The organism is Oxalicibacterium flavum (genome assembly GCF_014635065.1).
In the GTDB taxonomy this organism is placed as follows: Bacteria; Pseudomonadota; Gammaproteobacteria; order Burkholderiales; family Burkholderiaceae_D; genus Oxalicibacterium; species Oxalicibacterium flavum.
Map to the genome: position 1 here is coordinate 515,108 of NZ_BMCG01000002.1, position 221,878 is coordinate 736,985.

Here is a 221,878-nt window from a genome sequence, read left to right on the forward strand (position 1 = left end):
CGTCAGCCATGACGCCCCCCGTTCAGATATGCGGTTCGCATGTGTACATCCTGTCGCATACGAACTTACTTGTTGCGGGACTGCTTGATGTGATCCTCGAGCTCGACGAACGATGGACGTTCGGTCGAGAACAGGACCTTGCGGCCGAATTCGACCGCAAGCGCCGGCGCATAACCGTTCAGGCTCGCCAGCAACGTGACCTTCACGCACTGGAACACCTTCGACGATTCGTGCAGCTTCTGCTCGAGCACGCTCGAGATCGGCGAAACGAAACCATAGGCCAACAGGATGCCGAGGAAGGTACCGACCAGCGCGTTGGCGATCAGGATGCCGAGTTCGGACGGCGGCAGGCCGACCGATGCCATCGTATGCACCACGCCCATCACCGCCGCCACGATGCCGAATGCCGGCAGGCCGTCGCCGACCTTGCCGATGACATGCACCGGAATCTCGCCCTCGGTATGGTGGGTCTCGATCTCGTTGTCCATCAGGTTCTCGATCTGGAATGCATCCATGTTGCCGGACACCATGAGCCGCAGATAGTCGGTCATGAATTCGGTCAGATGATGATCGGCCAGCACGGCCGCGTATTTCGAGAAGATCGGGCTTTCCTCCGGATCCTCGACATCGCCTTCGATCGACATCAAGCCTTCCTTGCGCACCTTGCTCAGAATCTCGAACAGCAGGGTCATCAGCTCCATGTACAACGCCTTGTTGTACTTCGAACCCTTGAGCGCAGTCGGAAGTGCCTTGAGAGTGGCCTTGATGGCCTTGCCGTTATTGCCAACGAAGAAAGCGCCGGTCGCCGCGCCGCCGATCATCAGCAGTTCGACCGGCTGAAACAGCGAATGCAGATGCCCGCCAGCCAATGCGAAACCGCCAAACACGGAACCCAGGACAACGATATAACCGATGATGACTAACAAGCGACGGCTCCGCTAGAGTGAGTTGATTTGCCATTATTGCCGCAATGATTGCCTGCACGCAACTCGAGGAGCCGGTAAAACGGATCAGCGATGGGCAGGCCAAGGGGCGCCATACCCATTCAACGGCCGGGATGAGGGGAACTTGATGCTTGAAAGCAAACCGGCCGGCAATAAATTTCACATTCTCCAGCCGTAGAGGGCTGGACCGCCCTCCGCCGGCCGGATCACGATCTCGGCCGGTGCGTCCGGTACGGGGAATTCGTGGCTGAGCAACAGCGTGCCCGGTGCCATTTCGGCACGCGCCTTTTGCCACAGCGCCGGCATCGCCGCCGGCGACAGATAGGCGAAGATTACATCGTACTGACCAAAGTCCAACCGTTGGTAATCGCCTCGCTCGAAGCGGACGCCCGTGCCCGACAGGCGGCTGCGCACCCTGCTGATGAGCCAGGGCAGCGGCGCAATCTCGATTCCGATGAATGTTCCCTTGCGATTCTGGCGCGCCAGATAAAGCGGCAACCCGCCCAGCCCGCTGCCGATGTCGATGAATCGCACCTCGCCCACTTGCGGCAGCAGTTGCTCGACCGCCTGCCAGGCAGGAAGACCGGATGGATAAAAAGGAACCCGGGTCCGAAAGGTGCTCCAGTAAAGCAGCAGCAGGATCAGAAACGCGCCCAGAAAAAGCGGCGGCGGCAGATGCAAACCCAGCAGCAGGACCAGTGCAATGGGAAAGAAGAACTGAATGGCCTGCCACCACGCCTCCTGCCGGAAACAGCGCGAGGCGATCGTCGCGATTGCGCCCTGCAATGCCGCTGCGGCCATCACATGCAATGCGACGCCGAACAGAGCGTCGAGCGCGACGACCAGGATCAGGGTGACAACGAAGGAAAGGACTTGCAGAACAAGCGCCAGCAATGCTGGCGCTCTATGGAAGGATGGGGCGGAACTTGGTTTTGCGCGGCGGCGCCGTTTTCTTTTCACGCAGCAATCCGAAGGATGAAACCCGGATCAGGCCACCATCAGCGAGTTGTCCTGTTTGGCACGCTTGGTTTTACCGGCACGGGACGGCATGTGGCACAGACCGCAGGTGTAGTTCGCATTCAAGTCGAGACGATGCACGACGAAGTGGCCGCCGCATTCCGCGCAGCAGGCCGTCGCCAGCATTTTACTCTCGAAAAAGCGCACCAGGGTCCAGGCACGGGTCAGCGACAGGACCGGTTCGCCATCTGTACCGGGTTCGACCTGTTCGAGATAGAGGCGGTAAGCCTTCATCACGGCCTGGATGCCGGAAATCTGTGCATGTTCGACAAGATACTTGTGGATGCCGATGAACAGCGAGGAATGGATGTTCGGCTGCCAGGTGATGAACCAGTCGGTCGAGAACGGCAGCATGCCCTTGGGCGGCGAGACGCCACGCAATTCCTTGTACAGCTTCAGCAACCGCTCGCGCGACAGCGACGTCTCCGATTCCAGCAGTTGCAGGCGTGCACCCAGGTTGATCAGTTCGATCGCCAGCTGGATTTCCTGCGATTCCGCCACCACGCTTTTCTTGGCCATGTGTTGCTCCGCCCGATGAAATGAGGAATACGATCAGGCGATCTGCTCGACGGCCTGGCCTGCCATCAGGATGGCGGCATGCGACTGCGCCAGCGAGCGGTCCTTGCTGTAGTTGGTCAGCATGCCGAGGATGGCGCCATCGTCGAAGCGGAAGCGTGCCAGCATCATGTTGGTGCCAGCCAGTTTGAGGATCTGGGCATTGTTCATGCCCGCGATCAGGTCGGCGATTTCATTGCTGATACCGAGTCGGAACACCGCGGTTGCCTTGTCGGCACGAATCATCTGTTGCGCCAGCATCAGGTAACCCAGGTTGGCGTCGCGAATTTCAGCAATGATATCGTTGTTGGTCATGATCGATCCCTCGTCGTGAATGTTCAGCAGCGCAAATGTGTTCGCCGGTGGAATGCATTCTGACGGGGCGTTCGATCAGCAGAAATTGGCTCCCTTCTGTTTTTTCATACAGTAGAGACGACAAAAAGCCGGTAGGCGTTTGTCTTACAAACGTCAACCAGCACTCTGCATGCCCCGATCAAAATCAGGACAAGAACCGCTTGGATAATGGACCTGCGCGTTTTACCGCAGCAGATGTTCATGCGCGAAAACGCATGAAAAAACTGGATTTTGTGTGAGCACCAGCCGCTTTTCTGTTCAAAAAATCGGGGCACTTGCGGAACAAAATGCTTCTTTTCCGCCACATCCAGTTCTTCTAACGGCAGGGTTTTCCGGAACTTTAGGGTTCCACGAAAATATTTTTTCGATTTTTTGGGAAAACCTGACAACCGTATTGAGCTTATCGGCACCAGAAATGCGAACTTTAGGGTGATGCCAAAAAAATTTTCGACACCTCGCTTTTGGCCTAAGATAGACGGGCACGCCGGAGCCTTCCCGGCCTGTACCGGTCGCAGATGGACCGAGCCACATATAAAAATAACAATACAAACCCGATCGCCACCGCTGGTGGCGAGACAATCACCCAAAGGAGACTGCAATGGATCTAGTAGAGAAATTCGATGCGAAGGGGAAAACGGGTACCGGCTACCATGTCGAGGTCTATCAGGACGATGAAAATCCGCCGCTGGCCCGGCACTACAAGCTCAATGACGGCCGGCTGCTGGAGCCGTTGTCCGATGCGAAATTCAGGATCGTGCAAACCGGAGAGAAGATCTACCGCCTGTAGCGACAGTCCAAAAACAAAAGCCCGCGGCATGCGGGCTTTTTTCATGCATTCAGAAATGCTCGGCAAGGATGCGGTTGAATGCCTCTTCGGCGCTGAGGCCGGTCTTCATCAACTGCGTGATTTCCTGCGAATAAGCCTTGATCTCTTCCGGCAATGTCGCGCTGTGCTCCTTGAAATAGGCATATTTGAGCGCGTCGATGTTCTCCTCCATCTTGCGCGCCGCCGTAACCGGCTTTCCGGCAGCACTGCGCACACTGCTCTTGCGCACCGTACGCGCGGCACCCGCTGCATGCGTGCCGGCATGAGCGATCAGGTTCCTGACCTGCTCCAGCGACAAAATCCTGGTCGCATTCACGTCCGAAAACGCCTCTTCTTCCGTACGCAGAAGATGATGCCGGGAATCGAACGCCATCTTCTTTTCAAAGGCGTTGATGACCTGGTACTCCGGCTCCGCACCGGTTCCGTTCAGGGCAAACCGGACGCGGTCGCCGTATGACTCCATCCTGCCTGCCACTTCCTTCAGATACTCCGGCGTCAATGATGCGATCTCGCCGTTCCAACGCTTGCTTCGTTTGATATTCAACTGCTCTGCCTTCAATAAAATGTACCGGATGGGACATCGATCACGCCCATCAATGAAAAAAGCCCTTGATTCTCATCAAGGGCTTTTTGATTCTTTTGGCGGAGACGGAGGGATTCGAACCCTCGATACAGGTTTAAGCCCATATGCTTCCTTAGCAGGGAAGTGCCTTCGACCACTCGGCCACGTCTCCACACCTGCACAGCACGCGCTACCGCTGTTGCAAGGGTCCAGCATGATAACTTTTCACGCCTGCCCGGTCAACCGGAGCAAGCGCGCAAAGATCATTTAATTGCTCTTTTCCAGATCGAAAGTCTTGTGCAGCGCGCGCACCGCGAGCTCCATGTACTTCTCGTCGATCAGGACCGAGATCTTGATTTCGGAAGTCGAGATCATCTGGATGTTGATGCCCTCTTCCGACAGCGTGCGGAACATCTGCGATGCGATGCCAACGTGGCTGCGCATGCCGACGCCAACCACCGAGACCTTGGACACCTTGGTGTCGCCCTGGATGCTGGCGGCGCCGATGTGGTTCTTCACGCTGGCGTCCAGCACGTCGATCGCCTTGGCGTAATCGCCGCGCGGTACGGTGAAGGTGAAGTCCGTCTTGCCGTCGACCGACTGGTTCTGGATGATCATGTCGACTTCGATGTTGGCGTCTGCGACCGGGCCCAGGATCTGATACGCGATGCCCGGACGGTCCGGCACGCCGAGCACGGTGATCTTGGCTTCGTCGCGATTGAATGCGATGCCGGTGATGGCGGCTTGTTCCATGTTGGTATCTTCCTCAAACGAAATCAGGGTGCCGGATTTTGCTTCCTCTTCCAGCGGAATCATGGGATCGGTCAGCGACGACAGCACGCGCGTCGGCATGCGGTAGTTGCCGGCGAACTCAACCGAACGGATCTGCAGGACCTTGGAGCCCAGCGAAGCCATTTCGAGCATTTCCTCGAAGGTCACGGTATTGAGGCGGCGCGCTTCGGTCACGACGCGCGGGTCGGTCGTATAGACGCCATCGACATCGGTGTAGATCAGGCATTCCTGCGCCTTCATGGCGGCGGCCACGGCGACGGCAGAGGTATCGGAACCGCCGCGTCCCAGCGTGGTGACATTACCTTCATCATCCACACCCTGGAAACCGGTGATGATGACGACGCGCCCGGCGTCGAGGTCCTTGCGCACCTTGGCGTCGTCGATCGACTGGATGCGCGCCTTGGTGTGCGCCGAATCGGTCTTGATGGCGACCTGCCAGCCCGCATACGACACCGCCTGCTTGCCGATCGCCTGTAGCGCCATCGACAGCAGTGCCACCGATACCTGCTCACCGGTTGAGGCCAGCATGTCGAGCTCGCGCGGATCGGGTTGCGGCATGACTTCCTTGGCAAGTCCGATCAGGCGATTGGTCTCGCCGGACATGGCGGAAGGCACCACGATGACCTGGTAGCCGGCGTCGTGCCATTTGGCCACGCGGCGCGCGACGTTACGGATGCGCTCGGTGGAGCCCATCGACGTACCGCCGTATTTGTGAACGATTAAAGGCATAGGGGGAATTGGGCCGCTGAAAGGGAAAAGCGTGAAAAATCAACCCTCGACTTTACAGCCTGCGGGCCATAATGACAAGTCCGACAAGGCTTTGCGGCTTGCCGTCACGCTGTCGGGCGCCGGTCTGGCCTTATTGACCAGACAGCGGTGCTGCCTCGAATTCCCAGCGAAAACACAAACGCCTGCCCTCGCCTGGCGCAAGCGCATGGCAATCCATGCCGATCCCCGCCGCATACAATAATTGCCGGCCTGCAAATACCAGCGGCAGACGCGGCCGTTCCCATGCCGGCACGTCGCAATGCTGATAATGCGCCTTCAGATTGCGTGTCGGCCTGTTCCATGCCGGCTTCAGGCGCTCGCCACCGCGCCGCAGCGCAAGCGTCAACTCCTGCGCGCCCAGCCAGTCGGCATCCATCCCTTCGTCCGCCTCTTCCACATGCAGCACGCCACCGAATGTCGGAAACGGCAATTTCGCCTCTCCTTGCCAGCGAAACATCTGCGGCTCGAGCAACAGAGAAGCCGGATCGAGACGGCGTGTCATGAAGACACGTTGACGATGACGATGGATTTCACAGTCGGCATGCGTGACGCACAACTGTGCATCGTCCTTGGCCTCGAACAGTTGCGTGCGCATCTCGTCCAGCCACGCCGTCGAAGGCATGCGCACGCCGCGCGATCCGAACCAGTAGCGCAGCATGTTGTCGATGCGATCACGGCTGAAGCCGGCCAGCCGTCCGATATCGATGCTGTCGCCTTCCAGACAGTTGCCGAGGTCCTGGGAGGCAAGTTCGATCAGCAGCCGCTGCGCCGACTGCGCATGCTGTGCAGTTCGCGCAAAGCGCCGCTGGAACCCGGGAAAATCGTGCGCCAAAGCGGGCATGACATGGTGACGCAAGGCATTGCGCGCATAGCGCGGGTCCGCATTCGATTCGTCCTCCACATGCGCAATTCCTTCCTGTGCCGCCCATGCTGCCAACATGTCGCGCGAGACATCGAGCAGAGGACGGCCCATCCACAGGGAAGAATCTCCAAGCAGATCGGCAGCCTGGTTGGCGCGATCCATGCCGGACAGCCCGGCCACGCCCGAACCGCGCAGCAGTTGCAGCAGCACGGTCTCGGCCTGATCATCCTGGTGATGCGCCGTCAGCAGCATAGACACGCCATGCATGCGGCACATGTCGCCGAGCGCCGCATAGCGCAAGGTGCGCGCCGCCTCCTCGATGCCGTTGCGCGCATCCGCCAGAGAGACCTGTCGCGCATCGAAAACCACACCGAGGCTCGCACACTGTTCACGGCAATGCGCAAGCCATGCATCCGCGTGCGGGCTCAAGCCGTGGTGGACATGGAAGGCATGCAGCGTCAGGCCGTGGCGCTGCGCATGCGCGTGCGCCAGGTGCAGCAGCACGGCGGAGTCGAGTCCGCCGCTGAAGGCGACCGCGATGCGGCGCGTATCGAGATCGGGGGCGGAAAGAGAAACGCGCGTCCGGATTTCTCCCAACGCGCGTTCGTATTCCTCTGGAAGAGAAGAATTCACATCATTCCGCGGCGTTGAGTTCCTTGAACTTGCCATAGGCCATGATCTTCTCGTGGCGTGCCGCCAGCAGGTCCTTGGTCTTGACGCCCTGGAACTGGCGCAGTGTATCGGCCAGCGCGCGCTTGAGCAGCGCCGCCATCTGCTGCGGATCGCGATGCGCGCCGCCGAGCGGCTCGTTGACGATCTTGTCGATCAGGCCCATCGCCTTCAGGCGATGCGCGGTCAGGCCCAGCGCCTCGGCCGCGTCGGACGCCCGCTCGGCGGATTTCCACAGGATCGATGCACAGCCTTCGGGCGAGATCACCGAATAGGTCGAGTATTGCAACATCAGCACCGCGTCGCCGACCGCAATCGCCAGCGCGCCGCCGGAGCCGCCTTCGCCGATGATGGTGGCGATCAGCGGCACCTTTAGTTCCGCCATCACGTACAGATTGTGGCCGATCGCTTCCGACTGGCCGCGCTCTTCGGCATCGATGCCCGGGAACGCGCCCGGCGTATCGACGAAGGTGAAGATCGGCAAACCAAACTTCTCGGCCAGCTTCATCAGGCGCATCGCCTTGCGATAGCCTTCCGGCTTGGGCATGCCGAAGTTGCGCATGCTGCGCTCCTTGGTGTCGCGGCCCTTCTGATGGCCGATCACCATGCAGGGCTGGCCATTGAAGCGCGCAAGACCACCGACAATGGACAGGTCGTCGGCATAGGTGCGGTCGCCGTGCAGTTCGTGGAAATCGGTGAAGATCTCGTTCACGTAATCCATCGTGTAGGGACGCTGCGGATGACGCGCGATCTGCGACACCTGCCACGGCGTGAGCTTGGCGTAGATGTCCTTGGTCAGTTGCTGGCTTTTCTTGGACAGGCGCTCGATCTCTTCCGAGATATCGACGGCGGAATCGTCCTGGACGAAGCGCAGTTCCTCGATCTTGGAATCGAGTTCTGCAATCGGCTGTTCAAAGCCGAGGAAAGTGGTTTTACTCATCGTGCCTCCATCTGATTCGACACGAAGCGGCAGTCATTCGTATCGTGCATGCGTTCAATAGGAAACCGGCACCGGCTCCAGGCTGCGCCAGAGATACCAGGTCGCGACCGTGCGGTAAGGTTCCCAATTGGCGGCCACTTCGCGCGCATCGCTGCGCGAAACCGGCTCGCCTGAAAAATAGTTGCGGCTGATGCCCGCCAGCAGACCCACGTCGTCCAGCGGCAATATATTCGGTCGGAGCAGATTAAATATCAAAAACATCTCCGCTGTCCAGCGCCCGATGCCGCGTATCTGCACCAGCTCGGCGATGACGGCTTCGTCATCCATCTCGGCCCACTTGTCACATTGAACACGTTTTGCCTTGAAATGGTCGGCCAGGTCGAGGATGTATTCGGTCTTGCGCTTGGACAGGCCGCAGCCGGCCAGCTTGTCGCCGGCCCGGATGACCTGCACCGGCGTGCACTTGGGACAGACTTCGAGGAACTTGCGCCAGACGCTGTCGGCCGCCTTGACCGAAATCTGCTGCCCGATGATCGAGCGCGCCAGCGTCGAGAACGGCTCGCCGCGACTGGCCAGGTGCAGATCGCCGAACTGCGGGATCAGCTTGCGCATGATGCGGTCGCGCTTCATGAGCTCGGCCTTGGCCTCTTCCCAGTACGGGGGAAGGATGCGCACTTCGTCAGCGGTCATTGCCTTTGCCATGCAGCTACGCCCTTCGCCATTCGGTCACGCCACCCGGCTTGTCCTCGAGAATGATGCCCTGCTCCAGCAGCTCGGCGCGGATGCGGTCGGCTTGCGCGAAGTCCTTCGCCTGCTTGGCCTGCGTGCGCGCTTCGATGCGGCCCAGCACCATGGCTTCGATGCCGTCGGCTTCCTGGCCCGGAGCGCCGGCATGCAGGAACTGCTGCGGCGTGCGCTGCAGGAGGCCCACTATACCAGCGAGTCCGGCCAGCTGGCGCGCCAGCGCAGGCGACTTGGTCTTGTTGACCTCGTTGGTCAGTTCGAACAGCACGGCGACCGCCAGCGGCGTGTTGAAATCGTCGTTCATCGCCTCGGCAAAGCGCAGCGCATGCGCTTCCTGCATGTCGAGCGCGGCGCCGTCCGGCTGCACGTCCTTGAGCGCGGTGTACATGCGCGTCAGCGCGTTGCGCGCATCGTCGAGATGCGCATCGGAATAGTTGAGCTGGCTGCGGTAGTGCGCGCGCAGGATGAAGAAGCGCACGACCTCCGGGTCGTATTTCTCGAGTACTTCGCGGATCGTGAAGAAGTTGCCGAGCGACTTGGACATCTTTTCGTTATCGACGCGCACGAAGCCGTTGTGCATCCAGTAATTGACGAAGGCGTGGCCGTGCGCGCCTTCGGACTGCGCGATCTCGTTTTCGTGGTGAGGGAACTGCAGGTCGGCACCGCCGCCGTGGATGTCGAACTGCTCGCCGAGCAGATCGCAGGCCATGGCCGAGCATTCGATGTGCCAGCCGGGGCGACCGCTGCCCCACTTCGACTGCCACTTCACTTCGTCGGGCTCTGATTCCTTGGACGCCTTCCACAACACGAAGTCCAGCGGATCGCGCTTGCCGGTATTGACATCGACACGCTCGCCGGCGCGCAGGTCGTCGAGCGACTTGCCCGACAGCTTGCCGTAACCGGCAAAGTCGCGCACCGAATAGTTCACGTCGCCATCGGCCGCCTTGTAGGCCAGCCCGTTCTTCTCAAGCGCTTCGATCAGGCCCAGCATCTGCGGCACGTAGGCAGTCGCGCGCGGCTCATGATCGGGCTTGCAGACGCCGAGCGCGGCCGCATCCTCATCCATCGCATCGATGAAGCGCTGCGTCAGCTGCGAAATCGATTCGCCGTTCTCCGCCGCACGCTTGATGATCTTGTCGTCGATGTCGGTGATGTTGCGCACGTAGGTAACCTCGTAACCCGAGGTGCGCAGCCAGCGCTGCACCAGGTCGAACACCACCATCACGCGCGCATGACCGATATGGCAATAGTCATAGACCGTCATGCCGCAGACGTACATGCGGACCTTGCCCGGCTCAATAGGAACGAACGGCTGCTTCTCGCGTGCCAGCGTATTGAAAATCTTCAGGGAACTCATGAATGATGGTGATCGGTGTCGGCGGCTTGTATGTCACGACGCTGGCGCACATTGCCCCATCGCACAAGGCATATGCATGGCGGCAGACAGACCGGAGACGTGCTCATGCTCTTTTGATAAAATGCCCGTTTTCGCGGCAGTATAGCATTGATGAACGATGCTTCCGCCGCCCTTGATCGGCAGAAACTTGCCGGCCGTCAAAGGGACGCGATGATAAGTCAGCGGGGCGCATCGCGCAAGCTGACTTGGTTCTGCAGTCGTCATCTCGATGAGCCATTCTTCCACCCTCAAAGGAATTCAGCGCATGATCGTTTCTCGCCGCCGCATGTTGTCTCTGCTGTCAGCCCTTTCCGTTTCCACCCTGTTTTCCATCGCGCATGCCGGCGACCTGCCGCAGGTCACGCTCAAAACCAGCATGGGCGACATCGTGCTGGAACTCGATCGCGAGAAAGCTCCCGCGACCGTCGGCAATTTCCTTCAATATGTCAGGGATGGTCAATACAACGGCACCATTTTTCACCGCGTGATTCCCGGCTTCATGATCCAGGGCGGCGGCTTTGATCGCAACATGCAGGAAAAGAAAACGCGCGCCCCCATCCGCAATGAAGCCAACAACGGGCTGCGCAACGACATCTACACCGTCGCCATGGCACGCCGTGCCGATCCGCATTCGGCCACCGCACAGTTCTTCATCAACACCCAGAACAATTCCGCGCTCAACTATCCGGGTTCGGACGGCTGGGGCTATACGGTATTCGGCAAGGTCGTGCAGGGCACGGATGTCGTCGAACGCATCAAGAACGTCAGCACGGGCAATCTCGGTCCGCATCGCGACGTGCCGACCTCGCCCGTCCTCATCGAATCCGCTACCATCACACATGGAAGCGCACGGTAAACGTGCCACGCAGTGAAACCAGTTTCGCCCTCCACCATCATCTAGAACAAGGAATATCATGGCAGTCATCCTCACCACCAACCACGGCAACATCACCATCGAACTCGATGCGGACAAGGCACCGAAGACCGTCGAGAACTTCCTCGCCTACGTCAATGCCGGCCACTACGCCGGCACGATCTTCCACCGCGTGATCGACGGCTTCATGATCCAGGGCGGCGGCTTCGAACCCGGTATGAAGCAGAAAGCCACGCGCGAACCGATCGAGAACGAGGCCAAGAACGGTCTCAAGAACGAGACCTACACCATCGCCATGGCACGTACCGCAGCACCGCACTCGGCGTCGTCGCAATTCTTCATCAACGTCAACGACAACGGCTTCCTCGACTATCCGGGCCAGGACGGCTGGGGCTACTGCGTGTTCGGCAAGGTAACCGAAGGCACCGACGTGGTCGACAAGATCAGGTCCGTCAAGACCTCGCGCAGCGGCATGTTCGCTGACGTGCCGGTGGAAGATGTGATCATCGAAAAGGCCGAAGTGGTCTGATTTCCGCCACGCTTTCCTGACCTGCCTCCATGATCGCCCCCCTTCCCCGCGACCGCGAGCAGCAACAGGCGCAGCCCGAACAGGCTGCGCTTTTTGTTTCGGACCTGCATCTGCAGCCCGAGATGCCGCAGACTGCGCAAGCCTTCTTCGGTTTCCTGCAGGACCATGCCCACCGTGCCGAACAGCTCTATCTGCTCGGCGACATCTTCGAGGCATGGGCCGGCGACGACGACGTGGTCGATGCCTTTCATGCGCGCGTGGTGCAGGCGCTGCGCGCGGTGGCGCAAGGCGGCACGCAGCTCTTCTGGATGGCTGGCAATCGTGACTTCCTGGTCGGAGAAGGATTCGCGCAGGCGGTCGGGCTGACGCTGCTGCCCGACCCGTTCGTCACCACCATCGCCGGTCGCTTGCTGGTGCTCACGCACGGCGATGCCTGGTGCACCGACGACGAAGCCTACATGCAATTCCGCGCGCAGGTACGCTCACCCGAATGGCAGGCCGCCTTCCTGGCCTTGCCACTGGAACGGCGCAAGCAGATCGTCGAGGAATTGCGCGCAGGCAGCCGCGCAGCGCAGAAGAACAAGTCGTACGACATCATGGACGTCAACGACGACGCGATTGCGGCGCTGTTCGCACGCAGCGCCGCGCCTGTCATGATCCACGGCCACACGCACCGGCCCGCGCGCCATGCGCACGAAGTAGCCGGCGTGCAGCGCCAGCGCTACGTGCTTTCGGATTGGGATCTGGAAGGAAGCAGTCCGCGCGGGGACTGGCTGGCGATCACGGCGGATGGCGTCATCCGCCGCTACGGGCTCGATGGCAAGGAAATAGGCAACGGCGGCTGACGCTCGCCCTTCCCGTCTATCTTTCTATTCGAACTGCTCGCGGAACTGGCGAAACTGCTCCTTCAGTTCGGCCACCTCTTCCCGGAGCGTCGTGACTTCCGCTTCCAGCTGCGCGATGCGATCGTTGCGCGACACGCCGGCAGTACCGGCTTCCACAGCCGCTTCCTGCACCTGCTCCACGTCGCCCGACAGCAGATGCGTGTAGCGCGCCTCCTTGGTGCCGGGCGCACGCGGCAGGCGTGCCACCAGCGGCGGATACTTATCCATCAGGAACTGCAGACAGGATTCCACCTCGGTAATGGACGAGAACTCGTGGAGCCGTCCGCTGCGAGTACGAATCTCGCCGGCCGTCTGCGCACCGCGCAGCATCAGCACCGTCAACACCGCCAGCTTGTCCTGCTCGAGCAGCCACTTGATGCGCAGCCGATGCTCGTACTTCGCCACACGCGCGCCGGCCTGGCGCACCTCGGTCACGAATTTTTCCTGCATCAGGCGATCCAGCGTCTGCTGCACCTCGTCCTCGCTCAACGACATGACGGGATCGCGGCTGGAAAGCTGGTTGCAGCCATTGGTCAACGCATTGAGCGACATCGGATAGGCATCGGGCGTCAGCGCTTCCTTTTCGGCCAGCACCGCCAGCACGCGCAGTTCCTGCGCATCGAGCAGGTCCTGCCGATCTTCCTGCGGCTGCACCTGGCTGTTTTCTTCTTCCATCATTCTGCGTCCGGCGTCATTCGACCAGCTTGTTGAGCTGATCGGGATCGAACTTCTCGTTGGTCTTCAGGGTTTCGCAATCGATGCCGGCGCTGCGCAGCGCGGCGAGGATGCATTCGATCTGGTGTTCCTGCGTCGCCGCATTGTCGATCAGGCCGTGCAGCGCCTTGGACAATGGATCGTCGCCATTCGGCGTCACGCCGTAGGCGGCGAACATGCGGGCCGCCGCCTCGTCGCGCGCATTGTTTTGCTTGGCGATGATGCGCGCCGGATTGCCGACCGCGGTGGCGCCGGCCGGCACTTCCTTGACCACCACCGCATTCGAGCCGACCTTGGCGCCCTCGCCCACGGTGAACGCACCCAGCACCTGCGCACCGGCGCCGATGATGACGCCCTTGCCCAGCGTCGGATGCCGTTTGGCGCCCTTGCTCAGCGAGGTGCCGCCCAGCGTCACGCCCTGATAGATCGTGCAATCGTCGCCGACCTCGGCGGTTTCGCCGATCACCACGCCGAAACCGTGATCGATGAAGACGCGGCGGCCGATCTGCGCACCCGGATGAATCTCGATACCGGTCAGCCAGCGGCCGATGTGCGAGGTGAAGCGCCCGAGCCACTTGAAGCCACGCTGCCAGAACCAGTGCGCGCAACGATGCACCACGATCGCATGGAAGCCCGGATAACAGGTGACCACTTCCCATCCGCTGCGGGCGGCAGGGTCGCGCGTCATGATGTTATCGATGTCTTCTTGGATGCGGCTGAACATGGCTGAGGAATGCAAGATGGAACAAAACGCAATGGTAGCGTTTTATGGCCGTCTTTGCCCGCCAGAATCACGTGAATAAGGACTGCTGGCGACGGCAAAAGGCGTCACAGGCGGGCATCAAAGGCGTTGCCGGCGCGCCTCGTAAAGACAGACCCCCGATGCGACGGAGACATTCAGGCTTTCAACCGCACCGAACATCGGAATGCCGACCAGCACATCGCAGGTTTCGCGCGTCAGGCGACGCATGCCCTCGCCTTCCGAACCCATGACCAGCGCAGCAGGGCCACTGAAATCGGCGTCGTACAGACCTTTTTCAGCATCGTCGGTGGTGCCGATCAGCAGAATCTCGCGCTCCTTCAACTCGCGCAAGGTGCGAGCCAGGTTGGTGACCGTGATGTACGGCACGGTGTCCGCCGCACCGCTGGCGACCTTGGCAGCGGTGGCATTGAGGCCGACCGCGCGATCCTTGGGTGCGATCACCGCATGCGCGCCGGCACCGTCGGCCACCCGCAGGCAGGCGCCCAGATTGTGCGGATCGGTAATGCCATCCAGAATCAGCAGCAAAGGCGGACCTTCAATGGCATCGAGCAACTCGTCCAGATTCCGCGCCAGGGATAACTGGCTGGCCTTGGCGACGACGCCCTGATGGCGACGCGTGCCGACAATGCTGTCGAGACGCGCGGCGTCAACCGGAATGATGCGCACCCGGGCCGCTTCCGCCGCACGGATCATTTCTCTCATGCGCTGGTCATGACGGCCTGCATCGACATAGATTTCTTCCACGGACGAGGCCTCATGACGCAGACGCGCCGTCACGGCGTGGAAGCCGAAAATCATCTTGCTTTTCATTTGTTATCGCTTTTTCTTGCTCGAACGCGAGCGTGTGGCCGAAGCCCGTTGCTTGCGCGGCGCCGGCGCGGTGTGCTTGCCCTTTGTCGGAGCAGCCGCCTCGCCCTGCGCGGTCGTTTTTTTCTTGGCAGCCGCTTTCTTGCCGGCTACGCTGGAAGTCTTCTTCGCGGCAGTATCCCGCTTGCCTTCGGCCTTGCGCGCCTCGTTTTTCAGCAAGGTTCGAATGCCAGGTTCGTCAACCAGACGCAGATCGATCTTGCGTGCATCGAGATCGACACGGCTGACCTGCACCATCACGCGGTCGGTCAACTGGTAGCGGATGCCGGTGCGCTCTCCGCGCAGCTCATGGCGCGCGTCGTCGTACTTGAAGTGGTCTGCACCGAGTTCGGTCACATGCACCATGCCCTCGATATACAGCGCATCGAGCTGCACGAAAATACCGAACGGCGCCACGCTTGAAATCGTGCCACTGAACTCTTCACCGAGCTTGTCGCGGATGAAGTAGCACTTGAGCCAGGCCTCGACATCGCGCGAAGCTTCGTCTGCGCGTCGTTCGTTGGCCGAGCAATGCACACCGAGTGCTCCCCAGATCGCCAGTTCGCCTTCGGCCTTTTTCTTGCCTTCGGCCTTGTCCTGCGCATGTTTCTTGCGCGCAGCTGGCGACAGCATCGTATTGAGCGCGCTGGTGTCGATGCCCTTTGGCGTATAACGCTTGCCCTGCAACACGGCCTTGATGGCGCGATGCGTCAGCAGATCGGGATAACGGCGGATCGGGCTCGTGAAGTGTGCGTAGGCCTCGTACGACAAACCAAAGTGACCGATATTCTCCGGGCTATAGACTGCCTGCTGCATCGAGCGCAGCAGCATGGTCTGCAGCAGCGTGGCATCCGGACGATTCTTGATCTTGCCCATGAGTTCGGCATAGTCGGATGCGGCCGGCTTGTCGCCGCCACCCAGATTCAAGCCGACCTGCTTGAGGAAGGTGCGTACCTGGTTGAGCTTTTCTTCGGTCGGCAGCGCATGCACACGGTACAGGCCCGGATGCTTGTGACGCTCGAGCAGATCGGCGGCGCAGACGTTGGCTGCCAGCATGCATTCCTCGATCAGCTTGTGCGCCTCGTTGCGCGTGCGCGGCAGGATCTGCTCGATCTTGCCGACCTCGTTGCAGACGATGTAGGTCTCGGTGGTCTCGAAATCGATCGCACCGCGCGCATGACGCGCCTGCAGCAATGCCTGATAGACGCCGTAGAGGTTCAGTAGATGCGGCACCAGCGTCGGCTTGCGCGTCGCTTCGATGCCCTTGGTGTTGCCAAGGATGGCAGCCACTTCGGTATAAGTCAGGCGCGCTGCCGAATGGATCACGGCCGGATAGAACTGGTAGGCCTTGATCTCGCCCTTGGCGGTGATCACCGCATCGCAGACCAGCGTCAGACGATCGACGCCGGGGTTCAGCGAGCACAGGCCGTTGGACAGCTTTTCCGGCAGCATCGGGATCACGCGGCGCGGGAAATAGACCGAGGTGCTGCGTTCGATCGCATCGGTATCGAGCGGCTCGCCCGGCTTGACGTAATGGCTGACGTCGGCGATTGCGACGATCAGACGGAAGCCGGCGGCACGGCCGATCTTGCACGGTTCGCAATAGACGGCATCGTCGAAGTCGCGCGCATCCTCGCCATCGATGGTGACCAGCGGCACATCGCGCAGATCGACGCGGTCGCCCAGATCGGCGGCGCGCACTTCATTGGGCAGCCTGGCCGAAGCCTTCTTCGCCTCGTCGGAAAATTCGTGCGGCACGCCGTATTTGCGCACCGCGATTTCGATCTCCATGCCGGGATCGTCGATATCGCCAAGCACCTCGGCGATTCGTCCCACCGGCTGGCTGAAGCGCGATGGCTGCTCCGTCAGCTCGACACTGACAACCTGCCCTGCCTTGGCCTTGCCCGGCGAGCCGGCAAGAATGATGTCCTGGCCGATGCGCTTGTCTTCGGGCGCCACCACCCAGACGCCGTTCTCATTAAGAAGGCGACCGATGACATGCGTGTTGGCACGGCTAACGACCTCGACGATGGTACCTTCGGGGCGCCCGCGGCGATCGGTGCCGACGATGCGCACCTGCACGCGATCGCCATGCAGCACTTTCTGCATTTCCTTCTCGGGCAGGAAGATGTCGGAACTGGCATCATCGGGAATCAGGAATCCGTAGCCATCGCGATGACTGCTGACACGGCCTTCGACGAAGCTGGTGGAATGGGCAAGCTGGTAATTGCCGCCACGATCGGGCTTGATCTGCCCGTCACGCTCCATGGCGTTGAGGCGCCGCATGAGTCCGTCCATTTCGTCGGACGTGACGCCCAATGCTGCGGCAAGAGAGGACGCATCGTGCGAACCGGTCGCCGTGCGAAGAAGGCCGAGAATTTCCTCCCGGCTGGGAATTGTGTAGGAGTATTGGCTCAAAAGCTGTTTCTAATCATTGAATTGTTATTGGAACAAAGCGAGTGTAACGGAGCATGCCGATATTTGCAGCAAGACCTGTACCCGGCAAAATGATTGCAAAGAATGTTTGACATCCGCAATTTTTCCGCTATACTGCTCATCTTTCTGAAGCAAGGCCCACGTGGCGGAATTGGTAGACGCGCATGGTTCAGGTCCATGTGCCGCGAGGTGTGGGGGTTCGAGTCCCTCCGTGGGCACCAAACATTAAAAACCCGTTGATTCGTCAACGGGTTTTTTCTTTTCTGCCGTCGCTTTCACTTTCATTCTTCATCTGCGACGACATCATCACCCGCCACGTTTCAAATTCACCTGCGCCACGCAGGATACGTCACACTTGTGACGGCATCACGACAATCCCGTCTGTCCCTGCCCTTTCTTCATCCATGCGGCCAGTTGATGCGAACGGATACCGTCGTACTCTTCGAACGGCTGGTGTATCCATGGATTGCCCGCCAGGTAGTCAACATAGAAGTCGGGCTGGAATACCGAACAGGCCTTGTACCAGATGACGGCGGTCCTGATCTCGGTCACTTCCGGGAAGCGCGCTTCGAGATGCGCCTTCACATGCGCAAACGTGACGCCCGAATCGACCAGATCGTCGATCAGCAGCACACGTCCGGCGAGCGCGCCGGCGGTACTTGTGACGTGCGTGGCGATGTCGAGCTCGCCCTGCTGCGTGCCGGTTCCGGCTCGGTAGGAACTGGTCGAGAGGATCGCCAGCGGCACTTCGAAGATGCGCGAGAAGACGTCGCCCGGCCGCAGGCCGCCGCGCGCCAGGCACAGCACCTGATCGAATTTCCAGCCGGAGTCGTGAACCAGAAGCGCGAGCCGTTCGATCGCGCGGTGATAGTCATCCCATGTGACCCACAGATCACTGTCCGTCGATTCAGGCATGGGATGACTTTGCGGGAAATTACTTGAAGGGATGACGCAGCACGATCGTTTCTTCGCGATCGGGACCGGTCGAGATCATGTCGATCGGCACGCCGACCAGCTGCTCGATGCGATTGATGTAGGCGCGCGCATTGGCCGGCAGCACGTCCAGCGACTTGGCGCCAACCGTGCTGTCCTTCCAGCCCGGCATTTCCTCGTAGATCGGCTCGCAGGCGGCCGCATCCTCGGCACCGACCGGGAAGATGTCGACCTGCCTGCCATGCAGCTTGTAGCCGGTGCAGATGCGCAGCGATTCGAGACCGTCCAGCACGTCGAGCTTGGTGAAGCACATGCCGGTCACGCCGTTGATCTGCACCGAGCGGCGCAGCAGCGCGGCATCGAACCAGCCGCAGCGGCGTGCGCGTCCGGTCACCGTGCCGAACTCGTGGCCGACGGTGGCCAGGTGCTTGCCGATGCCGTCGTCGGTCGGCAGTTCCGACGGGAACGGGCCGGAACCGACGCGCGTCGTGTAAGCCTTGGTGATGCCGAGCACGTAGTGCAGCATGTCGGGACCGACGCCGGCGCCGGTCGCCGCGTTGCCCGCCACGCAGTTGCTCGACGTGACGTAGGGATAGGTACCGTGATCGACGTCGAGCAGGCTACCCTGCGCGCCTTCAAACAGCAGGTTGCCGCCCTGCGCATGCGCGGCGTACAGCGCGCTCGAGACGTCGCCCACCATCGGCTTCAGGCGCGGCACGTCGGCCAGCGCATCGTCGAGCGTCTTCTGGTAGTCGACCGGCTGCACCTTCAGGTAATGCGTCAGCACGAAGTTGTGGTAGTCGAGGTTCTCGAGCAGCTTCTCGGCGAAACGCTTTTCGTTGAGCAGATCGGCCACGCGGATCGCCCGACGCGCGACCTTGTCTTCATAGGCCGGGCCGATGCCCTTGCCGGTAGTGCCGATCTTGTTCTCGCCACGCGCCACTTCGCGCGCCACGTCGAGCGCGACGTGATACGGCAGGATGATCGGGCAGGCTTCGGAAATCTTGAGGCGCGACGGCACTTCGACGCCGATCGCCTGCAGCTTGTCGATCTCGCGCAGCAGGTCGGGCACCGACAGCACGACGCCGTTGCCGATGTAGCAGGCCACGCCTTCGCGCATGATGCCGGACGGGATCAGCTGCAGCGCGGTCTTGTGGCCGCCGATGACCAGCGTGTGGCCGGCATTGTGACCGCCCTGGAAGCGCACCACGCCCTGCGAGTGATCGGTCAGCCAATCGACGATCTTGCCCTTGCCTTCATCGCCCCACTGGGTACCGACCACGACGACGTTCTTTGCCTTGCTTTGTGTTGACATTGCTTAACCTACGTTCTTGATAATCCAGTTGTCACCTTCGAGCACGAGCGCGCGGTCGCACTCGAACTCGTCCTGATCGTTCTCGCTGCCCGGCAGGCTCTGGATCACGACCTCGCCGGCCTTGCGCAGGGCAGCGATTTGTTCCTTCAGTGCGCGGTCCTCGCCCCATGGCGCATGGATCGCGCATTTGCGCTCCGCGGTCGGCAGCAGACGCGCCAGTTCACGCAGATCGAGCGAGAAGCCCGTCGCCGGACGCGCGCGGCCGAAGGCCTCGCCGACGTGATCGTAGCGACCGCCACGCGCCACCGCGTTCGGCAGGCCGGGCACGTAGAGCGCGAACATCACGCCGCTTTCGTACTGGTAGCCGCCAAGATCGGCCAGATCGATCGTCACATCGGCCGTGCCGGCCAGGCCGACCAGCGTTTCGAGTTCGTCGAGCGCCTTGCCGATGCCGGCCAGCGGCGGCAGCACCTGGCGTGCGCGCGCAATGATTTCCACGTTGCCGTACAGCGAAGGCAGCGCCTGCAGCGCAGCGCGCGTCTGCGGTGCATAGTCCGCGGTCAGCGCCTGCAGTGCCGGCACGTCCTTGGCACGCAAGGCAGTATACAGGGCCGCTTCGTCGCGCTGCGCATCAGCGTCGCTGTCGAGCAACGCGCGCAGCACGCCGACGTGGCAAAGATCGATCCGCACCTGCGGGAAACCCGCGAGCGACAGCGATGCCAGCGCCAGCTCCTGGATTTCGGCATCGGCTTCGAGTCCGGCATGGCCGTAGATTTCGGCGCCGATCTGCAGCGGTTCGCGCGTGGCGTGCAGACCGTTGGGCCGCGTATGCAGCACGCTGCCCGCATAGCACAGACGCGTGATCGAGCTGCGATTGAGCAGGTGCGCATCGATGCGGGCGACCTGCGTCGTCATGTCGGCGCGCACACCCAGCGTGCGGCCGGACAGCTGGTCGATCAGCTTGAAGGTGCGCAGGTCCATGTCGTGACCGGCGCCGGCCAGCAGCGATTCGACATACTCGAGCATGGGCGGCATGACGAGCTCGTAGCCGTAGAGATGGAAATTATCGAGAATCGCGCGACGCAATTCCTCGATCTTGCGCGCTTCGGACGGCAGAACGTCGGCAATATTTTCAGGCAGTAGCCAGTTTGGCATGGCGAAAAACGATTGAAGAAAGACGGTTGAATCAGGAAAAACCGGTCGAAAAGGAAGAACGCAGCCGCGCCTCAAAAACAATTGAAGCAATTGCCCTCTTCAGGCAATCGCTTCAATGATTGCAAAACGATGGTGCTTGCCGTCAGCGGCTACCCGTCGCCGGATTCTTGAAATACTTGAAAAATTCGGAATTCGGATCGATCACCAGCATGTCGCTGCGCGTCTTGAAACTTTCGCGATACGCTTCCAGACTGCGATAGAACTTGTAGAACTCCGGGCTCTGGTTGAAGGCCTGTGCGTAGATCTGCGTTGCCTTGGCATCGCCCTCGCCGCGGATACGCTCGGCATCGCGATAGGCTTCGGCCAGGATCACGGTACGCTGGCGATCGGCATCGGCGCGGATCTTTTCCGATTCCGCGGCACCGGTCGAACGCAACTCGTTCGCCACGCGCGCGCGCTCGGACTTCATGCGCTCGAACACCGAGTCGTTGATCTGGTCGACGTAATCGACACGCTTCAGACGCACATCGACGATCTCGACGCCGATCTGCTTGGCTTCCTCGGTCACCTTGCGCTGGATGCCGTCCATCACCTTGCCGCGCTCACCGGAGATCACTTCGCGCACGGTACGCTTGGTGATTTCCTCGTTGAGCGAGGCCTTCACGATCTGCGCCATGCGGTTCTGCGCGCTGCGCTCGTCACCGCCGAAGCTGATGAAGTACAGGCGCGGATCGACGATGCGCCACTTGACGAAGGCATCGACCAGGATGTTCTTCTTTTCGGCCGTGATGAAGCGGTCGGCGTCCGGCGTGTCCAGCGTCAGGATGCGCTTGTCGAGGAACACCACGTTCTGGAACGGCGGCGGCAGCTTGAAATGCAGGCCGGGTTCGCTGATGACCTGCTTGACTTCACCCAGTGCGAAGACGATCGCGAAACGGCGCTGATCGACCACGAACAGCGTCGACGACAGAACCGCCAGCAGAATGCCGAGGGCAATCAGATAGGAAATGGCGCGGTTCATTATCTGACCTCCCGATCGCGTGCGCTGCGTTCGTCACGAACGCGAGACTCTTGCTGCAACTGACTCTCCAAAGAAGAAGTGCCGCTGTTCCTGACTGCCGACGAGGCGGCACCCGGCTGCTGCGTGGCGCTTGCGCCCGTAGTGCCCGGCGCGCCCACGGGCTGTTGCCCGCTCTGCGTGATCAATTTGTCCAGCGGCAGATAGATCAGGTTGTTACCGCTCTTGGTGTCGACCATGACCTTGGTCGTGCTGGCGAAAATGTTCTGCATGGTTTCCAGATACATGCGGTCGCGCGTGACGGCCGGCGCTTTTGCGTATTCGGTATAGACCTGCTTGAAGCGCGCCGCCTCACCTTCGGCGTTGGCGATCACGCTCTCGCGGTAGGCTTCCGATTCCTGCAGCAGACGCGAGGCGGTACCACGTGCACGCGGAATCACGTCGTTGGCATAGGCCTGGCCTTCGTTCTTCTGGCGTTCACGATCCTGTCCGGCCTTGACCGCATCGTCGAAGGAAGCCTGCACTTGCTCGGGCGGCTGCACCGCCTGCATGGTGACGTTGGTGATCTGCACGCCGGAACGATAGCGGTCGACGATCTGCTGCATCAACTGGCTGGTGTCGAAGGCGACCTTCTCGCGGCCTTCATAGAGCACGAAGTCCATCTTGCTGCGGCCGACCACCTCGCGGATCGCGGTTTCGGCGACCTGCTTGACCATCTCGTCCTGCTCGCGGTTGTTGAAGACCCAGTCCGATGCGTTCTTCAGGGTGTACTGCACGGCGAACTGGATGTCGATGATGTTCTCGTCCTCGGTCAGCATCAGCGATTCCTGCTGCTGCTTGTTGCGCACGTTGCCGCGATAACCGATCTCGACGGTACGTACCTGCGAGACGTTGACGATCTCGTGGCTCTGGATCGGGGTCGGCCAGCGCCAGTTGAAACCGGAAGGCGTCATGTGGCTGTATTTGCCGAAGGTCATGACGACGCCGGTCTGCCCTTCCTGCACGATGAAGAAACCGCTGACCAGCCACAGAAAGGCGACGATGCCGGCAATGACCGCCGCGCCGATGCCGGCGCCGCGCATGTCAGGCTTGAAGCCCGTGCCGCCGCCACCGCCGCCATCGTTGTTGTTATTGCCACCGCCATTGTTGCCGTTGCGGCCCTTGCGGTTGCCGAACAGTCCACCCAGGCGCTGGTTGAAGTCGCGCCACAGCTGATCGAGATCAGGCGGTCCATCGTTCGATGGCGGTTTGCGGCCATCCTGGTTTCTGTTGTTATTGTCCTGCGAACCGCGACCCCAGCCGGGATCGTTGAGCGAAAACTTCAAACCAAATCTCTTGAGTAGGGAAACGAGCATTGCGGTCCGGGCTGAAAAATTAAGGTTGGATTGCCAAGTAAATTCGTCAAACGTTCACATCGTCGGATGCGACAAACTTTGTATCTTCAAGGCCAGCGGCATGCTCTTTGGCACGTTCGGCTATCGCTTCTCGCAACAGATCCAATCCGCTTCCAGTCTGGGCACTGATAAAAACCCGTCGGATTTTATCATATTCATCACGCTCCAAAGCAGGTTCCAGACCGGCGGCATCAATCTTGTTCCAGACCAGAATCTGCGGAATATGATCGGCACCGATCTCCTGCAGCACCATGTTGACCTGCTCGATCTGTTCCATGCGCACTGGGCTGGCGCCGTCGACCACATGCAGCAGCAGATCGGCATGAATGGTCTCTTCCAGCGTGGCGCGGAAGGCCGCCACCAGTTGGTGCGGCAGTTCGCGGATGAAACCGACCGTATCCGAGATCACCACGTTGCCTGCCTCGCCCAGATAGATGCGGCGCGAGGTCGTATCCAGCGTGGCGAACAACTGGTCGGCAGCATAGCTGCGCGCCTTGGCCATGGCATTGAACAGCGTCGACTTGCCGGCATTGGTATAGCCGACCAGCGAAACCGAGAACACATGATTGCGGCCGCGTGCGCGACGCTGGGTCGCATGCTGCTTATGGAGTTTTTCCAGCCGTGCGCGCAGCGCCTTGACGCGCTCGCCGAGCAGACGACGATCGGTCTCGAGCTGCGTCTCGCCGGGGCCGCGCAGGCCGATACCGCCCTTCTGCCTTTCCAGGTGGGTCCAGCCGCGGATCAGGCGCGTCGACAGATGCTGCAGCTGCGCCAGTTCGACCTGCACCTTGCCCTCGTGGCTCTTGGCGCGCTGCGCAAAGATGTCGAGGATCAGGCTGGTGCGGTCGATCACGCGCACCTTCAGGTGACGTTCGAGGTTGCGCTGCTGCGCCGGCGACAAGGCATGATTGAAGATCACAAGTTCGATCTGCTGGTCGAAGACCGCATCGGCGATCTCCTCGGCCTTGCCGGAGCCGACGAACAGCGCGGCATCCGGACTTTGCCGCCGGCCGGTGATGGTCACCACCGGATCGGCGCCTGCGGAACGGGACAGAAGGGAAAGCTCTTCGAGACTGGCGGCAAAGTCGCCCTTGCCGAAATCGATACCAACCAGTACTGCACGCATCAGGGCAGTACCGGTGGCGGGTTGAGGCAGGATTTATTCAACGTCGGATTCAACATTCAGATTGACCGCGCGGGCCGGCACCACGGTCGAAATGGCATGTTTGTACACCATTTGGGTGACGGTATTGCGCAGCAGGACGACATATTGATCGAAGGATTCGATATGTCCCTGCAGTTTGATGCCGTTGACCAGATAGATCGAAACAGGAACGTGTTCCTTGCGAAGCGCGTTCAGGAATGGGTCTTGTAACAGTTGCCCTTTGTTGGTCATGACAGCTCCATGGTGTTGTTGTGATGTGGAGGACGAGACAGTTGCTTCTTTTCAAAAGTCCCGAATCGGAAATGTAATCGATTTCTCCCTTTTTCGCCAAACGGCCTTATTTTTCCGAGCGCGTGAAGGGATTCTTACCTGATCGCAATTCAATACGTAGTGGAGTCCCCACCAGGGAAAAAGTTTCGCGGAAATGCTTTTCCAGGAAACGCTTGTAGTTGGCGTCTATGCCTTCGAGCGCGTTGCCGTGGATGACGACCACCGGCGGGTTCATGCCGCCCTGGTGCGCATAGCGCATCTTGGGCCGGATCGAACCCTTGCGGCGCGGCTGCTGGTGCTCGACCGCCTCAATCAGGGCGCGCGTCAGCTTGGGTGTGGACAAATTGGCCATAGCCGCCGCGTAGGCCGCGTTGACCGATTTCATCATCGGACCGATGCCGCTGGCCTGCAGCGCCGAGACGAAATGGAACTTGGCGAACGACAGGAAGTTCAGCTTTCGCTCGATGTCCATCTTGATCGCCTCGCGGCGGTCGCGGTCGAGACCGTCCCACTTGTTGACGCCAACCACCAGCGCCCTGCCCGACTCCAGGATGAAGCCGGCGATGTGCGCATCCTGCTCGGAAATGTCCTGCTGCGCATCGAGCAGCAGCAGCACGACGTTGGCCTCGGAAATCGATTGCAGCGTCTTGACCACCGAGAATTTCTCGATCGCCTCGAACACCTTGCCGCGGCGTCGGATGCCGGCGGTATCGATCAGCGTATAGTGGCGGCCGTCACGCTCGAACGGAATCTCGATCGAGTCGCGCGTGGTGCCCGGCATATCGAAGGCGATCACGCGTTCTTCGCCGAGCAGCGTATTGATCAGCGTCGATTTGCCGACATTGGGGCGACCGACGATGGCGAGCTTGATGTGCTTGCCGGCGACTTCCGGTTCTTCCTCTTCGGACGGGCGCTGCGCGAAGGCGATGTCGAGCGCTTCCTCCACCAGGTCGGCCACGCCGTCGCCGTGGGCGGCCGAGATCACGTAAGGATCGCCCATGCCAAGTTCGTAGAAATCCGCCGTCACCGACGTGTATTTCATGCCCTCGGCCTTGTTGACCACCAGCATCACCTGACGACCAGACTTGCGCAGGAAGTCGGTGATCGTCTTGTCGTGCGGCGTCATGCCCTGCCGGCCATCGACGATGAAGATGACGACATCCGCCTCGGCCACCGCCTGCTTGGTCTGCTTGGCCATCTCGTGCATGATGCCTTCCTTGGCAACAGGCTCGAAACCGCCGGTATCGATGACCAGGAACGGACGTTCGCCGAGTCGGCCTTCGCCGTAGTGCCGGTCGCGGGTCAGGCCCGGCAGATCGGCCACCAACGCGTCACGCGACCGGGTGAGCCGGTTGAACAGCGTGGACTTGCCGACATTCGGTCGACCTACTAATGCAATAACCGGCTTCATGAAATAAATTTACTCGGCCGCGACAGCGACCACTGATCCTGATTGAGTTTGAAAAATGGCAAAACCGTCCGCCATCAGCGGACGCGCCACGATGGCACCGCCATCGGTCTTGATGCGTGCGCGCAGTTTGCCGTCTTCCTTCGAGAAGAAATGCACATAGCCTTCGAAGTCGCCGACCGCCACCGCATTACGGAACGAGACCGGTGTCGACAAACGACGGTTGGTCAATTGCGTGTTGCGCCAGGCGCTGGTGCCGCTCATGCGGGAAAATGCATTGAGGCCGCCGCGCTCGTCGGCGACATAGACATTGCTTTCGTCGACCGCCACGCCACCGTCGCTGGACAGCGCAGCCGCCCAGCGCGGCGAGCCGCTAACGGCATCGAAGCAGGCCACGCGTCCCTGATAGGCAACCGCGCACACTTCGCGGCCGGACACCACCGGCGTGCCGGAAATGTCGGCGATGCGTTCGAGTTCGGTCACGCCGCGCGGATCACCCACCGCAACCTCCCAGCGCGGCGCACCGTTGTTGAGCATCAGCGCCAGCAAGCGACCGCCGGCGAGGCCGACATAAGCCGTGGTATCGGCGATCGCAATGCCGGGCGCAGTACGCAGGCTCAGCGGCGGCGAAGTACGCTGCATGGTCCATTTGCGTTCGCCGGTATCGGCGTCATAGGCAGTCACGCGATTGTCCATGCCGCGGATCAGCACCAGACCGAGGCCGACCGCCGGTGCCGACAGTACTTCGCTGCCAGCCTGTGCCTTCCAGCGTTGCTTGCCTTCGGCGTCGTAGGCCAGAATGGTGCCCTTGTCGCCGACCACCACCACCACGTGACCATCGGTACCAACACCCGCGGTCAACCGCGAACCGGCATCGATGCGCCACACCGAGCGGCCGGTCGCCGCATCCAGCTTGGTGAGATTGCCATTCTCGGACGCCGCATAGACATGCTCGCCTGCCAGGGCCGGCGTAAAGACGTATTTCTCTGCCTTGCCAATCGATGCCGACCACAAGGTGCGAACGCTGGCATCCTGTTTGAGTTCAACCAGCGGCGCCGGCTGAGTGCGCGGATTGGGCTTCTTGGCGAAGGGATTGAGCGACGAACAACCGGTCAGCGCAAGCGCCACGCCGGCACAACACATCATTGACGTAAAACGCATCTTGTTTCCTCTCTGATCAGGCGGCATCGGCCGCCGGTGCGCCGCCGATGGCATCCAGCTTGATCTGGATCAGCTGACGGCCGGTACTGCGTGCGTCGGTTTTCTCGATGGCAGTCTGATAGGCTGCGCGCGCTTCTTCCAGCTTGTTTTGCGCAACCAGAATATCGCCCTTGCGATCGGCCACCACGCCGGCAAACTGTGCCGGGAATTTGCCATCCAATACCTTCAGGCCCTCGTCGTAGGCTTTCTCGTCGAGCAGAATGCCGGCCAGACGCACCTTGGCAATCGCCTGGTACTCATCGTCGCGCGCCTTGTCGGCGACCCATTGCAGATGGGTCTTGGCTACCTGGAAATCACCGGCATCGAAGGCTGCCTTGGCGGCCGCCAGTCCGCTCATCTGCGCATAGGCGGTACCGGAGAAGCGCGACTGCATATCCTCCGCTGCACGCTGAATCTGTTCCTTGTCCTTCGCCTGCACGGCACGCTGCAATTCCTCGTACAGCTGGGCCGCCTGCGCAGTTTGCCTGGTCTGGTAATAGGCCCAGCCCTTCCATGCGGCGAAGGCGCCGAGCGCGATGATCAATACCCAGGTGACGAGATTGCCGTACTGCTCCCACCAGGATTTGAGGCCGGCCAGTTGTTCCTGTTCTGCGTGATCGTATGCCATGTTGATCCAGTATTAATGATGATAGTGTACGTGTTCGTCGTGCGAATGATCGTGGCCGACGATCTGATCCACCAGATAGTCGGCGATCCCTTCGAACGGCACTTCCGCCTGGTTGCCGCCTGCATCGGCGCTGCGCAATTCCTTGACCACCGCCGCGCCCTTGGCGATCTCGTCCTCGGCGATGATGATGGCGTAGGCGGCGCCGCTGCCGTCGGCGCGCTTCATCTGCGACTTGAAGCTGCCGATACCGGCCGCCGAAGCGCAATGCAGGATGACGTCGAGCCCGGCGTCGCGCAGCCGTTCGGCCACCACCGAGGCCTGCAATTGCGCCTCCTCGCCCTGATGCACGAGATAGACGTCGCATTGATTGGGCGACAAAGCATCGCCATTGGCCTTCATCAGTTCCAGCAGACGCTCGACACCCATCGCAAAGCCGCAGGCCGGCGTCGGCTTGCCGCCGAACATCTCGATCAGCGGATCATAGCGGCCGCCGCCGCAGACCGTGCCCTGCGAACCAAGCTGGTCGGTCACCCACTCGAACACGGTGCGGTTGTAGTAATCCATGCCGCGCACCAGGCGCGGATTGATGGTGAACGGAATCGCATTGTGGCGCAGGATCTTCTGCACGCCCTCGAAGTGCGCGCGCGACTCGTCGCCCAGGTAGTCGAGCAGCTTGGGCGCCGCATTGACCAGATCCTGCATCGCCGGATTCTTGGTATCGAGGATGCGCAGCGGATTGCTGTGCAGGCGCTTCTTCGCTTCCGCATCCAGCAGTTCCTCGTTCTTCTCGAAGTAAGCGATCAGGTCGGCGCGATGACGGTTGCGCTCGTCGGCATTGCCGATCGAATTGAGTTCGAGCCGCACGTCCTTCAGGCCCAGATCGTCCCACAGACGCTGGCACATCATGATCAGCTCGGCGTCGATGTCAGGACCGGCAAAGCCGATTGCCTCGGCGCCGATCTGATGGAACTGGCGATAGCGGCCGCGCTGCGGACGCTCGTGGCGGAACATCGGACCCGCGTACCAGAGCCGCTTGGGGCCATCGTAGGTCAGATTGTGTTCGAGCGCGGCGCGCACCACGCCTGCCGTGCACTCGGGGCGCAGGGTCAACTCATCGCCGTTCATGGAATCGGTGAAGGAATACATTTCCTTCTCGACGATGTCGGTCACCTCGCCCAGCCCGCGCGCGAACAACGCGGTCGGCTCGACGATGGGCGTACGGATCTGCTGGAAGCCGTAACTCTTGAGCACCGTGTGCACGGTATTCTCGAACAGCTCCCACAGCGGCGCGTCGGCCGGCAGGATGTCGTTCATCCCTTTGACGCCGACGATCTTTTCGGTTTTCTTGTTCTCTGACATTGTTCTTCTGCTTTCACGAGCCGCACAGGCAGGCTCGGCATCGCCTTACGCGATGCTGTTTTCCCTGCCGTAATGGCTCTTTACATACTCCAGCACGATGGACTGGAAGTCTTCCGCGATGTTCTCGCCGCGCAGCGTGATGGTTTTCTCGCCGTCAACGAAGACCGGTGCCGCCGGCGATTCGCCGGTACCCGGCAGGCTGATGCCGATGTTGGCATGCTTGGATTCGCCAGGGCCGTTAACGATGCAGCCCATCACGGCCACGTTCATTTCCTCCACGCCCGGGTACTGCTTCTTCCAGACCGGCATCTGGTCGCGCAGATAGGTCTGGATGCGATCGGCCAGTTCCTGGAACACGGTCGAGGTGGTGCGGCCACAGCCGGGACATGCAATCACCATCGGCGTGAACTTGCGCAGCCCCATGGTCTGCAGGATTTCCTGCCCGACTACCACTTCCCTGGTGCGGTCGCCGCCGGGTTCGGGCGTCAGCGAGATGCGTATGGTATCGCCGATGCCTTCCTGCAGCAGCACCGACAGCGCGGCGGTCGAAGCGACGATGCCCTTGCTGCCCATGCCGGCCTCGGTCAGGCCCAGGTGCAGCGGATAGTCGCAGCGGCGTGCCAGTTCGCGATAGACGGCGATCAGGTCCTGCACGCCCGATACCTTGCACGACAAGATGATACGGTCGCCGGCCAGACCGACCTCTTCGGCACGCTGCGCGTTCTCGATGGCCGAGGTCACCAGCGCCTCGTACATCACCGCTTGCGCAGTCCACGGCACGGCACGCGCCGCGTTCTCGTCCATGATGCGCGCCAGCAGTTCCTGGTCGAGGCTGCCCCAGTTGACGCCGATGCGCACCGGCTTGTCGTAGCGGCAGGCGATCTCGATCATCTGCGCGAACTGCGAATCGCGCTTGGCGCCCTTGCCGACGTTACCCGGATTGATCCGGTATTTCGCCAGCGCTTGCGCGCAATCCGGATAGTCGGACAGCAGCTTGTGACCGTTGTAGTGGAAGTCGCCGACCAGCGGCACCGCCACGTCCATGCGCTCGAGCTGCTCGCGGATGTAGGGTACGGCGGCCGCCGCCTCCGGCGAATTGACGGTGATGCGCACCAGTTCGGAACCGGCACGCGCCAGTTCCTTGATCTGGATCGCGGTACCGACCGCGTCGGCGGTATCGGTATTGGTCATCGACTGCACGACGACCGGCGCATCGCCGCCGATGCGAACTTCACGGCCGGCGCAGCGAACGACGGCGGTGCGGCTGGCACGCCGCGACAGGGGGCCGGTGGCAATCGGGGAACAGGACATCGTTACTTCACATTCAATCTGGCGACATTGCTGGCGTTGCCGCTGATATCGAGCGGCTGGCCACGCAGGCTCAGGGTGACGCCAACGGCATTACCGATGACCAGCGAAAGCGGTCCCGGCACGTTGAACGACTCTGTCGTCCCCGCCTTGAACACGCGCGAGACGAACACACTATCGTCTGCACGCCGCATTTCGACCCAGGTATCTTCCTTGACCTGAAACACCAGCGGCTTTTCTCCCTCGGCAGCCGCTGTATTTTCCACTTGCGATGCCGGCGTTACCGACTCCACGACAGGCGAGGATGCCGCTACCGCATTCGCATCGGCTCCGGCATCTGCCTGCGCGGCCGCTGGCGAGGCTTCCGACGTCTCGTCAGCAAAAGTCTGCTCTGGCGGAACCGGTTCGGCAGCCGCCGCATCGTTCGGCAACTCCTTCGTCACACTGCCCTCTTCCGCTGTCGGCAGTGCCGGAACGGGAGAGAATGCCGGTACCCAGCCGGCACGTTGCGCGACGAAGAACAGAATGGCCAGCAGTACGACCACGACACCGACGATTACGGGCACGGACGGCCCGTTGCGCTTGCCGAAGGGAACGGCCGTCTCCGAAAAACTGGCTGTCAGCAGCGCACGTTCGGGCAACGCATTTGCCGAGTCGGCCGCCGGCTCAACCGCGGCCAGAATCGGTGCGGCATCGACGCGCAGCAGTTTTGCATACGCGCGGATAAAGCCGCGCACAATCGCCATGCCCGGCAAGGCAGCATGGTTGTCGGCTTCCAGGGCGTGGATCTGCCGTGGGGCCAGATTCAACTGACTGGCAACCAGTTCGATGCTCCAGCCACGCTCTTCGCGCAGGGCGGCAAGTTGCGCACCCGCGGAAACCCGCGGAGACTCGAATTGCTCCGATTGATTCGATGCCGGCTGCTCGTCGGCCTGGTGTTCGGCTGCTACTTCATCATTCATTGAAAGCTCCGCGCTGATAAGCGGCAAATTCTGCGGAATCGGGATAACGGCGCCCCAGTTGCGTGACCAGGCTGACTTCTGCTGCACGATCGCCAAGGCGGCGCTCTATCCTGATCGCAAGCCACAGGGCTTCGGCGCTCACGGCGTCTGAAGCGGTTATACGGCTGATGAAAAAACGGGCGTTGCGGTAATCGCCACGCTGATAATGGAGACGCGCCAGGCCAATTGCGGTAGCCGGATTCGACGGATCGAGACGAAATGCCTCGTTCAGATACTTTTCTGCCGCATCCAGTCGCTGCAACATGATGCTGCATGTACCGGCATTCGTCAGCGCTCTGGCCGGCGACCGATACATGCGATTGCGCAATGCCGTCTCGAAGTGCGCGATCGACTGCTCGGGCCGTCCATGCTGGCACAGGAACCAGCCGTAATTGTTACTCAGATCCGGGTCCTGCGGAGACAGCCGAAGGGCACGACCAAAATGTTCTTCCGCCAGGCGCGCATCGCCAAGATCCATGTAGATCAGCGCCGCCATGCTATGCGCATCGGCGAAACTGGGCGCAATCTGCAAAGCCTGCTTCACTTCATCAAGCGCAATCTGCAATTGCCCTTGCTGGTAATACTCGCCTGCCAGTTGCAGGCGGATGCCGGCACGTCGCTGGGCATCGGCATTGGCGGAATACTCGGTGTCAGGCGTCGGCCCCTGCGTACCGGCACAGGCGGACAACAGAACGGCGCACAGCAATCCGATGGCAAACCGAGGCAAGCGACGACTGTTTTTCATCAAGACGAAATCTCCACGATGCGTCCGAAATTGCTGCCGAACTTCTCCTGATAGTCGGCCATTTTCTTCATGCGTTCCTGTACCCGCGTGCGGTCCTTGACCTCTCCGGCCAATTGGCCGCAGGCTGCATCGATGTCGTCGCCGCGCGTCTTGCGCACGGTGGTGACAATGCCGGCATTCATCAATACCTGCGCGAACGCCTTGATACGCGGGTTCTGTGAACGAATCAACCCCGATTCCGGGAACGGATTGAAGGGGATCAGGTTGAATTTGCACGGCACGGGATTGCTGCCCTGCACCAGCGCCACCAGTTCGCGCGCATGCTGGTCGCTGTCGTTGACGCCGTCGAGCATGCAGTATTCGAAGGTGATGAAGTCGCGCGGCGCAAATTCCAGATAGCGCCGGCAGGCATCCATCAGTTCCACCAACGGATACTTTTTGTTCAGCGGCACCAAGCCGTCGCGCAACGGGTCGTTGGACGCGTGCAGCGAAACGGCCAGCGCCACCGCACAGTCCTGCGACAGGCGGTCGATCATCGGCACCACACCGCTGGTCGAAAGCGTCACGCGGCGGCGCGACAGGCCGTAGGCATTGTCGTCCAGCATCAGCTTGAGCGCGGTGACGGTCGGCTCGTAATTGAGCAGCGGTTCGCCCATGCCCATCATGACGACATTGGTGATCTGGCGCTCGCCCTTGGGACCCGGTTCGATTCCCTTGGTGCGACGCAGCTCGAATTCGGCCATCCACAACTGGCCGATGATCTCGCCCACGGTCAGGTTGCGATTGAAGCCCTGCTTGCCGGTCGAGCAGAAGCGGCAATTGACGGCGCAGCCCGCCTGCGTGGAGATGCATAGCGTGCCGCGGTTTTCTTCTGGGATATAGACGGTTTCGACCGCATTGCCCTGACCGACGTCAACCAGCCATTTGCGGGTGCCGTCGGCGGACGTGTGGTCGGAAATGATGGCCGGCGCCGCAATCACGGCGCGCGTCTTGAGCTTGTCGCGCAAGGACTTGGCCAGATCGGTCATGGCGTCGAAATCGCTGGCGCCGAACTGGTGTATCCAGCGCTGCAACTGCTTGGCACGAAACGGTTTCTCACCCAGCTCGCCGCAATAGGCGACAAGCTGTGCGGGATCGAGATCCAGCAGATTGGTGAGAGTCGTCATTGAAATCGGTTTTCCGTAAATTTGGGCGGACACGGCAACGCGTCCGCCACATGCGCCTTCGAGTTTATCGAAAGCGCGAACGATCAGCGAGAATAAACGTTCAGCGCCGGGAAGAAATAGGCGATTTCGGTCTTCGCGGTTTCTTCCGCATCGGAACCGTGCACGGCGTTGGCATCGATCGAATCGGCGAAATCGGCGCGGATCGTGCCTTTTTCAGCCTTCTTCGGATCGGTGGCGCCCATCAGGTCACGATGCTTGGCAATCGCGTTTTCGCCTTCGAGCACCTGGATGATGACAGGGCCAGAGACCATGAAATCGACGAGGTCCTTGAAGAACGGACGCGCAGCGTGAACGGCGTAGAAGCCTTCTGCTTCGGCACGCGACAGTTGAGCCATGCGGGCAGCCACGATTTTCAGGCCGGCATTCTCGAAACGGGTATAAATCTGGCCAATGACGTTCTTGGCTACGGCATCGGGTTTGATAATCGACAGGGTGCGTTCGATCGCCATCTGAAAAACTCCAATAAAAAGAAAGGGTTAAAACAAGTATCTGATATTTCGACTAACCTTTGATTCTACCACGAAAGCCCCTATACTTACGAGCAGAACGCTTGTGAGGATTTCGTTAAGAACCGTTATACTGGTACATGTGTCGAATATCCACATGGCAACGATTTTAACCTGGAGAAAGCATGAACAACCTACAACAGACCTATCAGCCGTCTGCTGAACTGGCGGTCGCACGCAACCGCGTCCTGCGCAATACCTACTGGCTACTGGCCATCTCCATGATCCCGACCGTTTTGGGTGCATGGCTGGGTGTGCAGTTCAATTTCTCGTTCTTCGCCGGCAGCCCGTTCATGGGCCTGGTGGTGTTCCTCGGCATCGCCTTCGGTTTCTTCTATGCAATCGAGAAGACGAAGAATTCCGGCCTGGGCGTTGCCCTGCTGCTCGGCTTTACCTTCTTCATGGGCCTGATGCTGTCGCGCCTGATCGGCCACGTCCTCGGCTACGCAAACGGCACCTCGCTGATCATGACGGCATTCGGCGGCACCGCGGCCATCCTTGGCATCATGGCTTCCGTCGCCACCGTCACCAAGCGTGACTTCTCGGGCCTCGGCAAGTTCCTGTTCATGGGCGTGGTCGTGATCCTGCTGGCGGCCGTCGCCAACATCTGGCTGCAACTGCCGGCACTGCAGCTGACGATCTCGGTAGCCGCGATCGGCATCTTCTCAGCCTTCATCCTGTACGACGTGCAGCGCATCATCAACGGCGGCGAAACCAACTACATCACCGCCACCCTGAGCCTGTACCTGAGCGTCTACAACATCTTCGCCAACCTGCTCTCGCTGCTGGGCATCTTCGGCGGCGATCGCGAATAACAGTTCTCGCCCAACGCAAAAAAGCCGACCATCTGGTCGGCTTTTTTTATTCGAACATCACGCGTCCCGCAGTTCGAACACCGCCATCGATTCCACGTGCGATGTATGCGGAAACATGTTGACGACTCCCGCGTTGCGCAGCGCATAACGCCCCTGGTTGACCAGGATGGCGGCATCGCGCGCAAGCGTCGATGGGCTGCATGACACATAGACAATCCGCCGTGGCAGCAGCGCCGGCTGCGACTGTCCCAGTTCCGCCAGTGCTTCGCAGACGGCTTGCGCGCCATCGCGCGGCGGATCGATGAGCATGCGGTCGAAGCGGCCCAGCTCGACGAAATCCTGCGCCTTGGCCTCGAACAGGTTACGGCAGTAAAAAGTGGTTCTGCCTTCCACACCGTTGGCACGCGCGTTTTCCAGCGCACGTTCAGTCAGGGTGGTGCTGCCCTCGATGCCGACCACTTCACGCGCCTGCGTGGCGATCGGCAAGGTGAAATTGCCCAGTCCGCAGAACAGGTCGGCGATGCGCTCGCCAGGCTGCGGGTCGAGCAGACGCAAGGCACGCGCCACCAGCACGCGGTTGATCTGGTGATTGACCTGCGTAAAGTCGGTCGGCTTGAACGGCATGCGAATGCCGAACTCCGGCAGCGTATAATGAAGCTCGCCAGTCACGGGGTAATACTGATACGCACTGTCCGGCCCGGCCGGCTGCAGCCACCAGTGAATGCCGTGCTCGTCGGCGAACGCCTTCAGGCGAATCTCGTCCTCGGCGGACAGCGGCGCCATGATGCGCAACACCATGGCCGTGATGCGCGTCTGCACGCCCTGCCCGATCGCCAGTTCGATCTGCGGCAACTGATCGACGATGGAGAGCGAGGCGATCAGTTCGCGCAGCGGCACCAGCATCGCCGAGACATGCGGCGGCAACACTTCGCAGGTTTTCATGTCGGTCACATAAATCGATTTGCGCTCGTGAAAACCGACCAGTACGCCGCCTTTCTTGGGCACGTTGCGCACCGAAATGCGGGCGCGATAACGATAGCCCCAGGTCGGACCGTGCACCGGCCGCAGCATGGTTTCCGCACGTACCTTGCCGATGTGCTTGAGATTGTCCTCGAGGATGCGCTGCTTCATTGCCACCTGCGCGCGCGCGTCGAGATGCTGCATCGAGCAACCGCCGCAGGTGCCGAAGTATTCGCAGCGTGGCTTCACGCGTTCCGACGACTCCCTGTACAGGGCTGTCATCCTGGCCGCTTCCCAATTGCTTTTCTTGCGATAGGAAGAGAAACCTACCCGCTCGCGCGGCAGTGCCCCTTCCACAAAGACGACCTTGCCCGTGCTGCCGTCTTCATTGGACAAGTGGCCGACGCCACGCGCTTCGGTGTCGAGCGATTCGATATCGAGTATGGTCTGCTGCATAAGAAAAGACCGGTCGCGGTATGCGCCGGTTGTCAAAAATCAGGATCGGGAAATCGCGGGAGACAGGATGATAGCAAACCCCATCCGTCTCCGCCGCCGCATTTGCGAATGGCAGCGACCTAGAAAAGCGAGTCCTTGCCGACGCCGGTACGCGTCAGCGAACGCTTGAGTTTGGCGAGCGCTTCCTGCTGGATCTGCCGGATACGTTCGCGCGTGACGCCCATTTCGACCGCCAGTTCTTCCAGCGTCGAAGGATCATCGTTGTCGAGCCCGAAACGGCGCGTGATCACGATGCGCTGCTTGTCAGACAACTGCTCGAGCCAGTCGCGTATCAGCGTCGCCATTTCGTGATGTTCCGCTACCGTGTCGGGATCGCTTGCATGCTCGTCCTGCAGCATGTCGAGCAGGCTCGACTGCGGATCGCCGTCGAGCGGCGCATCGAGCGATGCCGCATGCTCGGATAGTGCAAGAATATCCTGCACATCCTCGACGCTGCGGTCGATCAGGTGCGCGATTTCCTCGGCGGTCGCATCCTTGCCGTCATGGTGCTGCGCTTCCAGATGGAACTTGGCGCGCAAGGTCTGGTTCAGTTCGCGCACCACGTGTACCGGCAGGCGCACCGTGCGCGCCTGGTTCATGATCGCGCGTTCGATGCTCTGGCGTATCCACCACGTCGCATAGGTCGAGAAGCGAAAGCCGCGCTCGGGCTCGAACTTGTCGATCGCGCGCATCAGGCCGAGATTGCCCTCCTCGATCAGGTCGAGCAGCACCACGCCGCGGTTGATGTAATGCTTGGCGATCGACACCACCAGCCGCAGGTTGTGTTCAATCATCTTCTGACGACCGGCAAAGTCACCCTGCTTGGCAAGCGTGGCGTAATGCACTTCCTCGGCCACCGTCAGCAGCGGGCGCGAGCCGATCTGATTCAGATAATGCTGGGTGGCATCCGTCGAGAGTTCGGTCGACAGCACCTTCTTGAGTTCGTCGATGCCTGCCACTTCGACCGGCGCTGCCTGAATCTCGCTTACGGCATCTTCATTCTCCGCAGCGTCGTCATCCTCCGACGAGAACGACAGATCCTGCTCGAGGGAATCGGCATTGTCGTCATCGTCGGCATGGATGTCGCGGTTAGGTGGCATCAGCGTGCGGGCAGGAATTTGGAAGGATCGACAGGCTTGCCCTGTTGCCTGATCTCGAAATGCAGTTTGACGGAATCGGTGTCGGAATCACCCATTTCGGCGATTTTCTGGCCCTTGGTCACGGTCTGACCTTCCTTGACCGTGATGGTCTTGTTGTGCGCATAGGCCGACAGCAGCGTGCTGGTGTGCTTGACGATCACGAGGTTGCCGTAGCCGCGAATGCCGCTGCCGGCATACATGACCTTGCCCGAGCCGGCCGCCAGCACCGGTTGGCCGGACTTGCCGGCGATGTCGATGCCCTTTTTATTGTCGTCGAAACCGCTGACCAGGCGCCCTTCGGCCGGCCACATCCACGAAACGGCTTCCTCACCGCCCGCAGCACCAGCGGTATCGGATTTCTGCATCTCGCCGGCAGCGGCTTCCGAATAAGGACGCTTGTCTCCGTTCGGCGCCGTCTTGCTGCCGGGTGGCGCCGACAATGGACGGGTCTCCACGCCCGAAGGCGCCGCCACGCTGCCGATCTGCGCGCCGCCACGCGTGCCGGCGCCATCCGGCGGTGTCACACGCAATACCTGGCCGACCTTGATGTCGTTCGGATCGGTCAGATTGTTCCAGGTCACCAGCTCGCCATAACTCTGTCCGAAGTCGAGTGCGATGCGATACAGGGTATCGCCACGTTTGACGGTATAAGTGCCGTTGTCGTCGGTCTTCTTCACTACTGTCGGCGTGCCGACCGCGCGATCGCTGACCGGCGCCGGCGAGCGCGGCGCCGTGCTGCAGCCTGCAAGTACGCCGATGCTCAAGGCCAGAAATGCGAGTCTTGGTTTTGTCATTCTCATTGTGTTCAATAAATCCGTTGATGCCCGGCCGCCGGACCGCGTCTAGGAATGCGTTCCTGCACGCAGCGGCACGAAATGGCAGTCTTCCAGTGTCGAGCTGTTCCATTCGAACTTGCCGACACGCTCTATCAGTTGCAACACCTGACGGCGATCGCCCACCGGTGCGATCAGACGGCCTCCAATGGCCATCTGGTCGAGCAGCGCCTGAGGCACTTCCAGTCCGGCCGCGGCCAGAATGATGCCGTCGAAAGGCGCAACCTGCGGCAGACCAAGCATACCATCTCCATAGTGAAGGCGGATATTGGCCACCCGCATCGGCCGCAGATTGGTCTTGGCCAGTTCATGCAAACCCTTGATGCGTTCGATCGAATAGACCTCCTTGGCCACCAGCGACAGCACCGCCGCCTGGTAACCGCAGCCGGTTCCGATTTCCAGCACCCGATTGAGTGCGCCACCATTGTTATTGTTCCGCAGGATCTCGATCATGCGCGCCACGATGTAGGGCTGCGAGATGGTCTGGTGGTAGCCGATCGGCAGCGAGGCATCGATGTAGGCCTGGCTGCGCAATGCCGGTTCCATGAACAGATGGCGCGGCACCGCTTCCATCGCCGCCAGCACCTTGGCGTCCTTGACGCCCTGTTTCGCCACGCGCGCCACCATCGCCTTGCGCACGGCGTCCGACACCATCGGACTCGAACGCTCGCCCTGCACCGGCGCGGATGCCGGCGCGGCCGGCCGGGATGTCGTTTCGTGGCGCGACGGCGTTGCCGGACGCGGCTGCGTGCGAGCGGCATTCAGCGAGGCATTGAGCGTCGCCGTCTGCGGCGTCGCCACGCGCGACGCAGAAGAAGTCGGCGTTGCGCGTTGCGGCTGCTGCACGCCATTGCGCGCCGGCTTGCTCGACAGCGAGGACAGCGGCAGCGGGAAACGCTTGTTCTTGTCGGTCATGAAAGCGCCTTCTTCAGATCGGCCAGTTGCGCATTGTGCGTAAGATCGATCTGCAGCGGCGTGATCGAGACGTGGCCCTGCGCGGTCGCGTGAAAGTCCGTGCCCTCGCCGGCATCCTTTTCGCCGCCGCACGGGCCGATCCAGTAGATCTCGCGGCCGTGCGGGTCCTGCGCGCGGATCACCGCTTCGGACTGGTGGCGCTTGCCGAGCCGCGTGGCGACCGGCGGCTTCAGTTGCGCGTACGGCAGGTTCGGAATGTTCACGTTGACCAGGAAATGTTCGGGAAACAGTTCGAAGCGCCGTTCGACGATGTCGCGCGCCACGCGTGCGGCCGACGCCACTTCGGCCCAGCCCTTCTCCACCTGCGAGAACGCGATCGCCGGCAGGCCGAACAGATAGCCTTCGGTGGCAGCCGCCACGGTTCCCGAATAGAGCGTGTCGTCGCCCATGTTCTGTCCCTGGTTGATGCCGGAGACGATCAGGTCGGGCGCTTCGGTCATGATGCCGGTCAGCGCGATGTGCACGCAGTCGGACGGCGTGCCATTGATGAAATAGAAGCCGTTGGAAGCCTGGAACACCGAAAGCGGACGATCGAGCGTCAGCGAATTAGAACTGCCGGAGCGGTTGCTGTCGGGCGCCACCACGGTGATATCGGCAATCGGCGCCAGCGCATCGGCCAGCGCGATCAGGCCTGGCGCCAGGTAACCGTCGTCATTGCTGATAAGGATTTTCATGCCGAGGATTCTACCCGATGCGTGGTGCCTCGCGGCAAGCCAACGGTCACGCGATGCACGTGATACTAGCCGCTACCCTGCCGCGGCCAGCCGGTCGCGTGCAAGCTCGGCGAAGAATTCGCAGACTACCGCCAGCTCGCGCGTGCGCTTGAACGGCGGCAGGCTTTGCCAGATGCGGCGGCCGTAGGGCTTGGAGATCAGGCGCGGGTCGCAGATCATCAGCACACCGCGGTCGGTCTCGTCACGGATCAGGCGGCCCGCGCCCTGCTTGAGGTTGATGATGGCAGCCGGCAGCTGATGATGCATGAAGCCGTTCATGCCCTTCTTTTCGAGCGCTTCGATGCGCGCAGCCAGCACAGGATCGTCGGGCGGCGAGAACGGCAGCTTGTCGATGATGACCAGCGACAGCGCCTCGCCACGCACGTCGATGCCTTCCCAGAAACTCTGGCTGCCGACCAGCACGCCGTTGCCGGCGGCGCGGAAGCGATCCAACAGTTCGGTACGCCCGGCTTCGCCCTGCACCATCAGCGGGAACGGCAGCTTGTTGCGCTCGAATTCCTCGCGCAGGCGTTCGGCCACGCGGTTGACCGCGCGCAGCGTGGTGCACAGGAAGAAGGTACGACCGCCCGCCGCCTGGATCACCGGCAGCGCGGCATCGATGACGGCATCGGTATATTCGAAGGAATTCGGCTGCGGCAGCTTGTCCGGCACATAGAGAATGCCCTGGTTGCCATAGTCGAAGGGACTGGGCCAGGTTTGCGCCGGCTCGTCCCACAGCCCCATCTGCGCGCTGTAATGGGTGAAGTCGTTCTTCACCGCCAGCGTCGCCGAGGTGAAGATCCACGAGCGCGGCATGCCTTCGCGCTGCTTGTTGAAGATGGGCGCAATCGACAGCGGCGTGCGGTGCAACTGAAGCGAGGACGAGAACGCCTCCACCCACAGCACGCTTTCCTGGCCGATGATGACGTCGCCGGCCGGCTTGTTCCAGGCTTCCAGCCGCGCCGCCAGTTCCAGCGCACGCACGCGGCACTGCTCGATGGTGTCGGCGCGCTCGGCCTGGCGCTCGAGCACGGCGATCATGCCGTCGAGCTTTTCCTTGAGGACGTCCAGCGCCGGGAAGAACGGACTGGACGGTGCGATCTGTGCCACCGCCAGCCGCACCACGTCCTGCGGAAAAGTCAGCCGCAGGTCGCGCGCCGCCTTCTCCACCACCGTCACGGTGGCGGGCCAGTCGGCGCCGTCGCGCGCGTGCGCCAGCCCTTCGGCCAGCACATCGCGGCACAGTTCGAGCACCTGCGAGGTCGAGACCGTCTCGCCGAAGAACAGCGTGGCGGTTTCCGGCAACTGGTGCGCCTCGTCGAAGATCACGGTGTTGGCGGCCGGCAGCAGCTCGGCCACGCCGGTATCCTTCAATGCCACGTCGGCAAAGAACAGGTGGTGGTTGACCACCACCACATCGGCCTGCTGCGCTTCCTTGCGCGCCTTCATGACGAAGCAGTCCTGGTAGTACTGGCATTCGGCGCCCATGCAGGTGTCGCGCGTCGAGGTCACCAGGTTCCAGACCGAGGCGGTCTCCGGCACCAGCGACAGCTCGGCCTTGTCGCCGGTACTGGTGGTCTTCATGAAGCGCGAAATCTCGCGCAGGTAGCCGACGTCCTCGCGCGCGGTCAGGCGACCGTTCTGCTGGGTGCGTTCGAGGTGGAAGTGGCACAGGTAGTTGGCACGCCCTTTCAACAGCGCGACCGACACTGGTGCGCTCAAGGCACGCCGCACCGACGGGATGTCGCGCTGGAAAAGCTGGTCCTGCAGGTTCTTGGTGCCGGTCGAGACGATGACCTTGCCGCCCCACAGCAGCGCTGGCACCAGATAGGCGAAGGTCTTGCCGGTGCCGGTGCCGGCCTCGGCGATCAGGGTTTCGCGGTTGCCGATGGCGCGCGCGATCGCCTTGGCCATCTGGGTCTGCGCATGGCGCGGACGAAAGCCGCCGACGGCCTGCCCGAGCGGGCTGCCGGTGCCGAACAGGCGATCGATTTCCGCATCGTGATCGATCGGTTCGGGAATGGCGGAAGGCTCGGGAATCAAGACAGTCGGGGAAATTCGTTGGCGGTGATAAAAAGGAAAACCGAAGCAGACGTCATACCGCAGCGGGAAATGACGACATGGCGAATGGCGATCAGGCCGGAATGTCCGGCACCAGCTGCATCCTGAGCAGCATGATGTTGTCCTTGAGCTGGAGCTTGCGTTTCTTGAGGCGGCGCAGTTGCAGTTCGTCGTACGGACCGGCCTGGACCAGCGTAGTGATGACCATGTCCAGGTCCCGGTGCTCCACTTCCAGTTCGACGATCCGGCGCTGGATATCCTGTGATGAACTCATTTCATGAACGCATTCGCGAGAAAAACATGTAAGACCGCCTGTCGTAAAGATGCACGACAGTGCATCAATAGCCGGCAATTTCGACGAAAAAACGGAAATTGTTAAATTTCATGATTAAAATGCAACTTCTCGACAAAAACATTCTTACAATTGCTTGCAGCATGCCGCTGGCGCAGAATGCATAATCGCCGATCGACATTCGTGAACGCGTAGTTTAATCCACCAGCACGCATGAGCCAATACAAGATAGAAGCCGGTACCGGCCAGCACATCGGAGACAGGGACGAACAACAGGATCGCACGGCGCTGCTGACCGCGCCCAAGGCGCCCGGCTACCTGCTGGCCGTGGTGGCCGACGGCATGGGCGGCCGCTCGGGCGGCACGCTGGCGGCCGAGCAGGTGATCCATACCGCGCGTCAGGCGTTCGAACGGTTTTCTCCGCTGACCGATACCCCCGAGACCATCCTGCATGCCATCGCCAACGAGGCGGACACGGTCATACGCCTGTCCGCGCTTTCGTCCGAGAAGCAACCCCACAGCACCGTCGTCCTGCTGATCGTCACGCCGCAGGGACAGGCGATCTGGGGACATGCGGGAGATTCGCGGCTTTATCATTTCTCCGGCCCGAACTGCACCACGCGCACCAGGGATCACACGTATCAGGCGCATCTGGCGGCGCAGCATCCCGATGGCAAAGTGCCGGCCGTTGCCCCGGAACAGGCGCACATGCTGGTCAATTTCCTGGGCGGCAAGCCGATCGCGCCCGGCCTGACGATCGATCGGCGCGATGTGCTGCAGGCGGGGGATGCCTTCCTGCTCTGCACCGATGGCCTCTGGCAGTATTTCAAGGAAGCCGAACTGGGCGCGGCAATCGCGGCCCATTCGCCGCGCAAGGCCTGCGAAATGCTGATCGACAAGGCGCGCATGCGGGCAAACGGCAGCAGAGCCGATAACTGCACGCTCGCCATCATCAAGTTCACGCCTCCGGACCCCACGGTGCGGGAATACACGGCAAAGACCATGCGCCGCGCCGTCTGATGCCAGGATGATCATTTTCCATGTCTTGTCCGCATCACGTTATTTCAAGGAAACTCTTTTCGTTGCGAACCGGTCTCATCATCTTGAGCCGCAGCACGGCAGGCATGGCATCCGCTCTCCATATAGATTAAATTGAACCGCGCAGACGATCCGCACTGCGCCACAGACCGGCAAACAAAGTGGCCCTGAAAAATTCCTTTCTCCAGCGTTTCAATTTCGACAGCCTGCGCATCCGGCTGCTCGTGCTCGTGCTGCTGGCCATCATCCCGCCCGTGATTCTTACCGTCTATGGCGCCTGGAAGGAGCGCCAGCAGGCGATCTCGATGGCCGAGGACAATCTTCAGCAACTGACGCAGCTGGCCGCCACCAGCGAGGCGCGCCTGCTCGAAGGATCGCGGCAGCTGCTGAGCGTGCTATCCACCGTGCCGGAACTGCGCGGCAATCCGCGCACCTGCGAACGGTTCCTGGCCGGGGTGCAGAAACGCAACGAGGGCTACGTCAATTTCGGCCTCATCCAGTTGAACGGCGAGGTCACCTGCAGCGCCTACCCGCTGACGGAAAAGGTCAATCTCGCCAATCGGGATTATTTCCAGCGTACCGTGGCCGAAGGTCGTTTCGTTGCAGGCGATTATGTGTTCGGCAACCGTACCCGCAAGCACGTCATCAATCTCGGCTATCCGGTGCTTTCCGCCAAGGGCGAAGTGGCCGCCGTGCTGTTCGCCTCCATCGACCTCAGCTATCTGGACCGTTTCGTCAGCGATATCGCGCTGCCCGCGGGCGCGGTCCTGATCACGGCAGACAGCCGTGGCACCATCATCGCGCGGCGGCCCGAACCGGAAAAATGGATAGGCACGCGTACCGCCCCCTCGCTGTTCGACGTCATGATCAAGGTCGGCTTCGGCACCTCGGAACTGACGGATGCAGACGGCATCACGCGGCTCCACGCTTTCGCCCCGGTCGGCACTTCCGATATTTCCGGCTACAAGGTCAGTATCGGCATTCCGATGAGCGACATCGTGGCGCCCGCCAACCGCCTGCAGATGATGGAACTGGCAACCCTGGCGATCATTGCCCTGCTGGCGCTGGCAGCCGCCTGGTTCGTCGGCGACGTCATCATCCTGCGTCGGGTCAAGGCACTGGTGCGCACCGCCAACCAGATCGCGGCCGGCAACCTGCACGCGCGCACCGGCATCCGCCACGGCAAGGAAGAAATCAGCCAGCTCGCGCGCGCCTTCGACACCATGGTGATCTCGCTGCAGCAGAACGAGGCCGACCGCGCACAGTCGGCGGCGGTGCTGTTCATGGAAAAGGAACGCGCGCAGGTCACGCTGGAATCGATTGCCGACGCCGTCATCACCACCGACCGCCGCGGCCATATCGAATACATGAATCCGGTCGCGGAGCAGCTGACCGGCTGGACCAAGGCAGAAGCCGAAGGCCTGCCTTCGTCGGTGGTATTCCGCATCGTCAACGGCTTCACGCGCGAACCGGTCGCCAACCCGGTGGAAGCAGCGCTGGAGCTGCAGGACAGCGTGGAACTCAGCAAGGACACCGTGCTCTTGAGCCGCGACGGGCTCGAATATGCGGTGGAAGATTCGGCGGCACCGATCCGCGACCGCGACGGCCGTCTGACCGGCGTGGTGCTCGTATTCCACGACGTCACCGATTCGCGCAAGCTGGCGATCCAGTTGTCGCACCAGGCCGCGCACGATCCGCTGACCGGCCTCTTCAACCGCCGCGAATTCGAACGCCGGCTCGGCCTTGCCATCGAGGGACTGGCGCGGCAGTCGCGCCAGCATGCGCTGCTCTATCTCGATCTCGACCAGTTCAAGATCGTCAACGATACCTGCGGCCACAGCGCCGGCGACGAACTGCTGCGCCAGATCACGGCGCTGCTGCAACCGCTGGTGCGCGACAGCGATACGCTGGCGCGTCTCGGCGGCGACGAGTTCGGCGCCTTCCTCGAGAACTGCTCGCCGGAATCGGCCTCGCGCATCGCCGAGAAGCTGCGTCGCACCATCTGCGACTTCCAGTTCGTCTGGCAGGACAAGATCTTCCCGATCGGCGTCTCGATCGGTCTCGTCAACTTCAGCACCAACCAGTTGTCGCTGCCCGATCTGCTGAGCGCGGCCGATACCGCCTGCTACATGGCGAAGGATGCCGGCCGCAACCGCGTCCACATCTATCATCCGGAAGACCACCTGGTTTCGCGCGAGGGCGAGGTCAAGTGGAACGAGCGGATCCAGAAGGCATTCGAAAACGACCGTTTCCGCCTGCTGTCGCAGCGCATCGTCAATCTGCGTCCGGGCGGCGACGAGCATCTGTTCGACGAACTCTGCCTGTACCTCGAAGACGACAACGGCAAGCTGATCCCGCCGTCCGCCTTCATTCCGGCCGCCGAACGCTATCATTTCATGCCGACCATCGACCGCTGGATCGTGCGCAACGCCTTCGAGCGGCATGCAGCCACGCTGCATGCGGCGGGCGGCATCGGCCATCACCTGCTGATGATGCGCATCTCGGGCACCTCGCTGGACGACGAACACTTCCTCGATTTCATCCACACCCAGTTCGACGAATTCGATCTGCCCTACGAATCGATCTGCTTCGCGCTGGCGGAAACCACGGCCATCACCAACCTGACGCGTGCACTGGCGCTGATCGGTGCGCTCAAGCAGCGCGGCTGCCGCTTCGCGCTCGACGACTTCGGCAGCGGCATGTCGTCGTTCGCCTATCTGAAGCATCTGCACGTGGATTTCCTGAAGATCGACGGCAACTACATCAAGGGCATCACGACCGACCCGGTCGACTATGCCAAGGTCGAAGCCATCGAGCGCATTGCCACCGTGATGGGACTGAAGACCATCGCACAGAAGGTCGACGATCCGGAAACGCTGACCCAGTTGCAGCACATCGGCATCAGCTATGCACAGGGTGCAGTGATCGGTGCCGCCACCCTGTTCTATCCGCCTGTGGCAGCTAACAACGTCATCGACATCCCACAAGCAAAAACGGCCTGACGGCCGTTTTTTTTGGAACATCATGGCGCACCGAATGCGCCGCTGGTCATGCTTACTTGCGCGAGAACAGCACGCCGAGCACCAGACCGACACCCGCCGAAATCGCCACCGCGCGCCATGGATTCTGGTGCACGTAATCATCCGTGGTGGCTGCCACTTCCTTGGTGCGTGCCGCAGCCACGGTCGGAACCTCGCGCGCAGCTGCCAGTGCCGACTGGAACAGCTCGGCGCACTTGGTGCTGAGCTCGTTCGCCTTTTCCTCCGCTGCCGCCTGCGCATCGCGTGCGAGTGCCTTGGCATCCTTCTCAAGGTTCTTCACATCGTCCGCCAGGTCTTCGACTTTTGCATTCATCATTGACTCCTTTTCACAATAAATGACCGGACGCCCGCTTCTTTCGGAAGACAGGCGGCCGGTCTCACAAAACAACGATCAAAGCGAAGCGACGCGGCTGCGGTCACGCAGCTTCTTGACCACGTCGTGGTTTTGCAGCACGCCCTGGAACTGGCGTTCCACAACCGCCTTCACATCCAGCGGCAGCGGTTTTTCCAGCGCCTCGCGATAGCTGCGCACGGCCACATCCTCGCCGCGTTCGCATTCATTGAGAATGGCTTCGTCATCCTTGCCCATGATGGCCGACTTGATATCGACCCAGCGGCGATGCAGGGTGCCGCTGAGGCTGCCCTTGGTTTCCGGCGTACCGCCATGGGCGATGACCAGCCCCTTCAGTTCCTGCGCCGCTGCCGCACAACCGGCTGCCAGCGTCAGGAAAGGCTGCTTGAACTGACCGTCGCTGATATCTTCTGCACAAGTCTTGAAGCCCAGCTCGCCATCCTTGCAGGTTTCAATCAGGTCGTTGAGAGTGGAGATCACGTCTTCGTTTTTCATGTCGCTTCCTTTCGAGAGTTTGCCCGGTCCGCCTGCGCGGACTGGCAAAAGGTTCGTGGGGCCCGGCCGGAACAGAAGTACCCTGCCAGCAACGGATTTCTGAAGAAGCATGCGCATCGAAAGACACGCCAACAGTGAAAACCACTATGCTACAAAGCCCCTGCTGCCTCTGTTCGACAACACACATTCGGCCGCGCCAAAGGTTGCCTGCTGGGCACCACAGTTAAGGAAGATTTACATTCGCGCCCCGCGTAATATCATGCGTCACGGTACAATCGCGCAAGCCTCATTCATTTCCCAATGGAAACTTTCATACATCCCGCGTCACTACCGGCCTCGGCGCACCGGTAAGATTGATTTCCCCGTCCACGCCGCTTTTCTCCGACACCGCTTCCATGTTGACCGCGCATCATGATTTGCTTCTCGTGGCAATCTCCATTCTGGTTGCCTTTCTCGCCTCCTATACGGCGCTCGACATGGCTGCGCGCATCCACTCCACCACGCCCAGAGCAGCCATGCTCTGGCTGGCCGGTGGTTCGGTCGCGATGGGAATCGGTATCTGGTCCATGCATTTCGTCGGCATGCTGGCATTTCGCCTGCCGATTTCACTCGGCTACGACATCGGCCTCACCCTGCTGTCGCTGCTGATCGCCATCATTGCCTCCGCCTTTGCCCTGTGGCGTGTCAATCAGCCGCAGCTATCGTGGCGACAATTGGGCGCAAGCGCACTCCTGATGGGTTCCGGCATTGCCGCCATGCATTACACCGGCATGGCGGCAATGCGCATGACACCCGGCATCGAGTACGATCCCTTGCTCTTCGCCCTGTCGGTCCTGATCGCCGTCGCCGCTTCCGGTGCCGCCATCTGGATCGCCTTCAAACTGCGCAGGAATACGCCGCACGTGCTGATCACACGTATCGCCGCAGCGCTGGTCATGGGACTGGCCATCAGCGGCATGCACTACACCGGCATGCAAGCGGCGAGTTTTCCGATCGGCAGCATCTGCGGCGCGGCGACCGCCGGCGTTACGCCTGGCTGGCTGGCGCTGGTGGTGATCATCGTCACGCTCGCGGTGCTGGCGATCGCCCTGCTCACCTCGGTGCTCGATGCGCGGCTCGAGTCACAGACCAGCCTGCTGGCCCGTTCGCTGGCCGTCGCCAATCAGGAACTGGTGCAGCAGGCGCTGCAGGACAACCTGACCAAGCTGCCGAACCGCACCCTGCTCGAGGATCGACTCGACCAGATGCTGCACAAGGCCGTGCGCATGCAGACGCGCTTTGCACTGATGTTCATCGATCTCGACGGCTTCAAGGCCATCAACGACTCGCTCGGCCATCATGTCGGCGATCTGCTGCTGGTCGAGGTCGCGCAACGCATCAAGCACGACATCCGCGGCCAGGACACCGCAGCCCGGCTCGGCGGCGACGAGTTCGTGGTGCTGATCGAGGTACGCGATCCGGAAGACGCGGCAACCGTGGCCGACAAGCTCTGCAATGCCATCGGCGAACCCTTCCACATACAGAATCATCCGCTGACCGTGTCTGCCAGCATCGGCATCTCGATCTATCCCGAGGATGGACGTACCGCGCATGAGCTACTGGTCAATGCCGACGCCGCGATGTATCACACCAAGGGCAGCGGTCGCAATGGCTACCATTTCTTCGAAGCCTCGATGAATACCAATGCGCACAATCAGCTCCAATTGATTCAGGACCTGCGCCATGCGCTCAAGCACGGCGAATTCCGGCTCCATTACCAACCCAAGCATAACGCACCGGACAACAGCATCATCGGCGTCGAGGCGCTGCTGCGCTGGCAGCATCCGACACGCGGCCTGCTGGCCCCGGCCGACTTCATTGCGGTGGCGGAAAAGACCGGATTGATCGTCCCCATCGGCGACTGGGTGCTGGACGAGGCATGCCGGCAGATGCGCGAATGGCGCGACCAGGGCTACACCAACTGGAAGATGTCGGTCAATCTGTCCGCGGTGCAGTTCACCAACGGCCATCTGACCGATCACGTCGCAGCCACATTGAAGAAATACGAACTGCCGCCACAGAGCCTGATGCTGGAAGTGACGGAGTCAACCGCCATGCAGGACGTCGAGGCGAGCATGACGATCCTTACCGAACTGGCCGTGCTGGGTGTCGATATTTCGATCGACGACTTTGGCACCGGCTATTCGAGTCTGCTCTATCTGAAGCGCCTGCCCGCCTGCGAGCTCAAGATCGACCGCGGTTTCATCAAGAACCTCGCACAGAATGCCGACGATGCGTCGATCGTGTCGGCCATCGTGGCGCTTGGCCACTCACTGAACCTGAATATCGTGGCCGAAGGCGTGGAAACCGAAAAGCAGCAGGCGCTGCTCAAGTCCCTGGGTTGCGACACGCTGCAAGGCTATCTGCTGGGACGGCCGATGGAGCCTTCCCAACTCATGCGACAGATGAAGAACGCGGCATGGCTCCCTTCCGGAGCATGAACCTGTCTGGCGGCGCCAGCGCTCAACGCGCGCACACCATGTCATGCCCGGGAGCCGTACCTGCATGCCAGGACTCATGCAAGGCGATATAGATGCCGAAATCCGCGCGCTGCGCCTGGTGCGCAACATCGACCGCCACCGCTTCCGGAACGACCGGCGACCATGCCACGATGACGGCTACCGCAAACATGCACAACAACAGAACAGCCGCCCCTGCCAGATAAGCGGAACGCATTGCCTTCACAGCAACCTCCCTGTCCGGATTGTTCCTGATGAAATCCTACTCCGGCTGTCGGTGTGATCTGTGCGTTACGTCACCTAACTTTCCCGGACGAAAACAAAAAGGGACTTGCATGATGGCAAGTCCCTTCAGCAAACGATAGGCCGCGTCAGTGTTCGTCGGGCGCTTCCGGCTTGGTCTGCACGATGCTGACCGGACGTCCCTTGGCCCAGCGCCAGAAATAGACGCCGTAGCCCGACAGGCCATACAGCACGAACAGGCCGAACAATACCTTGGGCGGATCACTCGAGATCGCGACGAAAGCCAGCACGATCAGGAACACCGCGATGAACGGTACCGACTTGCGGTAGTTGATGTCCTTGAAGCTGTAGAACGGTACGTTGGTCACCATCGTCAACCCCGCGTAGAGCGTGATGATCCATGCCGGCACGCTGAGTTCGGGGCCGGCGTAGCCGAGGTCTTGCATGAGCCAGATGAAGCCCGCCACCAGCGCTGCGGCCGCCGGGCTAGGCAATCCCTGGAAATAGCGCTTGTCGACCACCTGGATGTTGGTGTTGAAGCGCGCAAGCCGCAAGGCGCCACCCGCACAATAGACGAAAGCGGCCAGCCAGCCCAGCTTGCCCAGATCATGCAGCGCCCATTCATAGACCACCAGCGCCGGCGCCGCACCGAACGAGACCATGTCGGCCAGGCTGTCGTACTGCGCGCCGAACTCGCTCTGCGTATTTGTCAGGCGCGCCACACGGCCATCGATCGCATCGAGCAGCATGGCCGCGAAGATCGCGATCGCGGCATTCTCGAACTGCTGGCCCATCGCCATCACGATCGCATAGAAGCCGCAGAACAGGCCGGCAGTGGTGAAGGCATTCGGCAGCAGGTAGATGCCGCGCCGGCGCGCGCGTGGCGGCAGAAGCGTTTCCTCCGCTTTGACCTCACGCACGACATGATTGGTGCGTGCGAGTTTGCCCAGAGGACGCGGCTTGACATGAGGAGAGGGTTTCTTCGCCTTGCGACGATTGAAGCTGGACATGCGAGTTCCGCTGAGAAGGTGGCGCGTTGAGGATGAAAATCAGGATGCGTAGTGTAGCAGACACTCTTCCAATCTCTTGCCTTTCGCAAACTCGCGCAGCACAACGCCAGCAAAAAGGGCACCGCCGTCCCATGACAGGCGATGCCCCTCCATATCCCGATGCCGCCCTGCCAGGACGGCATGTTTTTCTCAGCGGAAGCGCACCTTGCCAACCACGCGCATCGTCAACGTGGTTTCGCCAGGTTCGAAACTTGGCTCCTCGACCTGCGGCGCGCCATCGGCCACCATGGCCGCACGCATCATCTTGGGTGCGGCAGCTTCCTGCGCATAGTTGCCCGAACCTTCGAAGTCGACCGTATCGAGCACGGCATCAGCCGGGTTGCGGCCCATGGCGCGCGCAATGGCGACGATGCGCTCGTTCAGGTTGCGGTAGGTCGCTTCGATGCGCTGTGCATCGAGCTTGCGCGTGGTCTCATCGGTCAGGCCGAACTGCAGGCCGTTCAGCGCCAGCACACCCTGCGCAGCCGCCACCGTTTTCGGCAGGCCAGTCAGATTGGTGGTCTTCACGTCCAGATACTGGCCGACGCGCCAGCCGACGATCTGGCGCTGCTTGCTCGTGCTGCGCGGCTGAGGCTGTTCATCCGCATACACCGCATACGTGTAATAACCACGCGTGCTCAACACGGCATTCGGATCCTGCTTGCGCACGATATCCATGCCCTGCCTCATCTTCTGATTGACGCGGGACGCTGCTGCCGCCTTGTCCTTGTCCTGCTCCTCGATGGTCAGCGTCAGTACCGCCTGATCGTTCGCATGCTTGACTTCGCCATAGGCAGGCACGATCACCAGGGTACCGCTGGTCTGCACCGGTGCCGGCACCTGCGCAATGGCGGCGGCACCTGCGGTGGCGCACAACAGGCCGACGAATAGGGTTTTGAGTCGTGACATCGTGATCTCCGTAAGTATGATGATGATCGAAGGCGGCATCTGCCGCTGCGTGGATGAGACACGAATCGCAAGGGAATAGTTCTTTCCCGAAAGGAAAGACGGCTCCAGTTTAGTGCAAGCAAATGTAAAAACGAAAAGCCACGCAAGTGCGTGGCTTTTCGTCCGAGCGCTGTGTTCGCTTGCAAGCGAACACAGCATGATGCCCTACTGCTTTCGAAATGAATTAGTTCTTCGTTTGATCGACGAGTTTGTTCTTGGCGATCCAAGGCACGTGAGGACGATAAAAAAGCCACGCAAGTGCGTGGCTTTTCGTCCGAGCGCTGTGTTCGCTTGCAAGCGAACACAGCATGATGCCTTACCGTGATAAGGGATCAGTTCTTCGTTTGATCGACGAGTTTGTTCTTGGCGATCCAAGGCATCATCGCACGCAGCTTCGCACCCACTTCTTCGATCTGGTGTTCTGCGGTCAGACGACGGCGCGAGATCAGCGTCGGTGCGCCAGCCTTGTTTTCAAGGATGAAGCTCTTCGCGTATTCGCCGGTCTGGATGTCCTTCAGGCACTGACGCATCGCGTTCTTGGTGTCTTCGGTCACGACGCGCGGGCCGGTCACGTACTCGCCGTATTCGGCGTTGTTCGAGATCGAGTAGTTCATGTTGGCGATACCGCCTTCATAGATCAGGTCGACGATCAGCTTCAGTTCGTGCAGGCATTCGAAGTACGCCATTTCCGGTGCATAGCCGGCTTCCACCAGCGTTTCGAAACCGGCCTTGATCAGTTCGACGGCACCGCCGCACAGCACGGCCTGCTCGCCGAACAGGTCGGTTTCGGTTTCTTCACGGAAGTTGGTTTCGATGATACCGGCACGGCCGCCGCCGTTGGCCATCGCGTACGACAGCGCGATGTCGCGTGCAACACCCGATTTGTCTTGATAAACGGCGATCAGGTGCGGCACGCCGCCGCCTTGCGAGTAGGTACCGCGCACGGTGTGGCCCGGTGCCTTCGGTGCGATCATGATGACGTCGAGGTCGGCACGCGGCACGACCTGGCCGTAGTGGACATTGAAGCCGTGGGCGAAGGCCAGAACGGCGCCTTGCTTGGCGTTCGGCGCGACGTTTTCGTTGTAGACCTGCGCGATGTTTTCGTCCGGCAGCAGGATCATGATGACGTCGGCAGCCTTGACTGCGTCGTTGACTTCGGCAACCTTCAGACCGGCCTTGGCGACCTTGTCCCAGGAAGCGCCGCCCTTGCGCAGACCGACCGTCACGTTGACGCCGGAGTCGCTCAGGTTCTGTGCATGTGCGTGGCCTTGCGAACCGTACCCGATGATGGCAACGTTTTTACCTTTGATCAGCGACAGGTCACAGTCTTTATCGTAGAAAACTTTCATGATGTTCCTAATTGATGTGGATGTTGTTGGGTTGAATAGAACAGCTTAGATCTTGAGGATGCGTTCGCCGCGGCCGATGCCCGAACCGCCGGTACGCACGGTTTCGAGGATCGCGGTGCGGTCGATCGAATCGATGAAGGCATCGAGCTTGGACTTGTTGCCTGTCAGTTCGATGGTGTAGGTCTTGTCGGTGACGTCGACGATACGGCCGCGGAAGATATCGGTGGTGCGCTTGATTTCCTCGCGCTCCTTGCCGACGGCGCGGATCTTGATCAGCATCAGTTCGCGTTCGATGAACGCGCCCTCGGTCAGATCGACGACCTTCACGACCTCGATCAGGCGATTCAAGTGCTTGGTGATCTGTTCGATCACGTCGTCCGAACCGCTGGTGACGATGGTCATGCGCGACAGCGTGGCGTCCTCGGTCGGCGCCACCGTCAGCGTTTCGATGTTGTAGGCGCGTGCCGAGAACAGGCCGACCACGCGCGACAGTGCGCCCGCTTCGTTTTCAAGCAATACAGAAATGATGTGACGCATTACAGTTCCTCCGAGCCCAGCAGCATTTCGGTCAGGCCCTTGCCGGTCTTGACCATGGGCCAGACATTCTCGGTTTGATCCGTAATGATGTTCATGAATACCAGGCGATCCTTCATGTCGAACGCTTCTTTCAGCGCGCCGTCGAGATCGGCCGGCTTGTCGATGGTCATACCGACGTGGCCGTACGATTCGACCAGCTTGTCGAAGTCGGGCAGCGAATCCATGTACGACTCGGAATAGCGCGAACCGTACTCGAGCTGCTGCCACTGGCGCACCATGCCGAGGAAACGGTTGTTCAACAGGATGATCTTGGGCGTCAGGTGATACTGCTTGCAGGTGGCGAGTTCCTGGATGCACATCTGCACCGAGGCTTCGCCGGTGATGCAGGCAACCGTCGCATCCGGGTTGGCCATCTGCACGCCCATCGCGTACGGCAGGCCGACACCCATGGTGCCCAGGCCGCCGGAGTTGATCCAGCGGCGCGGCTTGTCGAACGGATAGTACTGCGCAGCCCACATCTGGTGCTGGCCGACATCGGAGGTGATGAAGGCATCGCCCTTGGTGACCTGCCAGACCTTTTCGATGACCGACTGCGGCTTGATGACCTCGGTCGACGGCGTGTATTTCAGGCACTCGCGCTTGCGCCATTCGTTGATCTGCTTCCACCAGTCGGACAGCGCGGCGCTGTTCGGCTTGGCTTCGGCGGCGTCGAGCTGTGCCAGCAGTTCCTGCAGCACTTCCTTGACGTTGCCGACGATCGGAATATCGACCTTGACGCGCTTGGAGATCGACGACGGATCGATGTCGATGTGGATGATCTTGCGCGGGTTCAGCGCGAAATGCTTGGGATTGCCGATCACACGGTCGTCGAAGCGCGCGCCGATGGCGATCATCACGTCCGAGTGCTGCATCGCCATGTTGGCTTCGTATGTGCCGTGCATGCCGGGCATACCGACGAACTTGTCGCTGGTGGCCTTGTAGGCGCCAAGACCCATCAGGGTATTGGTGCACGGATAGCCGAGCTTGTCGACCAGGCGATTGAGTTCTTCCGATGCGTTGGCGAGAATCACGCCGCCGCCGGTATAGATCATCGGACGCTCGGCCTGCAGCAGCAGTTGCACTGCCTTGCGAATCTGGCCCGAGTGGCCCTTGTCGACCGGCTTGTACGAGCGCATCTCGACTTCCTTCGGATAGGCGAAGGTCGTCTTGTGCATCGTGATGTCCTTCGGGATATCGATCAGCACCGGGCCGGGACGGCCGGTGGTGGCGATATAGAAGGCCTTCTTCATCGTCTCCGCCAGGTCCTTGACGTCCTTGACGAGGAAGTTGTGTTTGACGCATGGGCGCGTGATGCCCACGGTGTCGCACTCCTGGAACGCATCGAGGCCGATCGCGTGCGACGGCACCTGACCCGAGATGATGATCATCGGGATCGAATCCATGTAGGCGGTGGCAAGGCCGGTGATGGCGTTGGTCACGCCGGGACCCGAGGTCACGATGCAGACGCCGACCTTGTTCGAGCTGCGCGAATACGCGTCGGCGGCGTGGACGGCGGCCTGTTCGTGGCGCACCAGGATGTGCTGGAATTTGCTGTGGCTGAAGATGGCGTCGTAGATGTAGAGCACTGCGCCGCCGGGATAGCCGAACACGTGTTCGACACCTTCTTCCGCGAGACAGCGTACGACGATTTCCGCCCCGGTGATTTCTTCACCGATGGCGTTGTTGCTTGTTTCCGAGGTCATGCTTTAACGTCCTTTCAAGGTCCATTGGAAATTGATCGGATGCTCTCTCCTGGTGACACCGCAGCCGGTACCAGTGTTCGGATGTCCCTTTATTGTGCGGTCACGCCGATTCTTCACACATCTGTAGATGTGCTGCAAACCAGCGCTGGACGCGACTCGTTCGACCCGAGGTACTGGAACAGGTATTTGCGGAATCTCGCGCTTGTGGCGCGGGTTAGAGCAAACAGCTTTCAAAGTGAAGCGCATTTCCGACAACATTGCATGATGAGCAACACGCCGAAAACGAAGAGGCCTTCGCGATGGCGAAGGGAACGATACGTTACTGCGTTGCACCATCATGGTCAAGTCAAATCGCCGGAAAGCGGCGCAAATCGGGCGTTTTCGCACAAATCCACGCCACAAACGAGGCTTTTTTGCTAGGATGCGTGGCAACCACAGAACACCCCTATTCAACTCCACTACCCGTCCCCTTCCCACCTTCCCGGCAGCGCTGTTTCCTTGCACTGCACCGCAATGGCAACCGACAAAGAACTTTCCGATTTTCTTGAAGATGTGGAGCGTCGCGCCTTCAAGCAGGCGCTGTATGCGGTACGCAAGGAAGAGTCCGCGCTCGACGTGGTGCAGGACGCGATGATCAAGCTGGCCGAGAAATACGGTGACAAGCCGGCCGCCGAACTGCCGATGCTGTTCCAGCGCATCCTGCAGAACACGATTCGCGACCACTTCCGCCGCGAAAAGGTGCGCAGTTCGTGGATCAGCCTGTTCTCCGCCTTCGGCCGGCAGGACGAGCAGGAACACTTTGACGCCCTTGATATCATAGAAGCGCCGGAAGACAGCTACGGCGGCGAAAACGGACAGAACCGGCTGGAACGCAGCCAGATTCTTGCCATCATTGAAAGCGAAGTCCAGAATCTGCCGCCGCGTCAACGCGAAGCCTTCCTCATGCGTTACTGGCAGGACTTGAGCGTCACCGAGACCGCCGCCGTGATGGGATGTTCGGAAGGCAGCGTCAAGACGCATTGCTCACGTGCCACCCATGCCTTGGCCGCCGCCCTCAAGGTCAGAGGAATCACCCTATGAATGCAGAAAAAGAGCTCCGTACCGCCTATCGCCTGCGTCATGCACTGGATGAACGCAGCAACGACCTGCCGCCTGCCACGCGCGAGCGGCTGGCCGCCGCACGCCGCACCGCGCTGTCGCGCAGGAAGGCCGAAACCGAGGCCACGCAATATGCCATGCAGGCAGCCGGCATGCCACGCCTGCGCCTGCCCTCGATGGGCGACCCGCGCGCCTGGTTCGGCCGCCTCGGACTGGCCCTGCCGCTGGCAGCCCTGGTGTTCGGCCTGATCGGCATTTACCAGCACGAGCAGCGCCAGCAGATCATCGATACCGCCGAGCTCGACGCCGAGGTGCTGACCGACGAATTGCCGATCTCTGCCTGGCTCGATCATGGCTTCGAGGCTTTCGTGAGCCGCGAAGGGCAGGATTGATGACACAAGGCCTTGCCCAGCGCCCGGCCCGGCATCGCGTCGCCATCTGGCTGCGCGCCTGCCTGCTGTCGGCCGTGCTAGGCATGACAGGCATTGCGCCAATACCATCGGCGCTGGCGCAAACCGGCAAGAATGCCAAACCGGCCGCTGCCAGCAGTACCGACTGGAAGAAGCTGACACCTGTCCAGCGCCAGATACTGCAACCGTTGCAAAAGGATTGGCATCGCCTGGACACCTTCCGCCGCGAAAAGTGGCTGGAACTCGCCAACCGCTTTGCGACCATGAGTCCAGCCGACCAGGCCCGCATGCAGGAGCGCATGCGCGACTGGGCCGCACTCTCGCCCGAGCAACGCAAGCTGGCGCGCGAACACTACCAGCGCGTCAAGAAACTCAATGTCGAGAAGAACCGGCGGTGGGAGCAGTACCAGCAGTTGCCGGAAGAAAGAAAAAAGGAACTGGCCGACAGCGCCCCGACGAAGAAGCGCCTGACCAATCCGCCGCGCGCAAAGTCCTCGGCATCCAAGCCCGAGGCCCTGCCCCAGACGCCTGCGACACAGGCCGCGTCCGCCGTACCGCCGGCTGCCGGCGAAACGCCTGCCGTGACACCACCGCCGCAGCCGGATCTGCCGCAAGCCGAATCACTCCCTGTACAATCGTCGTCATCTTCGCCCTGAACCGCGACGCATGCGACCGACAACGACCGATCCTTCCATCCCCACCATCAAGCGCCGCCTGACCGTCATGCTGTACGAGGCGGTCCTGCTGTTCGGCGTGCTCGCGATCGCCGGCCTGCTGTTCTCCATTCTGTTCCAGCAGCGCCATGCGCTCTACCTGCGCCATGCGATGCAGATCTGGCTGCTGATCGTGGTCGGTGTCTATTTCGTCTGGTTCTGGACCCATAGCGGCCAGACGCTGCCGATGAAGACCTGGCGTCTGCGGCTGGTCACGGCCGATGGCCATGCGCTGCCGCTCAGGCAAGCCGTTGCACGTTACCTGCTGGCATGGCTGTGGTTCCTGCCGGGCCTGGCAATCGCGTGGGTGCTCGGCGCCAGAGGCTGGATGGCGGTCGCCATCATCGGTGCCAACATGGCGGCATGGATACTCTCGGCGCACCTGCATCCGAGCCGGCAGTTCCTGCACGACCGCATCGCCGGCACACGACTGATCCAGTTACCCAAAAACCCGCCCGTCGCGCAACCATAGCCGACGGCCACATCCGATTTTGCTCATGAACATCCAATCCATTTGCGTCTATTGCGGCTCCTCTTTCGGTAATCAGACCGTGTATGCAGAAGCGGCGCGCTCACTGGCCGGCGCGCTGGCCGCGCGTAACATCGGCCTCGTCTATGGCGGCGGCAACGTCGGCCTGATGGGCGTGATCGCCAATGAAATGCTGCGTCTCGGCGGCGAAGTCACGGGCGTCATCCCGCAGGCGCTGATGGACAAGGAAGTCGGCCACAAGGGACTCACGCACATTCATGTGGTCAAGGACATGCACGAGCGCAAGGCCATGATGGCGGCGCTGTCGGACGGCTTCATCGCGCTGCCCGGCGGCATCGGCACGCTGGAGGAACTGTTCGAGATGCTGACGTGGTCGCAGCTCGACTTTCACCAGAAGCCGATCGGCGTACTGAACGTGGAAGGGTTTTATGCGGGGTTGATCTGCTTTCTGCAGAACCTCGTCGATACCGGCTTCGTCAAGGCTGAGCAGGCCGCGCTGATGATGCACGAGGACAACGCAGACGCTCTGCTGCAACGCCTGCAGACCTGGGTGCCGCAGAAGAGCACCAAGCTGCGCGACGCCCTCGCCGCGCAGGCGCTGTTTCCCTGATCAGATTTGATGGACTCAGGCGTCCAGCGCCTGACGGAAGTCCTCGACCAGATCCCCGGTATCCTCGATGCCGACCGACACGCGGATCAGCGATTCGGCGATGCCCATGCTGGCGCGGCGCTCGGGTCCCATCTCGTAGAAGATCGTGTGCGCGACCGGGATCACCAGCGTGCGCGTGTCGCCAAGGTTGCTGGCCGATACGCCGAGCTGCAGGCGGTTCAGGTAATCGAAGCAGTCGATGCCCTCCTTCAGCTCGAAACTGAACAGACTGCCGAAGCTGCGGAACAGGCGCTTGCTCAGCGCATGCTGCGGATGCGAAGCCAGGCCCGGATAATGCACGGCCGCCACGCGCTCGTCGGCTTCCAGCATCTGCGAGATTGCCAGCGCGTTCGCGCATTCGCGCTCCATGCGCAACGCCATCGTTTCCGATCCGACCGCCAGATGATGCGCGGCCTCCGGCCCCAGCGAGGCGCCGAAATCGCGCAGCGCCTTGGCACGGATCTGCGCCATGCCCCAATTGGCAGCGGGATTCTTTTTGTACGTATCCAGGATGTTCGGGAAGGTCTTCCAGTCGAACTCGCCGGTATCGGTCAGTGCACCGCCCAGCGCATTGCCGTGGCCGCCGATCGACTTGGTCAGCGAATTGATGACGATGCCGGCGCCGACCGTCTTTGGCTTGAACAGGTAGGGCGAGGTCATCGTGTTGTCAACCACATACAGGATGCCGCGCTCGGCGCACAGCTTGCCGATGCGTTCGAGGTCGGCCACTTGCGTGCGCGGATTGGCGATGGTTTCGACGAACACGATCTTCGTCTGCGGCGTCAGCGCCGCTTCGACGTTGGCGACATCGGTCGCATCCACCATCGCCACATCGACACCCTGCAACGCCACCGTCTGCCACAGGCTGTTGGTATTGCCGAACAAAAAGGCCGACGACACCACATGGTCGCCGGCGCGCAGCAGCGCCTGCGCCAGCGCGCCGATGGCCGCCATGCCGGTGGCAAAGCAGATCGTCATCGTGCCTTCTTCCATGCGCGTGATCTTGTCCTCGAGCGCCGATACCGTCGGGTTGCCCTGGCGGCCGTAGCGGTAGCCGGGCTGGCGGCCCTGGAACACCGTCGCCAGATCGCGCGCGTCGTCGTAGCCGAACGCGACCGAGGTGTGAATCGGCTTGTGCAGCGAGCCGTGCTCGATGCCCTTCTGGCGGTCGCTGTGCAGCGTGGTGGTGGTGAAGCCGTATTTTTTCTTGTCGTTCATGGTGGTCCGTAAAAAAGAAAAAGCCTGATTGCACACAACGCCGTGCGCAATCAGGCCTCGAATCAGCAAGGCGTGATCAGTCGACTTGCGCCAGGTTCAGGTCCAGTTGCGAGCGGATGCTTTCCTCTGTCGACGATTTCGAATTATTACGCGCAAACTCGATACGGTCGAGATAGTCGCGCGTAATGTCGCCAGTCACATAGACGCCGTCGAAGCACGATGCCTCCAGGCTCTTCAGCGCCGGGTTCACGTCCGAGATCGAACGGCGCAGCGCCTCGATGTCCTGGTAGATCAGCGCATCTGCCGTGATCTCGCGGCAGACTTCCTCTTCGGTACGGCCGTAGGCGATCAGTTCGGCGCGCGTCGGCATGTCGATGCCATAGACGTTCGGATACTTGACCGGTGGCGCAGCCGAGGCAAAGATTACTTTCTTGGCGCCCGATTCGCGCGCCATCTGCACGATCTCGCGACTCGTCGTGCCGCGCACGATGGAATCGTCGACCAACAGCACGTTCTTGCCCTTGAACTCGGCGCTGATGGCGTTGAGCTTCTGACGCACCGATTTCTTGCGCGTGCCCTGTCCCGGCATGATGAAGGTACGACCGATGTAGCGGTTCTTGATGAAGCCTTCGCGGTACTCGATACCGAGCTTGTGCGCCAGTTCCATCGCAGCTGGGCGCGAGGAATCGGGGATCGGCATGACGACGTCGATGTCGCCAAGCGGAAACTCGCGCGCGATCTTCTCCGCCAGGTATTCGCCCATTTTCAAACGCGTCGCATAGACCGAGGCGCCGTCGATGACCGAATCCGGACGTGCGAAATAGACGTATTCGAAGGCGCACGGATTGAGCGAAGGATTCTCGGCGCACTGCTGGTTGTAGAGCTTGCCCTCGGTATCGATGAAGATCGCCTCGCCCGGCAGCACGTCGCGCAGGAAGCGGAAGCCCAGGCCCTCGAGCGCCACCGATTCGCTGGCGATCAGGTATTCGGTGCCCTTGTCGGTCTCGCTGAAGCCGATGCACAGCGGACGGATGCCAAACGGATCGCGGAACGCCAACAGGCCATGGCCGGCGATCTGCGCCGTCACCGCATAGGAACCGCGCACGCGCTTGTGCAGCACCGACACTGCCTTGAACAGCGCGGCCGGATCGAGCGAGTAGCCGGTGGTGGCCTGCTGGATTTCGTGCGCCAGCACGTTCAGCAGGACTTCCGAATCGGAGGTCGTATTGATGTGGCGGCGGTCGTTCTTGAACATCTCGATCTTGAGCTGTTCCCAGTTGGTCAGGTTGCCGTTGTGCGCGAGGATGATGCCGAACGGCGCATTGACGTAGAACGGCTGCGCTTCCTCTTCGCTGGACGAACCGGCAGTCGGATAGCGCACCTGGCCCACGCCCGAGGTGCCGGGCAGCGAACGCATGTTGCGAGTACGAAACACATCGCGCACCAGGCCGTTGGCCTTGTGCATGGCGAACGCATGGCCGCTGTCGGTGGCGATGCCGGCGGCATCCTGCCCGCGGTGCTGCAACAGCAGCAATGCATCGTAGATGAGTTGATTAACAGGGTTGTGGGAAACGACGCCGACAATGCCACACATGGTGGACTCCTCAACAAGAACAACAAATGGGTGCAGCCGAAACCGGCCGACTGCCTGAAACCTTACTGACCGAAACGGATGTGCTGCGTGAACTCACCCGGCAGGAACGGCATCACCGTCTGTGCCGCGGTTTCCGCCATCGGACTGAACAATGCATCCTTCCACAATGGCTGTTGCGGAATCTCGGTCATGCCGCACAGCAGCACGGCCGCCATCACGATCACCAGCCCGCGCGCCAGACCGAACAGGCCACCCAGGCCGCGGTCCGCCAGCGTCAGGCCGGCCGCCTTGATCACTGCATCCAGCGTCATCGACAACAATCCCATCAGGATGCGCACGCCGACGAACAGCGCCAGGAACGAAACGATCAGGCGCAAGGTATTGCCTTCGATCATCTGCGGCAGCCACGGCGCCAGCGTCTCGCCGTAGGCATTGGCGACGACGAAGGCGACGATCCAGCTCAGCAACGACAATATTTCCTTCACCAGCCCGCGCAGCGTGCTGATCAGCACCGAGCAGGCGAGCACGAACAGCACCAGATAATCGAAAACCGTCACGATCGATCAGCCGCATCCTGCCACTGCGCGCGCACACCGCATCAGTGCGCCGTCATGGTGCCGCTCAGGCCGATCGCACTCAGCTTGGCGCGCGCCTTTTCCGCTTCGGCTTCGTTGGCAAACGGTCCCACGCGCACGCGGATGCGATCGCCGGCAGCGGTCGATACCTTCTGTGTATACGATTTCAGGCCGGCTGCCTGCAATTTCTTCTGCAATTCATTGACCTTGTCCTGCGACGCAAGTGCCGCAACCTGCAGCGCAACCTTGCCGGAACCGGCCGGGGCGGCAGCCTGCGCCGGCGCGGCGGCGGGCTTGGCCGGCTTGTCGGCGGCCGGCGGCTTGCCTTCCAAGATGGCGCGCGCACGCGCGGCTTCAGCGGAGGTATCGGATTTGTCGATGGCAGGTGGCTGCGGCGGCTTGGGCGGTTCGACCTTGGCGACCGGCGGCGGTGCCGGTGGTGCGGCAGGAACAGGCGCCGGCGCCGGTGTTGCCGTCACGGCAGGGGTCTCGGATGCAGGCTTGGCGGCCGGCTTGGGCGGCTCCACCACTTCCTCGCCGTCGCCCAGCGAGGCGCGCGAATCGTCTGCGGATGCCGCGGGCTTGCTGTCGGCCCTGGCGGTGACCGGCGGCGTATCTTTGGAAGGAATCTGGATGCTGATGTCGTCGGACAGCGGCCTGGGCTCGGAATCGAGGATCATCGGCAGGCCGATCACGGCCGCCAGCACCAGAGCGACTGCGCCAACCAGGCGGCGACGCGCGCGTTTCTTTTCGGGCAGCACCGGATCGACGGGCTGGTCGCGCTTGCCCTTGCGTCTGCTGCGACCGGTTTGTTGTTCTTCATCAGCGCGGGAGTAAAAATCGCTGTCGCGTGCCGACGATTCCTGCCGGTCTTTACGAAAAAACGAGAACAAGCCCATATGATTCAGTGGTCAATTCGTTAATGATGCGCTGAATTGCGGAATTCCATGACACCGGCAACGGTGAGGAAGGATCCGAAAACCGCAATTCTATCATTCTCCCCCGCTCGGCTCAGGGCATTTGCAAAAGCGAGTGCGGGGCTGGCGAAGCTCTGCACGGTGTGTTCGGAGCCGGTTTCGGCCAGTGCGCTGTCGGCCGCCAGCAAGGCCGCCTTGAGTTCCTCGCCGCTGGCGGCGCGCGGCAGCGGCAGATCGGTCACGCACCAGTGGTCGATACGGCCCTTGAGATGCGCGATGACGCCCTCGATATCCTTGTCCTGCATGGCGCCGAACACTGCGTAGGTATAGGGATGAAAGCCCATGTTGTCGAGGTTCTGCGCCAGCGTGGCGGCCGCATGCGGATTGTGCGCGACGTCGAGGATCACGACCGGCCTGCCCGGCAGCACCTGGAAGCGCCCCGCCAGTTCGACCGTCGCCAGTCCGCTGCGCACATCCTGCGCGCTGACCGGCAGACGCAGGCGCAAGGCCTCGAGTGCGGCCAACACCGAGGAGGCATTGAGTAACTGGTTGGCGCCACGCAGCGCCGGATAACCGAGCGCATTGCGACGGTTGCCGCGGCCGCTGAAGTTCCACTGCTGCTTGTCGCCCGCATAGTTGAAGTCGCGTCCGAACAGCCACAGGTCGGCACCGATCTTTTCCGCGTGCTCGACCAGGGTGGCCGGCGGCACCGGGTCGCCGCAGATCGCGGTCCGGCCGGCGCGGAAGATGCCGGCCTTCTCGAAGGCGATCTTCTCGCGCGTGTCGCCCAGGTATTCGGTGTGATCGATATCGACGCTGGTGACGATCGCCACGTCGGCGTCGAGCACGTTGACCGCATCGAGCCGGCCGCCGAGGCCGACTTCGAAGATCACGGCGTCGAGGCCCGCGTCGGCAAACAGCTGCATTGCCGCCAGCGTGGTGAACTCGAAGTAGGACAGCGACACTGCGCCGCGTGCCTGCTCGATCTTGCCGAAGGCGTCGATCAGGCCTGCATCGTCCACCGGCTGGCCGTCGATGCGCATGCGTTCGTTGAACACCAGCAGGTGCGGCGAGGTATAAAGCCCGACACGGTAGCCGGCACGCAGCAGGATGGTTTCCAGCATGGCGCAGGTGGACCCCTTGCCATTGGTGCCGCCGACGATGATGACCGGGCACGAAAACGCCAGTCCCATCGCATCCTTTACCTGCTGCACGCGGGCAAGGCCCATGTCGATGGCCTTGGGATGCATGGCCTCGAGACGGGCCAGCCAGGCATCGAGAGTGACGGGAAGCGTATCCATGGATGAAGTCATGTGCGGGAAGCCGTATATGCGGGCCGGTCGGTCAAATAAAAAGCCCGAACCTGCGTGAGGTTCGGGCTTGTCTTTTCAGCCATGCGCTCAGGCCAGGACGTCTGCCGACTGGTTCTGCAACAAGGCCAGCAGGCGCGCCAGTTCCTCGCGCAGCTTGCGACGGTCGACGATCATGTCGACGGCGCCCTTCTGCACCAGGAATTCGGCGCGCTGGAAGCCTTCCGGCAGTTTTTCGCGCACCGTGTTCTCGATCACGCGCGGACCGGCAAAGCCGACCAGCGCCTTGGGTTCGGCAATGACGACGTCGCCGAGGAAGGCGAACGAGGCCGACACGCCGCCCATGGTCGGGTCGGTCAGCACCGAGATGAACGGGATTTTCTTTTCAGACAACTTGGTCAGCATGGCCGTGGTCTTGGCCATCTGCATCAGCGACAGCAGACCTTCCTGCATGCGCGCGCCGCCGGTGGCGGTAAAGCAGATGAACGGCACCTTCTGCTCAAGCGCGGTCTGGGCTGCGCGCGCAAAGCGTTCGCCGACTACCGAACCCATCGAGCCGCCCATGAATTCGAACTCGAAGCACGCCACCACCACCGGCAGGCTCATGATCGAGCCGCCCATGACGATCAGCGCGTCGGTCTCGCCGGTGGCTTCGAGCGCGGACTTCAGACGGTCCGGGTATTTCTTGCTGTCCTTGAACTTGAGCGTATCGACCGGCAGCACTTCCTGCGCGATGTCGTAGCGGCCGCCGGCGTCCAGCAGCGCGTCGAGACGGTCGCGCGCGCGGATGCGCATGTGGTGCGTGCACTTGGGGCAGACGTGGATGTTGGATTCCAGATCGGTACGGTACAGCACCGATTCGCATGACGGGCACTTGACCCACAGGCCTTCCGGTACCGACTTGCGCGGCGCGCTGTCGGAACGCTGGATGCGTGGGGGAAGGAGTTTTTCTAGCCAGCTCATCGCGACCTCTTTCAAATTTCGAGTTGCCGAATTGTACCGTTTGCACGGTCATTCGCAAAAAATGCGGTTCCTTGCGGAAAGAGCGGTATTTTACTGCTCCGCAAGGACATTGCCACCTTATTCGTCAAGCGCCTGGCGGATGCCGGCGATGAAGCTGCGCACCGCCTCGGTGGCGCGCTCGGGCGGCGTGTTCTCCAGCTCCTGGATGATGCGGCTGCCGATCACCACCGCGTCCGACACCGCCGCCACCGCCTTGGCGGTCGCCGCGTCGCGGATGCCGAAGCCAACGCCGATCGGCAGCTTGACGTGCTGGCGGATGGCGGCGATGCGCGCTGCCACTTCCTGCGTATCGATATGGGCGGCGCCGGTCACGCCCTTCAGCGAGACGTAATAGCTGAAGCCGCTGCCATGGGCCGCCACCTGCCTGATGCGCTCCTCGGTCGAGGTCGGCGCCAGCAGGAAGATCGGATCGATACCGACCGCCTTCAGCATGGCCGAGAATTCCTCGCATTCCTCGGGAGGATAATCGACCACGATGGTGCCATCGACGCCCGCTTCCTTTGCCGCCTGCACGAAGGCGGCCTGCCCCATGCGTTCGATCGGGTTGGCGTAGCCCATCAACACCACCGGCGTGGTCGCATCGGTCTTGCGGAACTCGCGCACGTAGCCGAGCACATCGCGCATGCCGACGTTGAACTTGAGCGCACGCTCGCAGGCGCGCTGGATCACCGGGCCTTCGGCCATCGGGTCGGAAAACGGCACACCCAGTTCGAGAATGTCCGCACCGCCGGCCACCAGCGCGTGCATGAGCGGCACTGTCAGTTCGGGCGACGGATCGCCGGCCGTGATGAAGGGGATGAGACCTTTTCGTTTTTGCGCCGCCAGAGCGGTCAGCGTGGAATGGATTCTGGACATGGGTTCCTGCAAATGATGCGAAATGGTGCTGCGGCAGTGCAAACGGTTCGCCGCTGTGGACAAGGAAATGGCGGCCCGACTGACGGCCGCCATTCTTCAATCGAACTTCAATCCCATGCGCTGGGCGACGGTATGCATATCCTTGTCGCCGCGCCCCGACAGGTTGGCCAGCACGATCTTGTCCTTCGACAGCGTGGCGACCAGCCTGGCCGCATAGGCCAGCGCATGGCTCGATTCCAGCGCCGGAATGATGCCTTCGGTATGGCAGCAGTCGTGGAAGGCCTGCAGCGCTTCCTCGTCGGTGACCGTCACATACTGCGCGCGTGCCGAATCCTTGAGCCATGCATGCTCGGGGCCCACGCCAGGATAGTCGAGGCCGGCGGAAATCGAATGCGTCTCGATGATCTGGCCGTTGGCGTCCTGCAGCAGATAGGTGCGGTTGCCGTGCAGCACGCCCGGCGAACCGGCCGTCAGCGAGGCCGAGTGCTTGCCGGTTTCCAGGCCTTCGCCGGCGGCTTCCACGCCGACCAGTTGCACGCCCTTCTCTTCGATATAGGGATAGAAGATGCCCATCGCGTTCGAACCGCCGCCGATGCAGGCGATCACGTAATCGGGCTGGCGGCCGGTCATTTCCGGCAGCTGTACCTTGCATTCGTCGCCGATCACGGACTGGAAGTCGCGCACCATCATCGGATACGGATGCGGCCCGGCCACCGTGCCGATGATGTAGAACGTATTCTCGACATTGGTGACCCAGTCGCGCATCGCTTCGTTGAGCGCGTCCTTGAGTGTCCTGGAACCGGACTCCACCGGCACCACCGTCGCGCCCAGCAGCTTCATGCGATAGACGTTCTGCGCCTGGCGCTTGACGTCCTCGCTCCCCATATAGACCACGCATTCGAGACCGAAGCGCGCGCAGATCGTCGCCGTCGCCACGCCATGCTGGCCGGCGCCGGTTTCGGCGATGATGCGCTTCTTGCCCATGCGGCGTGCCAGCAGCGCCTGGCCGATGACGTTGTTGATCTTGTGGGCACCCGTGTGATTCAGGTCCTCGCGCTTGAAATAGATCTGCGCGCCGCCCATCTTTTCCGACCAGCGCTTGGCATGATAGACGGGGCTCGGACGACCGACGAAATGCTTGAGGTCGTAGCGGAATTCCTCGAGGAAGGTCGGGTCCTTGCTGTAATGCGCGTAGGCCTTGTTGAGTTCGTCGAGCGCATGGCTCAGGGTCTCGGACACGAAGCTGCCGCCGTACTGGCCGAAATGCCCTTTCGCATCGGGAAAATGGTAAGGCGCCGTCTGCTGCACGGTAGTTTCCGTCACAGCCTGCCGCTCGGCGAAGTTGCCGAGCGCATTGATTTCTTTCATGCGTATTCTCTTTTGAAGTTAGTCCGGCTGCGCGGCGTCGGCCGCGCGCACTGCGCCGATGAAGGCGCGAATCTTTTCCGCATCCTTGATTCCCTTGGCCGCCTCGACGCCACTGCTGACATCGACCGCGTGGGGTCGGATACGGCGTACCGCCTCAGCCGCGTTTTGTGCGTTCAAGCCACCACTCAAAACGACCCGAGGCGCGATGCTTTCCGGAATGAGAGACCAATCGAAGACCTTTCCGCCGCCGCCATAGCCATCGACAAAGGCATCCAGCAACAGGCTGGAAAACAAGGGGCTGGCAGCGCGATATTGAGCCTCGTATTCTAGCAAATCGGCAGCGCTCATTTCCGCTTTTACACGCAGGGCGCGCATGAACGGCCGATTGACTGCCTGCGCGATGGCCGCGCACTCGGCAGCACGCTCGTCGCCATGAAATTGCAACAGGGAAACCGGCGCCTGCGCCAGCACCGCCCGCACCTCTTCCAGGCTTGCATTGACGAACAGGCCGGTGGTGGTGACAAAAGGCGGCAAGGCAGCGATCAGCCTGCCGGCATCCGCAGGCGCAATATAACGCGGGCTCTGTTGATAGAACACCAGGCCGATGGCATCCGCGCCAGCGGACACGGCTGCCTGCACGTCCTGTTCGCGCGTGAGGCCGCAGATCTTGATTCGGGTGCGATGCATTGTGAAGTCTTGTCTTCCGTCCTGAATGTCGTTGATGGTCAAATCGATGGCCACAAGGCATTGAACACCGGTGCCTGCGGCAGATTCCATTTGGGATCGTAATCGATTTTAGCCAGATACAAGCCGTCGGGCATGAAGGTCGGCGCCGCCAGGGCACGGTCCCCGGTTGCCAGCACCTTGCCGATCCAGGCCGGCGGCTGGTTACCCACGCCCACCACGATCAGCGAACCCAGGATGTTCCTGACCATGTGATGCAGAAAGGCATTGGCCTTCAGCGTGAACAGAAACAGGTCACCACGCTGCTCGATGGTGATCGCATGCATGGTCTTGACCGGAGAATTGGCCTGGCATTGCGATGAGCGGAATGCCGAAAAATCATGCTGCCCGATCAGGCAGGCTGCCGCATCCCGCATGCGCGCCAAATCCAGCGGGCGGAACACCCAGCCGGCACGCGCTGCCAACAGGGGCGAACGTACCGGATGGTTATAGAGAACGTATTGATATTGCCGCGCACTGGCGCTGAAACGTGCATGGAAATCCGCGTCGTGCTGCCTTGGCACTTCGGCCGCCCAGCGCACCGCGATCGATGGCGGCAGGAAGGTATTCACGCCGCGCACCCACGAGTTCATGTCGCGCGTCAGTGTCGTGTCGAAATGCACGACCTGCTCCAGCGCATGCACGCCGGTATCGGTACGGCCGGCGCACATGGTATCGACGTTCTGCAGCGTGAAGGACTTGAGCGCGGCTTCCAGCCTGTCCTGCACGGTCAGGCCGTCGGGCTGGGTCTGCCAGCCACGCCATGGCGCACCGTCGTACTGCACACCGAGCACGATGCGTTTCGAGTCATTGGTCATGAAGACGGAACATCCGATTGAAAGAAAACGGGCGCAAGCATAGCATTGCGCCCGTCTCGATGTGGAGGGAAGCGATCAGTCCAGCTTGCCCAGCAACTCGCTTGCCCTGGCCGACTGTTCGCCGTTGCCGCCCTTGAGGACTTCCTCGAGCAGTTCGCGCGCGCCTTCCTTGTCGCCAATCTCCTGGTATGCCAGCGCCAGATCGAGCTTGGTCGACATTTCGGCACTGCCCAGGTCGTCACCCTCGTCGAGTCCATCCAGCACCGGCAACTCACCGGAGGCCTTGGCGCCGTCCTGCGGGTCCAGTTCCAGCGAGATATCGGACAGATCGAAGTCCTGCGGCGAGGGCGTCGCGGCAGGCGCCGCTTGCTCGCCAGCAGATGGAAACTCGAGATCGAAGGATTCCGGCAGCAACACTTCCGGCGCCGCGGCACTTGGCTCGGCCTTGGCTGGCGCAGGAGGTTCGATCGTCGGCTCCGGCGAAGCAGCCGTATCGTCGGTTGCGGAGCCGGCAGATTGCGGCGCTTCAAGGAAATCGAAATTGATGGCGGTCACTTCCGGCGGCAAGCCCGGGTCCGTCACCGGCGCGCGCTGTTCCGGTGCCGGCTGGGTCTGGTCGCCAAAACCGTCGAGATCGAACTCGAGGTCGGCCACTTCCGGTGTCTTGTCCTCCACCCTTTCGGCGACAGGAGGCTCGACCTTCGACGTCGTCTCGGGCAGATCGGTCAGGTCGAAGTCCAGCGGCGCCTCGGCGCGGCTGCCCGTCCCCTCATCGGCGACATTGGTGTCGGCTTCCAGCGGCTGGGTCGGTGCAGTCAGTAATGCTGCCTTTTCCGCCAACTCGTCCGAAACCGCGCCGGATGCATACAACGGATTGGACGGATCCAGGGCCAGCCCCAGCGCCGCCGCCTGCTTCCATTCCTCGCCCTCGCCGCGCGTCATGCTGTAGAGCTCGGTGGCAAGGATTTCGAAGGAGCGTACGTCGTTGCGGCTGGAATAGATTTCCAGCAGCTTGACGCGCACCGCATGGCGATCCGGCTGATTGCGCAAGGCTTCCTTGAGGATTTCCTCGGCCTGCGCATCGCGGCCGTAGGCGATATAGACGTCGGCTTCGGCGATCGGATCGACTTCGTTGGTGTCGAGCTGGCTGGCCGACGGCACGAAATTGGAATTGAAGACGCTGTTGTTGGTGTCCACGCTCTGGCCGCCGGTGGAACCGAACAGCGAGTTTGACTTGAGGCTGGAATCGGTGATGATGCTGTCTTCGAACGATTTGGCCGGCTGCTTGCGGCGACGCGAGCTATAGATACCGAGCGCAGCAAGCAGCGCCAGCAATGCGGCCGCACCCGGCAGGAACATCGGATTGTTGCTGAGGTCCTCGAAGAAACCGGGCGGCTGTGCCACCGGTGCCGGCGGCTTGGGCTTCTTCTTGGCCGGCGGCGGGTTGTCTGTCGCGGCATTCTGCGCTGCCGGTGACTGGGCACCTGCAGCATCTGCCACCGGCGGCGTTCCTGCTGCCGGCGTTGCCGCCTCGGACGACGGCTCGGCCACAGGCGCGTCTGGCTGTGCGTCCGCTGCCGGTACCGCAGGCGCTGCGTTAGCCGGCGTCACTTCGGCCTGCCCCTGACGGGCAGCCAGATCCTGATTCTTGATTTCGAGCAGTTTCTGCAGGTCGTTGACGTTCTTTTCCAGCTCGCGCACGCGCGCATTGGCATCTGCCAGCGCCTTGTCGCGCGCGATCAACTCTTCCTCGCCAACACCTGCCGTCCTGCCGGCCGCGCCACCGGTCTGGCCGGTCGCACCGGAGTTGGAAAGCTGGAGCCGGTCCTGGGGCGCACCTGACGCCGACTCTTCCTGCACACGGGCAGTGATGCTGCCGCTGGCCGCCTGACGCCCGACCTCGGAAGGACGTGCTTCGGACGCCGCAGTGCGGGCCGCCAGCTTGTCGCGATAGGCGTTGAAGTCGGCCGCCTGCGCAACCACCACACCACGCGCTTCGGAGGTTTCGATAGTTTCGGCTTCGGTCGCCAGCGGGATCGACAGAATCTGCCCGGTACGCAGTCGATTCATGTTGCGATCGACGAAGGCGTCTGGATTGGCACGATACAGCGCGACCAGCATCTGGTCGAGCGATACGCCCGGTTCACGATAACGGTTGGCGATCTTGGCCAGCGTATCGCCCTTGCGCACGGCGTGCTCATCTCGCGATTTTGCCGACCCGGACTGCGGCGCCGGTGCCCGCGCCGGCACGGCTGCCGGAGCAGGCGCGGATCGCGGCTCCGCAGCCGGTGCATTGGCTGCCGAAGCAGATGCCGACACCGGTGCGGGGGACGATGCGGCGGCAGGTGGTGGTGGCAGCGAAACCTGGCTGTTGACGACAGGCGCGACCGCCGCCGGACGCGCGGAGCGCATTTCCGGCGGATCGAGCAGGAAGGTGTATTCGCGGACCAGACGGCCGGGCGTGCCGCCCAGTTCCAGCAGCATATCCACGAAGGGTTCATTGACCGGCTGGGTCGAGGTCACGCGTACCACCGGTCCGCCCGGACGCTGCTCGACTGCAAAACGCAACGACAGCAGGGTCGGATTGAGTTCGATATTGGCCTGCCGATAGGCTTCCGCCGGCGCCAGCCGCGGTGCCAGGTTACCCAGCTCATCCGGCGCTACCGAAGTCAGCTCGATCTCCGCGCGCAGCGGCTGTCCCAGCGACGACTGTACCGTCAACCGGCCGAGACCTGCGGCGTGAACGCTCGACAGCACGGCAACCGATAACAGCGCCGCGCTCAGCGTCTTTAACTTGAATGAGGAAGGGGAGCGGAAGTTCGTCCGTGTTTTCGACCGTATTTTGAATGACATGAAGAATATTCCGTTGGTCTGCGTCAAGAAATCGGGAGCCCGGTATCAACGCTCATTTATCGTTTTTGTAAGAACTTTCACCATAGCATTGCGGATTTTCCGGTGCAAGCGCAAGTATCCCGGCAAATAAATGTAAAACCCGCCGCTTACTCTCTGTCACAGAGTAAAACGGCGGGCAAAATGTTGCGCCACGACAACGCGGCGCCTGCACAGACTTATTTGGCCAGAATGATGCGCAGCATGCGACGCAAGGGTTCTGCGGCACCCCACAGCAGCTGGTCTCCGATCACGAAGGCCGAAACGTATTCCGGTCCCTGGTTGAGCTTGCGCACGCGGCCGACGCCGATGTCTAGACCGCCGGTGATGGCGGCCGGCGTCAGTTCCTTGACGGTGACGGCGCGCTCGTTCGGCACCCATTTGACCCACTGGTTGCCGGAACGGATGATGGATTCGACCTCGTCCAGCGGCACGTCCTTCTTCAGCTTGATCGTCAGCGCGAGGCTGTGGCAGCGCATGGCGCCGATGCGCACGCACAGGCCGTCGACCGGAATCGTCTGCGCGGTGCCGAGGATCTTGTTGACCTCGGCCTGACCCTTCCACTCTTCCTTCGACTGGCCGTTGTCGAGCTGCGCGTCGATCCACGGGATCAGGCCACCGGCCAGCGGCGCGCCGAAGAATTCGGTCGGCACGTCCTGACGGATCGCCTGCGCCACCTTGCGGTCGATGTCGAGGATCGCCGACGACGGTGTCGCCAGTTCACTCGCCACCGCGCCATGCACCACGCCCATGCCGGCCAGCAGCTCGCGCATGTGGTTGGCACCGCCGCCGGAGGCAGCCTGGTAGGTCATCGAGCTGACCCAGTCAACCAGGCCTTCGCGGAACAGGCCGCCGACGCCCATCAGCAGGATGGAGTTGGTGCAATTGCCGCCGATGTAGTTCTTGACGCCCTTGCCCAGCGCATCTTCGATGACGTTGAGGTTGACCGGATCGAGCACGATGACGGCATCGTCCTTCATGCGCAGCGTCGAAGCCGCATCGATCCAGTAACCGTCCCAGCCCGCCGCGCGCAGCTTGGGGAAAATCTCGGTGGTGTAGTCGCCGCCCTGGCAGGTGATGATGATCTCGCACTTCTTCAGTGCCTCGATGTCGTTGGCATCCTGCAGCGTGGTTTCGTTCTTCGCCAGTGCCGGGGCCTTGCCGCCCTTGTTCGAGGTCGAGAAGAATACCGGTTCGATATGGTCGAAATCGCCCTCTTCCTGCATGCGCTGCATGAGGACCGAACCGACCATCCCACGCCAACCTACGAGACCAACTAGCTTCATCATCATTTCCCTTGTAACGGACGGCGAACAACGCCGCCCTGTTAATCGAATGCCTGCCGCAGGGTTACCGCGCGAGCTGGATCAGGCCAGTGCCTTGAGAACGGCATCGCCCATCTGCGTGGTACCGACCTTGGTGGTGCCGGCTTCATAGATGTCCGGCGTGCGCAGGCCCTGCTTGAGCACGGCCTTGACGGCCGCTTCCACGCGGTCGGCCTGCTCCGCCTTGTTCAGCGAGTAGCGCAGCATCATCGCCAGCGACAGGATCTGCGCCAGCGGGTTGGCCATGTCCTTGCCGGCGATGTCGGGCGCCGAACCGTGCGACGGTTCGTACAGGCCCTGGTTCTTGGCGTTCAGCGAAGCCGACGGCAGCATGCCGATCGAGCCGGTCAGCATGGCGGCCGCGTCAGACAGGATATCGCCGAACATGTTGCCGGTCACGACCACGTCGAATTTCTTCGGTGCGCGCACCAGCTGCATGGCGGCGTTGTCGACGTACATGTGGTCGAGTTCGACGTCCGGGTATTCCTTGTGCACGTCGGTCACGATGTCGCGCCAGAACTGGAAGGTTTCCAGCACGTTGGCCTTGTCGACGCTGGTCAGGCGCTTGGACCGCTTCTGCGCCGCCTGGAAGGCGACGTGGGCGATGCGGCGGATTTCCGGTTCTGCATAGCGCATGGTGTCGAAGCCTTCGCGCTCGCCCTTGAAGGCGCCGTCCGGGCATTCGCGCACGCCGCGCGGCTGGCCGAAATAAATGTCGCCCGTCAGTTCGCGCACGATCATGATGTCGAGGCCGGAAACGATTTCCGGCTTCAGCGACGAGGCGCCGGCCAGTTCCGGATACAGGATCGCCGGACGGAAGTTGGCGAACAGCGACAGGTGCTTGCGCAGGCCGAGGATCGCCTGTTCCGGACGCAGCGAACGCTCCAGATTGTCGTACTTGAAATCGCCGACCGCGCCGAACAGGATGGCGTCTGCTTCCTTGGCAACCTTCAGCGTGGATTCCGGCAGCGGATGGCCGTGCGCGGCATAGGCGGCGCCGCCGACCGGCACGGTTTCGGTTTCGAATTTTTCGCCAAGGGCGTTCATCACCTTGACTGCCTGGTTCATGATTTCAGGACCGATGCCGTCGCCGGGAAGGATTGCGATTTTCATGTGGATGATTTCAGAAAGTTAAAAATAAGTCGGTGCGCAGGTGCCATCGGGATCAGATCGTGTTCGACAGCCACGGCTGCGTCGCCAGATGGCGTTCCTCGAAAGCACGAATCTTGTCGGCCTTCTGCAGCGTCAGGCCGATGTCGTCGAGGCCGTTGAGCATGCAGTACTTGCGGAAGGCATCGATCTCGAACGGATAGTTGGTGCCGCCGTCGGTGGTGCCGACGAGCTGCTTGTCGAGGTCGATCACGAGGCGGAAGCCCGGGAACGCCTTGACCTCGTCGAACAGGTGATCGATCTGCGATTCGCCGAGCACGATCGGCAGCAGGCCGTTCTTGTAGCAGTTGTTGAAGAAGATGTCGGCGAAGCTCGGCGCGAGGATCGCGCGGAAACCGTACTGGCTCAGTGCCCACGGCGCATGTTCGCGCGACGAACCGCAACCGAAGTTCTTGCGCGTCAGCAGGATGGAGGCACCCTGGTAGCGCGGCTGGTTCAGCACGAAATCCGGGTTCAGCGGCCGGTTTGAATTGTCCTGGCCGGGCTGGCCGACGTCGAGATAGCGCCATTCGTCGAACAGGTTGGGACCGAAGCCCGTGCGCTTGATCGATTTCAGGAACTGCTTGGGAATGATGGCGTCGGTATCGACGTTGGCGCGATCCAGCGGCGCCACCAGGCCATCGAGAAGAGTAAATTTTTCCATGCTATCCAACTCAACTAATATGACGCCGCGACCAACCGCGAACGCCGGTCATGCGCCGGGCATCGGCGCACAGCGGGCAATCTCATTTGCCCTGGATTTTTTCGCCGGCGCGTTCGACGTCCTTGCCGAAACCATTCACCGTATTGCAAGCGGCCAGCAGCCACGCGGAAGCGATCAACAAAACCACGACTTTTTTCATCTTTTTCTCCCCGGTTCGAGATTTACAACTTGCGCACGTCGACGAAATGGCCTTCGATGCCGGCGGCAGCCGCCATCGCCGGGCTCACCAGGTGCGTGCGTCCGCCCGCACCCTGCCGTCCCTCGAAGTTGCGGTTGGAAGTCGAGGCGCAGCGCTCGCCCGGTTCCAGACGGTCGGCGTTCATCGCCAGACACATCGAGCAGCCCGGTTCGCGCCATTCGAAGCCGGCATCCTTGAAGATGCGGTCGAGACCTTCGCGCTCGGCCTGTTCCTTCACGAGGCCCGAGCCCGGCACCACCATCGCCAGCTTGACGTTGGAGGCGCGATGCTTGCCGCGCACCACGGCCGCGGCCGCGCGCAAATCCTCGATGCGCGAGTTGGTGCAGGAACCGATGAACACCTTGTCGATGCGGATATCCTCGATCGGCGTGTTCGGCTTCAGGCCCATGTAGACCAGCGCCTTTTCCATGCCGTCGCGCTTGACCGGGTCCTTTTCCCTGTCCGGATCGGGCACGCGGCCGTCGACCGGCACCACCATTTCCGGCGAAGTGCCCCAGGTGACCTGCGGCTTGATCTCGGCCGCGTCCAGCGTCACCACCATGTCGAACCTGGCGCCCGGATCGGAATGCAGCGTGCGCCAGTAGGCAACCGCGCGATCCCAGTGCGGACCGACCGGCGAGAACGGACGGTTCTTGACGTAGTTGATCGTGGTGTCGTCGACTGCCACCATGCCGGCGCGCGCACCGGCCTCGATCGCCATGTTGCAGATCGTCATGCGGCCTTCCATCGACAACCCGCGGATCGCCGAGCCGGCGAACTCGATTGCGTAGCCGGTACCGCCAGCAGTGCCGATCTTGCCGATCACGGCCAGCACGATGTCCTTGGCGGTCACGCCGGCCGGCAGCACGCCGTCGACCTGCACCAGCATGGCCTTGGATTTCTTCTGCAGCAGCGTCTGCGTCGCCAGCACGTGCTCGACCTCGGAGGTGCCGATGCCGTGCGCCAGCGCGGCGAATGCGCCGTGCGTCGAAGTATGCGAATCGCCGCAGACCACCGTCATGCCCGGCAGCGTGGCGCCCTGCTCGGGGCCGATCACGTGCACGATGCCCTGGCGCTTGTCGCGCATGTTGAAGTAAGTCAGGCCGAAGGTGTTCGCGTTCTGGTCGAGCGTCTCGACCTGCAGGCGCGAGGTCGGGTCGGCGATGCCTTCGGTACGGTCGGTGGTCGGCACGTTGTGGTCGGCCACCATCAGGTTGGCGGACACGCGCCACGGCTGGCGGCCGGCCAGCTTCAGGCCCTCGAATGCCTGCGGACTGGTCACCTCGTGCAGCAGGTGGCGGTCGATATAGAGGACGGTCGTGCCGTCGTCGCCGGTTTCGACGACATGCGACTGCCAGAGTTTGTCGTAGAGCGTTTGAGCCATGATTCGCGTGAAAATGAAGTCTAGTGACGATCTCGGGAAAACCGTCTGGAAAGCTCTCGATTATGCCATATTTGCGATAGGGTTATCTGCGGCAACCCCGACGCGGCAAGTGATTCGACAGGATCAAGATGGGGACGATCCGCCTGTCATCAACGGAAAAGCGGGCCGAAGCCCGCTTTCCTGCGCATGCCAAGCGTTTCAACGCCGGGCCTGTTTATACAACGGCATGACTCTTTCCGAATACACGGTCAGGTCGCGGATACGATCCTGGCTGCTCGGGTGGGTCGACAGCAGCTTGGGCGGTTCGCTGCCGCCGGCCTGCCCCATTTTCTGCCACAGCGTGATGGCGGCGCGCGGATCGTAGCCGGCGCGGGCCGCGAGTTCCACGCCGATGCGGTCGGCTTCGGTTTCATGGCCGCGCGAGTTGGGCAATCCCATCAGCCCCATGTACGCATACTGCGCGCCCTGCTGTCCGAGGTCGCCCACGCCAAAGATGGCCGAGCCGATCGAGATCAGGCTACCCGCAACCGCCTGCTCGGATGCGCGCTCGCGCGCATGCTCGCGCAGTGCATGGGCGATCTCGTGGCCGATCACGGCCGCCAGTTCATCGTCGGTCACCTTCAACTTTTCGATCAGACCGGTATAGACCGCGATCTTGCCGCCCGGCATGCACCAGGCATTGACCTCATTCGAAGTCAGGACATTGACTTCCCATTTCCAGTTGCGCGCGTCCGGACGAAACACACCGGTCTGTGCAATCAGCCGGTCCGAGATGGTGCGCACGCGGCGTACCTGCGCGGCGTTGACGTTCAGTGCATTCTTTTTCTGCTGCTCTGCCAGCAGTTCCGAATACTGCTTGGTGGCAGCCTGGTCGAGTTCCTGTGCCGATACCATCATGCGCTGCTGGCGGTCGATGCCAACGGCGCCACCCTGAGTGGTCTGCACGGTTTCGCAGGCGGTAACGAGCAAGGCGGCTGCCACCACCAGCGGCGGGACAAGGCGTGAACGCAGGGATCGCTTCATTTTTCTCCTCCGAATGAATGACGAATGGGACGCGCCCGCCGCTTCAGGGACGGGCTGCGGGAATGCGCGGCGTGGAGACCGAGACGTCGCCGCATTGCGCGCGATGACGCAGAGCATGATCCATCAGCACCAGCGCCAGCATCGCCTCGGCGATCGGCGTGGCGCGGATGCCGACGCAGGGATCGTGGCGGCCGTGGGTCTCGACCAGGACCGGATCGCCGCTCCTGTCGATCGAATGGCGCGGCGTGCGGATGCTGGAAGTCGGCTTGATCGCGATCGATGCCGTGATGTTCTGTCCGGTCGAGATGCCGCCGAGCACGCCGCCGGCATGGTTGCTGGCAAAACCTTCGGGCGTGAGTTCGTCGCCGTGCTCGGTGCCCTTCTGCGCCACCGAGGCGAAGCCGGCGCCGATCTCGACGCCCTTGACGGCGTTGATGCCCATCAGCGCGTAGGCGATGTCGGCATCGAGCTTGTCGTAGATCGGCTCACCGAGTCCGACCGGCACGTTCTCGGCCACCACCTCGATGCGTGCGCCGCAGGAATCGCCCTGCTTGCGCAGTTCGTCCATGTAGTCCTCGAGCTGCGGGATCATGCTGGCGTTGGCCGCGAAGAACGGATTCTGCGTCACGTGCGCCCAGTCCTCGAACGGCACCACCAGTTCGCCGAGCTGGCTCATGTAGCCGCGGAAGGTAGTGCCGTACTGCTGATGCAGCCATTTCTTGGCAACCGCCGCCGCGCCAACCACCGGCGCCGTCAGGCGGGCCGACGAGCGGCCGCCACCGCGCGGATCGCGGATGCCGTACTTGTGCCAGTAGGTGTAGTCGGCATGGCCGGGACGGAAGGTCTCGACGATGTTGCCGTAATCCTTGCTGCGCTGGTCCTGGTTGCGGATCAGCAACGCAATCGGCGTGCCCGTGGTTTTTCCTTCGTAGACGCCGGACAGGATCTCGACCGTATCGGGCTCCTGGCGCTGCGTCACGTGGCGCGAGGTACCCGGCTTGCGGCGGTCCAGATCGAGCTGGATGTCGGCCTCCGACAACGACATTCCCGGCGGACAGCCATCGATCACGCAGCCGATCGCGGGGCCGTGCGACTCGCCGAAAGTGGTAACGGTAAAGAGGGTGCCAAACGTGTTGCCGGACATGGGAGCGTTTTCGTGAACCAATAAAGCGCACATTCTACCGTGGACGCAAAACCCACAGTTACATAAAAAACGTTGCCTCACGCCAAATCGGTGGGCACACTACCGAATCGAAATCAGATAACCATCCCGGGAGAGTTCGCAACAATGCGCCATTCGCACAGCCTCAATCCACGCGAATCGGTACTTCCTCCCGCAGGCCCCTCTCCTTTCACCGCCGGCAAACCAGTCTGGCAAGTGATGATCGTCGGCAAGGATGCCGGCTTCCATACTGCCGTGAGCTTTGCGCTGGCCCGCCTCGACATGCGGGAACAGCCGCTCGACTTTCTGCACGTGCGCTCCTTCGCGCAGGCACAGGCCATGTGGGCCGACGTGCCGAAGCTCGCCATGCTCGTGCTGGACGACTGCTCGCTGCCACGCCAGGAAAGCATGCAGTTGCTGCACGCATTGCGCAATGCCGCGCATCTGCAGGACACGCGCATCGTCGTGCGCAGCGAGCATGACAAGCACGCGCCGGCCTATCGCACCTTCGGCGCATTCGACATCAGCGCCTGCCTGCCCGGCGAAGAGATCGACCGTCAGGCCTGCATGCATGCCTTTTCCGACGCCCTGCGCGCCTATGGTCAGCTCGACGCCATCCGGGCCGGCAACCGCGGTCTCGACAAGATCCTGCACGCGAACCGCGAGCTGACCGCATTGACCACGATCGAGGAATTCGCGCCGGAAGTGCTGCGCCAGCTGACCGACCTGCTGCAACTGCCCGAGGATGGCCTGATCTGCATCCGAGAAACCCTGCACGACCGCCGAACCGAATCGTTCGTGGTGGCAGCCACCGGCAACTACAAAGCGTTGATCAATCATCCGGTCTCGACGCTGGATACCGGCGTGCAGGCCATCATCGAACAGGCCATGGAGGCACGGCACAGAGTGCAGGCGCACGGTCTTGCCGCCCTCTACTTTGCAGGGGAAGGCGCACGCTGCCTGGTGGTGCTGATCCGCGTCGAACGTGCACTCGACGATGTCGAAACGCGACTGCTGGACGTCTTCGCCAGCATCGTGTCGATCGGCTTGACCAATATCCTGCTGGTGACGCGCCTGCACAATTCGGCCTATTACGATTCGCTGACCAAACTGCCCAACCGTGTACGGCTGAAGGACATTCTCGACGACACACTCGAAGAAACCGCCTCTGCACCGGCAACCCTGGCCCTGATCGATATCGATCACTTCGCCGAAACCAACGATGCGCTCGGCCATCGCTTCGGCGACTACCTGCTGCTTGCCATCGCCACGCGCCTGCAATCGCACCTGGGCCATCACCTGGTCGTCGCACGCATCGGCGGCGACACCTTCGGCGTACTCGGCGACGAGCAGCAGGTCACGCCGGAAGCCATTCTCGCGCAGTTCGAACGGCCGTTCGCCATCGACTCCCATCAGGTGCAGATTTCGGCCACCGTCGGCCTGCTGCGCCTGGCCGAGCATGCGGGCAGCGGTGCCGAAGCGCTCAAGAATGCGCATATCGCGCTCAAGCGCGCCAAATCACGCCAGCGTGCCGGCCATCTGTATTTTTCGCGCAGCATGGACGTCGATATCCGCGAACGCGTCAACATGATGCATGCGTTGCGCCGAACCTTCGAAGAAAACCGGCTGTTCGTCGTCTATCAGCCGCAGATCGACATGGTCACGCGCGAACCGGTCGGCGCCGAAGCCCTGCTGCGCTGGCGCGGCGACGACGGCGCGATGATCTCCCCCGAGCGCTTCATCCCGATTGCTGAATATTCAGGCCTGATCGTCGAACTCGGCGAATGGGTGCTGCGGCAAGCCTGCCTGCAAACGGTACGATTGCGCGAGCATGGCTTCGCCGACTTCATGATTGCGGTCAACGTCTCGCAGGTGCAATTGCGTCACCCGCAGTTTCTCGCCATGCTCAAACGCACGCTGGCCGAATCGCAGGCAGTGGCGCACTGCATCGAACTCGAAATCACCGAATCGATGGCCATGGACGATCCCGAGGCGCTGACGCACCTGCTCGACCAGATCACGGCGACCGGCGTCAGCATCGCCATCGACGATTTCGGCACCGGCTTTTCTTCGCTCAGCCATCTGCAGAAACTCAATGTCGATCGCCTCAAGATCGATCGCGCCTTCGTCGCCGAAATCACGGAATCGGCACGCGGCAGCAGCATTGCCGAAGCCATCATCCAGCTCGGCCGCAACCTCGACCTCGATGTGATTGCAGAAGGAGTGGAAAACGAACGCCAGGCCATGGTCCTGTCGGAACTCGGCTGCAGCTGCGCACAGGGCTATCTGTTCGCGCAGCCGCTGACGTCCGAGAAGCTGGAAGAATGGCTGCGGCTGAACAGCCGGAAAGAAGGCGGACGCCCTCTTTCCTAGGCTTCATTCCGGCGCAACAGCCACTGTCGAAAACGCTGCATGAACTCCGGCATCGCCACGAATATCGCGGCGCCCACCACGGCATTGAGCACGGCTGTCACCATGAACAACTGCGGAATGCTCAATCCCAGATTGAGCAGCAGCATCGCCAGCAGCGCCGCCGCCACCATGAACAATGCATTGAGAATGTTCATGCCGGCGATGGTGCGCGACAGGTGCGTGGGATCGCAGCGCGTCTGCACCAGTGCGAACAGCGGCACGATGTAAATCCCGCCGAACACGCCGATCATCAGGCAATCGAACAGAATGCGCAGACTGCCTGCCTGCCCCAGATAGGCGGCGATATCCACGGTGCCAGTGGCCACATAGCCGCCGCTGGCGAGATAAAGATCGAAGCAGAACACCGTCAGGCCGATCGTTCCCAGCGGCACCAGGCCGATCTCGACACGATGATTGGACAGACGTTCGCACAACAGCGAACCGGTACCCACGCCCAGCGAAAACACCGTCAGCAGCAGCACGAAGATGCTGTGATCTCCTTGCAAGTATTCCTTGGCGTACAGCGGGAATTGCGCAAGCAGGATCGCGCCGTAGAACCAGAACCACGAATTGGCCAGCATGGCAATGAAGACCGGGCGGTTGCGGTACGAGAAGCGCAGGTTGGCGACCGTTTCCGACGCGATGTTCCAGTTGATTTTCAGCTCCGGCGCCGGCGGCGGCGAATCCGGCATCGCGCGTGCGAACAGCCAGCCGGCCACCGCGATCGCGATCGTGCCGACCGCCACGTACTCGATACCCCACGGCCGCTGCGACACCAGCACCGCACCCAGCACTTCGCCGAGCAGGATGCCGACGAAAGTGCCCATCTCGACCAGTCCGTTGCCGCCAACCAGTTCGTGCGGTGCCAGCTTCTGCGGCAGGTAGGCATATTTGACCGGACCGAACAGCGTGGAATGCAGCCCCATGCCGGCCACCGCCGCAATCAGCAGCCACAGGCTATGCGTCATCCAGCCAATCGCGGCCACACCCATGATGGCGATCTCGAGCAGTTTGACGTAGCGCGTCAGGCGCGACTTTTCGAACTTGTCGGCAAGCTGCCCGGACAGTGCCGAGAACAGCACGAAGGGTAGGATGAACAGACCCGGAATCAGGTTGTTCAACAGGCCACGATCCATGGTGGTCCAGCTCAGGGCATCGAAGGTCAGCGCCGTCAGCAGTGCGGTCTTGAAGACGTTGTCGTTGAAGGCACCAAGGAACTGAGCGCAAAAGAAGGGAGCGAAGCGGCGTTGCGCGAGCAGCGCGAATTGACTTGTTTTGCGCATGAGTGGGCTTGTGAAAACGGGCTTGTGAAACGGGGCTTTCGAAAAGGCGCAGCAGGACGCAGGATAGCCCGCCGGTTGATGACAACCGGATTGTAAAGGATGCGGCGATGCGCTTGCCTCGTCTGACAAGACCGCCCGCCGTCATGCGGCGGCGGGCGAACAGAGGTCAGCGTTCCTCTTCCGCTTCGACCGGCGAATCCTGGATGTAGGACTTCAACATGCGGTTCTCGAAACTCTGCGCCTCGAACACCGCCTTCGCCACGTCATAGAACGACATCACGCCCATCAGCGAACCATCGCGCTCGTCGCGTACCGGCACATAACGCGCATGCTGTTCGAGCATCAGGCGCCGCACGTCGTTGAGGTCGGTATCGGGCGAAACCACGATCGGCTTGTCGTTCATGTGGTTGCGCACGCTTTCACCGCCAAGTGCACCGCCGTTTTCATGCAGCGTAGAGATCACTTCGCGGAAGGTCAGCATGCCGATCAGCCTGCCGCCCTCCATCACGACAAGGGAACCGATGTCCTTTTCCGCCATGGTGTTGACAGCATCGAGGATCGGGCTGTCTGGCGTCACGGTGAAGAGAATGTTTCCTTTTACCTTGAGTATTTCGGATACCTTCATGGGACTGTCCTCGCACGTTATGGTTATACTTCGGACACTTGCACTCTAATCCCGCGTTCGCGAAAAAGCCATCTTTCGCTCTCGTCTCCTTTGCATTTCGAAAAACGCCACGCATGGCGGCAGACGAAATGTCTCGCGCAACGGCCGGGATGAAGCTATGACAATTTTTCCCACAAATAAATCCTGAGCCGACAACCGTTGCCGCCACGCAATCCCGCGATCAGTAACTGGCGCTGATCGCGCAGGTTTCGCCCCGCTGCTCGAGTCGTAGGAAATAGCTTTCCAGCGTTTCTCCCAGGCCCTCCTCGACCGCCGTTTCCACCTCGCGCGCCAGCACTTCGTTGCCGGCCGCATTGAAGACGAACAGACGATAGACATCGGCCAGCGTCAGGTAGCGCGGATTGGCCAGCAGGACCCAGCTGTCCAGCCCGTCCGTGATGCGCTTGCCGAACTGCATGCGGCGCGGCGCCTCGGACTTGATGCGGCCGACCCAGCCGGCTTCCAGCATCTGCTGCAGCAGGGTTTCCGACTCGTCGAAGCCGAGACGCGTGCGCTCGCGCATCATGCGCGCATCGACCACCGCCGTATTCGGCGAACGGCGTGCGTCGTGCAACACCTGCAGCAACGCCATCGCGTCCACGAAAGCACTGCCCGGTTGCGGCACGTGCCACCAGCGCTCGTACTTGACGATCGGCAGCGCCGCCGCCACCACCGCGCCACCGAGCGTGATCAGCCAGCCGAGATAGATCCACAGCAGGAAGATCGGAAACGCGGCGACCGCGCCATACACCACGGTATAGGTCGGCACCTTGAGGATGAAGATGGCAAACAGGCGCTTGACGACCTCGAACGCCAGCGCAGCGAGCAGACCGCCGGCCAGCGCATCGCGCCATTCGACCACCTTGTTGGGCACCACGATGTAGAGCGAGGTAAACGCCACCGTGGTCAGCAACACGGAGATGGAGGTAAAGAAGACGGCACCGATGAACGGCACGTTGCGCACCACGCCGTTGGTCATGGTGAACAGATAGGAGGTCAGCGTGATCGAGGCGCCGATCAGCAGCGGCCCGAGCGTGACGATGGCCCAATAGACGACGATGCGCTGCGCGATCGGCCGCTTGGTCTTGACGCGCCAGATCAGGTTGAAGACGCGGTCTATCATCAGCATCATCGCCACCGCGGTGACGATCAATGCCACCGCGCCGAGTGCCGACAGGCGCGTCGCCTTGCTCGAAAACTGCGTGAGGTAGCCGAGGATGGTGTTGGCGATGCCCTTGGGCATCAGGTTCTGCACGAAGTACGCTTCCAGCGAGGCACGGAAGGTATTGAACAGCGGGAAGGTGGTGAAGATCGCGAACGCGATCGTCAGTACCGGCACCAGCGCCAGCACGGTCGTAAAGGTCAGGCTGCCGGCCACCTGCGGCAATTGCTCTTCTGCCAAACGGCGGCCGGCGAAACGGAACAGGTCGCGCACCTGCGGCCAGGTCAGTTCGCGGAAGAAGGTAAAACGGGGAAGCTTCATGCTGCGCATCTCTTGTGCTTGTAAGGTTGTGCATCCGCGCGTCGATGCAGGCGGATCAGGCATCCGGGCCAATGCCGACGGCGCCGTGTCGATGGTCCGATTCGGACCGTCTGATTGTCAATAAAGCACCCTATAATAACAAGCATGAGTGCCTCTACCCTCCCCGTTCTCGTCCTCTACTATTCGCGCCATGGCGCCACCCGCAAGCTGGCCGAACTGATCGGCCAGGGCATCGACAGCGTCGCGGGCTGCGAAGCGCGCCTGCGCACCGTGCCCGCGGTATCGACCGTGGCGGAAGCCGTCGAACCCGAGGTGCCGGCCAGCGGTGCGCCGTACGTCGAACTGCAGGACCTCGAGGAATGCGCGGCGCTCGCACTCGGTTCGCCCACGCGCTTCGGCAACATGGCCGCGCCGATGAAATACTTCTGGGACGGCACCACCTCGCAATGGCTGGCCGGCGCCCTCAACGGCAAACCCGCCTGCGTCTTCACCTCCACCGGCAGCCTGCACGGCGGCCAGGAAACCACGCTGCTGTCGATGATGCTGCCGCTGCTGCATCACGGCATGCTGCTGCTCGGCGTGCCCTACACGCAGGCCGAACTGATGACCACCACCACCGGCGGCACGCCCTACGGCGCCTCGCACTGGTCCGGCGTCGATGGCCGGCAGGCCATCTCCGCCGATACGCGCGCGCTCGCCATCGCACTTGGCCGCCGCCTGGCGGAAACCGCCGTGCGTCTGCAATCACGGACGTGAACCCACGCCGCCAGACCGCCCTGCAGCGCGGCGCGCTTGCCAGCCTGGTGGCGCTGATCGTGCTCGGCATCGCCTGGGAAACCGTGCTGGCGCCGGTGCGGCCCGGCGTATTCTGGCCGGCAGTCAAGGTGCTGCCATTGCTGTTGCCGTTGCGCGGCGTTTGGCGCCGCGACATTTACACCATGCAGTGGTCTTCGATGCTGATCCTGCTGTATTTCATGGAAGGCATCGTGCGCGGCTGGAGCGATAGCGGCCTGTCGGCCTGGCTCGGCTGGCTGGAAGCGGCGCTGGTCACCATCTTCTTCATCTGCATCGTCAGTTATCTGCGCCCATACAAGCAGGCGGCCAGGGCGCGCGCAACCGGGAAATCCGGCCAATGAGCGCCTTTCTCGATGCCTGCAGGCAGGTCGTTGGCGCACAATACTTGCTGACCGATGCCGATGCGCTGGCGCCCTATCTGGTGGAACGGCGCGGCAACCTCAGCGGCAAGGCATGCGCGGTGGCCCGGCCCGGATCAAGCGCCGAAGTCGCGCAACTGGTACGGCTTTGCCACCAATATCGCGTCCCCGTGGTACCGCAAGGCGGCAACACCGGCCTCGTGCTCGGCAGCATTCCGGACGACAGCGGCACCGCGCTGCTGCTCTCACTGCGCCGGCTGAATCGCATTCGCGATATCGATACCGTCAACGACACCATCACCGTGGATGCCGGCTGCATCCTCGAACACGTGCAACAGGCTGCCGCCGATGCCGACCGGCTGTTTCCGCTGTCGCTGGCGGCCGAAGGCAGTTGCACCATCGGCGGCAATCTGTCGTCCAACGCCGGTGGCACCGCGGTCCTGCGCTACGGCAATGCGCGCGAACTGTGCCTGGGACTGGAAGTGGTGACGCCGCAGGGCGAACTCTGGGACGGGCTGCGCGGACTGCGCAAGGACAATACCGGCTACGACTTGCGCGATCTCTACATCGGTGCCGAAGGCACGCTCGGCATCATCACCGGCGCCGTGCTGAAACTCCACCCGCGCCCGCGTGCCGTGCGCACCGCGCTGCTGGCACTGCCCACGCCCGACCATGCATTGCAACTGTTGACGCTGACAAGACGGCATTGCGGCGCCGCCCTGACAGGTTTCGAGCTGATGTCAGCCTTTTGCATGGAACTGGTGCACAGGCATTTCCCCGACATGCAGTCTCCGTTCGCCATGCCCCATGCCCAGTATGCGCTGCTGGAACTGTACGACCACGAATCGGAACAGCATGCGACGGCACTGCTCGAAACACTCATCGGTACCGCACTCGACGAGCAAACCGTTGCCGATGCCGTGGTCGCCACCTCGCTCGCCCAGTCCGCCGCGCTATGGCAATGGCGCGAATGCATACCGCTGGCACAGGCCGCCGAAGGCAGAAACATCAAGCACGATATTTCTCTGCCCATTTCGCGCATCGCCGATTTCATCCGCGTTACCGACGAAGCCCTGCAACAGGCATTTCCGGGAGTGCGCCTGGTGACCTTCGGTCATCTGGGCGACGGCAACCTGCACTACAACGTGGCGCCGCCTGCCGACGCCGGCGCCGATTTCTTCATGCACCAGGCGGCGATCAACCGCATCGTGCACGACAACGTGCATGCTTTCGACGGATCGATTTCGGCCGAGCACGGTATCGGCGCATTGAAGCGCGAGGAATTGCTGCGCTATAAATCGCCGCTCGAACTGCAACTCATGTCCCGCATCAAGCAGGCACTCGATCCGCTCAATCTCATGAATCCGGGCAAGCTGCTGTAAGGCATCGGCCAAACCGGGCAAGTCCGCGCGAAAATTTCATTCGCCTGAATTTGACCCATGTCAAATTGCCGTCACATCAGTTCGCTACCATGCACGCATGCTCTTGCACGAGCCGTTCTGGCACCACGACAAATGCCACTACCGGCGCTGGCGGTCGGGAAACATACCAGCACCAGATACAGCGGCCTTCGGGTCTGCAACGATCCTGCAAAAATGCTATAACAACGGCTGTCCGGCGAACCCGCGGTTCGCCGACCTTCTTTGATCAACGCACTTTTTCATGGAGGCAGTATGAAAATCAGTGAAGAATTCAAAGTCAAAAACGCCAACGGCGAGACCGCCACCCTGCAGAACATCGTGGCTGGCAAAACCTACCTCGATTACGGCTACACCACGCTACCGACCGGCTTCGTCGGCTACCGCATCAAGGACACCAACGGCACCGCCGAAAAACAGGGCGACGGAAGCTTCAAGCTGAACATGAACAGCGCCGAATTCGGACTGCACCCGTTGCGCGCCGAAGGCGACAAGGGTCACCAGGCAGGCGACAACGCAATCTATACCCGCGTCTAACCTGTAAGGCAGGCGCGTACATTGCGGGCGCCTGCCCGTCATCAACCTATCCCGTCCGCACTTCTTCTTTTACACCTCGCGTTCGCGAACCATCTTTCTCGCATCGCTGCGCTGCTTCATTTGCCATTGTTTCCACATGGAAACAAAATCTGACGCAAAACGGATTCGGCGATATTTATTTGCAAAAGTTAACATCGTTTAGATTTGTCCAACCGCTTTCCCAGCCGCATTTCCCCCGCTATCCTTCGATAGATGCGAGAATCGCGCCACCTTCATGCTCTGCAACTCTTTCAGTCCACCAAGGTTCATGCAGTGAAAAGTCTGTCTTTCGGTATCGCACTTTCTCTCGTCTTCTGCTTTCCCGCCATCGCACAACCTGCGGATGGCAATTTGCGTGTGGCGCCGGAGGGCGTCTGGTACACCGTATCGCGCGATGAAACCCTCTCTTCCATTTCGCGCAAGTTCACCGGCGATATCCGGCATTGGCGCACTATCGGCAACACCAACCGGATCGAGAACGAAAAGAAAATTCCGGTCGGGCGCATCGTTCTTATCCCGGCAGCGCTGCTGACACCGGTCTCGGCCTTCGCGCGCATTACCAGCTTCTTTGGCGATATCGCGATTCACGATCGCGAGGGCAAGCCGATCGAAGCCAGGATAGACACCCTGCTCAAGGAGGGCGACACGCTCGCCACCATGGCCAGGAGCTTCATTTCGCTGGTACTGGAAGACGGCAGTCAGATCACGGTGCCGCCCGACAGCATGCTGAACCTGCGCATGCTGCGCGCCACGCAATATCTGAACAGTCCGCGCACCCGCCTGTTCCTTGAAAAAGGACGCGTCGAATCCAGCGTCACGCCTTTCACCAGACCGGACAGCCGCTTTGAAGTGCTGAGCCCGATGGCGGTCTCCGGCGTGCGTGGCACGCGCTTCCGCGTGCAGTACAGGGAACAGCGCACGCTCAACGAGGTCATCGAAGGCAAGGTTGCTGTACAGCCGGGCAAAACCGTACGCAAGGACGGCGCGCAACTGGTTGCCGCCGGCTTCGGCACCATCGTCGAGAACGGACGCACCGCCAAACCGGTTCACCTGCTGCCCGCACCCGCAGCAGGCGACGGTTATGCGCGCCAGGAGCGGCTTCCGATCCGCTTTCAGCTGTCGCAGGCGGAAGCGTCGGCCTTCCATGCGCGCGTCTCGACCGATGCGCAAGGCACGAACAACATTGCCGAAACCGATATCACGGCTACCGAGGGTGCCGCCGTCGCACGCTTCGCCGACCTGCCCGACGGACACTACTTCCTCCACGCGCATGCCATCGACCGCCATGGCCTGGGCGGCATCGTGCAGACCTTGCCGTTCGAAGTCGCGGCACGGCCATTCCCGCCGTTCCTGCTGGCACCCGGCAACCGCTTCCAGGGCAGCGGCAACGCCGACCTGATCGCGGTAACCATGCAATGGTCGCTATCGAGCAACGTCACCCGCTACCGCCTGCAGGTGGCGCAGGACGCCAGCTTCGCACAACCGGAAGTCGATCAGACCGTGGATGCCGGCGAACACGACGGCCGCGCCACCGTGTCGCTGCCCCCGGGCATGCACTACTGGCGCGTGGCCGCCATCGATACGCGAAGCGGCCGCCAGGGCCCCTTCAGCGACGCCCGCGAGGTGAATGTCATGCAGGGCATGGCTGCACCGGCCGCCACGCTCGGCGAAAAGGATATCCACTTCACATGGACCAGCACCGCAGCCGGACAGCGCTTCACGTTCCAGCTCGCAGGCGATGCCGCGTTCTCGCAACCGCTGCATGAAGCGGACACCACCGCACCGGAAGCCACACTGCCGCGTCCCCAGCCCGGCACCTACCATGCCCGCGTTCGCAGCATCGATGCCGACGGCTTCATCGGCCCCTACTCTCCGCCGCAAAGGTTCGTGGTGCCACTGGTCTGGCAGAGCGGATACGGCCTTCCTGTGCAATCGCAGGAGCAGCCGCTCGGCACCGACTTCTGATGACGATGCCGTCCTGCCCATCCACGCATGCCGATCTCCTTCTCGCGCCGTAAGAACTCCTCTCCCCTCAAGTCGGAGTGGCGCATCTTTCTGCTGCTGATGCTGGCATGCGCGGCCGTGCTCGGCTATGTCAACGGCCTCGGCCAGTCGGACCGCTTCATTTACGACACACTGATCAAGAGCATGGAACGGCCGGCCGACGACCGCATCGTGATCGTCGCCATCGACAAGGACAGCATTGCCGGACTCGGCCGCTGGCCATGGAACCGCACGATCCACGCCAGGCTGCTCGACATCCTCACGCAAGGCAAGGCCAGGGCGGTCGGCATCGACATCATCTTTGCCGAACCCGACCTCGTCTCGGGCAGCGACACGCTGCTGGCACAGGCCATCAGCAGGAATCGGCATACCGTGCTGCCGGTCCTGATCGAGCGCACCACCACCGGCCTGCAGCCGACCCTGCCGCTGCCGCAACTCATGGATGCCGCGCATGCCGTCGGCCACACGCACTTCGGGTTCGATGCGGATGGCGTGGTACGCAGCGTGCTGCTGAGCGAAACGCTGGACGACGCTTCCTGGCCGCAATTCGCGCTCGCCGTCTATCAGGCAGGCATGGCGTCGCCCGTCTCCGCAAGCGGCGCAAGAGCGCGGGTCGGCGCGCGCGAACGCATCGCCTTCGCCGGACCGCCGGGCCACTTCCATACGGTGTCCTACATCGACGTGTTGACGGGCAGGATTGCGCCCTCCTTCTTCGAAGGCAAGTACGTACTGGTAGGCGCCAACGCTTCCGGCATTGCCACCATGTTCCCGACGCCAGTGACGACCACCAGCCATGTCATGTCCGGCGCCGAGATCAATGCCAATATCCTGGCCGGAATGCTGGAGGAGCACGGCATCCATGAAGCGCGGCCATGGCTCAACGCCCTGTTCACCGTTCTCTTTACCTGCCTTGCCCTGTTCGCCTGCCTGTATCTGTCGCCGTTCAGCGCGTTGGGCGCGACCTTTCTGCTGCTGGCGGCCGTCGGCGCCTCCACCTATGCCCTGCTGTCGGCCGAGATCTGGTTGCCGCCGGCGGCAGCGGCATTGATGGTAATCGCCGTCTATCCGCTCTGGAACTGGCGGCGGCTGGAGGCCACGATCTTCTATCTGAGTGAGGAACTGGCACGCCTCAACCGCGAAACCACCATCGTGCTGCGTCACGAAGCGCCGGCACCGACCACGCACGACGCCGATTTTCTCGATCGCCAGATCGCCGCCATGCGCGTGGCCGCCGACCGTTCGCGCGACATCCACCAGTTCATCAGCGACAGCCTCAACAACATGCCCGACGCAACGCTGGTGCTGTCACAGTCCGGCGAGCTGCTGATGTGCAACCGCGTGGCAGAAATTTATCTGGCAAGCATCGGCATCGAAGGCAACCGGACGCCATCGCTGGCCGCGATCTTTTCCCGCCTCGAACCGCTGCCGCGCAGTCTCGTGCACGGCGCCGCCTGGCACGAAGCCTTGCTGCACGAGTCGGCGACGCACACGACGGAAATCGAAACCCGCGATGCCGACGGCCGCGAGTTCCTGCTCAAATCCACCGCTTCCCGCACCACCGACGGCGCCATGCTGGGCTGGATCGTGTCGCTGATCGACGTCACCACGCTGCGCGCGGCCGAGCGGCGGCGCGAGGAAAGCCTGAACTTCATCTCGCACGATCTGCGCGTGCCGCAATCGTCCATCCTCGCACTGATCCAGCTGCAGAAGAATCCGGCTACCGCCTTCGGCATGCCTGAATTCCTTGCGCGCATCGAGAAATCGGTGGAGTCCACCCTGCATCTGGCGGAGAGCTTCGTCCACCTCGCCAAGGCCGAGTCTCCGGCCTACCAGTTGCAGGACTCCGACTTCTGCTCGATGCTGGCCGAAGCGGCGGATACCATGTGGGCCTTCGCGCACAGCCGCTCGGTCGAAGTCGTCATCGATGCCCCGACGGAACATCTGTGGCTCACGGCCGACCGTTCCCTGATGATTCGCGCCATCGGCAATCTGCTGTCCAACGCCATCAAGTTCAGCCCCGAAGGCGAACGCGTCCATTGCCGTGTCCAAGCCGATTCCGGCATCAATGGCCCCTGCGTGCGATGCAGCATCCGCGACCATGGTCCCGGTATTCCGGCTGCCAAGCAGACCTTGATCTTCTCGCCGTTCCTGCGCGCCGACGATCAGGGGCAGGACGGCATCGGACTCGGACTCGCATTCGTGAAAATGGTGGTCGAACGACACGGCGGCACGATCGAGGTGGACAGCACGGTCGGCACGGGCAGCACCTTCACCATCGTGCTGCCGTGCGCCATCGAGGAAGAACAGGACAGGTCATTGATAGAAAAACAGGAAGGAAGCAATCCATGAACATCGCCTCGCTGGAAGACGATCCGATCGAGTCCAGGCTGATTCATCAGGTCGTGACCAATGCCGGTCATACCTGCGCCACCTATCACACCGGCGCCGCCTTGCTGGAAGCGTTGCGCCAGCCGCAGCACGCGTGCGACATGCTGATCCTCGACTGGCATCTGCCGGACATGACCGGCAAGGAAGTCATCGAATGGGTGCGCGCCAACCTGGGCGACAGCATCATCGTCATGTTCCTCACCAATCGCGTGCTGGAAGAAAACATCGTGGCCGGGCTGATGGCAGGCGCCGACGACTACATGACCAAGCCGATCCGCGAGGCCGAGCTGTCGGCGCGCATCCACGCCCTGTCCAAGCGCATCCGGCGTCCCCTCAATGGCGGAACCCCGGCGCCGGCAGCCGCTTCCAATGTGCTGGAAGCCGGCGTCTACAGTTTCGATCTGTTCCGCAAGGGCGTGACCGTGCGCGGCGTGCCGGTCGATCTCAAACCCAAGGAATTCGACATCGCGGTGCTGTTCTTCCAGAACATCGGTCAGTTGATCTCGCGCGAACACATCATGGAAAGCATCTGGGGGCGCGAACTGGTCATGACTTCGCGCACGCTCGACACCCACATGTCGCAAGTCCGCACCAAGCTGCAGCTCAAGCCGGACAACAACGTGCGCTTGACCACGCTCTACACGATCGGATACCGGCTCGACATGTTCTGACACGGCACGCGCATACCGCGAACGGCCTGCCATGCGCATGTACCGAAGCGCGCACCGGCCGGCATGCTGAACTTCATGCATGGCAGCCGGTCTGTATGGAACGGTGGCATCCGCCATCCAACCAACGCAGGGAGGCACCATGATTGCGCACCATCCATCATTGCAGGCCGGCACCCATCCGATGTCTTCAGGCAGGACCTGGCAACTGCACAAGGCTCCCGTTCCGCAGCCGGTGGAAGATCCGCTGCCCGACGAACAGCCGGTACCGCAGGACGAACCGGTTCCTTCTCCTCATCCCGAAATTCCGGCCGCCGGATCGCACGCGCGTCCCGACAGGAGGCAATGACATGGACCGACAGCAATCGTGGAGCACCGAGATCTACCGCGACATGGAAGTGCATGTCACCACGCTCGAAAAGCAGGATCATCCCGGCCTGTGGGATTACACGATCCGCATCTGCGAACCCGGCGCCGATGCCGGCAGCGCCAGCGAACTGATCGCGCGCTCGGGCGACGATGCCGACTACGACAAGTCCGATGCAGCGCTGGCCGCCGGTTTCGCCAAGGGCTATGCGATGGTCGATACGTTGCGACAGCAGGATTGAGCAGCACAACAGTCGTTGCCACCGGTTCGATTGAAACAGCGAGGCAAACCCGGCATAATGCAGGGCCTCGCCCGCAAGGCGACACATCATTTCCGTTCTGCCCATAGCTCAGTTGGATAGAGCATCAGCCTTCTAAGCTGAGGGTCGCAGGTTCGACTCCTGCTGGGCAGGCCACCCCTTTTCCGTTCCGCCCCGAGATTACTTGCGCACGTGATGCGACATGCGCATGTCCACCGCCATCGCTCGTCATGAAAAAGGGCCACTGACGTGGCCCTCCCTGACATCCGCTTTCGGCAGCCATGGCGGCCGCCGAGACGCAAGGCATTGCACCTCACGCCATGGCTGGCTCCGCGCCCTCCTTCTCACGTTCTTCGTTCTTGCGACGGCGACGCGCCATGAAACCGAACACGCCAAGACCCGCCAGCATCATGGCGTAGGTTTCCGGTTCCGGAACCGCCGAGATCGAAAGCGTGCCGCTGTAGGCAGCCGCCATCGCCGAACCCACGGCAAGCGCAGGTCCGGCAATACCGAATACCTTGATCACCAGCGGCCCTTCGAGGAACGACACCGTCGTGAAGCCGTACTGGCCGCCGCCCTGATTGCCGAAGCTGAACGGTACGCCATTCAGGGTCGCCGAGGTGAACTCGATATCGTCATAGGCATTGAGACTCGTCGTGATCAGACTGCCCAATGCCCAGCCGCTGACGGCAGGCGTAAACGTGAAGGTGTCTTCAAAAGCACCAGCCACGGACTGCGTGCCTCCGAAGACACCCGAGTACGTTCCGTTCGGGGAAGGCGAACCCAGATCGACATCGTAATTTGCCGCATACGCCCCGACACACGAGACGGCCAGCACGCCAGCCAAAATCATTTCTTTCATTTTCATGTTGAACTCTCTAAAAGTTTGAATAAGAAAGACAGAACTGCCTGCCCTTGTCGCTTTGCAACCCGCGCCAGCTCTTGGTTTGCACATTTTTCAGGTGTGAGAAGCGCAAGCTGGCACGTCATCGATCATAAATAAAAATATTATCTTTTTAATATCAAAATATTAACATTTAACATATTTAACTACAATATTTACAGAAAAAATACAATCTCAAATAATTAATTTTTAGAAATATTTCCTTGCATAATTGATAACTTTTTTATTCTCGATTTTTAACACTTCCACCTCCTTAAAGGCCTGTAAAAACGGCAGACAATGAAAAAACGCCGCACTGCACGAAGGCACTGCGGCGCTGCATGAACTGAAGAAAAAATAAAATCAGGCGCGCTTATAGACATCGTCGAAACGCACGATGTCATCCTCTCCCAGATACGCGCCCGATTGCACCTCGATCAGGTGCAGCGGCACCATGCCCGGGTTCTCGAGACGGTGCGTGACGCCGATCGGAATGTAAATGGACTCGTTCTCGGTCAGCAGCTTCTCGACATCGCCGTTGGTGATGCGGGCAGTGCCGGTCACCACCACCCAGTGCTCGGCGCGATGGTGATGCATCTGCAGCGACAGTTTCTGCCCCGGATTGACGGTGATGCGCTTGACCTGGAAACGGTCGCCGCCATCGATGGATTCATAGCAGCCCCATGGCCGGTAGACGCGCGAATGATTCAGATGTTCGCTGCGCTCGCTGCCCTTCAGATGCTCGACCACGTTCTTGACGCGCTGCACCTGATCCTTGTGCGTGATCAGCACCGCGTCCTTGGTCTCGACCACCACCACATCGTCGAGGCCGAGCACCGCCACGAAACGACTCTCGGCACGGATCAACGAACCGCTGACATCTTCCGCATACACGTCGCCGCGAATCACGTTGCCGTTTTCGTCCGCGTCCTGCACCGCCGCCAGCGCCGACCACGAACCGACATCGCTCCAGCCGATATCGGCCAGCACCACGACTGCATGGTCGGTATGCTCCATCACGGCGTAATCGATCGAGTCCGAAGGGCAGCCTGCGTACGAAAGCTCGTGCAGGCGGCAGAAGGTCATGTCCTTGTAGGCTTCGGCGATCGCCTTTTCGCAGCAGGCGGCGATTTCCGGACGCAGCCTGCGCAACTCTTCCAGATAGGCCGCTGCCGTGAAGACGAAGATGCCGCTGTTCCACGAATACTCGCCGCTATCGACGAATTGCCGCGCCGTCTCCAGATCCGGCTTCTCGACGAAGCGATCGACCTTGAATGCCCGATCCGAATCGGCTGCCACCTTGCCCCTGCGAATGTAACCGTAACCGGTTTCGGGACCGGTAGGCACGATGCCGAAAGTCACCAGCGATCCCTGCGCTGCCGCTTGCGTGGCGATCCGCACAGCCTGCTCGAAGGATGCGCCATCCGCGATCACATGATCGGCCGGCAGCACCAGCATGACGGCATCCGGCGCAATGCCTTGCAGATAGGCCGCAGCCACGCCGACTGCCGGCGCGGTATTGCGTCCCTCTGGTTCGAGCAGGATGGCGGTCGGCGTCACGCCGATCTGCCGCAACTGTTCGGCCACCATGAATCGATGATCGTTGCCGCAGACGATCAGCGGCGGCATGACCTCGCTCCATTCGTTCACGCGCAGCACGGTTTCCTGCAACATGGTATTGGCGCCGACCAGCGGCAGCAGCTGCTTGGGCAAGGCGGAACGCGACAAGGGCCACAGGCGCGTGCCTGAACCGCCGGAAAGAATGACGGGATAGATTTTCATCTGGAACCTGCACTTTCTATAATGTGACATGAATATTCGGTACCGGCCGTCCGCGGCATCGCGCACGCGGTAACGGCGCACACGCCATGTCTGCGCATGGCATGCCGTGGCGCGCTCAAGCGCCCTCTCCCTGCCGATATCGATGGCAGAGCATGAAGAACACGAAGATATCGACGGTGTAGCGTCGCAGCAGCCGACGCGGCTCCAGCGCCAGCCGGTACAGCCACTCCATGCGCAGCCTGCGTACCAGCTTCGGTGCGCGCGGCTTGTTGCCGGCCCAGAAGTCGAACAGCGCACCGACGCCGGCTACCAGTCCCGCCTGCAGGCGGTCGCGGTTGGCGAGTATCCATTGCTCCTGCAAGGGATTGCCGAGCGCGACCAGCACCACGTCGGGCTGCGCCGCATTGATGCGGTCGACCAGCGCCGGATCCTGCATGCCGGCATAGCCGTCGCAGATACCGACCACCTGCTGCCCGAGACGGTTGCGCACATGCTCTTCCGCCCCGACCAGCGCCGTTGGCGTGCCGCCGATCAGGAACACGCGCAACGGATGCGGCGCACGACCGAACAGGTAGGGCGTGAAATCGGTGCCGTTCAGGTTGTCGGGGAAGCGCTGCCCATGCACCAGCCGCGCTGCCAGTTCCAGTCCGATGCCGTCGTTGGCGATGACGACACCCGGATCGTGCATGCGCGCCAGCCAGGGACGGCACTTGACGATGAAGTTGGTGTTGGCGAAGAACAGCGTGCGTGCCTGACCGTTCTGCAGCGCAGCCAGCAGTTCGGCAGCCAGCATGTCCGCCGTCGTCGCCCGTACCGGAAACCCGGCAATCGTCAACGTCTCGTGCATGGTCATGGCAATATCCTCCGTGGCGTCATCCGCGCGTCACCGTCGGCCGATCGCCACATACTCGATACCGCGCTCGCGCATGTGGCTGGTGTTGTAGAGATTGCGGCCGTCGAACACCAGTGGCGTCTTCAGCGACGACTTCATGAGGTTGAAGTTGGGTGTGCGGAATTCCTTCCACTCGGTGACGATCACCAGCGCATCCGCACCTTCGAGCGCGGCGGCCGCGGTCTTGGCATACGTCAGACGCGGGTCGTCACCGAAGATGCGCTGCGCTTCCGCCATCGCGACCGGATCGTAGGCCACCACGCTGGCGCCGGCCTGCCACAGGCCTTCGATCAGGACCCGGCTCGACGCCGCGCGCATGTCGTCGGTATTCGGCTTGAACGCCAGTCCCCACAGTGCGAACTTGCGGCCGCTCAGGTCCTTGCCGAAGCGCGCCGTGATCTTGTCGAGCAGGACCTTCTTCTGCGCCTCGTTGGCCGATTCCACCGCCTGCAGCACCTGCAGTTGCAAACCGCTCTCGTTGGCGGTACGGATCAGCGCCTGCACGTCCTTCGGAAAACACGAGCCACCATAGCCGCAACCGGCATACAGAAAGTCATAGCCGATGCGCGTATCGGAACCGATGCCGCGCCGCACTTCCTCGATGTCGGCACCGACCTTGTCGGCCAGATTCGCAAGTTCGTTCATGAACGAGATGCGCGTGGCGAGCATGGAGTTGGCCGCGTACTTGGTCAGCTCGGCCGAGCGCACATCCATCACCATGATGCGGTCGTGATTGCGCGTGAACTGCGCGTAGAGTTCGCGCAACACCGAAGTCGCGCGCGCATCGTCGGCGCCGATCACGATGCGGTCGGGCCGCATGAAGTCCTCCACCGCCGCGCCTTCCTTCAGGAATTCCGGGTTCGACACCACCGAGAATTCGAGGTCGAGCCCACGGCTGGAAAGCTCGTCGCGTACCGCCGCGCGCACCTTGTCTGCGGTACCGACCGGCACCGTCGACTTGTCGACGATGACCTTGTATTCGTTCATGTGGCGGCCGATGTTGCGCGCCGAAGCCAGCACGTACTGCAGATCGGCCGAGCCGTCCTCGTCGGGCGGCGTGCCGACCGCGATGAACTGCACGACGCCGAATTCCACGCTCTCGGCGACGTCGGTCGTGAAGCGCAGACGATCGGCCGCCACGTTGCGCCTGACCATGTCGAGCAGGCCCGGCTCGTGGATCGGCATGCCGCCGTCCTTCAGGATCGCAATCTTGCGTTCGTCCAGATCGAGACACAGCACTTCATGGCCCATTTCGGCCAGGCAGGTTCCCGTAACGAGGCCGACATAGCCGGTACCGATGACAGTTATCTTCATTGCTTACACTTTCGATAATTATTGAATTGACAACACTTCAGAGGAACACGTTTGAAAATGGTTCCGCACCATGTAAAAAATTTCAGGTGGATTCAGGCAACCTGGCTGTAGGCAAAGGCAGCGGCTTCCGTACGGCGCGCTTCCCCCGGCAATTGCGTATCCGCGTAATCCTGCGGTGCCAGCAGGCGGTCGACCACCTGCGACCATTCGAGCGGCGTGCGGAAAGTCTGGCGCGGCGCGGCCATGGCGGCGCGCATGGCGGCGGCGATCGAGTCGGCATCGTCCGGCGTGTAGCCGAAACGCGAACGGTAGTCACCGACGATGCCGCTCGGGCATACCGCCGGCAGCCCGAAGAAGTCGTACTGCATGAGCTTGAGCGAGGTGTCAGCCAGATAGGTCGGCAGCCCCGCCGCGCGATACGGCGCGAGGCCGATGGTCGCGTGCTTGATGTAGGGCAGCGTGGTCTTGTGCGGCATCTCGTCATGGACGTGCACGTTGTCGCCATAGCCGTCGTGGCGTCCGGTGCCGGAACCGATGATGTGGAAGGTCACTTCCGGGAACAGGCGCGAGGCGATCGCGAAGAAACCGGGATCGAACAGCATGGAGCCGACCGACACCGCGTGGATGCCCTCGCCGTACGGCGACGGATCGGCATGCTCGGCAATCGAGAAGTCGAAACCCTGCGGCACCACGTAGCGGTTGTCCGAACGCGGCATGCCATCGGCCATGAAACGCGACTTCAGGCACAGCGCATCCATCTGCGGTGCGATGCGGTCGAAGGTGCGCTTGACGTAGGAGGCGACGTTGATCGTCTCCAGGTCATCCGAGGCGACGTAAATGGTGCGCGCGGCCGGATTCAGTTCGCGCACCAGCTCGAAGAACACCGGCGCGATGCCGCTTTCGAACACCACCGTGTCGGCTTCGCGTATCCATTCCACCAGCACCGGGCTGGGCCGGCCCACGTAGCGCCGGAACAGGAAGGATTCGAGCGGCTGGAACATCTCCTTGCGCATGTTGAACGGATGGATCAGCGTCTTCCACAGATAGCATTCGACACCCTCGTGCATCTCCTTGCGGTTGGCGAGCGAGCCGATCGACTTGCGCGGGTCCGACTTGAGATCAGACAGCAGGCTGTACTGGCACGAGAAGAAGCGCGTCGGCCCGCGCCTTGCCAGTTCTCCGGCAATGAAGTGCAAGCCGGCCTTGCGGCGACTGCGATAGTCATGCGCCGAAATCACCAGGTAGCTCATGATATTTTCCTTTCCCAACGACTGTCACGGATACGAGCGGCGCAAGATCAGACGTGCGGCGAAGCTTGCTGCCAGTGCGCGATACTCGCGCGCCATCACGAAATACAGCAGCAATGCATAGGACAGCGCGCCGATACCGATCAACAGTGTCAGCCGCAGCACCACCGGCAGGTCCTGCATCAGCGTAGCCGCGAACACCACCACCACCGCCATGAATGCCGACGCCACCAGCGCCGGCAGGATATTGAAGAAGTACTGCCGCCAGCCGACCGAGATCAGCGTGATGGCGCACCAGACCGAGACCGGGAACAGCAACAGCGCACGCAAGGAAAATGCCAGCGCGGTGGCGACCAGGCCGAAGCGCGTGAAGGCGACGAACGCACCGATATTGGTCACCGCGTACAGCAGCGCCAGGCGCGTCTGCCATTGCGGCTTGTTCTTCACCAGCATGATGCTCTGGTTGTAATAGCCGATCGAGGTCAGGAAGCCGATGATGGTGATGATCTGCATCACCGGCACCGACGGCAGCCACTTCTCGCCGAGCAACAGCAGCACCACATCGCGCGACAGGATGGCGAGGCCGACGAACAGCGGCGCCGTCACCATCGCCGTCAACGCGGTCGAGTGCAGGAAGGTCGCGCGCAACTGCTCGTCGTCGTCCTGCAGGCGCGAGAACGCCGGCAACGACACGCGCATCAGCGCGGTCGAGATCACGATGTTGAGCGTGTTGGTGATGCGCTTGCCGGTCGCATAGAAACCGGAAGCCGCCGCCCCCAGGTAATAGGTGACGAAGAAGATGTCGCTGTTCTGGTTGGCGAAGTTGGTGGCGGCGGTGGTTGCCACATACTTGCCATAGCGCACGATCTCGCGGAACGCGGTGCCTGAAAATCGCAGCGACGGCGTCCAGCCGGCCAGCGACCACAACAGGACGAATTCGCACAGCGACGTCACGACCTGCTGCGCGATCAGGCTTTCGACGCCGTAGCCGTTGAACGCCATGCCGATGCCGACCGCGCCGCCGGCCACCACCGAGACGAAGGAGCGGATCGCCAGCGGACGGAAGTTCATCTGGTGCGTCAGGCGCGCCTCGTGGATGCGCGCCAGCCCGCTGCACAGGATCATGAAGCTCACGCCGCGCACCACCTGCGACAGGCCCGGCGCATCCAGCCATTGCTCGAGCCACGGTGCCAGCACGAACAGGATGCCGAAGGCCGGCAGCGACAGGCCGAGGCAGGTCCAGATACCGGTGCTGTAGTCCTCGTCGGTCGGCGCCTTCAGGCGCACGATGGCGGTCGCGATGCTGTCGAAGGCAATCGCCTTGAAACCCTGCACGATCAGGATCGCGGTCGCCAGCAGGCCGAACAGCGACGGCGCAAGCATGCGCGCCAGCACGATGAAGACCACCAGCGTGATCATCTGCCGCGCGAAATTGTCGATCAGCGACCACATGGTGCCGCGGTAGATCGCCTTCCTGACGGTGCCGGCTTCCATCAGCGCAATGCCTCTTCCCACAGATCAAGCGGAAACGCCGCCAGCAGGCGCTGCGCGTCGAACACGGGCGGCGGCATGCCGCCCATCTCAAGCGCTTCCTCGATGCTGGACGCGGCCTCGATCGCGCCGCGTCCGGTACCCATCACGTAGTCGTTGTACTTGAAGATGTTTTCCTCGGGCGACAGGCGCAGGTAGCGCGCCGGAATGCCGTAGGCTTCGGCGATGATCAGGCCGTGCAGCGAACTGGCGATCACCATCTCGCCGCGCAGGATCTCGGCGATGCAACGGTTCCATGCATCGAGCGGCGAGACGATGTGCGCGATGCCCTTCTCACGCGCGATCTCCAGGTCGTGCAGGTTCGGCACGAACACGTAAGGCGATTGCGGATCGCGCGCGAAGCGGTCCGGGAACAGCGTCGGCATCAGCAGCGCCGGATCGCCATAGACCTCGGGCACGACGATGCCGCGCTGCTGCAGAAAGTCGCGCGTCAGCGGGCCGCGCACGGCGCGCACGTCGAGCGTCTCGAAGCGGTGTTCGGTGGCGGCGATCTTGCCATTCACGCCCGAGCCCCACACCACGTCGCCGCTCTGCGCGAAATGCAGGACCGAGCCGATCGCGAACAGCGTGTGCGCAGCGGCCGTCTCTTCTTCGAGCAGGTGCTGGTACGCGGCCAGAATCCTGGTCACGACCACGCGCGACAGGTGATCGCCGAAATTGAGGCGGCCACCCGACGGCGTCCAGTAAAACAGCTCCACGCGCGGAAACGCGCCCTGCCCACGCTCGTCGCCGGCGCCATTGGTCAGCCGATTCAGGATATTCATCAAACCCATGTTCTGATCCGGAACGGGGCATGCCCGTATCCGGCCTGTGCTGTATTACCAAACGAAATCATTGCGTGAGACCAAGCCGCTCGAATGTCATCGCCACATGCGAATGAACGGATTGATCGGAGAAGTGCCCCTGCGTCACCGCCACGTCCGACGCGCTGATGTCGAACCGATGCTGCCGCATATGCATGACAAGGTCATGAAAATCGCCAGCCGCCACCACCATGTTGTCGTTGACGGTCTCGCGGAACCACGCGATGAAAGGCGTTTCGATGGCGAACACCGGCACGCCGAGCGAAATCGAATAGATGATGCTGCCGCTGACGATCATGTCGTCGTCGGCATGGCAGATCACCATGCCGGCCGACCGCACGATGAGTTCGCGCGCGAGCTCGTCGGAAATGAATTCGGCGATCAGCGTCACGTTGGGACCGGCCAGCGACTGCAGACGTTGCAGATAATCGGGATCGGGACAGGAGCCGCAAACCACCACGTGCATGTCGGGCGGCAGGATCTCGAGCAGCCGGTCGATGTTCTTGTACGACAGCAGTCGGCCGAAGATCACGAAATAGCGCGACGGCAACCGCAGTTGCGCCACCGATGCCGCTACCGCGTCGTCGACTTCGTACAGGGGATGCGGCACGTAGAACCGGTTGTCTTCCGCCAGATGGCCCGAATGCACCCAGCACAGGTCGAAGCACTTCTCATAGAGTGCGATGATGCGCCCCGCGAGGTCGCGGCTCTTGCCGACGGCGCTGTGCGGATAGACGTTGTGCCGCACGAAGATCGTGCGGCGCGAGATGACGTTGTAGATCGCGATGCGCACGAACTCCTTGACCACGCCGAACGGACTGATGCGGCCGGTACGCGCATTGACGAAATTGTTGTCCGACCAGTTCAGGATCAGGATGTCGAAGCGACGCTGGACGATGCTGCCCAGAATGCGCTTGAGCGGCGGCGCTTCGGCAATGTCACCGAAACCGGAGAGGATCTTCTTGAAATTGTCTGTATAACGATTACCGTCGTTCTCGAAAGGAAAATACGCAATACGCAGGTTTTTCTTCAGGGGCTGCATCTTCATCACCATCTGGCAGGCTGATTGCCGTGAACTTTATGACAACATTCACGGCAAACTCGTTCACACCACGTCACTGAAAATATTTCTTGAGCACCGCCGCCTGCGGCTTGTCCACGCCGTCGCGCGGCTGAATGCTCATCGGATAATTGGCGGCCCACCACGCGCCTGCCGCCCAGTAGGTCCAGCCGCGCCACACGGTCGTGTCCGCCATTTGGGCCAGCATGGCATCCAGTGCCGCCAGGCAAGATTCGGAGCCCGGCGTGCCGAATTCGCCCAGGAACAGCTTCTGTCCATTCTGCTTCGCCCAGTCGGTCACGTTGGCGAAGATGCGGCCGAGACGATCGGGCTCCACGCATTCGGTGCCGGTTCCCGAATAGCCGGGATCGGCGTACTGGTGTGCCTCCAGCCAGGTACGTCCGAGCGGATCGGTGAGCGCGGCGAACTCCCGGCCGTTGGATGTGCCGCCCTGGTCCTTGGTCCATTCGTGCGCGCCGCTCCAGCGTCCGCCGGCGACCAGGATCACGTTCTGCGCACCGGCTGCGCGCAATGCCTGCACGGTCTGGCGCGCAACAGGCGCCCACTGCGCGATGCTGATCTTGGCCGGCTCGTTCATCAGGCCGAAGATGGCCTGCTGCGGATCGGGAAAGGCCGCCGCCAGCCGCTTCCACAGATCGACGAAGGCCGTTGCCGGCACCTCCGCCGAACCGATGGTCTTGCCGCGATAGGTGCCGTAGTTGTGCACGTCGAGAATCACGCACAGGCCGCGCGCGGCGGCCTGCTTGACCGTCTTGTCGATCTGCGCGAGTTCGGCCGTGCTGAGTTCGCCGTTCAACTCCGGCTGCACGCGCTCCCACAGAAACGGCAAGCGGATCGTGTTGCCTCCAAGCTGCTTCACGTAATCGAGATCGGCGTTGCGCGGATACATGTAATCCTTGTTGAGCGTGCCCGGCAACTTGGAGCTGTTGAATTCGGCGCCCGCCAGATTCACGCCCTTCAACTGCCCGGTCGCCAAGCACTGGGCAGCCGCGCTGCCCGCCAACGCGAACAGCAGCATGCCTGCCATCCATCCGAACAGGGCAACGCCACCTCGCCTGTCACCACTTGCAGCCGGGAACATCTGTTTCATTTCTTCTCCTTGTTAAACGAATTGCACGGCGATCACTTGCGCTAATGACGAACGATGTCGTCCGACAGGCGAATTCGCCGGTACCCGACGATCAGGTTCTTCAAGCCGCGTACGCGCCAGGCAACGATCCGCAAGTGATGCTGCCAGCGCGAACGGTCCGACCCATGTTCGATATCGCTGCCGTACCGCGTCTGCACCGTGCCGCGCACCAGATCGAACTTCGACTGCACGCACAGCGCCGGCACCGACTGGAAGACGCGGTGCCGTCTGGCGGCTGCCGACGAGCGCTTGTCGAACAGGAAGAAATCGACCGGGCTGTGACTCTTCACAGGCTCGACCAGCAACAGCCTGGCTGCGTCGCGCGTGATCGCGTAGGCACCGGCGCCCCAGCTTTCCGAGCGCACGCCGTACAGGCTGATCGGCAACACCGAAAGACTCTCCTTCATGTCCAGCAGGACCCGATGCCGGGTTCCCTCGAAACGCACGATGTCGAAATGGCCGAGGTGCTTGCCAAGATTCGTCAACACCATCGGCAAGCTGCTGCTGATATGCACATCGTCCTCGAACACCACGCCGAATCCGGCACTGTCTTCCGCAATCCGGTTCCAGGCCTGGAAATGGCTGCGAAAGCAACCGATCGCGCCAGGCAGCCAACCATTGGCACGTGCCCGCAGCCGGGCAAACTCCATGCGCTCTTCCACGCTCATCGCCCTGCCGTCAACCGCATCGATGCGTTCGAACGGCAGACCCAGTTCGTCGAGCTTGCTGCGCATCGCCGCCAGCCGGTCGGTTGCACGCGCCAGATTGATCACATAAATCCTGAAATCCATGTCCTTCTCCCCGGCCCATGACCTGTATGGGCAACAGCGCTTCGACCAGATGCCTATCTCACCGCACTACCTTCGCCTGCCAGCTTTCTGTAAATATCCACATAGCGGTCGGCGATATGCCGCCAGCTGTACTGCGCCGCAAAGCACTGCGCCGATTCGCGCCGCTGCGTGAAGGCTGCGGTGCCGCCGTCGTGCAGCGCCAGAATGCCCGCCACCTGTGCCGCGACATCGTCCCGGCCGATCAGCATGCCCAGGCCGGATTTCTCCACCAGGTTGCGAAACGGCGGAATATCGCTGAGCAGCGGCGTCAGTCCCGCGCTCATCGCCTCGATCGGCGCAATGCCGAAACCTTCGTGGCGCGACAGGCAGATGTAATAGCCGGCCTGACCGATCAGACCGGCAAGCTCCTGTTCCGACGGGTTCTCGACGATCGTCACGCGCCCTTCCAGACCGGCGCTACGCACCCGCTCCTGCAGTTCGTCGCGCGTATGGTCGTATTCGCGGCCGGCGACGATGAGCCGCCACTCGGGCCGTGCGTTCGCCAGTTCCCTGAACAGCGCAATCGTTTCCAGCAACCCCTTGTTGACCGACCAGCGGCCGAAATAGATCATGGTCGGCGTCGGCGTGCGCGCGGCGCGATCGGCGTACTTCTCCACGTTCACGCCGTTCTCGATCACCGCCAGCCGCGGCGCATGCATGATGTGCGCGAATATCTCGCCGTCGTTCTCGCTGGTCCCCACCACGCGGTCGTAGGCCAGGGAAGTGCTGCGCGTGACGGTGTTGAAATAGACGCGCTTCAGACGCGAGGCAAAGGCCGTGTGAAAGAAGCCGCCATGGGTGGAAGCCACCAGCGGCTTGCGATGCAGCGGCTTGGTCAGCGCCAGATAGTCGTAGAAGAAATCGACGCCATGCACGTGCACCACGTCGGCATCGCGCACGTGCCGCAACACGCCCGGCGCCAGCGGATAACGCGAGGAACCGCTGTACGGCAGACGCGTCACGCGTATGCCCTGCACCTCGTCCTCGGCCGGCAGGACCTGGTCCGAATTGCGGAACAGCCGGTCGAGCGTGACGATGCGCGGGCGATGTCCATGCTGCAGCAATTGATGGCGCGCGATGTTCTGCACCACATCCTCCATGCCGCCGACCGAAGGATGATACTGACGCACCAGATGAACGACCTTAAGAGACATGACTTGCCTTTCTGTTTGCAGACTGCGGTGCCGGCGTATCGGCAAAGCCGCGCGCAACCGCAGGTTTTTCGCGCAGCGCGCAGCAGCCGATCAGGAACCACAGCACGCCGGCGGTCTTGAGCGCCATCAGCGAGGTGCCGCTGATGGCGAGGATCAGCGACATGTAGAGCGCCGCGTAGGCGCGGAAACGGATGCCCTGCTCGTCCTTCATGCGGATCATCCAGAAACCGATCCACAACGCCACGAAGAAAGGCAGGCCGAAACGCGTGAGCAGCACCGCGTAGCCCATGTCGCCGAAGCCGAGGTTGTAGCCTTTGAGTCCCATCAGCTCGCCGATGCCGAATTCGCTGAGCACCACACCCGTGATGCGCAGCCGGCCCAGCATGTTGTCGCCGTGATAGTCGGGCAGAAAGAGCGCGATGCCGATCAGCATCAGCACACAGACCAGCGGCAGGAACATCAGCAGGTAATGCATGCGCCCGCGAAACGCCAGACGCATCAGGATCAGGCACGAGATCGTCATCAGGCCGTAGCGCGAATCGGCCAGCGTGATCATGAGCATGGCGGCGCCGACGAAGAACAGCATCCAGCGCCATTCGGTCTTCTCCTTGGACAATCCCCATGCCGCCGTGATGACGGCGAAGTTGCCGAGCGAAACCGGTTCCAGAAAGATCGACGATACGCGGTGCGCGCCCAGAAGCCCCGGCAGGATGGTACGGCCTATGCCCTCGGGCCGCATGCTGTTCAATGCGAGCGTGTTGTCCTTGATCCAGTTGGTGCCGCGCAGGCCGCCCTGGCTTACGTAATACGAAAAGACGTTGAAGACGCGCGAATAGTATTCGACGAAGAACATCTCGAAGAAGCCGAACAGCAGCACGACGCCGATCAGGATGCGCAGAAAACGGTCGGCCGTGCGCACGTCGCCGACCGAACGGCCAAGCCAGTAGAACAGCAGCACGATCAGCAGATCGCGAAAACCCTTGGCATCAAGCGAGCCGCGCAGCAAGGCAAGCAAAAGAAGATACGCGGCACACAAACTCAGGATGGCGACCACGTCGAGCTGCAGCCGTCGCGCCAGCACCAGCAGGCAGCCGAGGTACAGCACGAACTCGGCGGCGCCGACCATCGCTGTACGCACTGCGAACACGTGCGTGTGCACCAGGCACAGCGCCATCTGGTACAGCGCCGCGCCGAACAGGATCCACAAGCCGAACAGCCGCCAGCCGTGCTCCTGGCGCGCGGCCTGCTGTGCAGTGGGACGCGGTGTGTAGCCCGGATGCGCCCAGCCATTGGCGGCCGGCGGAAAGAACAGCGAATCGTGACGCGCCATTACGCCTGCCCTCCGGCTTCGGTTCGGCCCGCCAGCCGCACGCGCTGCTCGGGCGTAAGCGCGTCGAACAAGGCATCGACGAAGCCATTCTGCAGGCGATAGGCGCCCTGCACATCGTTCTGTATCGAAGACACGCGGAAGATCAGTCCGTCCGGGATCGTGCCGTTGAGTCCGTAGGCGAGCTGTGCCAGCTTGCGGCGCAAGCCGGGCAGCGTCGCCTTGTCGCCAACCGTGACCCAGTAGGTCAGCGGTTCATGACGCATACCGTTGATGGCGACCAGTCGCCGCACCGGGATCACGCCATGCACGGTCTGCAGTGCATCGACGTGGTTGTCGTGCAGCGAGAAGCCCTGTGCCGCATAGCAGATCTCGGGGCGGTGCGCCTGCGTGGATTCGCCTCCCTGGTCGCTGCCGTAGGCGATCGACAGCATGATGCGTTCGCCATTGCGGTTGACATAGATGCGCGACAGCGTGGTCGCATAGATGCGGCGCAGCGCGGCCTCGGTCTGCGGATTGACCACCGCCGACGCCAGCGCGCGGTCCTCGTGCCAGTCGCCGAAGGAGGTCGGCACCAGTGCATCCAGATCGACCGCCGGCCGCTGTGCGGCCAGCATGTCGGTCGGCGTCACGAAGGGAATCGCACCGGCGGTCGAGACCATGATCGCGCCCAGCGCGAGGCCGAACAGCATGGTGCGACGCGTCTGGTCAGGCAGCGGCATCGGCATGGCGTCGCCCCTCCCGATATCTGACCCACATCTGCAACAGCGCATCGACGCCGACGATCAGGATCAGTGCGCTGAAGAACAGCACCATGCCGGCAAAGCCGTGCAGGAAACCCTGGCCGGCCGCATCGCCGAAATGGTAGGTGATCAGGGTCAGCGTCATTACCCGGATCACGTTGGCGGTGAACGAGATCGGCACGATCAGCAAGGCCAGCGCAATGTTGCGGAAGGCCGAGGCATGCTGCACCACATTCAGATAGAACAGCCCGAGCGATTCCAGCGTCAGCAAGGTCTGCAGACCGGCGCAGGCATCGGCCACCAGCAACTGGTACTGCCCGATCTGCAGTACCACGCCGTCGCGCGCGATCGGGTAGCCGACGGCGAACAGCACGTGCTCGGTGACCCACGATACCGCGGTCTTCATCGGCATCGTCAGTTCGCTGACGATGATGCCGGGCAGCGGCAGCATGAACAGCATGAAGAAGAACGGAAACCACAGCACCTTCAGGCCGGCGAAGCCGCGCTTGAGCAGCACGATGCCGGCCAGCACCCAGATGAAGGAAGCGACCTCGACCACCGGGATCTGCTGCGAGCGGCCCAGCACATGAAACAACAGTCCGATCACGAATACCGGCCAGCCGGTCAGCGCCATGCGCGGCGGTGCCTTCTGCATCATCGCCGGCCATTTACGCCAGATCAGCCACAGCGACAAGGCCAGAATGATGGGGCCGTGCCCCTGCTCCTCGGTTCTCCACAATCCCTCGAACAATCCGATGAACATCGGCACGAACAGTGCGAGCAGACCGATGGCGATCGGCAGCCATTCCTGCACGTGCGGCTTCCACCGCATCGCCGCGTCGGAAGCCGGTCGCATGGTCCAGGCGCTCATCAGTCTTCCAGCAGGATCGAGCCGATCACATCCGCTCCGTAGCGGCCGAGCTGCTCGGCCGCTGCATTGATGTGCGCAATGCGCGTGCGGTTCTTGCGCGCCACCAGCAGCACGCCGCCCGCATGCGTGGCCACTGCCAGCGCATCGGCGCCGGTCGAGAACGCCGGCACTTCATACAGCACGACGTCGTAGCCGTGCTCGATATGCTGGTTGAAGCGCGCGAACGAGGAGCGGCTCAGCAGCTCCTGCGGATTGGGCGGCAGCGTGCCGGCCGACAACACGGACAGGTCGATGAACGGCGCAATCCTGCTGATCGCATCGAGCTCGGCGCGGTCGGCGAGGATGTCGGACAGCCCCTGGCCGGACGGCAGATTGAAAATGCGATGCTGCTGCGGCGAACGCAGGTTGGCGTCAACCAGCAGCGTCTTTTCGCCCAGCTGCGAGAACACCACGGCCAGGTTTGCGGCAAACATGCTGGCACCATCGTCTGGATTGATGCTGGCGATGGCAAGCGTCTTGCGACCGCTGCCGAACCAGCGCAGCATCAGCTGGCTACGCACGCCGCGCAGCATTTCGACCTGTGCATCGAACGGCCGGTAGGCAGCCACCAGTTCCGGCGAAAAGCCGCCCTGCCCGGGCCGCAGATACGGGTAGTCGAACTGGTGCGCAAGGACCTGCTCGATATCGGCTTCCGTGACCAGGCCCAGAGCCTGCGCCGCTTCGCCAAAACGCATGCCCTTCTCTTTCTGCATCAACAGAATGCGCTCGGCATCGGCTGCCGAGATTTTCCCCATGTCGAGCAGAATGCGGCCAATGTTCGAATCGGGCTTGCGTCCCTGGGGATTGTGAATGGCGACGGGATTGAATATCCGGTTCATGTGGACTCCATTTTCGATTCTGTATCAGCGCTGCGGCAGCAGCGGTGGCGTGAAGCCCAGACGCGGACGTTTCGGCCGGTCCTGCCGCAACACGCCGAGCACCGGCACATTGAGCGCTTCCACCAGATCGCGCGCGGAACGCACACGGCGGTCCATGATCTCGGCCACCACCGCCAATCCCAGTCCGAGCATGGCGCCAAAGAAGATTGCCAGCACCATCAGCAACTTGACGTTGGGCGAGCTCGGCGTCAGCGGCGTCACGGCTTCGTTGAGGATGGCGACGTCGGACTGCATGGAACGCGATTCCAGGCTGGTCTGAGTGTAGCGGTTGGATGCAGCCTCGTAGGCGCGCTGCGCAGCCTGCACTTCGTTGACCAGCAGCTTCAACTCGTCACGCGCGAGATTGAGCTCCATGACCTTCTTGCGCTGCTCGGCAAGCGCCGCCTCCAGATCGGCGGCGCGCTTCTTCTGGATGTCGGCATTGCCGCTGACACTGGACGAGGCCAGACCGATCTGCTGGTTCAGGCTCGCGCGCAGCTGATCGACTTCCGCCTTGGCCGACTGGTACTGCGGATGGTTGACGCTCAGACGCTGCCTGATCTCGGCGAACTTGGTTTCGGCCGCCGCCAGATTGCCGCGCAGCCCCTGGATCACGCCGTTGTTCATGATGTCGGGCGAGGCACCGGCATTGCGCTGCGCCTGTCCCTGGCGCGAGGATGCATCGATCAGCAGGCCCTGCACCGCCACCAGCTGGCTCGACAGTTCGTTCATGCGCGCCGTTTCCACATCGAGGCGGTTGTCGGCATCGTCGATATTGTGTTCCTGCTGATAGGCCGTCAGCTTGCGCTGGGCCGCCTCGAAGTTGTCGCGCAATGCCTTGAGCTGGGTATTGAGAAAACTCGACGCCTTTTGCGCCGGCGCCACCTTCAGCTCGACCGCCGCGGTCTGGTAGGCAGCGGCAAAGGCATTCGCCATGGTGGCCGCAAACTGTCCATCCGAAGCACTGAAGGAAATATTGATGACACCGCTGTCACGCGACGGCTCGACCGCCACATTGGACGACAGCAGGCCGGCCAGCCAGTCACGCAGCGAGCCCTGGCCGCCGGTGGCGTCCTGGAACTGCTGGCGCACGGTCGGGCTGTCGGCCATCTTGAGATCGTCGATCACCTTGAGCGCGACCGTCTTGCTCTTGATGATGTCAATCTGCGTGGCCATGTAGCCAGGCATCAGCTGCGACGGCAACGCCACCCCGGTGACCGGATCGGTGCCCTTGTAGTTGAGGACCAGCGAGGTGGTCGCGGTGTAGGTCCTGGGCAGCAGCAGGACGACCACCAGGGTCAGCGCCGTGATCGCCACCAGCGGCAGCAGGATCAGCTTGTAGCGGGCCCGCAGGATGAGCAGGAGCTGGGTCAGGTTCATGTTTGCCTCTCGATACGACTCTGTTTCATGCAGTTTTCCGACGGTGCGCCGTTCAGAAGAAGCTTTCCTTCACATAGATCACGTCGTTGACCTGCACGCGATCGTCCTGCTTGACTTCCATGATCTGCATCACGCCCTGCTCGTCGCGGCGCTTGACGCTGATACCGCGTTCGGTGCCGCGCGGGCTCAGGCCGCCACCGACCGACAGCGCCTGCAGCACATCCATGCCTTCTTCCAGACGATACGAACCCGGACGCTGCACTTCGCCATAGATATAGAAGCGCGGCGCGCGATCGACGTACACCACGTCGCCCGGCCGCAGCTCCGGATTGACGGCACCGTCGCCGCGCATGATGTCGGCGAGGTTGAAGCGTTCGCGCACGGTCTGGCCATCCTTGGTGCGCACCAGTGTCACGCGGTCGTCGGCATCGGGATTGAGGCCGCCGGCCATCGCCAGGATGTCGGTCAAACTGCGCTTGCCGTCAACCGGGATACGGCCTGGCTTGTTGACCTGCCCCAGCACCGACAACTGCTGGCTCTGCATCTGCGTGACGATCAGGTTGACGTGCGGCTGGCGGATGAAGCCGCCGCTCTCGAGCAGACCGGCGATCTTGCGCTCGGCCGCGTTCGGCGTCAGGCCGCCGACCTCGACATCGCCAACCAGCGGATACGAGATCACGCCCGCATCGTTGACACGCGTCTCCACCGCCAGATCGGGATTGCCATAGACCGAAATCTTCAGCACATCTCCAGGTCCGAGCTGCAGGTCATTGGCCGATGCCGGAATACCGGTCGCCAGCATTGCGAACGCATACAGGGTCATGAACAGTTTTTTCATTGCCTTCTTCCTTCCTTGCCAGTCATCATTTTCCGAGCCCGGTCACACCGTGCCCGACATCCTTCGCCTGATCGGCACCTGCCGCCTGCGGCATGGCTGCAGCTTTCTCCTTGCCGTCCTGCACCTGATCCAGCTGTTCCGAGCCGTTCAGGTATTCCACTTTCGACTCCGTGCGCAGGCGCGCAATCTCGGCCTCGCCCGCTTCGCGCGATTTCCGCAATTGCAGGTATTGCTCGATGCGCGGCCGTGCCATCGCCAGCGTCAGCGGACTGCTGCGCACGTCCTGCAGCACGGCGAGCTGACTCTGTTCACCCTGCCGGACCGTGAACGGTTTGCCGGTCGGGATCCTCTCCAGCATCTCCACCAGTTGCGGCGGCAGTTCCGCGCTGTTTCGGATCGCCTGCGCCGGCACATACTTGACGCCATGCGCATCCAGCCAGCGCTCGACCTCGTCCAGCGAACGTGCCGCTTCCATCTTCTGTATCAGCTCGACGCTCAGGTCGCGCGTGGCGATGGTCAGCTCACGCGTATCGAACAGCTTGCGCTGCGCGAACATGACCGGATTGTCTTCATAGAACTTCCCTATCTCCGCCTCGCTCGGTCGCGCCGGCTTGCCGATCTTCGCCTGCAGATAATGCTGCGCCAGAATCTGTTCCTTCGAACGCTCGATCGCCTGCAGTACACGCGGATCGCGATCAGCCTTTTCCTTCTTCGCCTGCTGCAGCAGCAACTGGCGCCCGATCAGTCCGTCCAGCACGTCCTTGCGCGACACGGGCTGCCCCGCTGGAATGCGTTCTAGCTCGGCATTCAACTGATGCACCGTGATGTCCTCGCCGTTGACGCGCGCCATCGATTGGCCGGCCGGCTTGCTGCCCTCCTTGTCGCCACCGCAAGCCACCAGCATCACGCTCATCGTCAGCACGCACATGTGCAGCGCACCGCGGTTTCCGGTCCAACTGTTTCGACTGTTTTTCATATATTTTTCACAACAATCAACACACCATTCATTACAACGGTAGAACTGCCCTCCGCCGCGCCACACCAACAATCGGGAAGAATCCTGGATGACTCCTAGTAAGCGTTGTCACGCTGCAGCGCGACCTTCACGGTGCGCACGATGATCCACAGATCGAGCAGCAGCGACCAGCGCCGCAGATAGTCGAGGTCATAGGCAATGCGCGCTTCCATCTTTTCCAGCGTCTCGGTCTCGCCCCGGAAACCGTTGACCTGCGCCCAGCCGGTGATGCCGGGCCGCACCTTGTGGCGCAGCATGTAGCCCTTGATCTGCTTGCGGTAGAGCTCGTTGTGCGCGACCGCATGCGGACGCGGACCGACGATGCTCATGCGTCCCTGCAGCACATTGATGAACTGCGGCAGCTCGTCGAGCGAACTGCGGCGCAGGAAGGCACCGATGCGCGTGACGCGCTTGTCGTTGCGCGTGGCCTGCGTGACCTGCGCGCCATCTTCCGCCACCGTCATCGAACGGAACTTGTAAACAATGATCTCTTCGCCATAGAGGCCGTAGCGGCGCTGCTTGAAGATCGCCGGCCCCGGCGAACCGAGCTTGACCGCGATCGCGATCGCCAGCATCACCGGCAGCAGCATGATCAGGATCAGCGTGCCGAGCACCACGTCGCTGACGCGCTTGACCATGTTGTTCATGCCGGTGAACGGTGTCTCGCAGATCGCCACCACCGGTACCCCGGCCACGCTGTCGAAGCGCGCCTGGATCAGGTCGAACACATACAGGTCGGGCAGGAAATAGATCGAGGCCGTGGTGTCCTGCAGTTCGTCGAGCAGCTTGCGGATGCGTGGCTGCGCCGACATCGGCTGGCTGATGAAGATGGTGCTGATGTTGTGCGCACGCGCATAGCCCGGCAGGTCGTTCATGCTGCCGAGCAGCGGAATCCTTGTTCCCTCGGGCTGGCGCGACAGGTCGCGGTCGTCGAAGAATCCCTCCACATGCATCAACAGCCCCGGATGCTCCTCGATGCGCTGTGCCAGCTTGAGCGCCACGTCGTTGACGCCGACGATCAGCACCGAACGCACCAATCCGCTCTTGCGCAGGCTGTAGCTGATGCGATGCGCAGCGATCTGACTGCCCACCAGCGCCACCGGCGTCAGTGCGAACCACAGTACCAGCGTTTCCATCGCGAACAGGCTGAAGAAACCCGTCAGGTAACCGAGCAACAATAGAAAGCCGATCACGATCATCCAGTTCAGCAGCGCCGCCTTGGTGAAATCCCAGAAGGTCGCATCGCGCGGCATGTGACGCTGTTCGCCGAAACCGAACAGCGTGGAGCTGATGAAGAAAGTGATGATGGCAAGCACCGCATGATTGCCGGTGATCTCGTCTCCGGTCGCCAGCGCCACCAGGTACAGCATGACGATGGCAACCACCGGTTCGATCAGGCGCATGCCCCATGAGCGGGCATGCATGTCGTTCGGTGTCTGAATATGGCTGAGCTTAGAATTCATAGCGGGTCGCAATCTGGAAGCCCTTGGTCCGGTACGTCGTGGCAGACGTCGCATCGGAATTCAGGCGCTGATCGTAAACAGACAGTCGAATGTTGAGTTGCCTCAACGGCAGATACGTCATCCCCAATGTGCTCTTGCGGTATCGATCCGATCGGTCGATCCGGTTGTAATCCCTGTCCTCCGACTGCAGCATGGCATCGAAGCCCATCTTGGCGGTCGCCTGCCAGTTGGCCTTGATGCTCGCACCGGTGTTGCGCGAGTAATTCGAGCTCAGGTCATCGGGCTCGCCGACGATCGCCTCGCGATCGTAGCGATAGATGCCGGAACCCAGTTCACGCCATGCCGCCAGCGTAAAGCTGGTCTTGCCGGTCGCCGCCCAGTTGGCCGTAAGGCGCGCATCGGGCCCGGTGAAATCGCGGCCCACCTGCGAATCGAAACGCCGTCGTGCCCAGCCGCCAAGGAACTGCAGATCGGTCTTGCCGGTCAGCCGCCACTTGACGTTGGCCTTGACCTCGTCCTGCGTGTAATCGCTGCCCAGGCCCGGCAACTGGTTCGGATAAGTCGCATCGCTGTGCCGCAGCACCAGGCCGATCCGGTTCTGGCTGCGCGCGATGTAATCGATGCCGACCTCGCTCGCGTCGATGCTCAAACGCGCCGAGGGAATATCTTCGTAATTCACGTCGTCGCGGCTCACGCCCGCCGTCACGCGCCACGCCGGATGGAAATGCCAGCCGCCGTTGGCGAACGAGCGGCGCTGCGTGCGCACGCTGCTCGGCAACGGCGTGCCGTCGGCCGCAACGTCGTTGAACGGCGTCAGCGTCTCGATGTAGCTGGTGCCCACGTTGCCGCTGAAGCGATTGCCCATGACCCAGTTCCAGTTCGCCAGCAGGCGACGCCCGTCGTTGTCGAAACGGCTGAAGTCGTCGTACCTGGTGTCGTTGAGCGAAGCATCCACACGCACGCGCTGACGGCTGATTTCCTTGTCGAATCGAATTCCCACTGTCGTCTTCCGCCAGGTATCTCCCGACCGCACGCCATCGTCCGGTTGGCGGGAAATGTTGTCGTCGTGATAGATGCCATAACCTACATACGGGGTGAACGTATCGCCCTCGGCCGCCAGCACCGGCTGCGCCGCGATCAGCAGACACACGCCGAGTTGCACCACACCGATCCGCAAGCGCACCGTTTCACCGCAACCCTTGCCGATCCCGTGCGAATGAAGCGCTGCGGCAATGCCAGCCTGCATAGGCATCACCCCCTCGGATTCGGAACGATTACTGTGACTTTTATGCAAGACAAACCTCTCCCAAAAATTATGTCCATACCTCTCGACTGCACGTCGGCGTATGGCGTTTTAGAAGATACCGGCAGATTTTAGTTCAAAAAAGACAATGAAAAAAAGACAATAATCTTGTCATGGGAATTCGTGGCAAAAAAGCGCCATTGCCTGCATTCATGCGGGTTTCCAGCCGGAACGAAAAATCCGGGATTACCTGATTGACGGAAAGAGAAGCGAGTAACGTGCCAGAACGGCAAGAAAAAACGAAGAGAAAGCAAAAAGGGACGTAAAGGCAAAACCTTTACGTCCCTTCGCATTTATTGGTCGGAGTACTAGGATTCGAACCTAGGACCCTCTGCTCCCAAAGCAGATGCGCTACCGGGCTGCGCTACACTCCGAAAAGAAAAAGATCATACCGCACCGGCGCACTGCGGTCAATATAAAAGAAGACGTTGTCACGTCTTTCAGGCAGCGACCTTGTCGGCGATACGGCGCGCCATCCGCTCGGCCACGGCAGCATCGGCTGCCTCCACCATCACGCGAATCAACGGCTCGGTACCCGAGGCACGCAACAGGACCCGGCCATTGTCGCCAAGCTCCCTTTCCACAGCCTCCTTCTCCGACTGCAAGGCCTGGTTGTTCTTCCAGTCGAAGCCCGGCTGCACGCGCACGTTGACCAGACTCTGCGGATACAGCGCGATATCTTCCGTCAGTTGCGCCAGCGTCGCGCCACTGCGCTTGAGTGCCGACAGTATCTGCAAGGCCGAGATGATACCGTCGCCGGTGGTGTGCTTGTCGAGGCACAGCATGTGGCCCGAGCCTTCGCCGCCGACCAGCCAGCCGCGCTCCTGCAGCGCTTCCAGCACATAGCGATCGCCGACGTTGGCCCGCACGAAACCGATACCCATCTTGCGGAAGGCGACTTCGAGCGCCATGTTGGTCATCAGCGTACCGACCGCGCCTTCCAGCGGACGCGTCTCCATGCGGTCGCGCACCATGATGTAGAGCAGCTCGTCGCCATTGAAGATGCGTCCCTTGGCGTCAACCACGATCAGGCGGTCTGCATCGCCGTCGAGCGCGATGCCGATGTCCGCCTTGTGCTGCTGCACTGCCTCGACCAGCGCCTGCGGCGCGGTGGCGCCGACCTTGTCGTTGATGTTGAAGCCGTTCGGCTTGTCGCCAATGGCGATCACTTCCGCCCCGAGTTCGTGGAACACGTGCGGCGCAATGTGGTAAGCGGCGCCGTGTGCGCAGTCAACGACCATTCTGGTACCGCGCAGATCGAGTTCGTTGGGAAAGGTGCTCTTGCAGAACTCGATGTAGCGTCCGCGCGCGTCGTCGAGACGCGTGGCGCGGCCCAGCCTCCTCGATTCCACGCAAGCCATCGGGACTTCGAGCGCGGCTTCGATCTCGAGCTCCACGGCGTCAGGCAGCTTGTTGCCGGATGCCGAGAAGAACTTGATACCGTTGTCTTCATATGGATTGTGCGAGGCAGAAATCACCACCCCGGCAGCGAGACGCAACGCGCGCGTCAGATAGGCGATCGCCGGCGTCGGCATCGGGCCGGCCAGCATGACATCTACACCAGCGGCTGAAAAACCCGCTTGCAGCGCCGCTTCCAGCATGTAACCCGAAATGCGCGTGTCCTTGCCGATCAGGACGACCGGCCGGCTACCCGGGATCTCCGCCTTCGCCAGCACCGTGCCGGCGGCATAGCCGAGCCGCATCACGAAATCCGGCGTGATCGGCGCTTCCCCTACTCGTCCTCGTACGCCATCGGTACCAAAATATTTACGTGCCATTTTCTGTTTTTTGCTTGTATGAAATGAATTCTTCGTGTGGATTGTCGGCCACTAGGCCAGCGCTTCCCAAACCTTCAGCGCATCGACGGTCGAGGCCACATCGTGCACACGCACGATGTGCGCTCCATGCGCAGCTGCCGCCAGCGCCGCTGCCACGCTGCCCGCCGCGCGCTGCTCGATCGGACGTCCGGTCAGCGTGCCGATCATGGTCTTGCGCGACACGCCTACCAGCAACGGCGTATCGAGCGCCTTCTGCATGTCGCCGATACACCCGAACAATGCCAGGTTATGCTCATGCGTCTTGCCGAAGCCGAAACCCGGATCGATGCACAGACGCTCGTCGGCAATGCCGGCCCGGCATGCCTGCGCAATGCGCCGTGCCAGAAAGGCCGTTACCTCCGCCACCACATCTGCATATACCGGATTCTGCTGCATGCTTTGCGGCTCGCCCTGCATGTGCATGATGCACAGCGCGCAATCGGAACCCGCAACCGCTTCCCACGCGCCCTCGCCGCGAAAGCCGTTGATGTCGTTGATCATGTCGGCACCGGCCGCGATCACCTCGCGCATCACCGCCGGCTTGTAGGTATCGATCGACAGCGGCACGCCAAGCTCGCGCAGTCCGAACACCAGCGGCATCACGCGATCGAGTTCTTCCTGCAGCGACAGCGGCTGCGATCCCGGTCGGCTCGACTCGCCGCCGATATCGATGAGATCCACGCCATCGGCGATCATCGCCTCGGCGTGCGTGAGCGCCGCATCAAGCGAATGATAGCGGCCGCCGTCCGAAAACGAATCCGGCGTCACATTGAGGATACCCATCACCAGCGGCCGCCGCCGCGTGAGCGGAAGACGAAAACGTCCGCATTGCAAATAAGTCTGCATGGATTCCCCTTTTTGGGAGCAGGCGCAAGACTGCGCGCCCCCCAAACAAAAAGGGCAAGGATTTCTCCTCACCCTCGTTACTGCCAGCCCGGTTGATCGGATCAGGCCGGTGCCGTTGCGTTCGGCGCCACGTCGTCGGATGGATTGCCCGGCGGCTGGTTCTTGACCGGCAGACCCGACTTCGGCGGACGCGGCTCGCGGCCTTCCATGATGTCGTTGATCTGATCGGAGTCGATGGTTTCCCAATCCAGCAGCGCCTTGGTCATCATCTCGACCTTGTCGCGGTTTTCCTCGAGCAGGCGGCGCGCCAGCGCGTACTGCGTGTCGAGGATGGTGCGGATTTCCTGGTCCACCTTCTGCTGCGTGGCTTCCGACACGGTCTTGGCGCCCATGCGGCCCATGTAGGTATCCTGATCGGTATCCTCATAGACCATGGTACCCAGCGTTTCCGACATGCCGTAGCGCGTCACCATCGCGCGTGCCAGCTTGGTCGCACGCTCGAAGTCATTGGAAGCGCCGGTCGACATCTGGTGCATGAAGATTTCCTCGGCAATGCGGCCGCCGAACAGGATGGAAATCTCTTCCAGCATCTTGTCCTTGTACATGTTGATGCGGTCATGTTCGGGCAGCTGCCAGGTCAGGCCCAATGCAAAACCGCGCGGCATGATCGTGACCTTGTGCACCGGATCGGCCTTGGGCAGCAGCTTGGCAACCACCGCATGACCCGACTCGTGGTAGGCCGTGTTGCGACGCTCTTCCTCGCGCATGACGGCCGACTTGCGTTCCGGTCCCATGACGATCTTGTCCTTGGCATCCTCGAAGTCCTGCATCTCGACCAGACGCTTGTTGCGGCGTGCCGCAAACAGCGCCGCCTCGTTGACGAGGTTGGCCAGATCGGCGCCCGAGAAGCCCGGGGTGCCGCGTGCCAGGATGTCGGCCTTGACGTCGCTGGAGATCGGGACCTTGCGCATGTGCACGTTCAGGATCTGTTCGCGGCCGCGGATGTCCGGCAGGCCGACAATGACCTGGCGGTCGAAACGGCCCGGGCGCAGCAGCGCCTTGTCGAGCACGTCGGCGCGGTTGGTCGCGGCGATCACGATGACGCCCGAGTTCGGCTCGAAACCGTCCATCTCGACCAGCATCTGGTTCAGGGTCTGTTCGCGCTCGTCGTTGCCACCGCCCATGCCGGCACCGCGATGACGGCCGACCGCATCGATCTCGTCGATGAAGATGATGCAGGGCGAATGCTTCTTGGCGTTTTCGAACATGTCGCGCACGCGCGATGCGCCGACGCCCACGAACATCTCGACGAAGTCGGAACCGGAGATCGTGAAGAACGGCACTTTTGCTTCGCCGGCGATGGCACGTGCCAGCAGGGTCTTACCGGTACCCGGCGGGCCGACCATCAACACGCCGCGCGGAATGCGACCGCCAAGTTTCTGGAAGCGCGTCGGATCGCGCAGGAATTCGACCAGTTCGCCAACTTCTTCCTTGGCTTCGTCGCAACCGGCGACGTCGGCAAAGGTCACGGCATTCTGCGTTTCATCCAGCATGCGCGCCTTGGACTTGCCGAACGAGAACGCCCCGCCCTTGCCACCGCCCTGCATCTGGCGCATGAAGAAGATCCAGACACCGATCAGCAGCAGCATCGGGAACCAGGAAATGAAGATCTGCGACAGGAAGGATTGTTCTTCCGGCTGCTTGACGTCGAACTTGACGCCGTTGTTCACGAGGTCGCCGATCAGGCCGCGATCCAGATAGGTGATCGCGGACTTGATCTTCTTGCCATCGGTGGTGGTCGCGACGATGACGCGGTCCTCGATGGTCGCCTCGCGGATGCGCTTGGCTTTGACTTCGTCCAGGAAATCGGAGTAAGGAATAGGCGTGGCGGAACCGGAAGCGGTGCGGCCGTCGAACTGCTTGAAGACGGTGAAAAGGACCATCCCGATGACCACCCAGATCGCGGCCTTGGAAAACATGTTATTCACTGAGACTCCTTGGACGCCAGCGCGCCTTTTTCTATGGATGTAAGACCGATTCTACCTGCAAAAACCCAGCCGTGCAGTATCCGGTATTGGGGTTAAAGTGCCGGAAACAAGGCCGAAATGGCCATCAAAGCGGATTTTTCAGCGTTTTGCCGAGCAAAAAGACTTCCGACGATTTATCGCGGCTGGCCTTGGGCTTTTTCTGCACCACGGTCTTGAATTCGGCACGAAATTTTTCCACCAGGTACTGGTATCCGGAACCGTTGAAACATTTGACCAATAACGCGCCCGAGGGCTTCATGTGGTGCTGGGCGAAATCCACTGCCAGATCGACAATATCCTGCACGCGCGCCGCGTCGGCCACCGCGATGCCCGACAGATTGGGCGCCATGTCCGACAGCACGATATCCGCCTTGCGTCCTTCCAGCACCGCTTCCAGCTTTTCCAGTACGTCCTGCTCGCGGAAGTCGCCGAGGATGAAATGGACGTCGGCAATCGGCTCCATCGGCAGCATGTCGAGGCCGATGATGGTGCCATTGATGCCGCCGCCTTCGGCCCCGGCCAGCTTGTTGCGCGCATATTGCGACCAGCTTCCCGGTGTGGCGCCCAGATCGACGATCACCTGCCCGGGACGGATCAGTTTTTCCTCCTCGTCGATTTCCTTGAGCTTGTAGACGGCACGCGCCCGGTAACCTTCCTTCTGCGCCTGCTTCACATAGGGATCGTTGATGTGGTCGTGCAACCAGCTTTTGTTCAATTTCTTCTTGGCCATTCGCGTAGAATACTGGTTTTAAATCATGCGGGACAGCACTACCGGCGCCTGCGCCGCTGCTTTCTCTTCCCGCCCATTCGTCATCATCATGTTCAAACTCACCGCGGCCGAACGCAGCACCCTGCGCGCCGAAGCCCACGCCCTCAATCCTGTCGTCATCGTCGGCGAAGCCGGTCTCACCGACGGCGTGCTCAAGGAAATCGATGCCAGCCTCAACGCCCACGGCCTGATCAAGGTACGCGTGTTCGGCGACGAGCGCGAGGAACGCCTCGCCATCTACGAAACGATCTGCGACAAGCTTGGTGCCGCACCCGTACAGCACATCGGCAAGCTGCTGGTGCTCTATCGTCCCAAGAAGGAAGCGGAAAAGACGCGCAGCGAAACGCGCGGCAAGGGCCTGCGCGAAGTCACCATCGTCAAACCCAGCCCCAGCGGCACCAAGCGCCCGACGGTCACCAAGGTCATGGTCAAGGGCAACGAGCGCGTCACCCAGGGCGGTTCGATCAAGCGCGCCAAACCGCGTCAGGGCAGCAAGAAGAAATCGGCGCTTGGACGTTAATGTTCACTCCAACCGTCAGGCACCTCACAGCCTGATGGACTGGAAGGCCAGCCGCAGTCAAAAAAACAAGGCGCGTACCAACGCGCCTTTTTAGTTTCCCGCCTGCGCGGATCGGCAACAGCTCTCGCTGCCGATCACCGCACCTTCACGATCAGCGCCACACCAAGCAGACTCTGCACGACATAGACTACCGTCGATGCGCCATGCAACAGGCCAAACTGCCGACGCAAGTCAGCGATCTGCACCGGATCCTGCAGACCGTGCAAAGCCTCGCGCAGCTCCGCCATGAAGGGTTGCAGACAGAAATAGCCAAGCACCGTGCACGCCATCATGGCAATCACCAGCCAGTGCAGCGGACGGCCATCGTCGGCAGCGAATGTACGCGTGCGCAACCGCTGCGTCAGTAACAGGAACACGCCACAGCCGATCGACAGCCACGCCATCACACGAAACAGGTTGCCGGCGATGCTGCCAGCCAGTTCGCGATCGCCGAGCGTGGAAAACAGCGTGGGCGCGACGATGAAACCGATCGTCCACAGCGCGCCGACCCACAGCGTGGCGACCAGGATGCGGCTGGCGCGCAGCATCAGATGTACTGCACCTTGAGCACTTCGTACTCGCGCAGGCCGGCCGGCGCCTCGACCGCGATCACGTCGCCCTCGTGCTTGCCGATCATGGCGCGTGCGATCGGCGAGGTCACGGACACCTTGTTCTCCTTCAGGTCGGCCTCGTCGATGCCGACGATCTGATAGGTGACCTTGTCGCCCGAATCGAGGTCTTCCAGTTCCACGGTGGAACCGAACACCACGCGGCCGTCCGCATCCAGCGACTTGGGATCGATGATCTGCGACGAACCGAGCTTGCCCTCGATATCGGCGATGCGGCCCTCGATGAAACTCTGACGTTCCTTGGCGGCATCGTACTCGGCGTTTTCAGACAGATCGCCCTGCGCGCGCGCTTCGGCGATCGCATTGATGACGGCCGGCCGGTCCTTGGATTTCAGTCGCTGCAATTCCTCTTTCAGGAGGTTCGCTCCGTGAAGCGTAATGGGTGTGCTCATGTTTTTCCGTCCATACAAGTGGAAAACCACAGAGGCCGCAGATGGCACCGGAAGACCCGATGCCGTCTGTGACCTCTGTGGTTGATTTATTGGGTTGTCGGCTTAGTGTAAGGTTTTATGCAGCCCTTGTAAATCATAGACATGCAACTCGTCGAGGTGCTCCATGCCTTCCACCGCCGCTTCCGCGCCGGCGATCGTGGTGAACGTCGTCACCCGCGCCGCCAGTGCCGAAGTACGGATCGTGCGCGAATCGACGACCGCGCTGCGCTTCTCTTCCACCGTGTTGATGACCAGCGCAATCTCGTTGTTCTTGATCATGTCGACGATGTGCGGACGGCCTTCGGCCACCTTGTTGACCGACTCCACCGCGATGCCGGCCGCCGCGATCGCAGCTGCCGTACCCTTGGTCGCCACCACCGAGAAACCACGCTCCACCAGGTCCTTGGCCACTTCCACCGCGCGTGGCTTGTCGCTGGCCTTCACGCTCAGGAACACCTTGCCCGAACGTGGCAGCTTGACGCTGGCGCCGAGCTGCGATTTGACGAAGGCTTCGCCGAAGGTCTTGCCCACCCCCATGACTTCGCCGGTCGATTTCATCTCCGGTCCGAGGATGGTATCGACGCCCGGGAACTTCACGAACGGGAACACGGCTTCCTTGACGCTGAAGTATTCGGGCACGACTTCGTTGACGATGCCCTGGCTGTCGAGCGACTGGCCGACCATGCAGCGTGCCGCAATCTTGGCCAGTTGCAGGCCGGTCGCCTTCGATACGTAAGGCACCGTGCGCGAGGCGCGCGGGTTCACTTCGAGCACATAGACCACATCCTGCAGCTTGCCGTCGATTTCCTGCTCCTGGATCGCGAACTGCACGTTCATCAAACCGACCACGTTCAGGCCCTTGGCCATCAGCGCGGTCTGGCGCTTGAGTTCGGCAATCGTTTCCGGCGACAGCGAATAGGGTGGCAGCGAGCAGGCCGAATCGCCCGAGTGCACGCCAGCCTGTTCGATGTGTTCCATCACGCCGCCGATGAAGACACGCTCGCCATCAGACAATGCATCGACGTCGCATTCGATCGCGTCATTCAGGAAGCGATCCAGCAGCACCGGCGAATCGTGCGAGACCTTGACTGCCTCGCGCATGTAGCGCTCGAGGTCGCGCTGTTCGTGCACGATTTCCATCGCGCGGCCACCCAGCACGTAGGAAGGACGTACCACCAGCGGATAGCCGATTTCCTGCGCCAGGCGCAGTGCGTCCTCCTCGGTGCGCGCGGTGCGATTCGGCGGCTGGCGCAGTTGCAGGTCGTTGAGCAGCTTCTGGAAACGCTCGCGATCTTCCGCCGCATCGATCATGTCGGGCGAAGTGCCGACGATCGGCACGCCGTTGGCTTCCAGATCGAGCGCCAGTTTCAGCGGCGTCTGGCCGCCGTACTGCACGATCACGCCGTATGGTTTTTCCTTGTCGACGATCTCGAGCACGTCTTCCAGCGTCAGCGGCTCGAAGTACAACCGGTCGGACGTGTCATAGTCAGTCGAGACGGTTTCCGGATTGCAGTTGACCATGATGGTCTCGTAACCGTCGTCGCGCATTGCCAGTGCCGCATGCACGCAGCAATAGTCGAACTCGATGCCCTGGCCGATGCGATTCGGACCGCCGCCGAGCACCATGATCTTCTTGCGGTCGGTCGGATTCGATTCGCACTCTTCCTCGTAGGTCGAGTACATGTAGGCGGTATTGGTCGCGAACTCGCCGGCACAGGTATCGACGCGCTTGTAGACCGGACGGATGTTCAGCGCGCGGCGCTTCTCGCGAACTTCCTTGTCGGTGGTCTTCAGCAATTTGGCCAAGCGACGATCCGCAAAGCCCTTCTGCTTGAGCTTGAACAGCACGTCCTTGTCGATGGCGGCCAGCGACTGCGTTTCCAGCCACAGTTCGATATCGACGATTTCCTTGATCTGCGCGAGGAACCACGGATCGATGTGCGTCAGGTTGTGCACTTCTTCCAGCGAGAAGCCTTGCGCGAAGGCGTCGCCCACGTACCAGATGCGTTCCGGGCCCGGCTCGCCGAGCTCTTCCTCGATGGTTTCGCGGTCGGTGGTCTTTTCGTTCATGCCATCGACGCCGACTTCGAGACCGCGCAGCGCCTTCTGGAAAGATTCCTGGAAGGTGCGGCCGATCGCCATCACCTCACCGACCGATTTCATCTGCGTCGTCAGGTGGCTGTCGGCCTGCGGGAATTTCTCGAAGGCGAAGCGCGGAATCTTGGTGACGACGTAGTCGATCGACGGTTCGAACGAGGCCGGCGTTGCGCCGCCCGTGATCTCGTTGCGCAGTTCGTCGAGCGTGAAGCCGACCGCCAGCTTTGCCGCGATCTTGGCGATCGGGAAGCCGGTCGCCTTCGATGCCAGCGCCGACGAACGCGACACGCGCGGGTTCATCTCGATGACGATCATGCGGCCGTCGGCCGGATTGATCGAGAACTGCACGTTGGAACCGCCGGTATCGACACCGATCTCGCGCAGCACCGCGATCGATGCGTTACGCATGATCTGGTATTCCTTGTCGGTCAGCGTCTGCGCCGGCGCGACGGTGATCGAGTCGCCGGTGTGCACGCCCATCGGATCGAGGTTCTCGATCGAGCAGACGATGATGCAGTTGTCGGCGCGGTCGCGTACGACTTCCATCTCGAATTCCTTCCAGCCGATCAGCGATTCCTCGATCAGCAGTTCGGAGGTCGGCGAGGCTTCCAGGCCGCGCTTGCAGATGGCTTCGAATTCCTCGGCGTTGTAGGCAATGCCGCCGCCGCTGCCGCCCATCGTGAACGACGGACGGATGATGACCGGGAAGCCGATCTCCTTCTGCACCGCCCACGATTCTTCCATCGTGTGCGATACGCCCGAGCGCGCCGAACCGAGACCGATCTTGGTCATCGCTTCCTTGAACTTGGAACGATCCTCGGCCTTGTCGATGGCTTCCGGCGTGGCACCGATCAGCTCGCACTTGTACTTGTCGAGCACGCCGTTGCGCCACAGGTCGAGCGCGCAGTTGAGCGCGGTCTGGCCGCCCATGGTCGGCAGGATCGCATCGGGCCGCTCGCGGTCGATGATGCGTTCCACCGCCTGCCAGGTGATCGGCTCGATGTAGGTCACGTCCGCCATTTCCGGATCGGTCATGATGGTCGCCGGGTTGCTGTTGACGAGGATGACCTTGTAGCCCTCTTCGCGCAGCGCCTTGCAGGCTTGCGCGCCGGAGTAGTCGAATTCGCACGCCTGGCCGATGACGATCGGGCCGGCGCCGATGATCAGGATGCTTTTGATGTCACTGCGTTTAGGCATTTTTGTTTTTCTCCATCATCGCCACGAAGCGATCGAACAAGGGGGCGATGTCATGCGGGCCGGGCGAGGCTTCCGGGTGACCCTGGAAGCAGAAGGCCGGCTTGTCGGTACGCTCGAAGCCCTGCAGCGAGCCGTCGAACAGCGACACGTGCGTGACGCGGCAGTTGGCGGGCAAGGTATCCGCATCGACCGCGAAGCCGTGGTTCTGCGAGGTGATCATCACCTTCTTGCTGTCGAGGTCCTGCACCGGGTGGTTGGCGCCATGGTGGCCGAATTTCATCTTGAGCGTCTTGGCGCCAGAGGCCAGCGCCATGATCTGGTGGCCGAGGCAGATGCCGAAGGTCGGAATGCCGCGCTCGATCAGTTCCTTGGCGGCTGCGATCGCATAGTCGCAGGGTGCCGGATCGCCGGGACCGTTGGCGAGGAAGATGCCGTCCGGATTCAGCGCCAGCGCCTCGGCCGCCGTGGCTTGCGCCGGCAGCACCGTGATCTTGCAGCCGCGCTCGGCGATCATGCGCAGGATGTTGAACTTGACGCCATAGTCGAAGGCGACCACGTGATACTTGGGCGTGATCTGCTTGCCGTAGCCCTTGCCGAGCGTCCATTCGGTTTCCGACCACTGGTACGGCTGCTTGACCGAGACCACCTTGGCCAGGTCCAGGCCGTTGAGGCCGCGGAACGACTTCGCCAGTTCCAGCGCCTTCTCCGGCGTGGCATCGGCGCCGGCCAGGATCGCGCCGTTCTGCGCGCCCTTCTCGCGCAGGATGCGCGTCAGCTTGCGGGTATCGATGCCGGCGATGCCGACCACGTTGCTGTCCTTCAGGTAATCGGACAGGCTCTGGGTCGAGCGGAAATTGGAAACCTGGATCGGCAGATCCTTGATGATCAGGCCGGCGGCATGGATGCGCACGGCTTCGACGTCTTCAGGGTTCACACCGGTGTTGCCGATGTGCGGATAGGTAAGCGTGACGATCTGGCTGTTGTAGCTGGGATCGGTGAGAATTTCCTGGTAACCGGTCATCGCCGTGTTGAACACGACTTCGCCGATCGTGTGGCCTTCGGCACCGATGGAAAATCCCATGAAGACCGACCCGTCTGCCAGCGCCAGGATGGCGGGAACTGTGTGGCCGTAAAAGAATGGCGGCAAGGGGTAACTCCTGAGGTTGTTACCGCCGTTGCGCGTGCCGGAAGCCCCGTCGAACCCCGCGCGCATTCTTGCGCGCCACATGCCCGAACACAAGCTTGATCAGGGTGTCGTACAGGTCTTTTCGAGACGATGGGAAGTGGGTATGCGCTACGGCGGAATAAAATTGGCTAAACCGACGAATTATAGCGCAATTCCCCTCCGACTGGCAACCGCAAACGGCGCCTGCGGAGGGGTTCAGAAGTGTTGATCAGACGCCGAGCGCTGCGATGCCGGCCTTGGCAATCTGTACATCCTCGACCGATTTGACGCCGGAAACGCCGACCGCGCCGACGCACACGCCATTGACCAGAATCGGCACGCCGCCTTCGAGCATGCCTTCCAGCGTGGGAGCCGTCATGAACGAGAAGCGGCCGCCGTTGATCATGTCTTCGTAGATTCTCGACTCGCGACGGCCCAGCGCAGCGGTCTTGGCCTTGGCCGGTGCGATATGCGAGGAAATCGGCGCCGCGCCATCCATGCGCTGCAGCCACAGCAAGTGTCCGCCATCGTCAACGACCGAGATCGTCACGTTCCACTTGTTCAACGTCGCCTCCGTCTCGGCCGCGGCCGCAATCTTCTTGACGTCTTCAAGCGTGAGAATTGGTTTTGTTTGCATGATGCCTCCTGTGAAAGATGCAGGCATTGTACGACAGGCAATCCACGCGGTCATCGTGCCGAGGCTGAATGTCTCCGAGCTTGAATACCTATTTCGCATTCTTCATGACCGCGAGCGCGTCCATATACCCGCACGCGAGACCATTTATTACGCCAGAAGCTTTGACACCAGCCCCATATTCCCTTACATTCGCTCGATCGCGAACGAACAAGAAGCAAAAGCAGATGGCTTTTTTTCAATCCTTTTCCCGCATCCGCCTTCCCGTACGCCCCGCCCTTCTTGCCGCCGTTATCGCAGCCAGCCTGTCCACGGCCGCCCCCGCATGGAGCGTGGATAAAGCCGCGCAAGACCCTCAGAAACACTCCAAACTGCAAACCCTGAGCCACCGCGCCTCCGAACTGGCGCTGTATGCCATGGGCATGCTCGGCATCGACTACAAGTACGGCGGCAACACGCCGGAAGAAGGACTCGACTGCAGCGGCCTGGTCAAGCTGATCTTCAAGGAAGCGTGGGACAAGGAACTGCCGCGCACCGCCAAGGAACTGAGCCGCGAAGGACAACGCATCGACAAATCCGAGCTGCAGCCGGGCGACCTCGTCTTCTTCAATACGCTGCGCCGCAGCTTCTCGCACGTCGGCATCTATCTCGGCGACCACAAGTTCATCCACGCACCTTCTTCCGGTAGCCAGGTTCGCATCGAAAGCATGGACGTCAACTACTGGAAGAAACGCTTTAACGGCGCACGCCGCATCAGCGAACCGTCGATCGACTGATCACGGCGGTCCACAAACACTCTCTTTAATTTCGGAAGCTCAGGCATCTGAGCGTTGAATCAACGCTCACGCATCGCCTTCAGCTTGCGCCGAATCTCCGCCATTTGCGCCGTCGCAGCCTGCTCCCCCGCCAGCACCGCCAGATTACGGCCGGCAAAGTCCGTTCCCTTCATCATCCCCAACGCCGGACGGATCACAATATCTGCGCCCTTCAGCTCATCACGGTTGATGCGCTGGCCCATGATGGCAAAGGTCTGCAGCAGCACATCAACCGAACTCGAGGCAAGCTGGCCTTCCGGCTCCACCGAGATGTTCACGGCGATCACGAAATCCGCCCCCATCTCGCGCGCAAAGCTGACCGGCACCGGCGCCACCAGTCCGCCATCGACATACAGGCGATCACCGATGCGCACCGGCTGGAACACGCCGGGCACCGATGAGGAAGCACGCACGGCCAGCCCGGTATTGCCGCGCCGGAAGACGATAGGCGCACCGCTGTTGAGATCGGTCGCCACCGCCGCAAACGGCATCTTCAAACGCTCGATCGGCTGGTTGCCGACCGCCTTGTTGACGTAGTTCTGCAGGGCATCGCCCTTGAGCACGCCGCTCGAGCGCGCAAAGAATGGCACCGACCAGTCGGAAATCGCCGCCTCGTCCATCGCCAGCGCCATCTTCTGCAGGGCGAAGCCATTATTGCCGGCCGCGTACAGCGCGCCCACCACGCTGCCGGCACTGGTACCAACCACCATGTCCGGCACGATGCCCTGCGCTTCCAGCGCCTTGATCACGCCAATATGCGCAAAGCCGCGCGCAGCACCGCCACCCAGCACCAGCGCCACCTTGACCGGCGCTGCAGCCTTCGGCTGATCTGGAACGGCAACCGGCGCCTCCGGCGCGAATGGGGAGAGAGATGCGCAACCGGCCAGGAACAATGGCAGAACGAGCTTTGCAAGAGATGCGATACGCATGGCAATCATCGGATTTGAAAAGAAAGCCGCAAGGTTACCCTCAACCGCAATCGCGTGCATGGAAAGCATTTTCCAATGTTGAGAACAATTCCCATTTAATGAAATCTCCTCTATACTTTAACGAATTCCTAACAACACACTTCGCCCATCTCAACAACCCAAGGAACGTCCGATGAAACAACGCCTTGTCCCTGCCCTTGTTGCCCTTACGCTCGCTGCGCCGCTCGCCTTTGCACAGGCCGAAGAAAAAGTGCTGAATCTCTACTCGGCACGCCATTACCAGACCGACGAACAACTCTATGGCGAATTCACCCGCCAGACCGGCATCAAGATCAACCGCATCGAAGCCAACGATGCCGCGCTGTTCGAACGACTGAAGAATGAAGGAAAGAACAGCCCGGCCGACGTCATCATCATGGTTGACGCTGCCCGCATCTGGCGCGCCGAGAACGACGGTTTCTTCCAGCCGGTCAAATCAGCGGTCCTCGACCAGCGGATTCCCGCCAACCTGCGCGGCAAGGACGAAGGCCAGGGTTCACCGTGGTACGGCTTTTCCAAACGTGCGCGCGTGATCGTCTATAACAAGGCGACGGTCAAGCCGGAAGACGTCGCCACCTACGAAGCGCTGGCTGATCCCAGGAACAAGGGCAAGGTCTGCACCCGCTCCGGTTCGCATCCCTACAACCTGTCGCTGGTCGGCTCGCTGATCGAGCGCAACGGCGAGAAGGCCGCCGAGGAATGGGCCAAGGGCATGGTCGCCAACTTTGCGCGCCCTCCTCGCGGCGGTGACACCGACCAGATCAAGGGTGTGGCAACCGGTGAATGCGGCGTCGCCATCACCAACTCCTACTACTATGTGCGCCTGCTGCGCTCCACCAAACCGGAAGAAGTCGAGCTGATGAAGAACGTCGGCTTCGTCTGGCCAAACGCCGCCACAACGGGCACGCACTTCAACATCGGTGGCGGTGGCGTGGCTGCCCATGCACCGCATCGCGAGAACGCCATCAAGTTCCTCGAATACCTGGCAAGCGATGAAGCCCAGCACTATTTCGCCGATGGCAACAACGAATGGCCGGTCGTCGCCAGCGTGCCGGCAAAGAATCCGACGCTGGATTCCCTCGGCACATACAAGATCGAGAACGTGTCGGTCGCTGCGATCGGCAAGAACCAGATTGCCGCACAGCGGATTCTGGATCGGGTCGGCTATAAATAATCCGTCCCGGGTTGATATGCAAAGAGCCGGCAGATGCCGGCTCTTTTAGTTTGATGTTACTGACGAATAGTCTTCGACACGCAAGAAACAAAGTCGCAATCCTTCTGCGGAATTTAGCAAAGTCTATTCGAGCTCCGTCAAGCATGACGTCAACGCCTCATCCCACGCCGGCAAAATGCCAAACGTGCGGATGAATTTTTCCGATGACAGGATGGAATTGGCCGGTCGCCTGGCAGGCAGCGGATAGTCTGCTGTTGTGATTGGAGTGACGACCGGCTTACTCGCCGCCATGCTCTTGTCAACGATGGCCTGCGCAAAACCACACCAGCTCGTTCGGCCCTGCGCAGTCAAATGGTAAAGCCCACCCTGCTCATGCCAACGATCCCGAGCCGGCTCGCCCGTCGAAGCCTGCAAAGCCTTGACGGCGGCCACAGTCGCCTGCGCTACCGTGCGCGCCCAGGTCGGTGTGCCAAACTGGTCGGCCACGATACGCAACTCCGTCCGATCATGTGCCAGCCGGCGCACCGTCTGCAGAAAATTCCGGCCATGCAGCCCATAGACCCAACTGGTACGCAAGATCAGATGTGGCACACCGCTGGCACGAATCGTCTCTTCACCCGCCAGTTTGCTGCGACCATAGGTATTGAGCGGATGCGTCTCATCTTCCTCGACATAGCCCCCCTGCTTATCGCCATCGAACACGTAGTCCGTCGAATAATGCACCAGCATCGCTCCGAGTCTGGCCGCCTCCTCCGCCATGATGGCCGGTGCTTCAGCGTTGATGCGCATCGCCAGCGCAACTTCTTTCTCCGCCAGATCGACCGCTGTATAGGCGGCCGGATTGATGATCAAGGCGGGACGAACAGTGCGTATCGTTGCGCGCACCTGATCGAGATCGGATAAGTCCATCCCGACACGCTCAAAGGAAACGACCTCGCCCATCGTTGGCAACAGACGCGCCAGCTCATGGCCGATCTGGCCTGTTTTTCCCGTAAGCAGGATCTTCAAGGGAATACTTCGGCCAGTGCCAACGGCACACCGCGCTGGTCTTTTGCGGAAAGAATGGGCGGGCCATCGAGCGGCCATTGGATGCCGATGGCAGGATCGTTCCAGGCAATGCAGCGCTCATGCTCGGGCGCATAGTAATCAGTGGTCTTGTAGAGCAGTTCGGCTGCAGCGCTGGTCACGACAAAGCCATGCGCAAAACCTTCGGGTATCCACATCTGCTTCTTGTTTCCTGCAGAAAGCACTGCTGCCACCCACTTTCCATAAGTTGGCGAGGAGCGGCGCAAATCCACTGCCACATCGAATACCTCACCGGAAACGACCCGGATCAGCTTGCCCTGCGGCTGCCTGATCTGATAGTGGAGACCGCGCAATACATTGCGTACCGAATGGGAATGATTGTCTTGAACAAACGAGATTTCTTTTTCAATGACTTCAGCAAACTGCGCTGCATTGAAGCTCTCGAAAAAGAATCCGCGTTCGTCACCAAATATCTGTGGCTCCATCAACAGCACGTCCGGAATTTCCATGGCCGTTGCACGCATCAAAACACCCTGTCCTTCAGGATGCGCATCAGGTAGTCGCCATAACCATTCTTCTTCAACGGTTGAGCAAGTCTCTCCAATTGGGCCGCATCGATATAGCCCTTGCGAAATGCCATCTCTTCGGGACACGCGACTTTCAAGCCTTGACGATTTTCTATGGTGGCAATGAACTGACCAGCTTCCAACAGCGATGCGTGCGTACCGGTATCGAGCCAGGCCATCCCACGTCCCATCACCGTCACATTCAACTGCCCGCGCTCCAGGTAATAACGATTGATATCCGTGATCTCCAACTCTCCGCGTGTCGAAGGACGGATCGATCCGGCAATATCGCAAACCTGGTTATCGTAAAAATACAGGCCAGTTACCGCATAGTTCGATTTCGGCTCGATTGGCTTTTCCTCGATGCTGATCGCACGCTGGTTGCCATCGAACTCGATAACGCCATATCGCTGCGGATCCTGCACGTGATAGGCAAATACCGTCGAACCTTGTTCCAGCTCGGAAGCCTGCGCCAGTTGCCGATCGAACGCATGTCCGTAATAGATGTTATCGCCCAATATCAGTGCGGAGGGATGGTCGCCAAGGAAATCGCGGCCAATGATGAACGCCTGCGCCAAGCCATCCGGAGATGGCTGCACCGCATAACGAATCTCGATCCCCCATTGACTGCCATCGCCGAGCAATTCATTGAACCGGGGGACATCCTGTGGCGTAGAAATCAGCAGAATCTCCCTTATACCCGCCATCATCAGCGTGGTCAGCGGATAGTAGATCATCGGCTTGTCATAGACAGGCAGCAATTGCTTGGAAATCGCCAGTGTCACGGGATAAAGCCGCGTGCCGTAACCGCCGGCGAGAATGATGCCTTTGCGAGCCATCGTATGTTCGGAAGAACTGTCCATCATGTCCCGCTCTGAAAAAAGCTTCGGTCACGCCACTTCATGTAGTCGCCAGACTGCACGTCATGTACCCAATCCTGATTGTCCAGGTACCATTGCACAGTCTTTGCGATTCCGCTTTCAAACGTTTCTACCGGCTGCCATCCGAGTTCGCGAGCAATCTTTCCCGCATTGATGGCATACCGACGATCATGTCCGGGACGATCGGTAACAAAGGCGATCTGCTCCCGATAGCTGCCATTCTTCTTTGGCACCAGTTTGTCCAGAATGTCGCAAATGACATGCGCGACCTCCAGGTTGGTTTTCTCGTTCCAGCCCCCAACGTTGTATATGCCCCCGGATGTGCCATTCCTCAGAACACATCGGATCGCCGCGCAATGATCCCTTACATGCAACCAGTCACGAACCTGCAAACCATCACCGTACAAGGGCATCGCCTCATTGCTCAATGCACGACAAATCATCAAGGGAATCAGTTTTTCGGGAAACTGGTACGGCCCATAGTTATTGGAACAGTGAACCGTCACAGTAGGCAAACCATAGGTCTGGTGATAACACCGCACAAGATGATCTGCAGCCGCCTTGGATGCGGAATAAGGGCTATTCGGCGCATAAGGACTTTGCTCGCTGAATGGCGGCGAGAACGGTGCGAGTGCCCCGTACACTTCATCGGTGGATACATGCAGAAAACGGAAGGCTTCCTTCTCCGCTACCGATAACGACAACCAATATTCCCTGGCAGCTTCCAGCAAAGTGAAAGTGCCGTTGATATTCGTTTTGATGAAATCAGCCGGCTCACTGATCGAACGATCAACATGGCTTTCTGCCGCGAAGTGAACGACTGCCAGCGGACGATACATCTCGAACAGGGATCGCATCTTCTGCATGTCACAGATGTCAGCATGCTCGAATACATGCCTTTTGTCCGCCTTCAGAGATGCGAGATTGTGCAGGTTACCGGCATATGTCAGCTTATCGACATTGACGACTGGCCGATCCTCGGCGGAGAGCCAGCTTGTGATGAAATTGGAGCCAATGAAACCGGCGCCCCCGGTAACCAGAATCATCCAACACCCTCAGAAAATGACCTGCACAAGTTTATCAGCAGGAAGCGATAACACTAAAAAGTCGAATCCTAGCGCGAACCAAAACCATTCAACATGATACGAACGGTCATCAATACAATGATCAGGTCCAGCGAGAAGGAACAGTTCTTGATGTAATAGAAATCGTGCTCGATCTTTACCTGCGTTTCATCGCTGCTGGCGGTGTAACCGTGTCTCACCTGCGCCCATCCGGTAATGCCCGGCTTCACAATATGGCGATAGCTATAGAACGGAATTTTCTCATCATATTCGGCAACAAAACTGGGCTGCTCCGGCCTTGGCCCGATCAAACTCATATCGCCTTTGAGAACATTGAGAAACTGCGGAAACTCGTCTATCCGCAGCTTGCGAATGATGCGTCCAACCCGGGTAATACGCAGATCGCTTTCTCCGGCAAACTGCTCAGGCGCGTTGCGATCGAAGCGCATACTGCGGAATTTATAGATCGTGAACGGCCGGTTTCCCTGACCAATCCTCGTCTGCGTATAAATGACAGGGCCGGGACTTTCCAGCTTGATAAGCACAGCGACTACCGCACCGACCACTACCGTAACAGGAAGCGTCAAAAGCACGATCCCGACATCCATGCAGCGCTTGATGACCTCGTAAAGCGGAGATGGGAGCAGTGACCCCATGTTGTTTTCCGACATACGATGAATCTTGACGCGCCCCGTCAACGATTCATAAATCTGTTTTGCGTCATAGACCGCCGTTCTGTTCAACGCGCACTGCGCCAGGAAACGCTGCGTGGGAATGTCGATATCCTCGAAATCGGCAACCACCCCGTCATAACGAATGCCGTTCAGGGAAAGCCCCGTCAAAGCATGGGAATCAACCACAGGTTGCGAAAGGACTTCGGCAGTGTATTTCCCACCGGGTATGACTGCCAGCTTAAGCCGCATGTGCTTGTAGGTAAGCAAATGCTGGCTATACATCCAGATCAAGGCACACGTGCTGCTGCTCAATAACAGATAACGAGAAACTGCCACATGGATCATGAATGTGGTCAGGGCAAACAGGCCATAAACGATCAGTATGGTCGGTGCGATAAATCCGGCCGCGCGCCCTCCCGGGTAGAGCGTCCGTATTTTTATGACCGCCAGGTGCGTGACCAGGTATGCGAGGCTCGTGACGATAAAAGCGGTTTTCTGACCGTCGTCGGGATGCCACAAAGCATTCCACGACCAGAACAAGAGATAAGGCAACACCACCGTGAGCACCCATCCTGCCAGAATCATGAAAAATCGCGACAGGAGTATCTGCTCATGCCAGCGATCGTGACGCCGTGGAAAAGAGAGATTCATTGGAGATAAAAAAATAATTGGCTGGCTTGTAATTAAGTGTTTGAATGTACCAAAGCGAGGGCGTTTCTAGGCCCGTCTCAAAATAAAATCGTGGAGCATATCCCAACAATTCAGCCGCTCCGGTAGTCAACCGCTCCAATTTAAGAACGACGCGCTCGCTATTTTCCAACCATTTCGTGATAAATCCTGCAATAGGAATCCGCCATTTTGTCGGCAGTAAAATGCTGCACATATCGATGGCGCGCAGCACGTCCCATTTCCGATGCCTTGTCCGGATTGTCCCAAAGAAAACGCATCGCATCCGAAAATGCCTTGCTGTCATCGGGAGGCGTCACAAGCCCTGTTTCCCCTTGGAGATTGATAAAAGTCGTGCCGGTACCAATTTCACAGGAAATCATTGGCTTGCCAAACATGGCTCCTTCCAGCAACGAAATACCAAACGCCTCAGAGCGTAGATTGGAAGGAAAGACGACGCCATAGCACAGCGTCAACAGGGCATTCTTGTCCGGATCGGGAAGCTCACCCAGGAAATATATATTCTGTAGATTCCACTGCTGTGCCAAGGCGCGTAGCCGGCTTTCTTCCGGGCCGCCACCGACAATGACAACCGGGCAGTCGTTTTCCCGCATTGCTGCCAATAGGACATCCAGCCCCTTGTAATATCGCAATACCCCGACAAACAGGAAAAATTTGGGAGGAAGCTTTGCTCTCCAGCTTGCCACGACATTTTCATCCGCCGGAATAGACATGGATTCGTCCAGGCCGATCGGAATGACGTCGGTCTTCTGCCTGTAATTTTGCAGGGTAGAACTCGATTCGAGATAATTGGGCGACGTCACGACAATGCGATCCACACTACGCAGAAAAGCCTTCTGCAATGGCGCATACAATTTCAACAGATTGCGCTGCCGGACAATGTCGGAATGATAGGTAACGACAGACGGCTTCTTGCACCCTGTCGCAAAATGAACGAGGTCCATGAATGGCCATGGATAGTGATAATGAATGACATCCACTGTTTCAGCCAAGGACCGGAAGGCTCCGCACACCTGCCATGAGAATCCGTTAGATGCGATCTGCATCCCGAGCTTTGCCTGATATACCTCATGATGCGGAAATGCGATTCGTCCCTTTGGATTGGCACTCAATGTCAGTACCTTTGTCTCCACTCCGAGAAATGAAGATTTTTCCGCAATCTGATAAATGACCTGCTCTATCCCGCCAAAGGTATCCGGGAAATAGGTTCGATAGAAATGTAATATGCGCATCGATCGTCTTGATTCTTGAAATCCGAGCGGAGTATCGAGGACACTCTTGATTACCTGTCACCCAGGTATCGGACAAGCTCTTTCTATATATTTTCTCGATTTCGGTGACGCCAAAGTCCGAGTCCGATACAGCAACCAAGCAGTCCTTCAGTCACGACCGTCATCCAGGCCACGCCTACCAGGCCATGCGAAGGAATCAACAATATATTGCCTGCTATGTTAATCACAGCCACAAATGATGCAGATATGGCCAGCCAACGCTCAATACCCAATGCCAGTGCAGCCTGAGTCAACACACCGTTTGGCAAAATGAAAAGTAATGCAACACCCAGGATAGCCAGAATATGATCAGCTCCCGCATAAGCATGTCCATACACCAGACTAATCAACGGCGTACTGCACACAAGAAGAAAAATCATGACTAACAAACCAACTACCTGTGCCCCGATCAAGGCAGGCAGCATGTTTTGCAACATTTGTTTGGGCGATCCGCTACTAAGACGAAATTTACGAAACAGTATCAAACCGACCGGGGAGGCAAGCAAAATCACCGCTTCGATCAGCCTGTAGGCAACGCCATACTTACCAACTTCAAATTTGGGCACATCCAGCCACTCCAGCAGCAGCATATCCGCCCGAAAGTAAAGAACCGTCGCCAAGTCGAGCCACACGAATGGTAAGGTAGCCGCATAAATGGAAGGAGGAATCTTCCACAAAGGGCGCGTGCGCAGATAGCGCATGATCAATAGCCCGAAAGCGGTCGCACCAATAAACTGGGCAAAGAAAATCTGCCAAGGCTTCTCCGCCCCCATCAAAATGACAGAGACTACGCACAAAGCAGTAAAAGTGCGGTTACCTATCTGCCACGAAGCATCTCGCACCATTCGCCCATCGCCTCTGAGGATCGACAAGCCAAATTGATTGGTCACGGACGCTGCAAAGAACCAGATGACAGCAACAATTGTCAATGCATGCTTGGGTAACACCAGCATGGCGATCAATGAAAATATGCTGGCAGCAATAATTACGTGCCCAAGCGCAGCTTGAGGCAGCAATGGCAGAAATTGGAGCAATGCAGGAGTAGGATGGGCCCGCTCTCTCTGCAACAACCGACAAAAGCCACCATCCAGCAGGATGGCGACAATAGCCCCTCCAGACAATGCAACCGAATAAACCCCGAACGACTCCGGCCCAAGAACCCGAGCGATCAAAATGCTTACCGTCAGGGAGATTATTCCGACAAAACCGACGGCGAGCCATTGTGCGCCCAGAAAACGGATGATCATAAAAGAAAGGAATGCGATATGAAGGTGCGTTGATTACGCAGCCTCTCGCGTCTTTTTATAGACGTCAAGCGTCATTGAGGCTGTTCGATCCCATGAATACGACAATGCGCGCTCTTGACCTTTCCTCTTGTAGCTATCGGCCAATTCTGGCTGCTCCAATATCAATTGCATCGCGGCGGCGATCTCACTAACGTCCAGAGGATTAATCAGCATGGCCGCGTCACCCGCCACCTCGGGAAGAGAAGTGGTATTGGAAGTAATAACGGGTGTTCCCGCCGCAAAAGCTTCTATTACAGGCAAACCGAACCCTTCGTATAGCGAAGGAAAAATCAAGGCCGTAGCGCCCTTCAACACTGCAAGCAAATCGTCATCCGGCAAATGCTTGAGCCACCGTAGAGAATTGCACGAAGACGAGGACGTCAACATTTCAACGACCTCCTCACATCGCCAGCCGGCCCGACCAACAACGACAAGCGGCACCTCATTACGGACCTCTTTGGACAAGGAACGATGTGCTTCAATTACCCGTGCAATATTCTTCCTCGGCTGCAGTGTTCCCACGACCAGAAAATAGTGTTGTGGCAAATCGTACCGCTTCAGCACTCCCCTCATAATCTCATCTTCGAGCGGCCGGAACCATCTCGCATCCACCCCAAGAGGAATTGCACTGATCTTCTGCGTATCAATGCCAAAATGTTGCGCAATCTCCTGTTTCGAATATTCGGAAATGGTAATGATATGAGATGCCCACTGCGCGGAGCGCTTCCATAAGGCATTCTTCATTTTGCGCAACTTGAGGGATACCCATTCCGGATGTGACAAGGGAATTGCATCCATGATGGATGCAATGACAGGAATCTCACCGTAGTTGGGGATAAGATGATCCGGGGCATGAATCAGGTCAACACACTCCTTCAGTTGCGCTGTTCCCGGAAAGGGAAGCCCGGATACAACCGATGCTGCTGCAAACGGGGCATATCGTCCAAATGTAGTCGGAGCACGTGAGCCGATAGGAAACTGCGACGGAGAATACCCGTAAGAGATGGGGAAAAGCTCAACAGCTGAGTCAGCCTCAAGCCTTTTCATCAACTCCCGGGTATAACTACCAATCCCATCGATCCCGCCCAGCGCCAGGCAACGCGCAAGCACGGTGACGCCAAAACCTACCCTCATCATTTTTCTTCTTTTCGCCCGGCTTGTTCCAGCATGTTTCTCAAAGTGACCTGTAACGGAAATGGCTCAAGCATCCCAATAGTGCGAAACAGCTTTTCAGGATCACCACACAATGTCTTGATCTCGTTACTCCGTACAAATTGCGGATTTATCTTGACTTCAAGATCATGCGTCGTCAATTCTCCCAGCATATCGATAACCGTGCGCAAGGTCACGGGCGCACCGCTACATATGTTATACACCGCTCCAGGTACGGCATCACGCAGCAACCTTAGATAGGCTTCACAAACAAATGCCACGTCATTGAATTCACGCTCGACGTCCAGATTCCCAAGTTCGACAATCTCTGCCCTCCTGGCAAAATGTGCAACTAGCTTGGGAATCACAAATGACTCCGCCTGCCCCGGCCCTGTGTAATTGAACGGTCTAACGAAGAACAAGGGCAACCTGTCCAGATAGGTGCGCGCCATGTATTCCATCGCCAGCTTGCTCATTGCATAGTGATTGACGGGCGCCGGAGCTTGGTCCTCGGCAATTGGCGAGTGTTCGGCATTCCCATACACATTCGCACTACTCGCCAGCAAAATGCTATCAGGCTTGTCTGACAAACCTGCCACGGCATCCAGCAAATTCAGCGTCCCAATGACATTCACATCATAAAAGGAGCGGACATCCGCATGACCGACAAAACTGATCGCCGCCAAATGCACTACCGCCTCGGGTCTAGCTGCATCGACTTCACTTTTCAACGCAGCCTTGTCCGTCAAATCTGAGGACAAAGAAATGATCCGATGGCCAGCCGCTTCCGCCGCTGCTATAAAATGACGTCCGGTGAATCCTGCAGCCCCTGTAACCAGAATTCTCAAAATGAGAAACCTTCCTCGTTACGACGCAGATCAGCCTCCACCATCATCTGGCAAAGCTGCTCCAGAGTTGTCTTCGGCTCCCAACCCAACTTGGCTTTTGCCTTGGCTGGATTGCCAATCAGAAGATCAACCTCTGCCGGGCGATAGAATTTCGGGTTGACCCGCATAACAGTCTTGCCCGTTGCAATATCCACAGCCGTCTCTTCTTCGGCCTTGCCTCTGAACTCGACAGCAATCCCCGCACCTTTAAAGGCCATCGTCACGAAATCGCGGACAGTTTCAGTCCGGTTAGTGGCCAGCACAAAAGTATCCGACTCATCCGCCTGCAAGATACGCCACATGCCCTCCACATAATCTTTCGCAAATCCCCAGTCACGCTTTGCATCGATATTGCCCAGTTCCAGACAGTCAAGCTTGCCCAATTTGATCTTGGCAACGGCGTCTGTAATCTTGCGCGTCACAAATTCGCGGCCACGCAATGGACTCTCATGATTGAACAAGATGCCGCTGGAGCCAAAAATGTCATAGCTTTCGCGGTAGTTGACAGTCATCCAATGCGCGTAAAGCTTCGCGACACCATAAGGGCTACGCGGGTAAAACGGCGTATCCTCGGCTTGCGGAATAGCTTGTACCTTTCCGAACATTTCGGATGTAGATGCTTGGTAATAGCGAACCTTGCGATTGACCAAACGAATCGCTTCCAGAAGATTGAGTGCACCAATGCCGGTGATTTGCGCTGTTGCATTAGGCTGTTCAAAGCTCACACCGACAAAACTCTGCGCGGCAAGATTGTAGATTTCGTCCGGCTGTACCTTCTGTACCAAAGCAATGTTTGCCCCCAAATCGGTAAGATCGTACTCCACCAAATGAAGGTCGGGATGATTCTGGATACCCAGCTCTTCGATCCGCCAGAAGTTGACTGAGCTGGTGCGGCGATATGTACCATGCACTACATAGCCTTTATCCAGCAAAAGTTGCGCAAGGTATGCTCCGTCCTGTCCGGAAATCCCCGTGATAATAGCTATCTTTTTCATTGTTTCATTATTTTCAAAAATCCAAATCAAAACGAAATATACCAAATCTTGCTATCAAGATAAAGCACTCCGATTCTTAATTCTCCCGCGATTAATAAGAAGTAGTTTTCCTGACTTTATATTTCAAAAAATCTCATTCAAGAATTATTCTAACTTTTCAAGCTCTGAAAATATTGAAAAACAACCTCAACGAAAGAAATCAAGTATTAATCCATCTGCCAGGTGGATGGAACGGAGCCAAGCCTGTTACTCCGCTTTTGCATCGAAAAGGTTTCCATGGAGTATAGGAAAGCAAAGAACAGCCATCTCTGTCATGAACAGCCATATTTAATCGATACACACCTGAATTCAAGTAAAAGGGGCCGATTTCACAGTGAAAAGGCTGCAAGGCATTTATTCCACCATCGCGATCGCTGCGATATTCAAATAATGCTCTGCCTGCATCATCAGTGATATTGATCGATACTATACATTCAGATGGCAGGGTGTGCGGCTGTACTTTTATTATCAATCCCTCCCCCATACCGATCACAGGAATTCCGTCTATCTCCGAGAAATGATTTGTAGTGATATTGAATGTCAAAGCATCTGCATTAAGTCCTTGCATCTTCTTTGGACCACTACTAACACCGCCTTCTTGATACAAATCTATTGCTTCCTGCACATCACCGTAATGTTTCATTTTACCGCTTTCCAAAACCATCCCCAGATTACAAAATCTTTTAATGTGAGCCAGGGAATGCGAAACAAATATTAATGCAGTATCTTCCAGATAATTAGAAATAAATTCATAACATTTCAAGCGAAAATCAAGATCTCCGACAGCCAGTGCCTCATCGATTATCAAAATATCAGGCTTGTTCATTGTTGAAACTGCAAATCCCAATCTCGCACGCATGCCTGAACTATAGTACTTTACAGGGGTGTGAATTGAGTCTTGCAGCTCTGCAAAATCAACTATTCTCTTTATTTCTCGTTGAAAATCACTTTCGCTAACCCCTTTTATACGGGCTCGTAATCTAGCATTTTGATAACCTGTCATCATCGGATGAAATCCACTGGTGAGCTCGATCATCTGATCCATTTTACCTGCAACGCTAACCCTGCCCTCTGTTGGCAAAGTAATTCCAGAAATGATTTTCATCAAGGTGGATTTGCCGGCTCCGTTTTTTCCCAACACTCCGAGCCGGTCTCCCCTTTTTAACGAAAAAGAAATATTGCGCAATGACCAAAATTCATTTTGCCTGAGTTTTTTTGGCTCACTGTCATTTGAAAAAATACCTCTAATAGAATCAGAAAATCCATACTTAAGAGAAAGAGCCAGATTTCTACAATACTTCTTGGATACGCCATCAACTTCCAAAAGGAGTTTTTCTGAAGACATTCAAAGCCTCTCCATCACCAATGGCATTACGATTCGATACCCTGCCATCATAATGACAGATAATATTAAAAGTACCACGCTCCATATAATGGCTGGAATTAAAAAATTCAGATCCCCTCCAAACATGAAGTCTCTGGCAGTTACCAATGTAGCTGCAAATGGATTACATACTTGAATCCAATATGCTACAGAATCGGGCGAGCTGGAGGCTTGATAAAAAACAGGGCTTCCTATAAGCAACACAAAGGAAATTGAAGAAATAAATTTGGAAATATCACTGTAAAAGCTGGAAGGTAGCGCCAGGACATATCCGATAGCACTTCCCGTGAATATCGCAAGCACCATAAAAAATACAGACAATATCCAAGACAATGTCGGTGGCACACCAAAAATTAAACTGACTCCAACAATCAGTACAATACGAACACCAAGATCCAGAAAAGAAAGAATAATTTGAGAAACAGCAAATATCTCCGGCTGTATTTTCATGTTTTTTAAGAAAGCACTGCCTTTTCTTAAATAATTCAGTTGGTTGGTTAATGCCTCAAACCAGACTTGATAAAGGCATATCCCAAAAAATGCGAAAACAACTGGGTTAACACCGTTTGTACCAATTTCGACACCATGCTGAGTAAGCGCACCTCTTACAAATATAAATGCAACCCCATATAAAGCAGGAGACAACAATACCCAGAAATATCCTGCTTTCGATCCTATATAACGCGCCTGAAAATCCCGCCATGCTAAAACCCAAGCAAGGGAAACTGTATGGGGAAACTCTCTCAAAGATAAAAAAAGTTCAGAACCAAATTTCATATATACTCACCAACTATTCCTTCAGGGCAGTGCTATTCTTCAAACCAACAACAATCGTATTTTTGCCCCCACTCATGGCTGCAAAAGATTTTTCTAAAGAATCGAGATGCTTTGCAAGCTCTCCTATACATTCCATCAATAGCAAATCTACATCTTGATTTCTTAAAGAAATTTTCTTTCTCTCACTTATTGAAATTTCCAAATCATGTATCTTGTTTTGCGAAGAGCCCAGTTCCTTTTTCAGCTCAATTAGATCAACTCGCAACATTTTCATTTCAGAAGAAATTTTGTTTAACTCGTCATTTATTTGACCAAGAGATTTAACCACTGAATTCGGCGTCAAGAAACTTCTGAAAGTTTCAATGAACTTACCTAAATAATTTTTCATATCTAAGCCTCATCTTTGAGCATATCGCGAACTCTTTTTAATTTATTTTCAATCCGCTTGGCTATTCCACCTCCCGTCAAAGATGAATTTTCATCCAGAAAGCGATCAAAATCTTTCGTATATATCGCTTCCAATCCACTCTTACTACAAAGATAAGCAAGTAATTCTTTGGGATACGGACGAATATGTGTCGGGTCTCGGTAGAAGGAACCTAACATCACGCGAAAATCCTTGGCGTTTGGAGTGACAATTATTGCCATTCCTCCTGGAGTCAGAACTTTTGCTATATTTGCCACAAGAAGTTCTGCGATTTCCCCATTCATATGTTCAATCAGATGCAAACAAGAAACCATATCGAATTGAACGTTTCTTTGAATCATTGCATCCAAAACCAATAATGCATCACCATGGAAAACTGAATGGCCTCTAACAGTGCTTTCTTTAGCCAAGCCTGGATCAAGTTCGATTCCATAACATTCAATTTTCTTGCGCTCCAGAACTTCTAGAAACGTTCCCCTTCCACTTGCAATATCTAACCAGGATCCTATGTGTTGTCTGGTTGTAGAAACCCACTGAATTATGTTATCCAATTCAGCCATACGACGAATATAAGTCGCTTCTTCTCCTCGAAAATAATCCTCGTATTGATGATAATCAGCACCTAACGGAGTTATATCTATTCTCCATTCTGACAATAGATCTTTAATCTCCATTTAAAACTCCTCAATAAAATTAGGAGACACTTTCCCAACAATCACTAAGACATTTAACAGAAATTTCTTGACTGTACTTTTGAAGAATATTTTCACGAGCACGAATCCCTAGATTTTCGGCAAAATGCGGATTTTTTATTATTTTTATAATCGCATCAATGAATCCCTCGGTATCCCCAGGTGGAACAAGTAATCCAGTTTGACCATGAGCAATGCTTTCGACAATTCCGCCCACCGCATAAGCTACGACAGGTTTTTTTGATATTCCAGCTTCCAACGGAACCCGGCCGAACGGCTCAGGCCATTTGTTAGGACAAGCAACTACTGTAGCTCTGGCATAAGCTCTATATAGCTCCTCTCTGGAAAGATATCCAGTAAACGCCACCCGGTCAGCATGTCCGGTCATAGCTAACGATCTTCTTAAGGATTTTTCTACATTATCACCACGCCCGGCTAACGTAATCTTAAAATCAGATAATTCTGCGCCCAGTTTTTCAAGCCATTTTATTATTTCCAATTGCCCTTTATTGGCATTAAGCATACCAACAATTAAAATTTCCGGAGGTGAAGCCTGATAAACAACTTGCCTTTCCGCCAAATCGTATTCACCTGCGGGATTTGGAACAAGACACATCTTGTCGGCAGGCACTATTTCTGCGACTTGCTGCTGCAAAAATCGACTGGTTACTATGACCTTATCTGCTTTTCGAAGTGCCGCTTGACGAAATTTTTTATCCTCAAATAACTGTCGTTTTACCAACTTTCTGCAACTATCTGATAATGATTGCGCACATTCAAAATTGCAGGTATTACATATCCTGCCATCTATGTTCATGGACTGCGATCGATCTATGCAGTAAAACCTGTTATCTCGCACTTGTGCGACCACGGGCACACCAAAATCTATTCTAGAAGCCAACAAAATGCTCCTAAAATTATCTGCGTGCACAAGCTGTGGATTAAAGGAGGAAGCTATTTTTTTTATGTTTACCAATGTCTCTTTAACATCAGATATTTCCTCGTCCATTATTGGTAAAAATCCGATTTTCCTCGACCGCTTGAGAGAAAGAGCCAATCTTAATTTGCGCAACCTCTTTAAAATCGAAGCATAATTAAAATCAGAAAATATATATTTTGCTCCATCCATGAGCAAATAAACGTGTCGAGAGGCAAAAAAATTTCGTCGCCTTTTTATACTATTGCTGCGAACAGTTGGCCACCTCGAAGAATATGGAACCTTGAAAACTTCAACTCCCTGATAATTAGTCTTTTCAACTTTTCCAAGTTGTTCATTTAGCGTAATTACCGCCACTTGATTATTTGCATCCACAATTTGCTTCAAGAGAATATGCAAACTTATTTCTGCCCCACCCTCTGCAAAAGGAGGATAGCGATCAGTAATTACCAGAATGCGCTTTCCTGAAATCATCCCCTCACCTTCCTAGCAACATTCTCTGAAATTGAATTCCAATTGAATTTGGAGTCTATTTGTGAGCGTGCTCTTTCTACCAATTCAATACTTAATGCATCGTCGCCAACCAACTTTAACACTTTGTCGGCAAGATCTTTTTCATCATTTGGATCACATAAAAATCCTGTATTTCCATTGGTGACGACATCAGTCATTCCTCCGCTTCTAGCGGCAATTACCGGAGCACCTGCGGCAGTACCTTCCAGAAGCACAATACCGAACCCCTCAACCGCTCCGTTTGGCAATTCTTTTGATGGCAACACTAAAACATCTATTGCCCGTAATACTTGCCATTTCGTTTCTTCGGATACTGCTCCCAGCCACGTTATTCTGGACGATACGCCGATTTCCTCTGACAAGCGCTGTAGCTTGATACGTTCTGGTCCATCGCCAAACACTACCAACTGGACATTAGGTGCATGCTTTAATGCTCGCACTAACAAATCGACATTTTTCGATGGGACTAAACGTCCCGCGAATCCTATTGTCCGGTCTGTTGACAAGCTGAGTTCAAGTCGTCTTTCTTCTCTTTCTTTTCTATCAAATACTGGACTTAATGCACACTCTCTAGAGTAATCATCTACGCTAATTCCACATCCGGAAATAGAAATTTGATCTGTCTTTTTTGGTTGCAGCGCTGTTACCAAATTTTTTGTATACCCACTTATGGCAAAAATATGATCTGATTTTCCAATGACATAGCGTGTTTTCGCAAGCAAAGATCCTCGCTTCCCCATGAAATAATCAAGAATACGCCGCTTCAATGAACGTTCGCCAACAATCAATGATCTTAATTCGTAACCGTAGAAAAAGGACGTCAATAAAATTTTTTTCCTAAAGCAGAAACTTGCAACCGCAGTCCCATAATAAAACGGATGCATCAACATGATGCAATCAAATTGTTTGCTTTTATGAATATCTTCCAGCAATGAAAAAATACGCGCCTCTTCTTCAGATGAATTCCAGCTAGCACGTTTTTTTACATTCGAACCTTGATCCACAATCAAATCGTATTCACAAGGGAAATCTGGTGGAATTGAGCTACCTTGTGGTCCTAATACCGCCACAGTACATCCTTGTCCAACCAGAGCATTTGCCAAATGATGAATCATTGTAGAAATACCACCAACACTCGGCAGAAAATCTACCGAGACAATTAAGATTCTATTATTTTTCACAAAATACCTATCTAATGATACGACCGATACGACTCAAAAAGCGCTACTATTTCCCCAATGAAAACCATTGTTTAAATAAGTTAACAGAAGGCTTTTTATAAACAAATACTGTAGAACCTGAAATCCCCAATACTTGCTCATATGGAATTCCATATTGCTCCAATTCATTCTTTGTCCCTAACATCTGAGGATCAAATTTTTGGCAGTGTTCACCAAAAATGCTATGAAGCAATTGTATAAAATCACATTTCCCAAAAATTCTCATATGATCTGCTTGGCCAAATCGACGAATCCTTTCTTCCAGGGCCAAATTCATATCGAGACATTCATCCGTGGATTCGGCCTCTCTAAAAGGAACACTAAAAATAAAATACCCTTCCGGCCTTAATATCCGCACATGCTCTTTGAGAACGGGCCCTACAGCGCATGGAATATGTTCCAATACGTGGTTATGCACTATCAGATCAAAACTGGCATCAGGAATTTTATACAGATCTGAACATAGATCTATTTTGTGCATTAAACCCAATGTGGCGTATCTTTTATTTTCTGGGTCAATATCACATGGATGATATTTATTAGCGTCCGATTTCGAGAAAAAGTCATACAATGCTTTTTCTGGGGCGACGTGCAATACACTTCCACCGCTTTTGGGGAGACCAAGATATTTCAATACCAAGAATTGAAACCTTGTTCTTTCCAAGCTTCGACACGAAACGCAAATCGCGTTAGGCCTTGAGTTATATTCCTTGAATTTTTTTCCACCACATATTGGACAGGTTGCGATGGAGCTATTTTTATTGAAACCAAACACTTCACCCTCCTTTGATTTTTACATCCTAAAAATATGTGGTGAAGCGTTCCGGCTAAAAATTTAGGGTTTCCCCATGTTTTCAGATTTCTGAACGTCCTATGGCACTCGCCCATAATTGTCTTGAAACCGCACAATGTCATCCTCTCCCAGATATTCGCCGCTCTGTACTTCAATCATGACAAGATCGAGTACGCCGGGATTCTCCAAACGATGCTTGTGCCCTGCGGGGATATAGGTTGATTCATTTTTGTTGACAAGCAGTTCACGCTCGCCATTGACGACCTTGGCCATACCGCTCACCACGATCCAATGCTCACTGCGGTGATGATGCATCTGCAGACTTAGACTCGCGCCTGGCTTCACCTCAATCCTTTTGATTTTGAAGTTATTACCTTCTTCCAAGACAGTATATGTCCCCCAAGGGCGATGTACCTTACGGTGATAATTAGCCGTGGCATGAGATTTAAGCTTAAGCTGCTTGACTACAGCCTTTACATCCTGCGCTCTGGACTGGTGCGCCACTAGTAGCGCATCCGGTGTATCAACAACCAGCAAATTATCGAGACCGATACCAGCGACAATACGAGACTCACTCTGAATATAGCAATTGTCCACATCGACCAGAAGCGTCTCGCCATTGATCCTATTCCCACGTGCATCGGGCTTGACCAGTTCAGCCAGTGCACTCCATGACCCGATGTCGCTCCAGTCAAAATCTGCCCCAATAACAGCCACCTTGGAGGAGCGCTCCATAACGGCATAGTCGATGGAAATATCGGGACTCAATGCAAAAATTTCTTCATTCAGCACGACTGGCGTAATTTCCGGATTACTTCCCTGCAGAGTTTGCTCTACAGACGTCAGCACTTCGGGGGCAAACTCACGCAACGCAGCGATCATGTTCCCTGCGGTAAAACAGAACATGCCTGAATTCCAGGTAAAACGGCCAGACGCGATATATTCCTTCGCCGTTTGCAAGTCGGGCTTTTCGACAAACCTGGCAACCTTATGCGCGTCGGTTTTACCGATTTTTTCGCCGCTCTCTATATAACCGTAGCCTGTTTCCGGTCTTACTGGCTCCACACCAAAAGTTACCAGCCAACCATTCCGTGCAAGTTCGGTAGCTGCTGCCACCGCTTTGGAAAACGTCTCTTGATTACCAATCAAATGGTCTGCTGGCAGAACCAGTAAAACAGTGTCTTCACCATATTTTCCTCCCGCATATCGAGCGGCAGCAGCAACAGCCGGAGCCGTATTTCGGCCAACAGGTTCAAGCAGATAGTCGTGGGCGACAGGAGTACCAGTCACCTGGTATTCATCACGAGTCAGAAAATAGTATTCCTTGTTTGTAACCGTTAGGACCCGTTCCACCCCGTCCAGCGAAGCTGCGCGTTGCAATGTCTTTTGCAACAGGGTGCCACCATCTGGCAGTTCAATAAATGGCTTGGGCAACGTCTCACGTGATACTGGCCATAAACGCGAACCAGCTCCGCCAGACATGATTACAGGAAGAAACATCCTCATTCCTTAAATAAATTGGGCAAACCGGGAATTGTAAATGCTTATGCATGGATACCCTCCCCATAAACATGGGAAATCTCTATGGATTAGTCATTTCCGAACAAATCCCGGGTATATATCTTGTCCTGAATATCCATCAGTTGCGCATCCAGCCGATTGGCCACAATCACATCCGCCTCTCGTTTGAATGCTTCCAGATCATTCACCACCCTGGAACGGAAAAATTCACTCTCCTCCAGGACAGGCTCATAAACGATCACCTCGATGCCTTTGGCCTTGATGCGCTTCATGATTCCCTGGATGCTCGAAGCTCGGAAATTGTCCGAGCCGGCCTTCATGATCAGGCGGTAGATACCAACGACCTTGGGATTTTTCCGCACGATGGATTCGGCAATGAAATCCTTGCGGGTGGTATTGGATTCCACGATGGCGTGCACAAGATTCTGCGGAACATCGCGGTAATTGGCGAGCAATTGCTTGGTGTCCTTGGGAAGGCAGTAGCCGCCATAGCCAAACGATGGATTGTTATAGTGGTTGCCGATTCGCGGATCCAGCGCCACACCCTCAATGATTTGGCGTGTATCGAGGCCATGCGTTGCTGCGTAGGTATCCAGCTCGTTGAAATAAGCCACGCGCATGGCAAGATAGGTATTAGAAAAAAGCTTGACGGCTTCAGCCTCGGTGGCGTCAGTAAACAGCACCTGGGCATCCTTTTTTACCGCGCCTTCGACCAACAAGTCTGCAAATACCCGCGCCCGCTCGGAGCGCTCGCCAATGATGATCCGTGAAGGGTAAAGGTTGTCATACAACGCCTTGCCTTCACGCAGGAATTCCGGCGAGAACATGACGTTCTCACAACCGGTCTTTTCCTTGATTCCGGCCGTGTATCCGACAGGGACCGTGGACTTGATCACCATGACCGCGCGTGGATTGATCTGCCGGACATCGGCGATGACGGATTCGACGGAACGAGTGTTGAAGTAATTGGTATCGGCGTCGTAGTCGGTAGGCGTGGCAATGACGACAAAATCGGCGCCTTCATAGGCTTCCTGCTTGTCCAGAGTCGCCGTCAGATCAAGCGCTCGGTTCTGCAGAAAATCTTCGATCTCGGCATCGATGATTGGTGATTTTCCACCATTGATTGTTGCAACCCGGTCGGGATTGATATCGATTGCAACCACTCGGTGATGCTGCGCCAACAGAACGGCGATGGACATCCCTACATAACCTGTGCCGGCAATGGCAATTTTCAATTTTTTGTCTCCGGCATGACGAGCTGAACTTTAAGCCTCTCCGCAACTGCACTCTTGCGAAAATAATGATTTCCATACGGAAATTATGGGCCATAACCATTTTGCCACACCATCATGCAATTTTGTTATCTATTACATTTTGTCACTTCAACGGTACCCGTCAGCAATCCTTGACAGCGGCCGCCACTACGACGTGGATGCAACAATAGTTTTAGCGCAACAGATGAGTCGAGTTGAAAATGGCAAGGAACGTACTACCCTTCCCCTCCTCCGACTCGATCTCCAGCACCGCCCCATGCCGCAACAGCACATGCTTGACGATGGCCAGGCCGAGGCCGGTGCCCTGGGTTTCGCGGGAGCGGCTTTTATCGACGCGGTAGAAGCGCTCGGTCAGGCGGGCGATGTGTTCGGCGCGGATGCCGATGCCGCTGTCCTTGACCGAGAACTGCGGCCCTTTCGCGGTCTGTTGCCACTGAATGTGGATGTGGCCGCCATCCGGCGTGTAGCGGATGGCGTTGGTGACGAGGTTGCCGAAGGCACTGCGCAACTCGTCGGTGTTGCCATCGATGTCGGGACCATCGATGTCGAGGGAAATCTTGTGGCGACCGCCGGAGAGCGCGTTGGCCTCCTGCAGCAGCTGTCCGAGCAGGTTGCGGATGTTGACCTGCTCGGTGCGCAGCGGATAGTCGATCGATTCCAGCCGCGTCAGGGTCAGCATGTCCTCGATCAGGTTCTGCATGCGCTGGCCCTGCTCGATCATCAGCTTGAGGTGCCCCATGCGCACCGATTGTTCGAGATCCGGCTGGGCTTGGGCGATTTCCAGGAAGCCGTTGATGACGGTCAGCGGCGTGCGCAACTCATGCGAGGCGTTGGCGATGAAATCGCGGCGCATCATGTCGATGCGCTCGGTCTCGGTCACATCGTGAGTGACCAGGATCTGGCGGCGATTCTCGAACGGGATAATCTGGACGATCAGCTTGCGATCCTTGACGTTGAGTGTCAGCGGCTGCTCATAGTGGCCGAGGATGATGTAGTCGATAAAGGCCGGATCGCGGATCAGATTGGTGACGCGCATGCCCTTGTCGCGCGTGTTGCTGAGTCCCAGGTGCTTTTCGGCAGCAGGATTGCACCATTCGAGGAACAGCACGTCGTCCATGATGGCGACGCCGTCCGGCAGCAGGCTCATGGCCTGGCGGAAACGGGTCAGCCATTCACTGAGTTCCTTGCGGTTGCGCTCGTCGTCGCGGCGCAGGCGATACAGGCGCGAGAAGACATCGGTCCATGCGCCCCAGCCATCGGGCAGTTTTTCGCTTTCGGGATGATCGAGCCAGCCGGAGAGCAGATACAGATAATTGAGCTGAACCAGCACCAGCGCCAGCAGGAACAGCAGGCCGGCCGCCAGCCCGGCGGTCAGGCCAAGGAAATAGCCGACCACTGCCGCCGCCGCCAGTACGATGACAAGCCGCAAGGCAGCAGGGATCCAGAACAGCAATTGGGGACTCATCGGCAGACCGGCTTATTTTTCGGAAAGCATATAGCCTACACTGCGCACGGTCTTGATCAGGGATTCCGCCTCTTTCAATGCCTTGCGCAAGCGCAGCACGTGGACGTCCACCGTGCGTTCCTCGATCACCACGTGGTCGCCCCATACCTTGTCGAGCAACTGATTGCGCGAGAACACGCGTTCCGGATGCGCGAGGAAGAACTTGAGCAGCTTGAATTCGGCATGGCCGATGTCGATCTTTTCGTTGTGCAGGCTGACCGTGCAGCTGATCGGATCGAGCGTTACCGCTCCCGCCGTCATCAGCGTCTGCGAATGCTCGGGCGTCTTGCGGCGCAGCAGCGCATTGATGCGCGCGGTCAGTTCGCGCGGCGAGAACGGCTTGGTGACGTAGTCGTCGGCGCCGTTGTCGAGGCCGGCGATCTTGTCTTCTTCCATGCTCTTGGCAGTCAGCATGATGATCGGCAGTTCGTTGAACTGGCGGTCGCCGCGGATGCGCGAAAGCAGGCGCAGACCGCTCTGGTCGGGCAGCATCCAGTCGAGCAGGATCAGTTGCGGCAGCCGCTGCTGCAGGAAATCCCAGGCTTCGCCGGCGGTCTGTGCCGCCACCACGTTCCAGCCAGCACCTTTCAGGGTAAATGTCACCAGTTCGACGATTGGGGCTTCGTCTTCGACGATCAGGATGGTCGGTTTGTCGGCGGTGGCCATGTTGTTGGTTCTATTCCTTCTCTTTACTTGGTTAACGAAGACGATGCTAAACGTAGAATGCATCCGCATTAGTCGCTTCTACTGTGCTGAAACCACCCAACTACGCATTTCCTTCGCCGTCATTCCCGCGTAGGCGGGAATCCAGCACGTATAACATTGCTCCGCTGTCAGTTTATTGCCTTGACATGCGTGATGCCTTAATTCCCTGGATTCCCGCCTACGCGGGAATGACGGAGAAAATAGTGCGGCGTAGTGGCAACAAATATGCTGAATGAAGGCGGGCGGCCGTCGCTTGAAGTGCGGAAAACGATCACACATTCGCCGCTCAGCATACCACCCCGCAGCATCCTACTCCGTCAGCTGCGCTGCCGCATAGTCGGTATGGCGAATATCCTTGCCTTCGACGATATAGATGACGTATTCGGCGATGTTCTTGGCATGGTCGCCGATGCGCTCGATCGCCTTCGCCACCCATAGCGTATCCAGCGCGCAGGAGATGGTGCGTGGATCCTCCATCATGAAGGTGATCAGGCTACGCATGACGGAGCGGAACTCGTGGTCGACCACGGCATCCTCCGCGATCAGGCGGACGGCTTGCTTGTCGTCGAGGCGTGCAAAGGCATCCAGTGCATCGTGCAGCATCTTGCTGGCACTGGCTGCCATCACACGGATGTTCTCGTAGTGGTTGATGGCGGTCAGGCCGCGTTCGCCGATGGCCTTGCCGGCACGCGCGATCTTGGTCGCCTCGTCGCCCACGCGCTCGAGGTCGGTGATGACCTTGATGGTCGCCATCACGGTACGCAGGTCGTTGGCGGCCGGCTGGCGCTTGACGATCAGGTGGCTACAGGCATCGTCGAGCGAGACCTCGAGATTGTTGACGTTCTCGTCGGCCTTGATGATCTGTTCGGCCTGGTTGACGTTGCCGGTACGGAAAGCGGTGATCGCATCCTGGAACTGGCTTTCGACGAGGCCGCCCATCAGCAGCACCTTGGAGCGGATCGTTTCCAGATCCATGTCGTACTGCTTGGAAGAGTGTTCGCCTGGCATGGTGATTCTCCTGAATATGCTGTGGTTGTCGCGATCAGCCGAAGCGGCCGGTGATGTAGTCCTGGGTATCCTTCTTGGCCGGGTTCATGAAGATCTGGTCGGTCTCGCCGAATTCGACGAGCTCGCCCAGGTACATATAGGCCGTGAAGTCCGAGCAGCGTGCCGCCTGCTGCATGTTATGAGTCACGATGGCGATCGTGTAGTCGCCCTTCAGCTCGCTGATCAGTTCCTCGATCTTGGCGGTCGAGATCGGATCGAGCGCCGAGGTCGGCTCGTCGAGCAGCAGCACGTCGGGCTTGACCGCCACGCCGCGCGCGATGCACAGGCGCTGCTGCTGGCCGCCGGACAGCGACAGGCCGCTCTTGTTGAGCTTGTCCTTGACCTCGGTCCACAGCGCGGCCTTGTTCAGCGCCCATTCGACGCGCTCGTCCATCTCGCCCTTGGGCAGGTTTTCATAGAGACGCACGCCGAAGGCGATGTTGTCGTAGACCGACATCGGGAATGGTGTCGGCTTCTGGAACACCATGCCGACCTTGGCGCGCAGCATGTTGACGTCCTGCCCCGGCTCGAGGATGTTGCTGCCGTGGTAAAGAATCTTGCCTTCGGCGCGCTGACCCGGATACAGGTCGTACATGCGGTTGAAGGTGCGCAGCAGCGTCGATTTGCCGCAACCCGACGGTCCGATGAAGGCCGTGACCTTCTTGTCGTGGATGTCGAGGTTGATGTTCTTCAGTCCCTGGAATCCACCGTAGTAGAAATTGAGGTTCTGGATCTGCAGCGTCTTCTTGTTGATCGTATCGATCGTGGATTGAGTGGTCATGGCTTACCCGAATCAGTGTTGGTTCTTTTGGTGGAACATCGCGCGCGACAGGATATTGAGCGCCAGCACGCTGAAGGTGATCAGCAGCGCCCCGCCCCATGCCAGCTCGCGCCAGTTGTCGTAGGGACTCATGGCGAACTGGTAGATCACTACCGGCAGGTTGGCCATCGGCGCGTTCATGTTGGTGCTGAAGAACTGGTTGTTGAGCGCGGTGAACAGCAGCGGCGCGGTTTCGCCCGAGATGCGCGCCACCGCCAGCAGCACGCCGGTGATGACGCCGGCCTTGACCGCGCGCAGGCGGACGAAGGTCGCCACGCGCCAGCGCGGCGCGCCGAGTGCGAACGCCGCCTCGCGCAGGCTGGTCGGCACCAGGCCGAGCATGTTGTCGGTAGTACGCACCACCACCGGAATCGCGATCAGCGAGATCGCGAAGCTGCCGGCCCAGCCCGAAAAATGCTGGACGTTGGCTACGTAGATCGCATAGATGAACAGGCCAATCACGATCGACGGCGCCGACAACATGATGTCGGTGACGAAGCGCGTCACCTTGGCGAACAGGCTGACCTCGCCGTACTCAGCCAGATAGACACCGGCCAGGATGCCGATCGGCGTGCTGATGAAGGTGGCGGCGCCGACCATCAGCAGGCTGCCGACGATGGCATTCATCAGACCACCGCCCTCGCTGCCCGGCGCCGGCGTGGTATGGGTGAAGATATCGAGGCCGATCGCGCCGATGCCCTTGACCACCAGCGTGAACAGAATCCAGCCGAGGAAGAACAGGCCCAGCACCATCGCCAGGAAAGACAGCGCGATACCCGCGCGGTGGATCATCAGACGCTTGCGGTAGACCGGATTGCCGGCCGCCGCCTGCATGACGTCATTGCTCATTTTCCGCCCTCCTTGTGGGCCATGCCAAGCAGCATCAGCTTGGCAGCCGACAGCACGACAAAAGTGATCAGGAACAGGATCAGACCAAGTGCGAACAGCGAGGACACGTGCAGCACGGTTTCGGCCTCGGCGAATTCGTTGGCCAGCGTCGAGGCGATACTGTTGCCGGCCGCGAACAGCGACCACGACAGCTTGTGCGCGTTGCCGATCACGAAGGTGATCGCCATCGTCTCGCCAAGCGCGCGGCCCAGACCCAGCATGACGCCGCCGACCACGCCGATGCGCGTGTAAGGCAGCACGATCTTGCGCACCACTTCCCACTTGGTGCAGCCCATCGCGTAGGCCGACTCCTTGAGGACCGGCGGCACGATCTCGAACACGTCGCGCATCACGGAGGCGATGAACGGGATGATCATGACAGCCAGGATGATGCCGGCCGCCAGGATGCCGATACCCATCTGCGGGCCGCGGAACAGTTCGCCGATCACCGGCAGCTGCCCCAGCGTCGAGGCCAGCGCCGGCTGGATGTAGTCGGAGAACAATGGCGCGAACACGAACAGGCCCCACATGCCGTAGATGATGCTGGGCACGCCGGCCAGCAGTTCGACGGCGGTGCCGAGCGGACGCTTGAGCCAGTTGGGGCAGATTTCGGTGAGGAACAATGCGATGCCGAAGCTGACCGGAAACGCGATCAGCAAGGCGAGAAACGAGGTCACCAGCGTGCCGACGATGGCGATCGCCGCACCGTACTGGTCGTTGACAGGATCCCATTCCACGCTGGTGAGGAAGGGCAACCCGAATTCCTTCAATGCCGGCCATGCGCCTATCATCAGCGAGGCGATGATGCCCAGCAAGACCAGCAGCACGGTCAATGCAAAAAGGAAGGTGACTTTGTGAAACAGGAAATCCTGCACCCGCTGGCGACGCATGGTGGCCATCAACGCCTTGCCGAAGGCGGCTTCTCTCTGGGCGGCGGCGTCATGCGTGATCATGGGTTCGGATAGGGAATTTGGATTGGCGCTCATGTTTTTCTATGCCCGAAGGGGCTGCCACGTTGTCGATGTCTGATTTGGCATCGTCACCGGGGCAACCCTTGCAACTTCATTCAAACAGCGAAGGATTCGCTATACACAAGAACCATTACCAGACGGCCTTGCCGGAAGCGTCCTTGACGTTGGCTTTCCATGCGTCCTGGACCAGCTTGACGACCGGCGCCGGCATTGCCACGTAGTCGAGTTCGGAAGCTGCCTCGCCGCCGTTCTTGTAAGCCCAGTCGAAGAACTTCAGGACTTCCTTGCCGCGCTCAGCCGAAGCCTGCTGCTTGTGAACCAGGATGAACGAAGCACCCGTGATCGGCCAGCTGGCCTTGCCCGGCTGGTTGGTCAGCACCACGCCCATGCCCGGAGCCTTGGCCCATTCGGCGCCGGCTGCGGCTGCCTTGAAGGACGCATCGTCAGGCTGCACGAACTCACCGGCGCTGTTCTTCAGCTGGGTGTGCGACATCTTGTTCTTCTTGGCATAGGCATACTCGACATAGCCGATCGAACCGCGGATACGCTGCACGTTGGCGGCCACGCCTTCGTTACCCTTGCCACCCACGCCGGTCGGCCATTTGACGGCGGTACCGGCACCCACGCCTTCCTTGAACTCAGGCACGGTCTTCGACAGGAAATCGGTCCACAGGAAGGTAGTGCCCGAACCATCCGAACGGTGGACCACGGTGATGTCCGAATCCGGCAGCTTGACGCCCGCGTTCAGCGCGGTGATCTGCGGATCGTTCCATTTGGTGATCTTGCCGAGGTAGATGGCAGCGATCACTTCCGGAGTGAATTTCAGTTGACCAGGCGCCACGCCGTCGAGGTTGACGATCGGCACCACGCCGCCCATGATGGCCGGGAACTGCAGCAGGCCTTCTGCTTCCAGGTCTTCCGCTTTCAGCGGCATGTCGGATGCGCCGAAATCGACGGTCTTGGCCTTGATCTGCTTGATGCCACCGCCCGAGCCGATCGACTGGTAGTTCAGACCGGTACCGGTGGAAGCCTTGTAGGTTTCAGCCCATTTGGAATAGATGGGGTATGGGAAAGTCGCACCGGCGCCGGTGATATCGGCGGCCATTGCGGACGACAGTGCCATGGCTGCGCTGGCGGCAACGAAGGCGGATTTGACAAGATGATTCAATCGCATGACTGCTCCTTAGAGTTGACTTACTGACTTTCGCTAACAAGACAGGGCGAACTCTAAATGTCGAATATGACAGGCATATGACTTGCCAAAAAACATGTCATAAAGTGGCGAATATGCAAAAAATCTGTCATCAAGTTGTCATACTTGCTCTCTAGACTCTGCGGAATCCCCCATGGCCAAAGTCAAGAAAATGCACAAGAAAGCTGTCGCTGCTGCCGTGCCGCAACCGGTCCCGCCGAAAAGCGCCCTGTTCCTGAACCGTGAACTGTCGCAACTTGCATTCAACCGGCGCGTGCTGGCACAGGCCGAAAATCCTGCAGTGCCGCTGCTCGAGCGTCTCAAGTATCTGTGCATCGCCAGCAGCAACATCGACGAACTGTTCGAAGTACGCATCGCCAGCCTGCTGGCCAACAACCATATAGATGGCGAAAAGATCGAGGAAACGCCGGCGCTGTCCGCCGCACTCGAGATCGCCGGCGCCGAATGCCACCAGATCGTTGAGCGTCAGTACCGCGTGCTGAACGAAAGCGTGCTGCCGCAGCTGGCCGCGCAAGGCATTTATCTGCTGCGCGACCAGGACCGCAATGAGGCGCAACGGGCATGGGTCAAGTCCTACTTCGACCGCGAGGTACGGCCGCTGCTGACGCCGATCGGCCTCGATCTTGCGCACCCTTTTCCGCAGGTAGTCAACAAGAGCCTGAACTTCATCGTGGAACTGTCGGGCAAGGATGCCTTCGGCCGCGGCACGGCGATCGCCATCGTCAAGGCGCCACGCGTGCTACCACGCGTGATCCAGCTGCCGCCCGAACTGTCGAAGGACGGCGTAGCCTTCTGCCTGCTGTCGTCGATCATCCACGCACACATCAACGATCTGTTTACCGGACGCGAGGTGCTGGCCTATTCGCAGTTCCGCGTTACGCGCAACAGCGACCTCTGGGTTGACGAGGAAGAGGTCAAGAACCTGCGACAGGCGTTGCAGGGCGAATTGCAGAGCCGCAACTTCGGCGTGGCGGTACGGCTCGAAGTCGCCAAGAACTGCCCGCCGCATCTGTCGCGTTTCCTGCTCGAACAGTTTTCCATCGCGGAGAATCGCCTATATGCGGTGGATGGCCCGGTCAACCTGGTGCGCCTGTCGGAACTGATCGATCTGGTCAACAAACCGGAACTGCGCTTCACTCCCTATGTGCCGGCCTATCCGCCCAAGCTCGTCAACGCCGACTTGTTTGCCACCATCCGCAAGCACGACGTGCTGCTGCACCATCCGTTCCAGTCGTTCCAGCCGGTGCTGGAGTTCGTGCGCGATGCATCGCGCGATCCTGCCGTGGTGGCGATCAAGCAGACCATTTACCGCACCGGCATGAACTCCGACCTGATGGAATCGCTGATCTACGCGGCCCAGCACGGCAAGGAAGTCACCGTCATCGTCGAACTGATGGCGCGCTTCGACGAGGAAGCCAACATCAACTGGGCCGACCGTCTCGAGCGCGCCGGCGCGCAGGTGGTCTATGGCGTAGTCGGGCTCAAGACGCACGCCAAGCTGGCGCTCGTGATCCGACGCGAGGACAGCGGCTTCCGCTACTACGCGCATCTGGGCACCGGCAACTACCATCCGAGCACCACCAAGTTCTATACCGACTTCGGCCTGCTGACCGCCAATCCGGCCATCGCCACCGAAGTCAACGAAGTCTTCATTCACCTGACCAGCCTGACCAAGCCGAAGAAACTCGACCGTCTGTGGCTGGCCCCGTTCTCGCTGCAGAAGGAATTCATCAAGGCGATCGGCAACGAAGCGCGCATCGCGCGCGCCGGCCGCCCGGCGCGCATCATCGCCAAGATGAACGCCCTGCTCGACGAATCGGTGATTCGCGCGCTGTATGCGGCCTCGGCGGACGGCGTCAAGATCGACCTGATCGTGCGCGGTGCCTGCGCGCTGCGTCCCGGCGTGCCTGGGCTGTCGGACAACATTCGCGTGCGCTCCATCGTCGGCCGTTTCCTCGAACACAGCCGCATCTACTATTTCCGCAACGACCTCGCGCACGATGTCTATCTGTCCAGCGCCGACTGGATGAACCGCAACCTGTTCCGCCGCATCGAGGTCGCCTTCCCCATTCTCGACCCGGCGCTCAAGAAGCGCGTCATCAACGAAGGCCTGAATCCCTATCTGAAGGACACCAGCAACGCCTGGGAACTGGACGCCAACGGCAACTACCGCCTGCGTCGTCCTCGCGGCAAGACCGCGCCGTTCAGCGCCCAGTCATGGCTCATGCAACTGCACGGCAACTCGATGGAGTAAACAATGGACCTGATCCTGTGGCGACATGCGGAAGCGGAAATGGGCGAGCCCGACGAAGGCCGTGCGCTGACCTCCAAGGGCCACAAGCAGGCCGCCCGCATGGCGGAATGGCTGGACCGTCACCTGACGCAAAGTTGCCGCATCCTGGTCAGCCCGGCCACGCGCACCGTGCAGACGGCGGAGGCACTGTGCCGCAAGTTCAAGATCGTACCCGACCTCGCCCCCGACTCCACCGCCGAACGCATCATCGCAGCCTCCCACTGGCCCGACAGCCGCGAACCGGTCCTGATCGTCGGTCACCAGCCGACGCTGGGCCAGGTCGCCTCCACCATCCTGACTGGTGTCGAACAGGACTGGACCATTCGCAAGGGCAACATCTGGTGGATCGTGCGCCGAGAACGCGAAGGCGTGACGGATCACTATCTGCGCACGGTGTTGTCGCCGGAGTTGGCGGGGAAATAAGGGCGAGTCGGGATTCGAGATAGAGAAGGCTCTTTCGCACTGCGTCCGCTACTTTTTAGACTGCCATGAGTCGCATCCATCTGGATTCCCGCCTGCCGCGCGCATCGGCACTTGCAGGTGCCGACCGTTGCGCAGGCGACTGGCGTGCCAGTCGAATTCCCTGCTTCATCCTGCGCGGGAATGACGGAGTAGGTTGAAGCGTATGCTCTCTGTGGAGGCGTCGAATCAGTCCGTATGCTTCAAATCAACTTCCGTCATTCCCGCGCAGGCGGGAATCCAGTACTGAGTCTCCTCGAAGAACAACCGTACAGAAAGCAACATCCGCTTCCAACCGCCAGGCAGACAAGACAGCCTTTACCCCACCGTCGCCATCTTCCCCACCACCGCCCGACTGCGCACAGGATGCAGGTGATTGACAAACTGCTGCGTCGCCGTCGCCCATGAATAACCGAGCGCATATTCGCGCACGGCCGAGCGTTTCAGGTTCAGGGCATTGAAGCAGGCAGTGGTCAGGTTGTGGTCGAGCACGCCGCTGCGGCCGTCGGCCACCACGTCGATCGGGCCTTCGACCGGATAAGCGGCAACCGGCACGCCGCAGGCCATGGCCTCGATCATGACGAGGCCGAAGGTATCGGTACGGCTCGGGAAGACGAACACGTCGGCGCAGTTGTAGTAGGCCGGCAGCGCGTCGTGCGGCTTGCTGCCGAGGAAGCGCACCTTCGGATAGCGGCGTTCCAGCTCGTCGCGCAACGGTCCGTCGCCGATCACCCATTTCGAACCCGGCAGGTCGATGTCGAGGAAGGCCTGCACGTTCTTCTCCACCGCCAGGCGGCCGACGTACAGGTACAGCGGCCGGCTCAGCGACGATTCCTCGCGCGGGCCGGGGCGGAAATGATCGGTATCGACACCGCGGCTCCATTGCACCACGTTGCGGAAACCGCTCTTCTCCAACGCCTGCTGCACGCGCGGCGTCGGCACCATGATCGCCTTGGACGGACCATGGAACCACTTGAGCCAGCGATAGGTGACCGCCAGCGGCAGGCGGAAGCGCGCGCGCAGGTATTCGGGGAAGCGCGTGTGATACGCGGTCGTGAAGTTAAGGCCGTGCGACAGGCAGTAGCGGCGCGCCGCCAGTCCCATCGGCCCTTCGGTCGCGATGTGGATGCAGTCCGGCTCGAAAGCATCGAGCACCGACGAAACCTTGCCGTAGGGCTTGTACGCCAGGCGGATCTCGGGATAGGTCGGGCAGGAATAGCTGCGCAGCCCCTCGGGCGTCACCATCATCACGGTGTGGCCCATGCGCCGCAGCTGGCGACGCGTGTTGCGCAGGGTGTTGACGACGCCGTTGACCTGGGGCGCCCAGGCGTCGGTTACGATGGCGATACGCATGGTTCGTCTGCCTCCTCATGATGGTGCGACACGGTGCTGCCGACGATGTCCTGCCAGGTGACCAGGCGCAGCGCGCCAGCCCTGTCCTCGACCAGCGCGCTCAGGCTTTCGACCCAGTCGCCGTCGTTGCAGTAAAGGATGCCGTCGATGTCGCGTATTTCGGGTTTATGGATGTGGCCGCAGATCACGCCATCGAGTCCGCGCCGGCGTGCCTCGTCGGCCAGCGCGGTTTCGAACGAGGTGATGTAGCTGACGGCGTTCTTGACCTTGAGCTTCAGGTATTGCGAGAGCGACCAGTACGGCAGGCCGGCGCGCGCGCGCCAGCTGTTGAGCCACTGGTTCCACTTCAGGATCAGCGTGTAGAGGTTGTCGCCCACGTAGGCCAGCCACTTGGCGCAGGCGATCACGCCGTCGAAGCGGTCGCCGTGCAGCACCAGCATGCGCTTTCCCTGGGCAGTCGTGTGCACAAGCTCGTCGCGCACACGGATGCCCCCGAAATCGAGGTCGATGAACTGGCGTACCGCTTCGTCATGGTTGCCCGGCACGAAGATGACCCTGGTACCCTTCTTGGCCTTCTTCAGCACCGTCTGGATCAGGTTGTTGTGGGCCTGATCCCAATACCAGCGGCGCTTGAGCTGCCAGCCGTCGATGATGTCGCCAACCAGATACAGTGTGTCGGATTCGGTACGGCGCAGGAACTCGAGCAGACGCTGTGCCTGGCAGCCGGTGGTCCCCATGTGCACGTCGGAAATCCAGATCGTGCGAAAGCGCAGCGGTTCGCGCCGCGCCTCGCCCTTGAAGAAATCGCGTGTCAGGAACGAATCGTGTGGTTTCATGCCGCCTCTCCTTCCTTCAGGTAGTGCCGCGCGTAACGGCTGTCGAGTCTGGCCAGCGGCAGCATCATGAACATGTCGGCGCTGTGGAATTCGGCATCCCATGCAGGTTCGCCGCAAATCCAGGCACCGCTGCGCAGGTATCCCTTGATCAGGGGCGGCATCACCGGGCGGTTGTCGCTGCGCGGCGGCGCGATCGGAAAGGCGAGATGCGGCTTGACGCGGTACTCGACGGGCGCCATGTTGGTCTCGGCGAGCGCGTGATAGATGGCTGCGGCATTGTGTCCGCCATCGGCCAGACTGACGCTGGCGCAGCCGATCAGGTATTCGCAACCATGCTTTTGCATGTAGGCGGCAATCCCCGCCCACAGCATCATGATGACGGCGCCGCTGCGATACTTGGGATGAATGCAGGCGCGGCCGGCTTCCGTCATGCGGCCGCGCAGATGATCGAGGCGGGCCAGGTCGAACTCCTGCTCGGAATAGAAGGCACCATGGCGTTGCGCCGCTTCCGGACTCAGCACGCGATAGGTGCCCACCACCTTCAGCGTGGCCGAGTCGCGCACGATCAAATGATCGCAGTAGTCGTCGAACGCATCGCGGTCCAGACGCTCCGGATTGCGCAGGGCATCCAGTCCCATGCCTTCGATGAACACCTTGTAGCGCAAGCGCTGCACTTCGCGCACTTCCTTTGGCGTAGTCGCCATGCTCAGCGTCAGCCGCGATGCGGCGGCGTTCTGATCGTTGGAAGTCGTCAATCCTTGCATATGCTGGTCTCCTTTTCGTTGTGACGGAGCCAGCGTAGCCAGCGATTGCTTCAGCAGAATGACAGTTGCATGTCCGTTCGATGACATGACAACAAGAGCGATGTGGCGGACTTACTCACACCGGCCTGGAAGAATCAGACGCCGCATTCTTGCCGGAATGCATGCATCTGGATGTCACCTCAAACAAAAAAAAGGCCGATGCACAAGCATCGGCCTCGATTTCGCCCCGGCAGCGCAGCCACCGCCACGCTACCGCGCAATCACTTTTCCTTCTTTGGCCGCCCCGCCTTGATCGGCGTCAGCTTCGCAATCACCTCATGCAGCTTGCTGAACTCCAAGCTCTGGATCAACGCCACGCCGGCGCGCAGCAGTTCGCTCTTCTTGATCGATACACCCGCCTTGAGAAAAGCCTTCTTCACGTCGGCCAGCACCTGATACTCGAGTTCAGGCATGGTGAAGCTGTCGCGTACCAAGCGTGGCTTGCGGGTCTTGCTCTTTGTCGCGCCGTGCTTGCTGCCCGACTTGGCCTCGGCGCGTGCCTTGCTCTTGTCTGCCTTGGCCTTGCCGGCGCTGGCGACTTTTGCAGCGCGCTTTCCAGCCGGTGCAGTGACGGGCTTGGCAGCAGACTTGTCAGCTACCGAAGCCGACTGAACCGTGCTCTTTGTTACGGGTGAAGATTTGGCTGCATCCGACGATGTCTTCCTGGCCGTGCCGGAGAGGGCCGATTTTTTTGCAGGCGCCTTCTTCGCAGCGGTCCTGGTGGTTGTCTTGGCAACCGACGCCGACTTCCTGGCCGCCGGCTTTTTCGCTGCAGATGCCGCAACCGGCTCCGCGACGGAACTGCCCGCGCGCTTGGCCGGTGATTTTGCTGCCGTCTTGGCAGTCGTGGTTTTTCTGGAGGTTGCGGCAGTCGTCCTGCCTGCCGGTGCTGCCTTGACTTCGGTTTCCTGCGACACGATCGACTCCTTTTCCATAAATAGTATAAATAATATATACAATTTATTATCCGCACGCAAGAAATCGGCCGGTATTTCATGATGCCGTCATATTCGGCTACCACAATCGTGGTCCGACCTGCTCACGGCCATCATCCATGTTCCTGCGCAACCTGCTGCTCTCGCTTGCCTGCACGGCCTTCATTGCATCGTCGCCGGCTGCTGCCGACAACGACATCGTGATCGGCCAGGTGATCGATCTGTCCAGTCCCAATGCCTCGCTCGGCCGCGACTATGTGGCCGGCATCCGTACCTGCTTCGACATGCTGAATGCGGCCGGCGGCATCAACGGCCGCAAGATCCGCTTCGTGACGCGTGACGACCAGGCCTCGCCGGCGGTAGCCGCCCGCATGGCGACCGAGTTGATCGAGAACGAAGGCGCCGACTACCTGCTCGGCGGCATCGGTGAAGAAGTGACACAAGCCATTCTCGCCGCACCGGCCTTTCGCCGCAGCAGGCTGCAGCTCTATGCACCGCTGCTGAGCAATATCTCCGCCACAAATGGGCATGAACTGGCGCTATGGCGCCCCGATTACCTGCATGAAGTGCGCCACATGCTCTCGCATTTCGGTCCGCTCGGCATGACGCGTGTCGGCATTGCCTTCCAGGACGATGCCGGCAACCGCCAGACCATGAACATGTTGATGGAAGAGCTGAAGCGGCGCGGACTGCAACTTGCCGCGACCGCGCGCATCAGCAGCAACGAAAAACAAACCGCCGAGGAAGCCGCGCGGCTGGCCGCGGCGACACCGGGCGTGGTGATCGTGGTCGGCGACACCATCAATACCGGCCTCTTCCTCAAGGCGTTCCGCCCGCAGGCGCCCAAGGTCTATGTGGCGGGCACCTCCCTCATCAATCTGGATACGCTGCGCGAACTGGCTGGTGCACGTGCGGTGGAATGGACCGTGTTCTCGCAGGTGGTACCGAATCCGGCCAACGGCAAGACCACGCTGCAGCGCGAACACCTGGCGATGATGAAGAAATACCGCGACGAACCACCCTCGACGCTGACGCTCGAAGGCTTCGCAGTAGCCAAGACGCTGGCGCTCGCGATCAAGCGCGGCAAACCCGCCACAACCGGCCGTCAGGAACTGCTGCGCGAGGGCGACGCGCTGGATATCGGCGGCATATCCGTACGCAGCGGTGCCGGACGCCAACTTTCAGACTATGTGGACATTGCGCTGTTCCGCCGCAACGGCCTGGTGTTCTGATCAGGACTGCTGCGGCTTGAAGCGGATGAAGCGGTAGAGATAGATGCCGATGATCAGCAGCATGACCGACTTGGAAATCGGATCGATCCATTCCTCGATCAGCTCGTACTGCGACTCCAGCACATAGCCGGCAAAGGCAAGAAACGCCGTCCACAGCAGCGAGCCGACCGTCGAGAAGAACAGGAACGGCAGCATGCGCATGCGGACGATACCGGCCGGCACCGAGATCAGCGTGCGCACCGCCGGCACCAGACGGCCAAAGAAGACGGCGCTGATGCCGTAGCGCGCAAACCAGTCGGAAGCCTGGTCGATATCGGCCGGCGTCATCGTCAGCCAGCGACCGTGCCGCGCGGCAATTGCCTTCAGGCGATCCTTGCCGAACAGCAGACCGGCGTAATACCAGGGCAAAGCGCCGACCACCGAACCGGCGGTACCGGCCAGAATCACCATGATCATGTCCATGTCGCCGCGCGCGGCGGCAAAGCCGGCCAGCGGCATGATCAGCTCAGACGGGATCGGCGGAAAAATGTTTTCCGCCAGCATCAGCAGGAAGACTCCGAGGTAGCCGGCCTGGGCGGCCATATCGACGATTTCATTGAACAATTGGGTGCTCCATCAGATAGGCAGGCCATTCGCGGCCTGTTGCATGGGTGTCATTATTGCGCCAAACGATCAGAAGCGCGGAGTAGGGAAAGGTTCATTTTGCGAGCAGCGTTGTTTGGGCGACGGATCTTCGAACAAACTCAGCGCTGGATTCCCGCCTGCGCGGGAATGACGGAGCGTATAGAACTTATTCAGGGCTTTGCCAAGTCAGCCGTCGGTAACTTAAAACCCGTCATTCCCGCGCAGGCGGGAATCCAGAGGCATCACCTATCACCGTAGCGTTCAAGACCATCGCCGCAACTAACTCCCCAACCGAATCGAAAAGTCGATTCCGACCTCGCCCCACGCATCCTTTTCCTTCTCGATCCAGTAGGCCACGGTCGGATGATCGCGCACCCAGGCGCGACGCAGTTCGAGTTCGATGCGGTTCTTCATCCTGATGCGCACCGCTCCCGGATCGGCGGCCACATCGATGCGCGCATGCATGAACATGGCCGCCAGCCTCAGCGCCAGCACGGCCTTGGCAAACCCCGGATCGGACAGATTGTCCGTCACCTTGCGCAGATTGCCCTTCTGCGCCAGCACCAGACGGCTCATGGCGCGCTGCTCGCGCGTGGTGAAACCGGGCAGATCCGCATTCTCGATCATGTAGGCCGCATGCTTGTGAAAGCCGCTGTGCGAGACGATCAGGCCGATCTCGTGCAGCAGCGCGCTCCAGTACAGCAACCGGTTGTACTTGTCGTCCGCAGGCTTCAGCAGCGACAGCATGATGCCGGCGATCTGCGCAGTACGGTCGGCCCGCTGTTCATCGACACGGAAACGCCGCTGGAACTCGCGTACCGATTCCTCGCGGCGATCGCGCTGCATGGCACGCAACTGCAGGTCGCGCAGCACGCCCAGACGCAGGCCGGCCTCGACCGGCTTCACCTCGCGGATGCCGAACTCGTGCATGGCGCCGATCAGGATCGCCAGGCCGCCGGCAATGCTGGTGCTGCGATCGGCCTTCATGCCCGCCAGATCGATGCGTTCGGCGTGGCCGAAGGCGATCAGTCTGTGCCGCAGCGCTTCGAGGCTCTTGAGCGTCATGCGGCCGTCGCCGAGCGCATTGCGCGCGATCGCCTCGCCAATCGCACGCGCGGTGCCGGAAGAACCATAAGCCTGCGTCCAGAGACTTCTATCGTATTCGGGCGCGATGTCCTCGAAGCGCGAGCGCGCCGACAGGATCGCCGCCTCGAAGGCCTCGGCCGTGATGCGCCCGTCGCCGAAGAAACCGGCGTTCTGCGGCACGGTGCCGATGCTGAAGGATTCGACCTTGAGGATTTCGAAGCCGCGCCCGAGCACTACCTCGGTGGAACCGCCGCCGATGTCGATCACGAGCCGCCCTTCGTCCGGCGGCAGCACGCTGGCCACGCCCATGTAGATCAGGCGGCCTTCTTCCTCGCCGGAAATGATCTCGATCGGATAGCCGATGGCGGCCTCGGCCGCTGGCAGGAACTGCGCGGCATTTCTCGCGATGCGAATGGTATTGGTGGCGACCACGCGCGCGGCGTTGAGCGGATAGGCGCTCAGGATGGCGTTGAAGCGCGACAGCGAGGCCAGCGCCGCTTCCATCGCGGCCGGTGTCAGGTTGCCCTTGCTGTCGAGGCCGGCGCCGAGCCGGACCGGATCGCGTGCGGTCTTGACGATGCGCATGGCATCGCCCTCCTGGTGACCGATGTGAAGACGAAAACTGTTCGATCCCAAATCCACTGCAGCAAACATCCGGCCCTTTCCTTATCTGCCCGTGCTGCAACCCGAAAGTAGGGGAACACAATGAAAGGGATGCATTCGCGTGCAGGGCAAGACGTACGCCGCAGCCATGCGCGTGAAGGAGCTCTCTCATGTTTCTATACTTCCGGGGACAGCACCAGTTTTCCGCAAACGAAAAGATCGAGAAGATAGACCTGCTCGATGACAGGACGATGACATTCCCGTCCGCGGAAAGGCCGACGCGCGGATGCGCGTCGCAAGGAATTGTTTATACCATTTTTTGCCGGATCAGAGCGGACAATCGGCGGTCGATAATGCCTGTTCGCAGTGGCTCGGCATGACGATGCCCTGTCCCACGTCTTCCACCGCCTCGATCGCGATCAGCGGCGCGCATGACGAGACGCGACCAAACAGCGTGGCAAAGGCGGTATCGCCGGCATCGCGCCCGGTGCCGATACGGATCAGCCCCATGGTCGGTGTCACGCCGCTCGGATCGAACAGGTACCAGCGGCCGCTCAGCATGACTTCGACATAGGCATGAAAATCGGTCGGTCCCAATGCCGGATCGGCGCCGTAGTCGATGCCGGAAGCAAAGCGCGCCGGGATGTTGAGCGCACGGCACAGCGCGATCATCAGGTGCGCATAGTCGCGACACACGCCGGCGCGTTCGACCAGCGTTTCCGCTGCCGAGGTCGTGCCGGTGGAAGCACCCGACTGGAAGCGCACGTGCGACTGCACCCATTTCTGGATCGCCAGCACGCGGCCGTAACCGGGTTCGAGGTGCCCGAACTCGCGCCAGGCCATCTGGCACAGGCGATCGGATTCGCAATACCGGCTCGGATAGATGTAGAGCAAGGCGTCCGACGGCAGATCGGACACCGGCGATTCATACAACTGTTCCGGGCAACTGCTGCGATGCTCGATATCGACCACCGCCTGATAGCGCACCAGCAATGGGCCGCGCACTGCCTGCATGCGCATCATGCGGTTTCCGGTCGCGGTGTCGGTAAAGTGTATGGGGCTGCCTGCCTGGCTGGTCGTCAGGTGTTCCTCGACGACGGTCTGGCACTGGGTTCTCGCGGCCTGAATGTTGAAGATGAAATCGCTGGTTTCATCGTGGATCTCGTACGCGAGCTGGATCGAGAACTGGAGCCTGACCATGGTGCCTTTCCTTCGACCGGATTTTGACAACTCGATCAGACACCACCGCCGCGCCGCAGTCTGTACGCCAGCCAACATTGCCGCATGATGACGCAAGGCAAGCCTGCAGAAGACGGCCGTTCAGCCGAACTTGCGCTCCGCATCCAGCGCCAGCCCGGCACCGATGCTGCCGAACAGATCACCCTCGATGCGGCGTGCGGTCGGCAGCAAGGCGGCGATGCGTTCGCGCAGCAGCAGCACGCCGCTGGAACCGCCGGTGAAGACCACGGTATCCACATCGCCGGCAACGATGCCGGCATCGCGCAGCAAGGCGCCGACGGTGGCTTCGATGTCGCCGACCAGATGATCGATCGCGTCGTCGAAGGTGGCGCGCTGCAGAATCAGCGATTGCGGCGGCGACAGGCGGTCGAGGTCCAGCGTCGTCTGCTCGGCGCCGGACAGCGCGATCTTGCCTTCCTCGGCCCGGATCGCAAGCCAGTGCCCCGCGCGCTGCTCGATCAGGTCCAGCAGCGTATCGAGCTTGACCTTGTCGCAGGCGTCGCGATGGATGTCGCGTATCTGCAGCCACGTCTTCTGCGTATAGGCGAGATTGATGGTGTGCCAGGTCGCGAGGTTGTAGTAGTAGCTCGACGGCACCTCGGCGCCGCTGATCAGGCGCGAACCGAGACCCAGCAGCGGCATGATGCTGCGCAGGCTCAGATACTTGTCGAAATCGGTGCCGCCGATGTGCACGCCGCCCGTCGCCAGGATGTCGTGGCGGCGGTCGGCCTGCCTGGCCCGTTCGGGCGACAGGCGCACCAGCGAAAAGTCCGAAGTGCCGCCGCCGATATCGACGATCAGCACCAGTTCCTCGCGGTCGAGCTGCGACTCGTAATCGAAGGCGGCCGCGATCGGTTCGAACTGAAAGTCGATCTCGCGGAAACCCACCGCCTGCGCGATCTCGTACAGCGTGTCCTCGGCCTGAATGTCAGCCTCCTCGTCGCCGTCGACGAAATGCACGGGCCGGCCGAACACCGCGCTCGAGAATTCGCGCCCGGCCGCTGCCTCGGCGCGGCGCTTGAGTTCGGCGATGTATTGCGTCAGCAGCATGCGGAACGGCAGCGCCTTGCCCATGACCTCGGTCTGGTCGTCGATCAGGCTGGTGCCGAGCAGGCTCTTGAGCGAGCGCATGAGCCGGCCTTCGTAGCCTTCGAGATAGTTCGCCAGCGCGGCGCGGCCGTAATAGACCTGCTCCTCATCGGCATTGAAGAACACCACCGACGGCAGCGTGACACGGCCGTCTTCCAGCGGCAGCAGGGGCGAAACGCCGGGCCGGCTCCAGCCGACGGTCGAGTTGGACGTCCCGAAATCGACGCCGCACGCATTTGCCATGACCAACCTCTGTCTGTAAATGGAAAAGGGCCACGATGATAATCCATTGCGCCGGCCCTGACCGGTTTTCTGACGAAATCGCCACCTCTCCACCGACCGCGCGTCGCCGACAAGGCACCTACAATGAACAAGGTCACCGCCATACGACACTCGATTGTTGAAACGACAAAGGAGGCAACATGGTCACGCTTGGATTGCAAGTCCGCCTGGAAGCCAAACCGGGCAAGGAACAGGAACTCGAGGAATTCCTGCATGCGCAGCTTTCTTACGCGCTGGGTGAAACCGACACCGTGGCCTGGTTTGCGGTCAGGATCGCGCCGGGCGTATTCGGCATCTTCGATGCCTTTGCCGACGAGGACGGCCGCAAGGCCCATCTGGAAGGCGAGATCGCCAGCGCCCTGCAAAGCCGTGCCGGCGAGTTGCTTGCCAAACCGCCGGTCATCGAACAACTCGACATCCTTGCCTTCAAACTGCCGGGCAGCGGCGAAGTGCCCGATTCGCTCGGCTGAGCGCGGCGGCTGGCTGCAACAGGAACCAGCCCGCTAGCCGCCCGCCCACGAAAACCTTACAATGGCGGGCAAGGAGAACACACCATGAATACCAGCTGGGGCAGCGAAGAAGACAGTGAAATCGACGACGAACTCGCGCGTGATCTGCCGTTCCTGATTCCGGACCGTCAGCGCAATTACGGCGACATCGGCACCCGCGACTACTACGACCGTCTCGACCGCCAGGCACGCGAGATCAGCGACCGGCTTAAATAGCGCGCCATTTCCTTGACGCCTCGGGCGGTGCCATCTCCGTGCCGCCCTTTTCCGGAGTTTCGATGTCTCCATCGGTGCAAGCCTTCTTCGATTCGCAGACCGGCACCATCAGCTATGTCGTGCACACCGGGCGCGGTTCGGTCTGCGCCATCATCGATTCTGTCCTCGACTACGATCCCAAGTCCGGCCATACCGGCACCGCCTCTGCCGATCGCGTCATCGACTTCATTCGCCAGCAGGAACTCCAACCGGCATGGATTCTCGAGACGCATGCGCATGCCGACCATCTGTCGGCCGCTCCCTATCTGCAGCAGCACGTGGGCGGACGCATCGCCATCGGCGAGATGATCCGCACGGTGCAGCAGACCTTTCGTTCGATCTTCAATCTGGAAACCTCCTTCCGGCCCGACGGTTCGCAATTCGACCACCTGTTCCACGAGGACGAGACATTCCACATTGGCGACCTGCAGGCACGCGCCCTCCACGTTCCCGGACATACGCCGGCCGACATGGCCTATGCGATCGGCGATGCGATTTTCGTCGGCGATACGCTCTTCATGCCTGACCTCGGCACGGCGCGTTGCGACTTCCCCGGTGGCGACGCCGCCTCGCTGTACCGATCCGCGCGCAAACTGCTGGCATTCCCGCCGCAGACCCGATTGTTCATGTGCCACGACTATCCGCCCGAAGAGCGCACGGCAGAATGGGAAACCACGGTCGCACGGCAGCGTGCGCACAATATCCACGTCAGGGACGGCATCACCCTGGAAGAATTCGTCAGCATGCGCACCGCGCGCGACCGCACACTGGAAATGCCCACCCTGATCCTGCCTTCGATCCAGATCAACATTCGCGCCGGCCACCTGCCGCCGGCCGACGACAATGGCGTGCACTACCTGCGCATTCCGCTGAACGTATTGCGTTGAGCATCGTCAATACGTCTGTTGGCTGAAAGACATACGGAAAGAGTCCCCGAGATACGGCGTACCAATTCGGTGCAGCAGGCAAACGCCTGCGTGGCACTGTAATTGCTTGATGGAAATTCGGGTGACGGGCTGCGCCTTCCTGCAGGAGGAAAACGCAGCCGGTCACGTTTCATTGCTTATTTTCTTGTCATGCTTTTATCGATGCCTTCCACTCCTGCCGATCCCTCCCTGCAAGCGAGCATGCTCGGCACACTGCTGGCCAATCTGGAAGGCATGGTCTATCGCTGCCGTCTCGACGAACACTGGACCATGGAATTCGTCAGCGAGGGCTGTCTCGCGCTGACCGGCTATCGCGAGGAAGAGATTCTCTTCAACAGCCGCGTTTCCTACGACGAGATCACGCATCCCGACGACCGAAATTTCGTGCGCCACACGATTCTCGAGGCGGTACGCAACAATCGCCGCTTCGATCTCGAATACCGCATCGTGCGCGCCGATGGCCAGATACGCTGGGTGTGGGAACGCGGTACGTGCATCTCGCACGACGACCATGATTGCGATGTGCTCGAGGGCTTCATACAGGACGTCACCGAACGCCGGGAAGCCGACGAGGCGCTGCGCGAAGCGGAACGGCGCTATCGCAGCATTTTCGAGAACGCGATCGAAGGCATCTATCAATCGACGCCGGACAACGGCTATCTGGCCGTCAATCCGGCGCTGGCGCGCATGTACGGCTACGATTCGCCGGGCGAACTGATTTCGACGCTGCGCGACATCGAGCATCAGGTCTATGTCGATCCGCAACGCCGCGTCGAATTCATGCGCCTGATGGAGCAGCACGGCGTGGTCACCAACTTCGAATCGCGCATCCATCGCCGCAACGGCGAGATCATCTGGATCTCTGAAAACGCGCGCGCCGTGCACAACAGCGCCGGCAAGCTGCTGTTCTTCGAAGGCACGGTGGAGGCCATCACCGAACGCAAACTGTACGAGGCGGAAATCCAATTCCAGGCCACGCACGATGCATTGACCGGCCTGCCCAACCGCACCCTGCTGCACGACCGCATGCAGCAGGCGATCCTGCATTCGCAGCGCTACGGCAACCTGACGGCCATCGCCTTTCTCGATCTCGACCAGTTCAAGTTCATCAACGACAGCCTTGGTCATCAGGTCGGCGACGAACTGCTGAAGATCACGGCGCAGCGCCTGACTTCATGCCTGCGCGACAGCGACACCGTGGCACGCCAGGGCGGCGACGAGTTCGTGCTGCTGCTGACCAGCCAGCCCAATGAAGAGTCGGTCACGCAAACCATGCAGCGCGTGCTGCACGAGGTGGCGCAGCCGTGGAAGGCCAACGACCTGGACTTCCAGATCACGTGCAGCATCGGCGTCACGCTGTACCCGAACGATGGGCGCGACATCGAAACATTGCTCAAGCATGCGGATTCGGCCATGTACAAGGCCAAGGAACTGGGACGCAACAACTTCCAGTATTTCGCGGCGGAGATGAACACCTCGGTCACCGACCGCCTGGAACTGCTGAACCGGCTGCGGCAGGCGATTCCGAACGACGAGTTCGCGCTGCACTACCAGCCCAAGCTCAACCTGCGCACCGGCAGGATCATCGGCGTCGAGGCGCTGATCCGCTGGCATACGCCGGGCGGCATGGTGTCTCCCGGCAGCTTCATCCCGCTGGCGGAAGAAACCGGCCTCATCATTCCGATCGGCGAATGGGTACTGCGCACCGCCTGCCGTCAGAACCGCGAATGGCAGAAGGCCGGCTACGCGCCGATTCCGATCTCGGTCAACCTGTCGCCGCGGCAACTGGCACGCGGCGACATCGTCGAACTGGTGGCCCGCGTGCTGCAGGAAACCGGCCTCGACGCCCGCTATCTGGAACTGGAAATCACCGAGAGCGTGATGGCGACCGACGTCGATAAATCGTTCGCCATGCTGACGCAGCTGCGCGCGCTCGGCGTGAAGATCTCGCTCGACGATTTCGGCACCGGCTATTCGAGCCTCAGCTACCTGAAGCGCTTCCCGGTCGATACGCTGAAGATCGACCAGTCCTTCGTGCGCGACATCGCCACCAGCCAGGACAGCGCCGCCATCGTCAAGGCCATCATCTCGCTCGGCCACAACCTCAACCTCAACGTGCTGGCCGAAGGCATAGAGACCGCCGCGCAGTCGCAGTTCCTGCAACAGAACGGCTGCGACGAGGGACAGGGTTACCTGATGAGCCGGCCCATTCCCACGCGCGAATTTCTGAATCTGCTGAGCGCGCAGTAATCAAGCACCGTCATTCCGTTTCCGGATCGATCGCCAGGGCGAAGCGCAGACAGTACCGACGTACGGCAAGACAGGTGCCCGCAAGGAGCACCTTTGATATCGGAATGAAATCAGAAGGTCATGCGCTTGACGCCATCGACCGTGCCCAGCAGACCGACGTTGGCACCGCGTCGCGCGAACAGGCCGACCGTCACCACACCGACGATGTCGTTGATCTGCGCTTCGAGTCCGGCCGGATCGGCGATCCGCAGGCCGTGCACATCGATGATGAAACAACCGTTGTCGGTCACCACCGGCTGGCCGTCCTTGACGCGCAGGCGCGGTTCGCCGCCCAGCGTCTGCAAGCGGCGCGCGACGGCGGCCTGCGCCATCGGGATCACCTCGACCGGCAGCGGGAAGGCGCCCAGCGTCTTGACCAGCTTGGAGCCGTCGGCGATGCAAACGAACTGGCGCGCCACCGAGGCCACGATCTTCTCGCGCGTGAGTGCCGCGCCGCCTCCCTTGATCATTTCGCCATGCAGCGTGATCTCGTCGGCGCCGTCGATATAGACCGACAACGACTGCACGTCGTTGAGATCGAATACCTCGATGCCATGGCCGCGCAGGCGCTCGGCAGTGGCTTCCGAAGACGCCACCGCGCCCTTGATGCGATCCTTGATCGCGCCGAGTTCGTCGATGAAGAAATTGGCGGTGGAACCGGTGCCGACGCCGATGATCTCACCGGGCGTCACATATTCGATGGCGGCGCGTGCTACCGCCTGTTTCATTTCGTCTTGGGTCATCGCCTGAAGAGAAGGGAGAAAAGTCTGCTATTTTACCGGAGGATGACTGCACGGCCGCCCTTATACGGAGGCACACAAACCGTGTGTATCGCTGGGTCAACGCAATGTTCGACGATTTAGGTCAAGATTGATTTCCATGCGGAAATACGACGTTATACTGCGACTTCGACTCTTCCGGCAGCCTGTCCTGCCCGTCCGCGCCGTCCGCCCGCTCCAGTCCGAATCGATTCGATGCTTAGTCCGTTCAATCTTCTGCTGATCACCTCCGGGTTCAGCATCGTCATGCTGTTCGTGCTTGCCTCGCTGCTGCGCAGCGGCATCGCCGGCATACGCGAATGGACGACCGCCAACATCCTCGCCGCCGTGGCGCTCATCCTCTATGCCTGCCGCGACGTCATTCCCGACCTGCTGTCGATCGATCTTGCCAATGTGCTATCCGGACTTGCCGCCTGCATCCTGTTTCTGGGTTTTCGCCGATTCTTCGGACTGACCACATCACGGGCGCCGATGGCGATCAGCCTGGCGACGCTGACGCTGCTCATCCTGACGTTCCACTACGGCTACAACTCCATTGCCGCGCGCACCGTCATCATTTCCGCCTTTTTCGGCGTGCTCTGCCTCGCCATCAGCATCACCATCTTCCGCCACGCCTGGCATGCCCCCTCGCCCTACCCCTATCGCTTCACCGCCACCGTGGCGGCCCTGTTCGCGATCGGCCATTGGAGCCGCAGCGTGGTCTATTGGACCGGCGCCGATCATCTGACCTCGACCATGCAGGGCTCGAACTGGAACCTGCTGTTTCTCTCGCTGGGCACGCTGATGCTGCCCATCTTCACGATGGGCGCGATCATGATGGTGCACGACAGGATGATGTCCAAGGCCATCGAAGACGCCAACCATGATTTCCTGACGGGAGCATGGTCGCGTCGCGCCTTCTTCGAATTCGCCACGCGCGAGCTCACGCGCGCGCGGCGCATGCAGCGCTCATTGTCGCTGCTGGTGTTCGACGTCGATCATTTCAAGCGCATCAACGACACGCACGGCCATGCCGCCGGCGATCGCGTGCTGGTCGAGATCGTGGCGCGCGCGGAACTGGAGATACGCAGCATGGATTACATCGCCCGCATGGGCGGCGAGGAATTCGCGGTGCTGCTGCCCGAAGTGGATGCGGCGGCCGCCATCGCGGTGGCCGAACGCCTGCGCATCCGCCTGGGAACGCAGACTGCCGCCGATCCGGCGACAATCGCAGCGGTGCCCTACACCGTCAGCGTCGGCGTCGCCACGCACGACGGCCGCGAAACCATGGCCGAACTCATGCACCGTGCCGACATGGCGCTGTATGCCGCCAAGTCCGGCGGCCGCAATATCGTGGTCAGCGCCGACGTGCCCGAAACGCAGCCCCTGACCGCAGACGTCTAGCGCAGGCCGGCAGCCGCCGTCGCCAGCGCGCGAACACCCTCCCAGTCGTTGGCCGCCAGCAGTTCGCGCGGCGTCAGCCACGAACCACCGACGCAGGCCACGTTCTTGCACGCGAGGAATTGCGGTGCCGTCTCCTGCGAGATGCCGCCGGTCGGACAGAACAGCACGTCGGGCAGCGGTCCGGCGATCGCATTGAGCATGCCGACGCCGCCGGCCGGCACCGCCGGAAACAGCTTCAGCTGGAAGAAACCCGCCTCGCGCGCCGCCAATACCTCGGACGGCGTCATCACGCCCGGCAGCAGCGGCAGCCCGCTGGCGCGCGCCGCCTGCACGAGGTCGCGCGTCAGTCCCGGCGACACGCCGAACACCGCGCCCGCGTCGCGCGCGGCGGCGAAGTCTTCGGGGCGCGTCAGCGTGCCGACGCCGAGGATGGCTTGCGGCACCTGCTCGGCAATCGCGCGGATCGCCGCCAGTCCGTGCCGCGTGCGCAGCGTGACTTCAAGCACGCGGATGCCGCCTTCCACCAGCGCCTGCGCCATCGGCACGGCATGGCGGATGTCGTCGATCGCGATGACCGGGATCACGGGCGAGGCCCGCATGATTTCAAGCAGATTCATTTGCGTACTCATTGACGTCAATCCTTGGGCGTACTCATATCGATTGCTGGACGTGGGTATCCTCGTCGCTGAAGGGTTCGGCATCCTCGTGCGGCTGGTTGATCTCGGGCGAGGACGGCGTTGCCAGGTGCGGCAGGCCGAACGAGGCCGCGCCCTCTTCCGCGATGCTGACCGAGGAACGGAACATCGCGAACAGTTCGCGCCCCATGCCGATCATGTTGGACGAGCGGTCGGCATGCGCAAGCGAACGGCGCTCCCATTCCTCCTGCGCCACCAGCGCCTGCAGCACGCCGGCTTCGGCATCGAGGCGGATCAGGTCGCCGTCGCGCACGCGCCCGAGCGGACCGCCGGCCAGCACCTCGGGCGAAACATGAATCGCCGCCGGCACCTTGCCGGATGCGCCCGACATGCGGCCGTCGGTCACCAGCGCGACATGGAAGCCGGCGTCCTGCAGGTTGCCGAGCGCCGGCGTCAGCGCGTGCAGTTCCGGCATGCCGTTGGCCTTGGGTCCCTGGAAGCGCACCACGGCGACAAAGTCGCGCTCGAGCCTGCCTTCCTGGTAGGCATGCATGAATTCTTCCTGCGAGGCGAACACGATGGCCGGCGCCTCCACCACGCGGTACTGCGGCTTGACGGCCGAAATCTTGATCACCGCGCGCCCCAGGTTGCCGGTCAGCAGGCGCAGGCCACCGTCCGGCGAGAAGGGATTGGATGCCGGCCGCAACACGTTCTCGTCGGCACTGGCAGCCGGCGCGTCCTTCCAGATCGCGCGGCCATCCTCGTCGAGGAAAGGTTCGCTGCAATGGGCGCGCAAGCCCTTGCCAAGCACGGTGGTGACGTCCTCGTGCAGCAGACCCGCATCGAGCAGTTCTCGGATCACGAAGCCGGTGCCGCCGGCGGCGTGGAAATGATTGACGTCAGCCTCGCCGTTCGGATAGATGCGCGTCAGGAGCGGCACCACCGACGACAGCTTGTGGAAATCGTCCCAGTCGGTGACGATGCCGGCCGCGCGCGCGATCGCGATCAGGTGAATGGTGTGATTGGTCGAGCCACCGGTGGTCAGCAGCGCGACGATGGCATTGACGATGCTCTTCTCGTCAACCAGCTCGCCGACCGGCGTGAATCTCTTGCCCTGCGCGCTGATCTCGACCGCGCGCTGTGCCGCGCTGACCGTCAGCGCATCGCGCAGTTGCGTGTTGGGCGTGACGAAGGCGCTGCCCGGCAGATGCAGGCCCATGACCTCCATCATCATCTGGTTACTGTTGGCGGTACCGTAAAAGGTGCAGGTGCCGGGGCCGTGATACGACTTGGCCTCCGCTTCCAGCAGGCCGTCGCGGTCGATCTTGCCCTGCGCATAGAGCTGGCGGATGCGCGCCTTCTCGGAATTGGAGATGCCGGTCGTCATCGGTCCGCTCGGGATGAAGACCGCCGGCAGGTGGCCGAAATGCAAGGCGCCGATCAAGAGGCCCGGCACGATCTTGTCGCAGATGCCCAGATAGACGGCGGCATCGAACATGTTGTGCGACAGCGCAATGGCGGTGGACATCGCAATCGCGTCGCGCGAGAACAGCGACAGCTCCATGCCCGGCTGGCCCTGCGTGATGCCGTCGCACATGGCCGGCACGCCGCCGGCGAACTGCGCCACGCCGCCGGCCTGGCGCACGGCTTCCTTGATGATCTCGGGAAAGCGATGGTAGGGCTGGTGCGCCGACAGCATGTCGTTATAGGACGACACGATGGCGATCGACGGCTGTTGCTGCTGCTTGAGCACCAGCTTGTCGTTGGGGGGAAAGGCGGCAAAGCCGTGCGCCAGATTCGTGCACGACAATGCACTACGCTGCGTGCCTTGGTGAATCGAATCTGCCAGACGGTTCAGATACGCAGCGCGGTACAGCCTGCTGCGCTCGACGATGCGTGCGGTGACGGCAGCGATCACTGGGTGGAGCGACATGAACTCTTCCTTGGAAACAATACTGAAATTTTACTACATCCGACACCAGGTCCGTCCGCGCCGCAGGCAGCCGGCGCGAATGCATGTGACCGCGAAAGACGGGCTGAATTCCCTGCCCGGCTGGCGGGCACAAGGTGCACAGTCAAGGCGCTGCACAGGCACCGCGATGGCGCACGGCATCTTTCGCGGCGAGCCGAATGGAACTTTCGCGCCGCGCAGCCATCCGTAACAGGAGCATTTCGACAACGGCAATGGACGCCATCCCGCCATGTCATGAAGCCGAAACTATTTGTAGTGAAATTACCATAAGCTGTTGTATAGTTGATTCAATCTCAAGAACCCATCGTCATGTCCACCTTTTCCCTGCCTGCATCCTCGAGCTACAAGGCATTGCTGCAACACCATTCCCACGCACGGACATGGCAACTGCGTGAACTCTTCAAGCAGGATCCGGACCGCTTTTCCAGATTTTCAGTGGAAGCCGCCGGCCTCTTCCTCGACTATTCGAAGAACATTATTGATGCCGAGACGCTGTCGCTGCTGTGCGGTCTCGCACGCGAAGCACGCGTCGAGGCGCAGCGCGACGCCATGTTCACCGGCGCGCGCATCAACGTCACCGAGAACCGCGCCGTGCTGCATACCGCGCTGCGCCGCCCGCGCCACGACCGCCTGCCGCTGGACGGCGAGGATGCGGTAGCGCAGGTGCATGACGTGCTCGACCGCATCGCCGGCTTCAGCGAGCGCGTGCGTTCGGGTGAATGGCGCGGCCATGACGGACGCGAGATCACGGACATCGTCAACATCGGCATCGGCGGCTCCTACCTCGGACCGAAAATGGCGTGCCAGGCGCTGCGGCCGTTCGCCCACGCGCGGCTGACGATGCATTTCGTCTCCAACGTCGATGGCCACGATCTCGATGCGCTGCTGCCGCAGCTCGATCCGGCCCGCACGCTTTTCATCGTCGCCTCCAAGACCTTCACCACGTCCGAGACCATGACCAACGCGCAGTCGGCGCGCGCCTGGATGCTGCGCGGCATGGCGGAGGGCGACCTGGCCAGGCACTTCGTCGCGGTTTCCACCAATCTCGAGGCAGTCACCCGGTTCGGCATCGCGCCGGAAAACATGTTCCCGTTCTGGGACTGGGTCGGCGGCCGCTATTCGGTCTGGTCGGCGATCGGCCTGCCGCTGGCCCTGTCCATCGGCATCGAGGGCTTCCATGCCTTTCTGGCCGGCGCGCACGAGATGGATACCCATTTCCGCGAAGCGCCGCTGGAACGCAACCTGCCGGTGCTGCTGGGCCTGATCGGCATCTGGAACCGCAACTTTCTCGGCAGCGATTCGATCTCGATCGCGCCCTATCACCAGGACCTCGCACTGTTCCCGGGCTATCTGCAGCAGCTCGAGATGGAAAGCAACGGCAAGCGCGTGCACATCGACGGCGCACCGCTGGAAAATGCCACCTGCCCGGTCATCTGGGGCGACACCGGCACCAACGGCCAGCATGCGTACTTCCAGCTGCTGCATCAGGGCACCGACATCGTGCCGACCGACTTCATTGCCGTGCTCAAGCCGGCACACGCGCTGCCGCATCATCACGAACGGCTGCTCGCCAACTGCTTCGCGCAGTCCGAAGCCTTCATGCGCGGCAAGACCGCCGACGAGGTGCGCGCCGAGATGCAGGCGCAGAACCTGCCGGCCGACGAGATCGCCAAACTGATCCCGCACCGCACCTTCCCCGGCAACCGCCCGAGCACCACCATCCTGCTCGACGAACTGACGCCGGCCACGCTGGGCGCGCTGATCGCGCTGTACGAACACAAGGTCTTCGTGCAGGGTGCTATCTGGGGCATCAACAGTTTCGACCAGTGGGGCGTGGAACTGGGCAAGGTGCTGGCGAAGAACATCGAGGCCGAACTGACGGGACAGCCCGATCCGGCACGCCACGACAGCTCGACCAACGGATTGATCGCGCGCGCGCGCCGGTGCGCCGGCCACAACGCATAAGCCCGCATTGCCGCGCCGTGAAAGACCGTGCTACCGTTCCAACGACCTTTTCCCTGATTACAAGATACGACCACCATGGCCCTTTCCGATTTTGATCTCGTTCTGTTTGGCGGCGGCGGCGACCTGTCGATGCGCAAGCTCATTCCAGCCCTCTACGCACGTCATCGCGCCGGCGACCTGCCGCCGAGCGCGCAGATCGTCTGCGTCGGCCGTCACCCGTGGTCGGATGCCGAGTTCGTCGAGGAACTGAACCGCAATGCCAAGCCGAACATCGGTGAAAAGGTATTCCAGCAGGAAGCCTGGAATGCCTTCTGCGCCTCGGTGCGCTATGTCTCGCTCGATGCCACCAATGCCGACAGCTACGATCCGCTGGTCGATCTGCTGCGCAACGACGCCGGCCTGACGCGCGTGTTCTATCTCGCCGTTTCGCCCACGCTGTTCGCCAGCATCTGCCACAACCTGCATCGCCGCGGCCTGGCCACCGAGCATTCGCGCGTGGTGCTGGAAAAACCGCTGGGCCGCGATCTGGCCAGCGCCAAGCAGATCAACAAGGAAGTCAGCCAGGTCTTCAAGGAATCGCAGATCTTCCGTATCGACCACTACCTCGGCAAGGAAGCCGTGCAGAACCTGCTGGCGCTGCGCTTCGGCAATGTGCTGTTCGAGCCACTGTGGCGGCGCGAATGGATTTCCGACGTGCAGATCACGATCGCCGAGGAACTCGGCGTCGGCAACCGCATGGGCTACTACGAAACCTCGGGCGCGCTGCGCGACATGCTGCAGAATCACCTGCTGCAGCTGCTGTGCATCACCGCGATGGAACCGCCGCTGTCGGTCGGTGCCGACGCCGTGCGCGACGAGAAGCTCAAGGTGCTGCATTCGCTCAAGCCGTTCACGCCGACCACGCTGTCGCGCAACGTGGTGCGCGGCCAGTACCGCGCCGGCCACGTCGAAGGCAAGCCGGTGCCGGCCTACCGCCAGGAAAAAGGCGCCGATCCCGATTCGAATACCGAGACCTTCGTCGCCGTGCGCGCCGAGATCGATACCTGGCGCTGGGCCGGCGTGCCGTTCTACCTGCGCACCGGCAAGCGCATGGCCGACCAGCTGGCCGAGATCGTGGTGCGCTTCAAGCCGATCCCGCATTCGATCTTCGCGCAGTCCACCAACAGCTTCGTGCCCAACTGCCTGGTGATCCGCCTGCAGCCGGACGACGGCCTGCAGCTGAACCTGATGGCCAAGACGCCGGGCGACGGCATGCGCCTGAAGCCGGTCGAACTCGAACTCGACTTCGCCGAGACCTTCAAGACGCCGCGCATGGATGCCTACGAACGCCTGCTGCTCGACGTGCTACGCGGCCACCTGACGCTGTTCATGCGCGCCGACGAACTAGAGGCTGCATGGGAATGGGTCGAACCCATCCTGCGCTACTGGGAACAGGAAGGCAACGAGCCGATTCCCTACACCTCCGGTAGCTGGGGCCCGGCCGCCGCCAGCGCGCTGATCGGCCGCGACGGCCTGCAGTGGCGCGAAGAAGTGCTGCCCGAATAAGCATGCTGCTGGACGCCATACGCAGCCGCCACGACGCGCTTTCCCGCTCGGAAAGGAAGGTCGCGGCGGCGGTACTGGCCGATCCGGAACAGGCGATCCAGGCCAACCTCGCCGCGCTCGCGAAGAAGGCGCAAGTCTCGGAACCGACCGTGGTGCGCTTCTGCCGCTCGCTCGGCTGCGACGGCTGGCACAGCTTCAAGCTCAAGCTCGCACAGGGACTCGCGCTGGCACCCGGCGCCGACGTGCCGCCGGCGCGCGAAGACCTCGCCGCCGACCTGATCGGCAAGATCTGCGGGCGCTCGATCAACACCCTGCTCGACCTGCGCAACAGCCTGGATGCCGACGCCATCGAACGCGCGCTGCAACTGCTGGCGCGCGCCAGCCGCATCGAGTGCTACGGCCAGGGCACCTCGGGCATCGTCGCCGCCGACGCGCAGCACAAGTTCTTCCGCAGCGGCGTGCCGACCGTGGCTTACGCCGATCCGCACGTCCACGGCATCGCCGCCTCGCTATTGCAGAAGGGCGACGTGGTGCTCGCCGTCTCGCAGCGCGGCAGCAATCCCGCCCTGCTGCGCAGCGTGCAACTGGCGCGCGCCGGCGGTGCCGACGTCATCGCGCTGGCGCCGGGCGGCACGCCGCTGGCAGCGCTGGCCACGGCGCCGATCGCGATCGACCTGCATTTCCATGCCGATCCGCACGACAATCCCTACACGCCGATCTCGACGCGGCTCGCGCACCTGGTCGTGGTCGATATCCTCGCGGTCGGACTCGCGCTGCGCCTGAGTCCCGAACGCCGCAAAAAGATGAAGGCGGCACAGAAAGCGCTGCAGAAGATCGAACTGCCCTTCGATTCCCTGCTGCATTCCACGCACGATTAGCGAACCATCGGGCCGTGCCGACATTTCGTACAATAGAACGTCATTCCGCCTACCGACCTACAAGACAAAGAGACAGCTTCATGACCCAGCTCGCAGAACTCAAGCAGTACACCACCATCGTCGCCGACACCGGCGACTTCCAGTCGATCAAGGCCTTCGCGCCGCAGGATGCCACCACCAACCCGTCGCTGATCCTGAAGGCGGTGCAGAAGGACGAGTACCGCCCGATCATGGAACGCGTTGCGCGCGAACACGCGGGCAAGTCGGTCGATGCCATCGTCGATCACCTGCTGGTCGCCTTCGGCATCGAGATCCTCAAGGTCATTCCGGGCCGCGTCTCGACCGAGACCGATGCGCGCCTGTCGTTCGATACGCAAGGCTCGATCGAGAAAGGCCGCGAACTGATCCGCCTCTACGAAGCCGCCGGCATCCCGCGCGAACGCGTGCTGATCAAGATCGCCTCGACCTGGGAAGGCATACGCGCGGCCGAAGTACTGGAGAAGGAAGGCATCCACTGCAACCTGACGCTGCTGTTCTCGCTGCCGCAGGCGGTGGCCTGTGCCGAGGCGCGCGTCAAGCTGATCTCGCCCTTCGTCGGCCGCATCTACGACTGGTACAAGAAGTCGAGCGGTACCGACTACACGGGTGCCGACGATCCGGGCGTGCAGTCGGTCAAGCGCATCTACACCTACTATCGCAAGTTCGGCTACGACACCGAAGTGATGGGCGCGAGCTTCCGCAACACCTCGCAGATCGTCGAACTGGCCGGCTGCGACCTGCTGACGATCAGTCCCGAACTGCTGCAGAAGCTGGCCGAATCCGATGCGCCGCTGGCGCGCAAGCTGTCGCCCGAGCAGGCGCAGGCTGCGCAGATCGAGCGCCTCGACCTCGATGAAAAACGCTTCCGCTTTCTGCTCAACGAGGACGCGATGGCGACAGAGAAACTGGCCGAAGGCATACGCGCCTTCTGTGCCGACGCCGTCAAGCTCGACGGCCTGATCGCGGCACTCGCGAAGTAAGCAAGCCATCCGCATGCCGCGTCCTGCGCGGCATGCTCCCCTCACACGCGGCTCAGGCCCGCCACGCCGACGGCATGTTCTGTTCGAGATAATCGAGGAACAGCCGCTGCTTTCCCTGCGCTACCTGACGATCCTGGTAGCAAGCGTAAAAATCCAACGGCTCGATATCAGCCTGCGCGGTCTGCGCGCGCTGTGCTCGCCGCAACGACTTCTTTTCCTGCGGCAGGAACAGCGGCTGCAGCAAACCCTGTTCGATGAGCGGATCGGCGATGAAAGCACCGATCCTTGCAACGCCCGCACCGTCCACCGCAAAGCGTGCCAGGCTGTCGATATCGTTGCTGATCATCACCGGATTGAGGCGCGGCTCGAAACGCACGCCCTCGCGCAGGAAACCCCACCCCAGCAGACGCCCGTCCATCGGCGACCGGAACAGCAGGCAGTGATGCCGGTGCAGTTCGTCCGGGTCCTGCGGTACGCCATGCTGCGCCAGATAGGATGGCGCCGCGCAGAAACGCATCGGCACGCGCGCAATGCGCCGTGCCACCAGGCCGGCTTCGAGCTGCTGCGCAAAGCGGATGCTCAGATCGATGTCCTCGGCGATGTGATCGACGTAATGATCGGCCAGCACCAGCTCGATCATCAGGCGCGGATAGCGGCGCGCGAATGCCGGCAGCAGCGGCGCCAGCACGTTGCGGCCGAAGGCGGCGGAACAGGCGATGCGCAGCCGGCCCTGCGGCTCGCCGCCGAGGTCGGCAATGTCGGCCTGCGCCTGTTCGAGTTCACGCACGATCGATTGCACGCGCTGAAAATAGAGCTGGCCGCTCTCGGTCAGTGCGAGTCGCCGCGTGGTGCGTACCAGCAGGCGCGTACCGAGCTGCCGTTCCAGCCGCGCGATGTTCTGGCTTGCCGCTGCAGCGGAAATGCCAAGCCGGCGGCCGGCCGCTGCGATGCTGCCCTCCTCCACCGCCTTGACGAAGCTCTCCACTCCCTTGAGCGTATCCATCGTTCCCCTCGCGACTGTCCTATTGAATCGTAAGTTTATCTTCAAATACTGCTTAGGGATTAGTGGCTACCGCCTTGTGGATGGTATGCGTAGAGTGTGGCCTTTTCCATCCTTCAGGGCTTTCATGAAACCATCTTGCTCGACTCGCTCGCTGGACCTGCGCGTTCCGGCCCGCTTCACACCTGTTTTGTTTGCCTTCTTCATGTCCGGCATCATGGCCATGCTGATGTCCATCGTCATCGTCGGAGCCGGCACCGGCATCGATAGCGACCTGCCACTGCGCGTCTGGCATGCCTACAAGCTCGCCATGCCGGTCGCCTTCTTCTGCGTGCTCATGGTCAGGCCGCTGGTGGCGCGTCTGGTCGCCGTCAGCATACGGAGCTGACCTGCCGAAACATGCCCGCCGACAACATTGCGGGAACACACGCGGCGAATCGGGGTCCGACAAGGGTTGTCACTGTTATCATTGCCCCATGTCAGCTTCGATTTTTGCCTTTTCAGGGTCAACGCCGCGCAATTGCATCCTGCTGTGCGGACTGGCCCTTGCCTCGATCCAGCCGGTTCATGCGAACGAGGTGTCTGTGGAGCCGGAAAGCGCGCCGCACAACGTCTATTTCAGTACCAGCATCGCGACACGCCACTTCCGCCCCGACCCTGCACACAACAACACGCAGCATCTGCTGAACCTGGAATGGAATTACCGCGACAACACGGTGGTCGGCGGTGCCCATTTCAAGAACTCGTACCGGCAGCCGACCACGCTGCTTTACTGGGGCAAGAAATACCATCCTTTCGATGCCTCGCCGAATACCTACGTCAAGGTCGTGGGTGGCGTCATCCATGGCTACAAGGACGAGTACCAGGACAAGATTCCACTCAACAAGTACGGCACCGCGCCTGTCGTGCTGCCGGCCGTCGGCTACTGCTACAAGCAGCTGTGCACGGAAGTCATCGTGTTCGGCACGGCCGGCGCGATGTGGACCGGCGGTGTGCGTTTCTGACCGACAAAAAAAATCGGGCGCCATCGCAATGATGGCGCCCGACCGGGTGAAAACCGGGAAAGGAATTACTTGAGCTCGTCCGGCACCTTGCCGCCATTCTCCGCAAGCTTGTTCATGACCTGCTTGTGCAGCCAGATGTTCATCGAAGCCGAATCGTTGGTGTCGCCGGTGTAACCGAGTTCCTGCGCCAGCGTCTTGCGCGCGGTCAGGCTGCTGTCGAGATCGAGCAGTTTCAACAGATCGACGATGGAAGTCTTCCAGTTCAGTTTTTGCGGATTCTTTGCCGCCAGGCCATTGAGGATGGCACTCACGTCAACCTGCTCGACCGGAGCGGCGGCCGGCGCAGCAGCGGTGGCTGCCGGAGCCGTTTGTGCGGCGGGTGCGGTCTCTGCCTTGGCCGAGGGAAAAATCTTGCTGAAAATCGAGCTCAGAATGCCCATGTGATCCTCCTTTGAATTGAGAAAGTCCCGGAAAGCACGGAAGGCCTATTTAACCAGACTTCCCCGCCTCCGCGTGCAAACTTTTCAAAACCGGCAATGGATGGCAGGCAACGCTAATTGAAGATCAGACCGTTGAAGGTCCAGTAGCCCAGCAGAAACAGGGCCAGCGCAATAAAAAACTGTTTGAAGAACTGCTTGTTCATGCTTGCCTCTCTTTGGTTGGCATCACTCAGATCACGCCGTCTCGTCGCAGGGCGGCAATGGCGTCCGCATCGTGCCCGAGGCTGCGCAAGACCTCGTCGTTGTGTTCGCCCAGCCTGGGGCCGAGCCACTTCGTCTCGCCCGGCGTTTCCGACAGCTTGGGCGTGATCGCCGGCAGCTTGACCGGCGTGCCGTCGGCAAACGCATGCTGCTCGAACATGCGGCGCGCGAGAAATTGCGGGTCCGTCATCATGTCGCGCACCGAATAGATTTTGCCGACCGGCACGTCGGCCTGCTGCAGCGCCGCCAGCGCGCTGTCTATGGTCTGCGTTGCACACCATGCCTGGATTGCGGCGTCGATCTCGGCCGTGCGCGGCACGCGGCCGTCGTTGCGCGCGAGCTGCACATCGTTGGCGAGGTCGTCGCGGCCGATGGCGAGCATCAGGCGCTTGAAGATCGCATCGCCATTGCCGGCGATGACAATGTTCTCGCCTTCGCCAGTGGTATAGGTGTTGGACGGCACAATGCCCGGCAGCGCGCCGCCGGTACGCTCGCGCACCACGCCGGCGACGTCGTACTCGGGCACCAGCGATTCCATCATGTTGAAGACGGCCTCGTACAGCGCCACGTCCACCATCTGTCCCTGCCCGGCCACGCAGTCGCTCCCGCTCTTGCCGTTCCAGCGACCGCCCGTGACGTCGCGGTGGCGCAGCGCCATCATGGCGCCGATCACGCCGTGCAGGGCCGCCAGCGAATCGCCGATCGAGATACCCACGCGCAGCGGCGGCCTGTCCGGAAAACCGGACACATAGCGCAGCCCGCCCATCGATTCGCCGACCGCGCCGAAGCCCGGCTGATCCTTCATCGGCCCGCTCTGGCCGAAGCCGGACAGGCGCACCATGATGGTCGCCGGATTGACGGCCTTCAGCTGTTCGTAGCCGAGTCCCCATTTCTCGAGCACGCCGGGACGGTAGTTCTCGATGACGATGTCGGCATCCAGCGCCAGCCGCCGCGCGATCTCCTGCCCGCGCGCATCCTTGAGGTTCAACGTCACGCTCTTCTTGTTGCGCGACTGCACGCTCCACCACAGCGAAGTGCCGTCCTTCAGTACGCGCCACTGGCGCAGCGGATCGCCGCCGTCGGGCGACTCGATCTTGATGACCTCGGCACCGAACTCGGCCAGCATGCGCGAGCAGAACGGGCCGGCGATCAGCGTGCCGAGTTCGAGGACCTTGATGCCGGCCAGCGGACCGGAAACCTTGGAAGTTGCCGTCATGGGAATCAGGAAGAGGAAAGCGCCTGCAATTCGGCGCGCAGATTGTCACGGGCGCGGGCTTCGTAAGCCTGTTGCAGCGCTTCGGTGAAATACAGCGTGGGCCGTGCGAGAAACGACTGCAGGACCTTGCTGCGTACCGCACGATATTGCGCTTCCTCGACCCAGTCGTATTCGGCGCGAATCGCCGCGCTGTAGCGCGCATAGTCGGCGGGATCACTGCCGAGAATCGCCAGATCGAGATCGAGGAACAGCGGCATGTCCGCCACTTCGTCCGTCGTCACGCGATGACCGGCCGTCGCCGCGATGCACGCGGTGACCGGTGGAATCAGCGTCTCGTCCACCTGCATCGCCAACAGGGCGCAGCGTGCCATGTCGGCACTGCGCTCTTCGTTGTCGCGTCGCTGCGGATCATAGACGGCGTCATGGAACCAGATCGCCAGATGCACGACATGCGCGTCATGCAGGTGTTCGTGCCAGCGCTCCGCCTGCGTCAGCAAGGCCGTCACGTGCGACAGATCGTGATAACGCCGATGCGGTTCGCAAAAACGTTCGCACAGCTGCCACCAGACCTGGGACGCCGCCGCAGGATCCGCCTGCAGCGAGGCGCACAGATTCTGCCAGCGCACGGACAGTCCGTCGATCAAATGATAGGAACCGGACACGGCAAGGTCTCCATGCAGGTGTCGCTTGCGGCGACGGAATGATCAGGTCGTGCGCCGATCCAGCATCGCGCGCGCGATGGTGCCGGCGTCCACATATTCGAGTTCGCCGCCGACCGGCACGCCGCGCGCCAGCCGGCTGACCTTGAGGCCGCGCGCCTTCAGCGTCTCGCTGATGTAGTGCGCGGTGGCTTCGCCTTCGTTGGTGAAGTTGGTCGCCAGCACGACTTCCTTGACCACGCCGTCGGTGGCGCGCGTGATCAGTTTTTCGAGATGGATGTCGCGCGGGCCGATGCCGTCGAGCGGCGACAGGCGTCCCATCAGCACGAAGTACAGACCTTTGTAGGTCAGCGTCTGCTCGATCATCAACTGGTCGCCCGGCGTCTCCACCACGCACAGCAGTTCGGGATTGCGCTCACCGTCGAGACAGACTTCGCAGATCTCGCGCTCGGTGAAGGTATTGCACATCGCGCAGTGGCGCACGCGCTCGGCCGCCTGCGACAGCGCGCGCCCGAGCTGCAGCGCACCTTCACGGTCGTGCTGCATCAGGTGAAAGGCCATGCGCTGCGCCGACTTGGGACCGACGCCCGGCAGGCGGCGCAGCGATTCGGTCAGGAAGTCGAGGCTGGACGGTGTCTTCACTGCGGAAGGGATGCGATCAGAAAGGCATCTTGAAGCCGGGCGGCAGCGGCATGCCGGCGGTCACGCCAGCCATCTTTTCCTGCGAGGTCGCCTCGGCCTTGCGCACGGCGTCGTTGAAGGCGGCCGCCACCAGGTCTTCCAGCATGTCCTTGTCGTCGCCGAGCAGCGAAGGATCGATGGCGACGCGCTTGACGTCGTTCTTGCAGGTCATGACGATCTTGACCAGACCGGCGCCGGACTGGCCTTCGACCTCGATCGTCGCCAGTTGCTCCTGCATCTTCTTCATGTTGTCCTGCATCGCCTGCGCCTGCTTCATCAGGCCTGCCAACTGGTTCTTCATCATGATGGGAAACTCCTCTTTCTGTACCGGTTTCGGAATGAATGGAAATCCTGCGCGCTCAGACCGGCCGCACCGAGCCCGGCACGATGGTCGCGCCGAGCTCGCGCATCAGCTTCTGCACGAAGGGATCGTTCTGGATCGATTGCTCGGCCTCGCGCTGGCGTTCGGCGCGATCCGCGAGCGCGGCCGCATTGGCCGTGTGCTGCGCCGGGCCGAGTTTGGGCTCGACGCGCACCGGCTGGCCGAAATGCTCGGAAAGCGCGGTCGTCAGCTTCTCGACGCTGCCGGCCGCCAGCAGCGTCTCGACCTGGACCTGCAGTTCGAACCTGATCGCGTTGCCGTCGCGGCCCGCTGCCATCAGTTCGCTCTGGTGCGCGAGCTGCTGCGCCACGCCGCGCACCGGCAAGGCGGCGGCGAGCACCGGCCAGTTGCCGTCCCATGCCAAACCCTCGACCGGCAACAGGCGGAACGGACGCGGCGGGTCGGCCGGCGCAGCCTGCTGCACGGGCGCCGACTGCATGGCGGATGCGGAAGCGGCTTGCGTTTTTTCTTGCACGGATGGCGTATCGAAGGCCTGGTCGCGGCCGCCGTAGGCAGGCGCCATGTCGGCACCGTCATCCCACGGCGGCGCCGGCGGCAGATCGGGCAGGTCCATCGGCGGGCCGTCGTCGAAGGATGCAGGCGGACGCGCGCTGGCAGGTGCAGGAGAAACAGGCGCAGCCGGCACGGCTGCGGGAGCCGGCGACGCGGCCTGTGCCGCCATCGGAGCAGGCACCGAAGCCGGTGCACGCGGTGCCGACGCCCCGCCCTTGAGGCCGGCACGCGCTGCTTCGAGCGCGGCCTTGGCCGGGCTCACGCCCGCACGCGGTACCGGCGCGCTGGCAGTGGAAACCTGCGGCGCTGCACTCAGGCGCGCGGCGGCAGGCGGTACCGCCTGGCTGGCTTGCGCCGCGGGCGCCGGACTCGCCGCGGGGCGTGCCGGCGCCGCAGAGGCCGGCGCGGAGACAGCCGGCGGCAGGCCGCGTCCCTCGCCCGGACCGAAGCCGGGACGGAACGCCAGCATGCGCAGCAGCGTCATCGAAAAGCCCGCGTACTCGTCGGGCGCCAGGCCCAGTTCGTTGCGGCCATGTACCGCGATCTGGTAGAACAGTTGAATCTCTTCGGCGTCGAACAGGCCGGCCAGGCGCAGGATGTCCTCGCGCTCCGGCAGGTCCTCGGGCACCGCCGCCGGCACGCTCTGCGCGAGCGCCACGCGATGCAGCAGGGAACCCAGATCCTGCAGCGCTGCGTTGTAGGACAGGCTGCGCGCGGCCATCTCGTCGGCCACTGCCAGCAGGCCGGCGCCGTCCTTGGCCGCCAGCGCGTCGAGGATGCGCACGAGGAAGGACTGGTCGAGTGCGCCCAGCATGCCCTGCACCGCTTCCAGCGTGACCTTGCCGGCCGCGTAGGCGATCGCCTGGTCGGTCAGCGACAGCGCATCGCGCATCGAACCGTGCGCGCCCTGCGCCAGCAGCCGCAGCGCCGGCGTTTCGAATTCGATGCTCTCCTGGCCCAGGATGTTTTCGAGGTGCGAGACGATGTGACCCGGCGGCATCTGCTTGAGATTGAACTGCAGGCAGCGCGACAGCACGGTGACCGGAATCTTCTGCGGATCGGTGGTGGCGAGGATGAACTTGACGTGCTCGGGCGGTTCTTCCAGCGTCTTCAGCATGGAGTTGAAGGCGTGGTTGGTCAGCATGTGCACCTCGTCGATCATATAGACCTTGAAGCGCGCATTGGACGGTGCGTAGATCGCCTGCTCGAGCAGCTGCGCCATTTCATCGACACCGCGATTGGAGGCCGCGTCCATCTCGATGTAATCGACGAAGCGGCCGGCATCGATCGCGGTGCAGGCCTCGCACACGCCGCATGGCGACGCCGTGATGCTGCCGTTGCCGTCGGCGCCGGTACAGTTGAATGACTTGGCGAGGATGCGCGACAGCGTGGTCTTGCCGACGCCGCGCGTACCCGTGAACAGGTAGGCGTGATGCAGGCGGCCGTTGTCCAGCGCATGCGTGAGCGCGCGCACGACGTGTTCCTGCCCGACCAGCGTGTCGAAACTCTTCGGACGATATTTGCGTGCAAGAACCTGATAGGACATGGCGGCCGTTCGCGATTGAAAGCAACCCGCATTTTACCCGACACCCGCACCGGATTTGCAGAGTCGCGCGATTGCGGCGCCGCAGGCCGGCCGTCCGCGCCGAACTGGCAATTCCGCCCGATCTGCGCTACAACACGGAAAGCCGCGCTCGCCGCCTTCCACCGAAAGGATCGCCATGCCCTGGTCCACCCACGAGATCGCCAATCAGGTTCCCGACCTTCCCGACTGCAACCTGTTCGCCACCGATCCCGCGCTGCAGGAAGCCGTGCGGCGCGACGCGGGCTGGCACGAGGCCGACCTGTGCGAAAGCGGCGCCGAACTCGGCAGCCGGGCGCTGCGCGAACTGGCAGCGCTGGCCAATCGTCACCCGCCGCAGCTGCACACGCACGACCGCGTCGGCCGTCGCATCGACAGCGTCGAATTTCACGCGGCCTGGCATCAACTGCTGACGCTGCAGCGCAAGCGCAACCTGCAGGCGCTGCCGTGGGCCGAAGCACGGCCCGGCGTGCATGCGGCGCGCACCGCCGGCTACTACCTGCAGGCGCAGTTGGAATCCGGTTCGCTGTGCCCGATCACCATGACGCATGCGGCGATTCCGCTGCTGCGGCAGGAACCGGCGCTGTTCGCCGGCCTCGCCGACAAGCTGTTCTCGCGCGAACACGATGGGCGCGACCTGCCGATCGCGCAGAAGCGCTCGATCATGATCGGCATGGGCATGACCGAGAAACAGGGCGGCTCCGACGTGCGCGGCAACACCACGCGCGCCGAAGCATTGGGCGACGAGGGGCGCGGCCAACCTTACCTGCTGACCGGCCACAAATGGTTCTTCTCGGTGCCGAGCTGCGATGCGCACCTGGTGCTGGCACAGGCGGCCGGCGGGCTGTCGTGCTTCTTCGTGCCGCGCTGGCGGCCCGACGGCCAGCGCAACGCGATCCGCATCCAGCGCCTGAAGGACAAGCTCGGCAACCGCTCCAACGCCAGCGGCGAGGTCGAGTTCCAGGATGCCTGGGGCGTAATGGTCGGCGACGAGGGACGCGGCGTCGCCACCATCATCGAGATGGCGAACCGCACGCGGCTCGACTGCGTGGTCGGCAGCGCCGGCCTGATGCGACATGCGCTGGTGCAGGCCATCCATCACGCGCGCCACCGCAGCGCCTTCGGCCGCCTGCTGGCCGAGCAGCCGCTGATGCAGAACGTGCTGGCCGATCTGGCACTGGAAAGCGAGGCAGCCATGCTGCTGATGATGCGCCTGGCGCGCGCGGCGGATCAATTGCAGCAGCAGGACGGCGCGCTCGAACGCGCGTGGCAGCGCATCGTCACGCCGGCCGCCAAGTTCTGGGTCTGCAAGCGCGCCATCGAATTCTGCGGCGAATGCATGGAAGTCTGGGGCGGCAACGGCTACGTGGAGGAAGCACCGATGGCGCGCCTGCTGCGCGAGGCGCCGGTCAACTCGATCTGGGAAGGCTCGGGCAACGTGATGTGCCTGGATGTGCTGCGCGCCATCGCGCGCGAACCGGAAGGCCTGATCCTGCTGCTGCAGGATCTCGACCGTATCGCCGCCGCGCATGCGGGCTTGCGCACATTGCTCGACGGCTTGCGCGAAAGCTTGCGCCTGCCGCCGCCGCAGCTCGAATCGCAGGCGCGCCGCATCGCGCAACAACTGGTGCTGGCAGCGCAAGGCTGCCTGATGCTGCAACACGCACCGGCCGCCCATGCTGAAGCCTTCATCGCCAGCCGCATCGATGCCAATGGCGGGCGTGTCTTTGGCACAATGAGCGGCACCTTGAGTGAAACAGTCGGCGGCAAGCTGGCTGCGCATGACGGGCGGCTACACGCGCAAATCCTGCAGCGCGCGTGGCCGGCATGAGGCTGCAACAAATCCGAGACTAGCGCGCTGCCGCTTCCTGCTCGGGCGTGATCTGCAACGGACCGTCGCCGCTGTAGCGGTCGAGCAGCAGATAAATCACCGGCGTGATGAACAGCGTGATGACCTGCGACACCATCAGCCCGCCGACCACGGCCAGACCCAGCGGCTGACGCAGCTCGGCGCCGGCGCCGATGCCAAGCGCGATCGGCATCGCGCCCATCGCCGCCGCCAGCGTGGTCATCATGATCGGACGGAAACGCAGGATACAGGCGGTGCGGATCGCCTCGGCCGGCGACTTGCCCTCCTCGCGCTGCGCCGCCAGCGCAAAGTCGATCATCATGATCGCGTTCTTCTTGACCAGCCCGATCAGCAGCAGGATGCCGATGATGGCGATCATCGTCAGTTCGACGTTGAAGATGCGCAGCGTCAGCAAGGCGCCGACCACGGCCGACGGCAAGCCGGCCAGGATCGTGATCGGATGAATGTAGCTTTCGTACAGCACGCCGAGCAGGATGTAGATCACCACCACCGCCAGCACCAGCAGCGCGATCTGGTTGCCCTGCGAGGCCTGGAACACGGCGGCGTCGCCGGCGTAGTTCGTGATGATGCTTTGCGGCAGATCGATCTCGGCCTTGATGCGATCGACGTTGGCGGTGGCGTCGCCGAGCGGCACGCCGGGCGCGAGGTTGAACGAGATCGTCACCGCCTGCAACTGTCCCTGGTGATTGACCGCGATCGGCCCGGCGGTACGCTTGACGCTCGCCACGCTCAGCAGCGGCACCAGCGCGCCCTGCTTGTTGCGCAGGTAGACCTTGGCCAAGTCGGACTCGTCCTGGCGGCCGACGTTGCTGTCCTGCAGGATCACGTAATAGCTGTTGGCGCTGGTATAGATGGTCGAAATCTGGCGATCGCCGAAGGTGCTGTAGAGCGCGGTGCGGATGTCCTGGATTTCGATGCCGGCCTCGTTGGCGCGGTCGCGGTCGATCTCGATCTCGGCCTGCAGGCCCTTCAGCTGCGAATCGCTGGTGACGTCGATGAAGGAATGATCGGCACGCATGCGCGCCATCATGGTCTCGGCCCATGCGTTGAGTTCGTCCGGGTGCACGCTCTGCATCACGAACTGGAACTGGCTCTTGCTCTGGCGCCCGCCGAGCCGCAGGTTCTGCACAGGCATCATGAACACGTTCAAACCCGGTACCTCGCGCACGCTCTGGCGCAGTTGCCGCAGCACCTCGTGCATCGGTTCGCGCTCGCTGCGCGGCTTGAGGCCGATGAACATGTTGCCGACGTTGCTGTCGCGCGTGCGCACGGTGCCGGTCTCCACGTTCGGGTTGGCGCGGATGATCTCGGACGCCTGCGTCATCAGCTTGACCATGGTCGGGTACGAGGCATCTTCCGGACCTTCGACGGTGACGCTGATCTGGCCGATGTCCTCGCTCGGGAAGAAACCCTTGGGAATCGTGACGAACAGCCAGGCCGTGAGCGCGAAGGTCAGCGCCGCCAGCAGCAGGATGATGGCGCGATGCGCGAGCGCCCAGTCGAGGCCGCGCGTGTAACCATCCAGCACGCGGTCGAAGCCGCGCTCGAACTGGCGACTGATCCAGGGTTCCTTGCGCTCGTGTTCCTCCCTTTCGGGCTTGAGGTAGCGGCTGCACATCATCGGCACCAGCGTCAACGACATCAGCGCCGACACCATCACCGCCAGCGACACCACCGCCGCGAACTCGTAGAACAGCAGGCCGATCACGCCCGGCATGAAGAAGATCGGGATGAACACCGCCACCAGCGAGATCGAGATCGAGATGATGGTGAAGCCGACCTCGCGCGAACCCTTGAGCGCAGCAGCCAGCGGCTCCATGCCGTTCTCGATGTGGCGCACGATGTTCTCCAGCATGACGATCGCATCGTCCACCACCAGGCCGACCGCGATCGTGATGCCGAGCAGCGACACGTTGTCGAGACTGAAGCCGGCCCAGTACATGAGCGCCGCGCTGCCGATCAGCGAGATCGGCAGCGACAGCACCGGAATCAGGGTCGCCGTGAAGCGCTTGAGGAACAGGAAGATCACCATCACCACCAGCGCAATCGTCAGCAGCAGTGTGAAGTGCACGTCGTGAATCGCCTCGCGGATCGAGACCGAGCGGTCGTTGAGGACCTGCACGTCGATCGAGGCCGGCATCTGTTCGCGGAACAGCGGCAATTGCGCCTTGACCTCATCGACCACCGCCACCGTATTGGCGTTCGGCTGGCGCTGCACTGCCAGCACGATGGACGGCTTGCCGTTGGCCCAGCTGCCGCTCTTGGTCGACTCCACGCTGTCGGTCACCTCGGCCACGTCGGACAGGCGCACGGTCTGGCCGTTGTTGCTGGCGACGACGATGTTGGCGAAGGCGGCCGCGTTGCGCAGTTGCCTGTTGGCCTGCAAGGTCAACGTCTGGCGTTCGCCATCGAGCACGCCGACCGGCGAATTGACGTTGGCGGCGCGGATCACCTGCGCCAGTTCGTCCATCGTCATGTTGCGCGCGGCAAGTTCGTCCGGCTTGACCTTGACGCGCACCGCGTAGCGGCGCTGGCCATAGACCTGTACCTGCGCCACGCCGTTGATCGTCGAGAGCGACGGCGAGATCAGGTTTTCGGCATAGTCGTTGAGCTCGGACAGCGGCATCGACGGCGAGGTCAGCGCCAGCAGCAGGATCGCCTGATCGGCCGGGTTGACCTTGCGATAGGCCGGCAGCGCCGTCATCTCGATCGGCAGGCTGCGCTGCGCGCGCAGCAGGGCTGCCTGCACGTCGACCGCGGCGGCATCGATGTCGCGGTCCTGCTCGAATTCCAGCACGATCGAGGTATTGCCGAGCGTGCTGCTGGAACTGATGGTCGACAGGCCGGCGATGGTCGAGAACTGCTTCTCGAGCGGCAGCGCGACCGACGACGCCATCACCTCGGGACTGGCGCCGGGCAATGCGCCGGTCACGTTGATGACCGGCGTGTCATAGCTGGGCAGCGCGGCGATCGGCAACTGCACATAGGAATAGGCGCCGATCACGACGATCGCGATCGACAGCAGCACGGTCATGACCGGCCGGCGTATGCAGAGTTCGGAAATATTCACGGATGGATTCCCGGCACCGCGTCAGGCATCGTCGGCCGGCATGACATTGGCGGCAGGTTCGGATTTGGTGCTGCTTTCCTTGACCTTGCTGCCGGGCCGCAGGTTCTGCGCACCCTCGATCACCACGCGCGTGCCGCCGGCAATGCCGGTGATCACGGCCTGCCCGTTCTCGATCGCCAGCACCTCGATCTTGCGGTCGATGACCGTATCGTCAGGCTGTACGACATAGATGAATTTCTCGACCGGTCCCGTCACCACCGCCTGCGCCGGCACCGTCACCGCGTTGCTGACGTGCCGCGTCACCATGCTGACGTTGACGAAGCCGCCGGGCCACAGCTTGTGATCCTTGTTGTCGAAACGCGCCTTCATGCGGATGGTGCCGCTCTGCGCATCGGTGGTGTTGTCGATGAACATCAGCCGGCCCTGCAGCGGCGGTTGCCCCGGCAGTTGCGCGGTGACCGGCGCATCGGCATTCGGATAGGTGCCGACCACGTTCATCAGTTCACGCTCGGGCAGTGAAAACGTGATGGCAATCGGATCGAGTTGCGTGATGGTCACCATCGGATCGCCGGCCGGCTGCGCCAGGCTGCCCGGAAACACGTTGATGATGCCGAGCCGGCCGTCGATGCTGGCCGTGATGCGGTTGTCGCCGAGCAGGATGGCGCTCGACTGCGCGGCCGCCTGGTTGGCCTTGATCGTGTTGCGCAGCGATTCGACGCGCGTGCGCGAGGTGTCGACCACCGCCTGCGAGACGAAATTCTTCTGCGCCAGATCCTGGTTGCGCTTGAGCGTCAGTTCGGCATCGGCCAGATCGGCCTGGGCCGCCGCCAGTTCGGCGCGGGAACGGGCCAGATTGGACTGGTCGTTGCGTTCGTCCAGCGTGAACAGCAATTGCCCGGCCTTGACGAACTGCCCTTCCTTCACGTGCACGGTACGCACGATGTTCTGCACCTTGGGCCGCACCTCGACCAGCGTGATCGGACTGACGTAGCCGTTGGCCTGCGCGGTCAGGGAAATGTCCTTCTGCTCGGCCAGCGCGGTACGCACGATCTGTGCACTGGCCTGCCGACTCGGCGCCTTGGATGTGTGGAAAAACTGAAAGTACCCGATCGCGCCGACCGCCAGAACACCGATGCCGATCAGGATGTGTTTGCTTGTTCGTTGCATGATGCCGAAAGGATGGAAGCGGCGGAAAAGCCGGCACCATCGACCGGATCGTGATCAACCGCAAGGAAAGCGTCTAGCCGCGAAGCTTAGCACGCACGGTGATGATGGACTGCAACATGCAGCGCAAAAATCCGCAGCAAACGAAAAAAATCCGGGGAGGGGTCTGTCGCGGGAGGAAAAGCGCATATCCATATAAGAAATGCGATCGCGACAGTCAGAGACAAATGAACAACGAATGAGAAGAGGCGAGCCTTGTCTGCGGCACTTGCGGGAAATGGCTGTGGCTGCTTCGTTCCCGACCTGACCAGGTTGACCATGCCACAATGCGCAGGGGCCCGCCGACCGACATTCTACCAGCAATGCCGGTCGCGCGCGCCGGAATTCGGACCGGCCGCATCAAAAGCCCGCCAGAAGCCGGCCGGCCGCACGCGCTTCTCTCGTCAGATTCCCAGGTCTTGCCAGATCGCATCCACGCGCTTGCGCACCTCGTCGCTCATCACGATCGGCGTGCCCCACTCGCGGCTGGTCTCGCCCGGCCACTTGTTGGTGGCGTCTATGCCCATCTTGCTGCCGAGGCCGCTGATCGGCGAGGCGAAATCCAGGTAATCGATCGGCGTGTTATCGACCAGCGTGGTGTCGCGCAGCGGATCGACACGCGTGGTGATGGCCCAGATGACTTCCTTCCAGTCGCGGATGTTGACGTCCTCGTCGACCACCACGATGAACTTCGTATACATGAACTGCCGCAAAAAGCTCCAGACGCCGAACATCACGCGCTTGGCATGGCCGGCATACGACTTCTTCATCTGCACCACCGCCATGCGATAACTGCAACCCTCGGGCGGCAGGTAGAAGTCGGTGATCTCCGAAAACTGCTTCTGCAGCAGCGGGATGAACACTTCGTTGAGCGCCACGCCGAGCACGGCCGGCTCGTCCGGCGGCTTGCCGGTATAGGTGGAGTGATAGATCGGATCGCGCCGCATCGTGATGCGGTCGATGGTGAAAACCGGGAAGCTGTCCTGCTCGTTGTAATAGCCGGTGTGGTCGCCGTAGGGTCCCTCGATCGCATGCTCGTAGCCGGACGGATGCGACTGGTCCGGGTAGATGTGCCCTTCCAGCACGATCTCGGCCGAAGCCGGCACGCGCAGTTCGCTGCCGATCGCCTTGACCAGCTCGGTGCGGCTGCCGCGCAGCAGGCCGGCGAACTGGTATTCGGACAGGCTGTCGGGGACCGGTGTCACCGCGCCCAGTATGGTCGCCGGATCGGCGCCGAGCGCGACCGCCACCGGATACGGCTGTCCCTTGCTCACGATCGCATGCTCGCGGAAATCCAGCGCGCCGCCGCGATGCGCGAGCCAGCGCATGATGACCTTGTTGCGCCCGATGACCTGCTGGCGATAGATGCCGAGGTTCTGGCGCTTCTTGTGCGGCCCCTTGGTGATGACGAGACCCCAGGTGATGAGAGGCGCGATGTCGCCCGGCCAGCAATGCTGGATCGGCAAACGTGCCAGATCGACATCATTGCCCTCCCACACGATCTCCTGGCATGGCGCGCTGCGCGACTCCTTGGGCGCCATGTCCCACAGCGCCTTGACCATGGAGGTCATCCCCAGCACATCCTTGAATCCCTTCGGCGGCTCGGGCTCCTTCAGCGTCGCCAGCACATGGCCGATGCGGCGCAGTTCGCCGACGTCCTCGGCACCCATGCCGAGCGCCACGCGGCGCGGCGTGCCGAACAGATTGCCGAGCACGGGAATCTTTTGCCCGGTCGGCTGCTCGAAGAGCAGCGCCGGGCCCTGCGCGCGCAAGGTACGGTCGCAAATCTCGGTCATTTCCAAATGCGGCGAAACAGGCACGTTTATGCGCTTAAGTTCGCCCATCTGTTGCAATTGAGAAATGAAGTCGCGCAAGTCGGAATATTTCATGTTTTTTTCGCGTTTTTCACCACAGGAACCGATCGATGAACAAAAAATTCCAAGTGATTGATTTCATTGATTTTTGGAAGAAAGCCCCAAAAATATAAGATTCAAAAGTTATAGAAACTTACTTTTATAGTATTGACTCGATATAAACGGACTCCTACAATTCGCGCAACTCGAAGAGCAGGTCCCGTATTTGAACATCAAACAGGACGGAAAAGAAACACTCTTCTCTCACGGAGGATCGGGCCTCCATCATGTTCACCGTTTTGCGAGGTGCGCAGCACCTCCTCCCGACAAGTTGTTTGCAAGGGATGGACCGCAGGAGCGATGTCCCACAGGCAATCGACTCCGACGCCCGTCTTGTGCCGCCGCGCGGCGAAGACAGGCGATTTCTCTGATTCACGGCATGTTCAGGGTTCTACATCCGGAAGCTGGTGGAGCCTTTCACCTGCCGCGTTAATCCAGGAGCAAGTAATGCTAGATCGTATGACCAAGGCGATGCGCAAAGCCGCCACCCAGCCTCCCCAGCGGGTCATTGCGCAATCCGCCACGACGCGTAGCGCTGCCGGCCATGCCGCAGCCACCGCGCGCCACGCAGTCATGATGCTCGGCCTGATCGCCATTGCCATCGTGACCACCATTTTCTTCAAGCCCGAAATGGCCGATAAACTGCAGGCGCTGTCGCCGTTCAGCGAAGCCGTCGCGTCAACCGCACCGGACGCCGAACTCGACATGCCGCCATTGGCCAACCTGATGGGTGAAGCCGTGGCGGCCGCTCAGAAGGAAGCCGCCGCCGAAAGCCTGGCAGCAGTCAACGCCCCTGCTGCTGCCGTCGCTCCCGGCCCCATGATCGGCACCGACCTACAGCAGAAGCGCGTGACCGAATGGATCTCCAAGCGCTACCGCGTGGCCAACGACGCCACCAACATGCTGGTCTCTGCCGCCTACCTGACGGCGCAGGAAATCAACCTCGACCCGTTGCTGATCCTGGCCGTGATGGCGATCGAGTCGCGCTTCAACCCGTTCGCCGAAAGCCCGGTCGGCGCGCAGGGCCTGATGCAGGTCATGTCCAAGGTCCATCACGACAAGTTCGCCGAGATGGGCGGTACGCAGGCGGCACTGAATCCGGTCGCCAACATCCGCGTCGGTTCGCTGATCCTGAAGGAATACGTGACGCGCGGCGGCTCGGTCGAGGCCGGCCTCAAGCGTTACGTGGGCGCAGCCGCCATGGCTGACGATGCCGGCTACGGCGCCAAGGTGCTCGGCGAATACGATCGCCTGAAGGCCGTTGCCAACGGCAAGCGCGTCTCGGTCTATGCCGCCATGGCCAGCCGCGCCGCGCCGAAACCGCAACCGATCCCGAATGCGACCGAGCAGAAGCAGCCGGAAATGGTCAGCACCGGCGGTGCCGTCGAAGACCTGGGCAAGAAGGAAAAACTGTCGGACAATCTGACCGCGCTGTAAAAATACCGCACAGAAAAACAAAAGGAGCCACATGGCTCCTTTTTTTATTGCCCGATCGGCACCACGACAGATCGGCCGGACTGCTCGACGCAAGACCTGCTTCTCATGCCGAAACGGCAAGAAATCGGCGTATGCGCGCCACCGCCTCGCGCAGGTTCTCGATGGAGGTCGCATACGAGATGCGCAGATAGCGCCGTGGCTCCGCCACGCCGAAATCCAGCCCCGGCACCATCACCACGCCCGCCTGCTCCAGCAGATCGCGGCTCAGGCGATCGGCATCATCCGACAGCGCCGAACAATCCGCATATATATAGAAGGCACCATCCGGCATCACCGGCACGCGAAAGCCGAGCGATTCCAGCGCCGGCACGATGTAGTCGCGCCTGCGCCGCATTTCCTGCCGGCGCTCCTCGTAGATCGCCTGCGCCTGCGGCGTGAAGCAGGCCAGCGCCGCATGCTGCGCCAGGCTGGAGGCGCAGATGAAGAGGTTCTGTGCCAGCTTTTCGACCGGCGCCACCAGGGCTTCGGGCACCACCAGCCAGCCCAGGCGCCAGCCGGTCATGTTGAAGTACTTGGAAAAGCTGTTGACGACCAGCACGTCCTCGCCCAGCGCCACCGCCGAGGACGGCGCGCCGTCGTAGCGCAGGCCGTTGTAGATTTCATCGACGATCGCAAATCCGCCCCGCTCGCGCACCGCCGCCACGATGCCGCGCAGCTCGTCGGGTGCGATCGAGGTGCCGGTCGGATTGGACGGCGACGCCAGCAGCACGCCGCGCGTCTGCGGCGACCAGTGTGCGCGCACCATCTCGGCCGACAACTGGAAGCGCTGCGCCGGACCGCAGGGGATCATGGTCGCCCGTCCTTCGAAGGCGGCGATGAAATGGCGGTTGCACGGATAGGACGGGTCGGACATCAGGACTTCGGCATCGCGCTCGATCAGCGCGGCGCACGCCAGCAGCAGCGCGGCCGATGCGCCGGCGGTGACGACGATGCGCGACGGCGCGACCGCGACGCCGTAGGTATCGAGGTAATGCCGGGCGATCGCCTCGCGCAGCGCCGGCAGGCCGGTGGCCGAGGTGTATTGCAGGCGGCCGTCCGCCATCGCACGCGCGGCGGCGTCCAGCACCGGCTGCGGCGCCGTGAAGTCGGGCTCGCCGATGCCCATGTGGATGAGGTGCCGCCCCTGCGCCTCGAGTTCGGCGGCGCGCTTGGCAAGTTCCATTACGTGGAACGGCGCGATGCGCTCGAGACGGGCGGCCAGCGGAATCGCGGACGGGTTCAGAGACGGATGCGGAGACAGATGCGGAGACGGATGCGGCATCGATGGATGTCCTCAATGAAAATCGCCACCGGCACAGCGGTGGCGAACGGTTCCGGATGGCGGCGGTATACCGGCTCGCCGATCAGCTCTTGCGGCCGGCGTTGACCTCGGTTTCGCGCGCGCTCGCCGCATACTTGTCGAGCACGCCGTTGACGTACTTGTGGCCGTCGATGCCGCCGAAGGACTTGGTCAGCTCGACCGCCTCGTTGATGACGACCTTGTACGGAATCTCGAGGTGGTTGCGCAGTTCGTAGGCGCCGATCAGCAAGGCCGCATGCTCGACCGGCGACAGTGCCGAAATGTCACGGTCGATCAGCGGCGCCAGGCCGGTGCGCAACTCGGGGGCCTGCTTGACGGTGCCGTACAGCAGCGCATCGAAATGCTCGGCATCGGCCTTGTCGAAGCCATGCGCCTGACGGATGTGCAGCTCGATCGCGCGTACTTCCTCGTTGTTCAGCAGCCACTGGTAGAGGCCCTGCAGGGCGAACTCGCGTGCGCGATGGCGCGGCGTGCGGTTCTTGTTGGGATTGGCGTGTTCGGATTTTTGGGTCATGGCTTGCATTCGCACGCCGTCATGTGGCGCATCTGTTGGAAATGAATAAACAGCAAGGACGATCAGTCGTCGTCTTCGTCGTCAACCGCGTCGGCCAGGTCTTCGAGCGCGATGGTCAGGTTCGCCATCTCGACCGCCACGCGCGCGGCGTCGGTGCCCTTCTCCGCCATGCGCGCCTCGGCCTGTTCGTCGGTATCGGTGGTCAGCACCGCGTTGGCGATCGGAATGCCGAAGTCGAGGCCGACGCGCGTGATGCCGGCGCCCGATTCGTTCGACACCAGCTCGAAATGATAGGTCTCGCCGCGGATCACGGCGCCGATCGCGATCAGCGCGTCGAACTGGCCGGTCTCGGCCATCTTGCGCAGCGCCAGCGGGATTTCGAGCGCGCCCGGCACGGTCACCAGCAGGATGTCCTCGTCGGCGATACCGAGGTGCTTGAGCTGGGCCAGGCAGGCAGCCAGCAGGCCATGGCAGACGTCCTGGTTGAAACGCGCCTGCACGATGCCGATGCGCAATTCCTCGCCGTTCAGATTGATGTCGTAAGTGCCAACGGTCATGGTGCTTCCTTCATGCGCGACTGCGCTTCACTGATGGTGGAACCGGACCGGCAAACGCCGCTCCGGAGAAAACGAAAACTCAACGGCCCTTCGCAACTGAACGAATGTTCAGTTTTCAGGCGTGGCCTGGTAGCCGGTCACCTCGAGGTTGAAGCCGGTCATGGACGGCATCTTGCGCGGTTTGGCCAGCAGCTTCATGCGGCCGACCGACAGGTCGCGCAGGATCTGCGCGCCGATGCCGTAGGTGCGCAGGTCCATGCGCGCGGCACGCGGTTGCGGACGTGACGCCGGATTCTCGAGTGCCTCGAATTCGGAAAACAGTTCGTCGGCCGATTCCTCGCAGTTCAGCAGCACCATCACGCCGCGCTCGGACTGGCGGATCGCCTGCATCGCCGAAGCCATGTTCCACGAGTGGGTGGTGGCCTTAGTTTCCAGCAGGTCGAGCACCGAGACCGGCTGATGCACGCGCACCAGCGTTTCGTGGTCCGGCGTAATCTCGCCATGTACCAGCGCCAGGTGCGCGCCGCCGCTCGGCTTGTCGCGGTACAGCACGGCCTGGAAGGTGCCGTGTACGGTTTCCATGGCGCGCTCGCCGACGCGCTCGACGAAGCATTCGTTCTGGCTGCGGTAATGGATCAGGTCGGCGATGGTGCCGATCTTGAGGCCGTGCGTTCTGGCGAATTCGATCAGGTCGGGCAGGCGCGCCATGGTGCCGTCGTCCTTCATGATCTCGCAGATCACGGCGGCCGGCGTCAGTCCCGCCAGTTCGGCCAGGTCGCAGCCGGCTTCGGTATGGCCGGCGCGCATCAGCACGCCGCCCTTCTGCGCCTTGAGCGGAAAGATGTGGCCGGGCTGCACGATGTCGGTCGGCCGCGCGTCCTTCCCTACCGCCGCCTGCACCGTGCGTGCGCGGTCGGCGGCAGAGATACCGGTGGTCACGCCTTCGGCCGCCTCGATCGAGACCGTGAAGGCGGTGCCGTAGGACGTGCCGTTGCGCGCCGTCATCATGGTCAGCGCAAGCTGGTCGCAGCGTTCCTCGGTCAGCGTCAGGCAGATCAGGCCGCGGCCGTACCTGGCCATGAAGTTGATCGCTTCCGGCGTGACGAAATCGGCGGCCAGCACCAGATCGCCTTCGTTCTCGCGGTCTTCCTCGTCGACCAGGATCACCATGCGCCCGGCACGGAGTTCCTCGACGATTTCCTGGGTAGTTGAAATGGACATGGGGATATTCTCGGGACAGGCCGCTATTCTAAAGGATTGCATGGCGCCGGGCCAGATGGCGGCGCCACCGCGCGAGATTCTTACGTCCCGCGCGACGCGCGCGTCAGACCTGCGCAACCGGCAGAAAGATGCGGAAAATATTGCCACCGCCCGGCGGACAGATCAGCGTCAGCTCGCCACCATGCTGCTGCACAAACTGGCGCGCCAGCGTCAGGCCCAGGCCGGTGCCCACGCGGTTGGCTCTGGCACGGCCACGGTAATAACGCTCGAATATCCTTTCCCGCTCGTCTTCGCGGATCGCCGGGCCATCGTCGGCAATATCGATGTGCCAGCCGCCCAGCGTTTCGCGCGCCGACAGCACGATGTTGCTGCCGGGCGGACTGTACTTGACGGCATTGTCAACCAGCGTGCGCAAGATCAGCCGCAAGCCGTTCGGGTCGGCGTGCAGCAGCAGTCCGGGATCGACTTCGATATGCGGCACATGGTGATCGGACAATGCCTGCGCCGCATCCACGGCATCCTCGAACAGCGGCAGGATAGGAATCTTCTGTGGCGAAATTCCGTGCGAGAACTGTTCGAAGCGTTCGTCGTTCAGATAATCGTCGAACAGCAGAGAGAGCCGCCGCGTCGCCTGCCGGATTTTCTGCACACGCGCCCTGCCCTTGCTGCTGGCCGCTGCCGCCTCGCGCTCGAGGTTCTGTGCGGTGGCATCGATCACCGCCAGTGGCGTGCGCAATTCGTGCGAGACGGTGGCGATGAACTGGCGCTGCTCGCGCTGCACGGTCTGCGCGTGCGAGAGCGCGCTTTCGACGCTCTGCTTGGCCTTGATCAGCTCGCGCGTGCGCACATCGACGAGTTTCTCGAGCTCCTGCTCGGAGCGGTGCGAAATGCGCAGCATCTTGTGCTGCGCCAGTTCCTTGTCGAGTCGCATGGCATAGTAACGTCGGCTGACCGCATAGAAGACGATCAGGAAGAACGTCATGGAACTGATGTACATCGCGTTCTGGCTGAACCAGGTGCTAGGCAGGAACTGGTAGTTGACCAGCGACACGTAGAAAAAGCTGCCGGTCAGGAATACGCCGCCGACGATGAACGTCAGGCGAATCTCGTTGGCGCTGCGCAAGGCGGGACGCCAGAGCACGATCACCGATGCCGGTATGATCACCAGAACCATGCCAAGCTGGACTAGATGCACCGCGTAACGCCCGTAAGGGGTCAACGAAAACATGAATGCGAGCGCGCAGAAGGTCCACACGCTGTTCAGATAGATGCGTGTGAAGCGTGGCCGGCTGCGCGGCATGTTGACGAAGTGAAAGAAGAACTGGATGCAGCTGCCGAACATGAAGGCCATCGATAGCATGAATAGTGCCGGGAACCACTGCGGATGCGCCGGCATCACGTATTGCTGCCAGAGACCGGTGGTGGTCAATGTGGTGAAAATGCAGCCCGATACATAGAGCGCGAAGCACAGATAGACGCGATCACGCATGACACGCTCGAACCACAGGCTGGCCAGCGTCAGCAGCATATAGATGCCGATATACAGACCGAACAGCAACTGTTCCTTGCCGACCGCAGACAGGAAGGCGGTCGGTTGCCACAGCGTGAGCTTGACGGTGCGCCAGACGCCACTGTCTATGCGCATGTAATAGGTCCGCAACTCGCCGTCCGGAATCTCGAGCTTGAACAATGGATTGCGATAGCCGATCTCGCGCTGCGCAAACGGGATGCTGGTGCCATCTTCGCGCGCGGCATAACCGCCGCGACCATCCGGCGCATACAACACAATGTGCCGCAGAAAGGCGGGATGCACCTCGAGCCACCACTCCTTGTCGGCCGGCTGTCGATTGACCACGGTAAAACGTATCCATACCGCAGCGCCGACCTGGCCACGCTCGAGTCCGCGCGCGACGGGTACGAAACGATTGGCCATGGCGGGATCGGCCACCTGCGCGATCGTCGAGGTACGGTCGGAATCGACCCAGGAGTCCAGGTGTCCCTGCAATGCGACCTTCGGAGCGTCCAGCGATACGGGCGTCTGCGCCATGGCTGGAACACCGGCGAACAGCAACAGCAGAAAGAGAACAAAAGGCGGCAAATGCATGAAATACCGGTCAGCTCATGTCGATGGCAGAAAGGCAAGCATGGCACATGCATGCTGCCTTGCCCGACGAAAGACCTGATTGTACCGGCGCAGGCAATCTTCAGGCATCGCCGTTTGCGCGATCAAAACAGATCGATCTCCGCGCTGAAGATGAAGCCCTTGCCGTGCTCGGTACGGCAAGGCAGCTCCTTGCCGCTGTTGCGCAACCAGCGGCGGCGCAGACGGCTGACGGTCTGGTCGAGCCGACGCTCGTCGAACTGCAGCCAGTCGACACCGGATGCGGCTGCGATCGCCTTGCGGCTGACGATCTCGCCCGCATGCCTGACCAGCAGTTCCATCAGAATCATCTCCTGCTCGTTGAGCAGTTCGGAGTGACCGCTCGGCGAGACCAGCTTGCGCTCCCGCACGTGCAGCTGCCAGCTGGTGCTGACACGGCGCTCGAGCGCCGCCAGGTGCGCTGCCAGTTCCTCGAAACTGACCGGTTTGACCAGGTAGAAGTCCGAGCTCTCACGCAGGCTGGCGATCTTGTTCTTGAGCCCGCCCTGCGCGGTGAACATCACGATGCCGCACTTGGGACGTGCTGCACGCAGTCTGGCGGCGACCTGCATGCCGTCGCCATCGGGCAGGCCGACGTCGATGATGGCGATATCGAACGCATCGATCATCGATTCGAAACCTCCCACGGTACCCGCTTCCAGAACGCGATATCCCTCGCTCATCAGAAAATCAGCAACTTCCTCCCGCAAATCGACTTCGTCTTCCAGCAGCAAGACTGTCGTCATGCTTCCACCACCTTTCCCGACTTCGCCCGCCATTCTACGTGCGGGCAAAATCCATCATCAATGAATATCGGCGACCAATCCTCGCCATCCTTGCTTGCATTACCGGTTGCGTTGTTTACGCAACACTTTCTGCCATCTCCCTGCATTCAGGGCTGCGCATCCTCGTGGACGATCACCTCGACCCGACGATTCGGCTGCAGGCAGTCGATCAGGGCCTTTCTCGGCGACACGCCCTCGCATGCCTTGACCTGCTCGGTCAGACCGCGGCCTTCGGCCGTGATCGGCACGCGCACGCCGCGCTGCTCCAGATAAGCCTTGACCGTGTTGGCGCGCGACTCGCTGAGCTTCTGGTTATAGGCCTTTCCGCCCAGACGGTCGGTGTGTCCGATCACACTCAGACGCTTGACGTTGGGGAAGCCCGTGCGCAGCTTCTCGGCCATCTCGTCGAGTTCCTCGCGGCCCTTGACCAGCAGGTCCTGCTCGGTGGATTTGTCGAAGCGGAACAGCGCATCGGCCGACAGGGTCAGCTTGACCGGGGCCGCAACGGGTGGCGCCGGTGGCGGCGCGCATTTCTCGGCCGCCTGCTCGGCGGCGCCGGTCAGGTCCTCGGCGATCTGCACGTAGGGCTTGGCATGACGCCAGCCGGCATCGTGGATTTCGTTACCGGCATGCACCAGCTCGACTTCGGCGCAGGCGGTCTGCTGGGTCGCGCACTGGAAGCCGGCGTGCTTCTTCAGCGCGTCGTAGCGCTCCCACAGGTCGGGGCGCAGCTTCTCGGCGCCATTGACCAGCGGCGTTTCCCAGCCCGGATCCTTCTTCTCTTCCAGCGACGTCAGGATGCGCTGGCTTTCTTCCAGCGCGGCCTGCGGGAAGCCGCCGCGGTCGTTGCGGCTGTATTCGTGGAAGGACACGTCGAGCCAGCATTGCGCCTTCGACAGGTGATAGTCGGCCACGCGGCGGCCGCCGTCGTTCAGGGTCTTGATGCGCTGCTGCGTGTCGCGATAGATGCCGTGGTCGCGATGGATGGCGCGATCGGTGATGCGGTCTTCCTGCGGCGTCAGCACCGGGTTCGTGTTTTCCTGCGCCACGGCGAAGGCCGATGCCAGCGTCAGGCAGGCCGCAGCGACCACGATCAGGCCGCTGCGGAAAACGAATGGGGAGTGGTTCTTGTTCATGTCATCTTTCCTTGTATGCGTGTGATCAGCGGTCGAGCGCGGTATTGCGAACCTTGTCGTTGCCGGCAAACAGGTTCTCGTCGAACTTGAAGCGGATACGGATGTAGAAGCCCTGGTTCGTGTAGTCGGAACCGGTCAGGTCGCGATCGCGGAAACCGCGCCAGTTGTAGCCGGCCGACAGCCACAGGTTGTCCTGCAGCTGGTAGCCCGCCTCCAGGCCGAGCGCATGCTGACGCGCGTTGCCCTGCGGGCTGTACAGGATCGAGGCCAGGCCGCTGATGTCCCAGCGCTTGGTGATGTCGTAGGTCACGCGGCCGCCGAGCAGGTAGGCGCGGTAGGCATCGCTGCGGCCGTCGAAGTAGTCGCGCTGCGACTTGGCGGCGAAGCGGCCGCCGAACCACCACGGACGCGACGGATGGTATTCGGCATGCACCGAGACGATGTGCTTGTCGAAGCCTTCGTTGTTGCTGCCTGCCGGATCGCCCGGATAGTAGGCCTCGCCGTCGCTGCCGTAGGACGGCAGGTAGCTGTTCAAGCCGCTCTTGTCGCGCTGGGTCCAGTATTCGTAGCGCGCCAGCACGTTGAGGCGGTTGGTGTCGGTATCGCGGTAGGCGACGCCGAGCTGCAGCTTGTCCTCATGCAGGTTGCCGGCATGGCCGCGGTTGTCCGTGTACAGCAGGTAGTTGCGGCCGAGGAAGGTCCAGTCGCGGTTGATCTTGCGCGCCACGCTGACGATGGACAGCCAGGTGTCGTTGCCGGCCAGCGCCGGGGCATTCGCACCCTCGCCTTCGCGGTCCTTCAGGCGACGCCATTCGAGCCGGTTGGACAGCAGCCACAGATCGTTCGGACGCCATTCGATGGCGCCGGTCAATGCGTAGGCATCCTGCGCCTGGCCGCGATAGACGCGCAGGTATTCGGCCGAGGTCGCGACCTTGACGGTCTCGCTCAGGTTCCAGCCGTTGCGCAGGCCGCTGGCCGATTGCAGCTGCTCGCCGCCGATCGAGTCGCGCAGGCGGTATTCGGAGAACACGCGCTGGTTCGGCAGGTACTGCGTATCGGCACCGAACACGAAGGCATTGCTGTCGTAAATCCCGTTGGCCGCCTGCGGCGAAGACAGGCCGCTCATCCATTCGTACTTGCCGTACAGACGCCCCACCTCGCTGAAGCGCCAGGCGGCGCCGAGCGCGGCACGCTGGTAGCTGTCGCCATCGATGCTGTGCTCGTACTCGCCGAACAGGTCGATGCGTTCGGTGGCGCGGTAGTTGGCGCGCACGCGCAGGCCGGTGCTTTGGTAATCAACACCGGCCAGGCCGTAGTTGGTACCGCCGTAGCCATAGCCGGTCTGCGCATTGATTAGGCTGGAACCGTAGCCGAAGCCGACGCTCGGCGACGGATCGACCAGCAGGCCCGAGCCGGAACTGACAAGCGCGTTGGCATAATCACCGGCCTTCTCATCGGTGTGCGTCAGCGCCACGTCGAGGTCGAGGCGCTCGTTGACCGCGTAGGCGGCGCCCAATGCCAGCGCATCGCGCGATGCCTTGGCGGTGCGATGCTTGCTGTGGTTGCCTTCGGCATACAGCGCCCACTGGTCGGTCAGGCGCTTGGTGACCTTGAGCGCGCCCTCTTCACGTCCCTGCGCCAGCGAGGCCGACGGGTTGTTGAAGTAGGGATCGCTGCGGCCATAGTAGAAACGTGCCTGCAGCGTATCGTCGTTGTGCAGCGCTTCCACGCGCCACGCGTTGCCGTCGACTTCCTGCAGCACGCCGCCGGTAGCCGGCGGCTGACCGAACTGCTGCTGCAGGCTGTACGGGTTGCCGAAGAGCGAGTTGCCCAATGTGTTGCCATCACCCAGCACGCTCTGGCTGCGCGCGACTTCGGCCACGATGGTGGTCTTCTCACTCGGGTTGAAGCTGGCGTTGGCGCTCATCAACGTATAGGGCGCATACGGGTTCTTGTCCTTGGCATAGCTGCCTCCGACTTCGACGCGCTCGCCCAGGCGTACCTGCCCGTCGATGCCATAGACCCAGAATTTCTCGCCGTTGGATTCGACCTCGTAGGTCACGCGCAGCGACTTCGGATTGCCGTTGACGTCGACCGACGGCAGCGGCTGGTTGAGCAGGATGCGGCCCGAGAACGGCTCGAAGCTGTAGTCGCCGCCGCGCTGCAAGGTTTCCACTGCGAGGATCACGGCCGGCTGGTAGCGGTCGCGCGTGATGATCTCGACCTTTTCGGTGCCGGCCACGGCATCGCGCTTGGAGACCGCGAACGGTCCCGAGATGCCCTGCCCCGGGAACTCCTCGACCAGCTGCACCAGGCTGTCCTTGGTGACGAAGCCGTTGAGCAGCACGCCGTTTTCGTCGTAGTGGCCGCGCGCGCCGGTCACGCTGCGGCTGTAGTTGCCGAGGTCGCGCTTGCGTACCGAGGCGACGTTGCCGCCGCCGCTGACCTGGCTGAAGCCGTCGCCGGTGTTGAAGTCGCCGAACAGCACGTACGACCGATCCTTGTCGATGCGCACGTAAAGCTTGGATGTCGATTGGGCCTCGAAGCCGCGGATCGAGGAGTCGCCATAGACCGCGTAGTAATCGTCCGGACGGATCGAGCGGAACAGGCGCTCGTAGGTATCCTTGTCGGAATCGTAGGCCATGGTCAGCAAGGCATCGCCCTTGATCTTCCCTTTCAGAAAGAAGGCGGTGCGCATCGCGTTGTAGCGCTTGCCGTCGCTGCTGCTGTGCGAGAAGCTCGTGATCTCGCGCTCGAAACCGTCGTCGCGGCGCGCATCGGTCAATTGCAGCGGCGACTTGCTGTCGAACTTGATGATGCCTTCGATCAGGCCGACCGCCAGCATTTCGCGCAGCTCGGGCACGAAGCTGATCACGCCCTGCGCCTGCGCGCGGCCCGCCGTCATGCGCACCGTCACGTCCTGCGGTTCGAACGGCGCCAGCAGCAGCACTTCCGCCTTGCCGTCCACCACCTTGACCTGCGTGCCGCGCGAGATGCGGTCAACGTCGGTCTTGCCCGGACCGAACTCGTCGGTCGCTGCGCCCGGGATCTGGATACGGCCGGCCGTGGCTTCGACCGTGACGAAAGTCTCGCCCTTGACCGGCTTGCCGTCGTAATCGAGCACGTTGATCGTCATGCGCGCCGGTGTCTGGCCGTCGGCCGGCAGGCTGTTCTGCGCCACCGAGACACGAAGCATGCCGACCTTGGCGTTGTCCATGTAGTTGGCATCGCCGATCTGCGCCGGCAGCACGCGCGACGAAGTCGCCGGCAGGTTGCTGTTGGTGCTGTTGAGCGGCAGCAGGTCGAGGCCGTTGCCCATGATGCCGCTGCTGCCCTCGATCGCGCTCGGCGCCGGTTCCAGATAACCGGGACCGGAATGCGCCACGCTCTGCGCGAAGGCCGGCATGGCGCCGCTTACCGCCAGCGCCAGTGCAGTGCGGCGCATGACGCGCAGCCCGCGTCCCGCCGAACGGCGGAAGATGATGTCAGATGGCATGACAGAACTCTTGGTGACAGGAGACTTAGCGTGCATCGCGGCCTCCCTGGTTGATTTCCAGCTGGCGGACAGGCGTGTCGCGCTCGCTCACGGTTTCCGCCGGCAACGCCTTCTCGATGGCTTCGCGGCTGTCCATGCGCGGCTTGACGATCACCTGGTTGGCGCTGTCGGTGCCCTGCTGCGGATAGTTGGGCGCCTTGCCTTCGAAGGTGAAGCCGACGCCGCCCTTCTTCTCCACGTGCGGCGCCGAGATCTCGCCTTGCGTGCGGCGCGCCTTCACCTGTTCGAGCACGGTGTTGGAGCACGAACCCTCGATGAAGTCGGCGCGTTGCAACTCGCCCTTCTTCAGGTCGAGGAACAGGCTGTTGGCATCGCCGACATTGCGGTTGCTGCTGACCACCAGACGGCTGCCGCGCGGCAACGTGGTCGAGTCGACCTTGAGCACGTGCGTCTTCGGCGAGAAGCCGCAGTAGCTGTACTTGCCTTCGCTGTCGCTGATCAGGAACAGGCCGTTCTCGGCATACAGGCGCACGCCCGGAACGCCCAGTTCTTCGTGATCCTTGATCTGGTTGCCGTTGCAATCGACATAGACCATGCCGACGATGCAGGCGTCGTCCGTGAACACGCCGCCGCTCACCTTGACACGCCAGCGCGCCTCGTTCGAGCACTTGGTGTTCGGATTCAGCGGGCACTCTGCGCTGGCGCGGTTGACACCGTCGCCCTGCATGCCGCCCACGCCGAGACGCACGCGATAGGTGATCGTGACCTTGGCACCCGGCGCGATCTGGTCGAGCGAATAGGTGATCGCCGGACCCGGCGCGCCCTTCATCTCGAGCAGCGTGGCGCCGCGCACACGCGAGGTATCGTCGATCAGGCGGAAGCCCTGCGGCAGACGGTCCACGATGTTCGGCCGGACCACCATCGCCCGCGAGATGTTCGAGATCTCGAGCGTGTAGCTCACCATGTCGCCGAGTTCGGCTTCGCGCTTGTTGGCGGTCTTGACGATGGACAGCAGGCCCGCGCCTTCCACGTTGGCCGGCACGTTGGCGCAGCGCGTGTCGGTGCAGTTGCTGCCCGGCGTCGGCGGATCGCCGCGCGTGTCGCCACCGCCGCCGACCGACGCATAGTTGGTCGAGACACCGATCGGCGTGGTGACATCGACCGTCACCGGCACGCGCACGTCGGCCGTGCCGTTGGCCGGCGCCAGCGGCGTGGTCGGCGCGAAATCGAAGGTCACGATCACGCCATTGGCGATGTCGCCGGTACGGACCACGTTGGAAATCACGCCATCGCTGCTTGCCAGTGGGTTGGCCGGATCGAGATCCAGGCCTGGCGGCAGGTGCTCGATCAGATTCAGCGTGCCGATGGTCGCCGCCTCGCCGCTGTTGGTGATGGTCAGCGTGTATTCGTCGGTATTGCCGAGGATGAGCGTGGCCGGACCGGTCTTGGCCAGCGCCAGCACCGGCGGACCGAACACCTTGACTTCATCCTGGGCGCAATGCTGGTCGGTGCAGCCAGGTCCCGGCGTGCCCGGCGGCACGTACGGATCGCCGCCGCCGGTCACCGTGGCGTAGTTGATCACGGCCTCGCCCTGCGCCAGTGCCGCGACATCGACATGCACCTGCAACACGGCCGTACCGCCGGTAGCGGCAATCGGATTGGTCGGCAGGAAATCGAAGCGTACGGTCTGACCGCTGACCACCATGTTGCTGATCGTACCCATCGCACTGGTGATTGGATCGGTCGCGATCAGGCTCATGCCCGGCGGCAGCGTATCGGCCAGCTGCAGCGCGCCGAAGGTCGGCGAATCGCCCCTGTTGGTGACGGTCAGTTCGTAGGTCGCCTGCTGGCCGACGATGACGTCGCCGATATGTCGCTTGGCCAGCGCCAGCTCGACGCGCGTACCGTTGAGCACGGCAAAGTTGGTCTGCGTGATGATGGAGCCGGATACAACAACGACACCTCCCACGACATTGGCATTGGTACGCGTACCAGGATTCGATCCTGTCACATTGGCGCCCGTTTCACCGCCCGGATAGGAACCCGGATTTTCGTTCTGCACGGGATCGGCAGGACGCGATGGATTGGTTTTGGTCACCACATACCCGGCCGAATTGCTTGGACGCAGTCCTTCGAAACGGTAGCTGCCATCCGAACCCGTAATCGTCGTCATCGTGACCGACTGTCCGAGGTCGTTGGTACCGGTCAGCGTGACGGTCACGCCTGCAAACGGCCAATCCGTACCCGATTGGTAATTGGAACCTGCCGTACCCTTCTCGGTATAGACAATCCCGCCGATGCTGGCCGGCAGCACTTCGCCGAAGTTGTTGTTGATCGACTGCGCAGTACTGTCGCTGATCAGAATGTTGCTGATCGAGCTGGGTGCCGAGGAGCCGGTTTCGCCAATGACCGTGGTCGCCGTGCCCGGTGTTCCGCCGCCGCTGGCGCCGCCGACCAGCTCGACCGTGCCAGGCGTGGTCTTGCCGCGCAACGTGGCGACACCTTCGCTGACCGGTTGCGTTGCCTGGATCACCGTGTAACGGCCCGGCTTGTCGAGCGGGAAGCTGTAGAAGCCGTTGGCATCGGTCTGCACCGTCAGAGTGACGACCACGTCGTCGCCGCTGCAGACGGCAGGCGGCGCAGCGCCGACCGCGGCAGTGTTCACCACGTCGTCAACGCCGGCATGGCAACCGATCAGCGTCATGCTGACGCCGGCCAGCGGCTTTTCGCCCGCATCCTTGCTGCCATCATTATCTGCATCCAGATAGACATAGCCCGAGATTTTCAGGTTCGATGACGAAGCCGTCGTCAGTTCCGGAAAGTCGAACTGCACGCCGTTGCCGCCGCCGTCGACCACGATGCCGCCGATCACGCTGGTCGTATCGGTATTGCTAACCGCATAGGACGAAGCCGCAGGATGCACGTTCGTGCTGCTGCCGTTGCGCACCGTGCGCGCCACGTTCGGCTGCGGATTGCCGTTGCCGAATCCGGTTGGCTGCGTCTGCGTGATGGTGTAACCCGCCGCATCGGACGGCGCCAGGCCGGCAAACAGATAATCGCCGCGCAGCGAACCGGAACCCGGTGCGGCATTGCTGGTGGTGGTGGTGATATCGACCGCATTGCCGTACTTGTCGGTACCCGTCAGGCGCAGGGTCACGCCGCCGATGCCCTGATCCGCGGTCTCGGTCTCGCCGTTCTGGTCGCCGTCGTTGTTCAGGTCGACAAACACGCGCCCGGACAGGCTGGCATCGCGAATCTGCACGACAGAGGTATCGGCATCGTTGGCCGGATTGCGGTCGATCGATACGTCGTTGCCGCTGCTGTCCTTGCCCGGCTCCACGCGCACGTTGTTGATACGGTCGGTCAGGAACGGTGCATTGGTCGATCCGTCGTAGAGACGCGGCTTGGCGCGCGCATACAGCGTCACGGTCGCGGAGTTGCTGCTGGCACTGCCGACACGGAACAGGCCCGCGATGTCGCAGGTGATTTCCTGCCGCTGCGCCAGGGTGGTCACGCTGCCGACGCCATTGGAAACGAAGCAGACGTTGTCCGTGCCGTTGGCCGGTACGCTGCCGACAACGGTCAGATTGCCGCCGGGAGCGGATACCGTGGTGCTGCCGGAACCGACAATGTGCGGCGCGTGCGCACCGGTATTGATCCATTCGAAACCGGTCGGCAGCGTATCGACGATGCGCAGCTTGGTCGTGTCCGAAGTGCCGGCGTTATAGACCTTGATATCGAAGCGGATCGGCTGCGCGATGTCGGCCGGCGAAGGCGTGCCGGTTTCCTTGATCACGCCCAGATCGGTAGCCGGCAGCACGGTCGAGTTGGCGCTCGCCGCGTTGTTGCCCTTGTCCGGCTCGTAGTTGCCGTACTCATCGGGCGTGATCGTGATGGTGTTGCCGAAACTGGTCGGTCCGGTCGGCGGCGTGCCGGACTGGCTGAGTGCAGTGAATTCAACGACGAAGTTGACCTCGCTATTGGCATCGAGATAGTTGTCCGCCGCCACATTGCTCAGGCGACAGACCACGTTGGCATTGGCGGCCGCCTGCATGCAGGTCACCGTTGCGTCCTTGCTCTCGTCCAGTGTGAAATTGGCTTCCGCAGCAGCTGCATTGACGCCGCTGACAGCGACGAACTGCATCGCGAATCCGGGCGCTGCCGTCAGCACGTCGGTCAGCACGATACCCTCGGCACGCGACGGTCCCTTGTTCTGCGCACGGATCAGGTATCTCAGCCGATCGCCGTAGGCAATCAGGTCATCGACGTTGTTCTTCTTGACGAGCGTATCGACCTGCGGTGCCACCACTTCGAATTCCACGGTCCTCGTATTGTTCCTGATCGCCTCGTCGGCCGGCTCGCTGGCGCACGCGATTGCCGACGCATTGGCCATCTCGCAGCTCGAAGTGCTTACCGATGCCGTGTTCGCATCCGTCCGACCATAGGGATTGCCGGTCTTCGGACGAACCGTGATGGCGGACGTGAAGAAACTGTTGGGGGTCAGCGTGGTATTGCCGCACGCGATCTCGTAGGCGGTGGGGGTCTCGTTGACGGTACAGTCCGTGTTGCTCGGTCCCCAGGTGGCGCTGACGAACTCGTACTTGTCCTTGTCGAGCACGTCGCGCATGACCACGTCGTCAGCCGTATTCGGGCCGTAGTTGCGCGTCGAGATGGTGAAGGTCGCCGGCATGTTGGTCATGACCGGATCGGGGTTCACACTCTTGCTGACGAGTGCGACATCGACCACATGCCCGACAGCGAACCGGGTGTCGTCGTTCAGCTTGGAACCGGCCCCGAGAATCGCGTCCGGCGACGTGACGTTGGCTCTATTGGTGATGGAAGCGGCCGCTCCGAATGGACGCTGCAAACGGATGATGATCGTGCGCGTCTGTGCAGCCGCCACGTTCTTGAGCACGCAATTCACGTTCCCCGCACTGATGCTGCAACTTTCTTCCGCGCCCGCACCTCCCGCGATCTCTGCAGTCACCGTGGTAGCCGGACGCGCCGGGCGACCGGTAGCCGGATCGGCCGCTACCGCAGCCTGATAATTGGGAATGCTGTCCCTGACATTCAGGGTTGGCACCGTGTCGCCACCGGTATTTTCGACCTGAATGCGGAAATACATGTCCTTGTCGGTCGCGGCAAGCGTGGTCATGTCGCTCCACGAAGCGTTGTCGCCCGAGCCCTGCTTGTCGATGGTAATTACCGCACGCTTGTTGGTGGCCGAAGCGCTGCCGTCGTCGCAGTCGGCCGCTTCCGTCGTGCCGTCAGCCGGATCGGCTGGCTGCGGTCCGTTCGCCGACGTCAGGCCCAAGCGGCTCAATGCGGTGGAGCCGGTGCAAGCGGTATTGGCCAGCACGGTCAGGTCCGTCAACGTGGCCGAGGCGCGCGTGGTCAGCGTCAGCGTCAACGTCGCATCGACCGCCAGCGTGCCGCCCTCGGTACGTTCGCAGACGACACGCCGCCGCCCTGCTCCAGCCGAATCCGCGCCCTGGTCGACGCAGGTCCAGCCGGCGCTGCCGGAAACGAATTCTTCCGCATTGGCCATGTCGTCAACTACGCGCAACGGTGTACTGCCGCCGGCAGCGCTATAAACCGCGTCGGCAATCCCGTGATTCCTGACCACGATGCTACTGCTCATGTTCTGTCCGGCCTCCACCAGCGCCGGGGTCTTGTTCTTCGTCAGACCCAGATCGGCATACGGCGGCTCGATGTTGACGGCAGTGCTGTCCAGATTGTTCGACTCGATCGGATCAGTGATGCCGGGCGGCGGCGTGGTCTGCGCATACAGCGTGGTATTGCCGGCAACGGTCGGCGTCGTGACCGGAATCGGCCATTGCTGGTTGGAGCCGGAAGTGACCAGTCCGCTGGTACATTCGACGACCGTACCCGGCGTAGTACCGACCGTGCCCGCTCCCAAATTGACGCAACCGGCAGGCAGAGTGCCAAGCGTGAAGCCGGCAGGAATGGTGGTGCGCACCTTGCCGCCGTCGACTGCGGACGGACCATGGTTGCTCATGCGGATGATCAAATCCTGCTCGACGCCGGTCGGAATGTTGCCAGGGAATTCGATGCCTGCTTCCAGATCCGCGCCCGGCGTCACCACTACCTTGATGTTACCGCTGCCGATGGTGCCCGGATCGGAATCCTGGTAGTTCTCGCTGTTGGGCGGCTGCGGCAGGATGTGCGCATTGTTGTCGAAGTCGCCGGTCCCGGCACCGACCACCTTGCCGCGCACCTCGATCGGCGGCAGATCGCCCACAGCGCGTGGACCGTTCAGGTCGCAGGTCAGGACATTGCCGGCACGCGCGCAACTCCAGCCGGGCGCTGTCGTACCGATATACTGGAACAGGCTATCGTCCGGAAGGTTGTCCGTCACACGCAACGTGGCATTTGCAGGCAAGGAATCGCCAGTGGCGATCTCCGGTCGCAGCGTATACGACAGCAGCGAAGCGCCTGCCACGCTGATGGGTGTCGCGTAATCCGTGGGAGCCGGCGTGCCGGTCGGGTGCGCCACCTTGCTCACGCGCAGGTCGCCGCCGGTCACCACGGTCACGGCCATCAACTGCGTGTCGTTGCCGGTATTGTCATCGGCCGGCACGCTGGCGGTGGTCGTGTTGGCACCGGCCAGACGTCCGCGCACCGTCCACGACAGCGTTTCGGGCGTGATGTTTGCAGCCGGATCGACCGTGCAGGTCAGCATTTCGTCGACGCCTGCGGTTCCCGTCTTCGAGCAGTTGCCGGGGACCGCACCTTCGAGCTGCACCACGGTCGGAATCGGTAACGTGACCACCACCGGTCCGCTGCCCGTGAAACGGGCAACCTTGACCGACAAGGTTGCAATGCCATTGTTAGGAATGATGCCGGGATCGCTCTGGAAATCGGTCACGCCAAAGTCGGCCGCCGTTGCCGCCAGCGGCAGCGTTCCCAGGATCGACAATACCGCCCCCATCAGGACGCCTGTCCACTTGTGCCGGAGACTGCCGTTTCCGGCCTCCCGCGTTCTGGCAACAGATTGGCCGCCAGCCTCTGGCTTGAGGCATGACAAAAAGGAAGTGATGACGTTCATGAGTCCAATCCCAGCGGTTGAATCGATACAAAATTCGCCGGGCGCCGAGCGCGCCGACCGTGTCATTTCCCTCCTTCAAGCCAGAACCGAAGCGGAGAACGCAGGCATGCTCAAGGGGAAAATGTTTCTCAGCCGGGATTCTCGGAGGAAAGGAATACGGGTTTCTGACGATTTCTGACAAGAAACTAAACGTCTACGAACCTCATGAACTGACTGAACTGGAGCCAAATGCCGGTAGATCGAGGCAGGATGCGGGATTGGAAGTTGAAGAATAGAGAACCGATGTTTCCGGTTTGCACAATTGCTTCATCCAAACAATTGTTAACGAGGGACATATTTCCGAAAATCAATACATATGTCGCCCGTCAGGTGTTCGGGATGAAGAAAGAAAAGTGCGAGGAAGAGGAGGAAGAGGAGGAAGAGGAGGAAGAGGAGGAAGAGGAGGAAGAGGAGGAAGAGGAGGAAGAGGAAGAGGAAGAGGAAGAGGAAGAGGAAGAGGAAGAGGAAGAGGAAGAGGAAGAGGAAGAGGAAGAGGAAGAGGAAGAGGAAGAGGAAGAGGAAGA

The 221,878-nt window shown here is 60.9% G+C and carries 196 protein-coding genes, 4 tRNA genes, 1 other RNA gene and 1 pseudogene (1 of these 202 only partly in view); 47 read left to right on the forward strand and 155 right to left on the reverse strand.

Going from position 1 to position 221,878, the window contains the following annotated elements; translation table 11 throughout:
• The 5 genes from motB to flhD form a co-directional block, all read right to left on the reverse strand.
• On the reverse strand, positions 1–10 hold the beginning of the coding sequence (gene motB, locus IEV38_RS05925) for a flagellar motor protein MotB (protein ID WP_188395238.1). It extends 947 nt beyond the left edge of the window; 10 of the gene's 957 nt are visible here — the first part of the coding sequence; it begins with the start codon at positions 8–10; the stop codon falls past the left edge of the window.
• A 55-nt stretch (positions 11–65) separates the two neighbouring features.
• Positions 66–926: a flagellar motor stator protein MotA gene (gene motA, locus IEV38_RS05930; RefSeq protein ID WP_188395239.1), complete on the reverse strand. Its 861-nt coding sequence runs from the start codon at positions 924–926 to the stop codon at positions 66–68.
• A gap of 177 nt (positions 927–1,103) precedes the next feature.
• The gene (locus IEV38_RS05935) at positions 1,104–1,838 is read right to left on the reverse strand and encodes a class I SAM-dependent methyltransferase (RefSeq protein WP_229728805.1); all 735 of its coding nucleotides are present in this window, start codon (positions 1,836–1,838) and stop codon (positions 1,104–1,106) included.
• Positions 1,839–1,931: 93 nt separating this feature from the next.
• Positions 1,932–2,480 (reverse strand): flagellar transcriptional regulator FlhC, encoded by a 549-nt coding sequence (flhC, locus tag IEV38_RS05940; protein WP_188395240.1) that lies wholly within the window; start codon positions 2,478–2,480, stop codon positions 1,932–1,934.
• Between the two features lie 33 nt (positions 2,481–2,513).
• Entirely contained in the window at positions 2,514–2,831 is a 318-nt protein-coding gene (gene flhD / locus IEV38_RS05945; protein ID WP_188395241.1) for a flagellar transcriptional regulator FlhD, read from the reverse strand.
• Positions 2,832–3,105: 274 nt separating this feature from the next.
• On the opposite strand from flhD, the gene IEV38_RS05950 reads away from it, so the two are divergent.
• Both IEV38_RS05950 and IEV38_RS05955 read left to right on the forward strand, forming a co-directional pair.
• Positions 3,106–3,303 carry a hypothetical protein gene (locus tag IEV38_RS05950; protein WP_188395242.1) on the forward strand — a complete coding sequence of 66 codons (198 nt, stop codon included), beginning with the start codon at positions 3,106–3,108 and terminating at the stop codon, positions 3,301–3,303.
• A 165-nt stretch (positions 3,304–3,468) separates the two neighbouring features.
• A complete protein-coding gene (locus IEV38_RS05955; RefSeq protein ID WP_188395243.1) occupies positions 3,469–3,657 on the forward strand; it encodes a hypothetical protein in 189 nt (62 codons plus the stop codon).
• 49 nt (positions 3,658–3,706) lie between these two features.
• On the opposite strand, the gene IEV38_RS05960 is transcribed toward IEV38_RS05955, so the two are convergent.
• The 7 genes from IEV38_RS05960 to cysS form a co-directional block, all read right to left on the reverse strand.
• Complete coding sequence (locus IEV38_RS05960; RefSeq protein WP_188395244.1) at positions 3,707–4,255, reverse strand: hypothetical protein; 549 nt, start codon at positions 4,253–4,255, stop codon at positions 3,707–3,709.
• An 81-nt stretch (positions 4,256–4,336) separates the two neighbouring features.
• Positions 4,337–4,430: transfer RNA gene (locus IEV38_RS05965), tRNA-Ser, on the reverse strand.
• A 95-nt stretch (positions 4,431–4,525) separates the two neighbouring features.
• Positions 4,526–5,779: an aspartate kinase gene (locus IEV38_RS05970; protein ID WP_188395245.1), complete on the reverse strand. Its 1,254-nt coding sequence runs from the start codon at positions 5,777–5,779 to the stop codon at positions 4,526–4,528.
• A gap of 130 nt (positions 5,780–5,909) precedes the next feature.
• Positions 5,910–7,313, reverse strand: a complete 1,404-nt coding sequence (gene tilS / locus IEV38_RS05975) for a tRNA lysidine(34) synthetase TilS (protein WP_229728810.1) — start codon at positions 7,311–7,313, stop codon at positions 5,910–5,912.
• Between the two features lies 1 nt (position 7,314).
• Positions 7,315–8,289 (reverse strand): acetyl-CoA carboxylase carboxyltransferase subunit alpha, encoded by a 975-nt coding sequence (locus IEV38_RS05980; protein ID WP_188395247.1) that lies wholly within the window; start codon positions 8,287–8,289, stop codon positions 7,315–7,317.
• Between the two features lie 54 nt (positions 8,290–8,343).
• Positions 8,344–8,979, reverse strand: a complete 636-nt coding sequence (locus IEV38_RS05985; RefSeq protein ID WP_188395248.1) for a DNA-3-methyladenine glycosylase family protein — start codon at positions 8,977–8,979, stop codon at positions 8,344–8,346.
• Positions 8,980–8,995: 16 nt separating this feature from the next.
• The gene (gene cysS, locus IEV38_RS05990; RefSeq protein WP_188395249.1) at positions 8,996–10,390 is read right to left on the reverse strand and encodes a cysteine--tRNA ligase; all 1,395 of its coding nucleotides are present in this window, start codon (positions 10,388–10,390) and stop codon (positions 8,996–8,998) included.
• A gap of 304 nt (positions 10,391–10,694) precedes the next feature.
• Between cysS and IEV38_RS05995 the strand changes: the two genes are divergently transcribed.
• The 3 genes from IEV38_RS05995 to IEV38_RS06005 are packed head-to-tail and all read left to right on the forward strand — an operon-like array spanning position 10,695 to position 12,677.
• Positions 10,695–11,285 (forward strand): peptidylprolyl isomerase, encoded by a 591-nt coding sequence (locus IEV38_RS05995; RefSeq protein WP_188395250.1) that lies wholly within the window; start codon positions 10,695–10,697, stop codon positions 11,283–11,285.
• Between the two features lie 58 nt (positions 11,286–11,343).
• Complete coding sequence (locus tag IEV38_RS06000) at positions 11,344–11,832, forward strand: peptidylprolyl isomerase (RefSeq protein WP_188395251.1); 489 nt, start codon at positions 11,344–11,346, stop codon at positions 11,830–11,832.
• Between the two features lie 29 nt (positions 11,833–11,861).
• Positions 11,862–12,677: a UDP-2,3-diacylglucosamine diphosphatase gene (locus tag IEV38_RS06005; RefSeq protein WP_188395252.1), complete on the forward strand. Its 816-nt coding sequence runs from the start codon at positions 11,862–11,864 to the stop codon at positions 12,675–12,677.
• A 24-nt stretch (positions 12,678–12,701) separates the two neighbouring features.
• Here IEV38_RS06005 and IEV38_RS06010 read toward each other — a convergent pair whose 3' ends face one another.
• The 4 genes from IEV38_RS06010 to rnr form a co-directional block, all read right to left on the reverse strand.
• Positions 12,702–13,394, reverse strand: a complete 693-nt coding sequence (locus tag IEV38_RS06010; protein ID WP_229728812.1) for a YceH family protein — start codon at positions 13,392–13,394, stop codon at positions 12,702–12,704.
• Positions 13,395–13,407: 13 nt separating this feature from the next.
• Positions 13,408–14,154, reverse strand: coding sequence for a serine O-acetyltransferase (gene cysE / locus IEV38_RS06015; RefSeq protein WP_188395253.1), 747 nt, complete (start codon positions 14,152–14,154; stop codon positions 13,408–13,410).
• 117 nt (positions 14,155–14,271) lie between these two features.
• Positions 14,272–15,003 carry a 23S rRNA (guanosine(2251)-2'-O)-methyltransferase RlmB gene (gene rlmB / locus IEV38_RS06020; RefSeq protein WP_188395254.1) on the reverse strand — a complete coding sequence of 244 codons (732 nt, stop codon included), beginning with the start codon at positions 15,001–15,003 and terminating at the stop codon, positions 14,272–14,274.
• Between the two features lie 3 nt (positions 15,004–15,006).
• Positions 15,007–17,457 (reverse strand): ribonuclease R, encoded by a 2,451-nt coding sequence (rnr, locus tag IEV38_RS06025; protein ID WP_188395255.1) that lies wholly within the window; start codon positions 17,455–17,457, stop codon positions 15,007–15,009.
• Between the two features lie 154 nt (positions 17,458–17,611).
• Here rnr and IEV38_RS06030 point away from each other — a divergent pair.
• A tRNA-Leu gene (locus IEV38_RS06030) sits at positions 17,612–17,696 on the forward strand.
• Positions 17,697–17,841: 145 nt separating this feature from the next.
• Here IEV38_RS06030 and IEV38_RS06035 read toward each other — a convergent pair.
• From IEV38_RS06035 to ndk, 16 genes are all read right to left on the reverse strand, one after another.
• On the reverse strand, positions 17,842–18,390 hold the full coding sequence (locus IEV38_RS06035; RefSeq protein ID WP_188395256.1) for a phosphoribosyltransferase: 549 nt from the start codon (positions 18,388–18,390) through the stop codon (positions 17,842–17,844).
• A gap of 19 nt (positions 18,391–18,409) precedes the next feature.
• A complete protein-coding gene (locus IEV38_RS06040) occupies positions 18,410–19,723 on the reverse strand; it encodes an adenylosuccinate synthase (protein WP_188395257.1) in 1,314 nt (437 codons plus the stop codon).
• A gap of 3 nt (positions 19,724–19,726) precedes the next feature.
• Positions 19,727–20,878 (reverse strand): ATP phosphoribosyltransferase regulatory subunit, encoded by a 1,152-nt coding sequence (locus IEV38_RS06045; protein ID WP_188395258.1) that lies wholly within the window; start codon positions 20,876–20,878, stop codon positions 19,727–19,729.
• Positions 20,879–21,020: 142 nt separating this feature from the next.
• A complete protein-coding gene (gene hflC / locus IEV38_RS06050; protein WP_188395259.1) occupies positions 21,021–21,899 on the reverse strand; it encodes a protease modulator HflC in 879 nt (292 codons plus the stop codon).
• Positions 21,899–23,251 (reverse strand): FtsH protease activity modulator HflK, encoded by a 1,353-nt coding sequence (hflK, locus tag IEV38_RS06055; protein ID WP_188395260.1) that lies wholly within the window; start codon positions 23,249–23,251, stop codon positions 21,899–21,901. Before hflK ends, hflC begins: the two co-directional genes overlap by 1 nt.
• A 46-nt stretch (positions 23,252–23,297) precedes the next feature.
• Positions 23,298–24,416: a GTPase HflX gene (gene hflX, locus IEV38_RS06060; protein WP_188395261.1), complete on the reverse strand. Its 1,119-nt coding sequence runs from the start codon at positions 24,414–24,416 to the stop codon at positions 23,298–23,300.
• A 33-nt stretch (positions 24,417–24,449) separates the two neighbouring features.
• Positions 24,450–24,686, reverse strand: coding sequence for an RNA chaperone Hfq (gene hfq, locus IEV38_RS06065; protein ID WP_188379479.1), 237 nt, complete (start codon positions 24,684–24,686; stop codon positions 24,450–24,452).
• A 106-nt stretch (positions 24,687–24,792) separates the two neighbouring features.
• Positions 24,793–26,136 carry a ribosome biogenesis GTPase Der gene (der, locus tag IEV38_RS06070; protein ID WP_188395262.1) on the reverse strand — a complete coding sequence of 448 codons (1,344 nt, stop codon included), beginning with the start codon at positions 26,134–26,136 and terminating at the stop codon, positions 24,793–24,795.
• A 9-nt stretch (positions 26,137–26,145) separates the two neighbouring features.
• Complete coding sequence (gene bamB, locus IEV38_RS06075) at positions 26,146–27,294, reverse strand: outer membrane protein assembly factor BamB (protein WP_188395263.1); 1,149 nt, start codon at positions 27,292–27,294, stop codon at positions 26,146–26,148.
• A 16-nt stretch (positions 27,295–27,310) separates the two neighbouring features.
• Positions 27,311–27,961, reverse strand: coding sequence for a YfgM family protein (locus tag IEV38_RS06080; RefSeq protein WP_188395264.1), 651 nt, complete (start codon positions 27,959–27,961; stop codon positions 27,311–27,313).
• Positions 27,962–27,973: 12 nt separating this feature from the next.
• Positions 27,974–29,320, reverse strand: coding sequence for a histidine--tRNA ligase (hisS, locus tag IEV38_RS06085; protein WP_188395265.1), 1,347 nt, complete (start codon positions 29,318–29,320; stop codon positions 27,974–27,976).
• 45 nt (positions 29,321–29,365) lie between these two features.
• Positions 29,366–30,631: a flavodoxin-dependent (E)-4-hydroxy-3-methylbut-2-enyl-diphosphate synthase gene (ispG, locus tag IEV38_RS06090; RefSeq protein ID WP_188395266.1), complete on the reverse strand. Its 1,266-nt coding sequence runs from the start codon at positions 30,629–30,631 to the stop codon at positions 29,366–29,368.
• A 2-nt stretch (positions 30,632–30,633) separates the two neighbouring features.
• Positions 30,634–31,677, reverse strand: a complete 1,044-nt coding sequence (locus IEV38_RS06095; protein ID WP_229728914.1) for a helix-turn-helix domain-containing protein — start codon at positions 31,675–31,677, stop codon at positions 30,634–30,636.
• A complete protein-coding gene (gene pilW / locus IEV38_RS06100) occupies positions 31,583–32,374 on the reverse strand; it encodes a type IV pilus biogenesis/stability protein PilW (RefSeq protein ID WP_188395267.1) in 792 nt (263 codons plus the stop codon). Before pilW ends, IEV38_RS06095 begins: the two co-directional genes overlap by 95 nt.
• A complete protein-coding gene (gene rlmN / locus IEV38_RS06105) occupies positions 32,374–33,540 on the reverse strand; it encodes a dual-specificity RNA methyltransferase RlmN (protein ID WP_188395268.1) in 1,167 nt (388 codons plus the stop codon). Before rlmN ends, pilW begins: the two co-directional genes overlap by 1 nt.
• Positions 33,541–33,623: 83 nt before the next feature.
• Positions 33,624–34,049, reverse strand: coding sequence for a nucleoside-diphosphate kinase (gene ndk / locus IEV38_RS06110; protein WP_188395269.1), 426 nt, complete (start codon positions 34,047–34,049; stop codon positions 33,624–33,626).
• Between the two features lie 182 nt (positions 34,050–34,231).
• Here ndk and IEV38_RS06115 point away from each other — a divergent pair, with 182 nt between their 5' ends.
• A complete protein-coding gene (locus IEV38_RS06115) occupies positions 34,232–34,921 on the forward strand; it encodes a Bax inhibitor-1/YccA family protein (protein ID WP_188395270.1) in 690 nt (229 codons plus the stop codon).
• 57 nt (positions 34,922–34,978) lie between these two features.
• Here the strand turns inward: IEV38_RS06115 and rlmD are convergent, their stop codons facing one another.
• The 7 genes from rlmD to IEV38_RS06150 form a co-directional block, all read right to left on the reverse strand.
• Positions 34,979–36,337, reverse strand: a complete 1,359-nt coding sequence (gene rlmD / locus IEV38_RS06120) for a 23S rRNA (uracil(1939)-C(5))-methyltransferase RlmD (RefSeq protein ID WP_188395271.1) — start codon at positions 36,335–36,337, stop codon at positions 34,979–34,981.
• A gap of 119 nt (positions 36,338–36,456) precedes the next feature.
• Positions 36,457–37,476 (reverse strand): RNA polymerase sigma factor RpoS, encoded by a 1,020-nt coding sequence (rpoS, locus tag IEV38_RS06125; protein WP_188395272.1) that lies wholly within the window; start codon positions 37,474–37,476, stop codon positions 36,457–36,459.
• Positions 37,476–38,309: a peptidoglycan DD-metalloendopeptidase family protein gene (locus tag IEV38_RS06130; protein ID WP_188395273.1), complete on the reverse strand. Its 834-nt coding sequence runs from the start codon at positions 38,307–38,309 to the stop codon at positions 37,476–37,478. Before IEV38_RS06130 ends, rpoS begins: the two co-directional genes overlap by 1 nt.
• 48 nt (positions 38,310–38,357) lie before the next feature.
• The gene (locus tag IEV38_RS06135; protein WP_188395274.1) at positions 38,358–39,263 is read right to left on the reverse strand and encodes a protein-L-isoaspartate(D-aspartate) O-methyltransferase; all 906 of its coding nucleotides are present in this window, start codon (positions 39,261–39,263) and stop codon (positions 38,358–38,360) included.
• The gene (gene surE, locus IEV38_RS06140) at positions 39,260–39,997 is read right to left on the reverse strand and encodes a 5'/3'-nucleotidase SurE (RefSeq protein ID WP_188395275.1); all 738 of its coding nucleotides are present in this window, start codon (positions 39,995–39,997) and stop codon (positions 39,260–39,262) included. Before surE ends, IEV38_RS06135 begins: the two co-directional genes overlap by 4 nt.
• Positions 39,998–40,069: 72 nt before the next feature.
• Positions 40,070–42,079, reverse strand: a complete 2,010-nt coding sequence (gene yoaA, locus IEV38_RS06145; RefSeq protein WP_188395276.1) for a DNA repair helicase YoaA — start codon at positions 42,077–42,079, stop codon at positions 40,070–40,072.
• Positions 42,080–42,170: 91 nt separating this feature from the next.
• Positions 42,171–42,371 (reverse strand): YdcH family protein, encoded by a 201-nt coding sequence (locus IEV38_RS06150; protein ID WP_188395277.1) that lies wholly within the window; start codon positions 42,369–42,371, stop codon positions 42,171–42,173.
• A gap of 231 nt (positions 42,372–42,602) precedes the next feature.
• Here IEV38_RS06150 and IEV38_RS06155 point away from each other — a divergent pair, with 231 nt between their 5' ends.
• Together IEV38_RS06155 and IEV38_RS06160 are read left to right on the forward strand one after the other, a co-directional pair.
• Positions 42,603–43,409, forward strand: a complete 807-nt coding sequence (locus IEV38_RS06155) for a PP2C family protein-serine/threonine phosphatase (RefSeq protein ID WP_188395278.1) — start codon at positions 42,603–42,605, stop codon at positions 43,407–43,409.
• 179 nt (positions 43,410–43,588) lie between these two features.
• On the forward strand, positions 43,589–46,429 hold the full coding sequence (locus tag IEV38_RS06160; protein WP_229728821.1) for an EAL domain-containing protein: 2,841 nt from the start codon (positions 43,589–43,591) through the stop codon (positions 46,427–46,429).
• 52 nt (positions 46,430–46,481) lie between these two features.
• Here IEV38_RS06160 and IEV38_RS06165 read toward each other — a convergent pair whose 3' ends face one another.
• On the reverse strand, positions 46,482–46,784 hold the full coding sequence (locus IEV38_RS06165) for an ElaB/YgaM/YqjD family protein (protein WP_229728823.1): 303 nt from the start codon (positions 46,782–46,784) through the stop codon (positions 46,482–46,484).
• Between the two features lie 75 nt (positions 46,785–46,859).
• Entirely contained in the window at positions 46,860–47,315 is a 456-nt protein-coding gene (locus tag IEV38_RS06170; protein WP_188395279.1) for a ferritin-like domain-containing protein, read from the reverse strand.
• 395 nt (positions 47,316–47,710) lie between these two features.
• Here IEV38_RS06170 and IEV38_RS06175 point away from each other — a divergent pair, with 395 nt between their 5' ends.
• On the forward strand, positions 47,711–49,795 hold the full coding sequence (locus IEV38_RS06175) for a putative bifunctional diguanylate cyclase/phosphodiesterase (protein ID WP_188395280.1): 2,085 nt from the start codon (positions 47,711–47,713) through the stop codon (positions 49,793–49,795).
• A gap of 76 nt (positions 49,796–49,871) precedes the next feature.
• Positions 49,872–50,096, forward strand: coding sequence for a hypothetical protein (locus IEV38_RS15260; RefSeq protein ID WP_229728824.1), 225 nt, complete (start codon positions 49,872–49,874; stop codon positions 50,094–50,096).
• 88 nt (positions 50,097–50,184) lie between these two features.
• Here IEV38_RS15260 and pssA read toward each other — a convergent pair whose 3' ends face one another.
• From pssA to IEV38_RS06205, 5 genes are all read right to left on the reverse strand, one after another.
• Positions 50,185–51,066, reverse strand: a complete 882-nt coding sequence (gene pssA / locus IEV38_RS06185; RefSeq protein ID WP_188395282.1) for a CDP-diacylglycerol--serine O-phosphatidyltransferase — start codon at positions 51,064–51,066, stop codon at positions 50,185–50,187.
• Positions 51,067–51,255: 189 nt separating this feature from the next.
• Positions 51,256–52,014 carry an SIMPL domain-containing protein gene (locus IEV38_RS06190; RefSeq protein WP_188395283.1) on the reverse strand — a complete coding sequence of 253 codons (759 nt, stop codon included), beginning with the start codon at positions 52,012–52,014 and terminating at the stop codon, positions 51,256–51,258.
• Between the two features lie 371 nt (positions 52,015–52,385).
• Positions 52,386–53,402 carry a ketol-acid reductoisomerase gene (gene ilvC / locus IEV38_RS06195; RefSeq protein WP_188395284.1) on the reverse strand — a complete coding sequence of 339 codons (1,017 nt, stop codon included), beginning with the start codon at positions 53,400–53,402 and terminating at the stop codon, positions 52,386–52,388.
• 45 nt (positions 53,403–53,447) lie between these two features.
• Positions 53,448–53,939, reverse strand: a complete 492-nt coding sequence (gene ilvN / locus IEV38_RS06200; protein WP_188395285.1) for an acetolactate synthase small subunit — start codon at positions 53,937–53,939, stop codon at positions 53,448–53,450.
• On the reverse strand, positions 53,939–55,681 hold the full coding sequence (locus IEV38_RS06205) for an acetolactate synthase 3 catalytic subunit (RefSeq protein ID WP_188395286.1): 1,743 nt from the start codon (positions 55,679–55,681) through the stop codon (positions 53,939–53,941). Before IEV38_RS06205 ends, ilvN begins: the two co-directional genes overlap by 1 nt.
• Before the next feature lie 513 nt (positions 55,682–56,194).
• On the opposite strand from IEV38_RS06205, the gene IEV38_RS06210 reads away from it, so the two are divergent.
• The 5 genes from IEV38_RS06210 to IEV38_RS06230 are packed head-to-tail and all read left to right on the forward strand — an operon-like array spanning position 56,195 to position 59,002.
• On the forward strand, positions 56,195–56,761 hold the full coding sequence (locus IEV38_RS06210) for an RNA polymerase sigma factor (RefSeq protein WP_188395287.1): 567 nt from the start codon (positions 56,195–56,197) through the stop codon (positions 56,759–56,761).
• A complete protein-coding gene (locus tag IEV38_RS06215; RefSeq protein ID WP_188395288.1) occupies positions 56,758–57,171 on the forward strand; it encodes a DUF3619 family protein in 414 nt (137 codons plus the stop codon). The genes IEV38_RS06210 and IEV38_RS06215 overlap by 4 nt, the downstream gene beginning before the upstream one ends.
• Positions 57,171–57,845, forward strand: a complete 675-nt coding sequence (locus IEV38_RS06220) for a DUF3106 domain-containing protein (RefSeq protein WP_188395289.1) — start codon at positions 57,171–57,173, stop codon at positions 57,843–57,845. Before IEV38_RS06215 ends, IEV38_RS06220 begins: the two co-directional genes overlap by 1 nt.
• A gap of 10 nt (positions 57,846–57,855) precedes the next feature.
• Complete coding sequence (locus IEV38_RS06225; RefSeq protein ID WP_188395290.1) at positions 57,856–58,374, forward strand: RDD family protein; 519 nt, start codon at positions 57,856–57,858, stop codon at positions 58,372–58,374.
• A gap of 31 nt (positions 58,375–58,405) precedes the next feature.
• On the forward strand, positions 58,406–59,002 hold the full coding sequence (locus IEV38_RS06230; protein ID WP_188395469.1) for an LOG family protein: 597 nt from the start codon (positions 58,406–58,408) through the stop codon (positions 59,000–59,002).
• A 15-nt stretch (positions 59,003–59,017) separates the two neighbouring features.
• On the opposite strand, the gene IEV38_RS06235 is transcribed toward IEV38_RS06230, so the two are convergent.
• From IEV38_RS06235 to aroC, 18 genes are all read right to left on the reverse strand, one after another.
• A complete protein-coding gene (locus IEV38_RS06235) occupies positions 59,018–60,259 on the reverse strand; it encodes a cystathionine gamma-synthase family protein (RefSeq protein WP_188395291.1) in 1,242 nt (413 codons plus the stop codon).
• 76 nt (positions 60,260–60,335) lie between these two features.
• Entirely contained in the window at positions 60,336–61,853 is a 1,518-nt protein-coding gene (purF, locus tag IEV38_RS06240) for an amidophosphoribosyltransferase (protein ID WP_188395292.1), read from the reverse strand.
• 62 nt (positions 61,854–61,915) lie between these two features.
• Entirely contained in the window at positions 61,916–62,410 is a 495-nt protein-coding gene (locus tag IEV38_RS06245) for a CvpA family protein (RefSeq protein WP_188395293.1), read from the reverse strand.
• Positions 62,411–62,451: 41 nt separating this feature from the next.
• On the reverse strand, positions 62,452–63,327 hold the full coding sequence (locus IEV38_RS06250) for an SPOR domain-containing protein (protein WP_188395294.1): 876 nt from the start codon (positions 63,325–63,327) through the stop codon (positions 62,452–62,454).
• A gap of 20 nt (positions 63,328–63,347) precedes the next feature.
• Entirely contained in the window at positions 63,348–64,658 is a 1,311-nt protein-coding gene (gene folC, locus IEV38_RS06255; protein WP_188395295.1) for a bifunctional tetrahydrofolate synthase/dihydrofolate synthase, read from the reverse strand.
• 87 nt (positions 64,659–64,745) lie between these two features.
• The gene (accD, locus tag IEV38_RS06260) at positions 64,746–65,618 is read right to left on the reverse strand and encodes an acetyl-CoA carboxylase, carboxyltransferase subunit beta (RefSeq protein ID WP_188395296.1); all 873 of its coding nucleotides are present in this window, start codon (positions 65,616–65,618) and stop codon (positions 64,746–64,748) included.
• 117 nt (positions 65,619–65,735) lie between these two features.
• Positions 65,736–66,533 carry a tryptophan synthase subunit alpha gene (gene trpA, locus IEV38_RS06265; RefSeq protein ID WP_188395297.1) on the reverse strand — a complete coding sequence of 266 codons (798 nt, stop codon included), beginning with the start codon at positions 66,531–66,533 and terminating at the stop codon, positions 65,736–65,738.
• Positions 66,534–66,629: 96 nt separating this feature from the next.
• On the reverse strand, positions 66,630–67,901 hold the full coding sequence (gene trpB / locus IEV38_RS06270; protein ID WP_188395298.1) for a tryptophan synthase subunit beta: 1,272 nt from the start codon (positions 67,899–67,901) through the stop codon (positions 66,630–66,632).
• A gap of 18 nt (positions 67,902–67,919) precedes the next feature.
• The gene (locus IEV38_RS06275; protein WP_188395299.1) at positions 67,920–68,678 is read right to left on the reverse strand and encodes a phosphoribosylanthranilate isomerase; all 759 of its coding nucleotides are present in this window, start codon (positions 68,676–68,678) and stop codon (positions 67,920–67,922) included.
• Positions 68,627–69,442, reverse strand: coding sequence for a tRNA pseudouridine(38-40) synthase TruA (truA, locus tag IEV38_RS06280; protein ID WP_188395300.1), 816 nt, complete (start codon positions 69,440–69,442; stop codon positions 68,627–68,629). Before truA ends, IEV38_RS06275 begins: the two co-directional genes overlap by 52 nt.
• A 75-nt stretch (positions 69,443–69,517) precedes the next feature.
• On the reverse strand, positions 69,518–72,295 hold the full coding sequence (locus IEV38_RS06285; protein ID WP_188395301.1) for a motility hub landmark protein FimV: 2,778 nt from the start codon (positions 72,293–72,295) through the stop codon (positions 69,518–69,520).
• A 215-nt stretch (positions 72,296–72,510) separates the two neighbouring features.
• On the reverse strand, positions 72,511–73,623 hold the full coding sequence (asd, locus tag IEV38_RS06290) for an aspartate-semialdehyde dehydrogenase (protein ID WP_371869844.1): 1,113 nt from the start codon (positions 73,621–73,623) through the stop codon (positions 72,511–72,513).
• Positions 73,624–73,698: 75 nt separating this feature from the next.
• Positions 73,699–74,769: a 3-isopropylmalate dehydrogenase gene (gene leuB, locus IEV38_RS06295; protein WP_188395302.1), complete on the reverse strand. Its 1,071-nt coding sequence runs from the start codon at positions 74,767–74,769 to the stop codon at positions 73,699–73,701.
• A gap of 52 nt (positions 74,770–74,821) precedes the next feature.
• Entirely contained in the window at positions 74,822–75,469 is a 648-nt protein-coding gene (leuD, locus tag IEV38_RS06300) for a 3-isopropylmalate dehydratase small subunit (RefSeq protein WP_188395303.1), read from the reverse strand.
• An 82-nt stretch (positions 75,470–75,551) separates the two neighbouring features.
• The gene (locus IEV38_RS06305) at positions 75,552–75,668 is read right to left on the reverse strand and encodes an entericidin A/B family lipoprotein (protein WP_188395304.1); all 117 of its coding nucleotides are present in this window, start codon (positions 75,666–75,668) and stop codon (positions 75,552–75,554) included.
• Between the two features lie 22 nt (positions 75,669–75,690).
• Positions 75,691–77,091 (reverse strand): 3-isopropylmalate dehydratase large subunit, encoded by a 1,401-nt coding sequence (leuC, locus tag IEV38_RS06310; protein WP_188395305.1) that lies wholly within the window; start codon positions 77,089–77,091, stop codon positions 75,691–75,693.
• Between the two features lie 198 nt (positions 77,092–77,289).
• Positions 77,290–78,114, reverse strand: coding sequence for a M48 family metallopeptidase (locus IEV38_RS06315; RefSeq protein WP_188395306.1), 825 nt, complete (start codon positions 78,112–78,114; stop codon positions 77,290–77,292).
• 43 nt (positions 78,115–78,157) lie between these two features.
• Positions 78,158–79,258 (reverse strand): chorismate synthase, encoded by a 1,101-nt coding sequence (aroC, locus tag IEV38_RS06320; protein ID WP_188395307.1) that lies wholly within the window; start codon positions 79,256–79,258, stop codon positions 78,158–78,160.
• Between the two features lie 144 nt (positions 79,259–79,402).
• On the opposite strand from aroC, the gene IEV38_RS06325 reads away from it, so the two are divergent.
• Positions 79,403–81,649, forward strand: a complete 2,247-nt coding sequence (locus IEV38_RS06325) for a putative bifunctional diguanylate cyclase/phosphodiesterase (RefSeq protein WP_229728840.1) — start codon at positions 79,403–79,405, stop codon at positions 81,647–81,649.
• Positions 81,650–81,663: 14 nt separating this feature from the next.
• Here the strand turns inward: IEV38_RS06325 and IEV38_RS06330 are convergent.
• From IEV38_RS06330 to IEV38_RS06340, 3 genes and pseudogenes are all read right to left on the reverse strand, one after another.
• A pseudogene (locus IEV38_RS06330) lies at positions 81,664–82,971 on the reverse strand (MFS transporter); the annotation flags it as partial.
• A 166-nt stretch (positions 82,972–83,137) separates the two neighbouring features.
• The gene (locus tag IEV38_RS06335) at positions 83,138–83,596 is read right to left on the reverse strand and encodes a CBS domain-containing protein (protein WP_188395309.1); all 459 of its coding nucleotides are present in this window, start codon (positions 83,594–83,596) and stop codon (positions 83,138–83,140) included.
• A gap of 220 nt (positions 83,597–83,816) precedes the next feature.
• Positions 83,817–85,118: a YihY family inner membrane protein gene (locus IEV38_RS06340; RefSeq protein WP_188395310.1), complete on the reverse strand. Its 1,302-nt coding sequence runs from the start codon at positions 85,116–85,118 to the stop codon at positions 83,817–83,819.
• A gap of 144 nt (positions 85,119–85,262) precedes the next feature.
• Between IEV38_RS06340 and wrbA the strand changes: the two genes are divergently transcribed.
• The 10 genes from wrbA (at position 85,263) to IEV38_RS06390 (ending at position 94,108) form a co-directional block, all read left to right on the forward strand.
• Entirely contained in the window at positions 85,263–85,874 is a 612-nt protein-coding gene (wrbA, locus tag IEV38_RS06345) for an NAD(P)H:quinone oxidoreductase (RefSeq protein ID WP_188395311.1), read from the forward strand.
• Positions 85,871–86,254, forward strand: a complete 384-nt coding sequence (locus IEV38_RS06350; protein WP_188395312.1) for a DUF2069 domain-containing protein — start codon at positions 85,871–85,873, stop codon at positions 86,252–86,254. The genes wrbA and IEV38_RS06350 overlap by 4 nt, the downstream gene beginning before the upstream one ends.
• Positions 86,251–87,654 carry an FAD-binding oxidoreductase gene (locus tag IEV38_RS06355; RefSeq protein ID WP_188395313.1) on the forward strand — a complete coding sequence of 468 codons (1,404 nt, stop codon included), beginning with the start codon at positions 86,251–86,253 and terminating at the stop codon, positions 87,652–87,654. The genes IEV38_RS06350 and IEV38_RS06355 overlap by 4 nt, the downstream gene beginning before the upstream one ends.
• A 291-nt stretch (positions 87,655–87,945) precedes the next feature.
• The gene (locus tag IEV38_RS06360; RefSeq protein ID WP_188395314.1) at positions 87,946–88,227 is read left to right on the forward strand and encodes a hypothetical protein; all 282 of its coding nucleotides are present in this window, start codon (positions 87,946–87,948) and stop codon (positions 88,225–88,227) included.
• Positions 88,228–88,539: 312 nt separating this feature from the next.
• On the forward strand, positions 88,540–90,231 hold the full coding sequence (locus IEV38_RS06365) for a FecR family protein (protein ID WP_188395315.1): 1,692 nt from the start codon (positions 88,540–88,542) through the stop codon (positions 90,229–90,231).
• Positions 90,232–90,258: 27 nt separating this feature from the next.
• Entirely contained in the window at positions 90,259–92,619 is a 2,361-nt protein-coding gene (locus IEV38_RS06370) for a CHASE2 domain-containing protein (protein ID WP_188395316.1), read from the forward strand.
• On the forward strand, positions 92,616–93,329 hold the full coding sequence (locus IEV38_RS06375; RefSeq protein WP_188395317.1) for a response regulator transcription factor: 714 nt from the start codon (positions 92,616–92,618) through the stop codon (positions 93,327–93,329). Before IEV38_RS06370 ends, IEV38_RS06375 begins: the two co-directional genes overlap by 4 nt.
• Positions 93,330–93,468: 139 nt before the next feature.
• On the forward strand, positions 93,469–93,675 hold the full coding sequence (locus tag IEV38_RS06380) for a hypothetical protein (protein WP_188395477.1): 207 nt from the start codon (positions 93,469–93,471) through the stop codon (positions 93,673–93,675).
• Between the two features lies 1 nt (position 93,676).
• A complete protein-coding gene (locus IEV38_RS06385; protein ID WP_188395318.1) occupies positions 93,677–93,934 on the forward strand; it encodes a hypothetical protein in 258 nt (85 codons plus the stop codon).
• Positions 93,935–94,031: 97 nt separating this feature from the next.
• Positions 94,032–94,108: transfer RNA gene (locus tag IEV38_RS06390), tRNA-Arg, on the forward strand.
• Between the two features lie 157 nt (positions 94,109–94,265).
• Here IEV38_RS06390 and IEV38_RS06395 read toward each other — a convergent pair.
• The 25 genes from IEV38_RS06395 to IEV38_RS06515 form a co-directional block, all read right to left on the reverse strand.
• On the reverse strand, positions 94,266–94,820 hold the full coding sequence (locus IEV38_RS06395; RefSeq protein WP_188395319.1) for an FxDxF family PEP-CTERM protein: 555 nt from the start codon (positions 94,818–94,820) through the stop codon (positions 94,266–94,268).
• Between the two features lie 378 nt (positions 94,821–95,198).
• Entirely contained in the window at positions 95,199–96,617 is a 1,419-nt protein-coding gene (locus IEV38_RS06400) for a mannose-1-phosphate guanylyltransferase/mannose-6-phosphate isomerase (RefSeq protein ID WP_188395320.1), read from the reverse strand.
• A 115-nt stretch (positions 96,618–96,732) separates the two neighbouring features.
• Complete coding sequence (locus IEV38_RS06405; protein WP_188395321.1) at positions 96,733–97,470, reverse strand: WecB/TagA/CpsF family glycosyltransferase; 738 nt, start codon at positions 97,468–97,470, stop codon at positions 96,733–96,735.
• Between the two features lie 30 nt (positions 97,471–97,500).
• A complete protein-coding gene (locus IEV38_RS06410) occupies positions 97,501–98,823 on the reverse strand; it encodes a UDP-glucose dehydrogenase family protein (protein ID WP_188395322.1) in 1,323 nt (440 codons plus the stop codon).
• Positions 98,824–98,915: 92 nt separating this feature from the next.
• Positions 98,916–100,073: a GumK N-terminal domain-containing glycosyltransferase gene (locus IEV38_RS06415; RefSeq protein WP_188395323.1), complete on the reverse strand. Its 1,158-nt coding sequence runs from the start codon at positions 100,071–100,073 to the stop codon at positions 98,916–98,918.
• 24 nt (positions 100,074–100,097) lie between these two features.
• Positions 100,098–101,564: a lipopolysaccharide biosynthesis protein gene (locus IEV38_RS06420; RefSeq protein ID WP_188395324.1), complete on the reverse strand. Its 1,467-nt coding sequence runs from the start codon at positions 101,562–101,564 to the stop codon at positions 100,098–100,100.
• A complete protein-coding gene (locus IEV38_RS06425; RefSeq protein ID WP_229728845.1) occupies positions 101,564–102,394 on the reverse strand; it encodes a polysaccharide pyruvyl transferase family protein in 831 nt (276 codons plus the stop codon). The genes IEV38_RS06420 and IEV38_RS06425 overlap by 1 nt, the downstream gene beginning before the upstream one ends.
• A 58-nt stretch (positions 102,395–102,452) precedes the next feature.
• Positions 102,453–103,472, reverse strand: a complete 1,020-nt coding sequence (locus IEV38_RS06430) for a glycosyltransferase family protein (RefSeq protein WP_188395325.1) — start codon at positions 103,470–103,472, stop codon at positions 102,453–102,455.
• Positions 103,473–103,539: 67 nt separating this feature from the next.
• On the reverse strand, positions 103,540–104,595 hold the full coding sequence (locus tag IEV38_RS06435) for a glycoside hydrolase family 5 protein (protein ID WP_229728847.1): 1,056 nt from the start codon (positions 104,593–104,595) through the stop codon (positions 103,540–103,542).
• A gap of 41 nt (positions 104,596–104,636) precedes the next feature.
• Entirely contained in the window at positions 104,637–105,425 is a 789-nt protein-coding gene (locus tag IEV38_RS06440) for a glycosyltransferase family 25 protein (protein ID WP_188395326.1), read from the reverse strand.
• Positions 105,426–105,478: 53 nt separating this feature from the next.
• Positions 105,479–106,618, reverse strand: coding sequence for a glycosyltransferase family 4 protein (locus tag IEV38_RS06445; RefSeq protein WP_188395327.1), 1,140 nt, complete (start codon positions 106,616–106,618; stop codon positions 105,479–105,481).
• Positions 106,608–107,948 carry a polysaccharide polymerase gene (locus IEV38_RS06450; RefSeq protein WP_188395328.1) on the reverse strand — a complete coding sequence of 447 codons (1,341 nt, stop codon included), beginning with the start codon at positions 107,946–107,948 and terminating at the stop codon, positions 106,608–106,610. Before IEV38_RS06450 ends, IEV38_RS06445 begins: the two co-directional genes overlap by 11 nt.
• Entirely contained in the window at positions 107,948–108,673 is a 726-nt protein-coding gene (epsI, locus tag IEV38_RS06455) for an exosortase-associated protein EpsI, B-type (protein WP_188395329.1), read from the reverse strand. Before epsI ends, IEV38_RS06450 begins: the two co-directional genes overlap by 1 nt.
• On the reverse strand, positions 108,654–109,544 hold the full coding sequence (gene xrtB / locus IEV38_RS06460; protein WP_371869847.1) for an exosortase B: 891 nt from the start codon (positions 109,542–109,544) through the stop codon (positions 108,654–108,656). The genes epsI and xrtB overlap by 20 nt, the downstream gene beginning before the upstream one ends.
• 14 nt (positions 109,545–109,558) lie before the next feature.
• Entirely contained in the window at positions 109,559–110,437 is an 879-nt protein-coding gene (gene epsG, locus IEV38_RS06465; RefSeq protein ID WP_188395331.1) for a chain length determinant protein tyrosine kinase EpsG, read from the reverse strand.
• A 24-nt stretch (positions 110,438–110,461) separates the two neighbouring features.
• The gene (gene epsF, locus IEV38_RS06470; protein WP_188395332.1) at positions 110,462–111,856 is read right to left on the reverse strand and encodes a chain length determinant protein EpsF; all 1,395 of its coding nucleotides are present in this window, start codon (positions 111,854–111,856) and stop codon (positions 110,462–110,464) included.
• 52 nt (positions 111,857–111,908) lie between these two features.
• Positions 111,909–112,694, reverse strand: coding sequence for a polysaccharide export protein EpsE (gene epsE, locus IEV38_RS06475; RefSeq protein ID WP_188395333.1), 786 nt, complete (start codon positions 112,692–112,694; stop codon positions 111,909–111,911).
• A gap of 25 nt (positions 112,695–112,719) precedes the next feature.
• Positions 112,720–113,670, reverse strand: coding sequence for an EpsD family peptidyl-prolyl cis-trans isomerase (locus tag IEV38_RS06480; RefSeq protein ID WP_188395334.1), 951 nt, complete (start codon positions 113,668–113,670; stop codon positions 112,720–112,722).
• Between the two features lie 95 nt (positions 113,671–113,765).
• On the reverse strand, positions 113,766–115,133 hold the full coding sequence (locus tag IEV38_RS06485) for an undecaprenyl-phosphate glucose phosphotransferase (protein WP_188395335.1): 1,368 nt from the start codon (positions 115,131–115,133) through the stop codon (positions 113,766–113,768).
• Between the two features lie 28 nt (positions 115,134–115,161).
• Complete coding sequence (gene epsL / locus IEV38_RS06490; RefSeq protein ID WP_188395336.1) at positions 115,162–116,424, reverse strand: XrtB/PEP-CTERM-associated polysaccharide biosynthesis outer membrane protein EpsL; 1,263 nt, start codon at positions 116,422–116,424, stop codon at positions 115,162–115,164.
• A gap of 348 nt (positions 116,425–116,772) precedes the next feature.
• Positions 116,773–116,849: transfer RNA gene (locus IEV38_RS06495), tRNA-Pro, on the reverse strand.
• A 66-nt stretch (positions 116,850–116,915) separates the two neighbouring features.
• On the reverse strand, positions 116,916–118,253 hold the full coding sequence (glmM, locus tag IEV38_RS06500; protein WP_188395337.1) for a phosphoglucosamine mutase: 1,338 nt from the start codon (positions 118,251–118,253) through the stop codon (positions 116,916–116,918).
• Positions 118,254–118,304: 51 nt separating this feature from the next.
• Complete coding sequence (gene folP, locus IEV38_RS06505) at positions 118,305–119,138, reverse strand: dihydropteroate synthase (protein WP_188395338.1); 834 nt, start codon at positions 119,136–119,138, stop codon at positions 118,305–118,307.
• Positions 119,139–119,239: 101 nt separating this feature from the next.
• A complete protein-coding gene (ftsH, locus tag IEV38_RS06510) occupies positions 119,240–121,126 on the reverse strand; it encodes an ATP-dependent zinc metalloprotease FtsH (protein ID WP_188395339.1) in 1,887 nt (628 codons plus the stop codon).
• Between the two features lie 124 nt (positions 121,127–121,250).
• Positions 121,251–121,895, reverse strand: coding sequence for an RlmE family RNA methyltransferase (locus IEV38_RS06515; RefSeq protein WP_188395340.1), 645 nt, complete (start codon positions 121,893–121,895; stop codon positions 121,251–121,253).
• Positions 121,896–121,983: 88 nt separating this feature from the next.
• On the opposite strand from IEV38_RS06515, the gene yhbY reads away from it, so the two are divergent.
• Positions 121,984–122,454 (forward strand): ribosome assembly RNA-binding protein YhbY, encoded by a 471-nt coding sequence (gene yhbY, locus IEV38_RS06520; protein WP_188395341.1) that lies wholly within the window; start codon positions 121,984–121,986, stop codon positions 122,452–122,454.
• A gap of 134 nt (positions 122,455–122,588) precedes the next feature.
• Here yhbY and IEV38_RS06525 read toward each other — a convergent pair whose 3' ends face one another.
• The 5 genes from IEV38_RS06525 to IEV38_RS06545 form a co-directional block, all read right to left on the reverse strand.
• Positions 122,589–123,041 carry a DUF4149 domain-containing protein gene (locus IEV38_RS06525; protein ID WP_188395342.1) on the reverse strand — a complete coding sequence of 151 codons (453 nt, stop codon included), beginning with the start codon at positions 123,039–123,041 and terminating at the stop codon, positions 122,589–122,591.
• A complete protein-coding gene (gene greA, locus IEV38_RS06530; RefSeq protein ID WP_188395343.1) occupies positions 123,041–123,514 on the reverse strand; it encodes a transcription elongation factor GreA in 474 nt (157 codons plus the stop codon). Before greA ends, IEV38_RS06525 begins: the two co-directional genes overlap by 1 nt.
• Before the next feature lie 102 nt (positions 123,515–123,616).
• Positions 123,617–126,847, reverse strand: a complete 3,231-nt coding sequence (gene carB, locus IEV38_RS06535) for a carbamoyl-phosphate synthase large subunit (RefSeq protein WP_188395344.1) — start codon at positions 126,845–126,847, stop codon at positions 123,617–123,619.
• Positions 126,840–127,994, reverse strand: coding sequence for a glutamine-hydrolyzing carbamoyl-phosphate synthase small subunit (gene carA, locus IEV38_RS06540; RefSeq protein ID WP_268234712.1), 1,155 nt, complete (start codon positions 127,992–127,994; stop codon positions 126,840–126,842). Before carA ends, carB begins: the two co-directional genes overlap by 8 nt.
• A 247-nt stretch (positions 127,995–128,241) precedes the next feature.
• Positions 128,242–128,649, reverse strand: a complete 408-nt coding sequence (locus tag IEV38_RS06545; protein WP_188395345.1) for a GlcG/HbpS family heme-binding protein — start codon at positions 128,647–128,649, stop codon at positions 128,242–128,244.
• A 224-nt stretch (positions 128,650–128,873) separates the two neighbouring features.
• Here IEV38_RS06545 and IEV38_RS06550 point away from each other — a divergent pair, with 224 nt between their 5' ends.
• On the forward strand, positions 128,874–129,422 hold the full coding sequence (locus IEV38_RS06550) for a C40 family peptidase (protein WP_188395346.1): 549 nt from the start codon (positions 128,874–128,876) through the stop codon (positions 129,420–129,422).
• 59 nt (positions 129,423–129,481) lie between these two features.
• Here IEV38_RS06550 and IEV38_RS06555 read toward each other — a convergent pair whose 3' ends face one another.
• Positions 129,482–130,399 carry a patatin-like phospholipase family protein gene (locus IEV38_RS06555; protein WP_188395347.1) on the reverse strand — a complete coding sequence of 306 codons (918 nt, stop codon included), beginning with the start codon at positions 130,397–130,399 and terminating at the stop codon, positions 129,482–129,484.
• Positions 130,400–130,562: 163 nt separating this feature from the next.
• On the opposite strand from IEV38_RS06555, the gene IEV38_RS06560 reads away from it, so the two are divergent.
• Entirely contained in the window at positions 130,563–131,603 is a 1,041-nt protein-coding gene (locus IEV38_RS06560; protein ID WP_188395348.1) for a Fe(3+) ABC transporter substrate-binding protein, read from the forward strand.
• Positions 131,604–131,726: 123 nt separating this feature from the next.
• On the opposite strand, the gene rfbD is transcribed toward IEV38_RS06560, so the two are convergent.
• From rfbD to pstS, 26 genes are all read right to left on the reverse strand, one after another.
• Entirely contained in the window at positions 131,727–132,611 is an 885-nt protein-coding gene (gene rfbD / locus IEV38_RS06565) for a dTDP-4-dehydrorhamnose reductase (RefSeq protein WP_229728849.1), read from the reverse strand.
• Positions 132,608–133,153, reverse strand: coding sequence for a dTDP-4-dehydrorhamnose 3,5-epimerase (rfbC, locus tag IEV38_RS06570; protein ID WP_188395350.1), 546 nt, complete (start codon positions 133,151–133,153; stop codon positions 132,608–132,610). Before rfbC ends, rfbD begins: the two co-directional genes overlap by 4 nt.
• A complete protein-coding gene (gene rfbA, locus IEV38_RS06575) occupies positions 133,153–134,034 on the reverse strand; it encodes a glucose-1-phosphate thymidylyltransferase RfbA (RefSeq protein ID WP_188395475.1) in 882 nt (293 codons plus the stop codon). The genes rfbC and rfbA overlap by 1 nt, the downstream gene beginning before the upstream one ends.
• A 23-nt stretch (positions 134,035–134,057) precedes the next feature.
• The gene (gene rfbB, locus IEV38_RS06580; RefSeq protein ID WP_188395351.1) at positions 134,058–135,122 is read right to left on the reverse strand and encodes a dTDP-glucose 4,6-dehydratase; all 1,065 of its coding nucleotides are present in this window, start codon (positions 135,120–135,122) and stop codon (positions 134,058–134,060) included.
• 68 nt (positions 135,123–135,190) lie between these two features.
• Positions 135,191–136,399, reverse strand: coding sequence for an exopolysaccharide biosynthesis polyprenyl glycosylphosphotransferase (locus tag IEV38_RS06585; RefSeq protein ID WP_188395352.1), 1,209 nt, complete (start codon positions 136,397–136,399; stop codon positions 135,191–135,193).
• Positions 136,400–136,623: 224 nt separating this feature from the next.
• A complete protein-coding gene (locus tag IEV38_RS06590; RefSeq protein WP_188395353.1) occupies positions 136,624–137,733 on the reverse strand; it encodes a glycosyltransferase family 4 protein in 1,110 nt (369 codons plus the stop codon).
• Between the two features lie 83 nt (positions 137,734–137,816).
• Positions 137,817–139,019: an oligosaccharide flippase family protein gene (locus tag IEV38_RS06595; protein ID WP_188395354.1), complete on the reverse strand. Its 1,203-nt coding sequence runs from the start codon at positions 139,017–139,019 to the stop codon at positions 137,817–137,819.
• 33 nt (positions 139,020–139,052) lie between these two features.
• Positions 139,053–140,195 (reverse strand): glycosyltransferase family 4 protein, encoded by a 1,143-nt coding sequence (locus IEV38_RS06600; protein WP_188395355.1) that lies wholly within the window; start codon positions 140,193–140,195, stop codon positions 139,053–139,055.
• Complete coding sequence (locus tag IEV38_RS06605) at positions 140,192–141,058, reverse strand: GDP-mannose 4,6-dehydratase (protein WP_188395356.1); 867 nt, start codon at positions 141,056–141,058, stop codon at positions 140,192–140,194. The genes IEV38_RS06600 and IEV38_RS06605 overlap by 4 nt, the downstream gene beginning before the upstream one ends.
• Positions 141,055–142,092, reverse strand: coding sequence for a GDP-mannose 4,6-dehydratase (gene gmd / locus IEV38_RS06610; protein WP_188395357.1), 1,038 nt, complete (start codon positions 142,090–142,092; stop codon positions 141,055–141,057). The genes IEV38_RS06605 and gmd overlap by 4 nt, the downstream gene beginning before the upstream one ends.
• A gap of 199 nt (positions 142,093–142,291) precedes the next feature.
• Positions 142,292–143,476 (reverse strand): ABC transporter ATP-binding protein, encoded by a 1,185-nt coding sequence (locus IEV38_RS06615; RefSeq protein ID WP_188395358.1) that lies wholly within the window; start codon positions 143,474–143,476, stop codon positions 142,292–142,294.
• On the reverse strand, positions 143,477–144,292 hold the full coding sequence (locus tag IEV38_RS06620) for an ABC transporter permease (RefSeq protein ID WP_188395359.1): 816 nt from the start codon (positions 144,290–144,292) through the stop codon (positions 143,477–143,479).
• 13 nt (positions 144,293–144,305) lie between these two features.
• On the reverse strand, positions 144,306–144,680 hold the full coding sequence (locus tag IEV38_RS06625; protein ID WP_188395360.1) for a hypothetical protein: 375 nt from the start codon (positions 144,678–144,680) through the stop codon (positions 144,306–144,308).
• Positions 144,681–144,682: 2 nt separating this feature from the next.
• The gene (locus tag IEV38_RS06630; RefSeq protein WP_188395361.1) at positions 144,683–145,393 is read right to left on the reverse strand and encodes a class I SAM-dependent methyltransferase; all 711 of its coding nucleotides are present in this window, start codon (positions 145,391–145,393) and stop codon (positions 144,683–144,685) included.
• A 19-nt stretch (positions 145,394–145,412) separates the two neighbouring features.
• Entirely contained in the window at positions 145,413–146,822 is a 1,410-nt protein-coding gene (locus IEV38_RS06635; protein WP_188395362.1) for a glycosyltransferase family 4 protein, read from the reverse strand.
• Positions 146,819–148,042, reverse strand: a complete 1,224-nt coding sequence (locus IEV38_RS06640; protein WP_188395363.1) for a glycosyltransferase family 4 protein — start codon at positions 148,040–148,042, stop codon at positions 146,819–146,821. Before IEV38_RS06640 ends, IEV38_RS06635 begins: the two co-directional genes overlap by 4 nt.
• Before the next feature lie 46 nt (positions 148,043–148,088).
• Positions 148,089–148,856, reverse strand: coding sequence for a class I SAM-dependent methyltransferase (locus tag IEV38_RS06645; RefSeq protein WP_188395364.1), 768 nt, complete (start codon positions 148,854–148,856; stop codon positions 148,089–148,091).
• Between the two features lie 96 nt (positions 148,857–148,952).
• Complete coding sequence (locus IEV38_RS06650) at positions 148,953–150,374, reverse strand: mannose-1-phosphate guanylyltransferase/mannose-6-phosphate isomerase (protein ID WP_188395365.1); 1,422 nt, start codon at positions 150,372–150,374, stop codon at positions 148,953–148,955.
• Positions 150,375–150,463: 89 nt separating this feature from the next.
• Complete coding sequence (locus tag IEV38_RS06655) at positions 150,464–151,630, reverse strand: nucleotide sugar dehydrogenase (RefSeq protein WP_188395366.1); 1,167 nt, start codon at positions 151,628–151,630, stop codon at positions 150,464–150,466.
• 211 nt (positions 151,631–151,841) lie between these two features.
• The gene (gene phoR, locus IEV38_RS06660; RefSeq protein ID WP_188395367.1) at positions 151,842–153,134 is read right to left on the reverse strand and encodes a phosphate regulon sensor histidine kinase PhoR; all 1,293 of its coding nucleotides are present in this window, start codon (positions 153,132–153,134) and stop codon (positions 151,842–151,844) included.
• A gap of 12 nt (positions 153,135–153,146) precedes the next feature.
• Positions 153,147–153,839 carry a phosphate regulon transcriptional regulator PhoB gene (gene phoB / locus IEV38_RS06665; RefSeq protein WP_188395368.1) on the reverse strand — a complete coding sequence of 231 codons (693 nt, stop codon included), beginning with the start codon at positions 153,837–153,839 and terminating at the stop codon, positions 153,147–153,149.
• Positions 153,840–154,187: 348 nt separating this feature from the next.
• Complete coding sequence (gene phoU, locus IEV38_RS06670; protein ID WP_188395369.1) at positions 154,188–154,886, reverse strand: phosphate signaling complex protein PhoU; 699 nt, start codon at positions 154,884–154,886, stop codon at positions 154,188–154,190.
• Between the two features lie 34 nt (positions 154,887–154,920).
• Positions 154,921–155,706, reverse strand: coding sequence for a phosphate ABC transporter ATP-binding protein PstB (pstB, locus tag IEV38_RS06675; RefSeq protein ID WP_188395370.1), 786 nt, complete (start codon positions 155,704–155,706; stop codon positions 154,921–154,923).
• 12 nt (positions 155,707–155,718) lie between these two features.
• On the reverse strand, positions 155,719–156,594 hold the full coding sequence (gene pstA / locus IEV38_RS06680) for a phosphate ABC transporter permease PstA (protein WP_229728851.1): 876 nt from the start codon (positions 156,592–156,594) through the stop codon (positions 155,719–155,721).
• Positions 156,591–157,586, reverse strand: coding sequence for a phosphate ABC transporter permease subunit PstC (pstC, locus tag IEV38_RS06685; protein WP_229728918.1), 996 nt, complete (start codon positions 157,584–157,586; stop codon positions 156,591–156,593). Before pstC ends, pstA begins: the two co-directional genes overlap by 4 nt.
• 148 nt (positions 157,587–157,734) lie before the next feature.
• Positions 157,735–158,778, reverse strand: a complete 1,044-nt coding sequence (gene pstS / locus IEV38_RS06690; RefSeq protein ID WP_188395372.1) for a phosphate ABC transporter substrate-binding protein PstS — start codon at positions 158,776–158,778, stop codon at positions 157,735–157,737.
• 190 nt (positions 158,779–158,968) lie between these two features.
• Between pstS and ppk1 the strand changes: the two genes are divergently transcribed.
• Together ppk1 and sixA are read left to right on the forward strand one after the other, a co-directional pair.
• On the forward strand, positions 158,969–161,071 hold the full coding sequence (ppk1, locus tag IEV38_RS06695; RefSeq protein ID WP_229728919.1) for a polyphosphate kinase 1: 2,103 nt from the start codon (positions 158,969–158,971) through the stop codon (positions 161,069–161,071).
• A gap of 3 nt (positions 161,072–161,074) precedes the next feature.
• Positions 161,075–161,533, forward strand: coding sequence for a phosphohistidine phosphatase SixA (gene sixA / locus IEV38_RS06700; RefSeq protein WP_188395374.1), 459 nt, complete (start codon positions 161,075–161,077; stop codon positions 161,531–161,533).
• A 354-nt stretch (positions 161,534–161,887) separates the two neighbouring features.
• On the opposite strand, the gene IEV38_RS06705 is transcribed toward sixA, so the two are convergent.
• The 4 genes from IEV38_RS06705 to IEV38_RS06720 all read right to left on the reverse strand — a co-directional run bounded on the left by IEV38_RS06705 (position 161,888) and on the right by IEV38_RS06720 (position 165,478).
• Positions 161,888–162,922, reverse strand: coding sequence for a glycosyltransferase family 4 protein (locus IEV38_RS06705; RefSeq protein WP_188395375.1), 1,035 nt, complete (start codon positions 162,920–162,922; stop codon positions 161,888–161,890).
• Entirely contained in the window at positions 162,904–163,758 is an 855-nt protein-coding gene (locus IEV38_RS06710) for a UDP-2,3-diacylglucosamine diphosphatase (RefSeq protein WP_188395376.1), read from the reverse strand. Before IEV38_RS06710 ends, IEV38_RS06705 begins: the two co-directional genes overlap by 19 nt.
• Complete coding sequence (locus IEV38_RS06715) at positions 163,755–164,522, reverse strand: GNAT family N-acetyltransferase (protein ID WP_188395377.1); 768 nt, start codon at positions 164,520–164,522, stop codon at positions 163,755–163,757. The genes IEV38_RS06710 and IEV38_RS06715 overlap by 4 nt, the downstream gene beginning before the upstream one ends.
• Before the next feature lie 260 nt (positions 164,523–164,782).
• Entirely contained in the window at positions 164,783–165,478 is a 696-nt protein-coding gene (locus IEV38_RS06720; protein WP_188395378.1) for a hypothetical protein, read from the reverse strand.
• Between the two features lie 137 nt (positions 165,479–165,615).
• Between IEV38_RS06720 and IEV38_RS06725 the strand changes: the two genes are divergently transcribed.
• A complete protein-coding gene (locus tag IEV38_RS06725; RefSeq protein WP_188395379.1) occupies positions 165,616–166,728 on the forward strand; it encodes an ABC transporter substrate-binding protein in 1,113 nt (370 codons plus the stop codon).
• Here the strand turns inward: IEV38_RS06725 and IEV38_RS06730 are convergent, their stop codons facing one another.
• From IEV38_RS06730 to IEV38_RS06745, 4 genes are all read right to left on the reverse strand, one after another.
• Complete coding sequence (locus IEV38_RS06730; protein WP_188395380.1) at positions 166,729–167,331, reverse strand: DedA family protein; 603 nt, start codon at positions 167,329–167,331, stop codon at positions 166,729–166,731. It abuts the gene before it with no gap.
• 300 nt (positions 167,332–167,631) lie between these two features.
• Complete coding sequence (locus IEV38_RS06735) at positions 167,632–169,092, reverse strand: Ppx/GppA phosphatase family protein (RefSeq protein ID WP_188395381.1); 1,461 nt, start codon at positions 169,090–169,092, stop codon at positions 167,632–167,634.
• A 276-nt stretch (positions 169,093–169,368) separates the two neighbouring features.
• On the reverse strand, positions 169,369–170,241 hold the full coding sequence (locus tag IEV38_RS06740; RefSeq protein ID WP_188395382.1) for a transglutaminase-like domain-containing protein: 873 nt from the start codon (positions 170,239–170,241) through the stop codon (positions 169,369–169,371).
• Between the two features lie 120 nt (positions 170,242–170,361).
• Positions 170,362–171,612: an Hsp70 family protein gene (locus IEV38_RS06745; RefSeq protein WP_188395383.1), complete on the reverse strand. Its 1,251-nt coding sequence runs from the start codon at positions 171,610–171,612 to the stop codon at positions 170,362–170,364.
• A gap of 179 nt (positions 171,613–171,791) precedes the next feature.
• Between IEV38_RS06745 and IEV38_RS06750 the strand changes: the two genes are divergently transcribed.
• From IEV38_RS06750 to IEV38_RS06765, 4 genes are all read left to right on the forward strand, one after another.
• Positions 171,792–172,121 (forward strand): putative quinol monooxygenase, encoded by a 330-nt coding sequence (locus IEV38_RS06750; RefSeq protein WP_188395384.1) that lies wholly within the window; start codon positions 171,792–171,794, stop codon positions 172,119–172,121.
• An 84-nt stretch (positions 172,122–172,205) separates the two neighbouring features.
• Positions 172,206–172,376 (forward strand): hypothetical protein, encoded by a 171-nt coding sequence (locus IEV38_RS06755; RefSeq protein ID WP_188395385.1) that lies wholly within the window; start codon positions 172,206–172,208, stop codon positions 172,374–172,376.
• 62 nt (positions 172,377–172,438) lie between these two features.
• On the forward strand, positions 172,439–173,302 hold the full coding sequence (locus IEV38_RS06760; protein ID WP_188395386.1) for an MBL fold metallo-hydrolase: 864 nt from the start codon (positions 172,439–172,441) through the stop codon (positions 173,300–173,302).
• A 201-nt stretch (positions 173,303–173,503) separates the two neighbouring features.
• Positions 173,504–175,591 carry a putative bifunctional diguanylate cyclase/phosphodiesterase gene (locus IEV38_RS06765; RefSeq protein ID WP_229728855.1) on the forward strand — a complete coding sequence of 696 codons (2,088 nt, stop codon included), beginning with the start codon at positions 173,504–173,506 and terminating at the stop codon, positions 175,589–175,591.
• Positions 175,592–175,701: 110 nt separating this feature from the next.
• Here IEV38_RS06765 and rpiA read toward each other — a convergent pair whose 3' ends face one another.
• Positions 175,702–176,373, reverse strand: coding sequence for a ribose-5-phosphate isomerase RpiA (gene rpiA / locus IEV38_RS06770; RefSeq protein ID WP_188395388.1), 672 nt, complete (start codon positions 176,371–176,373; stop codon positions 175,702–175,704).
• A 231-nt stretch (positions 176,374–176,604) separates the two neighbouring features.
• On the opposite strand from rpiA, the gene IEV38_RS06775 reads away from it, so the two are divergent.
• Positions 176,605–177,792 (forward strand): GGDEF domain-containing protein, encoded by a 1,188-nt coding sequence (locus IEV38_RS06775; protein ID WP_188395389.1) that lies wholly within the window; start codon positions 176,605–176,607, stop codon positions 177,790–177,792.
• Here IEV38_RS06775 and eda read toward each other — a convergent pair.
• Both eda and edd read right to left on the reverse strand, forming a co-directional pair.
• Complete coding sequence (gene eda / locus IEV38_RS06780; protein ID WP_188395390.1) at positions 177,789–178,409, reverse strand: bifunctional 4-hydroxy-2-oxoglutarate aldolase/2-dehydro-3-deoxy-phosphogluconate aldolase; 621 nt, start codon at positions 178,407–178,409, stop codon at positions 177,789–177,791. The two genes, IEV38_RS06775 and eda, sit on opposite strands and share 4 nt — an antisense overlap.
• A gap of 34 nt (positions 178,410–178,443) precedes the next feature.
• A complete protein-coding gene (edd, locus tag IEV38_RS06785) occupies positions 178,444–180,360 on the reverse strand; it encodes a phosphogluconate dehydratase (RefSeq protein ID WP_188395391.1) in 1,917 nt (638 codons plus the stop codon).
• A gap of 348 nt (positions 180,361–180,708) precedes the next feature.
• Here edd and pgi point away from each other — a divergent pair, with 348 nt between their 5' ends.
• From pgi to tal, 4 genes are all read left to right on the forward strand, one after another.
• On the forward strand, positions 180,709–182,364 hold the full coding sequence (pgi, locus tag IEV38_RS06790; protein ID WP_188395392.1) for a glucose-6-phosphate isomerase: 1,656 nt from the start codon (positions 180,709–180,711) through the stop codon (positions 182,362–182,364).
• 75 nt (positions 182,365–182,439) lie between these two features.
• Positions 182,440–183,909, forward strand: a complete 1,470-nt coding sequence (gene zwf, locus IEV38_RS06795; RefSeq protein WP_188395393.1) for a glucose-6-phosphate dehydrogenase — start codon at positions 182,440–182,442, stop codon at positions 183,907–183,909.
• A gap of 2 nt (positions 183,910–183,911) precedes the next feature.
• Positions 183,912–184,787, forward strand: a complete 876-nt coding sequence (locus IEV38_RS06800; protein ID WP_188395394.1) for an SIS domain-containing protein — start codon at positions 183,912–183,914, stop codon at positions 184,785–184,787.
• A gap of 80 nt (positions 184,788–184,867) precedes the next feature.
• Entirely contained in the window at positions 184,868–185,806 is a 939-nt protein-coding gene (gene tal / locus IEV38_RS06805) for a transaldolase (protein ID WP_188395395.1), read from the forward strand.
• A gap of 52 nt (positions 185,807–185,858) precedes the next feature.
• On the opposite strand, the gene IEV38_RS06810 is transcribed toward tal, so the two are convergent.
• Positions 185,859–186,809, reverse strand: coding sequence for a LysR family transcriptional regulator (locus tag IEV38_RS06810; RefSeq protein ID WP_188395396.1), 951 nt, complete (start codon positions 186,807–186,809; stop codon positions 185,859–185,861).
• Positions 186,810–186,933: 124 nt separating this feature from the next.
• On the opposite strand from IEV38_RS06810, the gene IEV38_RS06815 reads away from it, so the two are divergent.
• Positions 186,934–187,194, forward strand: a complete 261-nt coding sequence (locus IEV38_RS06815; RefSeq protein ID WP_188395397.1) for a DUF2798 domain-containing protein — start codon at positions 186,934–186,936, stop codon at positions 187,192–187,194.
• Between the two features lie 88 nt (positions 187,195–187,282).
• Positions 187,283–187,810, forward strand: a complete 528-nt coding sequence (locus IEV38_RS06820) for a hypothetical protein (RefSeq protein ID WP_188395398.1) — start codon at positions 187,283–187,285, stop codon at positions 187,808–187,810.
• A gap of 65 nt (positions 187,811–187,875) precedes the next feature.
• On the opposite strand, the gene IEV38_RS06825 is transcribed toward IEV38_RS06820, so the two are convergent.
• From IEV38_RS06825 to IEV38_RS06850, 6 genes are all read right to left on the reverse strand, one after another.
• A complete protein-coding gene (locus IEV38_RS06825; protein WP_188395399.1) occupies positions 187,876–188,250 on the reverse strand; it encodes a DUF3597 domain-containing protein in 375 nt (124 codons plus the stop codon).
• 229 nt (positions 188,251–188,479) lie between these two features.
• Positions 188,480–189,727, reverse strand: a complete 1,248-nt coding sequence (locus tag IEV38_RS06830) for a CaiB/BaiF CoA transferase family protein (protein ID WP_188395400.1) — start codon at positions 189,725–189,727, stop codon at positions 188,480–188,482.
• Between the two features lie 5 nt (positions 189,728–189,732).
• Positions 189,733–190,389 (reverse strand): HD domain-containing protein, encoded by a 657-nt coding sequence (locus IEV38_RS06835; protein WP_188395401.1) that lies wholly within the window; start codon positions 190,387–190,389, stop codon positions 189,733–189,735.
• 42 nt (positions 190,390–190,431) lie between these two features.
• Complete coding sequence (gene recR / locus IEV38_RS06840; RefSeq protein WP_188395402.1) at positions 190,432–191,028, reverse strand: recombination mediator RecR; 597 nt, start codon at positions 191,026–191,028, stop codon at positions 190,432–190,434.
• Positions 191,029–191,044: 16 nt separating this feature from the next.
• Positions 191,045–191,371, reverse strand: a complete 327-nt coding sequence (locus IEV38_RS06845; RefSeq protein ID WP_188395403.1) for a YbaB/EbfC family nucleoid-associated protein — start codon at positions 191,369–191,371, stop codon at positions 191,045–191,047.
• A 55-nt stretch (positions 191,372–191,426) separates the two neighbouring features.
• A complete protein-coding gene (locus tag IEV38_RS06850) occupies positions 191,427–193,508 on the reverse strand; it encodes a DNA polymerase III subunit gamma/tau (protein ID WP_188395404.1) in 2,082 nt (693 codons plus the stop codon).
• Between the two features lie 175 nt (positions 193,509–193,683).
• Between IEV38_RS06850 and IEV38_RS06855 the strand changes: the two genes are divergently transcribed.
• On the forward strand, positions 193,684–195,375 hold the full coding sequence (locus IEV38_RS06855; protein ID WP_188395405.1) for an isovaleryl-CoA dehydrogenase: 1,692 nt from the start codon (positions 193,684–193,686) through the stop codon (positions 195,373–195,375).
• Between the two features lie 19 nt (positions 195,376–195,394).
• Here the strand turns inward: IEV38_RS06855 and IEV38_RS06860 are convergent, their stop codons facing one another.
• From IEV38_RS06860 to ubiD, 4 genes are all read right to left on the reverse strand, one after another.
• On the reverse strand, positions 195,395–198,484 hold the full coding sequence (locus IEV38_RS06860; protein ID WP_188395406.1) for an efflux RND transporter permease subunit: 3,090 nt from the start codon (positions 198,482–198,484) through the stop codon (positions 195,395–195,397).
• A 21-nt stretch (positions 198,485–198,505) separates the two neighbouring features.
• Positions 198,506–199,651 (reverse strand): efflux RND transporter periplasmic adaptor subunit, encoded by a 1,146-nt coding sequence (locus IEV38_RS06865; protein ID WP_188395407.1) that lies wholly within the window; start codon positions 199,649–199,651, stop codon positions 198,506–198,508.
• Between the two features lie 241 nt (positions 199,652–199,892).
• Positions 199,893–199,991, reverse strand: an RNA gene (ffs, locus tag IEV38_RS06870) — signal recognition particle sRNA small type.
• 100 nt (positions 199,992–200,091) lie between these two features.
• Positions 200,092–201,576 carry a 4-hydroxy-3-polyprenylbenzoate decarboxylase gene (ubiD, locus tag IEV38_RS06875; protein WP_188395408.1) on the reverse strand — a complete coding sequence of 495 codons (1,485 nt, stop codon included), beginning with the start codon at positions 201,574–201,576 and terminating at the stop codon, positions 200,092–200,094.
• A 471-nt stretch (positions 201,577–202,047) separates the two neighbouring features.
• Here ubiD and IEV38_RS06880 point away from each other — a divergent pair, with 471 nt between their 5' ends.
• Positions 202,048–203,037 carry a transglycosylase SLT domain-containing protein gene (locus tag IEV38_RS06880; RefSeq protein WP_188395409.1) on the forward strand — a complete coding sequence of 330 codons (990 nt, stop codon included), beginning with the start codon at positions 202,048–202,050 and terminating at the stop codon, positions 203,035–203,037.
• A gap of 103 nt (positions 203,038–203,140) precedes the next feature.
• Here IEV38_RS06880 and IEV38_RS06885 read toward each other — a convergent pair whose 3' ends face one another.
• From IEV38_RS06885 to IEV38_RS06925, 9 genes are all read right to left on the reverse strand, one after another.
• Entirely contained in the window at positions 203,141–204,358 is a 1,218-nt protein-coding gene (locus IEV38_RS06885) for a pyridoxal phosphate-dependent aminotransferase (protein ID WP_188395410.1), read from the reverse strand.
• Positions 204,359–204,440: 82 nt separating this feature from the next.
• On the reverse strand, positions 204,441–204,911 hold the full coding sequence (gene nusB, locus IEV38_RS06890) for a transcription antitermination factor NusB (protein WP_188395411.1): 471 nt from the start codon (positions 204,909–204,911) through the stop codon (positions 204,441–204,443).
• 62 nt (positions 204,912–204,973) lie between these two features.
• Positions 204,974–205,468 carry a 6,7-dimethyl-8-ribityllumazine synthase gene (ribH, locus tag IEV38_RS06895; RefSeq protein ID WP_188395412.1) on the reverse strand — a complete coding sequence of 165 codons (495 nt, stop codon included), beginning with the start codon at positions 205,466–205,468 and terminating at the stop codon, positions 204,974–204,976.
• A gap of 108 nt (positions 205,469–205,576) precedes the next feature.
• On the reverse strand, positions 205,577–206,689 hold the full coding sequence (ribBA, locus tag IEV38_RS06900; RefSeq protein WP_188395413.1) for a bifunctional 3,4-dihydroxy-2-butanone-4-phosphate synthase/GTP cyclohydrolase II: 1,113 nt from the start codon (positions 206,687–206,689) through the stop codon (positions 205,577–205,579).
• 103 nt (positions 206,690–206,792) lie between these two features.
• A complete protein-coding gene (locus IEV38_RS06905; RefSeq protein WP_188395414.1) occupies positions 206,793–208,736 on the reverse strand; it encodes a sensor histidine kinase in 1,944 nt (647 codons plus the stop codon).
• A gap of 179 nt (positions 208,737–208,915) precedes the next feature.
• Positions 208,916–209,575: a response regulator transcription factor gene (locus IEV38_RS06910; protein ID WP_188395415.1), complete on the reverse strand. Its 660-nt coding sequence runs from the start codon at positions 209,573–209,575 to the stop codon at positions 208,916–208,918.
• Positions 209,576–209,721: 146 nt separating this feature from the next.
• Positions 209,722–210,750 (reverse strand): OmpA family protein, encoded by a 1,029-nt coding sequence (locus tag IEV38_RS06915; RefSeq protein ID WP_188395416.1) that lies wholly within the window; start codon positions 210,748–210,750, stop codon positions 209,722–209,724.
• A gap of 25 nt (positions 210,751–210,775) precedes the next feature.
• Positions 210,776–214,246 carry an Ig-like domain-containing protein gene (locus tag IEV38_RS06920; RefSeq protein ID WP_188395417.1) on the reverse strand — a complete coding sequence of 1,157 codons (3,471 nt, stop codon included), beginning with the start codon at positions 214,244–214,246 and terminating at the stop codon, positions 210,776–210,778.
• 25 nt (positions 214,247–214,271) lie between these two features.
• On the reverse strand, positions 214,272–221,198 hold the full coding sequence (locus IEV38_RS06925) for an SdrD B-like domain-containing protein (RefSeq protein ID WP_188395418.1): 6,927 nt from the start codon (positions 221,196–221,198) through the stop codon (positions 214,272–214,274).
• Between the two features lie 495 nt (positions 221,199–221,693).
• On the opposite strand from IEV38_RS06925, the gene IEV38_RS06930 reads away from it, so the two are divergent.
• Positions 221,694–221,878, forward strand: a 185-nt coding sequence (locus IEV38_RS06930) for a hypothetical protein (protein ID WP_188395419.1), incomplete at its 3' end; no start/stop codon positions are given.

Bases quoted from the DNA above. Each gene is read 5' to 3' on its own strand.
- flhC (WP_188395240.1), bottom strand. From the start codon at position 2,480: ATGGCCAAGAAAAGCGTGGTGGCGGAATCGCAGGAAATCCAGCTGGCG.
- flhD (WP_188395241.1), bottom strand. From the start codon at position 2,831: ATGACCAACAACGATATCATTGCTGAAATTCGCGACGCCAACCTGGGT.
- IEV38_RS05955 (WP_188395243.1), top strand. From the start codon at position 3,469: ATGGATCTAGTAGAGAAATTCGATGCGAAGGGGAAAACGGGTACCGGC.
- IEV38_RS05970 (WP_188395245.1), bottom strand. From the start codon at position 5,779: ATGCCTTTAATCGTTCACAAATACGGCGGTACGTCGATGGGCTCCACC.
- IEV38_RS05980 (WP_188395247.1), bottom strand. From the start codon at position 8,289: ATGAGTAAAACCACTTTCCTCGGCTTTGAACAGCCGATTGCAGAACTC.
- IEV38_RS05985 (WP_188395248.1), bottom strand. From the start codon at position 8,979: ATGACCGCTGACGAAGTGCGCATCCTTCCCCCGTACTGGGAAGAGGCC.
- cysS (WP_188395249.1), bottom strand. From the start codon at position 10,390: ATGAGTTCCCTGAAGATTTTCAATACGCTGGCACGCGAGAAGCAGCCG.
- IEV38_RS05995 (WP_188395250.1), top strand. From the start codon at position 10,695: ATGATCGTTTCTCGCCGCCGCATGTTGTCTCTGCTGTCAGCCCTTTCC.
- IEV38_RS06000 (WP_188395251.1), top strand. From the start codon at position 11,344: ATGGCAGTCATCCTCACCACCAACCACGGCAACATCACCATCGAACTC.
- IEV38_RS06005 (WP_188395252.1), top strand. From the start codon at position 11,862: ATGATCGCCCCCCTTCCCCGCGACCGCGAGCAGCAACAGGCGCAGCCC.
- IEV38_RS06010 (WP_229728812.1), bottom strand. From the start codon at position 13,394: ATGATGGAAGAAGAAAACAGCCAGGTGCAGCCGCAGGAAGATCGGCAG.
- cysE (WP_188395253.1), bottom strand. From the start codon at position 14,154: ATGTTCAGCCGCATCCAAGAAGACATCGATAACATCATGACGCGCGAC.
- rlmB (WP_188395254.1), bottom strand. From the start codon at position 15,003: ATGAAAAGCAAGATGATTTTCGGCTTCCACGCCGTGACGGCGCGTCTG.
- IEV38_RS06035 (WP_188395256.1), bottom strand. From the start codon at position 18,390: ATGCCTGAATCGACGGACAGTGATCTGTGGGTCACATGGGATGACTAT.
- IEV38_RS06040 (WP_188395257.1), bottom strand. From the start codon at position 19,723: ATGTCAACACAAAGCAAGGCAAAGAACGTCGTCGTGGTCGGTACCCAG.
- IEV38_RS06045 (WP_188395258.1), bottom strand. From the start codon at position 20,878: ATGCCAAACTGGCTACTGCCTGAAAATATTGCCGACGTTCTGCCGTCC.
- hflC (WP_188395259.1), bottom strand. From the start codon at position 21,899: ATGAACCGCGCCATTTCCTATCTGATTGCCCTCGGCATTCTGCTGGCG.
- hflK (WP_188395260.1), bottom strand. From the start codon at position 23,251: ATGCTCGTTTCCCTACTCAAGAGATTTGGTTTGAAGTTTTCGCTCAAC.
- hflX (WP_188395261.1), bottom strand. From the start codon at position 24,416: ATGCGTGCAGTACTGGTTGGTATCGATTTCGGCAAGGGCGACTTTGCC.
- hfq (WP_188379479.1), bottom strand. From the start codon at position 24,686: ATGACCAACAAAGGGCAACTGTTACAAGACCCATTCCTGAACGCGCTT.
- der (WP_188395262.1), bottom strand. From the start codon at position 26,136: ATGAAGCCGGTTATTGCATTAGTAGGTCGACCGAATGTCGGCAAGTCC.
- bamB (WP_188395263.1), bottom strand. From the start codon at position 27,294: ATGCGTTTTACGTCAATGATGTGTTGTGCCGGCGTGGCGCTTGCGCTG.
- IEV38_RS06080 (WP_188395264.1), bottom strand. From the start codon at position 27,961: ATGGCATACGATCACGCAGAACAGGAACAACTGGCCGGCCTCAAATCC.
- hisS (WP_188395265.1), bottom strand. From the start codon at position 29,320: ATGTCAGAGAACAAGAAAACCGAAAAGATCGTCGGCGTCAAAGGGATG.
- ispG (WP_188395266.1), bottom strand. From the start codon at position 30,631: ATGTCCTGTTCCCCGATTGCCACCGGCCCCCTGTCGCGGCGTGCCAGC.
- pilW (WP_188395267.1), bottom strand. From the start codon at position 32,374: ATGAAAAACAGTCGTCGCTTGCCTCGGTTTGCCATCGGATTGCTGTGC.
- rlmN (WP_188395268.1), bottom strand. From the start codon at position 33,540: ATGACGACTCTCACCAATCTGCTGGATCTCGATCCCGCACAGCTTGTC.
- ndk (WP_188395269.1), bottom strand. From the start codon at position 34,049: ATGGCGATCGAACGCACCCTGTCGATTATCAAACCCGATGCCGTAGCC.
- IEV38_RS06115 (WP_188395270.1), top strand. From the start codon at position 34,232: ATGAACAACCTACAACAGACCTATCAGCCGTCTGCTGAACTGGCGGTC.
- rlmD (WP_188395271.1), bottom strand. From the start codon at position 36,337: ATGCAGCAGACCATACTCGATATCGAATCGCTCGACACCGAAGCGCGT.
- rpoS (WP_188395272.1), bottom strand. From the start codon at position 37,476: ATGCCACCTAACCGCGACATCCATGCCGACGATGACGACAATGCCGAT.
- IEV38_RS06130 (WP_188395273.1), bottom strand. From the start codon at position 38,309: ATGACAAAACCAAGACTCGCATTTCTGGCCTTGAGCATCGGCGTACTT.
- IEV38_RS06135 (WP_188395274.1), bottom strand. From the start codon at position 39,263: ATGACCGACAAGAACAAGCGTTTCCCGCTGCCGCTGTCCTCGCTGTCG.
- surE (WP_188395275.1), bottom strand. From the start codon at position 39,997: ATGAAAATCCTTATCAGCAATGACGACGGTTACCTGGCGCCAGGCCTG.
- IEV38_RS06150 (WP_188395277.1), bottom strand. From the start codon at position 42,371: ATGAGTTCATCACAGGATATCCAGCGCCGGATCGTCGAACTGGAAGTG.
- IEV38_RS06155 (WP_188395278.1), top strand. From the start codon at position 42,603: ATGAGCCAATACAAGATAGAAGCCGGTACCGGCCAGCACATCGGAGAC.
- IEV38_RS06165 (WP_229728823.1), bottom strand. From the start codon at position 46,784: ATGATGAATGCAAAAGTCGAAGACCTGGCGGACGATGTGAAGAACCTT.
- IEV38_RS06170 (WP_188395279.1), bottom strand. From the start codon at position 47,315: ATGAAAAACGAAGACGTGATCTCCACTCTCAACGACCTGATTGAAACC.
- IEV38_RS06175 (WP_188395280.1), top strand. From the start codon at position 47,711: ATGTTGACCGCGCATCATGATTTGCTTCTCGTGGCAATCTCCATTCTG.
- IEV38_RS15260 (WP_229728824.1), top strand. From the start codon at position 49,872: ATGCAAGGCGATATAGATGCCGAAATCCGCGCGCTGCGCCTGGTGCGC.
- pssA (WP_188395282.1), bottom strand. From the start codon at position 51,066: ATGTCCAGCTTCAATCGTCGCAAGGCGAAGAAACCCTCTCCTCATGTC.
- IEV38_RS06190 (WP_188395283.1), bottom strand. From the start codon at position 52,014: ATGTCACGACTCAAAACCCTATTCGTCGGCCTGTTGTGCGCCACCGCA.
- ilvC (WP_188395284.1), bottom strand. From the start codon at position 53,402: ATGAAAGTTTTCTACGATAAAGACTGTGACCTGTCGCTGATCAAAGGT.
- ilvN (WP_188395285.1), bottom strand. From the start codon at position 53,939: ATGCGTCACATCATTTCTGTATTGCTTGAAAACGAAGCGGGCGCACTG.
- IEV38_RS06205 (WP_188395286.1), bottom strand. From the start codon at position 55,681: ATGACCTCGGAAACAAGCAACAACGCCATCGGTGAAGAAATCACCGGG.
- IEV38_RS06210 (WP_188395287.1), top strand. From the start codon at position 56,195: ATGGCAACCGACAAAGAACTTTCCGATTTTCTTGAAGATGTGGAGCGT.
- IEV38_RS06215 (WP_188395288.1), top strand. From the start codon at position 56,758: ATGAATGCAGAAAAAGAGCTCCGTACCGCCTATCGCCTGCGTCATGCA.
- IEV38_RS06220 (WP_188395289.1), top strand. From the start codon at position 57,171: ATGACACAAGGCCTTGCCCAGCGCCCGGCCCGGCATCGCGTCGCCATC.
- IEV38_RS06225 (WP_188395290.1), top strand. From the start codon at position 57,856: ATGCGACCGACAACGACCGATCCTTCCATCCCCACCATCAAGCGCCGC.
- IEV38_RS06235 (WP_188395291.1), bottom strand. From the start codon at position 60,259: ATGAACGACAAGAAAAAATACGGCTTCACCACCACCACGCTGCACAGC.
- purF (WP_188395292.1), bottom strand. From the start codon at position 61,853: ATGTGTGGCATTGTCGGCGTCGTTTCCCACAACCCTGTTAATCAACTC.
- IEV38_RS06250 (WP_188395294.1), bottom strand. From the start codon at position 63,327: ATGGGCTTGTTCTCGTTTTTTCGTAAAGACCGGCAGGAATCGTCGGCA.
- folC (WP_188395295.1), bottom strand. From the start codon at position 64,658: ATGACTTCATCCATGGATACGCTTCCCGTCACTCTCGATGCCTGGCTG.
- accD (WP_188395296.1), bottom strand. From the start codon at position 65,618: ATGAGCTGGCTAGAAAAACTCCTTCCCCCACGCATCCAGCGTTCCGAC.
- trpA (WP_188395297.1), bottom strand. From the start codon at position 66,533: ATGTCCAGAATCCATTCCACGCTGACCGCTCTGGCGGCGCAAAAACGA.
- trpB (WP_188395298.1), bottom strand. From the start codon at position 67,901: ATGAAAGAAATCAATGCGCTCGGCAACTTCGCCGAGCGGCAGGCTGTG.
- IEV38_RS06275 (WP_188395299.1), bottom strand. From the start codon at position 68,678: ATGGAATCTGCCGCAGGCACCGGTGTTCAATGCCTTGTGGCCATCGAT.
- truA (WP_188395300.1), bottom strand. From the start codon at position 69,442: ATGACCAATGACTCGAAACGCATCGTGCTCGGTGTGCAGTACGACGGT.
- IEV38_RS06285 (WP_188395301.1), bottom strand. From the start codon at position 72,295: ATGTCATTCAAAATACGGTCGAAAACACGGACGAACTTCCGCTCCCCT.
- asd (WP_371869844.1), bottom strand. From the start codon at position 73,623: ATGATGATGAAGCTAGTTGGTCTCGTAGGTTGGCGTGGGATGGTCGGT.
- leuB (WP_188395302.1), bottom strand. From the start codon at position 74,769: ATGAAAATCGCAATCCTTCCCGGCGACGGCATCGGTCCTGAAATCATG.
- leuD (WP_188395303.1), bottom strand. From the start codon at position 75,469: ATGGAAAAATTTACTCTTCTCGATGGCCTGGTGGCGCCGCTGGATCGC.
- IEV38_RS06305 (WP_188395304.1), bottom strand. From the start codon at position 75,668: ATGAAAAAAGTCGTGGTTTTGTTGATCGCTTCCGCGTGGCTGCTGGCC.
- leuC (WP_188395305.1), bottom strand. From the start codon at position 77,091: ATGGCTCAAACGCTCTACGACAAACTCTGGCAGTCGCATGTCGTCGAA.
- IEV38_RS06315 (WP_188395306.1), bottom strand. From the start codon at position 78,114: ATGAAGCGATCCCTGCGTTCACGCCTTGTCCCGCCGCTGGTGGTGGCA.
- aroC (WP_188395307.1), bottom strand. From the start codon at position 79,258: ATGTCCGGCAACACGTTTGGCACCCTCTTTACCGTTACCACTTTCGGC.
- IEV38_RS06325 (WP_229728840.1), top strand. From the start codon at position 79,403: ATGCGCCATTCGCACAGCCTCAATCCACGCGAATCGGTACTTCCTCCC.
- IEV38_RS06335 (WP_188395309.1), bottom strand. From the start codon at position 83,596: ATGAAGGTATCCGAAATACTCAAGGTAAAAGGAAACATTCTCTTCACC.
- IEV38_RS06340 (WP_188395310.1), bottom strand. From the start codon at position 85,118: ATGAAGCTTCCCCGTTTTACCTTCTTCCGCGAACTGACCTGGCCGCAG.
- wrbA (WP_188395311.1), top strand. From the start codon at position 85,263: ATGAGTGCCTCTACCCTCCCCGTTCTCGTCCTCTACTATTCGCGCCAT.
- IEV38_RS06355 (WP_188395313.1), top strand. From the start codon at position 86,251: ATGAGCGCCTTTCTCGATGCCTGCAGGCAGGTCGTTGGCGCACAATAC.
- IEV38_RS06360 (WP_188395314.1), top strand. From the start codon at position 87,946: ATGAAAATCAGTGAAGAATTCAAAGTCAAAAACGCCAACGGCGAGACC.
- IEV38_RS06370 (WP_188395316.1), top strand. From the start codon at position 90,259: ATGCCGATCTCCTTCTCGCGCCGTAAGAACTCCTCTCCCCTCAAGTCG.
- IEV38_RS06375 (WP_188395317.1), top strand. From the start codon at position 92,616: ATGAACATCGCCTCGCTGGAAGACGATCCGATCGAGTCCAGGCTGATT.
- IEV38_RS06380 (WP_188395477.1), top strand. From the start codon at position 93,469: ATGATTGCGCACCATCCATCATTGCAGGCCGGCACCCATCCGATGTCT.
- IEV38_RS06385 (WP_188395318.1), top strand. From the start codon at position 93,677: ATGGACCGACAGCAATCGTGGAGCACCGAGATCTACCGCGACATGGAA.
- IEV38_RS06395 (WP_188395319.1), bottom strand. From the start codon at position 94,820: ATGAAAATGAAAGAAATGATTTTGGCTGGCGTGCTGGCCGTCTCGTGT.
- IEV38_RS06400 (WP_188395320.1), bottom strand. From the start codon at position 96,617: ATGAAAATCTATCCCGTCATTCTTTCCGGCGGTTCAGGCACGCGCCTG.
- IEV38_RS06405 (WP_188395321.1), bottom strand. From the start codon at position 97,470: ATGACCATGCACGAGACGTTGACGATTGCCGGGTTTCCGGTACGGGCG.
- IEV38_RS06410 (WP_188395322.1), bottom strand. From the start codon at position 98,823: ATGAAGATAACTGTCATCGGTACCGGCTATGTCGGCCTCGTTACGGGA.
- IEV38_RS06415 (WP_188395323.1), bottom strand. From the start codon at position 100,073: ATGAGCTACCTGGTGATTTCGGCGCATGACTATCGCAGTCGCCGCAAG.
- IEV38_RS06420 (WP_188395324.1), bottom strand. From the start codon at position 101,564: ATGGAAGCCGGCACCGTCAGGAAGGCGATCTACCGCGGCACCATGTGG.
- IEV38_RS06425 (WP_229728845.1), bottom strand. From the start codon at position 102,394: ATGGGTTTGATGAATATCCTGAATCGGCTGACCAATGGCGCCGGCGAC.
- IEV38_RS06430 (WP_188395325.1), bottom strand. From the start codon at position 103,472: ATGAAGATGCAGCCCCTGAAGAAAAACCTGCGTATTGCGTATTTTCCT.
- IEV38_RS06435 (WP_229728847.1), bottom strand. From the start codon at position 104,595: ATGAAACAGATGTTCCCGGCTGCAAGTGGTGACAGGCGAGGTGGCGTT.
- IEV38_RS06440 (WP_188395326.1), bottom strand. From the start codon at position 105,425: ATGGATTTCAGGATTTATGTGATCAATCTGGCGCGTGCAACCGACCGG.
- IEV38_RS06445 (WP_188395327.1), bottom strand. From the start codon at position 106,618: ATGTCTCTTAAGGTCGTTCATCTGGTGCGTCAGTATCATCCTTCGGTC.
- IEV38_RS06450 (WP_188395328.1), bottom strand. From the start codon at position 107,948: ATGGCGCGTCACGATTCGCTGTTCTTTCCGCCGGCCGCCAATGGCTGG.
- epsI (WP_188395329.1), bottom strand. From the start codon at position 108,673: ATGCCGATGCCGCTGCCTGACCAGACGCGTCGCACCATGCTGTTCGGC.
- xrtB (WP_371869847.1), bottom strand. From the start codon at position 109,544: ATGCGACCGGCTTCCGACGCGGCGATGCGGTGGAAGCCGCACGTGCAG.
- epsG (WP_188395331.1), bottom strand. From the start codon at position 110,437: ATGAACCGGATATTCAATCCCGTCGCCATTCACAATCCCCAGGGACGC.
- epsF (WP_188395332.1), bottom strand. From the start codon at position 111,856: ATGAACCTGACCCAGCTCCTGCTCATCCTGCGGGCCCGCTACAAGCTG.
- epsE (WP_188395333.1), bottom strand. From the start codon at position 112,694: ATGAAAAAACTGTTCATGACCCTGTATGCGTTCGCAATGCTGGCGACC.
- IEV38_RS06480 (WP_188395334.1), bottom strand. From the start codon at position 113,670: ATGAAAAACAGTCGAAACAGTTGGACCGGAAACCGCGGTGCGCTGCAC.
- IEV38_RS06485 (WP_188395335.1), bottom strand. From the start codon at position 115,133: ATGCATGCCCGCTCATGGGGCATGCGCCTGATCGAACCGGTGGTTGCC.
- epsL (WP_188395336.1), bottom strand. From the start codon at position 116,424: ATGCCTATGCAGGCTGGCATTGCCGCAGCGCTTCATTCGCACGGGATC.
- glmM (WP_188395337.1), bottom strand. From the start codon at position 118,253: ATGGCACGTAAATATTTTGGTACCGATGGCGTACGAGGACGAGTAGGG.
- folP (WP_188395338.1), bottom strand. From the start codon at position 119,138: ATGCAGACTTATTTGCAATGCGGACGTTTTCGTCTTCCGCTCACGCGG.
- IEV38_RS06515 (WP_188395340.1), bottom strand. From the start codon at position 121,895: ATGGCCAAGAAGAAATTGAACAAAAGCTGGTTGCACGACCACATCAAC.
- yhbY (WP_188395341.1), top strand. From the start codon at position 121,984: ATGTTCAAACTCACCGCGGCCGAACGCAGCACCCTGCGCGCCGAAGCC.
- IEV38_RS06525 (WP_188395342.1), bottom strand. From the start codon at position 123,041: ATGCTGCGCGCCAGCCGCATCCTGGTCGCCACGCTGTGGGTCGGCGCG.
- greA (WP_188395343.1), bottom strand. From the start codon at position 123,514: ATGAGCACACCCATTACGCTTCACGGAGCGAACCTCCTGAAAGAGGAA.
- carB (WP_188395344.1), bottom strand. From the start codon at position 126,847: ATGCCTAAACGCAGTGACATCAAAAGCATCCTGATCATCGGCGCCGGC.
- IEV38_RS06545 (WP_188395345.1), bottom strand. From the start codon at position 128,649: ATGCAAACAAAACCAATTCTCACGCTTGAAGACGTCAAGAAGATTGCG.
- IEV38_RS06550 (WP_188395346.1), top strand. From the start codon at position 128,874: ATGGCTTTTTTTCAATCCTTTTCCCGCATCCGCCTTCCCGTACGCCCC.
- IEV38_RS06555 (WP_188395347.1), bottom strand. From the start codon at position 130,399: ATGATTGCCATGCGTATCGCATCTCTTGCAAAGCTCGTTCTGCCATTG.
- IEV38_RS06560 (WP_188395348.1), top strand. From the start codon at position 130,563: ATGAAACAACGCCTTGTCCCTGCCCTTGTTGCCCTTACGCTCGCTGCG.
- rfbC (WP_188395350.1), bottom strand. From the start codon at position 133,153: ATGCGTGCAACGGCCATGGAAATTCCGGACGTGCTGTTGATGGAGCCA.
- rfbA (WP_188395475.1), bottom strand. From the start codon at position 134,034: ATGGCTCGCAAAGGCATCATTCTCGCCGGCGGTTACGGCACGCGGCTT.
- rfbB (WP_188395351.1), bottom strand. From the start codon at position 135,122: ATGATTCTGGTTACCGGGGGCGCCGGTTTCATTGGCTCCAATTTCATC.
- IEV38_RS06585 (WP_188395352.1), bottom strand. From the start codon at position 136,399: ATGATTCTGGCAGGATGGGTGCTCACGGTGGTGTTGCCTTATCTCTTG.
- IEV38_RS06590 (WP_188395353.1), bottom strand. From the start codon at position 137,733: ATGCGCATATTACATTTCTATCGAACCTATTTCCCGGATACCTTTGGC.
- IEV38_RS06595 (WP_188395354.1), bottom strand. From the start codon at position 139,019: ATGATCATCCGTTTTCTGGGCGCACAATGGCTCGCCGTCGGTTTTGTC.
- IEV38_RS06600 (WP_188395355.1), bottom strand. From the start codon at position 140,195: ATGATGAGGGTAGGTTTTGGCGTCACCGTGCTTGCGCGTTGCCTGGCG.
- gmd (WP_188395357.1), bottom strand. From the start codon at position 142,092: ATGAAAAAGATAGCTATTATCACGGGGATTTCCGGACAGGACGGAGCA.
- IEV38_RS06615 (WP_188395358.1), bottom strand. From the start codon at position 143,476: ATGTCTTCAGAAAAACTCCTTTTGGAAGTTGATGGCGTATCCAAGAAG.
- IEV38_RS06620 (WP_188395359.1), bottom strand. From the start codon at position 144,292: ATGAAATTTGGTTCTGAACTTTTTTTATCTTTGAGAGAGTTTCCCCAT.
- IEV38_RS06625 (WP_188395360.1), bottom strand. From the start codon at position 144,680: ATGAAAAATTATTTAGGTAAGTTCATTGAAACTTTCAGAAGTTTCTTG.
- IEV38_RS06630 (WP_188395361.1), bottom strand. From the start codon at position 145,393: ATGGAGATTAAAGATCTATTGTCAGAATGGAGAATAGATATAACTCCG.
- IEV38_RS06635 (WP_188395362.1), bottom strand. From the start codon at position 146,822: ATGATTTCAGGAAAGCGCATTCTGGTAATTACTGATCGCTATCCTCCT.
- IEV38_RS06650 (WP_188395365.1), bottom strand. From the start codon at position 150,374: ATGTTTCTTCCTGTAATCATGTCTGGCGGAGCTGGTTCGCGTTTATGG.
- phoR (WP_188395367.1), bottom strand. From the start codon at position 153,134: ATGAGTCCCCAATTGCTGTTCTGGATCCCTGCTGCCTTGCGGCTTGTC.
- phoB (WP_188395368.1), bottom strand. From the start codon at position 153,839: ATGGCCACCGCCGACAAACCGACCATCCTGATCGTCGAAGACGAAGCC.
- phoU (WP_188395369.1), bottom strand. From the start codon at position 154,886: ATGCCAGGCGAACACTCTTCCAAGCAGTACGACATGGATCTGGAAACG.
- pstB (WP_188395370.1), bottom strand. From the start codon at position 155,706: ATGACCACTCAATCCACGATCGATACGATCAACAAGAAGACGCTGCAG.
- pstA (WP_229728851.1), bottom strand. From the start codon at position 156,594: ATGAGCAATGACGTCATGCAGGCGGCGGCCGGCAATCCGGTCTACCGC.
- pstC (WP_229728918.1), bottom strand. From the start codon at position 157,586: ATGATCACGCATGACGCCGCCGCCCAGAGAGAAGCCGCCTTCGGCAAG.
- pstS (WP_188395372.1), bottom strand. From the start codon at position 158,778: ATGCGATTGAATCATCTTGTCAAATCCGCCTTCGTTGCCGCCAGCGCA.
- ppk1 (WP_229728919.1), top strand. From the start codon at position 158,969: ATGCACAAGAAAGCTGTCGCTGCTGCCGTGCCGCAACCGGTCCCGCCG.
- sixA (WP_188395374.1), top strand. From the start codon at position 161,075: ATGGACCTGATCCTGTGGCGACATGCGGAAGCGGAAATGGGCGAGCCC.
- IEV38_RS06705 (WP_188395375.1), bottom strand. From the start codon at position 162,922: ATGCGTATCGCCATCGTAACCGACGCCTGGGCGCCCCAGGTCAACGGC.
- IEV38_RS06710 (WP_188395376.1), bottom strand. From the start codon at position 163,758: ATGAAACCACACGATTCGTTCCTGACACGCGATTTCTTCAAGGGCGAG.
- IEV38_RS06715 (WP_188395377.1), bottom strand. From the start codon at position 164,522: ATGCAAGGATTGACGACTTCCAACGATCAGAACGCCGCCGCATCGCGG.
- IEV38_RS06725 (WP_188395379.1), top strand. From the start codon at position 165,616: ATGTTCCTGCGCAACCTGCTGCTCTCGCTTGCCTGCACGGCCTTCATT.
- IEV38_RS06735 (WP_188395381.1), bottom strand. From the start codon at position 169,092: ATGTTTGCTGCAGTGGATTTGGGATCGAACAGTTTTCGTCTTCACATC.
- IEV38_RS06740 (WP_188395382.1), bottom strand. From the start codon at position 170,241: ATGGTCAGGCTCCAGTTCTCGATCCAGCTCGCGTACGAGATCCACGAT.
- IEV38_RS06745 (WP_188395383.1), bottom strand. From the start codon at position 171,612: ATGGCAAATGCGTGCGGCGTCGATTTCGGGACGTCCAACTCGACCGTC.
- IEV38_RS06750 (WP_188395384.1), top strand. From the start codon at position 171,792: ATGGTCACGCTTGGATTGCAAGTCCGCCTGGAAGCCAAACCGGGCAAG.
- IEV38_RS06755 (WP_188395385.1), top strand. From the start codon at position 172,206: ATGAATACCAGCTGGGGCAGCGAAGAAGACAGTGAAATCGACGACGAA.
- IEV38_RS06760 (WP_188395386.1), top strand. From the start codon at position 172,439: ATGTCTCCATCGGTGCAAGCCTTCTTCGATTCGCAGACCGGCACCATC.
- IEV38_RS06765 (WP_229728855.1), top strand. From the start codon at position 173,504: ATGCCTTCCACTCCTGCCGATCCCTCCCTGCAAGCGAGCATGCTCGGC.
- rpiA (WP_188395388.1), bottom strand. From the start codon at position 176,373: ATGACCCAAGACGAAATGAAACAGGCGGTAGCACGCGCCGCCATCGAA.
- IEV38_RS06775 (WP_188395389.1), top strand. From the start codon at position 176,605: ATGCTTAGTCCGTTCAATCTTCTGCTGATCACCTCCGGGTTCAGCATC.
- eda (WP_188395390.1), bottom strand. From the start codon at position 178,409: ATGAATCTGCTTGAAATCATGCGGGCCTCGCCCGTGATCCCGGTCATC.
- edd (WP_188395391.1), bottom strand. From the start codon at position 180,360: ATGTCGCTCCACCCAGTGATCGCTGCCGTCACCGCACGCATCGTCGAG.
- pgi (WP_188395392.1), top strand. From the start codon at position 180,709: ATGTCCACCTTTTCCCTGCCTGCATCCTCGAGCTACAAGGCATTGCTG.
- zwf (WP_188395393.1), top strand. From the start codon at position 182,440: ATGGCCCTTTCCGATTTTGATCTCGTTCTGTTTGGCGGCGGCGGCGAC.
- IEV38_RS06800 (WP_188395394.1), top strand. From the start codon at position 183,912: ATGCTGCTGGACGCCATACGCAGCCGCCACGACGCGCTTTCCCGCTCG.
- tal (WP_188395395.1), top strand. From the start codon at position 184,868: ATGACCCAGCTCGCAGAACTCAAGCAGTACACCACCATCGTCGCCGAC.
- IEV38_RS06810 (WP_188395396.1), bottom strand. From the start codon at position 186,809: ATGGATACGCTCAAGGGAGTGGAGAGCTTCGTCAAGGCGGTGGAGGAG.
- IEV38_RS06815 (WP_188395397.1), top strand. From the start codon at position 186,934: ATGAAACCATCTTGCTCGACTCGCTCGCTGGACCTGCGCGTTCCGGCC.
- IEV38_RS06820 (WP_188395398.1), top strand. From the start codon at position 187,283: ATGTCAGCTTCGATTTTTGCCTTTTCAGGGTCAACGCCGCGCAATTGC.
- IEV38_RS06825 (WP_188395399.1), bottom strand. From the start codon at position 188,250: ATGGGCATTCTGAGCTCGATTTTCAGCAAGATTTTTCCCTCGGCCAAG.
- IEV38_RS06830 (WP_188395400.1), bottom strand. From the start codon at position 189,727: ATGACGGCAACTTCCAAGGTTTCCGGTCCGCTGGCCGGCATCAAGGTC.
- IEV38_RS06845 (WP_188395403.1), bottom strand. From the start codon at position 191,371: ATGATGAAGAACCAGTTGGCAGGCCTGATGAAGCAGGCGCAGGCGATG.
- IEV38_RS06850 (WP_188395404.1), bottom strand. From the start codon at position 193,508: ATGTCCTATCAGGTTCTTGCACGCAAATATCGTCCGAAGAGTTTCGAC.
- IEV38_RS06855 (WP_188395405.1), top strand. From the start codon at position 193,684: ATGCCCTGGTCCACCCACGAGATCGCCAATCAGGTTCCCGACCTTCCC.
- IEV38_RS06865 (WP_188395407.1), bottom strand. From the start codon at position 199,651: ATGCAACGAACAAGCAAACACATCCTGATCGGCATCGGTGTTCTGGCG.
- ubiD (WP_188395408.1), bottom strand. From the start codon at position 201,576: ATGAAATATTCCGACTTGCGCGACTTCATTTCTCAATTGCAACAGATG.
- IEV38_RS06880 (WP_188395409.1), top strand. From the start codon at position 202,048: ATGCTAGATCGTATGACCAAGGCGATGCGCAAAGCCGCCACCCAGCCT.
- IEV38_RS06885 (WP_188395410.1), bottom strand. From the start codon at position 204,358: ATGCCGCATCCGTCTCCGCATCTGTCTCCGCATCCGTCTCTGAACCCG.
- nusB (WP_188395411.1), bottom strand. From the start codon at position 204,911: ATGACCCAAAAATCCGAACACGCCAATCCCAACAAGAACCGCACGCCG.
- ribH (WP_188395412.1), bottom strand. From the start codon at position 205,468: ATGACCGTTGGCACTTACGACATCAATCTGAACGGCGAGGAATTGCGC.
- ribBA (WP_188395413.1), bottom strand. From the start codon at position 206,689: ATGTCCATTTCAACTACCCAGGAAATCGTCGAGGAACTCCGTGCCGGG.
- IEV38_RS06905 (WP_188395414.1), bottom strand. From the start codon at position 208,736: ATGGCGCAGACGCCCGTATCGCTGGACGCTCCGAAGGTCGCATTGCAG.
- IEV38_RS06910 (WP_188395415.1), bottom strand. From the start codon at position 209,575: ATGACGACAGTCTTGCTGCTGGAAGACGAAGTCGATTTGCGGGAGGAA.
- IEV38_RS06915 (WP_188395416.1), bottom strand. From the start codon at position 210,750: ATGAACAAGAACCACTCCCCATTCGTTTTCCGCAGCGGCCTGATCGTG.
- IEV38_RS06920 (WP_188395417.1), bottom strand. From the start codon at position 214,246: ATGCCATCTGACATCATCTTCCGCCGTTCGGCGGGACGCGGGCTGCGC.
- IEV38_RS06925 (WP_188395418.1), bottom strand. From the start codon at position 221,198: ATGGGGGCGGTATTGTCGATCCTGGGAACGCTGCCGCTGGCGGCAACG.